At 70.9% G+C, this 227,357-nt stretch carries 200 protein-coding genes, 1 tRNA gene and 1 pseudogene (2 of these 202 cut by a window edge); 86 read left to right on the forward strand and 116 right to left on the reverse strand.

Annotated elements, in window-relative coordinates; all coding sequences use genetic code 11:
* Nucleotides 1–197: the final stretch of a hypothetical protein gene (locus OHS59_RS19435; RefSeq protein ID WP_328494673.1), read on the forward strand. 295 nt of this gene lie to the left of the window's left edge; only the last 197 of its 492 coding nucleotides appear in the window; its start codon lies off the left edge, out of view; its stop codon occupies nt 195–197.
* Nucleotides 198–397: 200 nt separating this feature from the next.
* On the opposite strand, the gene OHS59_RS19440 is transcribed toward OHS59_RS19435, so the two are convergent.
* The gene (locus tag OHS59_RS19440) at nt 398–820 is read right to left on the reverse strand and encodes an Hsp20/alpha crystallin family protein (protein WP_328494674.1); all 423 of its coding nucleotides are present in this window, start codon (nt 818–820) and stop codon (nt 398–400) included.
* Nucleotides 821–1,159: 339 nt separating this feature from the next.
* Here OHS59_RS19440 and OHS59_RS19445 point away from each other — a divergent pair, with 339 nt between their 5' ends.
* A complete protein-coding gene (locus OHS59_RS19445; protein ID WP_328494675.1) occupies nt 1,160–2,266 on the forward strand; it encodes a universal stress protein in 1,107 nt (368 codons plus the stop codon).
* A 72-nt stretch (nt 2,267–2,338) separates the two neighbouring features.
* Here the strand turns inward: OHS59_RS19445 and OHS59_RS19450 are convergent, their stop codons facing one another.
* The 3 genes from OHS59_RS19450 to OHS59_RS19460 form a co-directional block, all read right to left on the reverse strand.
* Nucleotides 2,339–4,057: a sensor histidine kinase gene (locus OHS59_RS19450; protein ID WP_328494676.1), complete on the reverse strand. Its 1,719-nt coding sequence runs from the start codon at nt 4,055–4,057 to the stop codon at nt 2,339–2,341.
* Between the two features lie 127 nt (nt 4,058–4,184).
* On the reverse strand, nt 4,185–5,213 hold the full coding sequence (gap, locus tag OHS59_RS19455) for a type I glyceraldehyde-3-phosphate dehydrogenase (RefSeq protein ID WP_328494677.1): 1,029 nt from the start codon (nt 5,211–5,213) through the stop codon (nt 4,185–4,187).
* 189 nt (nt 5,214–5,402) lie between these two features.
* Complete coding sequence (locus tag OHS59_RS19460; RefSeq protein ID WP_328494678.1) at nt 5,403–6,095, reverse strand: response regulator transcription factor; 693 nt, start codon at nt 6,093–6,095, stop codon at nt 5,403–5,405.
* A 270-nt stretch (nt 6,096–6,365) separates the two neighbouring features.
* Between OHS59_RS19460 and ppdK the strand changes: the two genes are divergently transcribed.
* The 3 genes from ppdK to OHS59_RS19475 all read left to right on the forward strand — a co-directional run bounded on the left by ppdK (nt 6,366) and on the right by OHS59_RS19475 (nt 12,593).
* The gene (ppdK, locus tag OHS59_RS19465) at nt 6,366–9,062 is read left to right on the forward strand and encodes a pyruvate, phosphate dikinase (protein WP_328494679.1); all 2,697 of its coding nucleotides are present in this window, start codon (nt 6,366–6,368) and stop codon (nt 9,060–9,062) included.
* Between the two features lie 222 nt (nt 9,063–9,284).
* On the forward strand, nt 9,285–12,059 hold the full coding sequence (gene adhE / locus OHS59_RS19470; protein ID WP_328494680.1) for a bifunctional acetaldehyde-CoA/alcohol dehydrogenase: 2,775 nt from the start codon (nt 9,285–9,287) through the stop codon (nt 12,057–12,059).
* Between the two features lie 72 nt (nt 12,060–12,131).
* Entirely contained in the window at nt 12,132–12,593 is a 462-nt protein-coding gene (locus OHS59_RS19475) for a pyridoxamine 5'-phosphate oxidase family protein (protein ID WP_328494681.1), read from the forward strand.
* A gap of 304 nt (nt 12,594–12,897) precedes the next feature.
* Here the strand turns inward: OHS59_RS19475 and OHS59_RS19480 are convergent, their stop codons facing one another.
* From OHS59_RS19480 to OHS59_RS19505, 6 genes are all read right to left on the reverse strand, one after another.
* Nucleotides 12,898–13,353 (reverse strand): hypothetical protein, encoded by a 456-nt coding sequence (locus OHS59_RS19480; protein ID WP_328494682.1) that lies wholly within the window; start codon nt 13,351–13,353, stop codon nt 12,898–12,900.
* A gap of 40 nt (nt 13,354–13,393) precedes the next feature.
* Nucleotides 13,394–15,028, reverse strand: a complete 1,635-nt coding sequence (locus tag OHS59_RS19485) for a CHAT domain-containing protein (protein ID WP_328494683.1) — start codon at nt 15,026–15,028, stop codon at nt 13,394–13,396.
* Between the two features lie 155 nt (nt 15,029–15,183).
* Nucleotides 15,184–16,527, reverse strand: a complete 1,344-nt coding sequence (locus OHS59_RS19490) for a hypothetical protein (protein WP_328494684.1) — start codon at nt 16,525–16,527, stop codon at nt 15,184–15,186.
* 1,211 nt (nt 16,528–17,738) lie between these two features.
* Entirely contained in the window at nt 17,739–20,123 is a 2,385-nt protein-coding gene (locus OHS59_RS19495) for a phosphoketolase family protein (RefSeq protein WP_328494685.1), read from the reverse strand.
* A gap of 82 nt (nt 20,124–20,205) precedes the next feature.
* The gene (locus OHS59_RS19500) at nt 20,206–21,036 is read right to left on the reverse strand and encodes a universal stress protein (protein ID WP_328494686.1); all 831 of its coding nucleotides are present in this window, start codon (nt 21,034–21,036) and stop codon (nt 20,206–20,208) included.
* A gap of 173 nt (nt 21,037–21,209) precedes the next feature.
* Nucleotides 21,210–21,908 (reverse strand): helix-turn-helix domain-containing protein, encoded by a 699-nt coding sequence (locus OHS59_RS19505; RefSeq protein WP_328494687.1) that lies wholly within the window; start codon nt 21,906–21,908, stop codon nt 21,210–21,212.
* A gap of 278 nt (nt 21,909–22,186) precedes the next feature.
* On the opposite strand from OHS59_RS19505, the gene OHS59_RS19510 reads away from it, so the two are divergent.
* Nucleotides 22,187–22,573, forward strand: a complete 387-nt coding sequence (locus tag OHS59_RS19510) for an STAS domain-containing protein (protein WP_328494688.1) — start codon at nt 22,187–22,189, stop codon at nt 22,571–22,573.
* Here the strand turns inward: OHS59_RS19510 and pflA are convergent.
* From pflA to OHS59_RS19525, 3 genes are all read right to left on the reverse strand, one after another.
* Nucleotides 22,567–23,316 carry a pyruvate formate-lyase-activating protein gene (pflA, locus tag OHS59_RS19515; protein ID WP_328494689.1) on the reverse strand — a complete coding sequence of 250 codons (750 nt, stop codon included), beginning with the start codon at nt 23,314–23,316 and terminating at the stop codon, nt 22,567–22,569. The genes OHS59_RS19510 and pflA overlap by 7 nt on opposite strands.
* Nucleotides 23,313–25,580 carry a formate C-acetyltransferase gene (pflB, locus tag OHS59_RS19520; protein ID WP_328494690.1) on the reverse strand — a complete coding sequence of 756 codons (2,268 nt, stop codon included), beginning with the start codon at nt 25,578–25,580 and terminating at the stop codon, nt 23,313–23,315. The genes pflA and pflB overlap by 4 nt, the downstream gene beginning before the upstream one ends.
* Before the next feature lie 143 nt (nt 25,581–25,723).
* Complete coding sequence (locus OHS59_RS19525) at nt 25,724–26,635, reverse strand: universal stress protein (RefSeq protein WP_328494691.1); 912 nt, start codon at nt 26,633–26,635, stop codon at nt 25,724–25,726.
* Between the two features lie 250 nt (nt 26,636–26,885).
* On the opposite strand from OHS59_RS19525, the gene OHS59_RS19530 reads away from it, so the two are divergent.
* The 3 genes from OHS59_RS19530 (at nt 26,886) to OHS59_RS19540 (ending at nt 28,366) form a co-directional block, all read left to right on the forward strand.
* Nucleotides 26,886–27,350, forward strand: a complete 465-nt coding sequence (locus OHS59_RS19530) for a Crp/Fnr family transcriptional regulator (protein ID WP_328494692.1) — start codon at nt 26,886–26,888, stop codon at nt 27,348–27,350.
* Nucleotides 27,351–27,390: 40 nt separating this feature from the next.
* The gene (locus tag OHS59_RS19535; protein WP_328494693.1) at nt 27,391–28,047 is read left to right on the forward strand and encodes a CBS domain-containing protein; all 657 of its coding nucleotides are present in this window, start codon (nt 27,391–27,393) and stop codon (nt 28,045–28,047) included.
* 127 nt (nt 28,048–28,174) lie between these two features.
* Nucleotides 28,175–28,366 (forward strand): hypothetical protein, encoded by a 192-nt coding sequence (locus tag OHS59_RS19540; RefSeq protein WP_443061468.1) that lies wholly within the window; start codon nt 28,175–28,177, stop codon nt 28,364–28,366.
* A 12-nt stretch (nt 28,367–28,378) separates the two neighbouring features.
* On the opposite strand, the gene OHS59_RS19545 is transcribed toward OHS59_RS19540, so the two are convergent.
* Nucleotides 28,379–28,966, reverse strand: a complete 588-nt coding sequence (locus OHS59_RS19545) for an Rv1733c family protein (RefSeq protein WP_328494694.1) — start codon at nt 28,964–28,966, stop codon at nt 28,379–28,381.
* Nucleotides 28,967–29,201: 235 nt separating this feature from the next.
* On the opposite strand from OHS59_RS19545, the gene OHS59_RS19550 reads away from it, so the two are divergent.
* The gene (locus OHS59_RS19550) at nt 29,202–30,206 is read left to right on the forward strand and encodes an Acg family FMN-binding oxidoreductase (RefSeq protein WP_328494695.1); all 1,005 of its coding nucleotides are present in this window, start codon (nt 29,202–29,204) and stop codon (nt 30,204–30,206) included.
* 108 nt (nt 30,207–30,314) lie between these two features.
* Here OHS59_RS19550 and OHS59_RS19555 read toward each other — a convergent pair whose 3' ends face one another.
* Complete coding sequence (locus OHS59_RS19555; RefSeq protein ID WP_328499278.1) at nt 30,315–31,217, reverse strand: universal stress protein; 903 nt, start codon at nt 31,215–31,217, stop codon at nt 30,315–30,317.
* Between the two features lie 174 nt (nt 31,218–31,391).
* Here OHS59_RS19555 and OHS59_RS19560 point away from each other — a divergent pair, with 174 nt between their 5' ends.
* Nucleotides 31,392–32,195 carry a universal stress protein gene (locus tag OHS59_RS19560; RefSeq protein ID WP_328494696.1) on the forward strand — a complete coding sequence of 268 codons (804 nt, stop codon included), beginning with the start codon at nt 31,392–31,394 and terminating at the stop codon, nt 32,193–32,195.
* A 116-nt stretch (nt 32,196–32,311) separates the two neighbouring features.
* Complete coding sequence (locus OHS59_RS19565) at nt 32,312–32,974, forward strand: CBS domain-containing protein (protein WP_328494697.1); 663 nt, start codon at nt 32,312–32,314, stop codon at nt 32,972–32,974.
* 82 nt (nt 32,975–33,056) lie between these two features.
* Here the strand turns inward: OHS59_RS19565 and OHS59_RS19570 are convergent, their stop codons facing one another.
* From OHS59_RS19570 to OHS59_RS19580, 3 genes are all read right to left on the reverse strand, one after another.
* Nucleotides 33,057–33,611, reverse strand: a complete 555-nt coding sequence (locus tag OHS59_RS19570) for a flavodoxin domain-containing protein (RefSeq protein ID WP_328494698.1) — start codon at nt 33,609–33,611, stop codon at nt 33,057–33,059.
* Between the two features lie 73 nt (nt 33,612–33,684).
* Nucleotides 33,685–34,416 carry a CBS domain-containing protein gene (locus OHS59_RS19575; protein ID WP_328494699.1) on the reverse strand — a complete coding sequence of 244 codons (732 nt, stop codon included), beginning with the start codon at nt 34,414–34,416 and terminating at the stop codon, nt 33,685–33,687.
* A gap of 13 nt (nt 34,417–34,429) precedes the next feature.
* A complete protein-coding gene (locus OHS59_RS19580) occupies nt 34,430–37,162 on the reverse strand; it encodes a bifunctional acetate--CoA ligase family protein/GNAT family N-acetyltransferase (protein ID WP_328494700.1) in 2,733 nt (910 codons plus the stop codon).
* Nucleotides 37,163–37,429: 267 nt separating this feature from the next.
* On the opposite strand from OHS59_RS19580, the gene ppk2 reads away from it, so the two are divergent.
* Complete coding sequence (ppk2, locus tag OHS59_RS19585) at nt 37,430–38,233, forward strand: polyphosphate kinase 2 (protein WP_328494701.1); 804 nt, start codon at nt 37,430–37,432, stop codon at nt 38,231–38,233.
* Nucleotides 38,234–38,264: 31 nt separating this feature from the next.
* Here ppk2 and OHS59_RS19590 read toward each other — a convergent pair whose 3' ends face one another.
* The 5 genes from OHS59_RS19590 to OHS59_RS19610 form a co-directional block, all read right to left on the reverse strand.
* Nucleotides 38,265–38,741 (reverse strand): ATP-binding protein, encoded by a 477-nt coding sequence (locus tag OHS59_RS19590; RefSeq protein ID WP_328494702.1) that lies wholly within the window; start codon nt 38,739–38,741, stop codon nt 38,265–38,267.
* Nucleotides 38,742–38,879: 138 nt separating this feature from the next.
* Nucleotides 38,880–39,773 (reverse strand): universal stress protein, encoded by an 894-nt coding sequence (locus tag OHS59_RS19595; RefSeq protein WP_328494703.1) that lies wholly within the window; start codon nt 39,771–39,773, stop codon nt 38,880–38,882.
* Between the two features lie 5 nt (nt 39,774–39,778).
* On the reverse strand, nt 39,779–40,801 hold the full coding sequence (locus OHS59_RS19600) for a zinc-dependent alcohol dehydrogenase (RefSeq protein ID WP_328494704.1): 1,023 nt from the start codon (nt 40,799–40,801) through the stop codon (nt 39,779–39,781).
* Nucleotides 40,802–40,837: 36 nt separating this feature from the next.
* A complete protein-coding gene (locus OHS59_RS19605; protein ID WP_328494705.1) occupies nt 40,838–41,743 on the reverse strand; it encodes a universal stress protein in 906 nt (301 codons plus the stop codon).
* Between the two features lie 148 nt (nt 41,744–41,891).
* Nucleotides 41,892–42,521, reverse strand: coding sequence for a hypothetical protein (locus OHS59_RS19610; RefSeq protein WP_328499279.1), 630 nt, complete (start codon nt 42,519–42,521; stop codon nt 41,892–41,894).
* Nucleotides 42,522–42,776: 255 nt separating this feature from the next.
* Between OHS59_RS19610 and OHS59_RS19615 the strand changes: the two genes are divergently transcribed.
* Together OHS59_RS19615 and OHS59_RS19620 are read left to right on the forward strand one after the other, a co-directional pair.
* On the forward strand, nt 42,777–44,483 hold the full coding sequence (locus OHS59_RS19615) for a SulP family inorganic anion transporter (RefSeq protein WP_328494707.1): 1,707 nt from the start codon (nt 42,777–42,779) through the stop codon (nt 44,481–44,483).
* A gap of 821 nt (nt 44,484–45,304) precedes the next feature.
* A tRNA-Arg gene (locus tag OHS59_RS19620) sits at nt 45,305–45,377 on the forward strand.
* An 81-nt stretch (nt 45,378–45,458) separates the two neighbouring features.
* Here the strand turns inward: OHS59_RS19620 and OHS59_RS19625 are convergent.
* The 11 genes from OHS59_RS19625 to OHS59_RS19675 form a co-directional block, all read right to left on the reverse strand.
* Nucleotides 45,459–46,619 carry a tyrosine-type recombinase/integrase gene (locus OHS59_RS19625; RefSeq protein WP_328494708.1) on the reverse strand — a complete coding sequence of 387 codons (1,161 nt, stop codon included), beginning with the start codon at nt 46,617–46,619 and terminating at the stop codon, nt 45,459–45,461.
* The gene (locus OHS59_RS19630; RefSeq protein ID WP_328494709.1) at nt 46,619–46,831 is read right to left on the reverse strand and encodes an excisionase family DNA-binding protein; all 213 of its coding nucleotides are present in this window, start codon (nt 46,829–46,831) and stop codon (nt 46,619–46,621) included. Before OHS59_RS19630 ends, OHS59_RS19625 begins: the two co-directional genes overlap by 1 nt.
* On the reverse strand, nt 46,824–48,134 hold the full coding sequence (locus OHS59_RS19635) for a replication initiator (protein ID WP_328494710.1): 1,311 nt from the start codon (nt 48,132–48,134) through the stop codon (nt 46,824–46,826). The genes OHS59_RS19630 and OHS59_RS19635 overlap by 8 nt, the downstream gene beginning before the upstream one ends.
* A gap of 178 nt (nt 48,135–48,312) precedes the next feature.
* Nucleotides 48,313–48,558: a SpdD protein gene (locus OHS59_RS19640; protein ID WP_328494711.1), complete on the reverse strand. Its 246-nt coding sequence runs from the start codon at nt 48,556–48,558 to the stop codon at nt 48,313–48,315.
* A 25-nt stretch (nt 48,559–48,583) separates the two neighbouring features.
* Entirely contained in the window at nt 48,584–48,778 is a 195-nt protein-coding gene (locus OHS59_RS19645) for a hypothetical protein (RefSeq protein WP_328494712.1), read from the reverse strand.
* A 15-nt stretch (nt 48,779–48,793) separates the two neighbouring features.
* A complete protein-coding gene (locus OHS59_RS19650) occupies nt 48,794–48,985 on the reverse strand; it encodes a mobile element transfer protein (RefSeq protein ID WP_328494713.1) in 192 nt (63 codons plus the stop codon).
* A 31-nt stretch (nt 48,986–49,016) separates the two neighbouring features.
* Nucleotides 49,017–49,679 (reverse strand): DUF2637 domain-containing protein, encoded by a 663-nt coding sequence (locus tag OHS59_RS19655; protein ID WP_328494714.1) that lies wholly within the window; start codon nt 49,677–49,679, stop codon nt 49,017–49,019.
* Between the two features lie 87 nt (nt 49,680–49,766).
* Complete coding sequence (locus OHS59_RS19660) at nt 49,767–51,152, reverse strand: FtsK/SpoIIIE domain-containing protein (RefSeq protein WP_328494715.1); 1,386 nt, start codon at nt 51,150–51,152, stop codon at nt 49,767–49,769.
* Nucleotides 51,152–51,508, reverse strand: a complete 357-nt coding sequence (locus OHS59_RS19665) for an SCO3933 family regulatory protein (protein ID WP_210880941.1) — start codon at nt 51,506–51,508, stop codon at nt 51,152–51,154. Before OHS59_RS19665 ends, OHS59_RS19660 begins: the two co-directional genes overlap by 1 nt.
* Before the next feature lie 167 nt (nt 51,509–51,675).
* A complete protein-coding gene (locus tag OHS59_RS19670; RefSeq protein ID WP_328494716.1) occupies nt 51,676–51,975 on the reverse strand; it encodes a DUF3027 domain-containing protein in 300 nt (99 codons plus the stop codon).
* Nucleotides 51,972–52,757, reverse strand: coding sequence for a GntR family transcriptional regulator (locus OHS59_RS19675; protein ID WP_328494717.1), 786 nt, complete (start codon nt 52,755–52,757; stop codon nt 51,972–51,974). Before OHS59_RS19675 ends, OHS59_RS19670 begins: the two co-directional genes overlap by 4 nt.
* Nucleotides 52,758–52,864: 107 nt before the next feature.
* On the opposite strand from OHS59_RS19675, the gene OHS59_RS19680 reads away from it, so the two are divergent.
* Genes OHS59_RS19680 through OHS59_RS19690 form a run of 3 tightly spaced genes read left to right on the forward strand, consistent with a single transcriptional unit; the run spans nt 52,865 to nt 54,124 of the window.
* A complete protein-coding gene (locus tag OHS59_RS19680) occupies nt 52,865–53,272 on the forward strand; it encodes an NUDIX hydrolase (RefSeq protein ID WP_328499280.1) in 408 nt (135 codons plus the stop codon).
* Between the two features lie 46 nt (nt 53,273–53,318).
* A complete protein-coding gene (locus OHS59_RS19685; RefSeq protein ID WP_210880944.1) occupies nt 53,319–53,747 on the forward strand; it encodes an ATP-binding protein in 429 nt (142 codons plus the stop codon).
* Nucleotides 53,741–54,124, forward strand: a complete 384-nt coding sequence (locus OHS59_RS19690) for a hypothetical protein (RefSeq protein ID WP_328494718.1) — start codon at nt 53,741–53,743, stop codon at nt 54,122–54,124. The genes OHS59_RS19685 and OHS59_RS19690 overlap by 7 nt, the downstream gene beginning before the upstream one ends.
* 216 nt (nt 54,125–54,340) lie before the next feature.
* Here OHS59_RS19690 and OHS59_RS19695 read toward each other — a convergent pair whose 3' ends face one another.
* The 4 genes from OHS59_RS19695 to OHS59_RS19710 form a co-directional block, all read right to left on the reverse strand.
* Entirely contained in the window at nt 54,341–57,664 is a 3,324-nt protein-coding gene (locus tag OHS59_RS19695) for an NACHT domain-containing protein (RefSeq protein WP_328494719.1), read from the reverse strand.
* A 1,250-nt stretch (nt 57,665–58,914) separates the two neighbouring features.
* Nucleotides 58,915–59,646: a ferritin-like domain-containing protein gene (locus OHS59_RS19700; protein WP_328494720.1), complete on the reverse strand. Its 732-nt coding sequence runs from the start codon at nt 59,644–59,646 to the stop codon at nt 58,915–58,917.
* Between the two features lie 153 nt (nt 59,647–59,799).
* Nucleotides 59,800–60,273, reverse strand: a complete 474-nt coding sequence (locus OHS59_RS19705; RefSeq protein WP_328494721.1) for a hypothetical protein — start codon at nt 60,271–60,273, stop codon at nt 59,800–59,802.
* A 24-nt stretch (nt 60,274–60,297) separates the two neighbouring features.
* Nucleotides 60,298–60,651 (reverse strand): hypothetical protein, encoded by a 354-nt coding sequence (locus OHS59_RS19710; RefSeq protein WP_328494722.1) that lies wholly within the window; start codon nt 60,649–60,651, stop codon nt 60,298–60,300.
* A 46-nt stretch (nt 60,652–60,697) separates the two neighbouring features.
* Here OHS59_RS19710 and OHS59_RS19715 point away from each other — a divergent pair, with 46 nt between their 5' ends.
* Complete coding sequence (locus OHS59_RS19715; RefSeq protein ID WP_328494723.1) at nt 60,698–60,904, forward strand: dehydrogenase; 207 nt, start codon at nt 60,698–60,700, stop codon at nt 60,902–60,904.
* 34 nt (nt 60,905–60,938) lie between these two features.
* Here the strand turns inward: OHS59_RS19715 and OHS59_RS19720 are convergent, their stop codons facing one another.
* Nucleotides 60,939–61,082, reverse strand: coding sequence for a hypothetical protein (locus tag OHS59_RS19720; RefSeq protein ID WP_328494724.1), 144 nt, complete (start codon nt 61,080–61,082; stop codon nt 60,939–60,941).
* Nucleotides 61,083–61,260: 178 nt separating this feature from the next.
* Between OHS59_RS19720 and OHS59_RS19725 the strand changes: the two genes are divergently transcribed.
* Together OHS59_RS19725 and OHS59_RS19730 are read left to right on the forward strand one after the other, a co-directional pair.
* On the forward strand, nt 61,261–62,163 hold the full coding sequence (locus OHS59_RS19725) for a hypothetical protein (RefSeq protein ID WP_328494725.1): 903 nt from the start codon (nt 61,261–61,263) through the stop codon (nt 62,161–62,163).
* Nucleotides 62,164–62,315: 152 nt separating this feature from the next.
* Nucleotides 62,316–62,681, forward strand: coding sequence for a PH domain-containing protein (locus tag OHS59_RS19730; protein WP_328494726.1), 366 nt, complete (start codon nt 62,316–62,318; stop codon nt 62,679–62,681).
* A 113-nt stretch (nt 62,682–62,794) separates the two neighbouring features.
* Here OHS59_RS19730 and OHS59_RS19735 read toward each other — a convergent pair whose 3' ends face one another.
* Nucleotides 62,795–63,994: an MFS transporter gene (locus OHS59_RS19735; protein ID WP_328494727.1), complete on the reverse strand. Its 1,200-nt coding sequence runs from the start codon at nt 63,992–63,994 to the stop codon at nt 62,795–62,797.
* Between the two features lie 131 nt (nt 63,995–64,125).
* Between OHS59_RS19735 and OHS59_RS19740 the strand changes: the two genes are divergently transcribed.
* On the forward strand, nt 64,126–65,148 hold the full coding sequence (locus OHS59_RS19740) for an ArsR family transcriptional regulator (RefSeq protein WP_328494728.1): 1,023 nt from the start codon (nt 64,126–64,128) through the stop codon (nt 65,146–65,148).
* A gap of 9 nt (nt 65,149–65,157) precedes the next feature.
* A complete protein-coding gene (locus OHS59_RS19745; RefSeq protein WP_328494729.1) occupies nt 65,158–65,688 on the forward strand; it encodes a glutathione peroxidase in 531 nt (176 codons plus the stop codon).
* Nucleotides 65,689–65,811: 123 nt separating this feature from the next.
* Here OHS59_RS19745 and OHS59_RS19750 read toward each other — a convergent pair whose 3' ends face one another.
* Both OHS59_RS19750 and OHS59_RS19755 read right to left on the reverse strand, forming a co-directional pair.
* Nucleotides 65,812–67,539, reverse strand: coding sequence for an MFS transporter (locus OHS59_RS19750; protein ID WP_443061640.1), 1,728 nt, complete (start codon nt 67,537–67,539; stop codon nt 65,812–65,814).
* A 731-nt stretch (nt 67,540–68,270) separates the two neighbouring features.
* A complete protein-coding gene (locus OHS59_RS19755) occupies nt 68,271–71,114 on the reverse strand; it encodes a D-alanyl-D-alanine carboxypeptidase (RefSeq protein WP_328494731.1) in 2,844 nt (947 codons plus the stop codon).
* Between the two features lie 240 nt (nt 71,115–71,354).
* Between OHS59_RS19755 and OHS59_RS19760 the strand changes: the two genes are divergently transcribed.
* The 4 genes from OHS59_RS19760 (at nt 71,355) to OHS59_RS19775 (ending at nt 75,532) form a co-directional block, all read left to right on the forward strand.
* Nucleotides 71,355–72,110, forward strand: a complete 756-nt coding sequence (locus OHS59_RS19760) for a GOLPH3/VPS74 family protein (RefSeq protein ID WP_328494732.1) — start codon at nt 71,355–71,357, stop codon at nt 72,108–72,110.
* A gap of 522 nt (nt 72,111–72,632) precedes the next feature.
* Nucleotides 72,633–73,490, forward strand: a complete 858-nt coding sequence (locus OHS59_RS19765) for a helix-turn-helix domain-containing protein (RefSeq protein ID WP_328494733.1) — start codon at nt 72,633–72,635, stop codon at nt 73,488–73,490.
* 250 nt (nt 73,491–73,740) lie between these two features.
* Nucleotides 73,741–73,941 (forward strand): DUF397 domain-containing protein, encoded by a 201-nt coding sequence (locus OHS59_RS19770; protein ID WP_328494734.1) that lies wholly within the window; start codon nt 73,741–73,743, stop codon nt 73,939–73,941.
* A 415-nt stretch (nt 73,942–74,356) separates the two neighbouring features.
* Nucleotides 74,357–75,532: an ADP-ribosylglycohydrolase family protein gene (locus OHS59_RS19775; RefSeq protein WP_328494735.1), complete on the forward strand. Its 1,176-nt coding sequence runs from the start codon at nt 74,357–74,359 to the stop codon at nt 75,530–75,532.
* A 150-nt stretch (nt 75,533–75,682) separates the two neighbouring features.
* Here OHS59_RS19775 and OHS59_RS19780 read toward each other — a convergent pair whose 3' ends face one another.
* On the reverse strand, nt 75,683–77,248 hold the full coding sequence (locus OHS59_RS19780; protein WP_328494736.1) for a sodium:solute symporter family protein: 1,566 nt from the start codon (nt 77,246–77,248) through the stop codon (nt 75,683–75,685).
* A gap of 173 nt (nt 77,249–77,421) precedes the next feature.
* Nucleotides 77,422–78,207, reverse strand: a complete 786-nt coding sequence (locus OHS59_RS19785; protein ID WP_328494737.1) for an SDR family oxidoreductase — start codon at nt 78,205–78,207, stop codon at nt 77,422–77,424.
* Nucleotides 78,208–78,320: 113 nt separating this feature from the next.
* Here OHS59_RS19785 and OHS59_RS19790 point away from each other — a divergent pair, with 113 nt between their 5' ends.
* Together OHS59_RS19790 and OHS59_RS19795 are read left to right on the forward strand one after the other, a co-directional pair.
* Nucleotides 78,321–79,187, forward strand: coding sequence for a hypothetical protein (locus OHS59_RS19790; protein ID WP_328494738.1), 867 nt, complete (start codon nt 78,321–78,323; stop codon nt 79,185–79,187).
* Nucleotides 79,188–79,268: 81 nt separating this feature from the next.
* Complete coding sequence (locus OHS59_RS19795; protein WP_328494739.1) at nt 79,269–79,775, forward strand: DUF2165 domain-containing protein; 507 nt, start codon at nt 79,269–79,271, stop codon at nt 79,773–79,775.
* A gap of 71 nt (nt 79,776–79,846) precedes the next feature.
* On the opposite strand, the gene OHS59_RS19800 is transcribed toward OHS59_RS19795, so the two are convergent.
* A complete protein-coding gene (locus OHS59_RS19800; protein WP_328494740.1) occupies nt 79,847–83,236 on the reverse strand; it encodes a tetratricopeptide repeat protein in 3,390 nt (1,129 codons plus the stop codon).
* 447 nt (nt 83,237–83,683) lie between these two features.
* Here OHS59_RS19800 and OHS59_RS19805 point away from each other — a divergent pair, with 447 nt between their 5' ends.
* Entirely contained in the window at nt 83,684–84,016 is a 333-nt protein-coding gene (locus OHS59_RS19805) for a hypothetical protein (RefSeq protein ID WP_328494741.1), read from the forward strand.
* Nucleotides 84,017–84,051: 35 nt separating this feature from the next.
* Here OHS59_RS19805 and OHS59_RS19810 read toward each other — a convergent pair whose 3' ends face one another.
* Entirely contained in the window at nt 84,052–84,417 is a 366-nt protein-coding gene (locus OHS59_RS19810) for an STAS domain-containing protein (RefSeq protein ID WP_328494742.1), read from the reverse strand.
* A gap of 223 nt (nt 84,418–84,640) precedes the next feature.
* Here OHS59_RS19810 and OHS59_RS19815 point away from each other — a divergent pair, with 223 nt between their 5' ends.
* Entirely contained in the window at nt 84,641–85,069 is a 429-nt protein-coding gene (locus tag OHS59_RS19815; RefSeq protein ID WP_328494743.1) for an ATP-binding protein, read from the forward strand.
* Between the two features lie 12 nt (nt 85,070–85,081).
* On the opposite strand, the gene arsM is transcribed toward OHS59_RS19815, so the two are convergent.
* Entirely contained in the window at nt 85,082–85,876 is a 795-nt protein-coding gene (arsM, locus tag OHS59_RS19820) for an arsenite methyltransferase (RefSeq protein ID WP_328494744.1), read from the reverse strand.
* A gap of 115 nt (nt 85,877–85,991) precedes the next feature.
* On the opposite strand from arsM, the gene OHS59_RS19825 reads away from it, so the two are divergent.
* From OHS59_RS19825 to sigJ, 5 genes are all read left to right on the forward strand, one after another.
* Entirely contained in the window at nt 85,992–86,399 is a 408-nt protein-coding gene (locus tag OHS59_RS19825) for an ArsR/SmtB family transcription factor (protein ID WP_328494745.1), read from the forward strand.
* Nucleotides 86,400–86,410: 11 nt separating this feature from the next.
* A complete protein-coding gene (locus OHS59_RS19830; RefSeq protein WP_328499281.1) occupies nt 86,411–86,827 on the forward strand; it encodes an arsenate reductase ArsC in 417 nt (138 codons plus the stop codon).
* A gap of 61 nt (nt 86,828–86,888) precedes the next feature.
* A complete protein-coding gene (locus tag OHS59_RS19835; RefSeq protein WP_328494746.1) occupies nt 86,889–87,359 on the forward strand; it encodes a hypothetical protein in 471 nt (156 codons plus the stop codon).
* Nucleotides 87,344–88,120, forward strand: a complete 777-nt coding sequence (locus tag OHS59_RS19840) for an SDR family oxidoreductase (RefSeq protein WP_328494747.1) — start codon at nt 87,344–87,346, stop codon at nt 88,118–88,120. Before OHS59_RS19835 ends, OHS59_RS19840 begins: the two co-directional genes overlap by 16 nt.
* Before the next feature lie 29 nt (nt 88,121–88,149).
* Nucleotides 88,150–89,043 carry an RNA polymerase sigma factor SigJ gene (sigJ, locus tag OHS59_RS19845; protein ID WP_328499282.1) on the forward strand — a complete coding sequence of 298 codons (894 nt, stop codon included), beginning with the start codon at nt 88,150–88,152 and terminating at the stop codon, nt 89,041–89,043.
* A gap of 22 nt (nt 89,044–89,065) precedes the next feature.
* Here sigJ and OHS59_RS19850 read toward each other — a convergent pair whose 3' ends face one another.
* The 3 genes from OHS59_RS19850 to OHS59_RS19860 form a co-directional block, all read right to left on the reverse strand.
* Nucleotides 89,066–89,638, reverse strand: coding sequence for a hypothetical protein (locus OHS59_RS19850; protein WP_443061469.1), 573 nt, complete (start codon nt 89,636–89,638; stop codon nt 89,066–89,068).
* Nucleotides 89,639–89,755: 117 nt separating this feature from the next.
* Nucleotides 89,756–92,341, reverse strand: coding sequence for a bifunctional FO biosynthesis protein CofGH (locus OHS59_RS19855; protein WP_328494749.1), 2,586 nt, complete (start codon nt 92,339–92,341; stop codon nt 89,756–89,758).
* Between the two features lie 94 nt (nt 92,342–92,435).
* Nucleotides 92,436–93,281 carry an LLM class F420-dependent oxidoreductase gene (locus OHS59_RS19860; protein ID WP_328494750.1) on the reverse strand — a complete coding sequence of 282 codons (846 nt, stop codon included), beginning with the start codon at nt 93,279–93,281 and terminating at the stop codon, nt 92,436–92,438.
* Between the two features lie 209 nt (nt 93,282–93,490).
* Here OHS59_RS19860 and OHS59_RS19865 point away from each other — a divergent pair, with 209 nt between their 5' ends.
* On the forward strand, nt 93,491–95,044 hold the full coding sequence (locus OHS59_RS19865; protein ID WP_328494751.1) for a CehA/McbA family metallohydrolase: 1,554 nt from the start codon (nt 93,491–93,493) through the stop codon (nt 95,042–95,044).
* A gap of 54 nt (nt 95,045–95,098) precedes the next feature.
* On the opposite strand, the gene OHS59_RS19870 is transcribed toward OHS59_RS19865, so the two are convergent.
* The 3 genes from OHS59_RS19870 to OHS59_RS19880 all read right to left on the reverse strand — a co-directional run bounded on the left by OHS59_RS19870 (nt 95,099) and on the right by OHS59_RS19880 (nt 98,979).
* A complete protein-coding gene (locus OHS59_RS19870; RefSeq protein WP_328494752.1) occupies nt 95,099–96,901 on the reverse strand; it encodes a protein kinase domain-containing protein in 1,803 nt (600 codons plus the stop codon).
* An 80-nt stretch (nt 96,902–96,981) separates the two neighbouring features.
* Nucleotides 96,982–98,511 carry an alpha/beta hydrolase gene (locus tag OHS59_RS19875; RefSeq protein WP_328494753.1) on the reverse strand — a complete coding sequence of 510 codons (1,530 nt, stop codon included), beginning with the start codon at nt 98,509–98,511 and terminating at the stop codon, nt 96,982–96,984.
* A 93-nt stretch (nt 98,512–98,604) separates the two neighbouring features.
* The gene (locus OHS59_RS19880; protein WP_328494754.1) at nt 98,605–98,979 is read right to left on the reverse strand and encodes an ATP-binding protein; all 375 of its coding nucleotides are present in this window, start codon (nt 98,977–98,979) and stop codon (nt 98,605–98,607) included.
* Between the two features lie 3 nt (nt 98,980–98,982).
* Here OHS59_RS19880 and OHS59_RS19885 point away from each other — a divergent pair, with 3 nt between their 5' ends.
* Genes OHS59_RS19885 through OHS59_RS19895 form a run of 3 tightly spaced genes read left to right on the forward strand, consistent with a single transcriptional unit; the run spans nt 98,983 to nt 99,983 of the window.
* Nucleotides 98,983–99,387 (forward strand): DUF5753 domain-containing protein, encoded by a 405-nt coding sequence (locus tag OHS59_RS19885; protein ID WP_328494755.1) that lies wholly within the window; start codon nt 98,983–98,985, stop codon nt 99,385–99,387.
* Between the two features lie 10 nt (nt 99,388–99,397).
* The gene (locus OHS59_RS19890; RefSeq protein WP_328494756.1) at nt 99,398–99,586 is read left to right on the forward strand and encodes a DUF397 domain-containing protein; all 189 of its coding nucleotides are present in this window, start codon (nt 99,398–99,400) and stop codon (nt 99,584–99,586) included.
* Nucleotide 99,587: 1 nt separating this feature from the next.
* Nucleotides 99,588–99,983: a nitroreductase/quinone reductase family protein gene (locus tag OHS59_RS19895; protein WP_328494757.1), complete on the forward strand. Its 396-nt coding sequence runs from the start codon at nt 99,588–99,590 to the stop codon at nt 99,981–99,983.
* Nucleotides 99,984–99,992: 9 nt separating this feature from the next.
* Here the strand turns inward: OHS59_RS19895 and OHS59_RS19900 are convergent, their stop codons facing one another.
* Genes OHS59_RS19900 through OHS59_RS19910 form a run of 3 tightly spaced genes read right to left on the reverse strand, consistent with a single transcriptional unit; the run spans nt 99,993 to nt 102,477 of the window.
* On the reverse strand, nt 99,993–100,748 hold the full coding sequence (locus OHS59_RS19900; RefSeq protein ID WP_328494758.1) for a TetR/AcrR family transcriptional regulator: 756 nt from the start codon (nt 100,746–100,748) through the stop codon (nt 99,993–99,995).
* Nucleotides 100,745–101,659, reverse strand: coding sequence for an SDR family NAD(P)-dependent oxidoreductase (locus tag OHS59_RS19905; protein WP_328494759.1), 915 nt, complete (start codon nt 101,657–101,659; stop codon nt 100,745–100,747). The genes OHS59_RS19900 and OHS59_RS19905 overlap by 4 nt, the downstream gene beginning before the upstream one ends.
* 50 nt (nt 101,660–101,709) lie before the next feature.
* The gene (locus OHS59_RS19910) at nt 101,710–102,477 is read right to left on the reverse strand and encodes an SDR family oxidoreductase (protein ID WP_328494760.1); all 768 of its coding nucleotides are present in this window, start codon (nt 102,475–102,477) and stop codon (nt 101,710–101,712) included.
* 254 nt (nt 102,478–102,731) lie between these two features.
* On the opposite strand from OHS59_RS19910, the gene OHS59_RS19915 reads away from it, so the two are divergent.
* The 3 genes from OHS59_RS19915 to OHS59_RS19925 all read left to right on the forward strand — a co-directional run bounded on the left by OHS59_RS19915 (nt 102,732) and on the right by OHS59_RS19925 (nt 105,011).
* Complete coding sequence (locus tag OHS59_RS19915) at nt 102,732–103,751, forward strand: aldo/keto reductase (RefSeq protein ID WP_328494761.1); 1,020 nt, start codon at nt 102,732–102,734, stop codon at nt 103,749–103,751.
* Between the two features lie 65 nt (nt 103,752–103,816).
* The gene (locus tag OHS59_RS19920; protein WP_328494762.1) at nt 103,817–104,272 is read left to right on the forward strand and encodes a hypothetical protein; all 456 of its coding nucleotides are present in this window, start codon (nt 103,817–103,819) and stop codon (nt 104,270–104,272) included.
* Between the two features lie 169 nt (nt 104,273–104,441).
* Nucleotides 104,442–105,011 carry a hypothetical protein gene (locus OHS59_RS19925; protein WP_328494763.1) on the forward strand — a complete coding sequence of 190 codons (570 nt, stop codon included), beginning with the start codon at nt 104,442–104,444 and terminating at the stop codon, nt 105,009–105,011.
* Nucleotides 105,012–105,033: 22 nt separating this feature from the next.
* Here OHS59_RS19925 and OHS59_RS19930 read toward each other — a convergent pair whose 3' ends face one another.
* The 7 genes from OHS59_RS19930 to OHS59_RS19960 form a co-directional block, all read right to left on the reverse strand.
* Nucleotides 105,034–106,500 carry an aldehyde dehydrogenase family protein gene (locus OHS59_RS19930; RefSeq protein ID WP_328494764.1) on the reverse strand — a complete coding sequence of 489 codons (1,467 nt, stop codon included), beginning with the start codon at nt 106,498–106,500 and terminating at the stop codon, nt 105,034–105,036.
* Nucleotides 106,497–108,227 carry an N-acyl-D-amino-acid deacylase family protein gene (locus OHS59_RS19935; protein ID WP_328494765.1) on the reverse strand — a complete coding sequence of 577 codons (1,731 nt, stop codon included), beginning with the start codon at nt 108,225–108,227 and terminating at the stop codon, nt 106,497–106,499. Before OHS59_RS19935 ends, OHS59_RS19930 begins: the two co-directional genes overlap by 4 nt.
* A 132-nt stretch (nt 108,228–108,359) precedes the next feature.
* On the reverse strand, nt 108,360–109,478 hold the full coding sequence (locus tag OHS59_RS19940; protein WP_328494766.1) for an LLM class flavin-dependent oxidoreductase: 1,119 nt from the start codon (nt 109,476–109,478) through the stop codon (nt 108,360–108,362).
* Nucleotides 109,479–109,622: 144 nt separating this feature from the next.
* A complete protein-coding gene (locus OHS59_RS19945; RefSeq protein ID WP_328494767.1) occupies nt 109,623–110,426 on the reverse strand; it encodes an SDR family NAD(P)-dependent oxidoreductase in 804 nt (267 codons plus the stop codon).
* A gap of 115 nt (nt 110,427–110,541) precedes the next feature.
* Nucleotides 110,542–111,492: an LLM class F420-dependent oxidoreductase gene (locus OHS59_RS19950; RefSeq protein ID WP_328494768.1), complete on the reverse strand. Its 951-nt coding sequence runs from the start codon at nt 111,490–111,492 to the stop codon at nt 110,542–110,544.
* Nucleotides 111,493–111,614: 122 nt separating this feature from the next.
* On the reverse strand, nt 111,615–113,969 hold the full coding sequence (locus OHS59_RS19955; RefSeq protein WP_328494769.1) for a hypothetical protein: 2,355 nt from the start codon (nt 113,967–113,969) through the stop codon (nt 111,615–111,617).
* Nucleotides 113,970–114,093: 124 nt separating this feature from the next.
* Complete coding sequence (locus OHS59_RS19960; RefSeq protein ID WP_328494770.1) at nt 114,094–115,323, reverse strand: amidohydrolase family protein; 1,230 nt, start codon at nt 115,321–115,323, stop codon at nt 114,094–114,096.
* 224 nt (nt 115,324–115,547) lie between these two features.
* On the opposite strand from OHS59_RS19960, the gene OHS59_RS19965 reads away from it, so the two are divergent.
* From OHS59_RS19965 to OHS59_RS19980, 4 genes are all read left to right on the forward strand, one after another.
* Nucleotides 115,548–118,505, forward strand: a complete 2,958-nt coding sequence (locus OHS59_RS19965; RefSeq protein WP_328494771.1) for an AfsR/SARP family transcriptional regulator — start codon at nt 115,548–115,550, stop codon at nt 118,503–118,505.
* Between the two features lie 213 nt (nt 118,506–118,718).
* Complete coding sequence (locus OHS59_RS19970; RefSeq protein WP_328494772.1) at nt 118,719–118,964, forward strand: hypothetical protein; 246 nt, start codon at nt 118,719–118,721, stop codon at nt 118,962–118,964.
* Between the two features lie 183 nt (nt 118,965–119,147).
* Nucleotides 119,148–119,306 carry a hypothetical protein gene (locus OHS59_RS19975; RefSeq protein ID WP_328494773.1) on the forward strand — a complete coding sequence of 53 codons (159 nt, stop codon included), beginning with the start codon at nt 119,148–119,150 and terminating at the stop codon, nt 119,304–119,306.
* A 153-nt stretch (nt 119,307–119,459) separates the two neighbouring features.
* Complete coding sequence (locus tag OHS59_RS19980) at nt 119,460–119,819, forward strand: DUF6247 family protein (protein ID WP_328494774.1); 360 nt, start codon at nt 119,460–119,462, stop codon at nt 119,817–119,819.
* A 260-nt stretch (nt 119,820–120,079) separates the two neighbouring features.
* Here OHS59_RS19980 and OHS59_RS19985 read toward each other — a convergent pair whose 3' ends face one another.
* The 3 genes from OHS59_RS19985 to OHS59_RS19995 all read right to left on the reverse strand — a co-directional run bounded on the left by OHS59_RS19985 (nt 120,080) and on the right by OHS59_RS19995 (nt 123,406).
* Nucleotides 120,080–121,273, reverse strand: coding sequence for a serine hydrolase domain-containing protein (locus OHS59_RS19985; protein WP_328494775.1), 1,194 nt, complete (start codon nt 121,271–121,273; stop codon nt 120,080–120,082).
* A gap of 199 nt (nt 121,274–121,472) precedes the next feature.
* Complete coding sequence (locus OHS59_RS19990) at nt 121,473–122,132, reverse strand: response regulator transcription factor (RefSeq protein WP_328494776.1); 660 nt, start codon at nt 122,130–122,132, stop codon at nt 121,473–121,475.
* Nucleotides 122,120–123,406: a sensor histidine kinase gene (locus tag OHS59_RS19995; RefSeq protein ID WP_328494777.1), complete on the reverse strand. Its 1,287-nt coding sequence runs from the start codon at nt 123,404–123,406 to the stop codon at nt 122,120–122,122. Before OHS59_RS19995 ends, OHS59_RS19990 begins: the two co-directional genes overlap by 13 nt.
* A gap of 224 nt (nt 123,407–123,630) precedes the next feature.
* On the opposite strand from OHS59_RS19995, the gene OHS59_RS20000 reads away from it, so the two are divergent.
* The 3 genes from OHS59_RS20000 to OHS59_RS20010 are packed head-to-tail and all read left to right on the forward strand — an operon-like array spanning nt 123,631 to nt 127,227.
* Nucleotides 123,631–123,888, forward strand: coding sequence for a hypothetical protein (locus tag OHS59_RS20000; RefSeq protein WP_328494778.1), 258 nt, complete (start codon nt 123,631–123,633; stop codon nt 123,886–123,888).
* Nucleotides 123,885–124,649, forward strand: coding sequence for an ABC transporter ATP-binding protein (locus tag OHS59_RS20005; protein ID WP_443061470.1), 765 nt, complete (start codon nt 123,885–123,887; stop codon nt 124,647–124,649). The genes OHS59_RS20000 and OHS59_RS20005 overlap by 4 nt, the downstream gene beginning before the upstream one ends.
* 4 nt (nt 124,650–124,653) lie before the next feature.
* Complete coding sequence (locus OHS59_RS20010; RefSeq protein ID WP_328494779.1) at nt 124,654–127,227, forward strand: FtsX-like permease family protein; 2,574 nt, start codon at nt 124,654–124,656, stop codon at nt 127,225–127,227.
* A gap of 25 nt (nt 127,228–127,252) precedes the next feature.
* Here the strand turns inward: OHS59_RS20010 and OHS59_RS20015 are convergent, their stop codons facing one another.
* The 4 genes from OHS59_RS20015 to OHS59_RS20030 all read right to left on the reverse strand — a co-directional run bounded on the left by OHS59_RS20015 (nt 127,253) and on the right by OHS59_RS20030 (nt 129,766).
* Entirely contained in the window at nt 127,253–127,393 is a 141-nt protein-coding gene (locus tag OHS59_RS20015) for a hypothetical protein (protein ID WP_328499588.1), read from the reverse strand.
* 59 nt (nt 127,394–127,452) lie between these two features.
* Nucleotides 127,453–128,550 carry a Gfo/Idh/MocA family protein gene (locus OHS59_RS20020; RefSeq protein WP_328494780.1) on the reverse strand — a complete coding sequence of 366 codons (1,098 nt, stop codon included), beginning with the start codon at nt 128,548–128,550 and terminating at the stop codon, nt 127,453–127,455.
* Nucleotides 128,543–128,959, reverse strand: a complete 417-nt coding sequence (locus OHS59_RS20025) for an ester cyclase (protein WP_328494781.1) — start codon at nt 128,957–128,959, stop codon at nt 128,543–128,545. Before OHS59_RS20025 ends, OHS59_RS20020 begins: the two co-directional genes overlap by 8 nt.
* A gap of 201 nt (nt 128,960–129,160) precedes the next feature.
* Nucleotides 129,161–129,766, reverse strand: a complete 606-nt coding sequence (locus OHS59_RS20030; protein ID WP_328494782.1) for a TetR/AcrR family transcriptional regulator — start codon at nt 129,764–129,766, stop codon at nt 129,161–129,163.
* 148 nt (nt 129,767–129,914) lie between these two features.
* Here OHS59_RS20030 and OHS59_RS20035 point away from each other — a divergent pair, with 148 nt between their 5' ends.
* Nucleotides 129,915–130,886, forward strand: coding sequence for an aldo/keto reductase (locus OHS59_RS20035; RefSeq protein ID WP_328494783.1), 972 nt, complete (start codon nt 129,915–129,917; stop codon nt 130,884–130,886).
* Nucleotides 130,887–130,954: 68 nt separating this feature from the next.
* Here the strand turns inward: OHS59_RS20035 and OHS59_RS20040 are convergent, their stop codons facing one another.
* Nucleotides 130,955–132,595: a fatty acid--CoA ligase family protein gene (locus tag OHS59_RS20040; RefSeq protein WP_328494784.1), complete on the reverse strand. Its 1,641-nt coding sequence runs from the start codon at nt 132,593–132,595 to the stop codon at nt 130,955–130,957.
* A 115-nt stretch (nt 132,596–132,710) separates the two neighbouring features.
* On the opposite strand from OHS59_RS20040, the gene OHS59_RS20045 reads away from it, so the two are divergent.
* The 3 genes from OHS59_RS20045 to OHS59_RS20055 are packed head-to-tail and all read left to right on the forward strand — an operon-like array spanning nt 132,711 to nt 135,128.
* Nucleotides 132,711–133,874 carry a lipid-transfer protein gene (locus tag OHS59_RS20045; RefSeq protein ID WP_328494785.1) on the forward strand — a complete coding sequence of 388 codons (1,164 nt, stop codon included), beginning with the start codon at nt 132,711–132,713 and terminating at the stop codon, nt 133,872–133,874.
* Between the two features lie 52 nt (nt 133,875–133,926).
* The gene (locus OHS59_RS20050) at nt 133,927–134,361 is read left to right on the forward strand and encodes a Zn-ribbon domain-containing OB-fold protein (RefSeq protein ID WP_328494786.1); all 435 of its coding nucleotides are present in this window, start codon (nt 133,927–133,929) and stop codon (nt 134,359–134,361) included.
* Nucleotides 134,358–135,128, forward strand: a complete 771-nt coding sequence (locus tag OHS59_RS20055; protein WP_328494787.1) for an enoyl-CoA hydratase/isomerase family protein — start codon at nt 134,358–134,360, stop codon at nt 135,126–135,128. The genes OHS59_RS20050 and OHS59_RS20055 overlap by 4 nt, the downstream gene beginning before the upstream one ends.
* 165 nt (nt 135,129–135,293) lie before the next feature.
* On the opposite strand, the gene OHS59_RS20060 is transcribed toward OHS59_RS20055, so the two are convergent.
* Complete coding sequence (locus tag OHS59_RS20060) at nt 135,294–137,675, reverse strand: serine/threonine-protein kinase (RefSeq protein ID WP_328494788.1); 2,382 nt, start codon at nt 137,673–137,675, stop codon at nt 135,294–135,296.
* 332 nt (nt 137,676–138,007) lie between these two features.
* Nucleotides 138,008–138,763 carry a VOC family protein gene (locus OHS59_RS20065; protein ID WP_328494789.1) on the reverse strand — a complete coding sequence of 252 codons (756 nt, stop codon included), beginning with the start codon at nt 138,761–138,763 and terminating at the stop codon, nt 138,008–138,010.
* A 124-nt stretch (nt 138,764–138,887) separates the two neighbouring features.
* On the opposite strand from OHS59_RS20065, the gene OHS59_RS20070 reads away from it, so the two are divergent.
* Nucleotides 138,888–139,535, forward strand: a complete 648-nt coding sequence (locus OHS59_RS20070) for a TetR family transcriptional regulator (protein WP_328494790.1) — start codon at nt 138,888–138,890, stop codon at nt 139,533–139,535.
* Nucleotides 139,536–139,677: 142 nt separating this feature from the next.
* On the opposite strand, the gene OHS59_RS20075 is transcribed toward OHS59_RS20070, so the two are convergent.
* Both OHS59_RS20075 and OHS59_RS20080 read right to left on the reverse strand, forming a co-directional pair.
* Nucleotides 139,678–140,229, reverse strand: a complete 552-nt coding sequence (locus OHS59_RS20075; protein ID WP_328494791.1) for a nitroreductase family deazaflavin-dependent oxidoreductase — start codon at nt 140,227–140,229, stop codon at nt 139,678–139,680.
* A complete protein-coding gene (locus OHS59_RS20080) occupies nt 140,229–141,410 on the reverse strand; it encodes an acyl-CoA dehydrogenase family protein (RefSeq protein ID WP_328494792.1) in 1,182 nt (393 codons plus the stop codon). Before OHS59_RS20080 ends, OHS59_RS20075 begins: the two co-directional genes overlap by 1 nt.
* 140 nt (nt 141,411–141,550) lie before the next feature.
* On the opposite strand from OHS59_RS20080, the gene OHS59_RS20085 reads away from it, so the two are divergent.
* The gene (locus OHS59_RS20085; protein WP_328494793.1) at nt 141,551–142,738 is read left to right on the forward strand and encodes a thiolase C-terminal domain-containing protein; all 1,188 of its coding nucleotides are present in this window, start codon (nt 141,551–141,553) and stop codon (nt 142,736–142,738) included.
* 567 nt (nt 142,739–143,305) lie between these two features.
* Here the strand turns inward: OHS59_RS20085 and OHS59_RS20090 are convergent.
* From OHS59_RS20090 to OHS59_RS20100, 3 genes are all read right to left on the reverse strand, one after another.
* Nucleotides 143,306–143,917 (reverse strand): TetR/AcrR family transcriptional regulator, encoded by a 612-nt coding sequence (locus OHS59_RS20090; RefSeq protein WP_328494794.1) that lies wholly within the window; start codon nt 143,915–143,917, stop codon nt 143,306–143,308.
* Between the two features lie 65 nt (nt 143,918–143,982).
* Nucleotides 143,983–144,444, reverse strand: a complete 462-nt coding sequence (locus OHS59_RS20095) for a nuclear transport factor 2 family protein (RefSeq protein ID WP_328494795.1) — start codon at nt 144,442–144,444, stop codon at nt 143,983–143,985.
* Between the two features lie 94 nt (nt 144,445–144,538).
* The gene (locus OHS59_RS20100; RefSeq protein WP_328494796.1) at nt 144,539–145,189 is read right to left on the reverse strand and encodes a TetR/AcrR family transcriptional regulator; all 651 of its coding nucleotides are present in this window, start codon (nt 145,187–145,189) and stop codon (nt 144,539–144,541) included.
* A gap of 117 nt (nt 145,190–145,306) precedes the next feature.
* On the opposite strand from OHS59_RS20100, the pseudogene OHS59_RS20105 reads away from it, so the two are divergent.
* The 3 genes and pseudogenes from OHS59_RS20105 (at nt 145,307) to OHS59_RS20115 (ending at nt 148,812) form a co-directional block, all read left to right on the forward strand.
* Nucleotides 145,307–146,129 (forward strand): annotated as a pseudogene (locus OHS59_RS20105) (SDR family NAD(P)-dependent oxidoreductase).
* Between the two features lie 621 nt (nt 146,130–146,750).
* Entirely contained in the window at nt 146,751–147,893 is a 1,143-nt protein-coding gene (locus OHS59_RS20110) for a C40 family peptidase (RefSeq protein ID WP_328494797.1), read from the forward strand.
* Between the two features lie 4 nt (nt 147,894–147,897).
* Nucleotides 147,898–148,812, forward strand: coding sequence for a hypothetical protein (locus OHS59_RS20115; RefSeq protein ID WP_328494798.1), 915 nt, complete (start codon nt 147,898–147,900; stop codon nt 148,810–148,812).
* Between the two features lie 457 nt (nt 148,813–149,269).
* Here the strand turns inward: OHS59_RS20115 and OHS59_RS20120 are convergent, their stop codons facing one another.
* Both OHS59_RS20120 and OHS59_RS20125 read right to left on the reverse strand, forming a co-directional pair.
* A complete protein-coding gene (locus OHS59_RS20120; protein ID WP_328494799.1) occupies nt 149,270–149,890 on the reverse strand; it encodes a dihydrofolate reductase family protein in 621 nt (206 codons plus the stop codon).
* Nucleotides 149,891–150,084: 194 nt separating this feature from the next.
* Nucleotides 150,085–150,666: a hypothetical protein gene (locus tag OHS59_RS20125; RefSeq protein ID WP_328494800.1), complete on the reverse strand. Its 582-nt coding sequence runs from the start codon at nt 150,664–150,666 to the stop codon at nt 150,085–150,087.
* 361 nt (nt 150,667–151,027) lie between these two features.
* Here OHS59_RS20125 and OHS59_RS20130 point away from each other — a divergent pair, with 361 nt between their 5' ends.
* On the forward strand, nt 151,028–151,453 hold the full coding sequence (locus OHS59_RS20130; protein ID WP_328494801.1) for a pyridoxamine 5'-phosphate oxidase family protein: 426 nt from the start codon (nt 151,028–151,030) through the stop codon (nt 151,451–151,453).
* 27 nt (nt 151,454–151,480) lie between these two features.
* A complete protein-coding gene (locus OHS59_RS20135) occupies nt 151,481–152,230 on the forward strand; it encodes a pyridoxine/pyridoxamine 5'-phosphate oxidase (RefSeq protein WP_328494802.1) in 750 nt (249 codons plus the stop codon).
* A 25-nt stretch (nt 152,231–152,255) separates the two neighbouring features.
* Here the strand turns inward: OHS59_RS20135 and OHS59_RS20140 are convergent, their stop codons facing one another.
* The 3 genes from OHS59_RS20140 to OHS59_RS20150 are packed head-to-tail and all read right to left on the reverse strand — an operon-like array spanning nt 152,256 to nt 153,822.
* Nucleotides 152,256–152,870: a GNAT family N-acetyltransferase gene (locus tag OHS59_RS20140; protein WP_328494803.1), complete on the reverse strand. Its 615-nt coding sequence runs from the start codon at nt 152,868–152,870 to the stop codon at nt 152,256–152,258.
* A 29-nt stretch (nt 152,871–152,899) separates the two neighbouring features.
* On the reverse strand, nt 152,900–153,373 hold the full coding sequence (locus tag OHS59_RS20145; protein WP_328494804.1) for a Zn-ribbon domain-containing OB-fold protein: 474 nt from the start codon (nt 153,371–153,373) through the stop codon (nt 152,900–152,902).
* The gene (locus tag OHS59_RS20150; RefSeq protein ID WP_328494805.1) at nt 153,373–153,822 is read right to left on the reverse strand and encodes a DoxX family protein; all 450 of its coding nucleotides are present in this window, start codon (nt 153,820–153,822) and stop codon (nt 153,373–153,375) included. Before OHS59_RS20150 ends, OHS59_RS20145 begins: the two co-directional genes overlap by 1 nt.
* A gap of 248 nt (nt 153,823–154,070) precedes the next feature.
* On the opposite strand from OHS59_RS20150, the gene OHS59_RS20155 reads away from it, so the two are divergent.
* On the forward strand, nt 154,071–155,321 hold the full coding sequence (locus OHS59_RS20155; RefSeq protein WP_328494806.1) for a flavin-containing monooxygenase: 1,251 nt from the start codon (nt 154,071–154,073) through the stop codon (nt 155,319–155,321).
* A gap of 74 nt (nt 155,322–155,395) precedes the next feature.
* Here OHS59_RS20155 and OHS59_RS20160 read toward each other — a convergent pair whose 3' ends face one another.
* Nucleotides 155,396–156,055 carry a TetR/AcrR family transcriptional regulator gene (locus tag OHS59_RS20160; protein WP_328494807.1) on the reverse strand — a complete coding sequence of 220 codons (660 nt, stop codon included), beginning with the start codon at nt 156,053–156,055 and terminating at the stop codon, nt 155,396–155,398.
* Nucleotides 156,056–156,166: 111 nt separating this feature from the next.
* Between OHS59_RS20160 and OHS59_RS20165 the strand changes: the two genes are divergently transcribed.
* The gene (locus tag OHS59_RS20165; RefSeq protein WP_328494808.1) at nt 156,167–156,928 is read left to right on the forward strand and encodes a TetR/AcrR family transcriptional regulator; all 762 of its coding nucleotides are present in this window, start codon (nt 156,167–156,169) and stop codon (nt 156,926–156,928) included.
* Nucleotides 156,929–157,001: 73 nt separating this feature from the next.
* On the opposite strand, the gene OHS59_RS20170 is transcribed toward OHS59_RS20165, so the two are convergent.
* Nucleotides 157,002–159,716, reverse strand: a complete 2,715-nt coding sequence (locus OHS59_RS20170; RefSeq protein WP_328494809.1) for an ATP-binding protein — start codon at nt 159,714–159,716, stop codon at nt 157,002–157,004.
* Nucleotides 159,717–159,952: 236 nt separating this feature from the next.
* On the opposite strand from OHS59_RS20170, the gene OHS59_RS20175 reads away from it, so the two are divergent.
* The 8 genes from OHS59_RS20175 (at nt 159,953) to OHS59_RS20210 (ending at nt 168,313) form a co-directional block, all read left to right on the forward strand.
* Entirely contained in the window at nt 159,953–160,369 is a 417-nt protein-coding gene (locus OHS59_RS20175) for a Dabb family protein (RefSeq protein ID WP_328494810.1), read from the forward strand.
* A gap of 274 nt (nt 160,370–160,643) precedes the next feature.
* A complete protein-coding gene (locus tag OHS59_RS20180) occupies nt 160,644–161,684 on the forward strand; it encodes a medium chain dehydrogenase/reductase family protein (RefSeq protein WP_328494811.1) in 1,041 nt (346 codons plus the stop codon).
* Nucleotides 161,685–161,856: 172 nt separating this feature from the next.
* Entirely contained in the window at nt 161,857–162,522 is a 666-nt protein-coding gene (locus OHS59_RS20185) for an ABC transporter permease (protein WP_328494812.1), read from the forward strand.
* Nucleotides 162,523–162,592: 70 nt separating this feature from the next.
* The gene (locus OHS59_RS20190) at nt 162,593–163,288 is read left to right on the forward strand and encodes an SRPBCC family protein (protein ID WP_328494813.1); all 696 of its coding nucleotides are present in this window, start codon (nt 162,593–162,595) and stop codon (nt 163,286–163,288) included.
* Between the two features lie 66 nt (nt 163,289–163,354).
* The gene (locus tag OHS59_RS20195) at nt 163,355–163,978 is read left to right on the forward strand and encodes an SRPBCC family protein (RefSeq protein WP_328494814.1); all 624 of its coding nucleotides are present in this window, start codon (nt 163,355–163,357) and stop codon (nt 163,976–163,978) included.
* A 200-nt stretch (nt 163,979–164,178) separates the two neighbouring features.
* On the forward strand, nt 164,179–166,416 hold the full coding sequence (locus OHS59_RS20200) for an acetate--CoA ligase family protein (RefSeq protein WP_328494815.1): 2,238 nt from the start codon (nt 164,179–164,181) through the stop codon (nt 166,414–166,416).
* A 446-nt stretch (nt 166,417–166,862) separates the two neighbouring features.
* On the forward strand, nt 166,863–167,582 hold the full coding sequence (locus OHS59_RS20205; RefSeq protein ID WP_328499284.1) for an enoyl-CoA hydratase/isomerase family protein: 720 nt from the start codon (nt 166,863–166,865) through the stop codon (nt 167,580–167,582).
* A 71-nt stretch (nt 167,583–167,653) separates the two neighbouring features.
* On the forward strand, nt 167,654–168,313 hold the full coding sequence (locus OHS59_RS20210) for a flavin reductase family protein (protein ID WP_328494816.1): 660 nt from the start codon (nt 167,654–167,656) through the stop codon (nt 168,311–168,313).
* Between the two features lie 33 nt (nt 168,314–168,346).
* Here OHS59_RS20210 and OHS59_RS20215 read toward each other — a convergent pair whose 3' ends face one another.
* Nucleotides 168,347–169,690 carry an MFS transporter gene (locus tag OHS59_RS20215; protein WP_328494817.1) on the reverse strand — a complete coding sequence of 448 codons (1,344 nt, stop codon included), beginning with the start codon at nt 169,688–169,690 and terminating at the stop codon, nt 168,347–168,349.
* A gap of 71 nt (nt 169,691–169,761) precedes the next feature.
* Between OHS59_RS20215 and OHS59_RS20220 the strand changes: the two genes are divergently transcribed.
* Entirely contained in the window at nt 169,762–170,769 is a 1,008-nt protein-coding gene (locus tag OHS59_RS20220; protein WP_328494818.1) for a GlxA family transcriptional regulator, read from the forward strand.
* A 239-nt stretch (nt 170,770–171,008) separates the two neighbouring features.
* Here the strand turns inward: OHS59_RS20220 and OHS59_RS20225 are convergent, their stop codons facing one another.
* From OHS59_RS20225 to OHS59_RS20235, 3 genes are all read right to left on the reverse strand, one after another.
* Nucleotides 171,009–172,058: a Zn-dependent alcohol dehydrogenase gene (locus OHS59_RS20225; protein WP_328494819.1), complete on the reverse strand. Its 1,050-nt coding sequence runs from the start codon at nt 172,056–172,058 to the stop codon at nt 171,009–171,011.
* A 24-nt stretch (nt 172,059–172,082) separates the two neighbouring features.
* Nucleotides 172,083–173,225: an acyl-CoA dehydrogenase family protein gene (locus OHS59_RS20230; protein WP_328494820.1), complete on the reverse strand. Its 1,143-nt coding sequence runs from the start codon at nt 173,223–173,225 to the stop codon at nt 172,083–172,085.
* A gap of 85 nt (nt 173,226–173,310) precedes the next feature.
* Nucleotides 173,311–174,228: an SDR family oxidoreductase gene (locus OHS59_RS20235; RefSeq protein WP_328494821.1), complete on the reverse strand. Its 918-nt coding sequence runs from the start codon at nt 174,226–174,228 to the stop codon at nt 173,311–173,313.
* A 95-nt stretch (nt 174,229–174,323) separates the two neighbouring features.
* Here OHS59_RS20235 and OHS59_RS20240 point away from each other — a divergent pair, with 95 nt between their 5' ends.
* Complete coding sequence (locus OHS59_RS20240; RefSeq protein ID WP_328494822.1) at nt 174,324–175,250, forward strand: cyclase family protein; 927 nt, start codon at nt 174,324–174,326, stop codon at nt 175,248–175,250.
* Between the two features lie 472 nt (nt 175,251–175,722).
* On the opposite strand, the gene OHS59_RS20245 is transcribed toward OHS59_RS20240, so the two are convergent.
* The 4 genes from OHS59_RS20245 to OHS59_RS20260 all read right to left on the reverse strand — a co-directional run bounded on the left by OHS59_RS20245 (nt 175,723) and on the right by OHS59_RS20260 (nt 180,048).
* A complete protein-coding gene (locus OHS59_RS20245) occupies nt 175,723–176,253 on the reverse strand; it encodes an ATP-binding protein (protein ID WP_328499285.1) in 531 nt (176 codons plus the stop codon).
* 516 nt (nt 176,254–176,769) lie between these two features.
* Nucleotides 176,770–177,690 carry an acyl-CoA dehydrogenase family protein gene (locus OHS59_RS20250; protein WP_328494823.1) on the reverse strand — a complete coding sequence of 307 codons (921 nt, stop codon included), beginning with the start codon at nt 177,688–177,690 and terminating at the stop codon, nt 176,770–176,772.
* Between the two features lie 4 nt (nt 177,691–177,694).
* On the reverse strand, nt 177,695–178,849 hold the full coding sequence (locus tag OHS59_RS20255; protein WP_328494824.1) for an acyl-CoA dehydrogenase: 1,155 nt from the start codon (nt 178,847–178,849) through the stop codon (nt 177,695–177,697).
* Nucleotides 178,849–180,048: an amidohydrolase family protein gene (locus OHS59_RS20260; protein ID WP_328494825.1), complete on the reverse strand. Its 1,200-nt coding sequence runs from the start codon at nt 180,046–180,048 to the stop codon at nt 178,849–178,851. The genes OHS59_RS20255 and OHS59_RS20260 overlap by 1 nt, the downstream gene beginning before the upstream one ends.
* A 153-nt stretch (nt 180,049–180,201) precedes the next feature.
* On the opposite strand from OHS59_RS20260, the gene OHS59_RS20265 reads away from it, so the two are divergent.
* A complete protein-coding gene (locus OHS59_RS20265; RefSeq protein WP_328494826.1) occupies nt 180,202–181,713 on the forward strand; it encodes a class I adenylate-forming enzyme family protein in 1,512 nt (503 codons plus the stop codon).
* On the opposite strand, the gene OHS59_RS20270 is transcribed toward OHS59_RS20265, so the two are convergent.
* Together OHS59_RS20270 and OHS59_RS20275 are read right to left on the reverse strand one after the other, a co-directional pair.
* Nucleotides 181,692–182,204, reverse strand: coding sequence for an EF-hand domain-containing protein (locus OHS59_RS20270; RefSeq protein ID WP_328494827.1), 513 nt, complete (start codon nt 182,202–182,204; stop codon nt 181,692–181,694). The genes OHS59_RS20265 and OHS59_RS20270 overlap by 22 nt on opposite strands.
* A gap of 162 nt (nt 182,205–182,366) precedes the next feature.
* Entirely contained in the window at nt 182,367–182,741 is a 375-nt protein-coding gene (locus OHS59_RS20275) for an STAS domain-containing protein (protein WP_328494828.1), read from the reverse strand.
* 407 nt (nt 182,742–183,148) lie between these two features.
* Between OHS59_RS20275 and OHS59_RS20280 the strand changes: the two genes are divergently transcribed.
* Together OHS59_RS20280 and OHS59_RS20285 are read left to right on the forward strand one after the other, a co-directional pair.
* Nucleotides 183,149–183,715 (forward strand): sigma-70 family RNA polymerase sigma factor, encoded by a 567-nt coding sequence (locus tag OHS59_RS20280; protein WP_328494829.1) that lies wholly within the window; start codon nt 183,149–183,151, stop codon nt 183,713–183,715.
* On the forward strand, nt 183,712–184,974 hold the full coding sequence (locus tag OHS59_RS20285) for a maleylpyruvate isomerase N-terminal domain-containing protein (RefSeq protein ID WP_328494830.1): 1,263 nt from the start codon (nt 183,712–183,714) through the stop codon (nt 184,972–184,974). Before OHS59_RS20280 ends, OHS59_RS20285 begins: the two co-directional genes overlap by 4 nt.
* Nucleotides 184,975–185,170: 196 nt before the next feature.
* On the opposite strand, the gene purU is transcribed toward OHS59_RS20285, so the two are convergent.
* Entirely contained in the window at nt 185,171–186,022 is an 852-nt protein-coding gene (gene purU, locus OHS59_RS20290; protein WP_328494831.1) for a formyltetrahydrofolate deformylase, read from the reverse strand.
* Between the two features lie 204 nt (nt 186,023–186,226).
* Nucleotides 186,227–186,727, reverse strand: a complete 501-nt coding sequence (locus tag OHS59_RS20295; RefSeq protein WP_328494832.1) for an SCO4402 family protein — start codon at nt 186,725–186,727, stop codon at nt 186,227–186,229.
* Between the two features lie 117 nt (nt 186,728–186,844).
* On the opposite strand from OHS59_RS20295, the gene OHS59_RS20300 reads away from it, so the two are divergent.
* On the forward strand, nt 186,845–188,143 hold the full coding sequence (locus tag OHS59_RS20300) for an ABC transporter substrate-binding protein (RefSeq protein WP_328494833.1): 1,299 nt from the start codon (nt 186,845–186,847) through the stop codon (nt 188,141–188,143).
* Between the two features lie 196 nt (nt 188,144–188,339).
* Here the strand turns inward: OHS59_RS20300 and OHS59_RS20305 are convergent, their stop codons facing one another.
* Nucleotides 188,340–190,181, reverse strand: coding sequence for a hypothetical protein (locus OHS59_RS20305; protein WP_328494834.1), 1,842 nt, complete (start codon nt 190,179–190,181; stop codon nt 188,340–188,342).
* 217 nt (nt 190,182–190,398) lie between these two features.
* The gene (locus OHS59_RS20310; RefSeq protein ID WP_328494835.1) at nt 190,399–191,784 is read right to left on the reverse strand and encodes a transcriptional regulator; all 1,386 of its coding nucleotides are present in this window, start codon (nt 191,782–191,784) and stop codon (nt 190,399–190,401) included.
* Nucleotides 191,785–192,084: 300 nt separating this feature from the next.
* Here OHS59_RS20310 and OHS59_RS20315 point away from each other — a divergent pair, with 300 nt between their 5' ends.
* From OHS59_RS20315 to OHS59_RS20325, 3 genes are all read left to right on the forward strand, one after another.
* Entirely contained in the window at nt 192,085–192,768 is a 684-nt protein-coding gene (locus tag OHS59_RS20315; RefSeq protein WP_328494836.1) for a bifunctional DNA primase/polymerase, read from the forward strand.
* Nucleotides 192,769–193,215: 447 nt separating this feature from the next.
* On the forward strand, nt 193,216–193,986 hold the full coding sequence (locus OHS59_RS20320; protein WP_328494837.1) for an ABC transporter ATP-binding protein: 771 nt from the start codon (nt 193,216–193,218) through the stop codon (nt 193,984–193,986).
* A complete protein-coding gene (locus OHS59_RS20325; RefSeq protein WP_328494838.1) occupies nt 193,983–195,620 on the forward strand; it encodes a transporter in 1,638 nt (545 codons plus the stop codon). Before OHS59_RS20320 ends, OHS59_RS20325 begins: the two co-directional genes overlap by 4 nt.
* Nucleotides 195,621–195,644: 24 nt before the next feature.
* Here OHS59_RS20325 and OHS59_RS20330 read toward each other — a convergent pair whose 3' ends face one another.
* From OHS59_RS20330 to OHS59_RS20340, 3 genes are all read right to left on the reverse strand, one after another.
* Nucleotides 195,645–196,514 carry a GNAT family N-acetyltransferase gene (locus OHS59_RS20330; protein WP_328494839.1) on the reverse strand — a complete coding sequence of 290 codons (870 nt, stop codon included), beginning with the start codon at nt 196,512–196,514 and terminating at the stop codon, nt 195,645–195,647.
* A gap of 185 nt (nt 196,515–196,699) precedes the next feature.
* Complete coding sequence (locus tag OHS59_RS20335; protein WP_328494840.1) at nt 196,700–197,593, reverse strand: alpha/beta fold hydrolase; 894 nt, start codon at nt 197,591–197,593, stop codon at nt 196,700–196,702.
* Nucleotides 197,594–198,716: 1,123 nt separating this feature from the next.
* Nucleotides 198,717–199,409 (reverse strand): metal-dependent transcriptional regulator, encoded by a 693-nt coding sequence (locus tag OHS59_RS20340; protein ID WP_189771925.1) that lies wholly within the window; start codon nt 199,407–199,409, stop codon nt 198,717–198,719.
* A gap of 270 nt (nt 199,410–199,679) precedes the next feature.
* Here OHS59_RS20340 and OHS59_RS20345 point away from each other — a divergent pair, with 270 nt between their 5' ends.
* Nucleotides 199,680–200,438, forward strand: a complete 759-nt coding sequence (locus OHS59_RS20345; RefSeq protein WP_328494841.1) for an SIS domain-containing protein — start codon at nt 199,680–199,682, stop codon at nt 200,436–200,438.
* 175 nt (nt 200,439–200,613) lie between these two features.
* Here OHS59_RS20345 and OHS59_RS20350 read toward each other — a convergent pair whose 3' ends face one another.
* The gene (locus OHS59_RS20350; protein WP_328494842.1) at nt 200,614–201,999 is read right to left on the reverse strand and encodes a PAS domain-containing protein; all 1,386 of its coding nucleotides are present in this window, start codon (nt 201,997–201,999) and stop codon (nt 200,614–200,616) included.
* 829 nt (nt 202,000–202,828) lie between these two features.
* Between OHS59_RS20350 and OHS59_RS20355 the strand changes: the two genes are divergently transcribed.
* Nucleotides 202,829–203,890, forward strand: coding sequence for an isopenicillin N synthase family dioxygenase (locus OHS59_RS20355; RefSeq protein ID WP_443061471.1), 1,062 nt, complete (start codon nt 202,829–202,831; stop codon nt 203,888–203,890).
* A gap of 113 nt (nt 203,891–204,003) precedes the next feature.
* On the opposite strand, the gene OHS59_RS20360 is transcribed toward OHS59_RS20355, so the two are convergent.
* Nucleotides 204,004–205,104 carry a citrate synthase 2 gene (locus OHS59_RS20360; protein WP_328494843.1) on the reverse strand — a complete coding sequence of 367 codons (1,101 nt, stop codon included), beginning with the start codon at nt 205,102–205,104 and terminating at the stop codon, nt 204,004–204,006.
* 397 nt (nt 205,105–205,501) lie between these two features.
* Between OHS59_RS20360 and pdxH the strand changes: the two genes are divergently transcribed.
* Nucleotides 205,502–206,143: a pyridoxamine 5'-phosphate oxidase gene (gene pdxH, locus OHS59_RS20365; RefSeq protein WP_328499287.1), complete on the forward strand. Its 642-nt coding sequence runs from the start codon at nt 205,502–205,504 to the stop codon at nt 206,141–206,143.
* A gap of 283 nt (nt 206,144–206,426) precedes the next feature.
* Here pdxH and OHS59_RS20370 read toward each other — a convergent pair whose 3' ends face one another.
* From OHS59_RS20370 to OHS59_RS20415, 10 genes are all read right to left on the reverse strand, one after another.
* Nucleotides 206,427–207,041, reverse strand: coding sequence for a TetR/AcrR family transcriptional regulator (locus OHS59_RS20370; protein WP_328494844.1), 615 nt, complete (start codon nt 207,039–207,041; stop codon nt 206,427–206,429).
* Nucleotides 207,029–207,772 carry an enoyl-CoA hydratase family protein gene (locus OHS59_RS20375; protein WP_328494845.1) on the reverse strand — a complete coding sequence of 248 codons (744 nt, stop codon included), beginning with the start codon at nt 207,770–207,772 and terminating at the stop codon, nt 207,029–207,031. The genes OHS59_RS20370 and OHS59_RS20375 overlap by 13 nt, the downstream gene beginning before the upstream one ends.
* The gene (locus OHS59_RS20380; protein ID WP_328499288.1) at nt 207,769–209,334 is read right to left on the reverse strand and encodes a 4-coumarate--CoA ligase family protein; all 1,566 of its coding nucleotides are present in this window, start codon (nt 209,332–209,334) and stop codon (nt 207,769–207,771) included. Before OHS59_RS20380 ends, OHS59_RS20375 begins: the two co-directional genes overlap by 4 nt.
* A 65-nt stretch (nt 209,335–209,399) precedes the next feature.
* The gene (locus tag OHS59_RS20385; RefSeq protein ID WP_328494846.1) at nt 209,400–210,566 is read right to left on the reverse strand and encodes an acyl-CoA dehydrogenase family protein; all 1,167 of its coding nucleotides are present in this window, start codon (nt 210,564–210,566) and stop codon (nt 209,400–209,402) included.
* Nucleotides 210,567–210,751: 185 nt separating this feature from the next.
* The gene (locus tag OHS59_RS20390; RefSeq protein WP_328494847.1) at nt 210,752–212,629 is read right to left on the reverse strand and encodes an acetyl/propionyl/methylcrotonyl-CoA carboxylase subunit alpha; all 1,878 of its coding nucleotides are present in this window, start codon (nt 212,627–212,629) and stop codon (nt 210,752–210,754) included.
* An 80-nt stretch (nt 212,630–212,709) separates the two neighbouring features.
* Nucleotides 212,710–214,308: an acyl-CoA carboxylase subunit beta gene (locus OHS59_RS20395; protein WP_328494848.1), complete on the reverse strand. Its 1,599-nt coding sequence runs from the start codon at nt 214,306–214,308 to the stop codon at nt 212,710–212,712.
* Nucleotides 214,305–216,116, reverse strand: coding sequence for an acyclic terpene utilization AtuA family protein (locus tag OHS59_RS20400; protein ID WP_328494849.1), 1,812 nt, complete (start codon nt 216,114–216,116; stop codon nt 214,305–214,307). The genes OHS59_RS20395 and OHS59_RS20400 overlap by 4 nt, the downstream gene beginning before the upstream one ends.
* The gene (locus tag OHS59_RS20405) at nt 216,113–216,907 is read right to left on the reverse strand and encodes a TIGR03084 family metal-binding protein (protein ID WP_328494850.1); all 795 of its coding nucleotides are present in this window, start codon (nt 216,905–216,907) and stop codon (nt 216,113–216,115) included. Before OHS59_RS20405 ends, OHS59_RS20400 begins: the two co-directional genes overlap by 4 nt.
* Before the next feature lie 373 nt (nt 216,908–217,280).
* Nucleotides 217,281–218,126, reverse strand: coding sequence for an alpha/beta fold hydrolase (locus tag OHS59_RS20410; RefSeq protein ID WP_328494851.1), 846 nt, complete (start codon nt 218,124–218,126; stop codon nt 217,281–217,283).
* Nucleotides 218,127–218,301: 175 nt separating this feature from the next.
* Nucleotides 218,302–218,910, reverse strand: a complete 609-nt coding sequence (locus OHS59_RS20415) for a TetR/AcrR family transcriptional regulator (protein WP_328494852.1) — start codon at nt 218,908–218,910, stop codon at nt 218,302–218,304.
* Nucleotides 218,911–219,080: 170 nt separating this feature from the next.
* Here OHS59_RS20415 and OHS59_RS20420 point away from each other — a divergent pair, with 170 nt between their 5' ends.
* A complete protein-coding gene (locus OHS59_RS20420; protein WP_328494853.1) occupies nt 219,081–220,349 on the forward strand; it encodes an MFS transporter in 1,269 nt (422 codons plus the stop codon).
* Nucleotides 220,350–220,460: 111 nt separating this feature from the next.
* Here the strand turns inward: OHS59_RS20420 and OHS59_RS20425 are convergent, their stop codons facing one another.
* Nucleotides 220,461–221,444 (reverse strand): EamA family transporter, encoded by a 984-nt coding sequence (locus OHS59_RS20425; RefSeq protein WP_443061472.1) that lies wholly within the window; start codon nt 221,442–221,444, stop codon nt 220,461–220,463.
* A 259-nt stretch (nt 221,445–221,703) separates the two neighbouring features.
* On the reverse strand, nt 221,704–224,652 hold the full coding sequence (locus OHS59_RS20430) for an FAD-binding and (Fe-S)-binding domain-containing protein (protein WP_328499290.1): 2,949 nt from the start codon (nt 224,650–224,652) through the stop codon (nt 221,704–221,706).
* A 471-nt stretch (nt 224,653–225,123) separates the two neighbouring features.
* Here OHS59_RS20430 and OHS59_RS20435 point away from each other — a divergent pair, with 471 nt between their 5' ends.
* Together OHS59_RS20435 and OHS59_RS20440 are read left to right on the forward strand one after the other, a co-directional pair.
* Nucleotides 225,124–226,998 (forward strand): ATP-binding protein, encoded by a 1,875-nt coding sequence (locus OHS59_RS20435; protein WP_328494854.1) that lies wholly within the window; start codon nt 225,124–225,126, stop codon nt 226,996–226,998.
* Nucleotides 226,995–227,357, forward strand: partial view of a roadblock/LC7 domain-containing protein gene (locus tag OHS59_RS20440; RefSeq protein ID WP_328494855.1) — the 5' portion only. 120 nt of this gene lie beyond the right edge of the window; 363 of the gene's 483 nt are visible here — the first part of the coding sequence; it begins with the start codon at nt 226,995–226,997; its stop codon lies off the right edge, out of view. Before OHS59_RS20435 ends, OHS59_RS20440 begins: the two co-directional genes overlap by 4 nt.

The raw sequence follows: 227,357 nt of genomic DNA on the forward strand, positions 1-227,357 counted from the left end.
ACAAGGACGGTGTGCTGCGTGCCAAGGGGGTCCCGATGGCCTGGAAGGTCGTCCACAACGACAGCGGCATGGGGCACTGCTGGACTCACGTCACGCTCACCTGGCGGGACTCCGGTGAGCGGGTCCACCGCACACACCTGACGGTCCGGTCCGACCTGGACACACGACTCGTCTCCGGCATCCACCTCGACGTGTAGGGGTTCGGCCCCCACCGGCCCGTACCCCTTGATCGCTCTCCGGCACCGGCGCGACGTGAAAAGGCGCGCCGGTGCTCTTCGCGTCCGCGTCCCCACGAACGACCGACGGAACGCATCCCGAGGTGGGAAGACATAGGTGTGCGCGGCCGGGCGAACGGTCCGGCCGCGCAGACGTGGTGCGGCTCAGCGCGCTTCGGCGCTCAGACGTGCCGTACCGGGATGGTCCTGGTGCCCGTCTTCGTGTCGGGCACCGGTACGGTGATGGTCAGGACACCATCCTTGTACTCCGCGGTGGCCTCGTCGCCCTTCGCCCCGGCCGGCAGCCGGACGGCGCGGGTGAAGGTGCCGTAGCGGAACTCGGTGTGGTGCTTCTCCGTCGTCTCCTCACTGCGCTCGGCACGCAGGGTCAGAACGCCCCCTGTGACCGTGATCTCGACATCCTTGGCGGGGTCGATGCCCGGAAGCTCGGCTCGCAGCGCGTACGCACCTTCCATCAGGCGTTCCTCGATCCGGATTCCGTGCGTCCCCGGAGCCGTGTGCGCCCCGGGAAAGCCGGTTTCCATCCAGCCGAACAGATCGGGCAGAGTCGGCCAGCCAGGTAGCCGTTCGATCATGCCGCTCATGTCTCCCTCCTCTTCTTCGACACTCCCAGCGTCGCCCCCCGGATCCCACACGCGCAGGGGCCGACCGGGCCTGTAAGAGTTCCGGTCGGCCGATCGACGGGCCGCGCGGCACAAATCACGTGTGTGGCGGACCGAGCCGGCCGGCCGTAGGAAACGCGAGCCTGTTCCGGGCCGGGGCCGGGGCTGGAAGCCCCTTGGCCAAACGGCTGTCATGTCGACAGGCTGCAAGGGAGCGTCGTCGTTCTGTACGGCCGCCCGGAAAGAAGGGCGTTTCTCCATGGCGCACTCTCGCCGTGGAAGCGTCGGACGAGACACCTGGTGGGGAGAGGGGAACACATCATGACGAACCCGGTTGTAGTCGGCATCGACCCTGGTCGGTCCAATCGGACGGCCATGATCTGGGCATCCGCCGAAGCCAGCCGACGCCGCCTTCCTCTGCGCTTGGTCGTCGGCCTTCAGCGGCCCGCCGTCCGGAACGCGCCCCGGCGAGCGCGACTTCGTCCCAGACTCGGCTCACCCACCCGCGACGACACGGCGGAACGCGCGTTGAGCAAGGAAGTCGCATGGCTGTACAGCCGCCATCCGGAGTTGGAAGTCTCCGTGCTCCTTGTCCGGGACGCACCCGTACCGGTCCTGCGCCGACAGACGCGTACGGCAACGATTTTGGTGCTTGGCTCGCGGCGCCCGAGCACCCGGGAGAACATCTTCGGCAGGCACTCCGTCGCGTTGCCGGTCATCGCGCAGGCCGCCTGTCCAGTGGTGGTCGTACGAGATGCCGAGGCCGTTCGACGGCAGCCGTCTCCCATCGTCGCCGGGGTGAACATCGGCTGGGACGGACGCCCGCATTCGGAGGCCGTGGTCGATCAGGCATTCGAGGAAGCCGCACGGCACCGGACCGCACTGCGGGTGCTGTACGCGTGGCACCCGCCGCTCCTGGGTGTCCTGGACGAACATGCGACCCTCCGGGAATGCCGTCGGCTCCTGTCCGAAACCGTGGCACGCCGGCAGACCGCCTACCCCCACGTGGAGGTGCGGCAAGAAGTGATCCGCGGTCGCCCGTTCCACGTCCTGTCCCGAGAGTCCGCGGACGCCCTGGAACTCGTCGTCGGCACTCGCGGTCACAAGGGCACGGCCGGGCAACTGCTCGGCAGGGTCGTACATCAGGCACTTCATCGCAGCACGTGCCCGGTCGTCGTCGTTCCACGACCGGGCGGACGAAGGCTCCCCAACGAGCGACCACGCGTCAGCCGGCTGTCAAGGCTGACGCGGAGGGCCGCCGCTCGTTACGCCCGTGGACTCTTCCTCGTCACCCGCGCGTGGCCAGGAAGGCGGCCCCTGGGTTCGCGCCGCAGTGTGGTCGGAGACTTCGGCCTCGGCCGGGGCATCGGCATACGTCCACCACGCCGGCCTCGGCGACCACCGATGACGCTCGACGGCCACCGATGACGTGGGAGCAGTGCCTCCCGGGGCAAGCCTGACATTCCTCGTCCGGCGAAGACCGCTCCCGGCGTCCTACTGCTAGCCCACCGGCGCCCACCACACCAGGGTCGTACCGCCGCCGTCGGGGCTGCTCAGCTCCAGCTCGCCGCCCAACTGCGTGGCCCGTTCGGCCATGTTGCTCAGGCCGCTGCGGCGGCCCTCGGGCGCAATGCCCACGCCGTTGTCGGAGACCGTCAGACGGACTTCGCGGCCGTCGGTCTCCAGGACCACCGCGGCGCGGGTGGCCCGGGCGTGCCGGGCGATGTTCGTCAGGGCCTCGGAGAGCACGGCCACCACATGGTCGGCCGTCTCCTTGGTGACCTGGGTGTCCACCAGGCCCTCCATCCGCAGGCTGGGCGCGAAGCCCAGCACCGGCGCCGCGTCCCCGGCCACGCGCACCACCCGGGATCGCAGGCCCGGGGCCGTGGGGCCGCCGCGCGAACGCAGACCGAAGATCGTCGACCTGATGATCTTGATGGTCTCGTCCAGGTCGTCCACCGCCCGCACCACGCGTTCCGAGGCCTCGGAGTGCTCGATGAATCGGCCCGCGCTCTGCAGCGTCATGCCGGTGGCGAACAGCCGCTGGATCGCGAGGTCGTGCAGGTCGCGGGCGATCCGGTCACGGTCTTTCAGCACCGCGATCTCCTCGGCGTCCTCCCGGTGTTCCGCCAGCTCCATCGCGACCGCGGCCTGTGCGGCGAAGCCCTGCAGTGCCTCGGTCTCCTTCCCGGCGAACTCCGCCCGGCCGGACTCGCGCACCAGCAGGACGATCCCTCGCACCCGCTCGCCCGCTCCGATGGGCACGGCGACCGCCGGGCCGAGCCCGGTGAACCGCATCCGGTCGGAGGACGCCCGTTCCTCGGCGGAGATGTCGAGGCTGGCGACCGAAGCGGCCTGGGAGAACGCACGGCCGATCAGGCTGTCGTCCACCGGCAGCACCAGTCCGCGATGCGCCTCCGCGCCCTCTCCGATGGCGAGTTCCACCGTCAGCGAGTCGGTGTTCTCCATGGGCAGGGCGACCACGGCCAGCGCCGCCGAGGTGATCTCCCTCGCCCGTTCCGCGATCAGGCCGAGGACCTCGCCGCGGTCTCTGCCGGACATCAGACAGTGCGTGATCTCCGCGCTCGCCTGCAGCCAGCGTTCACGCAGCCTCGACTCCTCGTACAGACGGGCGTTGTCGATCGCCACACCGGCCGCCACGGCCAACGTCGACAGGACCGACTCGTCCTCCTCGTCGAACTGCGCCCCGCCTCGCTTCTCGGTCAGGTAGAGGTTGCCGAAGACCTGCTCCCGCACCCGGATCGGAACACCGACGAAGGTGTTCATCGGCGGGTGGTGGGCCGGGAAGCCGTACGAGGCCGGGTGTTCGGAGAGCTTCACCAGCCGCAGGGGCTCGGGATGGCGGATGAGCTCGCCCAGGATGCCGTGGCCCTCCGGATAGTGGCCGATCTCGGCGATCTGCTGCTCGCTGATGCCGATCGTGTGGAAGGCCGAAAGCCGCTTGCCGTCCGGTCCGATGACCCCCAGGGCGGCGTACTCCGCGTCCACCAGCACGGCCGCGGCCTCCACGATGCTGTACAGCGCCTGCTCCAGGTCCAGCTCCCGGCCGACGGAGAGCACGGCCTCCAGAAGGCTGTGCACCCGGTCGCGCGTACTGCGGGCGGCGTCCAGCCTGGCCTGCAGTTCTTCCAGCAGCTCGTCCAGCTTCAGCTGCGGCAGCCGTACGCGGGCCTGAGGGGAATCCTCGGAGCTACCCACCGGATGATCCTCCAGGTCCCTCTGCGCGCGGACGGCAACCGTTCCGGTCATGTCCACGGTATCGGTCCGGTGCGCGAGAGGGAACGGATCTAGTCCGGTGGCCGGGCCCGGAGCCCGCCCGGCCCCGTCAGCCCAGGGGCGGCCGGGACGCGACGTACTCGGTGAGGTCGAGCAGCCGGTTGGTGTAGCCCCATTCGTTGTCGTACCAGCCGAAGACCTTGACCAGCTCGCCGTGCGCCTGGGTCAGCGGAGCGTCCAGGACACACGAGGCGGGGTCGCCGACGACGTCGCGGGAGACGATCGGGGCGTCGGACACCCGCAGAACGCCCTTCAGCGGCCCGTCCGCGGCCTCCCGGAACGCCGTGTTGATCTCGTCCGCCGACGCGGGCCGCTCCAGGACCACGCTCAGGTCGGTCAGAGAACCGTCCTCGACAGGGACGCGTACGGCGATACCGTCCAGGGTGCCCGCCAACTCCGGCATGACGAGTCCCACCGCACGTGCGGCTCCGGTGCTGGTGGGGATGATGTTCACAGCGGCGCTGCGGCCCCGGCGGAGGTCCTTGTGCGGGCCGTCCAGGACGACCTGGTCGTTGGTGTAGCCGTGGATGGTGGTCATCAGACCCTTGACGATGCCGAACTGCTCGTGCAGCACCTTCACCATCGGCGCCACGCAGTTGGTGGTGCACGAGGCGTTGGAAATGACGTGATCCCGCTGGGCGTCGTACGTGTTCTCGTTGACACCCATGACGATCGTGCCGTCGACGTCCTTGCCCGGCACGGACAGCAGAACCTTGCGCGCTCCTGCCTTCAGGTGCAGGCCCGCGTCCTCGCGAGTGCGGAAACGGCCGGTCGACTCGATGACCACGTCCACGCCGAGGTCGCCCCAGGCCAGGGCTGCGGGGTCCCGCTCGGCGGTCACGGCGATGCGGTGGCCGTCCACGGTCAGCGAGGTGTCGTCGTGCTCGACGGCACGGTGCAGCCGTCCGTACGTCGAGTCGAACTCCAGCAGATGCGCCAGGGCCGCCGGCGAGGTGATGTCGTTGACCGCCACGACCTCCACCGGCGTGCCGACGCCCGTCTCCGCGCGCTCCAGTACGCAGCGCAGATAGTTGCGTCCGATGCGGCCGAAGCCGTTGATGCCTACCCGCACGCTCATGTCCGTCGTCCTTCCGGTCCGTCCCGTGTCTGTCTGCGCTGCCAGCGTGCGGGTGGTGGACCGGGTGGGGCTTGGGCCTTACGGGGGCGAGCCGGAGGCCGTTCGGCCCTGCGGCCCACTGCTCGGTACCTGTGCGGGGACTGCGGGCTTTCGTGCCTGGGGCCTTCAGTGCGGCAGGGCTTCAGGGCTTCAGTGTCCTTCGTTCTTGATCCTGTCCTGGGCCTGGGTGGCGATGACGGCGGCCTGGATACGCCGCTCCACGCCGAGCTTGGCGAGCAGGCGTGAGATGTGGTTCTTCACCGTCTTCTCGGCGAGGAAGAGGCGCTGGCCGATCTGGCGGTTGGTCAGGCCCTCGCCGATCAGAGCCAGGATCTCCCGCTCCCGTTCGGTCAGGCCCGGCAGCGCGTCCGGCTCCTCCTTGGGCCGGTCCCCCGCGCGCAGGCGGGCCATCAGCCTGGCGGCGGCGCTCGGGTCGAGCAGTGACTGGCCCGCGGCCACCACGCGGACCGCAGACACCAGGTCCGCTCCCTTGATCTGCTTCAGGACATAACCGGAGGCCCCGGCCATGATCGAGTCGAGCAGCGCCTCCTCGTCGTCGAACGAGGTCAGCATGAGGCAGGCGAGATCCGGCATGCGTGAGCGCAGTTCCCGGCACACCGTCACACCGTCCCCGTCGGGCAGGCGGACATCGAGGACCGCCACATGAGGCCGTAGGGCGGGGACGCGTACCAGCGCCTGGTCAGCGGTTGCGGCTTCGCCGACCACCGTGATGTCCGGCTCGTCGTTCAGCAGGTCGTGCACCCCGCGCCGGACCACCTCGTGGTCGTCCAGCAGGAAGACCCGGATGGGGCTGTCGGGGCCGGGCCGCTCGCTGTCCGCCATCGGATGCTCCCTCTCGTGCGCCGGACGCCGATGTCCGCACCCTCGCGCGTACCGGCTTCTTCTGGTTCTAGATCCTTCCCGCATCCGGGACGAACGACCAGGGCCGGTCGGCCCCGATTCCCCAGGCGAACCGATTCACCAACGGGGTCACGGGGGCCGACCGGCCCACCGGCAGGGACGTCCAGTACCTGCTCCGCTGCCGACGGCGGTCCGACGCTGGAGGAACACAGGCCCACACAGCCGCGGTACCGAGCCGAGGAGCACACCGTCATGGTCCGTTACGTGTACGACTTCACCGAGGGCGGTCGTGACATGGCCGACCTGCTCGGTGGCAAGGGAGCGAACCTGGCCGAGATGACCGGTCTTGGCCTTCCGGTGCCGCCGGGGTTCATCGTCACCACCGCGGCCTGCCGGGCCTTCCTGACCACCGGCGCCGAACCCGACGGCATGTCCCAGGAGGTCTCCCGTCACTTGTCGGTCCTGGAGGCCGCAGCCGGTCGGGGGCTGGGGCAGCCGGACGACCCGCTGCTGCTGTCCGTCCGCTCCGGAGCCCGCTTCTCCATGCCGGGCATGATGGAGACGGTCCTCGACATCGGGCTGAACGACGCCTCCGTCCTGGGGCTGGCCAAGGCTTCCGGGAACGAGCGGTTCGCCTGGGACTCGTACCGCAGGCTGGTGCAGATGTTCGGCAGTACGGTCATGGGCGTCGACGCCGACCTGTTCGAGCAGGCCATGACGCGGCTCAAGGAGAGGCGCGGCACCCCGGACGATCTGCGGCTGGACGCGAGTGACCTCGCCGAACTCGTGGAGACGTACAAGAACCTGATCCGTGTCGTGACGGGCGACTATTTCCCGCAGTCGCCCGCCGAGCAGCTGCGCCGGGCGGTGCTCGCGGTCTTCCGCTCGTGGAACGGTGAACGCGCCCGGCTCTACCGGCGGCGCGAGCACATCCCCGACGACCTGGGCACCGCGGTCTCCGTGCAGCGCATGGTGTTCGGCAACCTCGGTCCCGACTCCGGCAGCGGTGTCGCCTTCACCCGCGATCCGGCCACCGGACGCAGTGGCCTGTACGGCGACTATCTGTCCAACGCTCAGGGCGAGGACGTCGTGGCCGGCATCCGCAACACCGTGCCGTTGGCCGAGCTGGAGAGGCTCGACGCGGCCTCGTACCAGCAACTGCGGGATCACATGCGGACGTTGGAGAACCATTACCGGGACCTGTGCGACATCGAGTTCACCATCGAGCGCGGCAAGCTGTGGATGCTGCAGACACGGGTGGGCAAGCGGACCGCGGAGGCCGCCTTCGCCATCGCCGCCGAGCTGGTCGACGAAGGGCTCATCACCCCGGCCGAAGGGCTGTCGCGGGTCGGCGGAGAAGGGCTCGCCCGGCTGATGTTCCCGCGCTTCGACACCGACGCGACCGGGGACCCGCTGGCCCACGGCCTCCCCGCCTCGCCGGGGGCGGCGGTGGGCGCGGCGGTCTTCGACTCCACCGAGGCCGTACGGCGTGCCGGGGCCGGGGAGAAGGTCGTCCTGGTCCGCCAGGAGACGACCCCCGACGATCTGCCCGGCATGGTCGCCGCCCAGGCGGTGCTCACCAGCCGCGGCGGCAAGACCAGCCACGCGGCGGTCGTCGCCCGCGGCATGGGCAAGGTGTGCGTCTGCGGTGCCGAGGAGCTCGTCGTGGACGCCGAGGCACGGCGCTTCACCACGCGTGACGGCACCGTCGTCGAGGAGGGCACGGTCGTCTCGGTGGACGGCTCCACGGGTGCCGTGTACCCGGGCGCGGCCCCACTGGTCGACTCCGCGGTCATGCGCTACCTGGAGACCGGTGACCGCGGTGAGCGGTCGGCCCAGGTCGTCGACGCGGTCGCACGAGCTCTCCAACAGGCCGATGGAACAAGGCGGTTGGAGGTCCGCGCCAACGCCGACACACCGGAGGACGCCGCCCGTGCCCGCCGGTTCGGCGCCCAGGGTGTCGGCCTGTGCCGCACCGAGCACATGTTCCTCGGGGAGCGCCGCAAGCTGGTCGAGCAGATGATCCTGGCCGATGACAGCGCACGCCGCGAACGGGCGCTGGACGCGCTGCTCCCCCTGCAGCGGCAGGACTTCGTCGGAATCCTCGAAGCGATGGACGGCCTGCCCGTCACCATCCGTCTCCTCGACCCGCCGCTGCACGAGTTCCTGCCCGACCGCACCGAACTCGCCGTGCGGATCGCCACCGCCGAAGGACACGGCGACCGGCCGGACCCGCACGACACCGAACTGCTCGACGCGGTGAACCGCATGCACGAGGAGAACCCGATGCTCGGCCTGCGCGGTGTACGCCTGGGCCTGGTGGTGCCGGGCCTGGTCGCCATGCAGGTACGGGCCATCGCAGAAGCGGTCGTGGAGCGTACGCGGGCCGGGGGCTCGCCGGAGGCGGAGATCATGGTGCCGCTGGTGGGCGCTGTCGAGGAACTGCGCATCGAGCGCGAAGAGGTGGAGCGCGTACTGGCCGAGGTGTCGGCCGAGTCCGGCGTCCCGGTGACCTGCCCGGTCGGCACCATGATCGAGCTGCCCCGGGCCGCGCTCACGGCCGGCCGGATCGCCGAGCAGGCGGAGTTCTTCTCCTTCGGCACGAACGACCTCACCCAGACCACCTGGGGTTTCTCCCGCGACGACGTCGAGGCGGCGTTCTTCTCCGCCTACCTCGACAAGGGCGTCTTCGCCGCGTCCCCGTTCGAGACGATCGACCGCGAGGGCGTGGGGCGACTGGTCGGGATCGCCGTCGCCGAGGGCCGCGCGGCCCGGCCCGATCTGGCGATCGGTGTCTGCGGTGAGCACGGCGGCGACCCCGAGTCCGTCCACTTCTTCCACGCGGCGGGACTGGACTACGTCTCCTGCTCGCCGTTCCGAGTCCCGGTGGCCCGCCTGGAGGCCGGACGGGCCGCACTGTCGGAGACCGGGGTGAGCGACAGCCGGTGAGGGGCGCTGGCCCTGACATCGGCCGGTCCTGGTCCACCGCGGGGCCGGTCCACTCGGCCCGCTCCCCCGGGGCCGCTCGGGCCCCGGCGGGGACCATCGGCACAAGCCGCGGGGGAGCGCGCCGGACGAGAGTGGAGCCATGAACGGCACCGGTCCCCGCGGTGCCGCTCCACAAGGACCCGCCGCTCACCACGGCGGCACACAACACCGGAGGTGCACGCCATGACCCGACACGGCGCCGGAACCACAAAAGGCGCGGCAACCACGGTCGAGGGAACCGCCGAGGCACCGTCCGACATCACCGTCGCCGTGGACCGGCTGGTGACGGCCGGCCTCAAGGCGCTCGCCGACTACGAGGCCCTGGACCAGGAACAGGTCGACCACATCGTCAAGAAGGCATCCGTCGCGGCCCTGGACCAGCACACCGCACTGGCCCGCCTCGCGGTGGAGGAGACCGGGCGCGGCATCTTCGAGGACAAGGCCGCCAAGAACATGTTCGCGTGTGAGCACGTGACGCACAGCATGGGCGACATGAAGACCGTCGGTGTCATCGCCCGCGACGACATCGAGGACATGGTCGAGATCGCGGAACCAGTGGGTGTGGTGTGCGCGATCACACCCGTCACCAACCCGACCTCGACCACGATCTTCAAGGCACTGATGGCGCTGAAGACCCGTAATCCGGTCGTGTTCGCCTTCCATCCCGCCGCCCAGCGCTGCAGCGCCCGGACGGCACAGGTCGTACGGGACGCCGCCGTCGCCGCGGGGGCGCCGGAGCACTGCATCCAGTGGATCGAGACCCCGTCGGTCGAGGCGACCGGCATGCTCATGCGTCATCCGGGCGTCTCCCTGATCCTCGCGACCGGCGGCAACGCGATGGTGAAGGCCGCCTACTCCGCCGGTAAGCCGGCCCTGGGCGTGGGCGCGGGGAACGTTCCCGCGTACGTGCACAGGAGCGCCGCGCTGCGCCGGGCCGTCAACGACCTGGTGCTGTCCAAGTCGTTCGACAACGGAATGATCTGTGCCTCCGAGCAGGCCGTCATCCTGGACGACGAGATCTACGAGGAGGCCCTGGCCGAGTTCCGGATCCTGCACGCGCACCGGGCGACCGCCGAGGAGAAGGCGAAGCTGGAGGCCTTCCTCTTCCCGGCCGGCACGCTCCCCGACGGCGGTGCGGCGGGCGGTGGTCGTGAGCCCAAGGTCAACTCCGCGGCGGTGGGGCAGAGCCCGGCGTGGATCGCCGAGCGGGCCGGCTTCACCGTGCCCGCCCACACCTCGCTCATCCTGGTCGAGGCCGAACGGGTCGGCCCGGAAGAGCCGTTGACCCGCGAGAAGCTCTGCCCCGTCCTCGCCGTACTACGCGCCGGGTCCGAGCAGCAGGGCTTCGACCTGGCCGCCGACATGGTCGCCTTCCACGGGCAGGGGCACAGCGCCGTCATCCACACCGGGGACACCGCCCTCGCGGAGGCCTACGGCCGCCGGATGAAGACCGTGCGGATCATCGTCAACGCACCGTCCTCGCAGGGCGCGATCGGCGGCATCTACAACCACCTGCTGCCGTCGCTGACCCTCGGCTGCGGTTCCTGGGGCAGCACGTCGGTGTCCAACAACGTCTCCGCCGTCCAGTTGCTGAACATCAAGAGGGTCGGCACTCGGCGCAACAACCTGCAGTGGTTCAAGGTCCCGCCGAAGATCTACTTCGAGCCGCAGTCCATCCGGTACCTGACCGCCATGCCGGACATCCACCGCGTCACGATCGTCACCGACGCGACCATGACCCGCCTCGGCTTCGTCGACCGCGTGACGCGTGTCCTGCAACGCCGGCACGACCCCGTCACCCTCCAGATCATCGACAACGTCGAACCGGAGCCGAGCATCGACTCCGTGCGGCACGGCGCCCGCCTGATGGACGACTTCCGCCCCGACACGATCATCGCGCTGGGCGGCGGCTCGCCCATGGACGCGGCCAAGGTGATGTGGCTGCTGTACGAACAGCACGCCCGTGGCAAGGACATCGACTTCACCGACATGCGGCAGAAGTTCTCCGACATCCGCAAGCGCGCCTTCCGTTTCCCCGTGCTGGGCGCCCGCGCCCGCCTGGTGTGCGTGCCCACCACCTCCGGCACCGGCGCCGAGGTGACCCCCTTCGCCGTCATCTCCGACCCGGCCACCGGCAAGAAGTACCCACTGGCCGACTACGCGCTGACCCCGAGCGTGGCCATCGTCGACCCGTCGCTGACCAAGGAGCTGCCGCCGGCCCTGGCCGCCGACAGCGGCTTCGACGCCCTGACCCACGCCATCGAGTCGTACGTGTCCGTGTACGCCAACGACTTCACCGACGGTCTGGCACTCCACGCGATCCGGCTGATCTTCGACAACATCGAGGCGGCGGTCGACGACCGCACGGACCGGCCGGACGCGCGGGAGAAGATGCACAACGCCGGCACCATCGCCGGGATGGCTTTCGGGAACGCCTTCCTCGGCATCGTCCACGCCATGTCCCACACCCTCGGCGCCACCTTCCACGTCGCGCACGGCCGCACCAACGCGGTCCTGCTGCCACACGTCATCCGCTACAACGGCACCGTTCCGACAAAGCTCACGGGCTGGCCCAAGTACGAGCACTACCGCGCTCCGGAACGCTTCCAGGACATCTCCCGCACGCTGGGCCTGCCGGCGGACACCCCACAGGAGGGCGTGGAGTCACTCGCCCGTGCCGTGGAGCGTCTGCGTGACGCCGTGGGGATCGAGCCGTCGTTCCGTGCCATCGGCGTCGACGAGCACGCCTTCCTCGACGCGCTGCCCCAACAGGCCCTCAACGCCTACGAGGACCAGTGCGCGCCCGCCAACCCGCGGATGCCGATGCTCGACGACATGCAGGAGATCATGCGCACGGCCTACTACGGCCGCGCGGACGCTCCCGGCGTAGACGCAGACGCGAACGCGGACGCACAGGGACGGCCGGACACGGACGAGGGCCGAAAGGCCCTGGCGTGAGGCACCCCGGCATCGTTCCAATGACCTGATCACGCACACGCGGTGTGCAACGACCCCCTACGGACATCCGCCATGGCCTTCGACAACGCCGAGCCGGTCGACTCCGGGCCCCGCCAGAGCATCGAGCTCGACGGCGACGAGGCTCTGCGGCTGCTGAGCACCGTGTCCCTGGGAAGGATCGTCTTCACCCGGCACGCGCTGCCCACCGTCCGCCCGGTCAACCACATCCTGGACGCCGGGGACATCGTCATCCGCACCCACGAGGGGGCGGCCATGACCTCACGCACCCGACAGGGCAGGGGCCCAGGAGTGGTCGTCGCCTACGAGGCCGACGCCATCGACCCCGACACGCACCTCGGCTGGAGCGTGGTGGTCACCGGCTACGCCCACCTGGTGACCGACTCGCACGAACTCGCCCGCTACCAGAAACTGCTCCGCCCCTGGGTGGAACAGACGATGGACTACGCGGTCCGCATACACCCCGACCTGATCACCGGCATCCGCCTCACGCCGACGGACCGGCCGCCCGCCTGAACCGGCGTGCTGCGGAACTCGGCTTGTCTTTACCGGCGTGGCCTTGCCCGCCCCCTGCTGAAGTAGGGCTGGCAAGGGATGGACTGCGGCGGACAGGGTGTACCCCTGAATCAGATCCGTCTGGCCCTGCACGTACCTGGAGTTCTGTGACAAGGGTTCCAGGACGGCTACCATTCTCCTCTCTGTACATCGACGCATTTACCCGGCAAGCCAGTTCAGGCTGTTGGACGAACACGAATGCAGCCTTACGACGGCCGCCACTTGACGTACACAGGGCAATCCGCACTCTGGCCGGACCCCGGTGTCAGTGCGTGGGAGGTTGCATGGGCTGCCACGCGTGGACCTGGCTGTCCCACATCATCACCTTCGCGCTCCGAATGACGTCGGGGTGAACGTCCGACTGAGCGCGGACGGCCTGCAGGAACTCCGCCTCCGGCTCGGCAGGCGGGAAGACCCACGAGCAGCCGGTATCCGCGTCCCGAATAGAAAGCCGGCCATCGCGCGACGCCGCCAGTAGGATCAGCATCCTTTCGCGGTCTCTCCTCTGCTTCGCCCCGTTGGCGAACAGAAGGGCGAATGGCGCTATGAGCCTGACCGGTTCCAGGATCTCAAGGATCTGACCGAGGTCGATCCCCGTTGTACTCAGGGGCTTGGGTGAGGCGCCGAACTCCACCGCTAGGCGGACGACGCGCTCCGCTGCGGCGTCTGTCAAGTCCGTGAAGTCGATTTCGAACGCAGGTTGCGTGGAGGGTGTGGTCATGCCTTCTCCTCAATAGACGGTCGGCACCGGGTACGGGTTCTCAGGAGCCGATGTATACGAAGGCCGCCCAGTTTTCCGGGTCAGCGTAGATGCGCTCGGTCTTGTTGGTCAGCGCGAGCGCCCTGTGGAAGATGTCGGGATGACTGGCGGCCAGGTCGGCACGGGTCGCGGTGCTGATCCACCGCTGGGCCTCGACGAGCGCGAGGGGACCCGCCACCCCCGCGGCTCTGGCGCGGTGAAACTCCCGAAGCAGGAGCACAGTGGGTATCTCGCTCACCGGCCACATGGGGGCGACAACGGCGGCTGCTCCAGCCTGAATGAGGGATCCGGGAAGTCCCATCGCCTCGTCGGGCTGAGTCCGGTCTCCCTGCTGACCGTTGCAGGCGGACAACACGACGAGCTGCGCTCGGACGGCACCGTTGAGAATGAGGTCCCGCACCGTCAGTTGGCCGTCGGTCATGACCAGGGAATTGTCGAGGGGATCATTGGCGGTTCCCCTGCCGTGGCAGTGGAGGTGGCATACATCCGCTTTGGGAAGTTGCTCAAGGACCCGGCCTCGGGTGGCGCGGAGTATGGGCAGCGTGGCGTTCCCGTAGAGATCACACAGCCATCGGCACTGCTGGGCGCCGAATCGCAGCGGCGCTGGGCTTTGGTCAGAGCCGGCTGCTTCTATGGCGAGGAAGCCCTCTGGTCCCGGCGGCCGAGTCTGACCAAGAGCACGGGCGCTGGGCAGATAGCGAATTGCTGGCCATCCATAGGTGGCCCGGCTGTTTCCGAGCTGGGAGGCCAGCGCCGTGTGCAGCGGGAGCCACCCGAGGACACCGAGAGGTACCAGGCTCAGTGGTAGGCCGTCGCCCATGACGCTACGGAGTGCGTCCGCCAGGGGTTGCAGTCCCTGCCGCAGCCATTGCCACGCTTCTCGGGCAGGGGCCGCGATCTCGGAGAAGTCCAGGGCCGCAGCAGGTTCGGCGCTGTCCATGCTGTCGCGTAGACGCCGCGCCATCCCTGTGCCGATTTCTGGCAGCCGTACGGTCACCGGGCGGTGCGCGCCGGTCACGATGAAGGCACGCCCGTCTCGTTCGGCCGCCGCCACGTATACGAGAGGGCCATGAACGTCGGCGATTTCCCGCAGGGTTTCGAACCGCACGATCGGATCCGGTGGGAGGCGGGCGCGTACACGCCCGAGGATGAGTGTCGGCGTATTCCTGCGACGCGTTGTGGCGCGTGCTGGCCGCCTACCGGACGTCCGCTCGTCGATTGCCTTCCGGGCTCGGGCAGCCTCGTTGCGGGCCTGTTCGAGAGTATTGGTGTATGGCAGCGTCCATGCCCCCAGCCGGGTGCGGAACGCGGGTGCATTCGCCCCGCGGTCGGCGGAATAGCCAGCGCGCAACTCGTCAGCGAGGCGCTGACGGGCCGCAAAGTGGCGGGTGAGTAGCTCGCGGCCCTGCGCTCCGTCAGCGGCCAGGGCTGCTCGAACGCCCGGGTCGAGGTCGTCGAAGAACTGGCTCAGCAGGATCGCGCGGGCGTGCTCCAATATTCGCACGGCGTCGTCGGCGTGGTTCGCCTCCTCCAGGCACGCTGCCGCGTCGGCGACCAGATCAGGCCGTTCCCCGATCACCGCGCCTCGGCGGACGGGATCAAGGATGGCTATCGCTTCCGTCGGTAGCACACGCATGCGATGGAGGTACGCATCGCGAAGGTCAGGGAGGCTGTCTGCGGTCCTGGCTTCGTTGATCCATTCGTTCGCAAGCCTGACCTGGCCACCGTGTGTGTATATGTACGCGTCCAGCGCGGCGTGCCGTGCCCACTTCAGAGTCCCATTTCGCCTCCTCATGCGCCCATCTCCCGGCGTAGGCGGGTGATGCCGTACAGGAGCCCGGATCCGAGTTCCGCGTGCACCGGCGCCGTCTTGCGGATCTTGTGCGCGAGCGCCTCCGCCTCGTGCAGATCCTGCACCTCCCTCTCCGGGAATCCACGTCCGGCGTCGATGTACCGCCCGAACTGGTGCACCCACTCGACCCGCCGTGTCAGAAGCATGACGAGTGACGAGCGTGCGCCGACGAGCCAGATGTCAGGAAAGCTTCGCTCGGCGAGGAGGTCCCTCAACTTGCTCAGCGCTCCGTCGACCGCGTCGAGTCCCGACCTGATGGCAGAGACATCGCCGGCCTGGGCACCCGAGGAGTGTTCCGCGAGGCGGCTCCACGCACACGTGGTGATCTCCTTGGCTTGGCGGTCGAGGCGGCACGGAGCTGCGGACGGCGTGTCCGCGACTGCGGCGTGGTAGTAGCGGGTTGCATTCTGCAACCTCCGCAGTGCTGCCTCGTCCCCGGAGCCGGGTTGCAGGGTGTTCGACAGATGGAGTTCACGGTCGCCGGCCGCCTCGTGCCACAACGCCCAAGGAAGGGAGCCCCGTTCGGCGAGGTCCTGAAGCACACCGCGGCGCTGTCGGCCGGGTGACTCAGGGTCGTGGTCAGTGCCGGTCAATGAGTCGTAAATGTATGGGTTCAGCGTGATGCCGGCCTGCATCTCGATCGCTTCACGCAACGCGACAACAACCTCGCGGGCCACATCAGGGTCACTGTCCGGAGTGAGGAGGCTGTCCACCAGGACATCCAGCTCGGCCTTTGCTTCGCTCTCCGATTCCCCGCGCAACGCCGCGCGGCAGGCGTAGGCAACAACAAGGTTACCCAGAAGCCGAGCCCATGCCATCGGTGCCAGGTCGCTTCGCCGCAACTCTTGCCGTATCAAACTGATTGCCTTGGCGGCATGACGAAAGTCGACCAAGAGCACGGGACCCGAACTGAAGCGACGCCGCTCGAACCCCTCGATGGAGCGCCGCTGCACCACGGCCATGACGATGAAGACAGCGATGGACAGCGCCGTAGCGGTAGGCCACACTGCCAGGCCCGCAGCCCACGGGAACACGAATGCGCAGAGCGTCGGCGCGATCGTCCACAACCACGCGGACTTGTAGGTGTGACCGGGCCCGCGGTACACGAGCCCGCCCAGGGCCGTCGTCACCCCGACCCACTGCGCGAGGGCCGTGATCGTCACGATCCCCACCGCGAGGGCGGCACTGGCGCCTTTCGACAGCCCGACTCTCTCCAGCCACGAAGTCATCCACATCACCAGCAGTGCATCCACGGGTATGAGCACTGCGATCGCCAGGGTCATGAGCCTGCGCCGCCTCCACAGCTCCACGATTCCCCTGCCCCTTCAGCCGTACGAAAGCCGTCCGTTCATTGCGATGCCACTCATGACCACGAATCAGCGCCACTATCCGTTCCCGGCGGCTGGGGGCGCGCAGGCGCATATCTGCGGCGCACGCTGTCACGATTGGGAACAACTCTGTGTCAATGTCGGCGTGAAGCAGGACCAACCCAAGATTCATCGCTGCTGCTGCGTCGCGGATGACTGTTCAATAGCGCCCTCACCCCACCCGCGTACCTCATCCAGACCATGCGGCACCCCTTACACACAATGCAACTTCGCACACCTCTCATCGATGGCTATCTCATGAAAACCGTCCTACCACTCACATACACAAACCCGCTTCAAAGCGCTACAGACCGTAGGTACGGCCGTAGCAGTCGCGGACTCGCGCACGGGTTCTCGTGGACCGACGCCAGAACTTCAGGACGCACGCGCCCCTTTTCTGTAGGCCGTTGAAACCCAGTAGGCAACAGTTGTGACCTCACGGGCGAAGAACCCGTTGCCAGCTTCGGCCGGGGGAGACATCGCTCAGGCGTCCGAACCAGTCGGCCTCTTCCGCGAGTTCCCCGGCGATCCGCTCCGTGCTGCAGCGGGCCGCGGACTCCTTCCGGCTGCCATTCTTGTGCAGACCTTGGGTTCAGTGAACAGCTTGGGCGTGGCGCACTCATCGCCCTTGCCCGCGATGTGGGTGTAACCCAGGGAGCGCCAGCACCGACGCACCATCCCAGTGTGACCACGCATACACCGCCTGGAGATTTAATCCCTTGACAGAGGCCCCCGGTTGATTCAAGTCGGGCATCTAAGCTCTATGGGTTGCGGAGCAGCAATTTGCCGGTAGTCACGCGGACGTGGCATCGATTACCACCTCTCAACGAGGAGATGCACTCCGCAAGGCGGGAGCGCCGGACCTGAGTCGACAGGCCGACTCAGCACCCGCACATTGCATCGAACGGTGACCCCGCAGAGAGCGCGAACCGCTTATTCGGTGAATACGACGAGCGGTCTCTCCTGAATTCGTCGGATCAGCGCAGAAAGCGGTCACCATGCAGACGCGGCACGGGCCGCCGTCCCGGATGCGACTGTTACTGACGGGCCCGCGCACAACATGTGAGGAAGTTCGCGAAAGCGCTCGGTCATGCGGCCCTCGTGCCATGACCGAGCGTGCTGGCCGGTCAGCCCTCCCAGGTCCAGTCCGCGACCTCCGGCAGGTCCGTGCCGTGGCTGCGGATCCAGTCGTGGTGGCGCAGCCGGGTGTCCTCCATCTGCTGGCGTACGGTCGCGGCGCGGACCGCCAGGCCCGGTACGCGGTCGATGACGTCCATGACCAGGCGGTAGCGGTCCAGGTCGTTGCGGACCACCATGTCGAAGGGCGTGGTGGTGGTGCCGATCTCCTTGTAGCCGCGTACGTGCAGATTCCGGTGGCCGGTGCGGCGGTAGGCCAGGCGGTGGATCAGCCACGGATAGCCGTGGTAGGCGAAGATGACCGGTTTGTCGGTGGTGAACAGCGCGTCGTACTCGGAGTCGTGCATGCCGTGCGGGTGTTCCTCGCTCGGCAGCAGCCGGGCGATGTCGACGACGTTGACCACGCGGACGGCGAGGTCGGGCAGGTGCCGGCGCAGCAGTTGCGCGGCGGCCAGCACTTCCTGGGTGGGGACGTCGCCGGCGCAGGAGAGCACCACGTCGGGTTCGCGGGTGCCGTCCTCGGTGCCGGCCCAGTCCCAGATCCCGGCGCCGCGGGCGCAGTGGGCGCGGGCCTGCTCCATGGACAGCCAGTCGAAGCAGGGCTGCTTGCCCGCGACGATCACGTTCACGTAGTCCCGGCTGCGCAGCGCGTGGTCGGTGACCGACAGCAGCGTGTTGGCGTCCGGCGGCAGGTAGACCCGTACGACCTCGGGGCTCTTGTTGAGGACGTGGTCGATGAAGCCCGGGTCCTGGTGGGAGAAGCCGTTGTGGTCCTGGCGCCAGACGTGCGAGGTCAGCAGGTAGTTGAGGGAGGCGATGGGGGCCCGCCAGGGCAGCCGGCGGGTCGTGCGCAGCCATTTGATGTGCTGGTTGACCATCGAGTCGACGATGTGGACGAACGCCTCGTAGCAGGAGAACAGGCCGTGCCGGCCGGTCAGGAGGTAGCCCTCCAGCCAGCCCTGGCAGGTGTGTTCGGAGAGGATCTCCATCACCCGGCCGTGCCGGTCCAGGTGTTCGTCGACGGTGAGTGTGCCGGCCTGCCAGGCCTTGCCGCTCGCGCCGAAGACGGCCTGGAGCCGGTTGGAGGCGGTCTCGTCGGGACCGACGAGCCGGAAGTCGCGCCGCCCGCTGGTGGCCCGCATGACGTGCTCCAGCAGGTCACCCAGCACGCGCGTGGGCTCGTGCAGCGTCACGCCGGGCTTCTCGACTGTGACGGCATAGCGTTCCGGCTCGGGCAGCGGGAGTTCGCGCAGCAGCAGTCCGCCGTTGGCGTACGGGCTGGCGCCGAGCCGGTGGGTGCCGTCGGGGATGCAGGCCAGCACGTCCGGGCGCGGTCGGCCCTGCTCGTCGAACAGCTCCTGCGGGCGGTACGAACGCAGCCAGGCCTCCAGCTGACGCAGGTGTTCCGGGTTGTCCCGCACGGCGGACAGCGGGACCTGGTGGGCCCGCCAGGTGCCCTCCACCGGCAGCCCGTCGACCTCCGCGGGGCCGGTCCAGCCCTTGGGGGTGCGCAGCACGATCACCGGCCAGTGGGCGCGCTGCGTGGCGCCCTCCTCGCGTGCCGTGCGCTGGATGAGCTCGATCCGCTCCAGGGCGTCGTCCATCGCGGCGGCCATGGCCCGGTGGACGGTCATCGGGTCGTCGCCGGTGACGTGGATCGGGGAATGGCCGTATCCCCGCAGCAGGGCGTCGAGTTCGGGCTCGGGCAGACGGGCCAGCACCGCCGGATTGGCGATCTTGTAGCCGTTCAGGTGCAAGATCGGCAGCACCGCCCCGTCGTGCACCGGGTCGAGGAACTTGTTGGAATGCCAGGAGGCGGCGAGCGGTCCGGTCTCGGCCTCGCCGTCCCCGATCACGCAGGCGACCAGCAGGTCCGGGTTGTCCAGGGCGGCCCCGTAGGCGTGCGAGAGCGAGTAGCCCAGCTCGCCCCCCTCGTGGATGGAACCGGGCGTCTCGGGCGCGACATGGCTGGGAACCCCACCGGGGAACGAGAACTGCCCGAAGAGACGGGCCATGCCTTCGGCGTCCCGGCTCACGTCCGGATACGTCTCCGAGTACGAACCCTCCAGCCAGGAGTTGGCCAGTACGGCGGGCCCTCCGTGTCCGGGACCCCAGATGCACACGGCGTCCAGGCCGCGGGCCTTGACGACACGGTTGAGGTGCGTGTGGACCAGGTTCAGCCCCGGAGACGTACCCCAGTGACCGAGCAGCCGCGGCTTGATGTGTTCGGGGCGCAGCGGTTCGGTCAGCAGGGGGTTGGCCATGAGGTAGATCTGGCCGACTGCGAGATAGTTCGCGGCGCGCCAATGGGCGTCCAGCGTCCTCAGCTCGTCGTCCGTGGGCGGGGCGGGCGTCTGCCGGGTGTCGACGGACATGGGGGTCCCTTCATGAGGTGTGGGTCGCAGAGAGGTGCGGGTCGGCGAATCGTGCCGGGCCGTTCCGTGGCCGTGACGTCGTTCATCTGCTCGGCACGACGAGCACGGGGCAGTGGGAACGGTGCAGCAGGGTGTGCGCCACCGGACCCAGGTGCGGTCCGACGCGGTGGGTGCGGTGGTGTGCGCCGATGACGACGACATCGGCCGCACGGGTGGCTTCCAGCAGGGCGTGCGCCGGTCCCGTACGGACCGTGCGGGTGTCGGTTCCGACGGCGGGGTGCTGCTCCTTGAGCCGGGCCAGCGTGTAGCGCGGCACGGCCTCCTCCGCCCTGTCCTGCTGGGTGAGCCGTGTCTGTCCCGGGGGCGTCGTGGAACCGGGCAGGGGCATTTCGGGGGTGACGTGCCGGTGGTTCGAGGAGTGCAGGACACGTAGCCGGGCGCCGCGCCGCTCCGCTTCCTCGAACGCGTAGGCGGCCGCGTCGGTGTCCGCGTCGTCGGCCAGACCGAGCAGCACCTCACGGCCGTCCCAGCGCGGATGATCGCCGCGTACCACCAGCAGCGGACCGTGTACGTGCGCCGCCAGGCGCAGGCTCACGGAACCGAGCAGCATGCCGGTGAGCCCTCCGAGCCCGCGGGTCCCGACGACGGTGAGCGCGGCTTCCTCGCTCTCGCGTGCCAGCGCCCGTACGGCGCTGCCCTGCACGGCCCTGGTCGTCACCGGCAGTCCGGGGTGGCGTGCGCGGACCCGGGCCACGGCGGCCGCGAGGATCGGGCCTGCCTCGTCGAGGTCGGGCACGGCGTACACGATGCGCAGAGCGGCCACGCGACGCGCCGCCTCGTCCGCGGCCCGGTCCAACGCTCGTACGGAGACCAGCGAGCCGTCCACTCCGGCGACCACCTGATGGACCTTCATCGTCGTGCTCCCTTCCGTTCCGCTTCGTGTTCCAGGGACGATGCTCGTCGCTCGTGAAGCCTCGGAGCAGGGCCCCTGAGAACCCGTCGGCGCGCCGTACGGCCCCCTTGCCGTTGGGCCTTACGGTCCTGCGTCCGGCTGCGCGAAGAGGCGGCCCGGGGCACGGTGGGCTCTCACGCCGTGATCCGGCGTCCGGTGACAGCGACGGGATCGATACGGATCCACAGGTCCCGTTCTCCTCCGGACCAGGGCGTGCTGTGAGCCAGCTCCGTGAGCAGACGCACGGCCTCGGGGTCGGTCACCGTACGGGCGTCCCCGCGCACGAGCACGCTCCAACCCTCGCTGAGGGCGTCGTCGACGCGGTCGACCTCGAAGGCGACCCGATGGCCGGCCGCCAGCGACGGGGTCGTGTCGGCAGCGGTCCTGAAGACGATCGCCCCCTCCACGACGCTGTAGTTGACGGGGACGACGGCCGGCCCCTCGGGGGTCGACACCGCGATCCGACCCACGCCGTGCGTCCGCAGCAGCGCTCTGGACTCCCCGGCGCTCAGCTCGGTGAACCGGGCGTTCCGTGAGGCCCGTCCCGTGCCGGCAGGCAGCCCGGTGTTGCCGCCCGCGAGCTCCGCGACCGTGGTGCTCAGGGCTCCCGCCAGTCTGCGCAGGACGCCGGCGTCGGGCGCTGCGCCGGGGTGTTCCTCCAGGTACCGGAGGTAACTGACGGCCATCCCCGTTCGGGAGGCCGTCTCCTCCCTGCTCAGACCGAGCTCGCCGCGCCGCAGGGTGAGGCGGCGTCCCAGATCCCCCAGGGGCGCGTCCCGGTCCACGTCCGGGGGTTTCGAGGGTGACTGATTCGAGGGCGGCTGATCCGCCATGGCCCTCACTCCTTTCGTCCCGTCCCCCGAACGGCGATCTCGTGCCGCGTCCCGCTGCGTACCAGGGCACGCGCCGAATCGGCGTCGGGATTGCCTCGCACGTCCAGCTTGTCCGGAACCGGCGGTGTGCGCTTGGGCCGGTCGGCCCTGATGGTCCGCCGGGTGGGGGCGATCGGGCCGGGACGTGGCGGTGCCCGGGAGGACACGCCGACAGGGCCCGCTCGACGTGGACCGAACGGCCCTTCCGGCCGACCCGCCGGCCCGGCTTTGCTCGGGTCATGTCCGAGAACCACTGCAGGTCCGCGTGCCACCACTTCGCACACGTCGTCGACGGCACGACCGTCGTGGAGCTGCGCGGCGAGATCGACATAGCCACGGCGTCGCCCATCGCGGCCCGCCTCGACACAGTCACTGCCGGCCCGTGCCCCGACCTGGTGCTGGACCTGCGCGCCGTGTCGTTCATCGACTGCGCCGGGCTGAGCCTCCTGTGCCGCGCCCGGAATCGTGTCCTGGCCAGGCGGGGCAGGCTGTGCCTGGTCACGGAGGACACCCGTGTCCTGCGTGTCCTGCGTGGCGCGGGCCTGTCCGGTGTCTTCACGACGTATCCCCGCCTGCCCGGGCAGGCGGGCGGCACTCCGGACCGTTCCGACCACGCCCTTCAGTAGGCGGCCACTCCGTGGTCCCGGAACTGTTCCTGAACCCGCCTGATCAGGTCGGGTTCGGGGACTGGGGTGTCCCGCAGCGGGAAGGGCAGGCCGAGGGCCTCGTACTTCGCCGCGCCGAGTCGGTGGAACGGCAGGACGTCGACGCGGTCGACGCTGCCGAGACCGGCGACGAAGCGGGCGAGACCCTCGACGGCCTCGGGTTCGTCGGTCAGACCGGGGACCAGGACGTAGCGAACCCACATGCGGATGCCGAGCCGGTCAAGCCGGGTGGCGAAGTTCAGGGTGGGGGCCAGTTCGCCACCGGTCAGCCCGCGATAGGTGTTCACGTCGAAGGACTTGATGTCGAGGAGCACCAGGTCGGTGTCGGCGAGCAGTTCGTCCGTGGCGCGGGCACCGAGGAAGCCCGAGGTGTCGAGCGCGGTGTGCAGCCCGGCCTCCTTGCAGCGGCGCAGGATCGCCGCGGTGAAGGCGGGTTGGAGGAGCGGCTCGCCGCCGGTGAGCGTCACCCCTCCCCCGGCCGCGGTGACGAATCCCCGGTACTTGCCGATCTCGGCCATCACCTCGTCGACGGTGGCCTCCCGGCCGTCCCTCATGTGCCAGGTGTCGGGGTTGGCGCAGTACAGACAGCGCAGCGGACAGCCGCTGGTGAAGAGCACGAACCGGGTCCCGGGCCCGTCCACACCGGTGGACAGGTCCCAGGAGTGGATCCGGCCGACCGCGTTCATCGGGCTTCTCGTGTTCATCGGGCTTCGTGGAAGGTGCGGCTGATCACGTCGAGTTGCTGCTCACGCGTCAGGCGTACGAAGTTGACGGCGTACCCGGAGACCCGGATCGTCAACTCCGGGTATTTGTCGGGGTGTTGCATCGCGTCCTCCAGCGTCGCCCGGTCCAGGACGTTGACGTTCATGTGGAAGCCGCCGGAGGCCGTGTAGGCGTCGAGGATGCCGACGAGGTGGGACGCGCGCTCTTCCGGACGATGGCCCAGCCCCTCGGGTGTGATCGTCGTGGTCAGCGAGATGCCGTCGCGGGCCTGCTCGTACGGCAGCTTGGCCACCGACAGCGCGGAGGCGGCCACACCGTGCCGGTCGCGGCCGTTCATGGGGTTGGCGCCGGGCGCGAAGGGCTGTCCGGCGCGGCGGCCGTCGGGGGTGTTGCCGGTGTGCTTGCCGTAGACGACGTTCGAGGTGATGGTCAGCACCGACTGGGTGTGTTCGGCGTTGCGGTAGGTGGGGTGCTCGCGCACCTTGGCCATGAAGGATTCGACCAGTGCGACGGCTATGGCGTCGGCGCGGTCGTCGTTGTTGCCGTAGGCCGGCCAGTCGCCCTCGGTCTCGTAGTCGACGGCCAGTCCGGTGGCGTCGCGGATGACCTTCACCCGGCCGTACCTGACCGCGGACAGGCTGTCGGCGGCGACCGACAGGCCCGCGATGCCGCAGGCCATGAAGCGGTGCACCGGGTGATCGTGCAGGGCCATCTCGATGCGCTCGTAGGCGTACTTGTCGTGCATGAAGTGGATGACGTTCAGCGTGTTGACGTAGGTGGCCGCCAGCCAGTCCAGCATCCGGTCGTACGCCGCCGACAACTCCTCGTAGTCCAGATAGTCCCCGGTCAGTGCGGGCGCCCGCGGGCCGATCCGCTCGCCGGTCATCTCATCCCGGCCGCCGTTGATCGCGTACAGCAGTGCCTTGGCGAGGTTGACGCGCGCTCCGAAGAACTGCATCTGCCTGCCGACCGCCATCGCCGACACACAGCAGGCGATCGCCGTGTCGTCGCCGGTGCGCGGCCGCGTCAGTTCGTCGGACTCGTACTGGACGGCGCTGGTGTCGATGGACACCTGCGCACAGAACTCCTTGAAGCCGGCCGGGAGTCGGGGCGACCAGAGCACGGTGAGGTTGGGCTCCGGGGCCGGGCCGAGGTTGTAGAGCGTCTGGAGGAAGCGGAAGGAGGTGCGGGTGACCAGCGGACGCCCGTCGGTGCCGAGGCCGCCGATGGACTCCGTCACCCAGGTGGGATCGCCGGAGAACAGCGCGTCGTACTCCGGGGTGCGCAGGAACCGTACGATCCGCAGCTTGATGACGAAGTCGTCGATCAGCTCCTGGGCCCGGGTCTCGTCGATCAGGCCTTCCGCCAGGTCCCGCTGGAGGAAGACGTCGAGGAACGTGGAGGTGCGGCCCAGGGACATCGCGGCGCCGTTCTGCTCCTTCACCGCTGCCAGGAAGCCGAGGTAGAGCCACTGCACGGCCTCGTGGGCGGTGGCGGCCGGACGGGTGATGTCGCAGCCGTACGAGGCGGCCATCTCCGCCAGTTCGCCCAACGCCCGTATCTGCTCGGCCAGTTCCTCTCGGTCACGGATGACGTCCGGGTCGGAGGGCCGCGCGTCCAGCAGGGCTCGCTCGGCCTTCTTGGCCTCGGTCAGGCGGGTTGTGCCGTACAGCGCCACCCGGCGGTAGTCCCCGATGATGCGGCCGCGTCCGTAGGAGTCGGGCAGCCCGGTGATGATCCCCGCCTTGCGAGCGGCCCGCATCTCGGGCGTGTAGGCGTCGAAGACCCCGTCGTTGTGGGTCTTGCGATAGGTCCCGAAGACACGCGAGACGAACGGATCGGCCTGGTAGCCGTACGCCTTCAGCCCGTTCTCCACCATCCGCAGTCCGCCGTTGGGCATGATCGCCCGTCGGAGCGGGGCGTCGGTCTGCAGACCGACGATCAGCTCGCGTTCACGGTCGATGAAGCCCGGCCGGTGCGAGACGATCGTGGACGGGGTACTTGGGTCGACATCCAGGATGCCCTTGCGCCGCTCCTCGGGGAAGAGCGCGCTGACCTTGTGCCAGACGGCCAGGGTGCGTTCCGTGGGACCGGCCAGGAACGCCGGGCCGCCCTCGTACGGCGTGTAGTTGGCCTGGATGAAGTCGCGCACGTCGATACGGCTCCGCCACAGCGTCCCGGCGAAGCCACGCCATGCATCGGCCCGTCGCCTGTCGGCTTCCACGGCTTTCACGGTTGCGGTCATCGCCGGTCGTCCTCTCGCTGTTCCACTTGTCCGGTGCGTGTCTCTCTCGCTTCACATGCTTGTCCGCCGCGGTCGTCGCGGGCAGTGCCGGACAGCGCCGACGGGTGGGCCGTCCGGCCCCAGGACGGTGGGGCCGGGTGGACTCAGGCGTGCGGGACCACGGCGACGGGGCAGCCGACGTGGTGCAGGACCGCGTGGGCCACGGGACCGATGTGCGTTCCGAGGTGGCTCTCCCGGACCCTCCGGCCCACGACGACGAGGCAGGCTCCGGAGGACGCGTGGACCAGGGCTCCCGCAGGCCGGCCTTCGAAGACTGTCTCGGTCACGGTGACCTCGGGATACTTCGCGCACCATGGACGCAGCGTCGCGACGACGGCGCGTTCCTGGGCGGCGAGCACTTCCGCCCCGGCCCCGGTGACCGCGTGCAGGTCGGTGCCGTCGGCCGAGGGGACACTGAAGGCGTGGACCACCCGCAATGCGGCACCGTGCTGCCGGGCGGCCTCGAAGGCGAACTCGATCAGTTCGTCACAGGGATGCCGGATGTCCAGACCGAGGACGACATCGCGGTAGGGAGTCTCGTCGGTCTCCGGGGAAGAGCCCTCCTCGCCGGGCGTCGTGGGGTACTCGTCGGCCGCGGCCTTGCCCACACGGACGAGCACGACGGGGTGTACGGACCTGGCGACGACCCGCTGGGACACCGAGCCGACCACGAACCCCGCGAGGGCGCCGAGTCCGCGGGAGCCGAGTACCAGCATCTCGGTCTCGTCGGTCGCCGCGAGCAGGGCCGCTACCGGCGAGTCGGACACCAACCGGGCGTCGATACGGAGATCGGGGTGTGCGGCCCGCACACTGTCGACCACATGATTCAGGGTCTGTTGGGCCCATTCGTGCTCGCTGCTGCCCATGGGGACAGACGCGGGAGGCCGGGGGTGCCACTTCCAGGCGTGCACCAGCCTCAGTGGGGCTCCGCGGCGCACGGCTTCCCGGGCCGCCCAGTGTGCGGTGGCGAGGCTCTCGACGGATCCGTCGACGCCTGCGGTGACATGGCGAAGCATGCTGTGTACCTCCTGGGTCCGGGACCGGCTGCTCTTGTCGTCGAGCTTCGTGCAGGAACGGAGCCGTGCGTATGGGCCGTGCAGGCCCTCCGAAGGCCCTTTGGGCCCCACTTGCGGTCCGTTCCCGCCGAAGGGGGCCCGCGCGGAGTACCGGGCGGCCTGGTCATGGGGCCGTGTGGCCCATGGTCCTCGCCGGGGCCCGGTAAGACGCTGTAGGTGCCAGGACCGCATGCACCCATGGAGGCACGTCATGAACGATTCCGTCACGTCGAGCATGCTGCGGGCCCTTCCCGCCGCACACCGGCAGCGGTTGATGAACCTCGCCCGCGAGGTGTCGTTCGAGTCGGGCACCCGGCTCTTCGAAGAGGGCGCACGCGCCGACCGGTTCTGGATCGTGCGCACCGGCACGGTCGCCCTCGACATGCGGGTGCCCGGTCGACGGGCCGCCGTCATCGAGACGCTCGGACACAACCAACTCGTGGGCTGGTCCTGGCTGTTCGCGCCGCACACCTGGCACCTGGGCGCCGAGGCGACGAGCCCCGTCCGGGCCTACGAGTTCGATGCCGCAGCCGTACGCGCCCTGTGCGGGAGCGATCCGGCATTCGGCATGACGGTCGCCCAGTGGGTCGGTGACGTACTGGCCCACCGGCTGCGTTCGGCCCGCACCCGGCTGCTGGACCTGTACGCCCCCTACGGCAGCGGCAGTCGCGTGTGACGACGCCCTCGACCGAAGTGTTCAAGTGCAAGGAGGCATCATGCACGGCACGCCGCACGTGGTGAGCGATGTGATGACCCACGCCGTAGCCACGGTGGATCGCAAGGCCTCGTTCAAGGAGATCGTGCGGACGATGCAGGAGCGGAAGGTCAGCGCCCTGCCCGTCGTGGGAGGTAAGGGACAGGTGGTCGGCGTCATCTCCGAGGCCGACCTGCTGCCCAAGGAGGAGTTCCGCGACAGCGACCCCGACCGCTACACCCAGCTGCGAAGGCTCTCCGACCTCGCCAAGGCCGGCGCGGTGACCGCCGGGGAACTGATGACCTCCCCGGCCCTCACCACACCCCCCGACGCAACGCTCGCGCAGACCGCTCGGACGATGGCACGCGCCAGGGTCAAGAGGCTTCCCGTCGTCGACGAATCGGGCGCGCTGCTGGGCATCGTCAGCCGCGCCGACCTGCTGAAGGTCTTCCTCCGGGACGACGAGGAGATGGCGGAGGAGGTGCGGCGCGAAGTCGTGTCGTACCTGTTTCCCCAGCCCTCGTCCTCCGTGCGGACAGAGGTACGGGACGGAGTGGTGAAGCTCAGCGGGCACATCCGGGACACGTCCCTGGTCCCGGTGGCCGCACGTCTGGCACGAGCTGTCGAGGGCGTCGTGGACGTCGAGTTCGACCTCTCCGAGGACGAGCGTTCCGCGTAGCCGGGGGGGCGAAGGGGCGGCGGGCCGTGCCCGCCGCCCCTTCGCAGAACGGCTCGGCCTCGGCAGGGTCCCGGCAACAGTGATCCACGCAGCGAGTCCGAACCCGTCTCCCCCTGACCACGCGGCCGTGGCCGAAACGATGGCCGAGGTCGGCACCGGCATCTCCGCCGAGACCCCGAAGATCCTCACAGGGCAGGCCGTCCGCCCCATCCGCGACGTGATCGAGACGCGTATTCGCGAACTGATCTCCGAAGTGGCACCCGCCTGGCATGACGCCCGGCTGAGGACGGCCACCAACGACTTCTGGCGACGCCTGTGATCAGGTCTCAGGTCAGCCGGTCCTGTGCCCCCACCGCGGCCCGACCCGTGCCCACTCCTCGCCCCACCGCTCGGTTGCCCGGCGCTCGATGCGCAGCCGGACGAGGCGCCCACCGGCGAGGATCACCAGTCCGCCGAGAGCGCCGACTCCCGAACCGGTCAGAATCGCGCGCGCCTGCGCCTCCGCCCGGCTCATGGGATCGGGCACCAGGTGACCGTGCCCGTCCGTCCACACAGACACCGTGGCACCGGCCTTCGTGCCGGCCCGCACCCTCGCGCTGTCGGTACGGACGGTTCCGTTGCCGTCGGTCCAGCGAACCTCGGCCCGCACCTGGGAGTAGGTGGCCCCGGTGGTCATGTCACGCAGGCCTGCCGGCGCCGTCTCCAGAAGCACGGCGGGCACCTCCTGACGCTCTGCCCGACCCTTCGTCAGCGCGTTCTCCGTCCCCTCCGCGGAAACGGCTCCCGCGGTGACACCGCCGATCGTCGCCAGAGCCCAGGCGACCAGGACGATCCACGCCTCCACCGCGTCGCTGTGCCGCCGCAGCGGATTTTGCCGCCACCGCCATCCCAGGACCTTCCTACGCCCGTCCTTCCACACCGTTCGCACCCCCTCGTCTGCAGCTGAGGTCGAGGATCTGAATCGAGGAACTGCACTGAACGTCTCACCTCCGAGATCGCCGCGGCAGGTGCCTCAGGTCCGCGGAATTCGGGCCCTTCGGGACCGGTCGAGGCCGTACGGCCCCTCCTGCGAACCGCGCGTCCGGCGCGACGCTGGACCCGCTCACCGACAGAGCCCCGCCGTCCCATCGGCGCCGGGCGGGGAGGAGTTCCTGATGCGATCCACCGCTCTCGACGTCACCACCCTGGAGAACCTCGTCTCGGCGGCCGTGGCCGCCCCTTCGATCCACAACACCCAGCCATGGCGCTTCCGGCTGGACCCGGACACCACGACACTGGAGATCCGGGCAGAGGCGGCGCGCGGTCTCCGTCACATCGACCCGACCGGCCGGGGTCTGTACCTGTCCGTGGGGTGCGCTCTGCTCAACCTCCGGGTGGCGGTGGCGCACTACGGCTGGGAACCGGTGTCCCGGTTGCTCCCCAGGCCCGACGAGCCGGATCTGCTGGCGACCGTACGGCTCGGCGGGACCACCGGCGCTTCCTCCACCCCGCATCTGTACCGGACGCTGTGGCGCCGGCACAGCAGCCGTTTCCCTTTCTCCGAGCGGCAGTTGCCGCCGGCCGTCCTCACCGAACTGGCCGAGGCCGCCCATGCCGAAGGAGCCCGCCTGAGCCGTCCCGATCCCGCTGAGAGCGACCGGCTCCTGCGGCTCACCCGCGAGGCGGAACGCCGCAACTCGGTTGACCCCGACCGGGCGGCGGAAAGCCGCCGCTGGGTGCACGATCCGACCGACGCGGCCCTTGGCATACCGCCCGTCGCCCTGGGACCGCAGGACTTCCTGGAGCGCCTTCCGATGCGGGACTTCGGCGCGCACCAGCATCCCGATGTGCTCACCGCCCGCCCTTTCGAGAAGCGGCCGTCGATCGCCGTACTGTCCACCACTCACGACCGGCGGGCCGACTGGTTGCGCGCCGGACAGGCTCTCGAACGCGTCCTGCTGGTGGCCACCTCTCACGGCGTACGGGCGTCCCTGCTGCACCAGGCCCTGGAGTGGCCGGATCTGCGGGAGCAGCTCGTGGGGACACCCGGCAGCAGGGGCGCGAACGCCCAGATGGTGCTGCGCCTCGGGTACGGTCCACAGGGCCCGCCCTCCCCGCGTCGCACGGCGGACCAGGTACTGGCCGAGGAGTCGCTGTCGGCCTCCCGCCGGACGCGATGACCCGGACTCGCTGACCGGCCACCGCGCGCGTCGGCATCGGCGTCGACGCCGGGGCGCCCGGCCCGCCGCCGCTCCAGGCCCCGGCGTCCCCCGGTCCGAGCAGGCCGCTCAGGTGTGGGGCACCACTGCGACCGGGCAGCCGACGTGATGGATCACCGCATGGGTGACGGGTCCGGTTCGCGGGCCCACGGGCCGCTCGGCCAGGCGGTGGCCGACCACCAGAAGCCCGGCGGCGGAAGCGGCCCGGACCAGCGCGGTCGATGCCTTGCCCTGCGGCACGCACTCCACGACCTCGACTTCGGGGTACTTGTCCCGCCACACCTGAAGCACCGCAGACAGGAATCCCTTCCACTCCCGCGCCTGTTGCGGTTCGTCCGCCAGGGCGACGTCCCCCGGACCCAGTTCGAGCGCGGAGGGTGCCTGCCACACGTAGAGGACCCGCAAGCGGGCACCGCGCAGCCGGGCCGCCTCGAAGGCGAACTCGATCACCTCGTCGCCCGGGTCACCGGCGTCGAGACCGAGCACCACGTCCCGGTAGCCGGTGCGGTCGGACGCGCTCCCGTCCTCCGCGGGAAGGTGTTCGTCCCGCGCCTCCTCCCCCGCGCGTACGAGGACCACGGGGCGGGGCGCCTTCGCCACCACTCCGAGGGCCACGGATCCCACCAGGAAACCGGTGAAGCCGCTGAGCCCGCGCGAGCCGAGTACCAGCAGGTCCGCTCGGTCGGCCGCGCTCAAAAGGGCGGCGGTCGCGGGTCCTTCGACCTGTTCGTCGGACAGGAGCGCCGCTGGGCAGGCACGACGGACGTGTTCCTCCGCACGGCGCAGGACCCGCCGGGCCAGCTGCCGCCCGGCGGCATTCGCCGGCTCGCCGTCCGCCTGGCGGGGATGCCAGTTCCGGGCGTGCAGGAGCAACAGGGGACGTTCACGGCGTACGGCCTCACGGGCCGCCCACTCGGCTGCTGCGAAACTCTCCGCGGAGCCGTCGACTCCGGCGATCACGGGCGCGAGCATTCCGCACACCTCCAGCATCTCGGTCTGCTTCTCATGGCCAGCGTCGTCCCGCGTCAGCCCGGCGGGCATGGGCCACCAGGTCTTCGCCGAGGACCGTTCGGCCCCTGCTCAGATGTGCCGTCCGGGTCCAGGGTGGTGATGGGGAGAACCTCTCCCGCGGACCTGGGAGGCGGAATGTCGGGGCAGCGAGTGATCGTCGTCGAAGTGGACCGGTCGGCGCGCAGCCGTGTCGCTGCCGACTGGGCCGCACGGGAGGCGTTGCGGCGCGGGCTGCCTCTGCGGGTGGTCCCCGTCGCGCCACCGGACCCTGCGGCGGCCGAATTGGCGTACAGGCATCCGGAGCTGAGGCTCGACACTGCACGGTTCACCGGAGCGGCCGTACCGGAGCCGCGCTCGCTGTGGCAGGACGCGGAGATCGTGGTTCTCGGCCTGCCCGGTGAGGACGTGCTCTCCGACAGCACCCCGGGAACGCCCGCGCGCGAGGTGGCCGGGGCATCCACCTGCCCGGTGGTGCTCGTGCCCGACGGTCACGTCCGGGCGGATCCGGCCTACCGGCCCACCTGGATCACTGTCGGCGTCGATGCCCGTGCCCCGGCCGCCGGGGCGATCGGCTTCGCCTTCGACACGGCGCGTCGGTGGCGCGCGCACCTGCGTGTCCTGCACGCCTGGACGTTGCCGCCCTCCGCCGCTGAACTCCCCTTCTCCGTACCGGAGGAGGACCGCGCCACCTGGGAGGACCACGAGGTACAACTGCTGTCCGACGCGGTGCGGCCGTGGCGTGAGAAGTACCCGACCGTACGGGTCCTCGAAGACGTCGTCCTGTTCTCTCCGGCCGAAGCGCTGATCCGGAACCCGGGCGGCGCCGAGCTGGTGGTGATCGGCCGGCGGCACCCGTACGGATACGGAGCCGGTCTGTCCGCCGTCGCGGACGAGCTGCTGCGGCACACCCGGCGCCCGGTGGCCGTGGTGCCCGGATGACACAGGGCGTCCGCCTCCGTGCGGGCCCGGCCGGGACGGCCAGGAACAGCAGGACCGCGGGGCGTTCGGTTCCTGTGGGGTCGAGCGCCCGACGACGCACACTTCGGGAGGCTGCGATGTCCGACTCTCAATCCTCTTCATCCACCGGTTCTCCGCACACGGTGAGCGACGTGATGACCCACACGGTCGTCGCTGTCGGGCGTGAGGCGCCCTTCAAGGAGATCGTCGAGCTGCTCGGTCAGTGGAAGGTCAGCGCGGTGCCTGTCCTGGCGGGAGAAGGGCGCGTCATCGGTGTGGTCTCCGAGGCGGATCTGCTGCCCAAGGGGGAGTTCCGCGATGTCGACGACCAGGTCGCTGACCGTGACGGCGATCCAGCGGAGCGGAGCAAGGCACTCGGCCTGACCGCCGGCGAGCTGATGAGCAGCCCCGCCGTCACCGTGCATCCGAACGCCACGCTGTCCGAGGCCGCCCGCATCATGGCCCGGCGCCGGGTCAAGCGACTCCCGGTCGTCGACACGATAGGTCTGCTGCAGGGAGTGGTGAGCCGCGGTGACCTGCTCAAGGTCTTCCTCCGGCCCGACGAAGAGATCGCGGACGAGGTACGGCGGTCGGTCCTCACCCAGCTCCCGATCATCACCCCGGTGACGGTCGCTGTGGCCGAGGGAGTGGTCACCCTCGGCGGCTCCCTGCCCGACCGTGGTCTGGTGCCCGTACTGGCCAGGGCCGTGCGGGCGGTCGAGGGGGTAGTGGACGTCCGTATCGATCTCGTGCACCGGTGACACGCCTCGACTCCCGAACCTGACCTAAACGGCCGCCGCCCCGTGTGCCGGTCGAGGCGGCGGCCGATGCGCTTAGATCTCGTTACTTACTCGTCCCGTCCTGGGTCGTCGTGTCCTGGCTCGTCCGGTTCCGGTCGTGGCCGCCCACGAGCTCGGCCCCGATCCGCGCTGCCCACGCCTCTATCGCGGTGAAGTTCCGGAAGTCCCCGTCCTTTCCGGAGCGGAGGATCATCCGGGCGACGAGACCCTTGGCGCCCTCTTCGAGACAGCCACCGAAAGTGACGTGCTCCTTGACGTCCAGCCGGACCATGGCCCGCTTCACATCGGACACGGGCGGGATGTCGCGCTCCGAGGCCGACGCGTCGAGCGGGCCGCTGCTGAACAGCCACACCGGCCGTCCGGCAAGTTCCCCACGGCGGCGGCGGAGGAACCGGCGGGCATCCCTGTGCCAGCGCCCGGCGTACAGGCCGCCGCCGACCACCACGGCGTCGTACGACGCGATGCCCCCCGCCACGGAACGGGCCGGCAGTGACTCGACGGTGAGTCCGTCCTTGCGCAGGACCGCCGCGACGGCCTCGGCGATCCGCGCGGTCGATCCGTTCTTCGTTCCGTAGGCGACCAGCACACGCTTGGGCATGAGAGTCCGCCTCCTCTCCATCCGGTCCATCCGGTCCATCCGGTTCGGTGTCTGCGAGTCGTGTCGTGTCGTCTCAGATCCTGCGCTTCCAGGTGTCGGTGACGCCGTGCAGCCCCTGTTCGTCGGGCTGGAACCGGTCGTCGTCCAGCCGGAAGGTGAGCTTGTCGACGACCGCGACCACGCCGTCGATCTGACGCGTCATGGAGACGGCGATCTTCGTCTCGCTCTTGCGTTCCATGTGACCGGCGAGCGTGACCACGCCTTCGACCACCGATACCTCGACCGTCTGAGGCGCCAGCCACAGTGCCCGCACCAGCACCTCGTCGATCACCACCTGGCGGATCTCCAGGTCGGGCCGCAGAAAGACCTGGAGCAGGTCGCGGCGGGTGACGATGCCGACGAGCCGGTCCTCCTCGTCCAGGACGGGCAGTCGTTCCACCCGTCGCCGGGCCATCGTGCGGGCGGCCTCGACGATGGTGTCCTCGGCGTGCACCGTCACGGGCGGGGCGGTCATCAGCTGCCCTGCGGTACGGGCCCGCGCCTTCACGGCCTGCTTCCTGGCTCCGGGCTTCAGACCGGCGAGCCGCGGACGACGCTTCGGTGCGTACGGGTCGGGGGTCTGGGCCTGCCGGACCATCAGGTCGGTCTCGGAGATGACTCCGATGACCTTCTCGTCCTCGTCGATGACGGGCAGGCCGCTGATCCGGTGGTCGGCCAGCTGCCGTGCCACCTCTTTGAACGGGGTGCCGTACTCGGCCCGGACGACCTCCTCGGTCATCACGGATCCGACCTTGTCGTGCTTCATGGTGTCTCCCTCCTCAGCGGAGTCGGCGCAGGTACGGGTCCTGGGGCCTGCGTGGCAGCAGGCGCACACGCGCATCGAGCACGGAGACCGTGTCCGGTGTCGCGAGAACGGGGTTGAAGTCGGCCTCGGCGAGCTGAGGGAGGTCGCTCGACATGCGGGACAGACGCAGCAGGACCTGTTCGAGGGCTTCGAGGTCGACCGGGCCGCCGCCCTTGGCTCCGAAGAGGAGCGGGGCGCAGCGCGGGGTCGTGATCAGGTCGTGCACGTCGCGGTCGGTGAGCGGGGCGAGTCGGGCGGCGTGGTCGGCGAGCACCTCCGTCGCCGTGCCGCCGAGGCCGAACAGGGCCAGTGGTCCGAAGACCTCGTCCTGGACGACGCCCGCGAAGAGTTCGGTGCCGCGGGCGACGAGTGGCTGTACGACTACGCCCGTGAGCAGACCTTCGAACCGTGTCTCCAGGTCCCGGAAGGCAGCCCGTACTTGGGAATCGCCCTGGAGGTCGAGGTGGACGGCGTGCTGTTCGCTCTTGTGCAGCAGGCCCGGCCAGTGGGCCTTCATGACCACCCGGCCGTCGGGACCGCGCAGCCGCTCGGCGGCGATCACGGCGTCGTCCTCGGTCTCGGCCCAGGCCCACCGGAGCTGTGGAATGCCGTAGCAGGCGAGGAGTTCGGCGCAGGTGCGCGGGTCCAGCCAGCCGCCGTCGGGGTGCGCGGCCAGGTAGGCGTCGGCGACCTCGTGGGCGTGCTGGGTGTCGACACCGTCGAGGTCCGGCACCGTACCGGCGGGGCGGCCGAGCCAGGCGGCCCGCCGCGCGGCGTGGGCCAACGCCCGTGCTGCCGCTTGGGGTTCGGCGTAGGAGGGGACGGTGCCGCCGTCGGTGGCGGGCAGCAGTTTGACCGGGAGGTCCTGTTCGAGTCGCACCGCGACGACCGGCACCGTCCGGCGCCCGGGTCCACGGGCCTCGCCCGCCGGGGCGGAGTCCGGATCCTGCGACCGGGTGAGGGCCCGGGTCAGGTCGTCACCGGTCGCCGCGGCGACCGCCGTCGGGACGAGGGCCAGCAGGACGGCGTCGACACCCGGGGTACGGGTGATCCGCTCGACGCAGTTCCTGAGCTGTTCCTCGGTGACGGCGGCGGTCGCGTCGACGGGGTTGCCGACGGCGGCACCCTCGGGGAGTACGTCGAGCAGGTCGTCGACCGCCTCCGGGGTGAACGGCGGCAGGGTGAGTCCGGCCTCCGCGCAGGCGTCGGCTGCCAGGACGCCGGCGCCGCCCGCGTTGGTGACGATCGCGACGCGGGTGCCGGCGGGAAGCGGCTGGGAGTGCATCAGGGCGGCGGCTTCGAGGAGTTCGGCGACCGAGTGGGTGGCCGTGATGCCCGCCTGGGTGAACAGGGCCTGCCGGGTCATCGTCCGGGTGGCGGCGGCCGCCGTGTGCGAGGCCGCGGCGCGGCGGCCCGCGTCGGTGCGGCCGGCGTCGACGGTGAGGACGGGCATGCGCCGGGTCACTCGCCGCGCGGTGCGCGAGAAAGACCTTGGGTTGCCGAAGGACTCCAGGTGCAGCAGGGCGAGGTCGGTGCGGCCGTCGCCCTCCCACCACTGGAGCATGTCGTTGCCGCTGACGTCGTACTTGTCGCCGAGTGAGGCGAAGGAGGACACCCCGATGCCCAGGCGGGACAGCCCGTCGAGGAGCGCGATGCCCACACCGCCGGACTGCACGGCCACGCCCGCGGTGCCGGGGTGCGGGTGGTCGGCGGCGAAGGTGGCGTCGAGACGCAACTCGGGCTCCGTGTTGGAGACGCCGAGGCAGTTGGGGCCGACGAGGCGCATGCCGTACGCGCGGCATGCCGCCAGCAGCGCCTGGGCCTGGGTGCTGTCGAGGCCGGCGGAGACGACGACCAGGGCCCGTACACCGGCCTTGCCGCACTCTTCGGCGGCCGCCGGGACGGCGGCGGCCGGTACCGCGACGACGACGAGGTCGGGGGTCCTGGGCAGGGCGCTGACCGAGGGGTAGGACGGCACGCCGAGGATCGAGGCGACCGATGGGTTCACCGCGAAGAGCCGTCGGGTGAAGCCACCCGCGTGCAGGTGGTGCAGGACGGCGCGCCCCACCGAGCCGGGCCTGCGTCCCGCACCGACGACGGCGACGACGCCGGGCCGCAGAAGGGGCTCCAGGCTTGCGATGTCGGCGGCCCGCCCGCGGGCCTCGACGGCCGTCAGGTAGGTGTCGTCCTCGGTGAGGTCGACGGTGCAGCGCACCTCCGGCCCTTCGAAGCGGCGGGCCGTGCGCAGGCCGAGATCGGCGAAGAGCTGGAGGACCTCGTGGTTCTCGCTGAGGGCGTCCGCCGTGAACGTGACGATGCCCTCCGCACGGGCGGCCGAGACCAGGTGCTCGACGAGCAGGGTGCCGATGCCCCGGTGGTGGAGGCCGTCGGCGACGGCGATGGAGATCTCGGCCGAGTCGCCACCGTCCCCGGTGTCGTACTCGGCCAGGCCGATCACCTGGCCCTGTGTCTCGGCCAGCAGGGCCCGGTATCCGGGGCGGGGCGGAGCGCAGGCGCCGTCGGCGGCCATCTCGGCGGAGCGGCGGCTCGCCGCGAAGAAGCGCAGCCGCAGGTTGTCCGGGGACATCTCCTCGTACAGCCCCTGCAGCTGGTCGTGATCTCCTGGTGCCACGGGACGGATACACACGGTGGTGCCGTCCGAGAGCAGGGCGTGGACTTCTGGTCGGCTGAGTGCTTCGTCCGTCATCGCAGGTCTCCTCAAGGCCTCTGGGCACTTCGAGCATCCAGCGGTTCGGACCGCGGCCCCATGGGCTGTACGGGGGCGGTATGGGGGCCGGTCGGCCCCAAGGCCCCCGGCCGTGCGGCCGGTCCGGACGCTACGGAGGAGGACGCTCCGGGGGTGGGTGCCGCCCGGTGCCGGGGTGCGCGGCCTCCCCGCGGTCAGTACGGTGCTGTCCTGGTGTCCGACCTCGGGCGGGGTGGTTCCGCCGGGTCCGCGAGCGGTGGAGGCGGCATGGCCGACAAGAAGGCGGCGACTCTGCCGCGCAAACCGTACGAGCGTGAACTACTGCGCCTGCAGACCGAGTTGGTGAAGCTGCAGGAGTGGGTCCGGGCGGAGGGTGCCCGGCTCGTGGTGGTCTTCGAGGGACGCGACGCGGCCGGCAAGGGCGGCACCATCAAGCGCGTCGCGGAGCATCTCAACCCGCGGGTCGCCCGGATCGTGGCCCTTCCCAAGCCGACCGAGCGGCAGCGCACCCAGTGGTACTTCCAGCGCTACACCGAACACCTTCCCGCCGCCGGGGAGATCGTGCTGTTCGACCGCAGCTGGTACAACCGGGCCGGTGTCGAGCACGTCATGGGCTTCTGCACGAAGCAGGAATACCAGCTCTTCCTGCGCCAGTGTCCGATCTTCGAGCGGATGCTGGTGGAGGAGGGGATCGTGCTGCGCAAGTACTGGTTCTCGGTGAGCGACGCCGTGCAGGAGGACCGCTTCCGGCGCCGGCTCGACGATCCGGTGCGGCGCTGGAAACTCTCGCCGATGGACCTGGAATCGATCACCCACTGGGAGGCGTACTCGCGGGCCAAGGACGAGATGCTGGTCCACACGGACATCGCCGAGGCGCCGTGGTTCGTCGTCGAGAGCGACGACAAGCGCCGGGCCCGCCTCAACATGATCGCCCATCTACTGGGTTCGCTGCCCTACCGCGATGTCCCGCCACCGGTGCTGGAGCTGCCGAAGCGCCCGCCGTCGAGCGGCTACGAGCGACCGCCGCGCGATCTGCAGACGTACGTCCCCGACCACGCGGCGAGCCTCTGAGCGAGCGGCCGGCTCGAACACGCGGCTGTGCTCACATCGGCCGAGGGCCGACCGCGTCACCGTCCGGGTCGTCGGCGAGGGCGACCGAGGCCCGGACGCGCTTGCCGACCGGCTCTCGGTGCACCTCGAAGCTCTGGCACACCGCCAGCACGATCTCCAGACCGTGCTGCCCGACCCGGGCAGGGTCCGGCGGAAGGATCAGGGGCAATGCGGAACCGCTGTCCCACACCGTCACCGCCACGGTCCCTCCGCTGACCTCAAGGGTCATCACGCAGGGACCCGGAGCGTGTCTGCGGGCATTGGTCACCAGCTCGGACACCACCAGCTGGACCGTACCCATCGTCCGCGGGGACACCGGAAGCCCGTGCAGAGCCTGCACGGACTCCAGGAACCCGCGGGCCGTGTCACGGGCATCACCGATCTCCGCGGTGCCCTCGACCACGGTGGTGACCGCTGTCGTATCGCCGGTCAGTTGCTGCCGGCCCTGTTCCTGCTCAGCCAGATTCATACGTTCCGCCTCACTGCCGAAGCGCCGTTACCAGATCCCGCCTACCCCGGAAACACCACCGCACCGCCGACACGGGGACGGATATGGGGACGGATACGGGGCGGGACACCGACGCTCGTACGACCGCCCACGTGTCTCTCAGGGCCGATGTTCCGCGACTCCCGGTACGACGGCGACGGGGCAGGCCGAGTGGTGGAGCGCGGTGTGGGCGACACGGCCCAGCTGGAGGCCGAAGTGACCGTTCCGGCGCCGGGCCCCGACCACCAGCAGGTCCGCGGAAGCCGAGGCGTCCAGCAGCACCTTGCGGGCGGTGCCCTCGGGAGTACGACGGCGCAGGTCCACGGTCGGATACTCCGCCGCCATCTCGTCCACGGCTTCCGCGAGCGTCTCGACAGCTTGCTGTTCGTGCAGGCGGGCGGGTTCCCCGGCCAGCAAGGGATGGTCGGTGCTCTCGTGGGCGGGACACCGCCAGGCCCGTACGGCCTCCAGGACCACGCCTCGGCGCTTCGCCTCGTCGAAGGCGAAGCGCACACCGGCCGAGCTGCGCTTCCCCTCGCCGACACCGAGCAGGATCCGCCCGTGCGCCGCGAAGTCCGGCTGCGGCTCGTGACGGCCGCGCAGCACGATCACCGGGCAGTCGGCGTGGGCGGCGACCGCGAGACTCACCGAACCGAGCAGCAGTTCGGCGATGCCGCCACGACCGCGTGACCCGAGGACCAGGAGGGAGGCGGTGCGCGCCTCCCGCACCAGTGCGGGCACGGGCGCGTCGCGCAGCACCTCGGTGACGGTCTTCACGTCCGGCCGGCGCCGCTGGGCACGCCGCCCGGCCGCTTCCACGATCTTGTCGGCGAGAATCTCCTCCGACGTCCTGCCGAGGTCCGGGGAGAGCGCGGCGCCTTCGTACTGCTCCCACATGGACGCGTACACCAGTCGAAGCGGTGCCCCGCGCAGCGCGGCTTCGTCCGCCGCCCAGTCGACGGCGTGCAGGCTCGGCTCGGATCCGTCGACCCCGACCACCAGCGACTCTTCCATCACCCTCACCGTCCCGCGCCGAGGTCGAAGACGATCCGGGCCTTGACGTGACCGTGCAGCACCGCGTCGATCGACTCGTTGACGGAGTCCAGCGGGCGGGTCTCATAGATCACCCTTGTCCGGCCCGCCGCGTGCAGTCGGAAGACCTCCGCCAGGTCCTGCCGGGTGCCGACGATGGAGCCGAGGACCGAGGTGCCGCCGAGGACCGTGTCGAAGATCGGCACCTGGATCGTGCCGTGCGCGGGCAGGGCGACCATCACAAGCTTCCCGCCGCGCCGCAGTCCGGTGCGGACCGCGGTGAACGCGGCCTCGTTCACCGCCAGGGCGAGGGCCGCGTGCGCGCCGCCGTGACTCCTGAGCACCTCGCCGACGTCCTGCTTGCGGGCGTCGATGAGCAGGTCGGCGCCGAGTTCGGCGGCGAGGGCGAGCTTGTCGTCGGTGATGTCGATCGCGGCCACGGTGGCTCCGGCGATCTTCGCGTACTGCACCGCCAGATGCCCCAGACCGCCGATGCCGGATATCGCCACGAGCTGGGCGGGGCGCACGCCGGCCACTTTCAGAGCCTTGTACGTGGTCACACCGGCGCAGGTCAGTGGGGCGGCCTCCAGAGCGGTGATGCCGTCCGGCACCGGCTGGGCGAAGTCTGCCCAGGCAAGCATCTTCTCGGCGTACCCGCCGTCGCAGCCGTAGCCGGTGTTGACCTGCTGCTCGCACAGCGTCTCCCAGCCGGAGAGGCAGTGCTCGCACCGCCCGCAGGCTCTGCCCAGCCACGGCACGGCGACCCGCTGTCCCACGGACAGGTGGATGACGCCGTCGCCGCGGGCCTCCACGAGGCCGACGCCCTCGTGCCCGGGGACGAAAGGCGGGGTCGGCTTGACCGGCCAGTCACCGTGCGCCGCGTGGATGTCGGTGTGGCACAACCCGGACGCCTCCACCCGGACACGGACCTGCCCGGGGCCGGGCTCGGGATCGGGGCGCTCCTCGATGACCAAGGGCTCACCGAACGCCCGTACAACGGCTGCCTTCATGATCGTGTTCTCCTCTGCTGTACGCGTCCGTATGTGTCAGCCGTGCGCCACGACGGCGACAGGGGCTGTGGCGTGATGCAGGACGGCGTGTGTGACGGGGCCTATGTGCGTGCCGAAGGGGCTGCGTCGGATCCGTCGGCCGACAACGACCAGGGAGGCTTCACGGGACGCGTCCACCAGGTGGTTGGCCGCACTGCCGTACCGGGACTGTTCGACGACTTCGACGGTGGGGAACTTCTGCCTCCACGGGCGCAGCGCTTCGGCGAGGGCGGCCACCTGTTGCTTGGCCAGCTCTTCATGGAGCCCGAGGTCCGTCGGGAGTCCGTACGCGTAGTAGGGCGGCGGGTTCCAGCCGTGGACGACCCGCAGGCCCGACTCCCGCCGGACGGCGGCGTCGAAGGCGAACTCGATCACCGTGTCGTGCGGGCTGTCGGTGTCGAGCCCGAGGAGCACGGGCCGGAAGGGGCTCGCGACGGAGGGAATGCCGGACGGGTCCATCGTGTGTTCGTCGGCGGCCTGTTCTCCGGCGCGGACCAGGACCACGGGTCGCTCTGCCTGGGCGACGACGGCCTGGCCGACGGAGCCGAGCAGGAAGCCGCCGATGCCGCTCAGGCCCCGGGAGCCGAGGACCAGCAGTTCGGCGTCCTTCGCCGCGCGTGCCAGCACGTCGCGGGGCGTGCCGCTCAGCTGTTCCACACTCACGTCCACGCCGGGATGACGCAGCCGGACACCGTCAGACGCCTCGCGAGGAATGCGCTCGGTCCAGTGCTGCTGTGTCTCGGCGCCGAGGAGCGGCGCCTGGGCGATGGGTTCGGGGACCGGTTCCCAGACGTGGACGAGCTTCAGCGGCAGGCCGCGCATCTTCGCCTCGCGGGCCGCCCACTCGACGGCGGCGAGGCTCTCGGCCGATCCGTCGAGACCTGCGACAACTGTGCGGACCATGATGTGCCTCCTGAGTGGTGGTGTGGTTCCAGCCTCGTGACGCGGGGGGTTCGTGATGCAGGGGCCGCTGGTCCCCGGTTCGGGCCGAACGGCCCTGCGACCGGCGGACGCGGCGGGCCCGTGACGGGTCCGCCGCGTCTCCGTGCGGTCACCGCAGCCAGGGGTGGTCGCGGACGACGGGCATCCGCGCCCAGACCTTGCCCAGGCCCCAGGCGGCGCCGGCGCCGGCCGCCGCGAGTGCGATCAGGGCCACGGCGTAGATCACGTGGTAGTCGACGAACGGGTTCGTCGACATGCTCGGCGCACCGTCGGACAGGTGCTTCGCCGGCGGCCACTCGGCGATCCACATCAGCGCCATCATCGCGGTCCCGGCCAGCGCGGCCAGCCGCAGCGCGACACCGGCGGTGACGGCGATCCCGACGCCCAGCAGGCCGAGCATGAACAGCCAGTTGGCCCAGGTGGCCCCGGCCCACTCGTGGAACGTGGACTCCATCGGCCCGACGGCCACGCTGCTGAGGAATCCCTTGGTCGGTGAGCCGCCGTCGATCCAGCCCTTGCCGGACGGCGTCGCGTAACCGAAGCCGAACGTCTTGTCCAGGAACGCCCAGAGGAAGACGAACCCGGTCAGCAGACGCAGCGACGCGAAGGCGTAGGCACGTGCGGTGTGCGTGTCGGTGAGCGTCGACACCGCGTCCCCTGATGTGGATGTGGTCCGGTTCCCGCGCAACGACGGCAGGTGGAATCCCGGACTCCGGTGTGGGTGCTCGTGCACGGCCATGGTGGTGATCCCTTCGAGGTTGGTCCACTCGGTCTCTGACACCTCTCACTCTTGACCCACGGGGCGCTGCGCACCGGATGCCGAAGGTCCGCGACCGCGGGGCTGAACGTCCCTATTGGCAAGGCCTGTTGGGCGGGGGTGGCCGGATGTCCGTGGGCGGGCGGACCCCTGCAGTCGCTCCCATCCGGCCCGTCCGGCCCCTCGCAGACTCCCGTCCGCCGGTGGATGCTGAGATCACCCGCCGGAAGGAGGACCATGGCCCGGAGCTCGGGTGGCCGTGTCCCACCGTGGCGCCGTCTCGTCCCCGGGCTCGGCACGTTCACCGGCTACCGGCGCGCCTGGCTGAAGGGCGATGTGCTGGCCGGACTGACCGTGGCCGCGTACCTCGTACCCCAGGTCATGGCGTACGCGGGTGTGGCCGGGTTGCCGCCGGTCGCCGGACTGTGGGCCATCCTGCCCGCGCTCGGCCTGTACGCCCTGCTCGGCTCCTCCCGGCTGCTCTCCGTCGGCCCGGAGTCGACGACGGCACTGATGACGGCGACGGTGGTGGGCCCGCTCGCCGGCGGGGACCCGGCCCGGTACGCAACGCTGACGGCCGCGCTCGCGATCGTGGTGGGCCTGCTGTGTGTGGTGGCGTGGGCGGCACGGCTCGGATTCGTCGCGGATCTGCTGTCCCGGCCGGTTCTCATCGGCTATCTGGCAGGCGTGGCGCTCATCATGATCGTCGATCAGTTGCCCAAGCTCACCGGTGTGCGCACCACGGGCTCGGCGTTCTTCCCTCAGCTGTGGTCCTTCGTCCGGAACCTGCCGGACTTCCATCGGCCCACGCTGCTCCTGGCCACCGCCGTGCTCGTGTTCCTCTTCGCCACCGCCCGGTACCTCCGCTCCGTACCCGGCCCCCTGCTGGCCGTCGTGCTCGCCACCACGGCGGTCGTGGTCCTAGGACTCGACGACCGACACGGCATCAAGGTGATCGGCGACGTGCCGGCGGGCCTGCCCGCTCTCGCTGTGCCGGACCCGACCGAACTGACACATCTGGTACTGCCCGCGCTGGGCGTCCTCCTCGTCGGCTACACCGACGTCGTCCTCACCGCGCGGGCCTTCACCACCCACGACGCGAACACCCTGGACGCCAACCAGGAGTTCCTCGCCCTCGGCGCGGCCAACCTCGGCGCGGGCGTGGTGCACGGGTTTCCGGTGAGCAGCAGCGCGAGCCGTACCGCGCTCGCCGCCTCGGCCGGCGGCCGCAGCCAGATGTACTCACTGATCGCGGGCGCAGGCGTCCTCGCGGTACTGCTGCTCCTCAGCCCCCTGCTCTCCCACACCCCGACGGCGGTGCTGGGCGCGCTCGTCGTCTACGCGGCGATCCGCATGATCGACCTGGCGGGCTTCCGGCGCCTGGCCTCCTTCCGCCGCCGCGAACTGCTGCTGTCACTGGGCTGCCTGGCCGGAGTGCTGACCCTGGACATCCTGTACGGCGTCCTGGTGGCCGTCGGCCTGTCGGTAGCGGAACTGCTCACGCGGGTGGCCCGACCTCACGACGCAGTCGAAGGCGTGGTACCCGGAGTGGCAGGCATGCACGACGTCGACGACTACCCGCAGGCACGCACCATCCCCGGCCTGCTCGTCTACCGCTACGACTCCCCGCTCTTCTTCGCCAACGCGGAGGACTTCCGCCGCCGGGCGCTGGCCGCGGTCGACGAACAGAACGGCCCTGTGCGCTGGTTCGTCCTGAACACCGAGGCCAACGTCGAGGTCGACATCACCGCCCTGGACGCCGTCGACGCACTGCGCCGGGAACTCACCGACCTGGGCATCGTCTTCGCCCTCGCCCGGGTCAAGCAGGACCTGCTGGACGACCTGGAGGCATACGGCCTGGTGGACAGCGTGGGCACGGACCTGGTCTTCCCGACGCTGCCGACGGCGGTGGCCGCGTATCGGGAGTGGTGCCACGAAAAGTAGTCCGCAGGTTCCCACCGGGGAGCGTCAGCCCTGGCATGAGGTTCACCGAGTCCGGGGACGCGGCCGCAACGGACGGTGCGGAGGCGAAGGCGGACCTCTCACCGACAGAGTGAGCAGGAATGCCGCTTGATTCGCGCGGCAAGAGTGCGGCGGACCTCGACTCACGGGCAGTCTCCCCGCAAGAGAAAGACACTGAATCCAAACGCCCCCTCGACTCCACACCTCTCACCGATACGCAATTCCCGCGCTTACCGCTGGGGCTGAAAGCAAACGATCTCGACATCTCCGCTCGACGAGTGAAAATGAGACAGAACCGTTGACTGGACCGTCCCGCCCACCCCGCAATGCATCCGCCACACGGCCTCTCCGCTCTGCGTAGCCGGGCCCTGCGTTGCTACGGCACCAGCAGAGCATGGCTCCGGTACACGCGTGCACCGTGTAGGACCCAGCCTCCACGGGGGGAGCGGTCAGTCATGCCAGGCCGCCATGAGACGACACCAAGTGGCCCCACAAGCGGACACAGAGACCAGAACGGTCTAGCAACCCCCGGCTCCGCCCCTCAAGATCGGCCGATCTCACGCTGCGATGCACAGAAATAGCAGGTCAGAGGCACTCTGACCTGCCACCACGCCCCCCTTCCCCATACGCAGGGCTCTTGCTGACGCGCATCCGCTAAGCTGTGCTTGGTCAGTCGTTGGTACGTCGTGTTGCCTGCTCTGGTGGCATCGCAGGGAGCGTCGCACGAGGTCTGACCAGCGGGCTTGCAGTCCTCGCCGAAGATCCACAGGCTGGATTTTCTACAAGGTTTTCTACAAGCCCCCGCCTTCGTAGCTCAGGGGATAGAGCACCGCTCTCCTAAAGCGGGTGTCGCAGGTTCGAATCCTGCCGGGGGCACAGCGCAAAGGGCCAGCTCAGGAGGGTTTACCTCCCAGGCTGGCCCTTGTCTGTTTCAGGCGCCGTGCCACACGCGTGCCACTACGTCCGCTCGGAGCCCTCTTCCGAGTCGCCCGGCGTCCCTCCCCCACCTTCCTTTCGGATCATGGCGCCCAGCCGATCAGCGATGGTTCTGTCCCGGTCGCTGGTCATGTGCTGATAGATCAGCGCAGCACGGGAACTGCTGTGTCCCATCCTCGTCATCAGCTCACGCGTGCTGGCCCCGGCCGTGGAGGCGAGAGTGTTGCCCGTGTGCCGTAGGTCGTGAAAATGCAGCTCGGCCGAGACACCGGCCGCCTTCCTGGCCTTGACCCAGTCATCCCGGAAGTTGCTCCGCCGAAGCTGACCGCCCTGCGGACCGACGAACAGGTGGCCGTCCTGCCCAGCGGCGGCATAGTGCTCCAGGTGTCGCTGGATCTCGTCCACCAGCTCGGCGGGGAACGAGACTGTACGGACCCCCGCCGCAGACTTGGGCGCCTTGTCGAAGAGCCGCCCGTTCTGCAGCTCTGCTTGCGCACGCCGGACGACAACCGCGCGGCCGGCCAAGTCGATGTCCTTGCGCCGGAGCGCTGCCAGTTCACCGAAGCGGAGGGTCGTGAACGCCGCCAGGAGAACGAGGAGCCGGTAGCGCGGAGCGATGGAGTCGGCCAAGCCAAAGACTTCTGCCACCGACAACACTGGCCGCTCCGGCACGTCATAGCTGTCCGCGCCTTTGATACGGCACGGGTTGCGGCGGATCATCTCGTCGTCCACGGCTGTGTTCATCAGGGCCCGCAGAAGTTGGTACGCCTTGACAACCGTCGGCTCCCCCACGTGGGCAGCGAGCAGTTTGCCGCGCCAGCTCCGAACCCGAGCGGTGGTGACGTCGGCAACGGAACCCGCACCGAAGGTCGGCACGATGTGTAGCCGTATCACCGACTCGTTCCGCTCCCGGGTGCGGTCAGCCAGCTTCCGATCCCGCAGCCACGCCGTGGCGTAGTCGGCAAAGTTCACCGCACCGGCGTCCGGATCCGCCCACTGCCCGCGCGTAATGTCCGCCTCGATGTGCGTGAGCGCGACTTGGGCGTCTGTCTTGGTCTCGTACGTCTTCTCAGCCGGGCGGAGGAGTCCGGTCTCAGGGTCTCGGTAGCGGACCTGCCACCGGCCGGACGCGAGCTGTCGGACAGCACCGAAGCTTCTGCGCTTCCCCTTCTTGTTGGGCATCAGGCAGCCCTCCGCAGCATGCCAACGTGCTGCCGGATCGGCTGCACCGTGTGCGCGTCGATGAAGGACCCCAACGCGCTTTCGGGGATACGCACGTGGCGGCCGACCTTGACGAACGTGATGCGTCGCTCCGCGATGAGACGCCGCGGAAAACGCTCCGTGGTGCCGAGGAGTTCAGCGACCTGTGCCACGGTGAGGTAGCGGTCAGCCACGGGTCGGTTCTCCTTCTGTTCCGGGGGCAGGTGCGAGGGTTTCGGCAAGCCACGCTTCGGCGTCGGTGAGGCCGGATCCGGCGTAGACCCAGTGGGCGAGGACGAGGGTCGTGCTCTCGTCGGTCGCGCACTCGATGTCGGTCGTGGCCTCCGCGACTTGTGCGCGACGCCATTCGGCACGGGCGGTGCGAAGTGCGCCGAGGGTGGTGGAGTACCGGCGGGACTTGGTGGAGAAGTGGCCGCGGAAGCCGAGCATGTGGGCCCAGGCCCGGAGCCGGAGTTCTTCGAGGTCCTTGCGGGCCCCGAGGGTCCAGGCGGTACGCACCAGCCGCCGGGCGTGTTCGCTGATGTCGAGCTGGGCCAGTTCGGCGAGGAATTTCAGCGGGCGGTCGAGAGCTCCCGTGGCGGTCTCGGCGCCCTTGGTGGCGTACTTGGCGATGTACGCGGCAACGGCCCGGTCGGTCAGCTCCTGGCCGCCGTCGAAGTCGGCGCCACGGATGGTGCGTACGTCGAGCTGACGGCCGAAGGCGAAGACGTGAGCGCGGCCGTCGATGACTGGGCCGTCCACGCGCGCAGCGGTCGCGGCGGCCCGTATGGCATCGGTCAGCAGCTCGGCAGTCGCCCAGGCAGGAGGCGGGGTGTCGCCGCCCTCCGGGCCGTCGATGCGGATGACGGCGTGGAAGTGGACGGCTCCGCGCTTCTGATACTCGGCGACCTTGGCGAAGGACACCCGGGCGTGCTCGCGGAACTCCCGCTGTGAGAGTCCGGCCCGCTTGGAGACCTCCCGTCGTAGGTAGGTCGAGAAGCGGCGCCACAGCGGACCGGCGTGCGCGTTCCAGAGCACGGCCGCTTCGTAGTCGTAGGTGTCCGGGTCCAGCGGAGTGCCGAGTACGTCGTCGTCCTGGTCGTGGAAGATGCCGCACCGGCAGCGGCGGACCGAACCGGCCGGACCGGTGGGGCGGTTGTGGACGGGGCCGAAGCCCGGGGCGGTGAAGGTGGCGAAGACGCGCGGGTGTGCGGCGACTTGTTCGGGGACGCCCTTGCCGCCGCGCAGGCCGGAGGTGATCAGGTGGAAGGTGTCGCGGCGGTAGACCTCCGAGCAGGCCGCACAGCGTGTCGTGCGGCGGTTGTTGCAGCGGACCAGGAGGTGACCGGCCGGGAGGCCGGTGGAGTCGAGGCGGTGGAGGAGGTTGCCGATTTCGCCGGTGCGGGTGTTCACGTCGTACTCGGCGCGGTGGCCGTCGAGGCGGATCGGCTGGGTGCAGCCGCCGAGGCCGGAGAGCTGACGCAGGAGCGCGGGCATGGTGCCGAGGGAGGCCAGCTCGCCGAGTTCGGCCAGCGGGGGCGGGGTGGCGCGGGTGATGATGGCTTTCTCCTTCTGGCTTCGGTCAGGAGGGGCAGGGCCCCCGGGGCGGCGGATGCTTGGCGGTGTCGGTCCGCCCCGGGGGTCTGGTGTCGATGGCTGGTCTGGTTGGCCGGTGTCAGCGGCGGTGCTGGTCGCGGAGCATCGAGCGCAGGACCACGGCGGCGACGGCCACGGAGATGGCAGTGACGGCGACGGCGGCCAGGAGCGCGGTCAGCACGACTCCGCCGACGAGAACGGCCGCGACCGCTCCGGCGCTGACGGATATCTGCGGAGCCGAACGCCGTACGGGAGCCGGATCGGTCGACGCGTGCGTGTGCGTAGGCGGCGGTGTCGGACTGTCGGGGTACTTGGGCAGGAACATGGCGAAGCTCTCCTTACCTACTCGTCTAGTCATGTGAGCCGTTGATGACGTCCACGCCGGTACGCGTGCCGGATTCGATGGCCGGGGCCATGAAGGTGTCGGAGAGCCAGAAGCCGAACAGGGCGATCAGGACGACGATCCAGATGCGGACGCCGAGGAACTTGACCGCTCCCCAGGCGAAGAAGCCGAGGACGGCGACGAGGGGCAGGCTGACGGTCACGGGTTCGGGGTCCTTTCAGCGGATGGGGCAGCGGTGGGTGCGGGCGGCGAGTTCGGCGGCGGCGCGGCTGTCGTAGTCGGCGGAGAAACCGCAGCGCGGGGCGGTGCACGCGGCCGTGTGTTTCTCGCGCCCCCGGCCGTCGTAGAAGGTGCCGACCTGGACGGGGCCGATGCGGGTGACGGAACGGAAGCGGCGGTTGGCGGTCAAGCGGATCTCCTTTCAGGGCTGATCAGACTTGTCAAATCTGGGCGGCGATGGCTTCGGCCATGGGCGCGGGGACGCCGAGGCGAGCGCGGAGGGTCGGGGTGTCGATAGCCGTTCCGGTACGGGTGCGGTGCTCGGCAGCGACCTTGCGGGCGTGCTCGACCAGGGCGGCCGGAACGGATACCGCAGGAGCAGGAGCAGATGGACTGAGCGCGGCCGTCGGAACGGGTGCCGGATCGGCGGCCGGTAGCGCGGGCGGTTCGGGGACGGGTTCGGCGTGCTCCTCCTGGTCCACGTCGTCCGCAGAGGTCTCCCCTACGTCCTCCGCCGCTTTCGGCACCGAGTGCGCGAGGAGCGTTCCGCCGAGGAAGGCGACCGCGGGCCAGCCCGCGACGAGGATGCGCAGCCATGCCGGCACATGGTCGAGGTCGAGCAGTCCGGCGGTGGCGATGTTCGCCCCGAGGGACGCGGCCAGGGCGATGACGAACCAGCACCACCCGGACGCTTTGGCTTTACCGGTCCGCAGTTGGCGCCAGGCGGCGACGAGCAGCAGGTCGACCGAGACGGGATACGCCCACGCCTTCCACCCGTCCTGACCGGCCGCTAGGGCGATGTCGTGCAGGTGGGCGAAGGACAGCGCGGCGGCGATGACCGCTTGGACGAGTACCGCGTCGACGCGGGCCAGTAGGGCGCGCATGCTGGGGCTCCTTCCTGTTCGAGGCATGGGAGGGGTAGGGACGTGGCGCGAGGCGGCCACGCCGACCGGGGTGGAGCGAGGTAGTGCCTAGCGGCTCAGCCGGAAACGGCGCACGGCTGCACGACTCGGGGCAGGTGCCTTGACCGGCCGCACCGGCACAGCGGGCCGGAAGGGCTTGAGCACGGGCAGGTCGGGGACCAGGTGGGCCGACTCGTGGCAGATCTCGGCGGCATCGCCGAGGGAGAGATACTGCGTGCGGATGCGGGACCAGCCGCCGGAGGTGTCACCGGCCACGGCGAGGCCGGGCAGTTCCGGGGCGATGGCGCAGGCGGCGGAGACCGCTTCGGGGGCGATGTCGCCGAGCGCCATCTTGGCGGAGGCTTCGTCGTTGACACGGTGGCAGACCCGGCCGGAGAGCTGAGCCCGCAGCATGGTCGCGCCCTTGCCCAGCTCGGCGCCGAAGCGCTGCCCGCAGACCTCCAGGTAGATCCCGGCGGCACGGCCGAGCTGGGCGAGGCGGATGAGCTGGGTGACCATCTCGTCTCGTCGGTCCTCGTCCTTCCGCGTGGCGACGAGGAAGAGTTCCGCGACCTCGTCCACGAACAGCACGACGGGCACGGGCCGTTCGTGCTCGGGCAGACCCCAGATGTCAGAGGTGATCTCCTCATCCGGGGTGCCCGACGCAATACCCTGCCGAGCCTTGATCAGGTCGTAGCGGTCCTCCATCTCATTGATGAGTACGGGCAGCAGTTGGGCAGCCTGCGTGGGGTCGGTGGCCAGGGCCGAGAGCCGGGCGGCGAAGGGCGCCAGCTCCACACCGCGCTTACAGTCGATGCCCACCAGGGCGACAGGCTGCCGGGCGAGTCCGGCGACGAGGTGGCGCAGGTACATGGACTTGCCCGACAGCGTGGCGCCGAGGGTCAGTTGATGAGGAACGGTCCGGTAGTCGCGTACGAAGGGCGTGGCGTCCTCGCGCAGTGCGACCGGTATTCGCAGGTGCCCGGCCGGGGACTTGCGCGGCATGCGGACCTTGCGCAGCACGTCGAAGCCGACGAGCCGCAGTTCGACGACACCGGGCTTGACCGTCGTGACGTACACAGCGTGGACGCCCCAGGCGTGCCGGAGCCGTTCGGCCGAGGCGGCGACGTCGGCGGGTTCCTGCCCCGGGGCAAGCCGCAGACGGAGCCGCAGCCCGGTCGAGGTGGGCCGGATGATGCCCCGACGCGGCGGAACGGGCCGCACCTCGCGCCGAGTGGTGGCCTTGACCGCCAGGACCCGCAGCCGGGAGGGGGCGACAGTCAGACCGCAGGCTTCCATGACCGAGCCGTACGAGCTGAGCAGGCGGGCCGTGGACAGGGGCAGGCCGACCGTGGACCAGTAGACGCCGGGGTGTTGGGCCCGGGCGTAGGCGGCCCCACCGCCGAGTGCGGCGACGGGACCACCCACCTCCAGAAGCGTTGCCAGATCGGTCATCAGGCCGAGGCCCCCATGACAGCGGGGAAGGCGGCCGGGGTGACGGCGGCGGCGCGGTAGGCGATGCCGTGGCGCTGCTGCCCGTTGAACACGCTCTCCCACGGCCGGGCCACCAGGCCGGGCAGCGAGATCGGAGCACCGAGCGCCAGCCCCTCGGAGACTCCGCTCTCCGGAATGGTGACCTTGATTAGTGCCGACTCCCCCTCCTCGATGTAGACGACGCCGATCGTCATCAGTGCCTCGCCGCTGTTGACGTCCTTGGCGATCTCGCCGGTCTGTCGGTCGCGAACCTTGGGTTCGGGTGCCTCGGTCAGCAGGATCGTCGCGGCCGAGGTCTCCACACGGATGGTGCGCAAGGTTTCTCCCTATCTACTCGTCTAGATGAGTGGCATTCTGCGAACCCGGTGGATCCGGGAACGTCGGCCACTCTGACACACAACTTGCCCACTCGTCTATACGAGTATGCATGTTGGAGTAGACGAGTTCGAAGAAGAGACATGGCCCGCCGCCCGACCGCGCGACGTCACCCGAAGGAACCGTCCTCACGGATGGCGAAGAACTCGCAGCCGTCGTGCTCGAAACGGGCACGACCATCGAACAGCGAGTCAGGTTGGGTGCAGACTCCCCAGTCCCGCCCCAGCTCTCCACTCAGCGCGACCCAGAAAAGACAGCCTCCGCACTGCTCGTCGAACCACTCATCCCGGTAAGTCGGGTGGCCAGTAGTCCGGTTCAGCGCCGGCAACCAGCGCTCGTGGCAATCGTCGTTGTGTTCACGGTCATCGCCTGTCCAAGCTCTGCCAGGCGTCGAGCGATCCGCGTTCACGTTGCCGGAAGCTGGTACGACAGCACGTACGCGTCCGCCGCCATGACGGTGTCGCAGACCTCCACGGGCCGCTTCTCGGTGTCGTACGCGGTACGGATCAGATGGATCACAGGGACGCCGGAGGCGAGATGCAGCGTCTTGACCTCGGACGGCGAGGGCATCCGGGCCCGGATTTCTTCCTCGAAGTGGTCGAGGTGGTGGCCGAGTTCTTCGAGCCGGGCGTAGATGCCGCCGGGGCCGGGGTTGGGTTCGGCGATCCGCGTACCGCGGGCGATGTCGAGCGGCAGGTAGGAGGTGGCGAACTCGACCGGACGGCCGTCGAGCAGATACCGGCGCCGCCGGGCCAGCACACGTCGCACGGAACCGAGCCGGGCGGAGATGTCCTGCGTGGCTTTCTCCTCCTTGACCTCCAGGCTGTCCACCTTCGGGTGACTGCCGGCAGCGTCCGCCTCGACGATGAACGCGGACTTCCCCTGCTCGCGGTGGCGCCGGGCGAACCGGTCGGAGGCGAGCCGCCGCACAGGTGGTCGCGGCCGGACGAACACGCCCTTGCCGTGCTCGGCGTGTACCAGGCCCTCGCCCTGGAGTACCGAGAAGGAGTTCCGAACGGTCATCCGGGATACGCCGTAGTGCTCGACAAGCTCAGCTTCCGAAGGCAGCTTCTCCCCTTCCTTGAAGCGCCCACGGTCGATGGCCTCGCGCAGCTGGTCGGCGATCTGCCGGAACACCGCACGATCGCTCGTGGGATCCAGGCCACCGAGCAGGGACGGAAGAGAGGTCACGAGTACTCCTTTAGGTATCTAGACGAGTGGGCGAGTGTTGTTGCTACGGTTGAGAGCCTAGCCATCTGAGAGGGTCGAGGAACGTGACCACTGACCGTCCGCACTCCGTGAGCGTTGCCGGAGTCATCGTCGACGACCAGGGCCGGGCCCTCTTGATCAAGCGCCGAGACAACGGCCACTGGGAGCCCCCGGGTGGCATCGTCGAGCGGGAGGAAACCCTCCCCGAGGCGCTTCAGCGGGAAGTCCTCGAAGAAACCGGCATCAAGATCGCGCTTCCCGCGACCCTCACCGGCGTCTACAAGAACATGACGGGCCTGATCGTCTCCCTGGTCTTCCGCTGCGAAGCCGCCGACGGCACGCCAACCACCGGGGACGAGACCCGCGCTCTGCGGTGGGCCACCCGCGAAGAAGTCACCGACCTCGCCGACGAGGCGTACGCGATCCGTGTCCTGGACGCTCTGGACGCGTTGTCTCCACCGGCCGTACGCGCACACGACGGCGTGAAACTCGTCTAGCCCGAACCCGCTGCACATGGCGGCCTACCAGCATAAAGGAACTTGTATGCACGAGTATACGAGCACCGCGCGGGTCTGGGGACTCACTTGCCCAGGTTTCCCGGAAGAGGTCAGCAGGGCCCGCCGCTGGACACGGGACATCCTCAGAGGCTCGCCACTGGCCGACGACGCCGAACTGATCGTGAGCGAACTGAGCGCGAACGCGATCCTGCACACCGCCAGCGGCCGGCAGTCGGGCAGCTTTCATCTGGCTCTCGCGATCTCACCGCAGATGGTTGCCCTGTCGGTCACGGATGCCGGAGGTACTGGCCGGGCCCCGAAGGTCGAGCATCAGGACCAGGAGGCGGAACACGGCCGGGGCCTGAGCATGGTCAGCGCGATCGCCCACCGGGTCGTGGTCCACGACAGCGACGGAGGCCACACGGTCACCGCGGAACTCTTCACCGGGGTCCGCCCAGGAGGCCACCCATGCTGACGAATGAACCGCAGTGGGGCTACTGGTGCGAGTGCTGGACGGAAGACCTCGCCGCGGGAACGACACCGGAGCTCCGAGCATCCTTCGACGCGCACTCAGCACCGCAGGCAGATCGGTGGGTAGCGGTGGCCCTCCGCACGATCTCACCGGCACTCGACGCCGACGCGTCCGACGAGGCTTGGGGGTGGCTCTACGAGGGACGCACCCAGACCCGGCAAGCGCTCTTACGCATGCAACCCTGCACGGTCTCAGTGGCCCACGCCAGCACCCGCATCACCTGGACCATCCGCCCGGTCCTCTTCCTGCCACTCGCACACCGACAGGGCATCGAACTCCCAGCCTGCGCATACGACTTCAAGCCCCAGCAGCCCGACTGAGTTACAACTTTCTCTACTGGTTCAAGGCGGCTCGCTCCGCTCCCCGCGCGCGGCACGGCCCCCGGCCGGGCCTGCGCTCCTGTCTCCGCCCCGCTCCAGCCCAGCCGGCGCCCGTGCCGCGCTCAAAGCATTCAGCCCGCTTGACGCCAGAGAAGAGGTACGCCGTGGCTGGGTCAGTCGGCTCCACGGCTTTAGTCACCTCCCCGCTCCGGCAGCCTAAGGATAATCAGCACTCGTGGGGATAACACGACGAGTTAATTCCTTCGCACGGTAACGAACAGGGTTGAAGACTTTTACACCTCTTGAGGCCAGCGGAGTTAGGTCGAGACCATCAGGACAGCCATTCAGCGACACATGCTTCAGGTTGGGCAGATCTAGTATTTCCGAGATGTCTTCAAGGTGATGAGCGTGATCTATCGACACTTTAGAGAGGTTCTTGAACGAGCTGATTTTCGGAAGCTTAGAACCCTGCCACCTATCCAGGTAAAGATGCGACAGGTTTGGCATACTGAGAGATTCACCGGAATCAATCACCTTGGATCCGGTAAGGTCGAGAACTTCAATGGACGGACTATTGAATTCCGACAGCGAGACCCCGGCAGTGTAGTCTTGAATTCCGAGCCACTGCAGCTCGGATGACCTCAGAAAATCGCGCAACCCATCGATGCCACCTGGACTCTCTAGAACGAGAGTCCGCAAACTACCAAGGCGAAGCAAAGGGCTTACATCCTGTAGCTGGCTACATTTTCGCAGAATGAGCCACTTCAGCCTTTCCTGACTCCAGACAGGTTCAAAATCCCCTACCTCGGTCAAGTGCCCCAGGCCGAGCAAGCGTAGGTCCAGAGTGCGCAGAGGGCCCAGATCTGTCATCCCTTCAACCCAGGCCCGAAACTCGCTCAGACTGGAAAGGCGCTCCACCCAGCAAAGGTCGTCAATTTCGTCACTCACCAAGATGACGTCTTCTAGTCGCGTATGATTACCGAGTTCGCGATGATCGACGTCTAGTATTTCCCCATGGAACCTTTTAGTCAGGCTGCGAACTGGCTCCAGCATCGAGGCGTCGGGCACCATTCCATCGAATTCCAATGCCTGAACTTGTGGCAGACGTTGGACGTATGGAAGGTGCTCAGAGTTACTGAGGGACAGAACCCCATCGACCAAAGGGACGTGTGACAGAACTTTCTGAGCATACTCCTCAGAGTCATAATGGCCCCAACCCATTATCAGCTGCTGCTGAACCAGCTTTCTGGAATCCGAGGCATACTTACTCAGAAGCTCTAGCGCTTCTGGACCGTTAATAGAGTAAGCCGACCTGACTACATTAGCGGCAGTGGCATGCGTCAGCCCTAATAGGCTATTAGGAAAGAAGCGCAGTACTGCATCACCAGCTCTCGGCAGCGAGTTAGCCTCGCTTTCATTCCTTGGCGGAATTAGGCTACTCAAACACTCGTCGAGCCTGCTGGATAGCTCACGAGGTATGTCAGGCATCGTTTCAAAACAGGCCGACACGAGCAGGCGCAAAGGCCTCCGATATCTGGGCTCAGTTTCGATCCGACGCAGCAGCCCATCTACGAGTTCACGCCTCAGCGGACTATTTGCATGTCCTGCGGCCATAATGACAGTATCGCGCCACTGATCCAAGTGCGCTTTGGCTACCAAAGGCTCAACGTCGCCATCTTCAGAAGCCTGCCTGGCAGTCAGGTACTCCTGAAATGTTCGATGAATGAAATCGATTCTCCCAAGAATCGGCTCCCGAATTACGCCGCTCCGCTGGATTAAATGATCAAGCACAGAATCAGCCGAATAATTGAGATGCGGCATTGCCTTGATCTTCTCTTGCACGCGTCGCTGAACGGCACTTTTGGCCATCTCGGAACGATTAGTCATGGAGAGACACCAAGCAATGTCTTGGAGAATAACAACTTTCTGACGTCGCTCCAGAGAGACCTCAAGGTAACTGGGAATCTGCCTCTCAGCATCCCGCCTCTCAAGCAACATTTCCAGGGCCGCCGCGTAGACCCCCATGCGATCTCGGGGAAGTTGCATACGCCGGTCAAGATTCAGCGCACACAACATGGCCGCTAGAAGCGGTGTAGTGGCCAACGCCTGCAAGTGCGGCTGACTACCGAGTCGTCGCAAAAGAGCCCTTTGATAACCCGGCAGCTCGCCAGGTTTGCATGGATACACTCCGGAATCCAGAACGGCTGCATGCCAATGAGTGATGAATTCTCGGACGTCGGCCGATGTCATGCGCTCTAACTGAGCCGAGCGGAAACCTTCAGCGTCCAGCCAAGAAGAAGCCGCAGCAGACGGGCGCGAAGTCACGACTATCCTCAGTTCCGGATACGCCGCGATAATCGACCTCAGCCATGCCCGAATTTTTGGACGTCGTCGTCCTGAAAGTTCATCAACTCCGTCAACTAGAAGAAGAGCGCGTCCGGTTGCTAGTTGCCGATGTACCCAACCCGCAGGCATTATCCCGGCAATACTTGGAGTTGTGGCGCGCACGAATTCTTCTGGAGCAGGCAATTCCCCATCCGAATGGCTACGCAGCTTAATCAGGAAGGGAACCATTCCATTCCATGACGCCAACTCGCGTTTAAAAGTAGAACGGGATGCGGATGTCGCAATCCAGTGTAGGAGGGTACTCTTCCCAGAGCCGGCCTCACCCCTGATGAGATTGCGAGGACTTCCCGCTAACACGCTTTCTACACGTAAGGATTTTCCGGATCCCAATATTTCTACGGGTCCATCAGATCCAGGCCTCACGTCATCCGAGTCTTCCTCAGATTCCCATTCATTGGTGACACTGAGGCTTATGTAGGCGATACTGAGAGTCGCTCGCGGCGTAAAGTTGCTTACCGGCACGCCGAAAACTTCAACCTCACTCAGCGAGTCTGACAATAGGCGTAGATAACGGTTTTTAAATTCGCCGTCAAATTCCTCACCATCCGGCGACTCCAAACGCCGAACAGGTAAGCGGCTAAGCGCAAGTGACACGTTTGCAGAAATCACCGAAAGGCGACTCAGCGCCTCGCTTGCGGCTCTTGGAGTGTATTGCGGGAGGAGCTGGACAATCTGTACCAGGCATTCGCAGCACTCCTGGATGACTAGTTCGTAGAATCTTTCCCCCGCTTCAGAGAGTCCCAGACGCACCAGTCTTTTTCGGTTTCCTGCGACAATGGAGCGGGCTAGGCTAGATCCCTCACCGTCAGCCTGGAATACGGAGTCATCTGACAGATCAGACAGAGACAGGGACCGAGTAGCTTCAGCTATCGCGGCCAATTTGTCATTTTCACTGAGCGATCCGTATTCGATTTCCGCCATTACTTTAATTCGCTCAGCTACCGAGTCGGATATATCGTCCAACTGGCGCTCAAGTCGGCGGCGAGAAAAAGCATCCCGGAAGTTCAACCCTATAAGTTCAGTAAGGGGCTTGGAGCGATCCGCCGCGCTTCTGCGATTTGACAGCCACTGTCGACCTGCCCGATCAACAACCACGCGACCAACGCTCACAGCTGCAGTCTCAAGCAAAGCCATGCTCTCAGCCCCCCACCTCTGAAGCAACTCTGCACGAGTATGCCAGCGTGCCCACATCATCGTGTAGAGATCAGAGAATCCACTGCTGTGAGCTGTCGTCCTCACATGCTTCAGAGTTCTGGTGCGGATGGCGTAGTTCGACATCGTCTCCAACCAGAGACCACCGGTGCCGAGGTGTCTGACCTGATGGCAAAGCCTGATCCATTCCATCGGCGGGCCCACGCGTACCACAAGCGCACAAGACCGAGTGGGGAACAACGCGGAATCACAGTGAAGGATCACGACCGAATCGTTCGCCCAGGTCAGCGCCCGAATCCGCCATAGATGATCGCAACTTCCCAAGTTGAGGGCTCAGGCACCGTCAGCATGTGCCAGCCATCGTTGCTGCTCTGCGACGGCACTGACAGCGTGGCTGAGGCTGGTGGGGGTGCAGCGAGGCATACGCGCGCCTGGTCCGTCGCACCCGTCGTCGTGGCTGACTGTCGTCGACAGAGGTTCGTGCCACTACCGTGCCAGAAGCAAAGGAGAGCGCTGCACAGTGCAGCCGCGGTCATAGAGATGCCTCCGGCGGGGGCGCTCCGACTCCGGGATGGAGGGGGCGCCGCTGGCGGGTGTCGGCCGAGTGGGGTGTGCGTGGGGAGCTCTCATCCCGTCCACCGCCGACCCAGGCAGAGCCGAGCAGACGCGGTTCAGGGGCGTCAAGGTCGTTCGTACAGTGGCGCGCTCCACCTTGACGCCCCTGAACCACGCCTGCTCCACGGTGTGTGGGTCGACGGCAGACGGGATGAGAGCTGGGGACAGTGGTGGGCTGAGTCTGTGTGGAGAGTGCAAGTAGACCCCTGGTGAGCCGAGAAGAACTGATTGTTGGAGTCAAGGCAATGGTCTGCCCCGTCAGCGACTGATCTCTATAGAGCTACGAAGAAGACTTCTTGACATCCACGGCTGACATCAACGACGTCGGACGGGAGCGAACGCCAGCAACCCTGGCCGGCCATCGCACCAGTCGATGACAGCCGACGAACCGTGCTGGGATCGAACTCCTAAAGCGGGTGTCGCAGGTTCGAATCCTGCCGGGGGCACCAGTTCTGAAGGGGGTCACCTCCGGGTTTCCGGAGGTGACCCCCTTCTGGCATCCAGAACTGACGTCGGGCGGGGGTTCGATGATCGGCCCGTATCGAAGCCGCAGGTAACCTGCCCACGCCCCAGCCGCTCTCCCGAGGAGGTGGTAGAAGGCGGCGGGCCCTCTCTGGTCAGCCCGCGGTCGTCCATGCGTCTGGGCTCGGTGCCAGTATCGCGGCGACCACCGCGTGGGACGACGTCATTACATCGGCGACGAATCGCAGGCGGCCTATGTCGAGCCGGCGTAGTGCCGGACCGTGGTCTGCGGCGACGACGAGAGAGATCGCGAGCAGAAGAAGTCGCCACAGCTCCATCGTCGGGCGGCGCAGCGCGCGGGGCAGCTCCGTCAAAGGGGCGTGCAGTCGCTCGCAGTGGAAGGGCACGTGGCGTTCCTCGTCGGACAGGATCCGCCCCGCCACGTCCGAGGTGAGCGCGTCGTCGGTGCCGTCGCGCAGAGCCCGGTAGTAACGCAGCGCCACCACTTCCGCGACCATCAGTACCAGCAGTTCCATGCGCAGGCCCGTGAGCCGCCGCAGCCGTACGAAGACCGCGTCGCTCCAGTGCCCGGTCGACGTCGGTATGCCTCCCGCGGCCAGCAGTCGGGCGAGCAGCCGGGCGTGGTTCTGTTCCTCGGCAATGAAGAGCCTGACCGCCTGCGCGTAGTCGGCGTCGCCGGTCTCATCCGCTTTGCCGACGAGGTTGGCACCGTCTCCGTCCTCGCCGACCTGGAAGCGCTGGATGCTGGCCCACACCGTCGGATGCAGTGTCGCGGTCCGTCCCCAGTCCGGGTCACTCTGGGCGCACCTGCGCTCGCGCTCGTCCTCGAACCGCCTTGTCCACTTGGCGAAGCCGCTCGTACGCACCCGGTCTCCCCTCTCCGGGACCCGTCCGTGCCCCGGAGAGGGACGACGCGTGCGGACATCAAACCGTTCCCCGTGCCGCCGGGCGCCCAGAGTGCGTACCTGCTCGTGAACTGCCGCTTTCGCAGCGCAGGTTGATGTCAGTAGTCGGCTGTATCAGCGTTGGCTCCGCTGGTTCAGGTTGGTTCGGGCGGTGTTGCGGATTCGCTTGGTCCGGCCCCGGGTGGCGAGGAGTTCCAGCGCGGCCGTGTTCGAAGACTCGGACGTTTTCAGCTGGGCCCAGTCGGATGATTCGAGCAGGGCCTCCGAATGCCACGGCCGCCCCAGGGTTACGGCCCGGAGAAGGGACCATTCGTCGAGGCGCCGGGTCAGGAACGGATGGCGCGCCGTGGCCCGCCTCATCCTCTCTGCCCAGGATTCGTAGGCGGAGCCGGAGTGGAGGTCGGCGGCCCGGTGGTCCAGGTGCCGCAGGACTGCGGACTGTGCCATCGTCCGGTCCGAGTCGGTGAGGACCGCGCTGACCAGGTCTTCCTCGTCGGCCTCCGAGACCTGCCCGAGCCCGCTCAGGTAGTCCCGGAAGCGAAGGTGCTCGGCAGGCTCGTTCTGCCGCGGAACGTCGTGGTCGTCCATGTGCCTTGGGCCTGTCGCTCGAAATCAGGCCTGGGCCCGAGCCGAACGATGCTCGTAGCCAAGGATGTCGTGCAGCCAACGGTCGAAGTAGCGCGCCTCACCCTGCTCGTCGCCCTCGACGGCCAGCCACTCACGGGCGGCGGTGACCATGTGTGCCTCGGCTCGGTCCGCCTCCGCGGGCCGGAGCTCAGCCCGATCCGTCAGCTCACCCCACAGGAGCGCGAGCCAGTTGCCTGCTTCGTCGCCGTCGTCGACGGGGAGCCCGCCACTGGCAAGGCCCAAGATCTCCAACGCCGGTTCGTACGGTGAGGCGTCGCCGTTCAGCATCGTCGCCGCACACGCACGGACCGCCGCCCGAAAAGCCTCCGAGTCCTTCATCTTGTGGAGGATAGGCGACGCGGTTCTTGTGACTACGCTGCACGGCATGTCGACCGAAGCCAGGCCCCTTTGTCCGGAGTGCGGCGGGCAGTTGAAGGCCGGTGGCATGGTCCTCTGCAAGCGCGAGGACGACGGCCGACGTGTCTGCCGGCTGCTCTGGAAGTGCGTCGGCCGGCACGTCTGGTGGACGTGGTCCGATCGTCCGGGCGACGAGCTGGAGCCCTGCCCGCATCCGCAGTTGTTCGGCGGATGACATCCATCTCTCCGCCCGACCTGCCCTACCTGCCCTAGGGGTACGGGTGTTCCTCGGGATCGAGGTCATCCGGTTCCTCCTCGTCCAGGCCCATGTGCCGGCGCAACGCCCCCAGCACGGACTCAGGCGTGTCATCGCGCAGGAAGCACGAGAACACGGTCTCGTAGTGGTCGCTCACGGAGCGCATTGTGCAGGCGGCCACTGACATCCCCTCGCCCGGCAGTGGGAATAGGACTGGTCACTCACCGGACGTCCGGAACTCGGGATACGCTCACCGCCTTTGCGGCGGCGTCGATCACCTGTCTGCTCGTTCTAAGTGTTCCGGGGGAACCATGAGGACCTTCACGCGTGCATCCGTGTCGCGGAGAGTGGCCGGCACGGCCGTCGTCGTTCTGCTGTTCGGTGGGGGTGCCGAGGGCTGTGGGACGGGCACCGAGGGTGGCTCCGTGGCGGAGGAGGCGCCGGAGGTTACCCCCGCCGAAGCCGTGGCGAAGGCTGCGGAGAACACCGCGGACATCACGTCCCTTCGTTACCGGGTCACCGGGACCCTGCCGAAGACCGGCCGGCTGAAGGTCGAGGCGTCCATGAGCACGGCCCCCTCCGCCATGAGCATGGAAATGATCGCGGTCGATCGGCCGCAGGCACCTCGGACGGTGGTCCGGTACGTCGACAGCACGCTGTACGTCAGCGGCAGCGCGGTCGACCTGACGAAGCTGGACGGCAAACGCTGGTTCAGCGCCGCCCCGGCGATGTGGGGCCGCTATTCGGTGGACAACAACACCTACCGCGTACTGCCCCACCAGATCGAGGGGAGTCCGATCGTGCAGTCCACGATCCTCACCGGCTCCAGGCATCCGCGGAAGGTCGGGACCGAGACGGTCGACGGCACCCGGACCACCCACTACCGGGGCACAGTCACCGTTGCGGGGTTGCAGGCCGCCCGTGACGCCGCCGTGGACAAGAAGTCACGGGAGCGCCAGATCAAGAGCCTCGATCAGTTCATCGGGCTGGGCCTCGACAAGGCACTCACCATGGATCTGTGGATCGACGAGGACGACCGCGCCAAGCGGTTCCGCCTGCGGGGCGCGACCTACGAGGCGCGCTTCAGCGCCGACGGGAAGCCGCTCAAGCCGGTCGTCGGCAAACCCCTCGACATGACCTTCACCCTCCTCGAAATCAACCAGCCGGTCGCCGTCAAGGCCCCATCGGCGAAGGAGACCGCGGATCTCGGAGCGTCGGCGGACGCTCAGGCCGGCTGAGCGGCACCCCGGAGACCCGGCGGCGCGTCGAGTGAAGGGCCTTGCGTCACCGGGGTGTCGCACCCTCAGGACAGTCGGGAAACAAGGCATTGCTCCGGTTGCGCTCCGGTGCGAGGATCTTGGAACTTCACGCAACCAATGGGGGGTTTGTCATGGCGCTGTTCGGAAACGCCCACACCGTCGATCCGGCGAAAGCACAGAACGACTACGCGCGACTGCTCGGACAGAACGAGCAGGTGCACGCCGCTTTCCAGTTGATACGCGACACCATCCTCTTCACCGACCGTCGCCTCATCCTGGTCGACAAGCAGGGCATCACCGGCAAGAAGACGGAGTACCACTCCGTTCCGTACCGGAGCATCACGCACTTCGCCGTCGAGACCGCGGGCACGTTCGATCTCGACGCCGAGCTGAAGATCTGGCTCTCCGGCTCGCCCACGCCGATCCAGAAGACCTTCACCAAGGGCGTCGACATCTACGAAGTCCAGGCGATCCTGACCCAGTTCGTGGCGCGATAGCCGGAGCGGCACAGGAGTACGGCGTGGCGTGACAGTCGTCGTCTGTCACGCCACCCCGACTGTCACGCCGCGTCGTCTGTCACGCCACCCCGACCGTCACGCCGCATCGGCTGTCACGCCGCGTCGCGCTCAGGTGTCGGAGACAGTGACGGTGGCCGTACGGGCCTGAGTCCCGGTGCCAGCGTCAGCGTGACCGTGATCGACGCCGCCGCCATCGCCGCCATCGCCGTTGCCGGTGACGTCAGTTGGGCCGCTGTGCCGGCCAGCGCCGCGCCCACGCCCTGCATCGCCAGCATGCCGGACGAGTGCAATCCCAGTGCGTGGCCCGCCAGTTCGGGCGGCGTGACGGCCATGAGGCGTTCCTGCTGGAGCAGGCTCGCGCCGAAGCCGATCGAGGCCAGGGCGGCGAGGGCCGCGGCCAGGGACGGGCGCGGGTGCAGAAGGAAGAGCAGGTACGGGGCCGCCAGGAGCAGGAGCAGGGGTACTCCGAGCCGGGGGCGCAGCGCCGGTCCGGTGAAGCGGGCCACCGTCACGTCCCCGGTCAGCATGCCCAGCGCCGCGCACGCGAAGAGCGGACCCGCGTGCTCGGGTGCGTACGAGACGTAGAGGGACTCGCAGCCGACGATCAGGCCGTTGGGGAGCCAGAGCGCCAGGTAGAGGTGGCGGCGGGGGCCCGGGGCGAGCAGGGTCGCGTTCGTGCGCCAGGTCGCGCCTGTCGACGGGCGGCCCGTCGCTCTCGGCGGGCGGGGGGTCAGGGCGCAGCGGGCTGTCATCGCGGCCGCCGCGTACAGGGCCGCCGCCGTGAGCAGGGTGCCGCGCGGGGACAGGAGCGTGATCAGGACGCCTCCGGTGGCGTATCCGATGATCTGCGTGATCCCGTTCGCCATGTTGAAGACCGAACGGCCCACGATGTAGCCGTCCTTGGGCAGGATCTCGTTCAGCAGGCCCCAGCGGACGCCGCCGCTCAGGGAGGCCACCAGGCCGAGGGCGAGGATCAGGGCGAAGAGTGTCCAGAGGGGGGCGGGGAGCGCCAGGAGGGCCGTACCCGCCGCGAACGCCAGCGCGGTGCCCGTCATCGTGGCGCGCGGTGGCAGGCGGTCGGCCGCCGACAGGAGCGTGGTCGCGCCCAGGACCTGGGCGAGCGACGGGCCGAACATGCTCAGGGCCGACAGGAGAGGCGAGTCCGTGGCCCGGTAGACCAGCGTGCCGAGCGCGAGACCGCTCATCGTCTGGGCGGCCACCTGCGCCGAGGAGGCCAGGAAGAGGGGTGTGAACTCCGGGGTGCGGAAGAGGGACCGGTACGTCGTGGGCATGTCCCGGAGTCTCCGACCCGCGCCGGAGGGGCCGTTACTCTTTCGCGTCTGTGCGAAACCACCTGACCACGACACCACGTGACCACGACATCACGTGACCACGTGACCACGACCCCGAGGAGGCTGCCGCGATGGGCTGGTGGCAGGTCAGTGCCGACACGCTCGCCGGCAGTCGCTTCGTGGTCTCGCCGCTCGCGGAGACCTTCGCCTGTCTGAAGGCGCTGCACTCCAGGAGCGCCGCGCATCCCGGCGAACGGGTCTGGCTCGCCACCCATCTGCCCGCCTACGAGGGGTGGTTGGCGGCCGAGCCCGTCACGGCCGCCCTCGTCCGGGCCGGGCTCGGGCCCGAGTGGATCGCCGACTTCCTCACGCCCACCCCGCGGGGCGAGGAGGACTTCGCCGCGGAGGTCGCCCGGGTGCGCGAAGCCTCCCCCGAGGCCGCCCGCGCCCACCTGGCCGTCGCCCTGCGCGGCCCGCTGCCCGCGATCCTCCGCGACCGCGACGACCTCCCCGGACGCGCCGCGGACCTGCTCACCCGCGTATGGACCGAGGCCGTACGCCCCGACTGGCACCGTCGCCGCCGCGTGCTCGAAGCGGATGTCGTGGCCCGCACCGCCCGGCTGAGCCAGGAGGGCTGGGCCGCCGCGCTCGGCGCGATGCGGCCGGGTATGCGCTGGCTCGGCGAGAACCGGCTGCAGGTCAACCTGCACGAGTATCCGCCGCGCGAGATCTCGGGCGCGGAACTGGTCTTCGTACCGGTGACTCCGCAGCGGCACGGGTGGGTGTCGTGGGAGGTCTCGGGGGAGGAGCCCCACCGGTACGCCGTCGTGTATCCGTGCTCGGGCGTGCTGGCGCATGCCCGGCCGGCGGCGGATGCCCCCACGTCCGCCGCTCCCGAAGGGCTCGCCCGGCTGCTCGGCGGTGCGCGGGCCGATGTGCTCGTCCTCCTCGGCTCCCCCATGAGTACGAGCCAGCTGGTCGCCGTCACCGGGCAGGGGCTCGGCTCGGTCGGCCGTCATCTGAAGGTCCTGCTCGATGCCCGGCTGGTACGGCGGAGGCGTTCGGGGCGGTCGGTCCTCTACTACCGGACGGCCGTGGGCGAGGTCCTGGTCGGGGCACAGGGCGGCGCCCCCGCGTCGGCCGACCGGAGTTAGCATCCGTTCATGACTACTGACAACACCGGTACCTCCGCGTCCGCCGCCTCGGGCGCCTCCGTCCTCGACGTCGACATCGATGCTCTGCAGGGCGGTTCCGCGGACCTCGGCCAGTACAAGGGCCAGGCCGTGCTCGTCGTCAACGTGGCCTCCAAGTGCGGTCTCACCCCCCAGTACGCGGGCCTGGAGCGGCTGCAGGAGCGGTACGCGGCGCAGGGCTTCACCGTGCTCGGGGTGCCGTGCAACCAGTTCATGGGCCAGGAGCCCGGCTCGTCCGAGGAGATCGCGGAGTTCTGCTCGGCGACCTACGGCGTGACCTTCCCGCTGACCGAGAAGGTCGACGTGAACGGCGACGGACGCCACACCCTGTACGAGCGGCTCACCGGCTTCGCGGACGGCGAGGGGCACAGCGGCGACATCCGCTGGAACTTCGAGAAGTTCCTGATCGGCCGGGACGGCGCGGTGGTCGCCCGCTTCTCGCCGCAGACCGAGCCGGAGTCCGCCGAGGTCGTGTCGGCGGTCGAGGCCCAGCTCGGCTGAGCACGCCATCCGGACCGGCTGAGCGTCGCGATCCCGACCGGCTGAGCGTCGCGATCCCGACCGGTTGAGCGTTGAGCCAGGCCCTACCCGCCCTGGCCCCGGCTGCCCCGGGCCTCCCCCGCCCTAGCCCTCGCTGCCGCGGACCTCTTCCCGCAGCTCCTCGGGGCATCCCGTGCCCCGGGGCAGCTGGTAGGGGGCCGCGAGGCGGTACGTGCCGGGGCCGGGGGCCAGCAGTTCCGTCCACTGGTCGCCCTGGGCGTCCTCCTCCGTCTCCATCAGGCAGCCGTTGACGTTGTCGTACGTCTTCGGCGCCCCGTCCTCCCGCTTCTTGGACTCCTCGGTCTCCTGCGGGGGCTTCACGCTCTTGCCCTCCGCGTCGACCAGCCCGAGCCACGGCGAGTACGGGATCCGGATGAGCACCCGCCCCGCCCGCTTCACCTCAAGCGTCAGCTCGCCCTGCTCGGCACGGTCGACGACGGCGGGCGGGTCGGCCATCGGCTTGGGGTCGGTGACCTCGAAGAGCTGCCAGTTGGCGTCGCCCCAGACCTGCTTCAGGTAGGGCATCCCGCGCTGGACCAGTTCGCGCTCGCGCTGGCCGCCGTCGCCGTCGGGCTCGCCCTTGGGGACGACGACGTAGTGGACGGCCCAGCGCTGGAGCCACTCGTGGTAGTTCGCCGAGTTGAGGGTGTCGTCGTAGAAGAGCGGGTTGCGCTCCATGTCCGCCTGCCGGTTCCAGCCACGGGCGAGGTTGACGTACGGGGCGACGGCGGACGCCTCCCGGTGGGAGCGGGCCGGTACGACCTCGACGCGGCCCTTCTCGGCGCCGACCTCCTGGAGCTGGTTGACGAGGGGGGCCAGTTCGCGGGCCCAGGACGCCTCGGGTGTCGTGTGCACGATGTCGTCCACGGCCTTGAAGGCGATCCAGCCGTTCACGGTCACGAAGGCCAGGAGGATCGCGTACCACTTACGGGAGCGCGGCGCCGTGAAGGGCAGCGCGGCGATCAGCGTGACCCCGCCCAGCAGCATCGGCAGCCGGCTGATGTTGGAGCCGATCTGCGAGCTGATCAGCCAGACGAGGACGACGGACAGGCCGTACACCGCCGACGTGATCCGGACCGTCTTCCACTCCTTGGGGACGAGGAAGAAGACGCAGGCCGCTGACGCGAACGGCAGCAGGACCGACCCGAACATCATCGGCTGCGTACCGGAGAAGGGGAACATCCAGGCCGAGACGCCCACGACCGCTGCGGGCGCGAGGCCCAGCGCCCACGCGCCAGGGCGGCGTTTCTGCAGGAACAGCGCCACGGCGACGAAACCGACGAACAGGCCGGCCACCGGGGACGCGGCGGTCGCGGCCGCGGCGAGGGGCGCGGCGCACAGTGCCTTGGCCCAGCGCTTGTAGCGCCAGCGGTACGGCCAGCAGAAGACGACGGCGGCGGCGCCGAGCGCGAAGACCATGCCGAGGCCGAAGGTCACGCGGCCCGAGATCGCGTTGCACAGGAGCGCGAACACTCCGGCGGCCACCGGGGCCACGGGGTTCCGTACGGCCCTGCTGCGCATCAGCACCAGCATGAGCAGACCGGCGGAGGCCGTCCCCGCGATCATCATCGTCGTCCGCACGCCGAGCACGGCCATCAGGTACGGGGACACCACGCTGTACGACACCGGGTGCATGCCGCCGTACCAGGCCAGGTTGTACGCCGAACCGGGGTTCCGGCCCACGAACTCGGCCCACGCGTCCTGCGCCGCGAGGTCGCCCCCACTGTTCGCGAACGTGAAGAACCAGATGATGTGGAGGACGCCGGCCACGGCTGTGGCGATGATCGCGGGGTGCCGCACGAAACGCTGCAGACGGGTGCCTTCACGGCCACCGGCTCCGTCGTCACGGCCACCGTCGTCGCCGTCGTCGCCGTCGTCGCGATCATCCTTGCGGTCGTCGCCGCGGCGATCTGCGGTGCCGTCGGCGCCGCCTTCGTCCGGGCCGCCTTCGTCGCCCGGTCCGGCGTCAGGGGCCGGTCCTGCATCGCGGCCCGGCTGGGCGTCGCGGCTGGGTCCCGCATCGCGGCCCGGTGCCGTGTCACGGTCAGGTCCGGCGCCGGCGTCCGGATCGGTGTCGGCCTCCGGCACGGCCTCGCGGACCGGCTGGGCGTCGCGGTCCGGCCCTGCGTCAGGGCCCGGCTCGGCGTCGTGGTCCCGTCCGGCGTCAGGGGCGGGTCCGCCGTCGTGGTCCGGTCCGGCGTCGGGGTTCTCGGCCGTGCCGGAGGGGGGCCCGGCAACACTGCCGGGATTCTCGACGTGCCGTGTACGCACGCTTATTCGCGGGCCGGCCCCTCGGCTCGGCTCGGCGTCGTCGGCATGCGTCGGCTCCGCTGTCGCCACGTGCTGGCACTCCCGTGTCCCGTTGTTCCGCTCTCGGCCGGGCCCCGCGGCGGGCGGCCTTGCCCCATCCTGGCGACGCTAGCACGCACCCCGCCGGGGAGCTCCTGGGTGGTGCTCCGTCAGCGGGGTGCGATCGGTTCTGCTGTTCTGCTGTTCTGCTGTCCGTTGTTCTGGTTGCGCGTCCTTGAGGGCGTACGCCCCCGTCAGCTCACCCGGGTCAGCTTGGCGCCGTATCCCGGTTCCGTGAGGTCCGACTGGAGCGCGACCGGAACCTCGACCGCGTCGCCCGTCGTACCGTCACCGACGCTCAGCGAGCCGACCTCGGTTCCCGCCTTCGCCTCGTGCGGGATGGTGGCGCCGCCCTCGTCGAGCTTCAGCTTCACGGTCTGGCCGGCCCAGCCCACCGCGGAGACGTCCTTGGTGGCGACGACCGGTACCTGGCCGCCGAGCCCGTCGTCCACGTACCCCACGACGTCACCCTTCTTCAGGATCTTCCGCGAGGTCAGCGCGTCCTGGGCGGCGACCATCGCCGTCTTGCTGACCGCGTTGACCGTGTCGATGATCGGCGGCGTGTGCTGTCCGAGGATCGCGCCGACGACGATGACGTTCTCACCGCCGACCTCCTGGGTGGCGGCGAAGAGCAGGTTGCCGCCGGCCTTGGTGGTGGAGCCGGTCTTGATGCCGATGGCGTTGTTGTACGGCACGAGGCGGTTGTAGTTGTCCCACTTCTTGCCGGACGGGTCCACCCAGGTCGGCAGCTTGGTGATGTCGACCAGCGCCTTGATGTCCACCAGCTCGTTGCCGAGCTTCACCTGGTCCTCGGCGGTGGAGACCGTGGTCTCCTTCAGACCCGAGGGGTCGGTGTACTTCGTGTTCTTCATCCCCAGGTCCTTGGCGGCGGCGTTCATCTTCTCGACGAACTTCGCCTCCGACCCCGCGTCCCAACGCGCCAGCAGCCGCGCGATGTTGTTCGCGGAGGGGATCATGATGGCCGCGATGGCGTCCTTCTCGGTGAGGGTGTCGCCCTCCTTGACGGTGTTGAGCGTCGACTCGCCCTGCGCGTCGTAGCCGCCCTCCGTCTCCGCCTTCTTGTCGACCTCGATCTTCGCGCCGTCCGCGCCGGCCTTCAGCGGGTGCTCCTTGAGGATCACGTACGCCGTCATGGCCTTGGCGACCGAGCCGATCGCGACGGGCTTCTGCGCCCCGAACGAGTCGACCGTGCCGATGCCGTTGACGTCCATCCAGCCCTGGCCCTCCTCGGGCCACGGCAGGGAGACCTTGTTGCCCTCGAAGGCGTAGGACTCGTCGGCGGTCAGCGTGAGAGTGGGAGCCGGCAGCGGACGTACGGCCTGTACGACTGCAAACACCACGGCCAGCAGGAGCACCAGCGGCGTCCAGATCTTGACCCGGCGCACGAGCGTCCGCACGGGGGTCTGCCGGGGCGGCGGCGTGTTCGTCAGCTCCGCGAGGAGGTCCAGCGGGGGCCTCGGCGGGAGCGGCTGCTGGGTCGTCCGCTCGGGGCCGACCTGCGGGACGACAGCGGTCTCGGGAGCCGGCGCCACGGAGGACGGGACGGACGGCCCCGGCGGCGGGACGGCGGGCTTCGCCTTCGGCGGCGCGGGCTCGTCGAGCGGCTTGAGGGCCACGAACTTGCTGGTGCGCTCGGCGGGGGCTTCGCCCTTGGGCTCGCCGGCCGACTCGGCACCGCCCTTCGGGGCGACGCCCTTGCCCGGCTCGGCACCCTTGTCCGACCCGACACCCTTGCCCGGCTCGGCCGACTCGGCCGAGTCGGCCGTCTTGCCCGGTCCGGCGTCCGGCTTGGCGTCGGGCTTGGCGCCGCCCAGCTTGAGCATGGTCGTGGGCTGGTCCACGGCCGCGGGCCGCTTGAAGATCGCGGTGGCCTGGTCGACGGGGGGCTTGGGCCTGCCCTCGCCGGGCGTGGAGTCCGACTTCACGGCGGAACCCGAGTCGGCGCCGGAATCCGGCTTCGCAGCGGTGTCCGGCTTCGCGTCGGAGGTCGGCTTCACGCCGGATTCCGGCTTCGCAGCGGCATCCGATTTCGTGACGGGGTCCGGCTTTGCGTCGGACGCTGCCTTCGCGTCGGATTCCGGCTTCGCGTCGGAGGCCGCCTTCGCCGTGGCATCCGGCTTCGCCGCGGAGTCCGCGTCGGAGCCGACGCCCCGGTCCGACCCGGCGTCCCCGTCAGCGGCGGGAGCTGCGCCCACGGGCGGCTTCGCCGCGGGGACTTCCGCCTCGGGAGCGTCCGCCGTGCGCTTGGCGTCGGCCTTCGCGTCAGCGCCGCTCTCGTCGCCCGCGGCGGCTTTCCCGTCACTCTCGCCGGAGGCGGACGTTCCGCTCTTGGGCGAGGCGTCGGCCTGCGGAACGGGCGGAACAGCGCGCCCGGCCGGTGCGTCCTCCGAAGCGTCGCCCTCCGACTCGCCCTCCGACTCGCTCTTCGCCTCGGCCGATGCATCGGCCGGTGCCTCGGCAGCCGCGGAATCCTCCGGCTCGGAGTCCGGGCCCGCACCCGCATCCGTACCGGCGCCCGAACCCGACTCGTCGGAATCGGAGCCGGGGTCGGAACCGACACCCGGGTCCGAATCCCCATCCCCGCCCTCGCCGGCAGGCGCACCCACGCCCGGCGCAGCCGAATCCGCCGCCGCGTCCGCAGGAGCGCCCTCAGGCGCCTCCTCGTCCGCCGTGGCGACCCAGGCCGCCACCGCGCTCCGCAGCCGCGCGTCACCGCCTCCGGCGCCCTTCCCGGCACCTCCGGCGGAACTCTCCGGCTCCGCAGAACCGTCACTCCCCTGGGAACTCCCGGCAGCCGGCTCCGCCGTCTCCTCCGCACCCGCGGACCCCTTGGAACCCGCCGGGCCCGCAGAACGCTTCGTCGAGAACACCGCGGTCGCCGTGTCCACCCGGGCAGCCGCCGTCACGGCCTCCCGCGCGACCGCCAGCCGCGGATCCGGAACCGGAACCTTGCTCCCCGACGTCGGTTCTGCCGACGACTCATGCTGCTTCGACCTGTCGGGGGACTCGCCCGCCACCGATGCCTCCTCCGTGCGCCACACACCGTGCGCCCAACCGAACCATGAACCCGTTAAACAGTGCACACGCGGCCCGGACACTCGTGTCCGAACCATGTACCAGTGTCCTGTGTGAGGGATTGACCCCTGCGGTAGACGAGAACGACATATCTACTGGTTCCACAACGAACCGGTCACGTGCTCTCGACAGACCAATGTGAGAGGGGTCACCCTGTCATTCATCCACGCGGGGAGGCATGGATGGGCAGGAGCCGCAGAACACTTCCGGAGGAGCTTCTGCTGCTGGCGTTGGACCCGACCACGGGTACCACCGCACAGCCGCAGTCGCTCGACCTCGGTCTGGCCGGAGCACAGCTAGTGGAGCTGGCGCTGGCCGGACGGATAGCCCCAGACGGGGATCGTATCGCCGTGGTGGCACCACGGCCGACCGGAGATCCGACCTTGGACTGTGCGCTGGAACTACTCCGCAGGCGGGGTGCTCCAGTACGCGCTGTGAACTGGATCGGCGGACCCCGACTGGGGTTGCGCCAGACATATCTCTCGCATCTGGAGCGATGCGGCATGGTCCATGCCGTGGCGGGCCAGATGTGCGGGGTGCTTCCGACGACTCGCTACCAAGCGACGGACACGGAAATCAGCCGGGAGATCAGGGCCCGGCTGGACAGCGCGATCCGCACCGGCGTCCCGCCGGACCCGCGGACCGCCGCTCTGGCCGCACTGGCGCATGCCGTCGGCCTGGGCAAGCACCTCTACCCAGGGAACGAAGGGCGCTCGTCGCGCTCCCGCCTCAGGGATCTGATCAGGCACGACCCCATGGGCGGACTCGTGGCTCACGCCGTGATGGACGTCCAGAACGGAGTGGCCGCACAGCCACGCCGCAGCCCGGCACCGACCGGCCGTCAGGCCGCCCCCGGAGCCAGGCCCGCACCGGAGCCCGCCAGGGGCGTCCCGATGCAACCGCGCCGCGGTTCGATGGCGCGCGCAGTGGCCCACTGAGCACCCGGTCCACGGCGCGCGAGAACCGGCACAACCGCAGCACGGGCAGTTCCCGAAGTACCGCCGTATCCGCAGCATCCGTAACACCGGCAGCATCCGCAGCACACGTGGTAACTCCGCATCACCCACCGTGCACCACGCCTCGCGCGTCACGCACGTCAGCGCCGCACCGCAGTCCCCATGATCCGGTTCGGGAGCCGCTGGGCCGCGCGGGGCGACAGGCCGTACGTCCGGACGACGACACGGCCCGCCGCCCCGCGCGCTCGTATGCCCGTGTCCCGAATCCGTGTCCCTCGACGTTCGTTCGTCGTCCGCTGTCCCCATATCCACATATCCCTGTGTCCATGGTTGCTTGTCGTCGTACCCACCGTCAGGTGGCGTCAGGTGGCGCAAGGTGGCGACAAGTGGCGCGTACGCACTGCATATCCGCTGTTTCCCAGCGGTAGCAAGCACCTTGGTGGCAATCTGCTGAACAGCAGATACGCAAAGTACAGGCAGCCCGCAGCCGGAGGTGCACGTCCCGTGGCGTCCAACGTCAATCCCACCGTCAGGCGACGCCGGTTGGGCCAGGAGCTACGACGGCTCCGGGAGCTCAAGGGCATGACGGCCGAAGAGGTCGCCGAGCGGCTGCTCGTCTCGCAGTCGAAGATCAGCCGCCTGGAGAACGGGCGGCGCAGCATCAGCCAGCGCGACGTCCGCGACCTGTGCGGGGTGTACGAGGTCGAGGACGTCCGGATCGTCGACTCGCTGATGCAGATGGCCAAGGACTCGCGCCAGCAGGGCTGGTGGCACTCCTTCGGCGACATCCCGTACAGCGTCTACATCGGTCTGGAGACCGACGCGGCGAGCCTGCGCGTGTACGACCCGCTGGTCGTGCCGGGCCTGCTGCAGACCCGGCCGTACGCGGAGGCGCTGATCCAGGGCGCTCTCCCGGAGGCCGCCGCCGGCGACATCGACAAGCGCGTACAGGTGCGGCTGCGCCGACAGGAACGTATCTCCGACCTGGAGAACCCGCTGCGGCTGTGGGCCGTTCTCGACGAGGCGGCGCTGCGCAGGACCGTCGGCAACAAGCAGGTGATGATCGAGCAGTTGGAGCATCTCGTCGAGATGTCGCACGTGCCGCACGTGACGGTCCAGGTCATCCCGTTCACGATGGGCGCCCATCCGGGGGTGAGCGGCCAGTACGCGATCCTGGAATTCCCCGACGCGGCCGACTCCAGCGTGGTCTACATCGAGGGCGTCACCAGCGATCTGTACCTGGAGAAGGCGAACGACGTCCAGAAGTACAGCGTCATGTACGAGCATCTGCGGGCGCAGGCGCTCAACGCCGACCAGTCCCGGGAGTTCATCGCGGATGTCGCGAAGGACTATGCGCACTGAGGTGATCAGGGGCCGGTTTTGACCCCTCCGGCGAGAAGGCGGCGGACAATACACCACCGGCCTATCGCAAGGGAAGACTCGACTGGCATATGTCACCCAGACGGGTGAATAGTCGCTTCGTACGCGGGAGTTGGCGAGTAGCGTCGATCACGCCAAGGCGCAACAACCTTGGCGTAATCCGAACCGTGGGTTCCGGAAGGAACCCGCAACTCGGTGACAGCCACCCCAGCAACCGGCCATCGGAGCGAACATGGCAATCAAGCAAGGCGCCACGGACACGTGGACGAAGTCTTCGTACTCCCAGGGAAACGGCGCGTGCGTCGAGATCAAGTCCCCGGTCCTGGCGGCGATGGCCGTCCGCGACTCCAAGGTCGCCGAAGGCCCCACGCTGGCCTTCCCGGCGGAGTCCTGGAACGCCTTCGTGGCAGAAGTGAGCCGGGGCACCGTCTGACAACGGCGGAGGCCTCGCACAGCACGTACCGAGAAACAACTTCATCAACAACTACAACCGTCTCGACAACTTCATACGCACCATGAAAGAGCCCTCTCGACTGGCCCGCCGTCCTGGCCGAGGGGGCTCGGCCCTGTCCGCACCCGCCTCGAAGATCCTCCCGCAATTGTGCGCATGCTGCGCAGGTATTGCGTATGAAAGTCGTGGTCATTCGTATGGATCTTCATTTCCCGGTGGCTCCGGGGGACTTCGCCGGGGCCACCGGACGGAAATGCATACCGATCGCTGACAAACATGAGCAGTCGGCCCACTGTTCGCATACCGATCCGCCCCTCAACCGACCGTTCCCGTTCGATTACAGTGCTGACTTGTCGGCCGTACGGACGGAATCGGATCGGGATCTCGGGAGGCCTCGGTGGGTGCGACAGCCGGTGCCGTCTGGGGCCGTGCCGAACAGCAGGACTTCCGCAGCCGGGTGCGTGGCACGCTCCTCGGCGCGGCCGTGGGCGACACGCTCGGTTCCCCCGTCGGCCACCTCTCGATGGAACAGATCCGTGCCGCGCACGGCGCGGAGGGGCTCACCGACCTGGCCCACGGATACGGCAGGCGCGGGGCCGTCTCGCACCTCACCCAGCTGACCCTGTTCTCGCTCGACGGGCTGATAAGGGCCCAGGTGCGCCGGGACACCGGTGCCTGGCATCCGCCGACGGACCTGCACCGGGCGTATCTGCGGTGGGCCGCCACCCAGCGCGACTGGGGCCCGGACGAGCGGCGCAAGGAGGACGGGTGGCTGGCCCGCGAGGAGTGGCTGTACGCACGCCGTGATCCCACGCGCGCCTGTCTGATGGGCCTCGGCGACGAGCTGATGGGCACACTGGACGCGCCCAAGAACCCCGACGAGCGGGGCGTCGAGGCCACGGCCCGCTCCGCGCCGTTCGGGCTCCTCGTCGGCTGGGAGCCGCAGCTCGTCCTGCAGCTCGCGGTGGAGTGCGCGGCGCAGACGCACGGCCACCCGCTGTCCTACCTGTCGGCGGGCGCGTACGCCGTGATCGTGCACGGTCTCGCGCGTGGGGAGAGCCTCGACACGGCCGTCCAGCGGGCCCTGCAGCTGCTGGCACCGCGCCCGGGGCAGCAGCCCGTCGCCGAGGCGCTGCAGCGGGCCCTGGGGGCCGTACGGCAGGGCATGCCGTCACCGGCCCGCGTCGAGGACCTGGCCGGGGACGGCACGGCCGAGGGGCTGCTGTCGGTGGCCGTGTACTGCGCCCTGGTCGGCGAGGACACCCGGCACGGCCTGTGCCTGTCGGTGAACCACGGCGGCGCGTCGGGTGCCACCGGTGCTCTCACCGGCGCGCTGCTCGGCGCCCTGCACGGCGAGACGGCCCTTCCGCCGTCCTGGCTGGCCGAGCTGGAGGGCCGCCCCACCATGCTCGTCCTCGCCGACGACTTCGCGATGGAGATGACCCAGGGCCCGGCCCTGCACGGTCCGGCGGGCTCCTCGCCGGGCTGGCTGGCCCGTTATCCGCGCGGGTACGCGGCCCTCTCCGGCACGGGCGCCACACCGGTCCCGGCCGGGCTGACCGCCCGCGGCTGACGCGCCCCGGGCTGCGCACTCGGACACCACACCCGGACGCCGCCCCGCGTTCACGGCGGAACGAGTGAGGGTGGCCGCTCGTCAGGAAGCGGCCACCCTCACATCCGTACGTACGTGTCGTACGTACGAGTCGTTCGCGCGGTTTCGGTGCTAGTCCTTGACCGGCGCCCCCACCACGTCGTCCGCCGGGCCGGCCGGGGTCGGGATCGCCGCGGCCATGGCCCCGCCGCCGTCGCTGTTGATCTTCGCGATGAGCTCGTCCCGTTCCGGGGTGTCCTCGGGCTTCACGTAGCCGATGAGGATGTAGAGGACGAGGGACACCGCGAGCGGGATCGACACCTGGTACTGGAGCGGGACTCCGCCGTCGACGTTCCAGCTGATCGGGTAGTTGACCAGCCAGAAGGTGACGAGGCCGACGGCCCAGCTGATCAGCGCCGCCGTCGGACCGCTCTTGCGGAACCACGGGAGCAGGCCCAGCATCAGCGGGATCGCGATCGGACCCATCAGGCCGGCCACCCACTTGATGACGACGGTGATGATGTCGCCGAAGAAGGCGGAGTTGACCTGGGTGGCGATGGCCATCGACAGACCGAGGAAGAGCAGCGTGGCCCAGCGCGCGGCCAGCAGCCCCATCCGGGTGTCCCACTCGCGTGCCTTGCGGGAGACCGCGGGCATGATGTCGCGGGTGACGACGGCCGCGATGGCGTTGGCGTCCGAGGAGCACATCGCCATCGTGTGGGAGAAGAACCCGACGATGACCAGGCCCAGCAGCCCGTGCGGCAGCAGGTGTTCGGCCATCAGCGCGTACGAATCGGCCGGCACGTCGGTCTTGATGATCAGCGGCGCGACCCACATGGGGAAGAACAGCACCAGCGGCCAGATCAGCCAGAGCGAGGCGGACAGGATGCCGGAGCGCGTGGCGGACTTCGCGGAGTCCGTGGCCATGTAGCGCTGGGCCTGGTTCCACATGCCGCCGTTGTACTCGAAGGTCTTGATGAACAGATACGCGATCAGGAAGACCATCATGTACGGGCCGGCCAGCGGCTTGGTGTGCCCGTCGAGCGCGGGTTCGTCCCAGACGCTCCACAGGGTGCTGAAGCCGTTCAGCTCGGCCATGACGGCGACGAGCATCGCGATGCCGGCGATGAACTGGATGATGAACTGGCCGAGTTCGGTCAGCGCGTCCGCCCAGAGCCCGCCGACCGTGCAGTAGATGGCGGTCACGAAGCCGGTGATGAGGATGCCCATGTTGAGCGAGACACCGGTGAAGACGGAGAGCAGGGTCGCGATGGCGGCCCATTTGGCGCCCACGTCCACGATCTTCAGCAGGACGCCGGACCAGGCGAGCGCCTGCTGGGTGGGCAGGTTGTAGCGGTTCTTCAGGTACTCAAGGGGCGAGGCCACGTGCAGCCGTGAGCGCACCCGGTTGAGCCGGGGCGCGAACGTCTTCGCACCGATCGCGATCCCGATGGCGATCGGGAAGGACCAGGTGACGTAGGAAGTGACGCCGTACGTGTACGCGATGGCCGCGTAACCCGTGAACATGACCGCGCTGTAGCCGGACATGTGGTGCGAGATGCCCGAAAGCCACCACGGCATTTTGCCGCCGGCCGTGAAGAAGTCGCTGACGTTGTCGACCCGTTTGTGGGACCAGACACCGATCGCGACCATCACGCCGAAGTAGCCGATGAGCACGGCCCAGTCGAGACCGTTCATATGCCCTCTCCCAGGATCGTCAGGGTCGTGAAGCGCCCGCTCATCGTGGGTTCGATGGCATGACTGCGACAACAGCCCGTACGGTCAAAGGGAGGTAAAATAGTTCTGCTTACTGACCTCGGTTCATGTCCCTGAACAATTTCGATCAGCTCACCGATCGGGACATGTGGGCGCTATCGCATCAACTCCCCCGCGTTGACCAGCAACGACTGTCCCGTGATCGCCCGCGCCCGGTCCGATGCCAGAAACACCGCGGCGTCCGCCACGTCCGCGTCCGTGGCCAGCTCGGGCAGCGCCATCCGCGAGGTCAGCCGCTCCAGCACCTCGGCCTCCGGTACGCCCTCGGTGTACGCGGTGAACTGCACGTACGCCTCCACCGGCGGGCCCCACATCCAGCCGGGCAGCACGGTGTTCACCCGGATCCGGTGCGGCCCCAGCTCCCGCGCCATGGAGTACATCGCGCTCGTCAGCGCGCCCTTCGAGGCCGCGTACGCCGCCTGTCGCACCTGGGAGGGGGCGGCGACGGACGACTGCGTGCCGATGACGACCACGGATCCGCCGCGCTCCTTCAGCGCGGGCAGACAGGCGCGGGTCATCCGCAGCGTGCCGAGCAGGTTCACGTCGAGGACGGCCTGCCAGGTGGCGAAGTCAGCGTCCTCCAAGCCGCCGAAGTAGCTGTCCCAGGCGGCCACGTGGACGACCGCGTCGAGCCGCCCGAACCGCTCGCGGGCCAGCGCGGCGAGCGCGTCGCACTGGCCCTCGTCGGTGATGTCCGTGGCCCGGTACGCCGTGTGCGCGCCGTCCGGGTCGAGTTCGGCGGCGGCCTTGGCGAGGTTCGCCTCGGTGCGCGCCCCGAGCACGGCGTTCCCGCCGTCCCGCACCACGGCCGCCGCGACCTGGTGGCCGAGCCCGGCCCCGACCCCCGACACGACGACGGTCCTGCCCCCGAGCAGTGACATTGCGGGCCTCCCGGCTCTGGCGGTTGATCTGACGGTCCGTCAGAGTAGGGGCGTCCGGAGAAGGACGGAAGAGGACGGGACGAAGGACGGAACAGGGAGAAGGGGAGAGCGCCATGCTCGATGACACGACGCCCGTCGACCCAGCTGTCGACACCCGCAGCGAGGTGTACGCGGAACTCGCCGCCGTCGGCCCGTACGGTGTGCGTCCCGGCCATGCCCTGATCACGATGGTGGAGCCCCATCCGGGCCACGAGTACGCGTACAACCGCTGGTACGAGGACGACCACTTCATCGCCGGGGCGATGGCGATGCCCTGGATGTACGCGGGGCGGCGCTGGGTCGCCACCCGCGATCTCCAGCTCCTGCGCTACCCGGAGAAGTCCGCGGTCGCGCAGCCGGTCACCACCGGCTGCTACCTCTCGACGTACTGGGTCACGGACGGGCGTCACGACGACCACATGAAGTGGACCGTGGGCATCAACAAGCGGCTGAACAGGGACGGGCGGGTCTATCAGGACCGCACGCACGTCTTCACCGCGTTCCAGGACCACGAGGCGACGGTGTACCGGGACGGGGCCGCCGGGCCGCGCGACTTCCACGCGCTGGACCACCCCTACGCGGGGCTGGTGCTTCAGGTCGTCGACGCCGAATCGCCCGCGCGGCGGGGCGAACTGCTGGAGTGGCTGCGGGCGCGGCACCTCCCGAGGACGCTCGCCGGATCGCCCGCCGCCATGGTCACGGTCTTCCGGCCGACGCCGCTGCCCGGTGACCGTATGACGTACGTGAAGCAGGTCGAGGGTGTCGACACCCGGCTGACGCTGCTGTGGTTCCTTGAGGCGGATCCGCGGGAGTGCTGGGAGGAGTACTTCACGGATCTGGACGGTCCGGTGGCCGGGACCGGGCTGGGGCGGGTGGAGTTGGTGGCGCCCTTCGTTCCGACCGTGCCGGGGACCGACCGGTACGTCGACCGGTTGCGGTGAACGGAAATTCGGTGGTTCGCGCGGCATACGTGGTGTCAGGTGTTCGTTGAGCAACACACCTGACAACGGGAGGACTTGACGATGCCCGCAGCACGCGCGTTACCGATCACCGCGGCTCTGCTCACCGGCACGGTCGCGCTCTACATCACGCTCGTGGCGTTCGGGAACATCACCGACTTCGGCACCAACCAGCAGTTCGTCCAGCACGTCATGGCGATGGACACCACCTTCAAGGACGACGACCTGATGTGGCGGGCCGTCGAGTCCAAGGGGGTCCAGGACGCCGTGTACGTCGCGATCATCGTGTGGGAGACGGCCGCCGCGCTCGTTCTGATCCTCGGTACGGTCCAGTGGCTGCGGCGGGATCCGGTGCGGGCTCGGCGGACGTCCACGGTGGGGTTGTCGATGTTGATGCTGCTCTTCGGGGCGGGGTTTCTCGCCGTTGGCGGTGAGTGGTTCGCGATGTGGCAGTCGGAGAACTGGAACGGGCTGGATGCGGCGATGCGGGTGTTCTTGCTGAGCGGGGTCGTGCTGGTCGTGATTCACCTTCCCGTGGACCGGGGGGTGGGGGCGGGGGCGGACGCTTAGGGGGTTGTGGGGCGGGTGCGGGCCGGTGGGGGCTTGTCACGCCGTTCCCCGCGCCCCTTTGGGGGCGGCTCCTACTGTTCGTGGCGGGACTTGATCTCTTCTCGGGATCTTGTTGCTTCCGCCAGTACGGGCTCGATGCGAGAGCGGTCCGCACCTGGGCTGGCCAGGAGGTCCGTGAGGATCAGGGTGAGGTTGGCCAGGTCGTCCCAGGCGGGAGGTGTGGCCAGGAGGTCGGACAGGGCCCGGGTCGCGGTGTGCCAGTCCGCGAGGGCGCAGGCCAGGAAGCAGCGGGACTGGGCGCGTTCCACGTCGCCCAGCGCGCTGTCCGCCTCCGGCAGCTCGGCGTCGGCGCGGACCAGGGTCGCGAGTTCGCGCCAGAGGGGCTCGGCGACAGGCAGGCCCTCCGACCGGCTGACGGTCATCGCCAGTTCGAAGGTGCCCGGGATCGGCTCCGTCGCGCGCAGCCGCTCGGCCGCACGGCGTGCCTGCGGCCACCGACCGGCATGGCGGTGGACCTCGCAGCGCAGGTCTTCCAGGTCGTCGCCGGGCCGCGCCGCCCGGTCCGCGTCGGCCAGCCGTGCGGACGCCTCGTCCCAGCGGCCGCACTGCGTCAGCAGCTCGACGGCCGCGCGGCGCGCCCAGGCCGCCTGCGACGCCGGTTCCAGGGCGGCGCAGCGGTCCAGGTCGGCGAGGGCCCGCTCGGTGCGTCCGGTCGCCAGGCCGACGCGCGCGCGGGTCGCGTACGACCAGCCGTCGTCCGGGTCCAGCTCAAGGGCGCGGTCCAGGTACCGGAGGGCGTCCTCGTACTGCCTCATGAGGAGGTGGGTGCCGCCGAGGCCGGTCAGTGCGAGGCGGTCGTCCGGGCTCCGGTCCAGTACGCGGCGGAAGACGGCGACCGCTTCCTCGTACCGGCCCTCCCTCCGGTACTCAACGCCCAGTTCGACGCTGATCCAGTCGAGGTCCGGGGCGGCCCCGACGGCCCGCTCCAGGTACTCGAACATGGCGGTCCGGTCGCCGAGTTCGTCCTTCGCGCGGGCCGTCATCACCAGCGCCCACGCGTAGTCGGGCCGCAGTTCGACGGCCCGGCCGAAGTCGGCCAGGCCCTCCTCGTACCGGCCCAGGTCGCACAGGGCCGCTCCGCGGCTCGCCAGTGCGGAGGCGTAGTCGGGCTTCAGGGTGAGCGCGCGGGTCAGTTCGGTGACGGCCTCCTCGGGGCGGTCGGCGAGCCGGTAGGCGTCCCCCCGTTCCGACGCGACCCAGTGCGCGTTGGGCGCGACGCGGACCGCCTCGTCGAAGTCGGCGAACGCCCTGTCCGGTTCGCCCCTGGTGCGGCGCAGGCGGGCCCTGCGCACCAGCGCCCAGGGGTTGTCCGCCTCGATGCCCAGCGCGCGGTTGAAGTCGGCGAGCGCCTCGTCGTACCGCCCGAGTGCGTGGCGGCACACGGCTCGGCCGGTCAGCGGGTCGGCGTCGGTCGGGTCGAGGGCGACGGCCCGGTCGAAGTCGGCGACGGCCTCCTCGAAGCGGCCGGCCAGCCGGTAGGTCTCCGCGCGTGCGGCGATGATCCACACGGTGCCGGGGGCCAGTTCGTCCGCCCGGTCGAGTGCGGCGAGGGCCGCCGGGAAGTCGTCCAGCAGCTGATGGGTCCAGCCGCGTCCGTAGTGGGCCCAGGCGAGTCGCGGATCGAGCTCCAGGGCGCGGTCGTACTCCTCCAGGGCCTGCCGGTGCTCGCCGCCGTAGCGCAGTTCCCTGCCCCGCAGGGTGTGTGCGAGCGCCCGGCCGGCCGTGTCGGGTCCCGGCCGGGCCAGGAGCAGGCCCATCGCCGTGGCGATCCCGGCCGTGTCGTCGTCGAGCGCCTCGCCCAGCCGGGCGCCCCACTCGGTGAGGTCGGTGTTGTCCGTGGCGTGGCCCGCGTCCTCCAGCATCCGCGCCCAGCCGCGGCCGACGACGGCGTCCTCCCGGCAGGCCTCGACCAGTTCGCACAGGGCCGCGCCGAGCGCCGCGGGGGGCCGGGCGCAGAGCAGGTGGTAGGTCTCCTCCAGGCGCAGCTCGCGCCACTCCTCGTCGGCCCACAGGTTCTCGGTCTCCCGGCCGGCCTCGGTCTCGGCCCGCCAGTGGGCGAACGTGCCGGCCAGCCGCCGGTGCCGTCCGGTCCACTCCCGCGGGGACCGGCGCCGCTCCAGCCGCAGCATCGGAGCCCGTACGACGTCGTGGTACCGGACCCGGCCCCCGCGCTCGCCGACGAAGGGCAGCCCGGTCAACCAGTCGTACAGCGCGTCCAGTTCGGCCCGGCCGTGCGATGTGACCGGTTCGCCGTCCGGGTGGTCGACCAGGGCCCGGAACACGTCCGCGTCCAGTCGGCGGGGCAGCGCGCAGAGCCGGGCGACCTGGCGGCGGGTGTCGTCGGTCTCCCACTGCAGGAAGCGTTTGACGGCGGTGGCGCTCGGGTCGCCCACGTCGTCCGGGGCGCCGGGGCGGGCTTCCGCGAGCGTCGACACGAGGACGGGCAGGCCGCCGGTGAGGCGCAGCACCTCCTTGACGACCGGTTCGGCGACGACTCCCTTCCCGGCGAGGAGCCCGCGCGACTCGGACTCGGTGAACGGCGCCAGCGACACGTCCGCCACGGAGCCCGCGCCGCTCCAGCGTGCGGTGTCCAGGGGGCGCTGTCCCGCGGTGACCACCACGACGGTGGCGGGCAGTCCGCCGTCCGCCTCGTGGCGCGTGACCGTCTCGTGCAGCCACGGGTCGAGGAAGGGTCCGGTCCGTTCGTACGTGTCGAAGAACAGGACGATCCAGGTGGTGGCGGAGGCCGCCGCGCGCAGTTCGCGGAGCAGGACCGGGGTGAGCACCTTCTCCGGGGACATCACCAGTTCGATGTCGTCGGGGTTGCGGAAGCGGGCGCTCAGGCCGGTGCGCAGGCGGTCCGCGCGCTGGGCGAGCAGGTCGGCGGGCAGGGCGCTCGTGAGGAGTCCGGCGCCCGGTACGGCGGCCTCCACGGCTGCGAGGCCGAGCCCCACGGCGGTCCTGCTCCCGGCGGAAGCGGGCTGTGGCTGCGCCTGTGGTTGCTGGTTCTCCGGTGCCAGTGCGGCGAGGGCGGCGGCCTCCGCCTCGTGCCGCCGCTCCCGGTACACGGCGAGCCGCCGTTCCAGGTCCTTCAACCGCCGGCCCTGGTCCGCGAACTGACGGCACATCTCGGCCATCGCCTCCGGCACGCTGCCGGCCCGCTCGTCGACGTACGCCGTCAGCGCCCCGCGTTCGCGTGCGAGCTGCCGCAACTCCTGGACCAGGAAGGTCTTCCCGACTCCCGCGGTGCCGTGCACATGGAAGCGGAAGCGCTGCCGGGGGTCTCCGACCGGGATGTCGAAGTTCGCGAGGAACGCGGCCCGTTCGGCGTCCCGGCCCACGAATCCGGCCCGGTTGCCCCGCTGGATCAGCTCCTGCCGCGACGGCCCTGCCTGCGCCACCGGTCCGCCTCCTCGCCACGCCGGGTCCTGTACGGGTCCCAGTGTGGATCAACTTGGCGTGCGGGGCCCAGGAGTTGACGGGTCGGCCGCGGCCCGTCGGGGTGCCGGCGGCTGCCTCGTCGACGCGGGCCCACCGTCGCCCGCATCCCGAGGCCCGGCGGGAAGGCCATGAACCGTCATACCCACTCGCCCTGAAACGGGCTGTCGCCGGAGGCATATTCAGGCCTAGCCTGAAGGCAGTCCGTGAGACCTTCGGTCGCCGTTGCTACGGCGTCGTGGTCCGGCGATCGCTCGGGGCCCGAGGGACGCCCCTACGTCAGCGGCTGTGTTCCGCGGGACCTTGATCCCGCTTCTTCGGCATCGCACGAGGAACCGCCGCGGCTTGCGCCCCCAGACCACGGTCACCTCCCGCTTCCCCGCCGGTGCATGGCTATGGGAAATCCAGCCATGTCCAAATACTTCATCGACGACCTCATGTTCATCCAGCCGCTGGGCCACGAGCCGGGCATCAAGCTCTACGGCCAGGTCATGGGAGTCCATCAGATCCCCCTCACCCTGGCCCTGCAGTCCTGCCGCCGGCAGCACCAGGACGTGACCGTCGACCTCACCGGCGTCCACTACCTCTCCCAGAGCGCACTCGAAACGCTGGTCAGCGCGGCCGACACCCTGCCGCCGCCCGGCCGGCTGACCCTGCGGGCCGGACCCGAACTCGACCTCCCCGGACGGCTCGCGTCCCGCGGCTGGCACGAGACCCAGAGCCTCCAGCTCGCCGAGCCCTGACCGCGAGGGCGGCCGGCGGCCCGCGGAATCAGCGGTCAGTGCCGGAGAGCCTGCTCGACGGTCGGATAGCAGCGGATGACCGTGTCGAGGCCGACCAGCTCCAGTACGCGCCGCACGGACGGTCGCGCGCCTGCCACGCGGACCCAGCCCTCGGTGGCCGCGGCGGCCTTGTAGGCGATGATGAGCACGTTGACGCCGCTGGAATCCATGAAGGTCACGCCGGTCAGGTCGGCCACGGTCCGCTGCGGCACGTCTGCGGCCGGCCGTTGCAGTGCCTCCTCGACGCGATCACGCGAATCATGATCCAGGTCACCGCACAGAGTGACGACGTGCACGCCGTCGACAGTGGTGCGGCTGGCCGACACTCGGCCGCCGGGCTGTGCTGGATGTGACTGGGTCACGGTGTCCTCGCTGCGTTCGCTGATGCGGCTCGAATCCGAGCGCGCACGAGCCGGTTCCAGGAGTGTCGGCGCACATGCTCGACCGGTCGGCCCGCTGCTGCAAGAGTCGCATGGAGGGGGCCGTCGGGTACCGGGCCGGGGCCAGTGAACTCGGAGGCGGGCAAAAGACGTGCGGTCAGTCGACGGGGAGAGCGAACCGGACGCGCCGGTCATATCCACTGCCATGGCACTGAACGGCGACACCTCGTGCATCGCCGCGGCGCGCCGCTTCGCCGCCGACTTCCTCACCCGCGCCCGCACCGACCAGGGGGTCGCCGTCTCCGCCCACGCCGTGGGCCTCACCCAGTTGGTCGTCAGCGAACTGGTCACCAACGCCCGCAAACACGCCCCCGGCCCCGCGCTGCTGGAACTGCGCATCGCGGGCGCCGCGGTGGAGGTGACCGTGCAGGACAGCGTCCGCGCACGGCCCACCGTCCACACCTCCGACCCTCAGCGCGTCGGACGGCACGGCCTGGAGATCGTCCAGGCCGTCACCGAGGACTTGTCCATCCACCTCGGACCGACCGGCAAGCGGGTCACCGCGCACGTCGCCCTGGCCGATCCCTCGACCCGCAGGAACGACAGCGCCGCCCCTCCCCCGGACCCGCGGTGACCCGCACGCCACTCACGACCCTGCGACGGCCGCGCCCGCTCCGGCTTCCGTGGCCCGGGGCTTGGCGGCCCTGACGGTGGCGGAGTGCATCCCGTCGGCGACGGAGTGCGTCGGGGTGATCTCGATGTCCGTGAACCCGGCGGCCGCCAGCCCTTCGCGGTATTCGGCGAAGGAGAGGGCACCGGCGATACAGCCGACGTGGTCGCCGCGCTCGGCCCGCTGTCCGGGGGTGAGGGTGTCGTCGGCGACGACGTCCGAGACGCCGATCCGGCCGCCGGGCCGCAGGACGCGGAAGGTCTCGGCGAAGACCGACCGCTTGTCGGTGGACAGGTTGATCACGCAGTTGGAGATCACGACGTCGATCGTCGCGGCGGGCAGCGGGATCGCCTCGATGGTGCCCTTGAGGAACTCGACGTTCGTCGCGCCCGCCCTCCGCTGATTGGCCAGGGCCAGGGCGAGCATCTCCTCGGTCATGTCCAGCCCGTACGCCCTGCCGGTGGCGCCGACCCGGCGGGCGGAGAGCAGGACGTCGATGCCGCCGCCGGATCCGAGGTCCAGGACCCGCTCGCCCTCGTGGAGGTCGGCCACGGCGGTGGGGTTGCCGCAGCCGAGCGAGGCGGCGAGGGCCTCGGCGGGCAGCACTTCGTGCTCGCCGCCGGCGTAGAGGGCTGAGCCGAAGTTGTCGTCGATCTCGACGGCAGCCGGTCCGCAGCAGCCGGTGCCGCCCTCGGCCACCTGGATCGCGGCCTCGGCGTAACGCCGGCGGACGGTCTCGCGCAGGTCGTCGGACTGATCGGTCTCGGTCATGACTCGCTCCTTGTGACTGGGCACGGCGGGGCTCACCAACATGCCCCGACCAAGCTGGATTCACGTTCTTCGATTCAACCTTGCGTCTTGGATCGAAAAACGTCAACATAGAGGCATGTCGAAACAAGAACTTGTGGTGCTCGGCCGGGACGGCGCCGACGGCTGCTGCCCGGACGTGCTGACCGCCCCGCTGGACGAGGAACGGGCCGTCGGACTGGCGAAGGCGTTCAAGGCGCTCGGCGACCCGGTCCGCCTGCGGCTGCTGTCGATGATCGCCTCACAGGCCGGCGGGGAGATCTGCGTCTGCGACCTCACCCCGGCCTTCGAGCTGTCGCAGCCGACGATCTCCCACCACCTGAAGCTGCTGAAGCAGGCCGGGCTGATCGACTCCGAACGGCGCGGTACGTGGGTGTACTACCGGCTGCTGCCCGCGACGACCGACAAGCTCGCCGCGGCCCTGACCCGCCCCACCGCACCGGCCGACGCCACCGCCGTCCCCGCCACCGCGGGCTCCGCCTCGTGAACGCGCCGGGCGTGCCCGACGCCCGCGCCGCGAAACCGTCGGTGCTCTTCGTGTGCGTCCACAACGCGGGCCGCTCGCAGATGGCCGCCGCCTTCCTCACCCACCTCTCCGAGGGCCGCGTCGAGGTCCGCTCCGCCGGGTCCGCGCCGGCCGGCACCGTGAACCCGGCCGCCGTCCGGGTCATGGCGGAGGCGGGCATCGACCTGTCCGCCGAGACGCCGAAGCTCCTGACGACGGAGGCCGTGCAGGCGTCCGACGTGGTGATCACCATGGGCTGCGGCGACACCTGCCCCGTCTTCCCCGGCAAGCGGTACCTCGACTGGGAACTCGACGACCCGGCAGGACAGGGCGTCGAGGCCGTCCGGCCGATCCGGGACGAGATCGAGCGGCGCGTCCGCGCCCTCCTCGCCGAACTGCTCGGGCAGTGACCGTTCCACCGGCCCGAACGTCCTCACCTCACACTTTCGAGGGCTGTCTCGTCATACAGGCATGAACACGAAAATCCGGTACGCCGTCCTCGGCTTTCTCGCCGGGACCGCGCTCTACACAGGCATCTGGGCCTACTTCGCGCCGAAGGAATGGCATGCCGGCTTTCCCGGCTTCGGGATGAGCTGGCTGCCTCAGCTGGGCCCGTACAACGAACACCTCGCCAAGGACGCCGGGGCCATGTTCCTCGCGCTGGCGATGCTGACGGCCATCACGCTGAGTGCCGTACGGAACAACCGGCTGGTGCAGACGACCGGCGCGGTGTGGCTGGTCTTCAACGTGCTGCATCTCAGCTATCACATGCAGCATCTCGGCATGTACGGCACGCGCGACCAGGTCCTCAACGTCGTCCTGCTGACGGCGCTGCTGCTGGCCTCGGCCGTTCTGCTCGTACCCGTGAAATCCGGTCCGGCGAAGCCCGTACCGGCGAAGTCCGTACCGGCAGAGGGAGGTTCGTCGTGCGCGTCGCGGTAGCGGGTGGGACCGGGCTGGTCGGGGGTCACGTCGTCGAGGAGCTGACGGCGGCCGGGCACGAGCCGGTCGTGCTGGCCAGGTCACGGGGTGTCGACCTCGTGACCGGCGCGGGCCTCGACGCCGTCATGACGGGGGTCGAGGCCGTCGTCGACGTCAGCAATCTGCAGACCACCGGCGCCGGGAAGTCCATCGCGTTCTTCGAGAACGTCAGCCGCAACCTGTTGGACGCCGGCGCCCGGGTCGGCGTGCGGCACCACGTGGTCCTGTCGATCGTCGGCCTCGAACGCGTCGGCTTCGGCTACTACCAGGGCAAGCTGCGCCAGGAGGAGACCGTGGCCAAGAGCGGGGCGGTGCCGTGGACCGTGCTGCGTGCCACGCAGTTCCACGAGTTCCCGGCGCAGGTCCTCGACCGGGTCCCCGGGCCGCTCGCGGTGGTCCCCCGCATGCGTACGCAGCCGGTGGCGGCCCGCGAGGTCGCCCGGCACCTCGTGGAACTCGTCCTCGGACCGCCGCAGGGCATGGCCCCCGAGCTGGCCGGGCCGCGGGTCGAGGAGCTCGTCGACATGGCCCGCCAGCTGGTCCGGGCCCGGGGTCGGCGCCGGCTGCTGCTGCCGGTGAAGATGCCCGGCAGGGCGGGCACTGCCATGGTCGAGGGAGGCAATCTGCCGACCGGGCCCGGCGCCCGCGGCAGCCAGACCTTCGACGAGTGGCTGGCCGAGAATGTCGTACCCGACCGTGCGAAGGGGGTAGCGGGCGAGTGAACGGTCCCGGGTCCGGCCTCGGCTCCCTCATGGCCGAGCGGCGTCGGCTGCTCGGCCTCGGCTACCGCATGCTCGGCTCGGTGCAGGACGCCGAGGACGTCGTCCAGGAGACGTACGCCCGCTGGTACGCCCTGTCCGAGGCCGAGCAGGACGCGATCGTCGCGCCGCTGGCCTGGCTGACCCGGGTCGCCTCGCGGATCTGCCTCGACCAGTTGGCCTCGGCGCGCGTCCGCCGTGAGCGCTACACCGGCGAGTGGCTGCCCGAGCCGGTCAGGGACGGCGGCGCCACCACCTGGACCAGCGCGGGCGGCGGGATCGCCGGAAGCGATCCCGCGGACCGGGTCACGCTCGACGAGTCGGTGAGCATGGGCATGCTCGTGGTCCTGGACTCGGTCACCCCCGCGGAGCGCGTGGCCTTCGTCCTCCACGACGTCTTCGGGGTGCCGTTCGCCGAGATCGCCGAGACCGTCGGCCGGTCCCCCGCGGCCTGCCGCCAGCTCGCCGCCTCGGCCCGGCGGCGGCTCGCCGAGCGGCGGCCCGTCGGCGGCACCACGACGGAGCACCGGCAGGTCGTCTCCGCGTTCCTCGACGCGTGCGGGACCGGCGATCTCGACGCGCTCGTCGCCCTGCTCGATCCCGCGGTCGAGGCGCGCAGCGACGGCGGCGGCAGGGTGCGCGCCGCCCTGCGACCGGTCGTCGGCCAGGACAAGGTGGCCCGGTTCCTCCTCGGTCTCCTGCGCAAGGAGCCCGGGTTGGAGGCCGTGGAGGAGGGCGTCAACGGCTTCCCGGGGGTCGCGGTGCGCATCGCCGGGGCGACGGTCGCCGTCGTCGGGGTGGACGTCCGTGACGGCCGCATCAGCAATCTGTGGCTGGTGGTCAACCCGGACAAGCTCCACGCGTGGACCGACACGGAACAGGGCTGAGAGCCGAGGAGGGCGGAAGCCGCTACTTCACGACCGCGACCGTCGTGCCCGCCGTGCCGAACTTCCAGACCGCGTCCCCGTCGGCCGCCTTCATCCGGACCCCGCCCGTCTGCGCGCCCGACTCGGGCGGCGGCGGGGAGGAGCCGTCGAGGGCGTTGGAGAAGGCGACGTTGACCCCGGACGCGACGGCGAAGTAGACGATGTTCTCGATCTCCACGCCGTCGCTGCCGGTCGCGGCCTCGCGCCGGGTGCCGACCGTGTACGTGCCCGGGTCCGGGCTCACCGTCCCCTGCCACACCTTGAAGGTGCGCCGGGGCGCGTCGCTCGCGTCGACCAGCCACACCCGCTTCTGCGCGAGGGAGTAGACGATCCGCCGTCCCGTGCCGGAGCCGTCCGGTACCGCGACCGGCGCGGACTCGTCGGGTGAGGCGGAGGGCTTGGCGCTGGCCGAGGCGGTCGGTTTCTTGCTCGCCGAGGCGGTCGGCTGGGGCCCGTTCTCGGCCTTGACGGCCAGCACGGCCACCAGCACCAGAGCGGCCGCGGTCAGACCGGTGACCCAGGCCCACGAGGGAAGCCGTCGGGCAGGCACGGGCACGCATCTCCTCAGCTCTGACACACCCCGTCGGAGGGTCCGATCATCCTACTCCGACGGGGAACTCCCTCCAGAACCGGCGGCCGCTCCGGTCACTCCGGGATCGGCCGCCGCTTCCGGTCACTCCAGGACCGGCAGCAGTTCCGGCAGGTGCCCGTCCGACAGCTCCGCCGCCCGCTGCCGCTCGTCCGGCACCTTCCCGTACAGCGTGGTCCTGGGCTTCGCCGGGCGGCCCGCCGCCTCCGCCACCGCGATCAGGTCCTTCACCGACTTGTACGAGCCGTAACTCGACCCCGCCATACGGGAGATGGTCTCCTCCATCAGCGTCCCGCCGAGGTCGTTGGCGCCGGAGCGCAGCATCTCGGCGGCGCCCTCCGTGCCCAGCTTCACCCAGCTGGTCTGGATGTTGGGGATGTGGGGGTGGAGGAGGAGCCGGGCCATCGCGATCACCGCGCGGTTGTCGCGGGTCGTCGGGCCGGGCCGGGCGATGCCCGCCAGGTACACGGGCGCGTTGGTGTGGATGAAGGGCAGGGTGACGAACTCCGTGAAGCCGCCCGTCTGCTGCTGGATCCGGGAGAGCGTACGGAAGTGGCCGAGCCAGTGACGGGGCTGGTCCACGTGCCCGTACATCATCGTGGAGGACGAGCGGATGCCGAGTTCGTGGGCCGTCGTGACGACCTCGATCCAGGTCGCCGTCGGGAGCTTGCCCTTGGTGAGGATCCAGCGGACCTCGTCGTCGAGGATCTCCGCGGCGGTGCCGGGGATGGAGTCGAGGCCCGCCTCCTTGGCGGCCGTCAGCCACTCGCGGATGGACATACCCGTACGGGTGGCGCCGTTGACGACCTCCATCGGCGAGAAGGCGTGGACGTGCATGCCGGGGACGCGGGCCTTCACGGCGCGCGCGATGTCGAAGTAGGCGGTGCCCGGCAGGTCGGGGTGGATGCCGCCCTGCATGCAGACCTCGACCGCCCCGACGTCCCAGGCCTGCGCGGCGCGGTCGGCGACCTGGTCCAGGGAGAGCGTGTAGGCGTCCGCGTCGGTGCGGCGCTGGGCGAAGGCGCAGAACCGGCAGCCGGTGTAGCAGACGTTGGTGAAGTTGATGTTCCGCGTGACGATGTAGGTGACGTCGTCGCCGACCGCCGATCTGCGGACGTCGTCGGCGATCCGGCAGAGCGCGTCCAGGGCGGGACCGTCCGCGTGGAGCAGGGCGAGGGCCTCGTCGTCGGTCAGGCGGGTCGGGTCGTCGGCGGCCGTCGCGAGGGCCCCGCGTACGTCCGTGTCGATGCGGGAGGGGACCATCCCGGGCGCCGCGGCCTCCCGCAGCGCCTCCCAGTCGCCGTACACGTGGTCGTAGTCCTCGCGCCGGTCGGAGGTGCGGCCCTCGGTGTCGATGGACGCGTGCAGATCCGTCCGCCCCGACGAGGTGAACGCCTCCTCGGGCTCCTGCCACGGGTGGCCCTCCACGACCGCGTCCGGCACGGCGAGCCCGGTCTCGGGGTCGGCGAGCGCCCGGACGTGCGGGAGCAGCCGCGGGTCCAGCCACGGCTCGCCCCGCCGCACGAACTCGGGGTAGACGCAGAGGCGTTCGCGCAGTTCGAAGCCCGCCTCGGCGGACTGCTCGCGCAGCAGGTCGATCTGCGGCCAGGGTCGCTCGGGGTTGACGTGGTCGATGGTGAGCGGCGAGACCCCGCCCCAGTCGTCGATCCCGGCGCCGATCAGCCGCGCGTACTCGGAGTCGACGAGGTTGGGCGGTGCCTGGAGGCAGGCGGCGGGGCCCATGATGTGCCGGGCCACGGCGACCGTCGCGATCAGTTCGTCCAGCTCGGCGTCCGGCATGCCGCGCATCGCCGTGTCGGGCTTGGCGCGGAAGTTCTGGATGATCAGTTCCTGGATGCCGTGGTAGGCCCGGGAGACGCGCCGCAGCGCGAACAGGCCGTCCGCGCGCTCCTCGTGCGTCTCGCCGATGCCGATCAGCAGACCGCTGGTGAAGGGGACGGAGGAGCGGCCCGCGTCCTCCAGGACGCGCAGCCGGACCGCCGGCTCCTTGTCCGGCGAGCCGTGGTGGGGGCCGCCGGGCTCGGACCACAGCCGGGTCGCGGTCGTCTCCAGCATCATGCCCATGCTCGGCGCGACGGGCTTGAGCCGCTGGAAGTCGGTCCACGACATGACACCCGGGTTGAGGTGGGGCAGCAGGCCCGTCTCCTCCAGGATGCGGATCGAGATGGCCCGTACGTACGCGATCGTGTCGTCGTAGCCGTGCGCGTCGAGCCATTCGCGGGCCTCGGGCCAGCGGTCCTCGGGCTTGTCGCCGAGGGTGATCAGGGCTTCCTTGCAGCCGGCCGCGGCGCCCTTGCGGGCGATGTCGAGCACCTCGTCCGGGGACATGAACATGCCGTGCCCGGCCCGGCGCAGCTTGCCCGGGACGGTGACGAACGTGCAGTAGTGGCACTTGTCCCGGCACAGCCGGGTGAGCGGGATGAAGACGCTCTTCGAGTACGTGATCACGCCGGGGCGGCCCGCCGCCGCGAGGCCCGCGTCACGCACCCGGGCGGCGGACGCGGTCAGGTCGTCCAGGTCGGCGCCGCGCGCCTGGAGCAGCACGGCGGCCTCGGTGACGTCGAGGGCGACGCCGTCGCGGGCGCGTTTGAGCGCGCGACGCATGGCGTTCTCGGTGGGCCCGGTTCCGGAGGTCGCGGAAGTCGTCATCCTCCGAGCATACGATCGCAGTGATCAGGCATTACCGGTGTGCCTCGTCACAAACGGCACACCGGCGGTACGCCTGTGGCGTCCTGGCAAGCTCCTACAAGTACGGCGCGAACTCGTCCAGTACGCGCAGTACGTCCCCCTCGCCGGCCGGCGGCAGCTGCAGGACGACCTCCTCGATGCCGAGGTCGGCGTAGTGCGCGAGTTTGCCGGCGGAGGGCAGCACGGCGTAGGGCACGACCTGGAGGGCCTCGGCGTCGCGGCCCGCCTCGGTCCAGGCGGTCCGCAGCACGGGCAGCGACTCGGTGAGGCCCCGGCCCCCGATCGGCAGCCAGCCGTCCGCGTACTCGGCGATGTGCGAGAAGAGCTTGGGTCCCGCCGCTCCCCCGATGAGCGTGCGCGGACCGACGAGGGGGCCGCGCGGCTTCTGGACGGGCTTGGGGTAGGCGTGGCTGGCCCGCACGGAGTCGAACCGGCCCTCGTACGCGGTCGGTTCGGGCGACCACAGGGCCCGCATCAGCGCCATCCGGTCGCGGCCCAGCTCCCGCCGCGTACGCCATTCGACGCCGTGGTCGGCGGCTTCCTCGACGTTCCAGCCGAAGCCGACGCCGAGGGTGAAACGGCCGCCGGAGAGGTGGTCGAGGGTCGCGACCTGCTTGGCGAGGTCGATCGGGTCGTGCTGGGCGACGAGGGTGATGCCGGTGCCGAGCGCGAGGGTTTCGGTGACGGCCGCCGCCTGACCGAGGGCGACGAAGGGGTCGAGGGTGCGGCTGTACTCGGGCGGCAGGTCACCGCCCATCGGGTACGGGGTGGTCCGCTCCACGGGTATGTGGGTGTGTTCGGGCAGATAGAGCCCGGCGAAGCCGCGTTGCTCCAGCTCACGGGCGAGCCGGGTCGGAGTGATCGTCTCATCGGTGAGGAAGATCGTCACGGAGATGCGCATGCCCCCATCTCTACCGACACGAGGTGCAGATGTCCATACCGACCGGTCGGCATTCACAGGTGCGGGCATTCACATCGTGTCGTACGAGTGCTCCGTGCCCGAAAGCTGTCGATCCCCTTCCCTTGCCCCGCAGTTCACGGCTGAATACCAGGGTTGCCGGTACCACCCCTGCACCGCCCATGCACTCACGAGACCTGGGAGCAGCAGACATGTGCGAGGACGACCACCACGGCGTCGGCAGACGCGCCCTGTTCGTGACCGGAGCCGCCGCCGCGCTTACGTTGGGAGGCGTGAGCTTCGCGAGCGAGGCCGCCGACGCGGCCGAGGGCCCCGCCGGTTCCGGCGCCCCCGTGACCCGGACCGTGCGCGGCACCCTGCCCACCGGCGCGCCCGACTTCGTGTACCTGCCGGTCGAAGTCCCGTCCGGCGTACGGGAGATCAGGGTCGCGTACACCTACGAGCGGCCCACCGTCCCGGCGGGCACCGCGGGCAACGCGCTCGACATCGGCATCTTCGACCAGCGCGGCACCGAGCTGGGCGGCAAGGGCTTCCGGGGCTGGTCGGGCGGCGCGCGCACGGAGTTCTTCATCCGCGCGGACGACGCGACGCCCGGCTACATCCCCGGCCCGGTCCGCGAGGGCACCTGGCACATCGCGCTGGGCCCGTACACGGTGGCGCCTCAGGGGCTCACGTACGAGGTCACCATCACGCTGACGTACGGGGAGCCGGGCGAGGCGGTGAAGCCGGTGTACCCGCCGTCGCGGGCCAAGGGGCGTGGCCGGGCCTGGTACCGGGGCGACTGCCATCTGCACTCCTGGTACTCGGACGGCCGCCGCACCCCCGCCGAGATCGCGGCGCTCGCGCGGGCGGCGGGCCTGGACTTCATCAACTCGTCCGACCACAACACGCACTCCGCGCACGCCCACTGGGCCGACCAGGCGGGCCCCCACCCGGACGGCGAACTGCTGATCCTGCTGGGCGAGGAGGTGACGACGAGGAACGGTCACGTCGTCGCGCTCGGCACGGACCCGGGCACGTTCGTCGACTGGCGCTACCGGGCCCGCGACAACCGCTTCGGCAAGTACGCGCGCCGCATCCGCCAGGCGGGCGGGCTCGTCGTACCCGCCCATCCGCACGCCACCTGTGTCGGCTGCAACTGGAAGTTCGGCTTCGGCGAGGCGGACGCGGTCGAGGTGTGGAACGGCGCGTACGGGCCCGACGACGAGGTGTCGCTCGCGGACTGGGACAGCATGCTGGTGGCCTCCGTCCGGGAGGGCCGGGGCGGCCGGGACTGGATCCCGGCGATGGGCAACAGCGACGCCCACCGCGATCCCGACCCGGTGGGCACCCCGCAGACGGTCGTCCTCGCCGACGACCTGACCCGCGAGGCGATCCAGGAGGGCATCCGCGCGGGCCGCAGTTACGTGGCCGAGTCGAAGGCGGTGTCGCTGTCGTTCTCGGCGACCGGCCCGAAGGGCGAACACGCGGGTATCGGGGGCCGGTTGGCGGTGGACCGCGACGACCCGGTCACCGTCCGCCTGGAGGTCTCGGGCGCGCCCCGCTGCACGGTCCGCTTCGTCACGGACCAGGGCGTCCTGCACACGAGCGCGGTCCTGCCGGTGTCGGGCTCCGGCACGGTGGAGTGGCGTACGACGGCCCAGTACGCGGCGTACGTGCGCGCGGAGGTACGGCACGAGGTGGCGGCGGGGCCGCTGCCGGGCGCGCTGGCGGCCTTTACCAACCCTGTCTTCCTCGGGCGGTAGAAGACCGTCGGGACGCGGTGGTGACGAGGCGCGGGCCCCGTCACCACCGCCGTCTCAGGCCCGGCCGGGGCTCTGGGCCTCCCGGATGCGGGACTGCTGGAGGGAGGTGAGCCGGTTGACGAAGACGATGGCCGCCACGGCGGCCACGAAGCCGACGAAGTTGGCGACCTGCGCGGTCACGATGTCGTCCGTGGCGCCGACGGCGAAGTCGTTCTCGTACCAGCTGCTGATCGAGTCGTTCAGGAACAGCGCGTTGTAGGCGATCCAGGACCACCACCAGGTGTGCAGCAGCCACCGCTTGGCGCCCTCGGGCCGGCCGGTCGTCGCCGTCCAGATGTCGTTGGCGATCTGCTTGGGCATGAAGAAGTTGACGACCGGGAGGTACCAGGAGCCGCCCGCCATGCCGGCCGGGTACCGAAGGCGCCCCGGCGCGAATGCCTCGGCGTTGTGCCGGGCGCGCTGGAACCAGACCGTCCACACGATCGCCACGGTCATGCCCACCAGCACTTCGAGGAGGTCGGCCATGTCCGTCGCGAACGTCAGGAGCTTGTAGTCGCTGATCAGGCTGGGGTCGGACGTGCTGTCCTGCGCGGTGAGCCGGAGGTAGGTCTCCCCGAGGATCGCGCCCCGGAACAGCAGGGGCAGCGTGTAGAGGCCGAGCAGGACGCAGAGCGCGGTCCCGAGTCCCCGGGCGGCGCGGGCGGGCCGCGGCGGAAAGGATCCGTACCGGGCCGGGGGCGGGAGGCTGCCCGGCGGGGGGCTCTGCTGCCACGGGGGCGGGGACGGGTTGTAGGAGAGGGGCGGGCCGAAGCCCTGCATCGGGACGTGCGGGGGTCCCGGTACCGGCGACCGCACGGCTCCGGGTCCCGATCCCGAGTCCGCACCCGAGCCCCAGCCCGGTCCGCCGGGGGCGGGGCCCGTCGCCCGGCCGGCGAGCGCGTGGCTCTGCGGGTCCTCGCTGTTCAGAAGCTGCACGGCGTGCCGGCCCAGTTCCGCCAGCACCTCGCCCGGCAGCCAGGCGCCGCCCGTGTCCTCCATGCCCTCGATGTACGTCAACAGGTCTTCCAGCGATGGCCGTTCGGCCGGGTCCTTGGTGAGGCACCAGGCGATCAGCCGGTCCCACGGCTCGGGGATCCCGGTGAGGTCCGGCTCCTCGCTCGCGATGCGGAAGAGGAGCGAGTGGATGCCGCCCTCACCGGTGCCGAACGGCAGGCGTCCCGTCGCGGTGTACGCCAGTACGGCGCCGAGGCAGAAGACGTCACTCGCGTACGTGACCCGCTCCCCGCGCACCTGCTCGGGCGACATGAAGCCCGGCGAGCCCACGACGACGCCCGTCATGGTGAGCCCGTCGGCGGACTGCATGGCCGGGTCGAGGGCGCGGGCGATGCCGAAGTCGATGACCCGGGGCCCGTCGATCGTCACCAGGACGTTGGACGGCTTGAGGTCGCGGTGCACGAGCCCCGCGGCGTGGATGGCCTGGAGGGCGCGTACGAGCCCGATCGCCAGCGCCCGTACGGAGTTCGGGGGCAGCGGGCCGTGCTGCTTGTCCACCACCTCGGCGAGCGAGGGTCCCGCGACGTAGCCGGTGGCGACCCACGGTGTCGGCGCGTCCGTGTCGGCGTCCAGGACGGGCGCCGTCCACTCACCGCCGACCCGCTGGGCCGCCTTCACCTCCTGCGCGAAACGGCGCCTGAAGTCGGGCTTGCGGGCCAATTGCTCCTGGACGACCTTGACCGCGACCGTACGGCCGCGCTCGGACCGGGCCAGGTACACCCGCCCCATGCCGCCCTCGCCGAGTCTGCCGAGCAGTCGGTAATTGCCTATCCAGCCCGGATCGTCCGGGGCCAACCTGTCCATGCATGTTTCCCTTTTCCCCGGCGACGCCTTCGCAGCGAGGATAGGAGATGGGAAGAGCGTGGCGCGCGGTAACCCTGGCTCTATCGGCAGTACTTGTCCCCGGCGGGCCGGTGCCCGGTGACCAGGTAGCGGGTGACGGCCCGGTCTCCGCAGGCGTTGCCGTTGCCGAGGTAGGCGTCGTGGCCGGTCGCGTCCATGGTCACCATCACGGCCCGCTGTCCCAGGGCGGCACGGACCGCGCGGGCACCGGCGAGCGGGGTGGCGGGGTCGCGCTCGTTCTGGACGAGCAGCACGGTGGAGGTGCCCTGGGCGGTGATGCGTACCGGTGCACGCTTCGGGTCCTGGGGCCAGGCCGCGCAGGCGGTGGCGTTGCGCGGCATGCCCGCGGTCAGCGGATGCGCGGCACGGCTCCTGTCAGCATCCCTCTGGTACAAGGCACTTGAGGTCGGCCAGGCGCTGTCGTTGCAGAAGGTGGCGACGGCGACGGCGAGGCCGTTCTGCAGCAGCGGCTCGGGCGGCTGCTCGGGCGTGGGCGGAGCTTCACCCTTCCGGGCGGCCAGGACGAGCTGGGCCAACGCCGGGTACCCCTCGGGGTCGTACAGCGCGGACACCATGGACTGGCGCAGGACATTGCCGTTCAGCTCCGCCGGGTTGGCGCCCGGCCACGGGATCGGCTCCCGGTCGAGGCGCTCGGCGAGCCGCAGGAAGAGGGGTCGCACCCCGGCCTCCGTATCGGCCAGGCGGTACGGATTGCCCTTCCTCGAAGCCCACTTGGCGAACTCGGGGAAGGCGTCCTCGACGCCCGTCTCGAACGCCGTCCACATGCCGCGGGAGACCTGGCCGTCGCTCAGCGTGCCGGTGCCGTCCGGGTTGCTGTCCAGCACGAACCGGTCGGTGCGGTGCGGGAACAGTTCGCGGTGGACGGCGCCCGTGTACGCCCCGTACGAGACGCCCCACGCGGACAGTTTCCGCTCGCCGAGGGCCGCGCGGACGCGGTCGATGTCGCGGGCGTTGTCAGCGGTGCTGATGTGCCGGATCAGGTCGCCGCCGTTGCGTGCGCAGGCGGCGGCCGTGCGCCGGGCGGTCGCCATGTTCTCGGCGACGGACCCGTCGGCGGCGGGCCAGGGCCAGAACCTGGTCAGGGCGAGGTCACCCCTGTCCAGCCCGCAGCTGACGGGCGCGGACCGGCCGACCCCTCGCGGATCGAACCCGACCAGGTCGTAGGCGTCCCGCACCTCCTGCGGCAGTTTCTGCCCCTTCCCGGAGATCTCGTCGAGACTGCCGCCACCGGGGCCTCCGGCGATCATCAGCAGGGCCCCGCGGCGGGCCTCCGGCCTCTCGGCGGCGATCCGGGACACGGCGATCCCGATCCGTGCGCCCCCGGGATCGGAGTAGTCCACGGGCACGTCGACGGTCGCGCACCTCTGCCGGGGGTCGAGGCCGGTTCCCTCGCACTTTTCCCAGGTGAGGGGTTGGGTGTGCGCGGCGGCCGGGGCACGCGCTCCGGCGGGCGGCGAGGCGAGGGCGGACGCCGCGCCGGGAGCGGCGGCGAGGGCGGCCATGGAGGCCGCCATGAGGGCGATTTTCCGCTTGGTCCTGGTCTTCGTCATACGGATGAGCCTCGCGGACGAGGACCGGCGGCCCCATCCGGCCAACTGGCCTCTGTGGTGGGCGGTTTCCCGAACCGGGGTGGGGAAGTGCGCTCACCGTCCCGCCGTCGCGTGGCCGCACCCGGCCCACAGGAGTTTGCCGCCCCGGACGGTTCCCAGGACGTGCGCGCCCCGGCTGTCCGCGCATGCCTGTACGAGGTGGAGGCCTCGGCCGTCTCGGCGGTTTCTGGTCGTAGCCGCCGCGGCGCCCCCGGCGTTGAAGGCCGCGGGGATCTCGCAGTCGGAGTCCCACACCGCGATCCGCAGCCGGTCCGGCTCCGCCGAGCGGACCCTCAGCGCGTACGGGCCCCGCGTGTGCAGGTGGGCGTTGGTGAGCGGTTCCGAGGCGAGCAGCTCGGCGGTGGGGGCGTGGTCCGCGAAGTCTTTCGGCAGGTCGTGCCCGGGTTCTCCCGCGCGGACATCGAGCATCGCGTGAACCACCGGCGCCGGCGCCAAGCGCTGCTGGACGGGCCCGACCCGACCCCGTACCGAGCGATCATCCACGAAGCCGCGCTGCGCGTACCGGTCGGCGGCTCTGCGGTCGCCCGACGCCGGCTCGGACACCTGGTCGAACAGAGCGAACGCGAGCACATCACAGTCCAGGTGATCCCCTTCGCGATCGGCGCCTACCCCGGCTCCGGACAGACGACCCTGTACATGTACGGCCCCGTGCCTCCACCGGATACCGTCTCACTGGACCAGTCTCACGGTCCCGCGCTCGTGGACGCCGAAGCCCAACTGCACATGTATCGCGCTCTCCTCGACCGTATGGAGTCCGTGGCTCTCCCTCCCGGGGAGTCACGCGACTTCATCCACACCATCGCCCAGGGTCTGTGAAGGGACCGAGATGCTTGACCACCCCTGGCGGAAGTCCTCCCTCTGCCAAGAAGGTGACGCCTGCCTCCACGTGGCCGGCCCCACCCCCGAAAAGACGATCCGTCTCACCGAGAGCGGTGACCCCCGCGGAGCGATACTCGGGGCCTCCCCCCGCGCCTTCGGGGCGTTGCTCGGCATGATCAAGGGGGGCCGGAGCTGACATGCCGGGCGACCGCGACCTCAAGTTCCGGGCCGTCACCGCGTTCCAGCGGTGGGTGGCCAATCCGCTGTCCCGGCGGCTGCCCTTCCAGACGCTGCTGGAGACGACCGGCCGGAAGTCCGCGCTGCCCCGGCGCACGCCGGTCGGTGGGCGGCGCGTCGGGCAGGCGTTCTGGATCGTCTCCGAGTACGGCGAGAAGGCGCAGTACGTGCGGAACATCCAGGCCGACCCCCGCGTACGGGTCCGCGTCCGCGGGCGGTGGCACCACGGCACCGCCCATCTGCTGCACCAGGACGACCCGCGCGCCCGCCTGAGGTCGTTGCCCCGGATGAACAGCACCGCGGTCCGCCTCGTCGGGACGAACCTGCTGACCGTACGGGTCGATCTCAGCGACTGACGCGCCGCTTCAGGCGTCCCGGCCCCGCGCCCCGTTCGACAGGCGGTCCAGCCACTCCGTGAGCAGGGCGCCCTCGGCCCGGGTGAGGGCCGGGGGCGGGGACTGCTGGAGGAGGGCGTTCAGGTGGGCGGCCGTGGAGGGGACGCGGGGCTCGTCCGGAACGGAGGTCACCTCGGCCGAACCGCGCGCCGCCGTCACGTCCGGCGTGAACACCGTCGCGTGGACCGCGTCCCGGACCCGGTGGGGCACCGACTCGTCCGTGAAGGTCGCCGGGCGGGAGACCATCATCAGGGCCACCCCGACGTTCGCGGACATGATCATCTGCGCCGCCAGCTCGGGCGCCAGACGCAACTTGCCCCGCGCGGCGGCCCGTTGCAGGTCGGAGGTGAGGATGCGGTGTGCCTCAAGGGCCGCCGCCGGGGGCGTACGCATGGCGGGTGAGTGCATCAGCCGGAACAGGTTCGGGTTCGCCCGGGCGAAGGCCACATGACTGTCCCAGCCGTCCCGCAGGTCCTCGACGGGGTCCGTCCCGGGGGCGCGGTTCCGCTTGGCCGCGAGGTACTTGTCCCAGCCGTGGTCGACGACCGCCGACAGGAGGCCCTGCTTGTCCCCGAAATGGCGGTAGAGGGCGGGGGCGCCGACCCCGGCGGCCTCGCACACGGCCCTGGTCGACACGTCCCCGTCGGGGGACTCGGCGACCAGGGCCGCCGCCACTTCGAGAATGCGCGCTTTCGTACTCACGGCCGTGACGCTATCCGAGCTCATACGGCGGGCTGCGAGGAGGCCGGGGGTCGCGGGGTGAGCAGGTCGTCCAGGCCGATGCGCGTCAGGAACCGCGCGCGGATGCGGTCCGCGACCCGGCTGACCTCTTCCGACCCGTCGTTCGAGGGGTCGACGTGGACGCGGAAGGGGCGCTTGCCGTGCGGGGCGTCGACGGCCTCGACGATCGCGTCGGCCACCAGGGACGCGGAGGTGCCGGCCGGTTCGAGGGCGGCGAGACGCTCGGCGACCTGCTCCATCATGCCCGCGTACCGCTCCTCGTAGGCCGGGATCACCGTCTGCTCGGCGGGATGGCCGCCGGTGGCGAAGTGCTCCGTGCCCGAGGTGAACGCGCCCGGCACCACGATGGTTGTCTCGATACCGAAGCGGGCCAGCTCGGCCGCGTACGACACCGCGAGGGCGTCCATCGCGGCCTTCGCGGCGAAGTAGGGGGCGAGGTAGGGCGGGGTGCCGCCCCTGGTCGAGGACGAGCCGACCCAGAGCACCAGGCCGTGCTCCTGGGCGCGCAGGTGCGGGAGGGCGGCCCGGTTGACGCGCTGGGTGCCGAGCACGTTGGTGTCGTACACCGCGGCCAGTTCCCCGGGGGTGAAGGCCTCGGCGGGCCCCGTCACCATGTGGCCCGCGTTGTGGACGACCACGTCCAGCGCGCCGGCCCCGGCCAGGACCGCGGCGACGGCGGCGTCCGCGGACTCCTGGGAGAGAACGTCCAACTCGACCGTACGGAGGTCGACTTCGTGCTCGGCGGCGTACTCCTCGGCCTCCGCGACCCGGCCCGCGTTATGGCCGCCGGTGTCGCGCATCGCCGCGTAGACCGTGTGCCCGGCGTCGGCCAGCGCCCGCGCGGCGAGCGCGCCGAAACCGGAACCCGCGCCGGTGATGACGATCGTCCTGCCCATGACGGAACTCCTGAGGGTGAGATGGGAGAGGGGTGAGAGGTGAGGGGTGGTTACGCGATGCCGCCGTTGGCCCGGACCACCTGGCCGTTGACCCAGCGGCCGGCCGGGCCGGCCAGGAAGGACACGACCCCGGCGATGTCCTGGGGCGTGCCGAGGCGCTCCAGCGGCGGCTGGGCGGCCATCCGCGCGATGGTCTCGTCGTCCTTGCCGTCCAGGAACAGGGCGGTGGCGGTCGGGCCGGGGGCCACCGCGTTGACGGTGACGTCCCGGCCGCGCAGCTCGCGGGCCAGGATCAGGGTCATGGCCTCGACGGCACCCTTGGTGGCGGCGTACCCGGTGTAGCCGGGGAGGGCGAGCGCCAGCACCGTGCTGGAGAAGTTGAGGATCGCGCCGCCCTCGCGCAGCCGGCGCGCGGCCTGCTGGTCGACGACGAAGGTGCCGCGGATGTTGGTGCGGTGCATGCGGTCCAGGGCGTCGAGGTCGGTGTCGACGAGCGGGGCCAGGCTCATGACACCGGCCGCGTGGACGACGACGTCGATCCCGCCGTACGTCGACTCGGCGGCGTCGAAGAGGGCCGCGACCTCGTTCTCGTCGGCCACGTCGGCCTGGAAGGCGATCGCCCGGCCGCCCGCCTCGGTGATCGCGCCGACGGCCTTGTCGGCCTCGGTCCTGTTGCCCGCGAAGTTCACGACGACGGCGAATCCGTCGGCCGCCAGGCGCTCCGCGCTCTCGCGGCCGATGCCCCGGGATCCGCCGGTGACGATCGCGACGCGGGTGGTGGTGTCGGTACCTGTGCCGGTGCCGGTCTGCTCGGTCATGACGTGCTCCTCGTCTCGGCGGGTAGCGCTGTTCGCATCCCGATGAGAGCAACGCTAACACCAGAACCGTATCGACGCTACCCCCATCCGTAGCGTTACGCGTAACAGCGCTACGCGCACACTCCCGCACACACCCCCACGCCCACCCGCACTCCCCGACCCCCGGCCGGGCTTGCTAAGCGGAACAGCGTTCCGTATCTTTACCGGAACAACGCTCCGCTTTCTTGTGGAGCCCCGGCAGGAGGAACACAGCCATGCAGTACCGCACTTTGGGCCGCACCGGTGTGCAGGTCAGCTCGCTCGCGCTCGGCGCGATGAACTTCGGCAGGATCGGGCGCACCACCCAGGACGAGGCCACCGCCCTCGTCGACGCCGCTCTCGAAGGCGGGATCAACGTCATCGACACCGCCGACGCGTACAGCGGCGGCGAGTCGGAGGAGATGGTCGGCAAGGCCGTCGCCGGCCGCCGCGACGACATCGTGCTGGCCACGAAGGCGTACCTGCCGATGGGCGACGAGCGCAATCACCGCGGCAGCTCGCGCCGCTGGCTGGTCACCGCGCTGGACAACAGCCTGCGGCGCCTCGGTGTCGACCACGTCGACCTCTACCAGATCCACCGGTGGGACCCGGCCACCAGCGACGAGGAGACCCTGTCGGCCCTGACGGACCTGCAACGCGCGGGCAAGATCCGCTACTTCGGCTCCTCGACCTTCCCGGCGCACCGCATCGTGCAGGCGCAGTGGGCGGCCCGCGAGCACCACCTGGGCCGTTACGTCACCGAACAGCCCGGCTATTCGATCCTGCAGCGCGGGATCGAGACCCACGTCCTGCCCGTGACCGAGGAGTACGGGCTCGGGGTGCTGGCGTGGAGCCCGTTGGCGTCGGGCTGGCTGTCGGGGGCGATCCGCGAGGGCCGGGAGGTCACCACCAGCCGCTCGGCGTTCATGCCGGAGCGCTTCGACACCGCCGTCCCCGCCAACCGGGCCAAGCTCGACGCCGTCGAGCGGCTGGCCGAGGTCGCCGACGAGGCCGGTCTGACCATGATCCAGCTGGCGCTGGGTTTCGTGACCGCGCACCCCGCCGTGACCGGCGCGCTCATCGGCCCCCGCACACTGGACCACCTGCGCTCGCAGCTCGCCGCCGCCGACACCGTGCTGTCCGCCGACGTGCTCGACGCCATCGACACGATCGTGCCCCCCGGCACGGACCTGGCCCCGGACGAGAAGCACGACACCCCGCCGTCCCTCCTGGACCCGGCCCTGCGACGACGCTGAACCGGCGGGCGCACCGGCCCCGGGGCCCCTCCCTGCAGACGCCGGCGTCCCGATAGCCTCTGGCCATGCCTGATGCGAACGACGCCGTGTACGAGGCCCGCTTCACCCGGTCCCTCATCCAGTTGCTGTCGGGGGCGGGATGGAAGCACCTCGTCGCGTTCCGCGTCGACGGCGAGGGCGTGCTGCTCGGCGGCGCACCGGCCCGGTACAAGGCCCAGACCGCGTTCGTGCCGTGGGAGGACATCACCTCGGTCGTGATGTGGCAGCACCGCACGGCCGGCCGGTCGATGGCCTACGTCGGTGTCCAGCGACGGGCCGGAGCGCCGCCCCTGGTCGGCATGAACGCCGGGCTCCGGCCGGATCAGGCAACCAGGCTCGCCCCTCATGTCGAGTACGAGCTCTTCCTCGCCAGCCGCCCCGTCAACCTCTGGCGCCTGGACCCCGAGGCCCTTCGGTCCGCCGTCGAGGCGTTCGCGCCCGGAACACCGGTCCTCGTCTACGAGCAGCTCGACGCCGAGTAGGACGAAACCATCGTGGCCTGCGGTTCTGGGGGGGCAGTCGAGGTACGCAGGTCGCACGGGCGTCCTCGCCGCACTCGCCGTTTCGACGGCTGTCGTGACAGCGTGCGGCAGCGGCGACGCGCCTGATCCAAAGCCGAGTACGTCGGCCTCTTCGCCGGTGGAGCTCTCCATGGCGCCCGTCGGCACCGGTGGTGACACCCGGCTCGTGACGTCGCTCGAACTCTCCAACCAGGGGCGTCCCCGTCCCGACGTCTCCGTGCGGGTCCGCATCGGGCTGGGCCACTCCGGCGATCCCCGGCCGGACCTGGAGCGCAGGCTCGACGGCGGCTGGAAGAAGGTCGGGCTCACCCCCGACGACAAGGGATCGACCGGCGTCTTCCGCATGAACCTGCCGCGGGGCAGCTCTCTCGCGTTCCTGCGTCTCACCCCGCGGGTCAGCCCCGAGGCCGAAGGCGACGGCCTCCCGGTGGACGTCACGATGACGGACGGCTCACGCACCGGCTGGAAGGACGCCACCGCCCCGGACGACGGCTCGCCGCTCTCCGAGACGCTGACCATGCCGTTCGGGAAGCTGCCCGCGGACGCCACCCGGGAATTCAGGTTCAGGTTCGCCGCCGGCGAGGATCTCGACCGCGACGTCCGCCGCCTCACCGTCACGGCCCGCGCCAACGGAAAGGCCACCGGCGCCTCCGAGCGCTCGCTCGGCACGGCAGCCCCACTCACCTTCGGCATCCGCTGAGGCCGTCGGCGGCGGACCCCGTTCAGCCCGGCCACACCAACGACTGGAGTTCCGAGTACGCGTTCAGGGCGTACGAGCCGACGTCGCGGCCCACTCCGCTCTGTTTGAAGCCTCCGAACGGGGCCTCCATGTTGCGGCCCACCGTGTTGATGCCGACGCCGCCCGAACGCAGTCGCGCCGCCACGCGGAAGGCGCGGGCCACGTCGCCCGACCAGACGTAGTCGATCAGGCCGTAGTCGCTGTCGTCGGCCAGGGCCAGTGCCTCCTCCTCGTCGTCGAAGGGGACGACCACGACGACCGGGCCGAAGATCTCCTCGCGGACCACCCGCATGTCGGGAGTGCAGTCCGCCAGGAGCGTCGGGGCCACGTAGAAACCCCGGTCCAGGGGCGGGCGTCCGCCGCCCGCCACCAGCCGCGCGCCCTCCTTGCGGCCCAGTTCGACGTACGACTCGACGCGGTCCCGGTGGGCCGCGGAGATCACCGGGCCGACGACCGTGCCCGGAGCCCGCGGGTCGCCCACCTTCAAGTGGCCTATGTAGGCAGACAGTTGAGCGATCAAGCGGTCGTATACCGGGCGTTGTGCCAGTACGCGTGTCGGGGCCGTGCAGATCTGGCCGCTGTAGAAGGAGAAGGTGGTCCCGATGCCCCGGACCGCCGACTCCAGGTCCGCGTCCTCGAAGACGATCGCCGCGCCCTTGCCGCCCAGCTCCATGAGCTGCCGTTTCATACCGCGCCCGCACACCTCGGCGATACGCCGGCCGACCGCCGTCGAGCCGGTGAAGCTCACCATGTCGACGTCCTCCGAGTCGACGGCCGCCTCCCCGACCTCCGCGCGCAGACCGGAGACGACGTTGACGACTCCCGGCGGCACGCCCGCCGCCGCCAGCGCCTCGGCCATCCGGTAGACGGAGAGCGGGTCCTGCGGGGCCGGCTTCACGACGACCGTGTTGCCCATCGCGAGGGCCGGCGCGATCTTGCCCGCCGGGTTCGCCCAGGGGTTGTTGTACGAGGTGACGCAGGTGACCACGCCCACCGGGCGGCGCACGGCGAGGGCGCCCAGCACCGCCGCACCGCCGAACGGGCCGGCCTCGTTGATCTGCGGGGGCAACGGCTCCTCGACGGGCTCCACGCGCGCGTACCGCTGGAACCGGGCCGCCCCGACCCCCACCTGCATCCCGCGCGCGGTACCGGTGGTGGCCCCGGTCTCCGCCTGCGCCAGTTCGGCGTACGGGAGAAGGCTGCGCCGGATCTCCTCGGCCGCCCGGTGCAGGACGGCCGCCCGCTCCTCCGGTGACGTGCGCGACCACGTCCGGAAGGCCTCGCGGGCCGCGCCTGCCGCCGCGTGCACCTGATCCCGCGAGGCCTCCGGCGCGAGCCCGACGACCTCCTCGGTCGCCGGGTCGATCACCTCGTAGTGGCCGCCGTCCGGCTCCACCCACGAGCCGCCGATGAACAGCCGCTGCGCGCGACCTGATTGACGAGTCGTCACTTGGTGCTCACCGTGCGCGTGTCCTGGCCCGACCTGAGCACCTTGCCGGGTACGGCCCCGGTCACCACGTCGTCGCGTATCGACTCGACGCCGTTGACCCACACGGCGGTGACGCCGATCGCCTTGGAGTCGAGGCGCGGGCTGTCTCCCGGCAGGTCGTGCACCAGGGTGGCCTTGCCGGCGTCGATCCGTTCCGGGTCGAAGAGCACGAGGTCCGCATGGAAACCCTCCGCGATCCGTCCGCGCCCACGGAGCCCGAAGAGCTGTGCCGGATCGTCCGTGAGCATCTTCACCGCCTGCTCCAGCGTGACCAGCTTCCGCCCCCGCAGGCAATCCCCCAGGAACCGGGTCGTGTACGGCGCCCCGCACATCCGGTCCAGATGGGCGCCCGCGTCCGAGCCGCCGAGCAGCACGTCCTCGTGCCGCCACGTCTCCTGGCGCAGGGTCCAGGAGTCGGGGTCGTTGTCGGTGGGCATGGGCCAAAGGACCGTACGCATCTGGTCGTCGGCGCAGATCTCGACGATGCACTCGAAGGGTTCCTGGCCGCGCTCGGCCGCGATGTCCCGTACGACCCGCCCGCTGAGCCCCTCGTTCGCCGCGCTGTACGTGTCCCCGATGACGTACCGGCCGAAGTCCGCGAGGCGCCGGAAGACGCCCGCCTCCTTGGAGTCGGCCCGCCGCAGCATCTCGGCGCGGACGGCGGGGTCCCGGAGTTTCGCTATCCGCTCGGGCACGGGCAGGCCGAGGACCTCGCCCCAGCCGGGGATGAGGTTGAGGGCGCAGAAGGTGCCCAGGGACATGTTCATCGGCGTGAGGATCGGCATCGTGAGCGCCACGATCCGCCCACCGGCCTTACGGGCCCGCTCGCTCGCCGCCAGCTGCCGTGGCACGCGCTCGGGGACGGCCGCGTCGATCGTCAGGACGTTCCAGTTCAGGGGCCGGCCGGCCGCCGCGCTCATCTCCACGAACAGATCGATCTCGTCGTCGCTGAACTGGTCGAGACAGCCCGCCACGATCGCCTCGATCTGGGTGCCCTCGCGCTCGCCCACCGCCCGGGAGAGCGCCAGCAGTTCGGCGGGCCCGGCGTGCCGGGAGGCGACGGGCTTCCCGTCGCCGTCGGAGTGCGTGGACGACTGGGTGGTGGAGAGCCCCCAGGCCCCCGCCTCCATCGCCTGGTCGAGCAGCGCGACCATCGCCGCCAGCTGCTCCTCCGTGGGCTGCCCGCCCACCGCGTCGGGCCCCATCACGTACCGCCGCAGCGCGCAATGCCCCACCATGAAGCCCGCGTTGACGGCGATCCGCCCCTCCAGGGCGTCCAGGTACTCACCGAAGGAGTGCCAGCTCCACGGCGCGCCCTCCTCCAGCGCGACCAGCGACATCCCCTCGACCTTGGACATCATCCGCCGCGTGTAGTCGGCGTCCTCGGGCCGCGCCGGATTCAACGGCGCGAGGGTGAAGCCGCAGTTCCCGCCCGCCACGGTCGTCACCCCGTGATTCAGCGAGGGCGTCGCGTACGGATCCCAGAAGAGCTGGGCGTCGTAGTGCGTATGGGGATCCACGAACCCGGGCGCGAGGACGAGCCCGGAGGCGTCCTCACTCGTACGCGCCTCCTCGGCGACCGCCCCGACCACGGCGATCCGCCCGTCCCGTATCCCCACGTCAGCGACAAAGGCGGGCCCACCCGACCCATCGACAACGGTCACGCCTTTGATCAGATGGTCAAGCACGACAGCCCCTCATCTCCTTGGACCTTCTGGCTTGCAGCGGGCTTACTCACCTGGGGGCGCGGGGCTGCGACATGTGCGGCTCCGCCGCGCGGGCGCGACCGGCCACGACGTCGCCGCACCCTCCAACGGCGCTCAGCCGGCCGCCCGGAACCGAGTAGTCCGGTGGACGGGATCCGTATCGATCTTCGGAATCACGTGCTCCCCGATCAACCGAATCGTCTGCAGCGTCTCCTCCTTGGGCACCCCGACCGGCAGCCCGAAAGACAACTGATCGGCCCCGGCCTGCTCCCACCGCTTGCACTGCGTGAGGACCTCGTCCGGATCCCCGCAGATCAACAGCTCCTCCGCGATGAGCAGTTCGATGAACTCCTCGTTGTACTCGGGCAGCGTCTCCGGCCAGACGGGAAAGCCCTCGGGCCGCGGGAACGTGTCGTGGTAGCGGAAGACGAGCGAGGGCAGATAGTGCAGCCCGCCGCTCACGGCGATCCGTACCGCCTCGTCGTGCGTGGGCGCGCAGACCGCCGTCGTCGTCACCATCACGTTGTCGTTGACGAAGTCCCCGACCGGCTCCGCCTCGACGACGGCCGTCTTGTACTGCTCCAGGACCCACTCCATGTCGGAGACCTTCTGCACGCTGAACCCGAGCACCCCGAGCCCCTTGCGGGCGGCCATCGCGTACGAGGGCGGCGACCCGGCGGCGTACCACATGGCGGGGTGCGACTTCCCGTACGGCTTCGGCAGGATCTTCCTCGGCGGGAGCTGCCAGTGCTTGCCCTTGAACCCGACGTACTCGTCCTGGAGCCACATCTTCGGGAACTCGGCGATGGTCTCTTCCCAGATCTCCTTGGTGTAGTTCATGTCGGTGATGCCGGGGAGGAAGCCGAGGATCTCGTGCGAGCCGGCCCCGCGCCCGCTGCCGAACTCGAAGCGTCCCTCGGTGAGATGGTCGAGCATGGCGACCTTCTCGGCGACCTTCACGGGGTGGTTGACCTGGGCGAGCGGGTTGAAGATGCCCGAGCCCAGATGGATGCGCTCGGTCGCGTGCGCCAGATAGCCGAGGTAGACGTCGTTGGCGGAGAGGTGGGAGTACTCCTCCAGGAAGTGGTGCTCGGACGCCCAGGCGTACTTGAAGCCGGACTTGTCCGCCTGGATGACGTACTCGGTCTCCTCCATCAGCGCCTTGTGCTCCGCGAGCGGATCGGTCTCGGCCCGCTTGCCCACGTATCCCTGTACAAAGAGCCCGAATTCCAAGGAGGTTCACCGTCCCCTGTCCGTCATCCGTGTCCGCCGTACCGCCGGACCTGACGCATCGTCAGATTCATCTGCCGCCGACTGTGGCACCGCGTCCGTGAAGCGTCAATAGCTGATGGACCGTCATGTGGAGCCGCGCGCGGCTCACATCGCGCTCACGCCCGCCAGCCATCCACCGTCGATCACGAACGGCTGGCCGGTGATGTAGGAGGAGTCCTCGCAGGACAGGAAGAGCGCGAGGCGGGCCACTTCCTCGGCCCTGCCGATCCGGCCCATCGGCACGAGCTTGCGGTACAGCCGGGCGACGGCCGCCGAGGCCTCCTGCGCGGCCTCGGCGGACCCGGTGTCCGCCGTCGCCGGGTCGAGCAGGGCCGGATTGCTCATGGCGGTGTCGATCGCGCCGGGACAGACGGCGTTGACGCGGATCCCCTTGGGGGCCAGCTCCAGCGCGGCCACCCGGGTGAGGCCGACGATGGCGTGCTTGCTCGCGCTGTACGCGCCGACGTACGCCATGCCGGTGAGCCCGGTGTACGAGGCGGTGTTGACGACGGTCCCGCCGCCGGCCGCCTCGATCTCGGGGGCCAGGGCCTTGATGCCGAGGAATACGCCGACCTGGTTGACCCGCACGATCCGCATGAACTCGTCGAGGGGGGTGTCGACGAGGGCGTTGAAGCGCAGGATGCCGGCGTTGTTGACCAGCCCGTCGACCTTCCCGTACGCCTCCTTGGCCGCCGCCACCGCCGCCGCCCAGTCGTCCTCCCGGCTCACGTCCAGGTGTACGTACCTGGCGCGGGCGCCGAGTTCCTTGGCAAGGGTCTCCCCCTGCTCGTCGAGCACGTCGGCGACGACGACCTCGGCACCCTCCTCGACGAAGAGCCGAGCCTCCTGCTCCCCCTGTCCCCGGGCCGCCCCGGTGACGAGAACGACCCGCCCGTCCAACTTGCCCATGAACCCTCCCAGCCGATGAGCGCCCGTAAGGGGCGCGGGACTGTGACATCTGCGGCTCCGCCGCGTGGCGCGACCAGCCACGACGCACCCGCGGTCGCGCTCCGGGACCGGCCCCCTATCCGAGGAGCGGACCCACCCCCATCCCGAACGCCGCCATCTGATCCGTCAGTTCGCTCCGCCCCCGCGACCGGAACCGCACCTGGATCTGATGAACCCCCATCGCCCGATACGCCCGCAGCGACTCGGCGATCTCCTCCGCGGAGCCGGTGACCGTGCGACGCCCCACGCCCCACGAGGCCCGCCCCACGTACAGCGGCTCGGTGATGGCACCGACGACGAGCGGGCGGGTCACACCCGCCTCCTCCCGCAGCCGCCCGAGCCGAGCGATCTGCTCGGGCAACCGCTCCCGCGGATCCCCCTGCGGCAGCCACCCGTCCCCCTTGACCGCGGCCCGCCGGACGGCGGCGGGCGAGGACCCGCCGACCCACACGGGCACCCGTTCCTGCGCGGGCCGGGGCAGCTGGCCGAGCCCCTCGAAGTCGTACAGCTTCCCGTGGTGGGAGGGGAACTCCTCAGGGCCCAGCGCGGCCCGCAGCGCGTCGATGCTCTCGTCCAGCACGGCCCCGCGCCGCTCGAAGTCCGCGCCCAGCGCCTCGAACTCCTCCCGCACGTGCCCGGCGCCGACCCCGAGGATCAGCCGCCCGCCGCTGAGGTGGTCGAGGGTCGCGTACTGCTTGGCGGTGGCGAGGGGATGGCGGAGCCCGACGACGGCGACGTGGCTGAGCAGCCGTACCCGCTCGGTGACCCCGGCCAGGAAGGCGAGGGTGGCGACGGGGTCGTACCAGACGGTGCTCATCGCGGCGGCGAGGCGTCGTGGGATGGCGACGTGGTCGCAGCTCGCGAGGTACGCGAAGCCGGAGGCGTCGGCGGCCCGGGCGATCTCCACGAGATCACCCGGGCCGGCGTCGGCCTCCCACGCCTCGGCGTAGAGGGTGCTCTGCGACTGGACGGGGAGCTGCATCCCGTACGCCAGTCGCCCTTCGAGCCCTTCGGGCAGGACCTGCATGAGCGGCACCCCACATCTGACGATCCGTCATTCAGCTCGGACGACACCCATCGTCGTATCTGACGGACCGTCAGACAAGGGTCTGCGCACGGTCGTCCGCGGACCGCTCGCTCAGGACCCGCTCAGCTCACGGCCAGTGAATACATGCCGCTGCCCGACTTGTTGATCAGGACCACGCCGAAGCAGTCCAGGCCGGCGGGCGGCGTGAACTCGACGCTCTCGGGCTCGCCCGCGTTCCCGAGGACCGAGCCGGTCAGGATCTGCTGGCGTCCGACCACCGAGGTGTCCGGACCCGGCCGCGAGGCGACGATGTACAGCTCGGCGTCCTGCGTCGGGTCGGACGGGGTCACGGTGATCGACTGCTCGGCGTCGGTGCAGGTGTCCCAGACCTCCACCAGGTCGTCGTCGGCCATGGTGCGCTGATCGCCGGTATGCGGGAGCACCTTGCCGCCGTCCGCGACCTCGATGGTGTACGGGTCACTGCCGAAGCTGTGGACGACGCGCGGGTAGTAGTCACCGAGTTCGCGGTTGTCGACGTTGGAGTCGACCGCGATGAAGTCGGTGGCTCCCCGGCCGGACAGGCTCTGCCCCAGCCGCTGGGTCATGGCGCGGTCGTCGTACAGCTCCAGCTCGTAGTCGTCGTCCGCGCCGGGGCGCAGGGCGACGACGGACCAGAAGCGGAACTCGGTGTCGTAGCGGTAGTTGTGGCTGCCGGGCGGGTTGGGGCTCGGCATGACCTGCTCGGCGCCCTTGGTCAGCGTGTCGCGGAAGCCGTTGTAGTCCAGGGTGTTCTGGTAGAGGGCGCTCTGCGGTCCGTCGCCGACGTCGTAGCCGCTCTCGCCACGCTGGCGCCAGTAGTCCGCGAAGGTCTCCGAGACGTTGTCCAGGAACGTCTCCCAGACCTCGTCCTCACCCTCGCCGAAGTGGTCCCAGGGATCCTCCGCTCCGAAGTCGATCAGATCCCAGAGGGCGCCGGCGATCCGGCCCTCGACCTTGTCGCCGTTCTCCCAGTCCGGGGTGCCCCAGGTGGGCAGCTCGATCTCGTCCGACCAGTCGTGGGGCGTCGGTTCGAGGACGATCGCCGAATAGAAGTCGGCGAACCCTTCGAGCCAGGCGCAGGAGGCCAGCGGGACCGCCTTGTTGATGTAGTGCGGTTTGCAGGACGGCTCCCATTCGGGGAAGTCGCCCTTGTAGACGTCGTCCATCACGCCGTGGCCGATCTCGTGGACCACGGACCGCGCGCTCTCGGCCACGAGGTCCGGGAGATGGACCTGGTCGTCCTCGACGCTGTAGAACGTGCCGTCCGCGTCGGGCATCGGCCAGAGGATCTCGATGTGGAAGCAGTCGGTGTCGTCGCGGTCCCAGCAGCGGCCCGGCGTCCAGACGGACGCCTCGTTGGCGTAGTCGAAGGCCCGCAGCGCCCTCATGTGGTCCGGGTTGGACGGCATCCGGCGCCCGTAGTCGATCGTCGCGCCGTCGGCGATGTTCCCCCTGGTCTCGAACTGGAACTCGTACGTGTCCTCGTCGTCGTCGGCCACGCTCCAGCTCTGGTTGAACGCCACGAACTTGACGTAGACGTCCTGGCCGCCGGAGAACGGCCCGTCGTCGTTGTCGAAGCACAGGTTGTACGCGCCGCCCGCGTCGGTGATCCCGACGGCGAGCAGGTCGTCGAAGCCGGGGTCCTCGTCCCAGACCTGCACCTCGAAGTTGACCGACGGGTGGAAGGCGTTGCCGACGAGGTAGGCCCACGAGCCCTTCACGCACGAGGTCGCCCGCACACCGGGGCTCTTCTCGTCGTCGGAGTGCGGCGCGGGCAGCCCTTCCTCCCCGGCCGCCACGAACGGCCGGGACGACTTCTTCGCCGGTACGGCGCCCTCGGGCACCTCCGCCGTCCCGAACGGCCCCTTCCCGTACCCGAGGAAGGACTTCTCGCCGACGGTGAGCGGCACCGCGACCGGTTCACTGCTGAACGGCGCCCCCTCGGGGGACACCGCCTGCACCCGGATCGACGCGGACGCGGCGCGCAGCGCGTTCACCGTGCCGGTGAAGCTCAGCCGCTGCCCGGCTTCGACGTCGAGGGTCCGCTCGGCGGCGTTGACCGCTCCGTACGTCTCCGGCCTGGCGGAGTTCCTGCGCTCCCGCTCGAATCCGGCCGGCGCCTCGCGCCATGTCAGGGTCGCGGGCAGTTCCACCTTCAGCGTCACGTCGTCCAGCGCGGCCGAGGACGTGAGGTCGACGGTGAGCGTGGCGTCGCCTCCCACGGCGGGCGCGCGGTCGAGTTCGGCGTCGACGTCGAGACAGCGGGTCCATTCGCCGCCGCCGAGGGTGCACCGGGTCTCGGGCGCCGGGGCCTCGGCGGCCCGGACGGGTGCCGGGGCCGCCTGGACGCCCGGGGCCCAGGCGAGGGCGAGGGCCGCCGTGGTGGCGGCGACCGCGCCCAGTACCGTCCGTCTTCTTCCTCTTTCTCTTCCTCTCATCTGTTCCCCCTGGAACCAGTAATGATTTGGTCATGACAAGGCTCGTCAGTAACCGGAGATCACCACAAGGCTTACATTCGGCCCATCGGGGAACAGCCGCCTCCTCAGCGGTGACCGGGGCGCCTCACTCCTGCTTCGCCGACGCCCACAGGCCGTCCTCCGTCAGCCCCAGCAGCTCGATCGCGTTGCGGCGGACGATCCGGTCGACGACGTCCGCGTCCAGGTGGCCCATCTGGGCCTCGCCGACCTGCCGCGACTCGGGCCAGGTGGAGTCGGAGTGGGGATAGTCGGTCTCGTACAGGACGTTCCCGACCCCGATGGCGTCCAGGTTCTTCAGCCCGAAGGCGTCGTCGAAGAAGCAGCCGAAGACGTGCTCGGTGAAGAGTTCGGAGGGCGGACGGTGGACCTTGTCGGCGACGCCGCCCCAGGCGCGGTTCTCCTCCCACACCACGTCGGCGCGTTCGAGGATGTAGGGGATCCAGCCGATCTGGCCCTCCGCGTACATGACCTTCAGGTTCGGGAAGCGCTCGAACTTGCCGCTCATCAGCCAGTCGACCATCGAGAAGCAGCAGTTGGCGAAGGTGATGGTGGAGCCGACGGCGGGCGGCGCGTCCGCCGAGGTGGAGGGCATCCGGCTGCTCGACCCGATGTGCATGGCGATGACCGTGCCGGTCTCGTCGCAGGCGGCGAGGAACGGATCCCATTCGTCCGTATGAACGGAGGGCAGTCCGAGGTGCGGAGGTATCTCGGAGAAGGCGACGGCCCGCACTCCGCGGGAGGCGTTGCGCCGCACCTCCCGGGCAGCGAGCTCCGGGTCCCACAGAGGGATGAGCGTGAGCGGTATCAGCCGGCCCCGGGCCTCGGGCCCGCACCACTCGTCGACCATCCAGTCGTTGTAGGCCCGCACCGAGAGGAGCCCCAGTTCACGGTCCGCGGCCTCGGTGAACGTCTGGCCGCAGAAGCGGGGGAAGGTCGGGAAGCAGAGGGCGGACTGGACGTGGTTGACGTCCATGTCGGCGAGGCGCTGCGGGACGTCGAACGAGCCCGGGCGCATCTGCTCGTACGTGATGATCTCCAGCTTGATCTCGTCCCTGTCGTATCCGACGGCGGTGTCGAGGCGGGTGAGCGGGCGGTGAAGGTCCTCGTAGACCCACCAGTCGCCGATCGGCCCGTCGTCGCCGGGACTGCCCATGACGGGAGCGAACTTCCCGCCCAGGAAGGTCATTTCCTTCAGGGGGGCGCGCACGACGCGCGGTCCCTGGTCCTGATACTTCGACGGGAGCCGGTCCCGCCAGACGTTGGGGGGCTCCACCGTGTGGTCGTCCACCGAGATGATCTTCGGGAAGGTCTCCATGCGTTGTACGGTAGCGCTGATCTGACGGTGCGTCAGCTAGTGGAGAGCGATCTCCGGAATGCGCGGACCGAGCCGTGGGGTTGCGAGGAGGGGGTGTGGGCCCTGTGAGGGCTTGCGTGAATCTGGCATGGCGGCCTGTGATCGGTGTCTCCCACGGCTGACGCATCCGCCATGAACAAGGCAAACTGGCCTGGTTGTCATGACGGTTCGGCAGGGGGACAGCGATGGACGGTGTACCGCGGGTACCGGAGCAGTGGAGTCCCGAGGAATCGGTGGCCCTGCGCTTCAGCGTGCTCGGCCCGGTGCGCGCCTGGCGCGGGGCACAGGCGCTGCCCACGGGCTCCCCTCAACAACGCGCCCTGCTGGCCGCCCTGTTGATCCGTGAGGGCCGGACGGCCACGGCAGGCGAGCTGATCGACGCCCTGTGGGGCGACGATCCACCCTCCCAGGCGCTGGCGGCCGTACGCACGTACGCCTCCCGGCTGCGCAAGATCCTCTCCCCCGGCGTCCTGGTCAGCGAGTCCGGCGGCTACGCGATCCGGCTCACCGACGCCTCCGGCGGGGGCGGCACCCTGGACCTCGCCCTGGCGCAGGAGCTGGCGGCCGACGCGGAGAAGGCGAAGAACGGCGGCGACCTCTGCCACGCGCGCGCCCTGCTGAACAAGGCGCTGAACCTGTGGGACGGGGAAGAGCTGGCGAGCGTTCCGGGCCCGTACGCGGAAGCCCAGCGCGCCCGGCTGCAGGAGTGGAAGCTCCAGCTCACCGAGACACGCCTGGACATGGACCTCGAACAGGGCTGCCACGCCGAGGCCGTCTCGGAACTCACCGCGCTCACCGCGGCGCACCCCCTGCGGGAGCGGCTGCGCGAACTGCTGATGCTGGCGCTGTACCGCTCGGGCCGGCAGGCGGAGGCCCTCGCCGCGTACGCGGACACCCGACGGCTGCTCGCGGACGAACTGGGCGTCGACCCCAGCCCGGACCTCCAGGAACTCCAGCAGCGCATCCTGCAGGCCGACCCCGGCCTCGCCGAACCCTCGGCGCCGCTGGTCACCGAGACCGCGGCCACCCCGGTACGCCCGGCCCAACTCCCCGCGACCGTCCCGGACTTCACCGGCCGCACATCCTTCGTGTCCGAACTGTGCGACGTCCTCGCGACCGCCGAGGGCCGCGTGATGGCGGTGTCCGCGCTGGCGGGCATCGGCGGCGTGGGCAAGACCACACTGGCCGTCCACGTCGCGCACCAGGCCCGCGGGGCCTTCCCCGACGGACAGCTGTACGTGGACCTGCAGGGCGCGGGCTCGCGGGCCGCCGCGCCTGAGGCGGTACTGGGCGCCTTCCTGCGCGCGCTCGGCACCGCGGACTCGGCCATTCCGGACTCCCTGGAGGAGCGGGCGGCCCTGTACCGCTCGGTGCTGGACGGCCGCCGGGTCCTGGTGCTCCTCGACAACGCCCGGGACGCGGCCCAGGTCCGGCCCCTGCTGCCCGGCACCGAGGGCTGCGCCGCGCTGGTGACCTCCCGGGTCCGGATGGTCGACCTGGCCGGCGCGCACCTGGTCGACCTCGACGTGATGTCGCCGGAGGAGGCGCTCCAGCTCTTCACGAAGATCGTCGGTACGGAACGGGTGGAGTCGGAGCGTCAGTCGGCGCTGGACGTCGTGGCGGCCTGCGGCTTCCTGCCGCTGGCCATCCGCATCGCCGCCTCCCGGCTGGCCGCCCGGCGCACCTGGACCGTCTCGGTCCTGGCGGCGAAGCTCGCGGACGAGCGGCGCCGCCTGGACGAGCTCCAGGCCGGCGACCTGGCCGTGAAGGCCACCTTCGAGCTGGGCTACGGGCAGCTGGAGTCGGCCCAGGCCCGCGCCTTCCGGCTGCTGGGTCTCGCGGACGGCCCGGACATGTCCCTGGCGGCGGCCGCCGCGGTCCTCGACCTGCCCGTCGAGGAGACCGAGGAACTGCTTGAGTCCCTCGTCGACACCTCGCTGCTGGAGTCGGCCGCGCCCGGCCGCTACCGCTACCACGACCTGGTCCGGCTCTACGCGCGTGCCTGCGCCGAGCGGGACGAGCAGCCACCGGGCGAGCGGGCCGCCGCGATGTCGCGCCTGCTCGACTTCTACCTGGCCACCGCCGCGGGCGTCTACGCGATCGAGCGGCCCGGCGACCGGCTGGTGGACCACCTGGAGACCACGGAGTACCCGGGGCTGACCTTCTCGGGAGGCAGCGCCGCCCTCGACTGGCTCTACACGGAGGCCGCGCCCCTGCTGGCCTGCGTACGGCAGTCGGCGGGTACGGATCTGCTGCGGCGGGCGGTGGACCTGCTGTGGGCCGCCAGGGACCTCGCCGAGTCGGGAGCCAACTCCCATCAGTACGAGACGACCGCCAGGGCGATGTGCGACGCCACACGGGCCGCCGGGGACGCCCACGCGGAGGGCAGAGCGCGGACCACGCTGACCCACCCGCTGCTGGTGTCAGGGCGGATCCAGCAGGCGGCCGAGCAGGCCCAGCTCGCCCTGGAACTGGCCGCCTCCGCCCAGGACGCCATGGCCATGAGCTGGGCGGCCAACGACCGCGGGCTCACGCTCATGCACCAGGACCAGTTCGCCAGCGGCAAGCCGTACTTCGAGCGGGCGATAGAGGGATACGCCGCGATCGGCAACAAGCCGCTCGAAGCGCTCAGCCTGTGCAACCTCTCGCGCGCGCACCTGGGAATGGGAAACATCCCCATGTCGGTGGAGATCGCGCAGCGCGCCCTCTCGGCGTACCTGGAGATCGGCAAGACCCTGCGTCTCGCCAACGGCTACTTCACCCTGGGCATCGCCCTGGCCAGGGCGGGCCGGCACACCGAGTCGCTCAGCCAGCTCTCCGACGCCCTGTCCGTCTTCGGCAGCCACCGGCAGCGGCTCTGGGAGGGGACCACCAACTTCCGCATGGCCGAGGTGCATCTGGACGCCCGGCGGCCCGCCCAGGCCGCCCAGCACGCCGAGCAGGCACTCGCGCTCGGCTGTATCGGGGGCGACCGGATGCAGGGCGTCGTGCTGACGCTGCTCGGCCGGGCACTCACCATGCTGGGGCAGGTGGACCGGGCCAGGGCCTGCTGGCGCGAGGCGCTCAACCTGCTGGAGCAGAACGGCGGCTCCGCACAGGCCGAGGAGGTCCGGGCACTGCTCACACCTGCCACGGCCGCGTAGCCGCCAGGCCCGTGACCATGCTGTTGCGGACGTTCAGCATTCGTTTATCTCCGCGCGGCACTCTCATATCTGTCACACCGTCGCGTCGGGGGGCAGACGGTCTGACCAGGAGCCAAACCGGCTGATGTGCGGCTCCGAACGCCCGTCCAGCGGCCCTCGGGGGAGTCTCTGGGCGGGCGTTCCTCACTCGTCAACACAACGGAGGACCAGCACATGAGCGACCGGACGAAGGACACGAACCCCACCGCGACGACGCAGGACAACGGGATGCCCACGCCGCCGGCGAAGGACCCGGTGGCCACTCCGCTCGACAACGGGATGCCCACGCCTCCCGCCGAGGACCCGGTCGTCACCCCGCTCGACAACGGGATGCCCACTCCTCCCGCCGAGAGCGACATCCGGACACTGGACAACGGCATGCCCGCCCCGCCCGCCCTGGGCCTCGACGGCGGCAAGTAGACCAATCTCCCGACGGGGATCGGCCGCGGTGGCGCGGAGGGGGAGCCACCGCGGCCGAAGTCTGTCCGGGGCAGGATCCGGCCGATCGGCGGCGCGAACCGTTTCGATGCGGCGGGACGTAACACCCGAACACCGGACCGGCGTTCTTCGGCGTCGGCGGTTCCCTCTCACCCAGGAGTCGGTATGACCCGCGCACAGAGGTTCCTCACCACGCTCACCCTGATACTCGGCGTCGGCGCCGTGGCCGCGAGCCCGGCACTGGCCGACAACTCCATGCCCGTGCCCGCGCCGGACGACACCGCGACCGTGACCGTGACCGTACCGGCCGTCCCGGCGCCCTGACGGACCGCCACCACGGCAGGGCCGAGTCCGCGGCATCCACCCGGCTCGGCCCTTCGTCGTGCCCGGCGGGCGTCCGCGGTACGGCCGGAAGTCGCCGCCGGTGTGCTCAGCCCCTCGCGGGGACCGCCCGCACGCCGTACTCTGCGCAGCACGATGACAGCACAGCCCATCGAGCCCGGCAGACCTCTCGTTCCGCGGCCGGAACGGACACCCGGCGCCCTTCGCGCGGCCGTCCTCCGTGTTGCCCCGCATCGGCTGGCCGAGCTGGAGCGGGAGACCGACGGGGCCATCGCGGTCGCCGCGCGCACCGGGAGTCTCGGGCCGATCATCCAGCTTCTCGACAACTGGGCCGTCACCGTGGAGATCGCGCGGTTTCCGTCCACGGCGGCGCGGCTTCGCAAGGCCGAGCACACGGTGGGGGCCGTGGGGCGGGGGGCTCCCGCTCGGCGGGGAGCTCGGGACGAGATCCACGCGCTTCGGGCGGCGGCGCGGGAGTCGCTCAGCCGGGGCTGAGCGGTTGCGTGTCCACGGGGCGGGGTTGTCGCGGCCCGGGGCGCCGCCTCGCGGCCCTTCCAGGCTTGGCCGGGTGGGATGTGCGGGTCCGCTCGCGCAGTTCCCCGCGCCCCTCAAGAGCCGGGGCCGGATCGCATATGCGGGGCCGTTGTCGCTGGACTCGCGCAGTTCCCCGCGCCCCTCAAGAGCCGGGGCCAGATCGCATGTGCGGGCCGTTGTCGCTGGACTCGCGCAGTTCCCCGCGCCCCTTGTGTGGCTTGTTATGCGCAGAGTTCGTTGTCGATCAGGGTGTTCTGGGACTGTTGGGTGGAGGAGTCCGAGGAGCCGTCGCCTGTCGCGTTCAGGACCACCGTTCGGCGGCCGTCGGCGGTGACGCCGTCTCGGGTGGTGTAGCCGGGGATGTCGCCGCCGTGGCTGTAGTAGGAGCCGCCGCAGGTCAGCGGGATCTCCATCAGGCCGAGGCCGTAGCGGGCGCCGGCCCACCCGGGGTCCAGCTCCGGGGCCCGTACGGTCGTCTTCATCGCCGTCAGTTCCGCCGGGCGCAGCAGCCGGCCGCCGAGGAGCGCCTGGTAGAAGCGGGTCAGATCGGCCGTCGTACTGATCATGGCGCCCGCCGCACCGGCCGCCGAGGGGTTGAACTCGGTGACGTCGATCGGGTCCCCCGCCTCCCCGAAGCCGGAGTAGCCGTGCAGGTGGCGCCCGGGCATCCGGGAGTCCGTCGTCGGGGCGAGGGTGTGGCGCAGGCCCAGCGGGCGGATGACGCGCGCGGTGACCTCCTGCTGCCAGGTGCGCCCGGTGACCTTCTCGATGATCATTCCGGCGAGGGTGTAGTTGGTGTTGGAGTAGCTCCACCCGTCGCCGGGCGCGAAGTTCGGGGCGTGCTTCATCGCGATGCCGACCAGCTGCTCGGGTGTCCAGGTGGTGTAGCGGCCGGCCTCGTAGGCGGCCTTGCCGGTGAGCACGGGGAAGTCCCCCGTGTAGTCGAACAGTCCGCTGGTGTGCTGGAGCAGCTGCCGTACGGTGATCGCGCCGCCGTCGTTGCCGTGGCCGGAGACGGTTCCGGGCAGCCAGTGCTCCACGGTGTCGTCCAGCGACAGGCGTCCCTCGCCGACGAGTTGCAGCACCACCGTGGCGACGAACGTCTTGCTGGCGCTGGCGATCCGGAATCCGTCACCGGCGCGCGCGGCCTCGCCCGTGACCGTGTCGGCGACCCCGCCGGTGGCGGTGCGGGAGCCCCGCGGTCCCGTCGACCGGGCGACCACTCCCACCGTCCCGGTCTTCATGATCGCGTCCACGTCCGCCTGCAGCCTGCTGTGCGATGTGCCGTGCGCGGGCTTGACCGCGGGTTCGAGCGCGGACCCGGTCGCGCCCGCGGCGGGCAGGGTGAGGCCGATACCGGCCAGCGCGGTCACCAGTGTCGTGGCCAGCACTCGGGAGGTGGTCTTGGTCTTCATGGGTCGCGGGCTCCTCGCCTGTCGGTCGGGCGGTCGTTGCGGTGTGACGACCACGCTAGGAACTCCGGCTGTGCGTCACGATCAAGCAGGCAGGTCGATCGGAAGGGGGGCTTCCACCCCCACGCGGGTGGTGCCTGCTGTACCGGACCGGCCCCGACCTCGTACAACATGGCTGCGATCAGGGCCTGGTGACGGTACGTCAGTTGCGGCGGCGGGCGTCGTCGAGGTAGCGCAGGACCGCCGCGACCCGCCGGTCCACCTGGTCGGCGGGTGACAGGTCGAGCTTGGCGAAGATGCTGCGGATGTGCTTGTGGACGGCGCCCTCGGTGACGACGAGGCGTTCGGCGATGGCGCCGTTGCCGAGCCCCTCGGCCATCAGCCCCAGCACATCGCGCTCGCGCGGACTGAGCCTCTCCAGGCGGGTGTCCTGGCGGCTGCGGGTGAACAGCTGCGCGACGACCTCAGGGTCGATGGCCGTGCCGCCGGCCGCCACCCGGTTGAGCGCGTCCAGGAACTCCTCGACGCGCCCGACCCGCTCCTTGAGCAGATAGCCGAGCCCGGTCACCCCGCCGACGAGCAACTCCGTGGCGAAGGACTGCTCGACGTACGCGGAGAGCACGAGGACCGCCAGATCGGGCCTGCGCCGCCGGGCCTCGACGGCGGCGACGATCCCCTCGTCGGTGTGCGTCGGCGGCATCCGTACGTCGAGGATGGCGACGTCCGGCTTGTGGGTGTCGATGGCCTCCAGGATGCCGTCGCCGGTGCCGGCCGTTCCCACCACGTCGAGGCCCTCGGCGCGCAGCAGGAGGGCGAGCCCCTCCCGCAGCAGCGCGTCGTCCTCGGCGATCACAATCCGCATGGCAGTTCCACCTTGAGAGTCGTCGGGCCGCCGGGCGGGCTGGCCAGTTCGAGGGTGCCGTCGTGGGCGGCGATCCGGTTGCGGATGCCGGTGAGCCCGGAGCCGCCCGTCTCGTCGGCGCCGCCCCGGCCGTCGTCGGTGATGTCCAGCAGCAGCCGGCCGCCACGGCTGCGGACCGTGACTCCCGCCTGCCGCGCGCCGCTGTGCTTGGCGATGTTCGTGAGTGTCTCGGCGACCACGAAGTAGGCGGTCGCCTCCACGGACGCGGCGCACCGCCCGGGTGCCTCCACGTCGATCCGGCAGGGCACCGGGCAGCTCGCGGCGAGTCCGGTGAGCGCTCCGGCGAGTCCCCGGTCGGCCAGTACGGGCGGCAGGATGCCCCGGGCCACCGAGCGCAGCTCGGACAGGGCCTGCTCGGCGGCGCTCTGGGCCCGTTCGAGGAGTTCGTCGGCGCCCGCCGGGTCACGGGCCACCATGCGGCGCGCGGCGCCGAGGAGCACGGTGACGGTGACGAGCCGGTTCTGGGTGCCGTCGTGCAACGAGCGCTCGATACGGCGCAGTTCGGTGGCGTGGGCGTCCAGGGCGGCGGCCCGGGTGGCGGTGAGTTCCGCGACGCGCAGGGACAGGTCGGTGTCGGGCCCGGCCGCGAGGAGGGCGCGTCCCGGCCCGGCCTGGAGCCGCGCCATGCCGGGGCTGAGACCGAGGATGATGGCGGTCCAGCCGAGCCCCAGCAGGGCGGCGGCGGTCGCGTCCGCCCAGGTCTGCGCGACCCCTATCCCCAGGGACGTACTGGTCGCACCCTCCGGCAGCAGCCGCCAGTACAGCGGGAAGAGCGCGTCGCGCAGGGCCAGCAGCGGCAGCAGCAGACCACCGAGGCCGAGCAGCAGTCCGAGCGAGGCGTGCCGGGCCAGCCAGCGCAGTTCGCGGCGCGTGGTCGGGTCGACGACGGCGGGCCGCAGCCGGGTCGGCGCGGGGTCCGGGCCGATGACCTCGGGTCCCCAACGGCCGAGCCGGTCGCGTTCGCGTCCGGCGAGCGAGTGCAGGGCACGCAGGACGAGCGGTGCCATCAGCAGTCCGACGCCCACCAGGGACGTCACGGCGGTCACGGCCGCCCAGAGCAGCACGAGCAGCGCCATCAGCGCGGTACCGAGTCCGCCGACGAGCTGTTCCAGAGCGGCGACGGCCGCACCGGCAGCCCGGACCACGGCGGCCCGGATCCCGGGCCTGCCCCCGCCACCCTCGTCCGGTACGTCGTGCCGGTTCGAGGTCGGCATCCGCCCCTCCTCTCCCGTTACCCGCTCGCCAAGATCCCTGTGCGGGCGACCGGTTCACGGCCGTGGCAGGAGCGTAGAGGTACAGCCTGCTGTACCCCCACTCGGGCTGCTGGCGGGCTCGGCCGGGCAGGGCCCTGATCCGTAACTTCGAAGCACGACAGCGAGACCCGCGGCGAGGACCGCGCAGGGTCCGAAGAGCTCGAAGACTCCGAAGAGGGACAGCGATGACGACGACGGACCCCTACCGCCTCGAAGACCTCACCGAGAGCACGGACCCGGCGGGGCAGGACGCCGGCCGGGAGGCCATCACCTGGGACCGCTTCGTGCGTGGCGTGCTGTGGCTGGTGCTGGTCGTCAGCACCGTCGGCAACATGGCGGCCTCGTACAGCGCCGCGTCCACCCAGGTCCACCTGGTCTGCGGCGCGGTCACCGGGCTCAGCGCGTCGGTGCTCGTCGTGCGTCACCTGCGGGGCCGGCGATGAGCGGGGTCCTCGCGGGAGCCGGCCACCCGATGGCGGCGCCGACCGCTCCGGCCATCACGCTGGCGAACGTCAGCAAGACGTACGCGGGAGGCGTCCGCGCCCTCGACGACGTGTCGCTGACCGTGGAGCACGGCACGTTCCTCGCCGTGATGGGGCCCTCCGGGTCCGGCAAGAGCACGCTGATGCACTGCGCCGCCGGCCTCGACTCCCCCACCTCGGGAAGCATCCGCATCGGCGAGCGCGAGATCGGCGGGCTCAACGAGACCCGCCGCACCGAACTGCGCCGCGAGCACATCGGTTTCGTGTTCCAGTCCTACAACCTGGTCCCCGCCCTCAGCATCGCCGACAACATCACGCTGCCCCTGCGCCTCGCGGGACGGGCCCCGGACCGCGAGTGGCTGCGGACGCTGGTGGACCGGGTCGGCCTCGGCGACCGGCTGTCGCACCGGCCCGCCGAGCTGTCCGGCGGCCAGCAGCAACGGGCCGCGATCGTACGGGCGCTGGTGGCCAAGCCCGCCGTCGTGTTCGCCGACGAACCGACCGGCGCGCTGGATCTGCGCAGCGCCCACGAGGTGCTCGGCCTGCTGCGTGAACTCGTCGACGAACTGCGCCAGACGGTGGTGATGGTCACCCACGACCCGGCCGCCGCCGCCCAGGCGCACCACGCGCTGGTGATGGCCGACGGCCGGGTGGTCGAACGCCTGTACCGGCCCACCGCCCCCGAACTGGCCGACCGTCTCGTCAAGCTGGGAGAGGTCTAGAACCATGCTGCATCTCGCGGTCCGTATGGCAGGACACCGGATCACCGCCCTGCTGGCGGTGGCGTGCGCGGTACTCGGCGGCGCTGCACTGATCACCGGCACGGGCATCCTGGCCGAGTCGGGTCTGCGCTCCCAGCTGCCCGCCGGCCGGCTCGCCGGAGCCGACGTCGTGGTCTCCACCGACCAGAGCTTCCATCCGCCGGGCGACCTGCCGATCGCGCTCCCGGAGCGCGGCACGGTCCCGGCCGGGCTGGTCGACCGGCTCGCGGAACTGCCCGGCGTGAGCGCCGCGGTCGGCGACGTCGGTTTCCCCGCCGCGGTGATCGACGCCGACGGCCGGGTCGTACCGGTCGAGGAACCGCAGGCGGCCGGTCACGGCTGGTCCTCGACGAAGCTGCTCGCGGACCCGAAGGTCGACGGCGACAAGCCGTCCGGGACCGGCGAGGTGGCGCTGGACAGGGCGACCGCCGAGGCCGCGGGTGTCCGGGTCGGCGACCGGGTCGAGGTCGTCGCGGCCGGCCGGTCCGCCACCGCGTACCGCGTCACGGCCGTGGTCGACGCCCCGGGCGCCGGTCTCCTGTTCGCCGATCCGACGGCCCTGCGGCTGTCCGGGCGCGACACGGGAGAGCGTGCCGGGACCGTGGACCTGGTCGGCCTGCGCACCGAGCCCGGCGCCGAGAAGTCGGTGGCCGACGCGGCCCGCGAGACCATCAGGAAGGCAGGCACGACCACCTCCGGCAAGGCGGGCGCCGACCTGATCGCCTCCACCGGCTCCGAACGCGGGGACATCGCCTCCCCCGGCGCGGGCGCGGCCCGTTCGCTGCTGATCCTGCTCGCCGGTTCGCTCTCCGGGATCATCATGATGATCATCGGGTTCGTGCTGGCGAGCGCCCTGGCCGTGTCGATCGGCGGCCAGCGCCGCGACCTGGCCCTGATGCGGGCCGTCGGCGCCACCCCGAAGCAGATCAGGCGACTCGCGGCCACCCAGGCCTCGGTCATCGCCGCCGTGGCGGTCGTACCCGGCGTGGGCCTCGGCTATCTGCTGGCCGGGCAGTTCCGGCGGCTGCTCGTCGACCGCGAGGTCATCCCGGACGCCCTGCCGCTCACCTACAGCCCGCTGCCCGCGCTCGCCGCCGTCCTCCTCCTGGGCCTCGCCGTCCAGGTGTCGGCCCGGAGCGCCGCGTGGCGCACCTCGCGCATGCCGGCCACCGAGGCGGTCGCGGAGTCGCGCAGCGAACCCCGTACCCCGTCGAAGATCCGGGCGCGCGCCGGGCTGCTGCTGATCGTCGCCGCCATGAGCCTCTCGGCGGTGCCGCTGCTGAGCCGTACGGTCCTCGGCGCGGCGGCCACCTCCATGGCCGGCATCATCGGCGCGATCGGGCTGGCCCTGGCGGGCCCTGCCCTGGTCAAGGGCGTCGGTGACACGGCGGCCCGGCGGCTGCGGCCCGGGGTCTCGGCCCCGACCTGGCTCGCGGTGGCGAACGTCCGCGGGTACGCCCTGCGGCTCTCGGGGGTCGTCAGCGCCCTCGCCATGGCGGTGGTGTTCGTCCTGACCTACACCCTGGCCCAGACGACCGTCATGAGCGCCACCGCGCAGGACACCCGCACCGGCACCCTCGCCCAGCAGCGGCTGACCGCGCCGGGACTCGGCGGCGTGCCCGCCGGCACCCTGGCCGCCGTCGAGAAGACCGACGGCGTACGGGCGGCGGCCCCGGCCGGCAGCACGACGGTCGTGTGGGAGTACGAGATGTTCGGCGAACCGGAGGTCGAGTCGAGCTCGGCGATGATCCTCACTCCGGCCGCGCCGGACGTCCTGGACCTCGGGGTACGGGACGGCAGCCTGGCCCGGCTCACCGGTGACACGGTCGCCGTGGACAGCGAGGTGGCCCGCTCCCGCGACGCCGGTGTCGGCAAGCGGATCGACCTGGTCCTCGGGGACGGCAGCACGGTCAGGCCCGAGGTCGTCGCCGTCTACGACCGCGGCCTCGGCTTCGGCCCGGTCGCCGTCTCCCACGACCTCGCAGAAGGCCACACCACGGCCGGCCTCGACCAGAGCATTCTCGTACGCACCGACGGCACCGCCGCCGCCGAGCGCGGCCTCACCGCGCTCGCCGCGTCCCGCCCCGGGCTGGCCGTGGAGTCCACCGACACCGGAGGCGGCGACAGCCTGAGCGACGCGCCGGCGACGGTCTGGATCAACCTGGCCACCATCATCGTGCTCCTCGGCTACCTCCTCCTCAGCATCGCCAACAAGCTGGTCGCCACGACCGCCCAGCGGCGCCACGAGATCGCCACGCTCCGCCTCAACGGCACGACCCCGCGCCAGATCCTCGCGATGATGCGCCGCGAGGCCGCGGTGATCGGGATCGGCGCCCTCGTCACCGGACTGCTGCTGTCCGCGATCCCCCTCGCACTGCTCGGCATCGGCTTCCTGGACCGGCCCTGGCCCGCCGGCCCGCTGTGGCTGCTCCCGGCCGTCGCGCTGACCGTGATCTGCACGGCCTTCGTCACGGTCGAACTCCCCACCCGGCAGGCGCTGCGCACGGCACCGGCCCACGCGCTGTCGGCCCGCGAATAGCGCGAATGACGGGGATGGCGGGCGGTCATGACCAGGGAACTCCGTCGACGCGCAGGGCGTCCGACAGGCACTCGGCGAGCCGAAGCCCGGCGAAGCGGACCTCGGTGTACGGCGAGGCCGGGTCGTCCAGCAGGCGACGGGCGAGGGCGAGCACGCCGGCACACATGGCAGGGGCCGATGTGGCGAAGTGATGTCGGACGGTGTCGCAATCGCCTGGCCGCGCGGCTAAGGATGGAGGGCTTTTCGTCGGCCCGTGGCGGCGGACCGTACGATCGCGTCAAGGAGCCGGTGGCGCTTGACTGCGTGGGTGAAGTCCGGGGCGACAGCCGTTCCGTGGATGAGGTCGTCCCGAATCGCGGCGTAGGCGTGCGCCAGAGTGTGGATCGCTGTTCCGGTCAGGCCGGGATGGTCGTCGTAGCCACTGGGCAGCGTGACCTTCCTAGGCCGACCGCCGCCGCGTGTGCCACGCACCGTGACCGGACCGATGTGCGGGAACTCTGCGCCGGTGATCTCAAGTCTCCCCTCCGTGCCGTCGATGGTCAGGGAGAACCCTGCGCCTGATGCCGCGCCTCCACGGTGGTGGACGGACAGGATCGCCCCGCCCGCCACGGTGCCCGAGATCGCGATCTGGTCCTCGGCGGTCATCGGAACGACCTGCCCGGTGAGTCCGAGGGGAACCTGGCGGCGCCGGGTCGCGGTCGTGGCGACCACTTCCTGAAGCTCGCCGACGACCATCGACACCAGGTCGATCGCGTGTCCGAACGCGATGGTCAGCATCGTGGCCCCGAGCTTGCGGTCGAGCGTGTGGACCATGTCCGGAGACACCGGAGTGCCCCATTCGGTCGAAGACGCCACGACGGTGGCGGAGAGCACTTCCCCCACGAATCCTTCGGACACGAGGTCGGCCAGCCAGCGGAAGGTGGGCGAGGAGCGTCCCTGAAGACCGACGAAGGTGCGCGTCGTCCCGGCGGCACGCTCCATCTCCTCGGCCTCGCGCAGGTCGGCGGCGAGCGGCCACTCGGAGAGCACCGGCACTCCCGCCTTCAGCACGGACAACACGAGTTCGCGATGCTGGGGCACTTTGACGGCGACAACGACGAGGTCGACGTTCTCGTCGCCGGCGAGCTGCTCGACCGACGTGTACGCGGGTACGCCGTACGCCGCTCCCGCGGCCTGGGCCGAGGCTTCGGAGCTCGCCGCCAGCGCGCGAAGCTCGATCCCGTCGACGGCGCTCAGCGCGGGCAGATGGGCCCCGGCCGCCCAGCCTCCCGCGGCGCTCAGGCCGACGATGCCGACGCCGATCGGCTTACGGGCCTCAGGCACCGAGCTGCCGCCTCAGGGTCTCGGCGTCGTGCAGGGCCGTCATGTGCACGAACCGCCCGTCACGGACCTGATAGATGGCGTACTCGACGATCTCGAACGAGGCGCCGGTAGGAGCCACGCCGAGCCACTCCTTGGCGGGCGTGCCCGTGTTGGTCAGACGGGCGGCCAGGCGATCACCATCGACCGCGATCTCCCGGGGCTCCCAGTGGAAGTCCGGGACCGCGTCGATGTCGCTGTTCAGCACAGCGACGACCTGGTCCCGAGTGCCCCGCTCGCCGTTCAGGGTGGTCTCGTCGTTGATGAACTCGTCCATGCGGGAGATCTCGTGGGCGTTGAGCGCCCCGATGTAGCGCAGGTAGAACTCGCGCAGGTCGGTGTCGGTGTCGGTGTCGGTGTCGGTGTCGGACATGATCTCCTTCTTCGGCCCCCGGAGCGGAGGTCATGCGCGGTGTTTCGCGACGGCCCTCGACGGCGTCGTCGCGGTGATCGTCGGCAGGGGAGGAACCACTGTCCGATACTTCTGTCCCGAACGGTACCGAAGTTTTGCCGCACCGTCACGGCCCCCATGCGCGGAGAACGCCTCACCAGGGCGAGCCAAGGGGTGCAGCCGCTATGCAGGCCAGCCGAGCAGCGCCGTGTCGACGATCTCATCGAGCTCGGCGGGACCGAGGCCGTTGGCGGCCTGCACCGCGATGCCGAAACCGATCGTCATGACGAACCGGGCAAGACGCCGAGGCTCGGCACCGCGCGGAAGATCACCCTCGTCGACGGCGCGCCGGAAGCGCTCCTCAAGGTGGGCCCCGGCGTCGTTGCGCCAGTCGACGAGCAGGTCGTGGACAACCCGGCTCTCGTCGCTCGACGCCAGCGCACCCTGCACGGCCAGGCACCCGGAGGGGCCGCCGGGAGGGGTCGTGGTGCGGACCGCTCCGCGGAGGAACGCCAGGGCCACAGCCCGTGCGGTGGGCTCCTCCAGGGCGCGCGCGACATAGGCGGCCGGCCCCGCGCCGTAGCGCTGGAGGGCCTTGCGGAACAACTGCTCCTTGTTGCCGAAGGCCGCATACACGCTCGTCTTGGTGATCCCCATGGCGCCGGTCAGTTCAGCGAGGCTTGCGCCCTCGTACCCTCGCGCCCAGAACACCCGCATCGCCCGTTCCAGCGCCTGGTCGATGTCGAATCCCCGAGGCCGACCCATGACGGCCCCACGTGAGTCACCCATGCCACAAGCGTACCCCTCGGTACAGATCTGCGCTGACCAGCAGTTTCATCCTCCCCAGGCGGCGAAAGGAGTTCAGTACCGGACGGTCTTGATGTGTTATTGTTCCGCACCGACCGGTACTTAAGTAATGGGAAGGGAAGTCCGCGCCATGAAAATCACTTCGCTCGGCAGCCTCAAGGTCTCGCGCATCGGTCTCGGAGCCATGGGAATGTCGGCGTTCTACACCGGCGCCGGCCAGTTCGACGACGAGTCGATCCGCACGATCCACCGCGCTCTGGATCTCGGGGTCACCCATGTCGACACCGCCGAGGGGTACGGCCCCTTCATCAACGAGGAGCTGGTCGGCCGGGCCGTGCAGGGGCGCCGGGACGAGGTCGTGCTGGCCACCAAGTTCGGACTGCTCTCCCACACCGGCGGCACGGCTCCGGACAGCACCCCGGCCAACATCCGCCTGGCCGTGGAGGGATCACTGAAGCGCCTGGGTACCGACTACATCGACCTCTACTACCAGCACCGGGTGGACCCCGGCACGCCCATCGAAGAGACCGTCGGCGCGCTGGCCGAACTGGTGGCCGAAGGCAAGATCCGCCACATCGGCCTGTCCGAGGCCGGCCCCGACACGATCCGCCGCGCTCACGCCGTGCATCCGGTCACCGCGGTCCAGTCCGAATTCTCCCTGTGGACCCGCGACCCGGAGGCCGAGATCCTGCCCGTCCTGCGCGAACTGGGTATCGGCTTCGTGCCGTACTCCCCGCTCGGCCGTGGCTTCCTGACCGGCGACATCCGCTCCCTGAACGATCTTGACACCGACGACTGGCGCCGCACCAACCACCGCTTCGCCGACGGCAACCTGGAACGCAACCTGCGAATCGTCGACGAGGTCCGGGCCGTAGCCGCCGAGATCGACACCACGCCCGCACAGGTCGCCTTGGCCTGGCTGCTCGCCCAGGGTGACGACATCGCGCCCATCCCCGGCACCAAGCGAGTCGCCCGGCTGGAGGAGAACGCCGCCGCCGACCACATCGAGCTCACTGCCGGCCACGTCGCCCGCCTGAACGACCTGCCCCCGGCCTCCGGCGAGCGCTACGACGCGGACAGCATGGCCGCCATCGACCGCTGATCGAAGACGTACCACCACACACTCGCCTCGCCGGACCCGCCAACAGCGTCAAGAGCAGGCAGGGCCCCTCAACGGCGCCTCCGCAGCTCCCCCTTCACGACCTTCCCGCTCGCGTTCCGCGGCAGTTCACCCACGAACTCCACCGTCCTGGGCACCTTGTAGTTCGCCATCTCGCGGCGCGCCCAGGCGGTCAGGTCGTCGCCGGTGAGCGCCACGCCCGGCCGCCGGACGACATACGCCTTGCCGACCTCGCCGAGCCGGGCGTCCGGGACGCCGATCACCGCCACGTCCGCGACGTCCGGGTGCAGGCCCAGGAGCTGCTCTATCTCCGCCGGGTACGCGTTGAAGCCGCCGACGATGAACATGTCCTTGATGCGGTCGGTGATCCGGAGGTTGCCGGCCCCGTCCAGGACACCGATGTCGCCCGTGCGGAGCCAGCCGTCCGGGGTCATCGCCTCCGAGGTGGCGCGGGCGTCCTCGTAGTACCCGCGCATGATGTTGAAGCCGCGGACCAGGACCTCGCCCGGGGTGCCCGCGGGGACCGTCCCGCCCTCCGTGTCCACCACCCTCACCTCCGTGCCGGGGATCGCGCGGCCGGACGTGGACGCGATCACGCCAGGCTCGTCGCCGCGGCGGCACATCGAGACGATCCCGCTCGCCTCGGAGAGGCCGTAGGCGGTGAGGACCGTGCCCACACCCAGCTCCGCCCGCAGCCGCTCCACCAGGAGCAGCGGCACGACCGCCGCGCCCGTCACCACCAGGCGCAGGGCCGAGAGGTCGTACGCGTCACGGTTCGGGTGGTCCAGGAGGGACTGGTGGAGGGTGGGCGGGCCGGGGAGCACCGAGATGCGTTCCGAGGCGATGTTGGCCAGGACCGTGTCCACGTTGAAGACCGGCTGCGGGATCATCGTCGCGCCCCGCATCAGGCAGGCGATCACGCCCGCCTTGTAGCCGAAGGTGTGGAAGAAGGGGTTCACGATCAGATAGCGGTCGCCCTCGCGCAGACCGGCCAGTTCGCACCACACGTCGTACGCCCGCAGGGTCTGCGCGTGGCTGATCACGGCGCCCTTGGGGCGGCCCGTGGTGCCCGAGGTGAAGATGATGTCCGAGGGGGCCGACGGGTCGAGGGCCGAGGCCCGGGCCCGTACCTCGTCCTGCCCCACCCCGTCCCCGCTCGCCAGGAAGTCCTTCCAGGTGCGGAAGTCGGCGGGGGCGTCGTCGGACAGGACCACCACCTGTTCCAGATGCGGAAGACCCGGGAGGGGGCCCGAACCCGGGCCCGAACCCGGGCTCGAACCGGGGCCCGCATCGGCCGGCTCCTCGGCGCAGGCCCGCCGCAGCGACGCCACGTACGAGGTCCCCAGGAACGTGCCCGTCACGAACAGCAGCTTCGTCCGGCTCCGGGACAGGACGTACGCCGCCTCCGCCCCCTTGAAGCGGGTGTTCAGCGGGACGAGGACCGCGCCCGCCGAGACCGCGCCCAGAGCGGACACGATCCATTCCAGGGTGTTGGGCGCCCAGATGGCCACCCGGTCACCGGGTGCCACGCCGTTCGCGACGCAGGCCGCCGCCGCGCGTTCCACCCGGGCACCCAGCTCCGCGTACGTGACCCGGGTACGGCCCTCCACGACCGCCTCCACGTCCGCGTACCGCTCGGCCGCCGCTCGCACGAGCCCCGGGATCGTCTCCCACTCCAAGTCACCGCGCACAGCAGGCCTCCCCTCCACCGACCGATCGGCCATCGGCCGACTACCTGACTACCCGTCAGATTAGCTGTAGCCTGACGCCCTGTCAGCATTCGTGGACCGTCGTGGAGGTGTGCCCATGGCAGGCACCGGTGCAGCGGGACTCAAGGACGCCACCGCCGTCGTCGGGATCGGACAGACCCCCTTCGCCAAGCAACTCCCCGAGAGCGAGAAGGCGTTGGCCTGCCGGGCGATCCTCGCCGCCCTCGACGACGCGGGGATCTCCCCGGCCGAGGTCGACGCGCTCGCCTCTTACACCATGGAGGAGACCGACGAGGTCGAGGTCGCCAAGGCCGTCGGGTTCGGCGACCTCAGCTTCTTCAGCAAGGTCGGCTTCGGGGGCGGCGGTTCGTGCGCCACCGTCGCGCATCTGGCCGCCGCCGTGGCCACCGGACAGGCCACGGTCGGGGTCGCCTGGCGCTCACGCAAGCGGGGCAGCGGACCCCGTCCGTGGAAGAACACGGCCGTCCAGCTCCCCACCCCCGCGCAGTGGACCCGCCCCTTCGGCCTGCTGCGCCCCGCCGACGAGATAGCCATGCTCACCCGCCGCTATCTGCACGAGTTCGGGGCGAGCCGCGACCACCTCTTCAACGTCGCCCTCGCCTGCCGCAACCGGGCCAACCAGAACCCCTCCGCGATGATGTACGAGCGACCGCTGACCCGGGACATGTATATGACCTCCCGCTGGATCAGCGAGCCGCTCTGCCTCTTCGACAACTGCCTGGAGACGGACGGGGCGCTGGCCTGCGTGGTCGTCTCCGCCGAGCGGGCCCGCGACTGCCGGCGGCGGCCCGTGTACGTGCACTCGGCCGCCCAGGGCCTGCCCGCCCAGCACCACGGGATGGTCAACTACTGGAACGACGACCCGCTGACAGGACCCGCCTGGACGGCCGCGCGGCACCTGTGGAAACACGCCGACTTCACCCCGGAGGACGTCGACGTCGCCCAGATCTACGACGCGTTCACGCCCCTCATACCGCTCTCCCTGGAGGGCTACGGCTTCTGCGGCCGGGGCGAGGGCGGGGCGTTCACCGAGGGCGGCGCCCTGGAGATCGGCGGACGGCTTCCGCTGAACACGAGCGGCGGCGGCCTCTCGGAGGCGTACGTGCACGGCTTCAACCTCATCAACGAGGGCGTGAAGCAGCTCAGGGGAACCAGTACCGCGCAGGTTCCGGACGCCGCGACCTGCCTGGTCACGGCGGGCGAGGGGGTCCCGACCTCGGCGCTGCTCCTGAGGAACTGACCGGACCCCGAGCCCCGAACGACGAAGCCTCACAGGCATCCGAGGAGCCCACATGCTCACACCTGTCGTGGACGACGACGGCGCCCCGTTCTGGGAGTACACGGCCCGGGGCGAGCTGCGCGTCCAGGCCTGCGCCGAACCCGGCTGCGGGGAGCTGCGTTTCCCGCCCCGGCCCTGCTGCCCGCACTGCCACTCCTTCGACAGCGAGTGGCGCAGGATGAGCGGCAGGGGACGTATCTGGTCGTACGTCGTGCCGCATCCGCCTCTCCTGCCGGACTACGCGGCGCTGGCCCCGTACAACGTGGTCGTCGTCGAGCTGGCGGAGGCGCCCGGCATCCGGCTGGTGGGGAATCTCGTCACCGGGCCGGACGCGCCGATCGACTCCGTCGCCCGGGAGCGGATCCGGATCGGCGCGAGGGTGCAAGTGGTCTTCACGGACGGCGGGGACGGCACGCGGCTTCCCCGGTGGGTACTGGAGCGGCCGTGACCCTGCGCATCACCGCCGACAAGGACACCGGTGTCGCCGTCGTCACCCTCGACCGCCCGGCCCGCCTCAACGCCATCGACCTCGCCACGGCCGCCGAACTGACCTCCACCTGGGCCGAGTTCAGGTTCGACGACTCCGTACGGGCGATCGTCCTCACCGGGGCGGGCGAGCGGGCCTTCTCGACGGGGCTCGACCGGGACGCCGAGGTGCCGCAGCCCGGGTCGCCGTTCATGGTGGACGATCCGCTCGTCGCGATCGGCCCGAAGGCGGCCGGCCTGTGGAAGCCGGTGATCGCCGCCGTCAACGGGATGGCGTGCGGCGGGGCGTTCTATCTGATCGGCGAGTCCGACTTCGTGATCGCGGACGAGACGGCCACGTTCTTCGACCCGCACACGACGTACGGCATGGTCAACGCGTACGAGTCCGTCTACCTGGCCCAGCGGATGCCGTTCGGGGAGGTGGCCCGCATGGCCCTGATGGGGACGGCCGAACGCGTCTCCGCGCGGCGGGCGTACGAGGTGGGGCTGGTCTCGGAGGTGACGGCGCCGGGCGAGGCGGTGACGGCGGCGGTCCGCTGCGCGGCCGTCATCGCCTCCTACCCGCCCGCCGCGGTGCAGGGGACGGTCCGGGCCGTCTGGTCGGCCCAGGAAGCGACCCGAACGGCGGCCCTTTCCCAGGCGCCGCACCTGGTCTCGCTCGGGAACCTGCCACCGGAGGCACAGGCGGAGCTGTTCGGCACCCGCCGCACGGAGTTCCGGACCCGCTGAGCCGACCGGGACGGTTCGCGTAGGGGGCCCGCTTCCCGGGACCCGCTCCCGGGGGCTCACTCGTGCAGGGCGCCGATGTCCTCCGGACTGCGCGACCAGCCACGACGGGCCCGCACGCACCCACGGCCCCAAGCCCCCGCCCTCCGCCCGGGGGACCAGGCCCGTTCAGGAACGGGCCGTCCCCGTCCCCTTCTCCGCGTCCAACGCGTACACGCACCGATCCTTGCTGCACGCGTACACCACCCCGTCCTTCACGACCGGGGACCCGGTGATCTCACCGCCGGTGGCGAGCTTCCACCGCAGCCGGCCGTCGTCGGCCTTCAGGGTGTAGAGCAGGTGGTCCGTCGAGCCGAAGTGGATGCGCCCGTCGGCGACGGCCGGCGCCCCCACCAGGTCGCCGCCCGCCTGGAAGCGCCACTTCGGCGTACCGGTGACCGCGTCCAGCGTGTAGAGCCCCTTGCCGCTGCCCACGTGGACATGGCCGGCGGAGACGAGCACCGGGTCGATGGACGAGCGGGCCTCCGTGGCGATGCGCCAGCGGTCACGGCCGTCGGTGGCGTCGAGCGCGTACACCGTGCCGAGGTAGTCGGCGAGGTACACCCCGCCTCCCGTGACGGCCGGTCCCGGCGCGAAGGTGGGCGGGCTCAGGAACACCGCGGGCGCCTCGAAGTGCCAGCGCACATGCCCGCCGGCGATGTCGATGGCGAGGACGCGCGTCCCGGCCGACACGTACACGTATCCGTCGTCGGCCTGGGTGATCCGGACGGGCACCCCGCCGCAGGAGGCCGCGTCGCCGATCGGGTACGACCAGCGCTCCTCCCCCGTACGGGCCTCCAGGGCGCGCAGCCGGGCGTCCTTCCAGATATAGACCGTGCCGTCGTGGACGGCCGGACCGGCCTCGGGCGACTCGAAGTCGGTCTGGGCGCCGGTGATCTCCCAGAGTTTCTGCCCGTTGGCGGCCTCCCAGGCCTGTACGCCGCCGCCGCGGGTGCCGGTGACGACGGTGCCCCGGTCGGCCTTGAGGGAGTACACCCAGGCGTCGGTCGGCAGCCGCCACAGGTCGGTGCCCTCGCGGGCGTCCAGGGCGAAGAGGGTGGGGCCGTCGGAGGCGTGGACACGGCCTCCGGCGACCGCCATCGACCAGGCGACGTCCCGGGTCTTGAAGCGGCGCCGGCCGGTGGCCACGTCCAGGGCGTGCACCTCGAAGGAGGTGACGTAGACCAGGTCCCCGGCGACGGCGGGCGTCCCCCACACGTCGTTGGACATGCGGAAACGCCAGGCCCGCCAGGAGGAGCCGCCGTCGGGTCCGGCCGCGGGCGCGGGTACGGGGACGGGTCCGGCCGCCACGGGTTCGGCGCCGTTCACGCCGGGGCGCGAGCGGGACCAGGAGGCCGCGAGTCCGGCCTCCGGGGGCGGCGCCTTCACGGCGGCCGCGCGGGCGTCGGCGACGCGCGGGCCGGGCCCGATCGGCACCTGGGCACCGGCGAGGCGCACCGGCCCGACGTCGGGTGCGCCGCCGGGCCGGCCGACGCCCGCGCCGACCGGTACGGCCGGCAGGGGCGGTGGCATCGGCGGGTCGTGCGGCGGCGGGGGCGGCACCACGGCCACCCCGCGCCCGCCGCTGCGGCCGGACGGGGGCTTCGGGGCCGGCCGGCCGCCGCGTCGCGTCTCTATCAGGCTGACGGCCCGCTCGGGCAGCCACGCGGACGCGGTACCGCTGTCGTCGGAGCCGGAGCCGAAGAGGTGGGGTGCCAGCTGGGCCTGGAGGTCGGCCGGGTTGGGGCGGGCCGTCGCGTCCATCTGCATGCAGGACTCGATCAGCGGGCGCAGCTCGGCCGGGAGACCTTCGAGGTCCGGGCCCTCCCGGAGCAGCATGAAGACGGTCTCGACGGGGTTCGCGCCGTGGAAGGGCGCGTGTCCGGTGGCGGCGAAGACGAGCATCGAGCCGAGCGAGAAGACATCGCTCGCGCCGGTCACGCTGCGGGAGTCCTTGGCCTGCTCGGGTGACATGTACGCGGGGGTGCCGACGGCGACGTTCGTCATGGTCAGCCGCGTGTTCGAGACACCGGAGGCGATACCGAAGTCGATGACGCGCGGCCCGTCCTCGACGACGAGGACGTTCGAGGGCTTCAGGTCGCGGTGGACGAGACCGGCGCCGTGGATGGACTGCAGCGCCTCGGCGACGCCCGCGGCGAGCCAGCGGACCGCCTGGGCCGGCATCGGCCCGCACTCGGTCACTATTTCTTCGAGGGAGGGCGCGGGCACGTAGGCGGTGGCCAGCCAGGGCACGGCCGCGCGCGCGTCGGCGTCGACGACGGCCGCCGTGTAGAAGCCGGAGACGGCGCGGGCCGCCTCCACCTCGCGCGAGAAGCGGACGCGGAACAGCTGGTCCTCGGCGAGCTCGGTCCTGACCGTCTTGATCGCCACCCGCCGGCCCGAGGCCGAGCGTGCGAGATAGACCAGCCCCATGCCGCCGGCGCCCAGCCGTCCCAGCACCTCGAACGGCCCGATCCGCCGCGGATCGTGCTGTGTCAGCTGATCCACCACTTGCCTGCCACCTCCCCGTACGCGGCCGCGCTTCCAGCCACCGCTCCAGCCACTGCGCAGCGTCTCACCACCGAGCCGCTCCGGCGGCACGCACCCCCGATTCTTCCTGTCCGGGGCTCGGGTTGCGAACCCGGGACCGATTCGGGATGTCTCCGACCATTCCCGGGCAAACACCCTTGGTCTGCCTTGTTTTTCAACGTCGGCCGGGGCTTTTCGGTGCCTTTCAGAGCTTCCCGTACGGGTTTCGACCTCGGAGCATCGCCCATTTCAGCGGCGGAGAAACCTGAAATTCCGCGCCGGAGCGCGACTCGTCACCCATCTCGTACGACTCGTCACCCGTCTCGGCGCTGCAGCAACGCGAAGGAAGCCCCCTGATTGTCACCGACGACGGCCACCCGCCCGTACGAGGTCTCGAACGGCGGCGCCTGGACCCGGCCGCCGAGCCTCACCACCGCGCCGAGCGTGGCCTCGCAGTCCTGGACGTCGAAGTGCACGAGGAAGTGGGGCGGCATCTCGGCGGGGAAGACGTCGGAGATGTGGGCACGGCCGAATTCCCGGGTGGCGCCGGGCCCGAAGAGGGCGTCGCGGAACAGGCCGGGGTAGAAGGCGTCGGCGGTGGCGGTGTCCCGCGAGTACAGCTCGACCCAGCTGAAGGCGCCCGTACCGCGGTACCTGCCGAAGCCGGGGTGCGTACCGGCCTCCCAGAGCCCGAAGACCGCGCCCTCGGGGTCGGCGGCGAGGGCCCCGACGCCGTACGGTCCCACGGGCACGGGTGTCGTGATGATCTGGCCGCCCCCCTTGCGGATGCGGTCGGCCATGTCCTGGGCGTCCGGGGTGGCGAAGTAGACCGCCCACACGGTGGGCATCCGGCCGTCCCGCTTCGGCACGAGGGCCGCGACGGGCTCCCCGTCCAGACGCGCCCGTACGGCACCCGCGTACGGCCCGTCGGCGGCCGGGGTGAAGGGCTCGAAGGTCCAGCCGAAGAGTCCGCCGTAGAAACGCTTGCCCGCCTCGACGTCCGGGAGCTGGGCGTCGATCCAGCAGGGGACGCCCTCGGCGAACGCGGCAGAGCCTTCAGATCCAGCCATGCGGCCAAGCTAACGGCCTTTCGCGCATCCCGCAGAGCGGGCGCCGCCCCTGCCCCGCGGGCCTGCGCACCCCATTTGCAGTCGGCCGAATCGCGCTCCGATCACCCCTCGGTAAGCTGACGGCATGACAGGACAAGTGCGTACCGTCGACGGCCGTGTGGCCGGTCGGCGCGGGCAGGCGACGCGGCAGAAGCTGCTCGACTGCCTCAGCGAGATGCTCAGCTCCTCGCCCTACCGCGACGTCAAAGTCATCGACGTCGCGCGGAAGGCGGGCACTTCACCGGCGACCTTCTACCAGTATTTCCCGGACGTCGAGGGCGCCGTCCTGGAGCTCGCCGAGCAAATGGCGGCGGAGGGCGCCGGGTTGACCGAGCTCCTCGAAGGACGCTCCTGGGTCGGCAAGGCGGGCTGGCAGACCGCGCAGGAACTCGTGGACGGATTCCTTGAGTTCTGGCGCAAAAACGATGCCATCCTCCGGGTCGTCGATCTGGGCGCCGCCGAGGGCGACAAACGCTTCTACAAGATCCGAATGAAGATCCTCAACTCCGTGAACAACTCCCTCACGGACACGGTCAAGGAGCTCCAGGCCAAGGGCAAGGTCGACAAGGACGTCAGCCCCGCCGCGATGGCGGGCTCCCTCGTGGCGATGCTCGCGGCGGTGGCCTCGCACCAGAAGGGCTTCCAGACGTGGGGCGTGAAGCAGGCTGAACTGAAGCCGAACCTGGCGCTGTTGGTTCACCTGGGCGTGACGGGCAAGAAGCCGACCAAGTAGTCCGCGCGGTCCGCACGTTACCGACTCGCCGTTTCCAGGCACCCGTCCTGTCACACAGGCGGCAGTTCACCTCGGTGAACTGCCGCCTGTCGCGCTCCCGGGTCCGCACCGGGCCCTTTCCCTCGTGCCCGCCGCGCGTCCGTCATCTCCGTACGATCCGGAACAGCCGGATCTCCCGCTCCACCCGTGACTGGTACGTCGCGTACGGCGGCCAGAACTCCAGCAACGCCCGCCACGCCGCCTCCCGTTCCGCGCCGCTCAGCAGGCGGGCGGTCACCGGGATGTCCCGGCCCTTCCAGTTGATCTCCACGTCCGGGTGGGCGAGCAGATTGGCGGTCCAGGCCGGATGGTCCGTACGCCCGAAGTTGGACCCGATGAGGACCCAGCTCCCGACCGCCCCCTCACCCGAGCGGCCCTCCGCCCGAGCCTCCGTTCGCTCCTCCTCCGGCATGCAGGCGAGTGGCGTACGCCTGGGCAGCCCGCTCCTCGCACCCCGCGCCGTAAGGATGACACCGGGCAGCATCTGCGCGCTGAGCAGCACTTTTCCACGGGTGAGCCGGTGCACCGCACGGTCGAGTGCCGGAACGACATGGGGCGCGACCTTCGCGAAACCCCGGGTCGAGGACACCTTCTGCACCAGCCGGACGCCGGGGCGCCGCGGAGGCTGCCCGGAGCCCGAAGGAGGCGTGGGCATCAGACCGCCACCTCCCCGCCGCCGAAGAGCCGCGCTTCCTCGGCCGCGTACGCGCGCAGCCGGTGCACCGGTCCGAAGAGCAGTTCGTCACCGGCCGCCCGCTTGAAGTACAGGTGCGCCTCGTGCTCCCAGGTGAACCCGATCCCGCCGTGCAGCTGGACGGATTCGGAGGCGCAGACGCGCAGCGCCTCCAGAGCCTGCGCGAGCGCGAGCCCACCGACCCTCTCCTTGCCCTCGGCGGTGGCCCAGGCCGCGTAGTAGGCGGCGGAGCGCGCGCCCTGGACCTGCACGTACAGGTCGGCGAGCCGGTGCTTCACCGCCTGGAACGACCCGATCGCCCGCCCGAACTGCTCACGCTGCTTGACGTACTCCACGGTCCGCTCCAGTACGCGGTCGGCGGCCCCGACGGCCTCCGCGGCGAGGACGGCCGCGGCGGAGTCCCCCACGCGGGCGAGCACGGCGCCGACATCAGCGCGTTTCCCGTCCCCCAGTAACTCGGCTCTCACATCCCGCAGTTGGACACGGCTCCGCGACCGGGTCTCGTCGAGGGAGGTCTGCCGTACGCGGGTCGCCCCCTCCCGCACGAGGAAGAAGAGGGTGCGCGAGCGGGCGAAGCCCCCGGTGTGCGCGGCGACGACCAGCAGGTCCGCGCTGTGCCCGTCGAGCACCTGGTCGGCCTGCCCGTACAGCCGCCACCCGCCGTCGGCCTGCCGCGCCTGTACGCCGCCGGCCCGCCCGCCGCCCGCCCAGTCGCCGCGGTTGTCGCCGGTGAGGCCGAGGGCGGTGGTCAGCCCGGCCCCCGGTACGGCGAGGGCGGCGGTGAGTTCGCCGGAGGCGAGACGGGGCAGCAGGGCGGCACGCTGGCTCCCGCTGCCGAGGGCGAGTACGAGAGGCGCGCTCAGGACGGCGGTCGCGAGCAGCGGGGAGGGGGCCAGGGCCCGCCCCAACTCCTCCGCGGCGAGTGCGAGTTCGGTGACCGTCGCTCCGACTCCCCCGTAGGCGTCGGGGAGTGCGAGGCCGGGCAGGCCGAGTCGCTGCGCGAGGGTTTCCCACAGGCCGGGGTCGTAGCCGTCCGCGGTCCGCACGGCGGCCCTGACCTCCTCCGGGCCACAGCGCTTGAGGAGCAGCTCACGCAGGGTGCGGCGGATCTGGTCCTGTTCCGCGGTGAAGGTTGCGTCCATCGGCGGGCTCCTCCCCGGGCCGGGTGTCCGGCGTCCGCTTCCCTGATCTGACGGCCCGTCATATTAGAGCGATGTCCACCAGATGCACAGGCCCACGACACCTCCCGCGCAGCCCTGTATCTGATGTACCGTCAGATTCCATGACCCCGAGACTCCGGCCCGGCCCGTCGCGGCGCGAGGTGGCCGTCGTCGGCGTGGCCCTCTCCGACTGCGGCCGCGTGGACGAGGCGACGCCGTACGCGCTGCACGCCCAGGCCGCCCGCAGGGCGCTGGCCGACTCGGGTCTCGACCGGTCGGTGATCGACGGCTTCGCCTCGGCGGGCCTCGGCACACTGGCGCCGACCGAGGTGGCGGAGTACCTGGGCCTGCGTCCCACCTGGGTCGACTCGACGTCCGTCGGCGGATCGACGTGGGAGGTCATGGCGGCGCACGCGGCCGACGCGATCGCGGCGGGCCACGCCAACGCGGTCCTGCTGGTGTACGGGTCCACGGCCCGCGCGGACATCAGGGCGGGCCGCCGCACCGGCAACCTCTCCTTCGGCGCCCGGGGTCCGCTCCAGTTCGAGGTCCCGTACGGGCACACGCTCATCGCCAAGTACGCGATGGCCGCGCGGCGCCACATGCACCAATACGGCACCACGCTGGAGCAGTTGGCGTCGGTGGCCGTGCAGGCGCGGGAGAACGCGGCGCTCAACCCCGACGCGATGTTCCGCGACCCGATCACGGTCGACGACGTCCTGTCGGGCCCGATGATCGCGGACCCCTTCACCAAGCTGCACTGCTGTCTGCGGTCGGACGGCGGGGCGGCGGTGCTACTGGTGGCGGAGGAGTACGTACGGGACTGCCGTACGGCCCCCGTCTGGGTCCTCGGCACCGGCGAGCACGTCTCGCACACGACGATGTCCGAGTGGCCGGACTTCACGGTGTCGCCGGCGGCGGTGAGCGGGCGGATCGCCTTCGAACGGGCGGGAGTCCGGCCCGGGGAGATCGACCTGGCGCAGATCTACGACGCCTTCACGTACATGACGCTCGTGACGCTGGAGGATCTCGGCTTCTGCGGGAAGGGGGAGGGCGGGGCGTTCGTGGAGAAGGGGCGGTTGCGGGTGGCGGGCGGGGAGCTGCCGGTCAACACGGACGGGGGCGGGCTGTCGGCGCAGCATCCCGGGATGCGGGGGCTGTTCCTGCTGGTCGAGGCGGTACGGCAGCTGCGCGGCGAGGCGGGTGACCGGCAGGTCCACCGCGGTGGCGGACGCCTGCCCGAACTGGCGGTGGCGTCGGGGACGGGCGGATGGTTCTGCTCGTCGGCGACGGTGGTGCTGGGGCGGTAACGGGGTGGCCTCCGGCCGGGGTGGGGGGTGGGGATGGCTCCGGCCGGGGTGTCGACTGCGGGCCGACGGGGGCTGGGTGCGCAGTTCCCCGCGCCCCTAGGGGGGTGGGGGTGTCTGGTGGTGTGTTGGGTGCGGGCCGTGCGTGGCTGAGTGCGCCGTTCCCCGCGCCCCTAGGGGGTGGGGGGTCCGGCAGGTTGTCGGCTGCGGGCCGTGCGTGGCTGAGTGCGCCGTTCCCCGCGCCCCTGGGTGGGTCGGGGTGTCGGTGGGTTGTTGGCTGCGGGGCCTCTTGGGCCCGGGAGCAGGCAGGCGGGCCCGCTTTTAGGGGCGCGGGGAACTGCGCACCCAGCCCCGGCCGGGCCGCACCCGACGAACTCGCCGACCGGAGTGGGCGCACAGACCCGCCTTCAAGGGGCGCGGGGAACTGCGCGACCAGCCCCCACCGGCCCGCACCCGACAAATCCCCGCGCCGACCGAAGCAGGCGCACAGACCCGCCTTCAAGGGGCGCGGGGAACTGCGCGATCAAGCCCCACCGGCCCGCAGCCGACGGACCACGCACCGCCCCTGCGCTAAGGGGCCGGGTGGGTCAGGGAGGCCAGGACTATTGTCTGGGCCGCGCGGACCGTGGCCGCAAAAGCGTCAGGGTCCCTGCCGACCCGCTCGGCCCCCGCACGCATCGCCCCCGACAACAGCTCCACCACAAGCCGCACATCACCCACGTCCCGAAACTCCCCGCCCGCGACACCGTCCCGGACGACGTCCTCCACCGTGAGGACGATCGCGTGGAACGGATTGTCGGGCCCGTCCGGCAACTCCGCGACCAGCGCCCCGTTCCCCGGCCGGAACATCGGCTGCATGGCCCGGTCCATGGACGCCTCCAGGACCGCCTCGACGATCTCCCGCATCCGCACCGCCGCCGGCTCCGCGGACCGCCCGGCGATCGCCGCCACCCGCTCGACCGCGGGCCGACTCGCCCTCTCGGTCAGCGCCAGGACCAGGGCGCTCTTGTCACGCGCGTAGTTGTACAGGGTGTTGCGCGCGAGCCCGGCCCGGGCCGCGATATGGCCCATGTTGATCGAGTCGTAGTCGCGCTCCAGCAGCAGCTGCCGCGTCGCCTCGGCGAGGTCGGCCCACACCATCTCGTGGTGTTCCTCGATGCTGGCTCCCCGAATACGCGGCATCCGGTCATTCTCCTTCCACCGCGGCTCCCCCGTCGCCCGGGGTCGAGCCCTCGCCGCCAGAGCTCCTACTCGGCGGGCAGGGCCGCGCTCACCAGGTGCGCGTTCTCCTGATAGGTCGCGGTGAGTTTCACACGGCTGAAGCGCCAGCCGTCCGCCGTACGGACCGCCTCGTTGTCGTAGAAGCCGACCACCAGCCAGCGGTTGGGCCCGCCGGCGGGGAGCTCCGCCGGGAGCCAGTGCTCGGCACGGACGTGCGCGTGGATCGTCGCGCGGTCGCCGTCGATCTCGACGACATGGCCCGTGATGGCGTGGTGAGTCGCCACGAAGCGCGCGAAGGCACCGCGGAGGACCTCGACGTAGTCACCGAGCGGCGTTTCCATCGGCGGCATGCCGGTGACCGACTCGAAATCGATCGTGAACGGGTCTGCGTGCACGAGCCCGGGCAGCTCGTCGAACTCCTTCTTGTCCGCGATGTCTGCGTAGCGGCCGAAGAGCTGGATGATTTCGGCGTGATCGGTGGCGTTCACGAGCGGTACCTCTCTCCATGTCCATACTTTTATGCGACAACCTGTCGTAAACATTACGACAGGTTGTCGCGAAAGCAAGTCATGAAGAGCGCCGCTACGCCCCGTCGCCGACGTTCGCGACCATGCGTACGAGGGTGTCGACGAGCTCGTCCGCGGTGGTGCGCAGCCCGTCCGTGTCGAGGTGGCCGCTCAGCTCCATGTCCGCGATGCCGTGGGCACCGGCCAGCAGCAGGGCGCCGTAGTGCGGCGTGTTCCGCTCCCCGACGAGGTCGGTGACGATGGCCAGGAACTCGCCCTGGAAACGTCCGGCCGCGCGCATACGGTCCAGAGCCGGGTCGTTCGCCGGCCCGCACAGCTGACGCCGGACGTGATCGAGCCCTTCGCCGAGCTCCTCGGGGCGGTGTCCGCGGCGCCTGAACAGCATCAGGTAGAGGTGCGGCTGCTCCCGGCCGAAGCCGATGAGGGCGCGCAGGGCGCCGCGCAGCTTCTCGGAGGTCGACGGGGCCGGATCGGTCCGCAGGGTGTGCACCTGGTCGGCGATCCGCTCCCACCCCTCGGTCACGACGGCGGTCAGCAGGCTGTCCTTGCCCGTGAAATGCCGGTACGGCGCCCCTCGGCTCACACCGGCCCGCGCGCCCACCTCCCGCAGGGTGACGGCCTCGGGCCCGCCGAGGTCGAGGAGCTCGGCGGCGGCGTCGAGCAGAGCACGGCGGGTGGCGGCGGCGGATTCCGCTCGGGTGACCATGGCTCCCATCATACAGTTGACAGCGTCACCTGAACCGGTACCGTAACCAAGGTGACAACGTCATCCGAAAATCATGAGCCCCAGAAGCTGATCGTCGTGACCGGCGCCTCCACGGGCATGGGCGCTTCCGCGGCCCGCGAACTGGCTCGTCAGGGCTTCCACGTCCTGGCCGGCGTGCGCCGACGCCATCCGGGCGCCCGGCATCGAGCCGGTCATCCTCGACATCACCGAGCCCGAGCAGGTGGCAGCGCTCGCCGCGCGGGTCGCCGAGGACCCGCGCGCCCTGCACGCACTCGTCAACAACGCCGGTATCCAGGTGAACGCCCCGGTCGAAGCCCTGCCGATGGCGGAGTGGCGGCGGGTGTTCGAAGTCAACCTGTTCGGCCACATCGCCCTCACCCAGGCACTCCTGCCTGCCCTGCTGCGCAGCAAGGGCCGCGTGATCAACATCAGTTCGGTCGGCGGCAAGGTCGCCATGGCCACGTACGGGGCGTACGCGGGCGCGAAGTTCGCGATGGAGGCGGTCAGTGATTCGCTCCGCCGGGAGATGGCGCCGATGGGTGTGCGGGTGGTCGTGATCCAGCCCGGCGGCGTTCGTACGGAGATGGCCGCCCGCGGGATCGAGACGGCGAACCGGTTGGCCGCCCGGATGACGCCGGAGCATGACGCGCGCTACGGCGGTCTGGTCCGGGCGAACAACAGGTTCATGGCCTCGGGTACGGCGTCGGGTCTGACCGCCGATGCCGCCGCCCGGGTCATCGCGAAGGCCGTGACGGTGCGGAGGCCGCGCACGCGCTACACGGCGGGTCTGGACGCCGCGGTGATCACTCGGCTGGTCCGGATGCTGTCCGATCGGACGCTGGACCGGATCCTCGCGACGAACCTCCGCCGCCACCACCCGAAGCGCTCCGCGACCCAGGAGGCAGTCCTGGCCCCCTGACCGGGCGAGGTCTGTCGAGTGCGGGCCGGTGGGGCTTGATCGCGCAGTTCCCCGCGCCCCTTAGAGGCGAGCCTGCGCACCCACTCCGGTCTGCGCGTGGTTCGTCGGGTGCGGCCCGGCCGGGGCTGGGTGCGCAGTTCCCCGCGCCCCTAAAAGCGGGCCCGCCTGCCTGCTCCCGGGCCCAAGACGCCCCGCAGCCAACAACCCACCGACACCCCACCCAGGGGCGCGGGGAACGGCGCACCCAGCCACACACGACCCGCAGCCGACAACCTGCCGGACCCCCCACCCCCTAGGGGCGCGGGGAACGGCGCACCCAGCCCCCGTCGGCCCGCACCCGACACCCCGGCCGGAGTCCACCACCCCCCAGGGGCGCGGGGAACGGCGCGGCCAGCCCTCACCCGCCCGCCGCCGAACAGCCGGGCCCCGCCCCAAAGGCGTACGGCAAAAGAAAAGTTGCCTGCGGGCAGGTTGACACGCGTGGGGACGCAGGGGCCGGGGAGAAGAGGGAAGGTAGTGTGTTCGAGGGTCGAACGACCCTCCGCACAAACCGCGGTGGCGACAGCGACACGCAAGAAGTCCGCCCGAGCAACCCGCACGTGACCTCTGAAAGTGGAGCTGATGAACGTGTCGACCGGCGGCAGACGGTTGCGGAGTCGCGCCACCATAACCACCCTCGCCTTCACCATCGCCCTGATATCCGGCCCGAGTTACGCGGCCCCCGGCGACCCCGACCCCCAGAGCGACAAGTCGATCGAGGACATCCGCACCGAACTGGACGGCCTCTACCGCACGGCGGAGATCGCCACCGAGGCGTACAACACCGCGAACGAGAAGGCCACCAAGCAGGAGAAGCGGCTCAAGTCCCTCCGCAAGGGCCTGGCCCGCGCCGAGGACCGGGTGGACGATCTGCACGAACTCGGCGGCGCCGCAGCCCGGTCGCAGTACCGCGGAGGTGATCTCGCCGCCACCGGTATCCAGTTGCTGCTCGGCGACCACCCCGACCAGGCCCTGAACGAGGCGTCCCAGGCCCGTCAGGTCATGCGCAGCCTGGTCAACGTCTCCGAGTCCCAGAAGACCGCCCGCGCGGAACTGAGCCGGCAGACCGACGACGCCGCGAAGGAACTGCGGAAGCTGAAGAGCAGCCGCGAGGACAAGGCCGAGGCGAAGCAGAAGATCGAGGGGAAGATCGCCGAGGCCGAGCAGATCGAGGCGGGCCTTGAGAAGGAAGAGACCCGCAAGCTCGCCCAGTTGGAAAAGCGGAAGGCCGAGGAAGCCGAGTCCCGGTGGACGGCGTCGGGCGGCGGGACGGGCGGCGGCACCTCGACCGGAAGCGGAAACGGAAACGGCTCCGGGAACGGGGGCGGAACCGGGAACGGCCCGGTCGGCGGCGGTGGCGGGACGACGGCGACCGGCGCGGCCGCGAAGGCCGTCAACTTCGCGATGGCCCAGATCGGGAAACCGTACGGGTGGGGCGCCGTGGGCCCCTCGGCGTACGACTGCTCGGGACTCACCTCCGTGGCCTGGGCACGGGCGGGGCACCCCATACCCCGTACGTCACAGGCGCAGTGGGCGGGACTGACCCGCGTCAGCCTGTCGTCCGCGCGGCCCGGAGACCTGATCATCTACTTCAACGACGCCACCCACGTGGGCATGTACATCGGGGGCGGGAAGATCGTCCACGCCCCACGGCCCGGACGCTCGATCACCACCGCTCCGGCCGCCTCGATGTCCATTCTCGGCGTCGTCCGACCTGGAGTATGAGCGGATGTCCCACTCGCTGACACCCCGTGACACGGGAAACCTGCCCGCGCTCGCCGCACGGCCGCTGATCCGCCTCGACGCCTACGTGGCCGAGGACGGGTCGACCGTAGTCAACGGCCATCTGCTGGAGATGGGCGGCAGCGGCAGACGAAAGCCGAACGAAACGATCCTCGACGCCATCGCCATGTTCGCCCGCACCCTGGGGGCCCCGGTGGCGGCCACCGTCATCGACCGCACCGTGATGCAGGTGGCGCGCCTGCGGGTGTACCCCGACGGGTCGAGCCGGACCATCGCCGACGAGGACGATCTGCCGCCCGGGCTCGAACGCACCGCGGCGGAGGAGGAGGCGTTCCCTCCGCTCGCCCGTGTGGAGCGCATCATCCAGCACGCGCAGCACGAGGAACTGCATGCCGCGTTCGTCCTCGCCAGTGCGCTGCGGGAGCACCTCACGCTGCGCCGGGGCGCGGAGGACGATCTCTCGCTGGAGGCGCGGGCGATAGAGGCGTACCTCGCGTATCTGCGCGCCGACTACACGCTCTCCATCACTCTCGCGCTGACGGTCGCGCGCATCCGCTGCCGTACGGATCTGAACCGGGCGGCGCCCGATGTGGCGCGGGCCACCGCGGCGTGGCAGCGGCTGATGGACGAGGGGCAGGTGGCCACGCGGGGGCAGGAGTTGCTGCACATGTGGGAGCGGTTGTCCGCGGAGGGGTTGTTGCTGGAACCGGCGCACCAGGCGATGGCGCACACCGTCCGGAGCCGGCTCGACCAGCGGGGGCGGCCTGTGCCGGCTCCCGCACCGGTTCCGGCGCTGCCCGTGGGCCACAGCCCGATGGCACCCGAGGACAAGCCCCTCAAGCCCACGCGCCGGGGCCTGCGCCGCTTCACCCGCAAACCAGGCAGAACCCCGGCCCCCTAGGGGGTACCGGGTACGCAGTCCATCGACCGGCGACCCGGCGGGGGCTTCTCGCACAGTTCCCCGCGCCCCCAGCAGCAGACAGCACGCAGGGGGGTGCGTGGTTCGTCGGGTGCGGGTCGGCGGGGGCTGGCCGCGCCGTTCCCCGCGCCCCTAAAAGCAGGCCAGCACGCGGGGGGCGGGAGCGTGGTTCGTCGGGTGCGGGCCGGCCGGGGCTGGGTGCGCAGTTCCCCGCGCCCCTAAAAGCGGGCCCGCCTGCCTGCTCCCGGGCCCAAGACGCCCCGCAGCCAACAACCCACCGACACCTCACCCACCCAGGGGCGCGGGGAACTGCGCACCCAGCCCCCGTCGGCCCGCACCCAACACACCACCCGAGACCCCCACCCACCCAGGGGCGCGGGGAACTGCGCACCCAGCCACGCACGACCCGCAGCCGACAACCTGCCGGGCCCCCAACCCCCTACCGCCCCTCCTCGGGCAAGTGCCCCCGAGCCTCCTCGTACGTGGCACTCCCAGCCGCATCCCCCGCCCCCGGCCCGTACACCAGGTTCAGAACCCCCGTACTGAACGTCTCCGCAGAGATCAGCGTCAGCGGAACCGCCGAGTCCCCCTCCTCGAACAACCGCATCCCCTTGCGCACAGCGATCGGATGCACCAGCAGATGCAGCTCGTCCAACAGCCCCGCCGCCAGCAACTGCCGTACGACAGACACCGACCCGCTCAGCGCGATGTCCCCGCCCGCCTGCTCCTTGAGCGCGGTCACGACCTCGATCAGGTCACCCTCCAACTGCTCGGAGTTGCGCCAGCCGAACTCCAGCCGCCGCGTCGACACGACGATCTTGCGCATGTCACCGAGCTGCTTGGCGAACCCCGCGTCCTCGCCCCCGGCGGCCTCCCGCTCCGGCCACGCCCCGGCGAAGCTGTCATAGGTCTTGCGGCCGAACAGCATGGTGTCCGCCGTACCGAAGGTCGCCCCCACGGCCGCGCCCATCTCGTCGTTGAAGTACGGAAAGTGCCACTGGTCGGGCGCCTCGACGACCCCGTCGAGCGAGATGAACAGTCCGGCGCTGATCTTCCTCATGATGTTCCTCCAGAGGCCGCCGAGGCCGGGAGAGCCAGCCGGCGAACCAGTCGATGACCCAGTCGGTGAACCGGCCGATGAACCGGTCGCTACTTGGACGGCGAGAACCGGAGAAACTAATCGCTGCCGCCAGGACTGTCGACCGTGGCCGCAGCCACCCGGACCTCGGAGAGCCAAGGCGCCCTCTCAGCCGATCACGCCCCGGCCGCGAGCACCAGCGGAGAGCGGGACACGGAACCGAGCGACACCGGGACGAGCGACACCGGCGCAGACGACACCGGCGCAGGCGACACCGGCGCGACAGCCGTGACCTCGCCCGCCACCCGACCGCTCCGGTCCTCCGCGAAGACGAACAGCCGCAGGACCAGGAACCGGCCGGTCCCCGCGAGTCCGGAGGCGCCGAGGTAGACGATCTGCTCGGTGAGCACCCCGGGCGACGTCTGCGCCAGGTGCAGGACGAGCACGGCGAGGGAGGTCATCGCGTAGGCGGCCGTGGCGGACCCGGCGGACTGCCAGTGCCGGCGCCATCCGGCCCGCTTCCCGGTCCCGAAGGTGAACAGCGCGTGCAGCTCGGTGCACAGGACGGTCGACGCGACGGTGATCACCGCGTTCGCCACGGCCCAGGGCAGCGCCCCCGCCAGCAGCGCCACCGCACCACTCGAAAGAACCCCGACACCGCCGCCGCACACCACGAACCGTACGAAGGAGGCGAACGCCCCGGGCCCGGAAGCGGCCTCGCCCACCGTCTCCGGCTCTGCCGCGAGCTGCGACTTCATGGGGGTTTCCTTCCGGGGGTGGGCGAGGGGCTGTCGCGCCCTTCGCGATCAGCCGGCTTCAGTTGAATCCAGCTGAATCCAGTTGCCCGGGCCGCCTTCAACCGGGTTCAACAATGCCGTCGCCCGGCCGCCCCATCGAGACAGTGCGCACCCGGATCCATGGTGGTGCCAGCACCACCACCGGCCTGCGCTGCACCCCCGCCCCGCCGCGACAGGCCGTGGCCGTCCCGGAATACGAGGAGGGACGAATCACGCTGAAAGAACTGAAAGAGCCGAAGGAACCAGCCGAAGAACCAGCCGAGGAACCGAGGAAAGACACCACTGCCCGCACCACTCGCACCCCGCACTCCGGAGGAACCCCATGGCCCTGCCCCGTGAAGAGCGCGAGAAGTTCCTTGCCGAGCCGTACGTCGCCGCGCTGGCCGTCGACGCCGGGGCGGGCCGCGCCCCGCTCATCGTGCCGATCTGGTACCAGTACGAACCCGGCGGCCTCGTCTGGATCCTGACCGGGCTGAACTCCCGCAAGCACGAACTGATCAGCGCGGCGGGCAGGTTCTCCCTGATGGTGGACCGCCTCGAACCCACCATCCGGTACGTGTCCCTCGAAGGGCCGGTCGTCGGGACGGCCCCCGCCACCCGCGAGCAGCTCCACGAGATCTCGGCCCGCTACCTCCCGGCCGACAAGGTCGACGCGTACGTCGACTTCTCCTGGAAGGAGCACGGCGAGATGGTCGTCATCCGGATGCGCCCCGAACGGTGGCTGTCGTCCGACCTCGGTTCGGTCTGAGGCCGGCCACCGCGTGACAATCGGGGCATGAACGCCGACGCCCCCACCCCGCCCGCGACCCCCTCCGGCCACTCCGGCCCCGCGGAACCCACCGAGCCGGCCGAACCCGCCGAACCCGCCGAGCCTTCCGAGTTCGTACGGCTGCTGAGGTCTCAGCGGGTCTGGGACACCGAACTGCCGGACTTCGCCCCGGCCTCGGCCCCCGCCCATCCGCTGCCGCTCTTCGAGCAGTGGTTCGCCGGGGCCGTGGCCGCCGGGCAGTGCGAGCCGCACACGATGTCGCTGGCCACGGCGGACGCCGAGGGCCTGCCCGACGTGCGGACCGTGATGCTGCACGGCGCCGACGAGGAGGGCTGGCACTTCGCCTCGCACGCGGGCAGCCGGAAGGGCCGGCACCTGGCCTCCCGCCCGTACGCGGCGCTCGGCTTCTACTGGCCCGCGCAGGGCCGGCAGATCCGGGTGCGCGGGCCGGTGACCGTCGCCCCGTCCGAGGTCGCGCGGGCCGATCTGCGGGCCCGCTCGACGGGCGCGCTCGCCTCCGCCCTGGTCGGCAGGCAGAGCGAAGTGCTGGGCTCCTACGAGGAGTTGGAGCACGCCTCGGACGCGGCATGGGACCGCGCCCGCCGCGAACCGGACGCCTCGGCGCCGTCGTGGACGGTGTACGTCCTGGCCCCGGACGAGGTGGAGTTCTTCCAGGGCGACGCGCGCCGACGGCACGTACGCCTGACCTACCGCCGCGCGGACGGCGAGTGGCGCAAGGAGCTGCTGTGGCCGTAGCGGCCACCAGGGGCGTCGCGGGGCGCTACGGCAGTACGGGCTCGATGTCCGTGCCGGGATCCGTGGCCAGTCGGGCGTGCAGATGGACGTCCCGGAAGGTGTCCAGGCGCCCCGACTCGAACATCGCTCCGCGCAGGGTGCCCTCGTACGGGTAGCCGCACCGCTCGGCGATCCGGCAGGAAGCCTCATGTCCGACGGCGTGCCCCAACTCCAGCCGGTGCAGGCCGAGTTCCTCGAAGGCCCACCGCGAGGCCAGGGCGAGGGCGCGCGTGGCCACCTGACGGCCGCGCGCATCGGGGAGCACCCAGTAGCCGACCCGGGCGACCCGTACGACATGGTCGATGTCGTTGATCCCGATGTGCCCCAGCGGTACGCCGCCGGTCGCGTCGGTGACACAGAACGAGACGCCCACCCCCTCCTGGGCGGCCTTGATCCGCGAGGCCAGCGACTCCTGCGCGTCGGCCCGGTCCTCTATCGGTCTGAGCGGTGTGTTCCACCGCTGGAACTCGGGGTCGAGGTAGCCCCGCAGCCACGCCTGGACGTCCTCCTCGGCGTCCGCGTCCCAGGGGCGGAGCCAGAGCCCGTAACCGTGGATCTCGGGACGCGGGAGGGAGCCGGAGGACTCGTACAAGTCGGTCATCGAGCCATTCAACAACGGCCCGCGACGGATCAGGACGAGGGGTCGGGCCGGAACACCGGAACCACGACCCCACCCTCCGCGCCCTCAGCGCCCTCAGCGCTCTCCCCAATCGCCTCCCCCGCCGTGCGGAAGATCGCCTCCAGCGCCATCCCCACCCGAAGATCCCCCTCCGCGCAGTCCACGACCTCGGTCATCATCCGCGGCCCCTCTTCGAGGTCGACGACGGCGGCGACGTACGGGGTGCGGGACGCGAAGGGCCGCAGGTCGTTGCGGTGGACGACGGACCAGGTGTAGAGCGTGGCACGGCCGCTCGCCCGCTCCCAGGTCACGGTCTCGCTCCAGCAGTGCGGGCAGAACTCCCGCGGGTAGTGGTGGGCGCGCCCGCACGCGCCGCACCGGCGCAGCAGCAGGTGCCCGTCGGCGGCGGCGTCCCAGTAGGGCCGGGTGAAGGTGTCGATCTCCGGTACGTCGAAGCGGGCCGCCGCGCCGAAGGGGGCCGCCATCAGAAGAGTCCCAGCGCGCTGTCCAGGGACCAGGTCTGCCAGGACATGCCGAACAGGGCCACCAGGGAGATCAGGGCCATCATCGCGTTCTGCCCCTGCTCGGCCCAGTCGTGGATCATCAGCACGAGGTAGAGAAGGTTGAGCAGCAGTCCGCCGACCAGGGCGATCGGGGTCAGCAGGCCCACGACGAGGCCGAGGCCGAGGGCGAGTTCGGCGTACACGACGACGTACGCCATCGTGCGCGGCCGGGGCGCGACCACCACCTCGAAGCCGCTGCGCACCGTGTTCCACCGGTGCTTCGCGGCGACGTCCGCCGCCCACGCGATCCCGGTCCCCCGCTCGAACCAGCCCTTCTTGTCCTTGTGCCGCCAGCTCTCCAGCCACCACAGCCCGAGCCCGACACGGAGCACGGCCATCCACTCCGCGCCGGTGAGCCAGATCGCGTCCATGACACCGCACCCCTCCCGCGACCGCAGATCCACTCTTGAATCTGACGGTACGTCAGTCCAGCGCACCGGGCCCAGGTGCGCAAGAGGCCTACGACCGCCCGCGCCGCCTCGGGCGCGCGCCGTACCGCACGCACGCATGTGGCCTACGACACAAGCCCCACACACCCCTCCTACAGCCGTGATCAATTCGCAACCGATTCCGGGCTTGACCGAGACCCATCAAGTGACCATGTGAATACGCTCGGCACATGGCCGACTCTCCCGACCCGACATCCCAGGCATCCCCGGCACCCGCACCGACGCCGACGCCGACGCAGCAGGCGGCGTCCGCGCCGCAGCAGGACCGACCCGTGTACGTCATCGGGGGCGGGCCGGGCGGCCTCGCGGCCGCGCACGCGCTGCGCGCCCAGGGCGTACGGGCCGTCGTGCTGGAGAAGTCCGACCGGGTCGGCGCCTCCTGGCGGCGGCACTACGACCGGCTGCGGCTGCACACCACGCGGCGGCTCTCCGGACTGCCGGGCCTGCCGATGCCGCGCTCGTTCGGGCGGTGGGTGTCACGTGACAACGTGGTGCGCTATCTGGAGAAGTACGCCGAGCACCACGAGCTGGAGATCGTCACGGGCGTCGAGGTCTCGCGCGTGGAGCCCTCCGCCGACGGCACCGGCTGGCTGCTGCACGCCACCGGCGGGCGTGAGCTGACCGGCAGCGCGGTGGTCGTGGCCACCGGCTACAACCACACGCCGTACGTGCCCGAGTGGCCGGGCCGTGACGGGTACACGGGCGAGTTCCTGCACGCCGGCGAGTACCGCAACCCCGCCCCCTACGCCGGACAGGACGTCCTCGTGGTCGGCGTGGGCAACACCGGCGCCGAGATCGCCGTGGACCTCGTCGAGGGCGGCGCGGCGCGCGTACGCCTCGCCGTGCGGACCGCGCCGCACATCGTGCGCCGGTCGACGGCCGGCTGGGCGGCCCAGTACACCGGGATCCTCTGCAGACGGCTGCCGGTCGCGCTGGTGGACCGGCTGGCCGGGCCGATGGCCAGGCTCAGCGTCCCGGACCTCTCCTCGAAGGGGCTGCCGCGGCCCGACACCGGGCTGTACTCGCGGGTCAACCAGGGGTCCATCCCCGTGCAGGACGTCGGCCTGATCGACGCCGTCCGCAAGGGCCGGGTCGAGGTCGTGGCCGCGGTCGAGGGCTTCGAGGACGGCAAGGTCGTCCTCGCGAACGGCGACCGCGTCGGCCCGGACGCCGTGATCGCCGCGACCGGCTACCGGCGCGCCCTGGAGAACGTCGTGGGCCACCTCGACGTTCTCGACGGACGCGGTCGCCCGGTCGTCCACGGCGCCCGCACACCGAAGAACGCGCCCGGTCTCTATTTCACCGGCTTCACCAACCCCATCAGCGGGATGTTCCGCGAACTGGCCATCGACGCCGAGAAGATAGCGAAGGCGATCGCGCGCGACGCCGGCCGAAGGAATGCGTCCCGCATCGCGAACTGACAGCCGCACCGACGGTTGCACTCGCAGTCGCACTCGGAGTCGCGCCGGCAGTCGCCGGGCGCCGCTCGCCGCGACTACTCGCCCTGGCCGCCCTCGTCGCCGTGGAAGTGCGCGAGCGTGGTGATGACCCGTTCCTCGATGTCCGGCGGCCAGGGGAACGAGGGGGCGACCGCCCGCTGGTGGGCGAGTCCGTGCAGGCCGAGCCAGAGCGCGACCGTGTCCGCGGGCACGTCCGTACTGGTGGCACAGCCGGCGGTGACGCAGTCCTGGAGGGCTTCGGCCAGCCGCCGCATGCTCGCCTCGCCGAGCGAGCCGAGGTCCTCCGCCGTAACGGAACTCGCGCCCGGATCCGGCATCCAGAACCCGCCGAACATCGTGCGGTAGCGCCCCGGATGGGCCTCGGCGAACCCCAGATACCCCTGGCACAGGGCCGTGAGCCGCGCGCGGGGCGAGTCGTCGGCCGCGTCCACGGCCGCGCCCAGCCGCTCGTCCAGCTCGGCGAAGGCGTTGCGCACCACGGCCAGCATGATGGCGGGCTGATCGGGGAAGTGGCGGTAGATCGAGGGGGCGGCGATGCCCACCTTGCGGGCGACGGAGCGCAGGGTGATGGCGCTCTCGTCACCGGTCTCGTCGAGCAGTTCGACCGCCGCCGCCACGATCTCGTGGCGCAGCCGGTCCCCCTCTCCTCTGCGGTTGCGGACGCGGACGGGTGTCGCTGCTGTGTCGTCTCCCATACCGTTACCTTACACCTCGAAGCTTAAGACCGTTCGCCTTGCGGTGGACTGGGAGACGACTCTAGGCTTACATTCGTTAGCTTACCGGCGACCCAGTGGATCGGAAGCAGCATGAGCGGCATCACCATCGCGGGCGGCGCCACCGGACCGCCCCCGGCCCGCCCGAGGAACCGTCGCGGCGAGGGGGCCGGGCTCCGCGCCGAGATCCTGGCCGCCGCGGCCGAACTGCTCGACGCCGACGGGGACGAGCGCGCCGTGACCCTGCGCGCCGTCGCCCGCAGGGCCGGGATCGCCGCGCCCTCGATCTACCCGCACTTCCATGACCGGCCCGCCCTCGTGCTCCAGGTGATGCGGCAGGCCTTCGCCGGGCTCTCCGTACGGATCCGGTCCGCCCTCGACCAAGCGGGCGACGACCCCCAGGAGCGCCTGAACACCGCCTGCCGGGCCTATCTGGACTTCGCCCGTGACCACCCCGAGCGGTACCGCGTCATGTTCGGCGGCACGTGGAACCCTCGCGCCGCCGCCTCCGACGGTCCGGGTCCCCGGGACAGGAAGGCGACGCGGGCCCGCACCGACAGCGGCACCGACTGCCGCACCACCGGCTTCAACGACTGCCGCGCCGACGGCTTCACCGGTTGCCGCACCGACGGCTGCGGTGGTTGCCGCGCCGGAGACTTCACCGGTTGCTTCCTCGGTTGCCTCGCCGACTGTCTCGCCGCGGGGCGCGGCATCGGCATCGATCCGGCCGCCGACGCGGTCGCGCTGTGGCTGGGCCTGCACGGGCTCGCCCACCAGCGAGCCATCGCCCCCGCGTTCCCCTGGCCTGCCGACATCGTCCAGCGGCTCGCCTTGCCCCTGTCCCATCTGGTGTGAACCCGCAGCACCTGCCAGGGACTCGCACCCCCTCGGACACCGGGGTTCGAACACCGCGCCCCGGATGCCGGGCTCAGAGACCCAGGCCCGGATGATCCCGGAGCTGTCGGCGGGAAGTGACGCCGAGCTTGCGGAAGATGCTGCGCAGATGGGCGTCGATCGTGCGCGGGCTGAGGAACAGCCGGGAGGCGACCTCCTTGGACGTCGCACCGGTGGCGACCAGCCGCGCGATGTACAACTCCTGTGCGGTCAGCCGGTCGTAGGCGGACCCGGACCGGCCGGGGGCCTTCTCCCCGCTGGCACGCAGTTCGTCCGCGGCCCGCCGGGCGAACGCCTCGACGCCGGCCTCGGACAACAGCTCGTGGGCGGTACGCAGATGGCGTCGGCAGTCACGCCTGCGGCCCTCGCGCCGCAGCCACTGCCCGTACAGGAGATGGGCCCTGGCCCGGTAAGGGACCATGGGGCTCTTCTCCAGGTGCTCGACGGCCTCCCGGTAGTGGTCCTCGACCCCGGTCACCAGCCCGCGCGCGTATGCCGCGATACCCAGGCCCGAGCTGGTCCCACTGGCGTCGGTGCGCTCGGTCAGGGCGTCCAGGGCGCTGACGGCGGCGTCGTGCTCACCGCACCCGACGGCCGCCTCCACCAGCTCGGGCAGGGAGAAGCCCGCGAGGAAGAGGTCGCCGTTCGCGACGGCCTGCCGGGCCGCCGTGAGCGCGGCCGGGTACTCGCCCAGGCCGTTGTGCAGCACGGCCGCCGCCCAGTGGGTGTTGGCGATCAGCTGCCCGGCGCCGCTCACCGCCGCCGCCTCGGTGGCCGACTCGAACAGCCGCAGCGCCTCCTGACGACGGCCGCGCAACGCGGCCAGTTGCAGCCGGTGGTACGTCACCGGGGGCCCGCCCACCGCGTCCGCGATCGCCTCCTCCTCGGCGATCGCGGCCATCGCCTGCCCGAGGTCGCCGGACAGCACCGCCCAGGACGTCAGCTGGGCGAGGCCCAGACGCAGCACGAGCGGCGAACCCGACTCACGGCCGGTCCTCATCAGCCACTCGGTGATCGCCGCATGGGTGTGCGGATCCCACAGTTCGCCCGCCAGCACGACGGCGAGTGCGGGCCGCCGGGTCCACATCGGAGCGCCGTCGCCGTCGAGGGCACCGCGGATCAGGGGTACCGCGGCCCGGTGTCCGTCCGTGCCCAGCCTGATCAACGCGTCCAGGACGTCCGGCGAACGGGAGGGCGGCGCCGTGGACCGTGCCGCCGCCAGGACCCTGTCCATCACACCGGTGGCCCGGCCGACGACCAGGCTCATTTCGAGCGCGTCCAGGAAACAGTCGCGGGACCACTGCGGGTCCGGTCCAGAAAGCCGTTGCGCGGCGCGCAGCATGAACATCGGGCCGTCGCCGTCGTTGTGCCGCACGAAGGCGATCCGTCCTCGCAGCAGATCGACCCTGGCGTGCTGGAGTTCGTCCAGAGGCGCGTTCTCGACAGTCGACAGAAGGTCGACCGCGGTGTCGGTGATGCCCGCGTCGAGCTTGGCCCGTACGGCCGTGAGCGTGCGTTCGGTGCGTTTGGCGGTGTCCACCGAGAGGGCCGCAGCGCGTTCGAGGAAGGCCGCCGCGGCTGCCACGCCGCCGCGTGACCGGGCGCGGGCCGCGGAGCGTTCCAGCTCGGCGGCGACGTCCTCGTCCGGTCCCGCCCCGGCCTGGGCGCGGTGCCAGGCGCGCCGGTCGGGGTCCACGGCCGGGTCGGTCACCTCGGCCAGCACCCGGTGGGCCGTGCGGCGCTGTTCCGCCTCCGCGGCCCGGTAGACAGCGGACCGGGCCAGCGGGTGGCAGAAGCGGACGCGGGTGGAGAACTCGACGAGACCGGTGGCGGCGGCGGCCTCGCCGACCGTCCTCGGGTCGAGGTCCAGAAGCCGCGCGGCGGGCCACAGCAGGCCGGGGTCACCGGTCGGATCGGCGCTCGCGACGGTCAGCAACAGCCGTGCTCCGTCCGGCAGACCGGCCAGCCTGGCCCGGAAACCGCGCTCGATCCGGGTCGGCACCGACGACGTGTCAGGCGGCGCGAACCCACCGGACCTGGGGAGTTCCAGCAGCGCCAGGGGGTTTCCCCGCGCCTCGGCCGTGATCCGGCGGCGCACCTGGTCGTCGAGCGGCGCATGGCTCTGCGCCGCCAGCAACGTCCGCGCGTCGGTGTCGCTCAGCCCGCCGACGAGCAGCCCGGGCAGTTCGTCCAGCCCACCCCCTGCACCCCGTCGGCCCTCCGTCTCCGCGCGGTGCGGCCGGAGCGCGAACATCATGGCGACAGGCTCACAGGAGATCCGCCGGGCGAGAAAGGTCAGCACCTTCGACGAGGCGGTGTCCAGCCACTGGGCGTCGTCGATCAGGCACAGCAGGGGGCGTTCACGGGCCGCGCGGGACAGCAGTTCCAGGGTCGCCACACCGATGCGGAACACGTCCGGGGCGCTCGTGGCCAGCCCGAACGCGTTCCGCAGGACCTCGCGGTGCGGGGCGGGCAGTTCGGCGAGGTGCCTCAGCATCGGCACGCAGAGCTGGTGGAGGGCGGCGAACGGCAACTCCCTCTCGTACTCCGCCCCGGACGCCCGGACGGCGAGGAACCCGGAAGCGGTTCGCCGGGCGTGGTCCAGCAGCGCGCTCTTGCCGATGCCCGCCTCACCGCGCAGGACCAGGGCCACGCCCAGTCCCTCGCGCGCGGCGCCGGTCAGCTCGTCGATGCGCGTCATCTCGGCCTGCCTGCCGATGAGTTGACCGTGGGGGTGAGCCGACTTCATGGCGCACAGGTTAGGCGAGCCGCCGCCACCCGGGCATGCGGCCCCTCGGCGGGCACGGACCGCCGCCCCGGCGCGCGTCAGCGGTGACCGCCCCTGCCGCGAGCACCCGCGCGGTGACCGCCGTGCGGTGATCACCCATGCGACGACGGCCGTCGGCCGGTAGGTGAACTTCACCGACGCGAGGGGGTGCGCGTCGGTACAAGTCTGGTCGCCCGACCAACCGAAGGAAGAGCTCGATGATCTACCACGGCAACCGGATCAAGCTGAAGGAAGGCATCACCCCGGAGCAGTTCGAGGAGGCGCTGGCGATCCTGCACGAGCAGGGCCGGACCATCCCCGCGGTGAAGTCGTACTTCGTGGGCCGTGAGTACGGCGGCGCGTTCGACTGGAACGCGTTCTTCGTCCTGGACGACCTGGCCGGCTACTGGGAGTACCTGATCCACCCGGCCCACACCAGGTCCGAACGGTTCGCGCTCCCCCTGATGGAGAAGTTCGAGTCGTACGACATCACGGACGACCCCGACCCGGAGTTCGGCGCCCGGATCGCGGAACTGCAGAGGCGCCACTACGAGACCGACCCGGAACTCGTACGGCTGGTCGCGGCGCTCCCCTCCCATACGGGCAGCAGCGCCCTCACCGACCTCGGCCGGTAGTCGCCGACAGCCACAGCCGGGCCCGGCACGGCACCGCTCGGCTCGGCTCGGCACCAAGGACACCGGTCCAGCCCCCCCCCGGCCCCCCGGCCCCTCAGGCGGAGGTCGTCGGCCGCAGGACCGCACAGCGACCTCCACCCCGTTGCCTTACACCGCGAAGTTTATGGCCGCACCCCCTTGCCGCCCGTGAACTAACACGTATAGCCTTACGACCGTAAGCACACAGCAGGAACCTGCGGCCGAGATCCGTAGCAGAAGCCTTTAGGGGTACGCCATGAACAGCACCGTCACAGCCACCGAGATCGTCCTGCCCGGCCTGGTCGAGCCGGACGGCCTGGAGCTCCGGACCCGCGACCTTCCGGCCCCGGCCAAGGGCCAGGTCGTCCTGCGGATGGACGCGACCGGCGTCTCCTTCGCCGAGCAGCAGATGCGCCGCGGCACGTACTACGACCAGCCGCCGTTCCCCTTCGTGCCCGGCTACGACGTGGTCGGCACCGTGACCGCGGCCGGCCCGGAGGTGGACGCCGCGCTCGTCGGGCGCCGGTTCGCCGCGGTCACCAAGACCGGCGCGTGGGCCAGCCATCTCCTCGTCGACGCCGTGGACCTGATGCCCGTACCGGACGAGGTGGACGCGGCCGACGCGGAGACCGTGGTCGTCAACGGCATCACCGCCTGGCAGATGCTGCACCGCATCGCCAAGGTCCGTACCGGCGGCACGATCGTGGTGCTGGGCGCCAACGGCGGCGTCGGCTCCACCCTCGTACAGCTGGCCCGCCACGCCGGGATCACCGTGATCGGCACGGCGTCGGCCCGCCACCACGCGACCGTGTGCGAACTGGGCGCGACCCCGGTCGACTACCGCGACCCGCAGATGTACGAGCGGATCCGGGAGCTCGCGCCGGACGGCGTCGACGCGGTGTTCGACCATGTCGGCGGCGCCGGCGTGGAGCAGTCCTGGCAGCTGCTGCGCCGGGGCGGAGCCCTGGTCTCCTACGGCAGCGCGGCCACCAAGGACAACGAGGGCAACTCCCAGCTGCCGGTGCTGAAGCTGTTCGCGCGGCTCGCCGCGTGGAACTCCCTGCCCAACGGCAAGAGCGCGCAGTTCTACAACTTCTGGGCCGGCAAGCGGCGTTGCCGGACGTCCTGGCAGCAGCGGATGAACGAGGACCTCGCCCAGGTGCTGCGCCTGGTCGCCGACGGCGCCCTCACCCCGCAGATCGCCGCGAGGATCCCGCTCTCGGACACCGCCGCGGCGCTGGCCCTCGCCGAGACCCGCACCGTCGCCGGAAAGATCGTCATCGTTCCCGAGGTGTGACGCCTTGAGCACCGCGGCCGGTTCGCCACCGCCCTGAGCCCGACCGCCCCGAGCCCAACCGCTTTGCGCGCCAACCGCCTTGCGCGCCCCTCGCATCCAGCCCCGCGGCCATCGCCCCCGCCCGCGCGCCGCCGCCCCGCGCCCCTCATCCCGCCCCCCGGAGGTATCCGCCATGTCCGTCACCACTGCCAGCGCCGCCACGACTGCCGCAATCGCCGTCGCGCCCGCCACCACCGTCACCGGCCCCTCGGCCGCGGTACGCCGCCAGGGCGACGTCGACAACCGTGCGACCTACATCAGCTTCGGGCTCGCCTATCTGCTCGGCCACGGGTCCGCCGCACTCTCGAAGGGCGACAGCCCCCTGCTCGACCTGCCCGGATGGCTGCCCATGGCGCTCCTCGGCGCAGGGCTCGCCGTCGGCACCGTCCAGGCCACCGTGGCCGCCCTCCGCGCCCAGCGGGCCGCCACCGAACCCGACGACGTACTCTCCGGCCAACTCCTCGGCGCCGCCTGGGTCACCGCCTTCGCCGCCCTGTTCCTCGCCATCACGGGCCTGGCGGCCACGCTCGACCTGCCCGATGTGCAGTCCTTGCTCTGGCCCACCGGTTCCGGCTTCGTGGTCGGTCTGCTCTACATCGCCGAAGGCGCCCAGCGCCGCAACCTGCTCCACTACGCCCTCGGCACCTGGCTCGCGCTGACCTCCACCGCGGCCCTGCTCCTCGGGACCCCCGGCTTCTACTGGGTCCTCACCATCGCCGGCGGCGGCGCCTACGCCATCGCCGCGGTCCTCGAACGCCGCCGCCTCAACTCCCACCCGGGACAGCCGCGGCGCGCCTGACACCACCCGCATCACCCACACCACCGACGTCACACACGTCACCCACGTCACCCACAAAGACAGGAACGCCATGCCCATCGACAGCCCCGCCCTCTCGTCAGCCCGGCCCCGGCCCCGGCCCCGGACGCGCGCACGTGCCACCGCGGTGACGGTCACGGCCGCACTCGCCGCCGTCGGCGTCCTCGTGAGCACCGGCCCCGCCCAGGCCACCCCCGCCCGGACGGGGACCGCGCACCACACCGGCGGGCTCAAGTGCCAGGGCAAGGGCGTGGACCCCGACGCCCTCATCCGCTACCGGACCGACGTCGTGATCAAGGCTCCGCTGAGCACCGTCTTCAAGCTGCAGACCGACGTCGAAGGCTGGCCGTCGTGGCAGGCGCCGGTCCTCTCCTCGAAGCGCCTCGACCACGGTCCGCTCCGCGCGGGCTCGCAGTTCCGGTGGACGACCCCGGCGCCCGCCACCCCCAGCACACCCGAGACCACGCTGAACATCACCTCCACCGTCCGCCAGCTCGAACGCAACTCCTGCATCCGCTGGAGCGGTCCTGCGGTCGGCGAGGGGCTGCGGATCGACGAGGGCGTCCACGTCTGGAACTTCACCAAGGTCAAGGGCGGCGTACGCATACAGACCGAGGAGACCTGGACCGGCGCCCAGGTCGAGGCGGACGTCCCCCTGGCGACAGCGATGCTCGGCGCGGGACTCGAAGAGTGGCTCCGCGAGCTGAAGACCACCGCGGAAGCCCGAAACGACGGGCCGTGCGCCTGACCGTGCGCCCGGCAGGACCCCCGCAGAACCACCGAGAAAGAGATCGAGACCGACCCGATGAAATCGATGAAGTCACTCACCAGGCTCATGCAGGGCATGGCCGTCGCCGCGGTGGCCACCGCCACGACGCTGTCCGTACCGGCCGTGGCAGCGGCGCACGAGGCGCGGCCCGGCTCCGGGACGGCCTTCCAGGAATGCCGCGGCGTGACCGTCGCCAAGAACGCACCGGTCGTCAGCCGCGCGAGCGTCGTCATCGAGGCGCCCCTGAAAACGGTCTGGAAGCTGCACACCGACATCGACGCGTGGGAGACCTGGATACCGGAGATCACCCCGGCGCGGAAGAAGACGCCGGGACCGCTGCGACCGGGTGCGGTCTTCGAGTGGTCCCCCCAGAACATGAAGGTCACGTCGACCGTCACGGCGGTCGAGCAGGGCCGCTGCACCGCGTGGGCCGCGCCCGTCAACGGCATCGACGGCGTGCACCTGTTCACCTTCAAGCAGGTCAAGGGCGGTGTGCTCGCCACCACGGAGGAATCCTGGGCGGGCGCTCCCGTCGAGGCCGACATCCCCGGTAACCAGGCCGCCCTCGACGCCGGCCTGAACGACTGGGTGAACCGGCTCAAGAGCACGGCCGAGACGAAGTCCGGCTGCGCCGACCACAGGAGCGGCACGGACCGCAGGACCAAGTAGCGGGTCCCAAGACCAAGCGCCAAGCACTAAGCACCGAGCACCGAGCACCGAGCACCGAGCAGGACGTTGTGGCGGCCATACCTGTGGCCGCCACAACTTCTTTGCTTGCAGACCCGTTCCTGACGCGACGTCAGTTCAGTAATCTGGCCTGATCTGACGCTGCGTCAGTTATTGGCAGCCACACAGGAGCGGGCGGACCGATGCTTGGATCAACCCACGGCACCCTCACCACCGACTCCCGCCGGGCCAGGGTCATCGCCTGCGGCGAGCAACCGGCCCCTGCCGTGCACGGCAGGCCGGCCGCCACCGACGACCTCGACGTCAGCGGCCGGCCGCTGTACGCCGGTGTACCCGATCTGGACCGCTTCTTCCACCCCGAATCGGTGGCAGTCGTCGGCGCCTCGGACGCCGAAGGACGCCCGAACACCGGCATCACCCGCCAGTTGCTCGCCTGGGCGGAGCGGGTCGGTGCCCGGCTGCACCCGGTGCACCCGACCCGCGAGTCCGTCTTCGGCCTGCGCTGCGTCCCCTCGGTCGCGGACCTGCCCGAACAGGTCGACCTGGCCGTGCTGCTGGTATCCGATCCACTGCCCGTGATCGAGCAACTCGCCGAGACGAAGGTGCGGTTCGCGGTCGCCTTCGCCTCCGGGTTCGCAGAGACCGGGGCGGAGGGCGCCGCCGCACAGGCCAGGCTCGCCGACGCCGTACGGCGCTCGGGACTCCGCTCCGGCCTGCGGCTGCTCGGCCCGAACACCAACCTCAACGCCTTCGAGAAGTTCCGCGACGACCTGGACGGACCGGCGATCGCCCTGATCACCCAGTCGGGACACCAGGGCCGCCCCGTCTTCACCCTCCAGGAACTCGGCATCCGCCTCTCCCACTGGGCGCCCACCGGCAACGAGGCCGACCTGGAGAGCGCCGACTTCATCTCCTACTTCTCCGAACAGCCCGAGGTGGGCGCCATCGCCTGTTATGTCGAGGGCCTCAAGGACGGCCGTTCCTTCCTCCTCTCCGCCGACCGGGCCGCCCGGCGCGGGGTCCCCGTGGTCGCGGTCAAGGTCGGCCGCACCGAGACGGGCGCGCGTACGGCCGCCTCCCACACCGGCAAGCTGACGGGCGCCGACGCGGTGGTGGACGCCGCGATGCGCCAGTACGGGGTCGTCCGTGTCGACGGTCTCGACGAACTCCAGGACACCGCGGCCCTGTTGGCCCGCGCCCGGCCCCCGTCGGCCGAGGGCGTCGCGGTCTACTCGATCTCCGGCGGCACGGGCGCGCACTTCTCCGACCTTGCGACGGCGGCGGGTCTGCACCTCCCCGCCCTCTCCTCCGCCAAGCAGGCCGAACTGCACCAGTGGATACCCGAGTACCTGGACGTCACCAACCCGATCGACAACGGCGGCCATCCCGTCGGCGACTGGCGGGGCCGCAAGATCATCGACGCGATCCTCGCCGACCCGGCCGTCGGGGTGCTGATCTGTCCGATCACGGGCCCCTTCCCGCCCATGAGCGACCGGCTCGCGCAGGACCTGGTGGACGCGGCGGAACAGACGGACAAACTGGTGTGCGTGGTGTGGGGATCACCGGTCGGCACGGAGCCCGCGTACCGCGAGACCCTCCTCGGCTCGTCCCGCGTGGCGACCTTCCGCACCTTCGCGAACTGCATCACGGCGGTACGGGCCCACCTGGAGCACGCCCGCTTCACCGCCTCCTACCGCTCCCCCTTCGACGAGGCGCCCCGCACCCAGTCGCCGTCCTGCCGCAAGGCCCAGGCGCTGATGCGGCCGGGCAGCAGGCTGAGCGAGCACGCGGCGAAACAACTGCTGCGCGCGTACGGGATCCGGGTGCCGCGCGAGCAGTTGGTGACCAGCGCGGCGGCCTCCGTCCGGGCGGCCGGGCTCGTCGGCTACCCCGTCGTCATGAAGGCGTCCGGGGCGCGGCTCGCCCACAAGACGGAACTCGGACTGGTGAAGATCGGCCTCACATCGGCCAGCCAGGTACGGGACGCGTACCGGGAGTTGACCGACATCGCCCGTTACGAGGACGTGTCGCTCGACGGGGTCCTGGTGTGCCAGATGGTGGAGCCGGGTGTCGAGATGGTCGTGGGCGTGACGCACGACGAGCTCTTCGGTCCGACGGTGACGGTCGGGCTCGGCGGGGTTCTGGTGGAAGTCCTCCAGGACACGGCGGTTCGGGTGCCGCCGTTCGGCGAGGACCAGGCGAGGTCGATGCTGGACGAGCTGCGTGGGCGGGCGCTGCTGGACGGTGTCCGCGGGCGCCCTCCGGCCGACCTCGACGCGCTGGTCGAGGTCGTCCTGCGCGTCCAGCGGATGGCCCTCGAACTGGACGGCGAACTATCCGAGCTGGACATCAACCCACTGATGGTCCTGCCCCGCGGCCAGGGTGCCGTTGCCCTGGACGCCCTGGCGATCTGCCGCTAGCCACTGCGTGGGGCTCGGCCCTGGGGGTTGGTCTGTGCGGTGCACTCACGTGGGCGAGGCTCCGCCGGGGTGGCCGCGGATACGTTCTCGCTTGCGGCCGAGTGGCGGCTGGCCGCGCAGTTCCCCGCGCCCCCCAGGGCGCCCGAGGCGCCCTTTGGGGGCGCGGGGAACGGCGCGCTCAACCCCCACCGACCAGCACCCAACACCCCACCCGAAACCCCACCCCCAAGGGGCGCGGGGAACTGCGCGACAAGCCCCCACCCACCCGCACCCAACACCCCGGCCAAGACCACCCACCCCCTCAGGGGCGCGGGGAACGGCGCACCCAGCCCCCACCGGCCCGCGGCCGAGAAGACACCCACCCCACCCCGAGCGGAGCGCACCCGTTGATACGCGACAGCCTCGACAACAACGTCTCCTGGATCACCCTCGACCGCCCAGAAGCCATGAACGCCCTCACCCCCGACCAACGAGACCACCTCATCCACCTCCTGGAGACCGCGTCCGCGGACGCGAACACCCGCGCGGTCGTCCTCACAGCCACCGGCCGAGGTTTCTGCGCAGGCGCAGACCTCCGAGGCACCCAAGGCAACCGGGGCCGACTCCCGGGCGACGTCGCCCGAGTCATCCGAAACGGCGCCCAACGGCTCATCACCGCGGTCCTCGACTGCGAAAAACCGGTGATCGCGGCGGTGAACGGCACCGCGGCCGGCCTGGGCGCCCACCTCGCGTACGCCTGCGACCTGATCCTCGCCGCGGAATCGGCGAGGTTCATCGAGGTGTTCGTACGCCGCGGCCTGGTCCCCGACGGCGGCGGCGCCTACCTCCTCCCCCGTCTGATCGGCCCGCAACGGGCGAAGGAGCTGATGTTCTTCGGCGACGCCCTCACCGCCGCGGACGCCCACCGCCTGGGCCTGGTCAACCGGGTCGTCCCGGACGACGAGCTGGAGAAGACGGCCCGCGCCTGGGCCGAACGCCTCGCCATCGGCCCCACCCGCTCCCTGGCCCTCACCAAACAACTGGTGAACGCCTCCCTGGACTCCGGCCGCGCCACCGCGTTCACCGCCGAGGCCAACGCCCAGGAGATCAACATGACGACATCGGACGCCACAGAAGGCGTAACGGCGTTCGTGGAGCGACGCGACCCGCGCTTCGAGGGCCGCTGAACCACCCACCCGCCACCGCCCCGGCGAACCCCTTCCAATCTGACGCCCCGTCATCTTCAATGGGCGGTGTGATGGGACACGCAGGAATGGCCGCGGCAGCCGTCCGCTACCTGAGGTCGGCCGACGGCCCGAAGGCCGCGGGACCGGTCGAACCGCTCCCGCGTCCGGACCTGCGCGCGGTCGGCGACGACGAACGGGCACCGATCGACCCGGCCGAATTCCGCCGCGTACTCGGGAACTTCGCAACGGGCGTCACCGTCATCACAGCCCCGGCGCCGCCGCCGACCGTCGAACCGCAGGCCGAAGCGGAGGCCGCCCCGACCGGCCCCGCCGGCTTCGCCTGTCAGTCCTTCGCCGCGCTCTCCCTCGACCCGCCCCTGATCGCATTCATGGTGGCGCGTACGTCCACGACCTGGCCGCGTATCGCCCGCGCGGGCGTCTTCTGCGTGAACGTCCTGGGCGCGCACCAGGGCGACCTGTGCCGCGGCTTCGCGGTGAGCGGCTCGGACAAGTTCGCCGGTGTCGCCCACGAACCGTCGCCGGTCTCGGGTTCGCCCCGCCTGACCGGCGCCACGGCGTGGATCGACTGCACGATCCACGCGGTCCACACGGGCGGCGACCACCTGATCGTGGTGGGCAGGGTGGACGCACTGGGCACCCCCGACGGCACCGGTGACGGCGACGCGCCCCTGCTCTTCCACCGCGGCCGCTTCGGCGGCTTCACGAACTGACCCCGGCCGGCCCGACCGCCTCCGCCACCCCGCTCAGGCAGCCCCTCCGGCGAGTACCGCCTTCCCCGGCACCGCCCCGCGCCGGATCACCAGCGCCATCAGCGCGGCCACGGCGCACAGCGCCCCGGAGGCGTACCACATCACGTCGTACTCGCCGAAGGTGTCGCGGACGACTCCCCCGACGAAGGCTACGAGGGCGGCGCCGACCTGGTGGGAGGCGAGGACCCAGCCGAAGACGATCGCGCTGTCGTCCCCGAACCGGTCACGGCACAGGGCGATGGTGGGCGGCACGGTGGCGACCCAGTCGAGGCCGTAGAAGACGATGAAGAAGACCATCGGCGGATGGACCGAGGGGCCGAGGAGCAGCGGGAGGAAGAGGAGGGAGACGCCGCGCAGGGCGTAGTAGACGGCCAGCAGGCGGCGCGGGTCGAAGCGGTCCGTGAACCAGCCGGAGGCGATCGTGCCGACGACGTCGAAGACGCCGATGACCGCGAGGAGCGAGGCGGCTGCCGTGATGGGCATGCGGTGGTCGTGGGCGGCGGGCACGAAGTGGGTCTGGATCAGGCCGTTGGTCGAGGCGCCGCAGATCGCGAACGTCCCCGCGAGCAGCCAGAAGGGTCCCGTGCGCGCGGCGGAGAAGAGAACCTTCACGGCTCGGCGCGCGGCCCCCGGCACGGGCGGCGGCTTCTCGACGAACTCCGTCGCCCCGTACGGCTTGAGGCCCACGTCGGCCGGGTGGTCGCGCAGCAGCAGCCAGACGAACGGCACGACCGCGAGCGCCGCCAGAGCCACGGTCACCGCGGCCGGACGCCAGTCGTGCTCGGAAACGATCCAGGACAGGATCGGCAGGAAGATCAGCTGGCCGGAGGCCGAGGCGGCGGTGAGGATGCCGGTGACCAGGCCGCGCTTCTCGGTGAACCAGCGGTTCGTGACGGTCGCGGCGAAGGCGAGGGCCATCGAGCCGGAGCCCAGCCCGACGAGCAGCCCCCAGCACAGCAGCAGCTGCCACGCGGCGGTCATCCACACCGTGGCGCCGGAGCCGACCGCGATCACGATCAGGGCGAGCGCGACGACCCGCCGGATGCCGAACCGGTCCATCAGCGCGGCGGCGAACGGCGCCGTCAGCCCGTACAGCGCGAGGTTGACGGAGACCGCGAGGCCGATGGTGCCGCGCGACCAGTGGAACTCGTCGTGCAGCGGGTCGATCAGCAGGCCGGGCAGGGAGCGGAAGGCCGCCGCGCCGATGATCGTCACGAAGGTGACCGCGGCCACGAACCACGCCCGGTGCACCCGCGTGCGCCGCCGACGTCCGCTCACGTCGGTTCCGGGGTCCTGCGCGGGTACCGCGTCCGTCGCGGCGTCGGTTGTCTGTGTCACGTCATCGAGCTTCCGTCCTCCGCCCTCCCCGAACGAGTGGCCCGAAGGACAGCATTCGCTAGGATCGGGCCATGGGTACGAACACGTCGCACACCCCCCGCACGCCGGACACCCCGTTCCGCCCGCACCGTGTCGTCGTCCTGGCCCTGGACGGCCTGCTCCCCTTCGAGCTGGGCATCCCGCAGCGCATCTTCGGCCGCGCCGTGGACACGCGGGGCCGGAAGCTGTACGAGATCGTCACCTGCTCGGTCCGGCCGCCGGGCCCGGTCGAGACGGACGCCGACTTCTCCGTGCTGGTCCGGAACGGCCCTGAGGCCCTGGCCACCGCGGACACCGTCGTGATCCCGGCCTCGTACGAGCTCGGCCCGGTGCACGAGGAGGGTGTGCTCACGGAGGAGCTGGCCGCGGCCCTCGCCCTGATCCGGCCGGGCACCCGGCTCGTCTCGATCTGCACCGGCGGGTACGTCCTGGCCGCCGCCGGCCTTCTCGACGGGCGTCCGGCGACCACGCACTGGGCGTCCGCGGAGCACTTCCAACGGCTCTTCCCGAAGGTGCTGGTCGACGCCGACGTGCTGTTCATCGACGACGGGGACATCCTGACCTCCGCCGGTGTCGCGGCGGGCATCGACCTGTGCGTCCACATCGTGCGCCGCGACCACGGCACCGCCGTCGCCAACGAGGTGGCCCGCCGCACGGTCGTGCCTCCGCACCGGGACGGCGGTCAGGCGCAGTACATCCAACGGCCCGTGCCCGAAGCGCAGTTGTCGTCCACGATCGCGGCCCGTGCCTGGGCGCTGAGCCGGTTGCACGAGCCGATCCAGTTGCGGGACATGGCCGAGCAGGAGGCGATGTCGGTGCGGACGTTCACGCGGCGGTTCCGGGAGGAGGCCGGGATCAGCCCCGGGCAGTGGCTCACCCAGCAGCGCGTCGAACGCGCGCGGCACCTCCTGGAGTCCACGGCTCTCTCGATCGACCAGGTCGCGCAGGACTCCGGCTTCGGCACGGCCCAGTCGATGCGCCAACACCTCCAATCAACCTTGGGCGTCACCCCCACCGCATACCGCCGCACCTTCCGCTGACACCGGTCACCACCTGAGGCCCCCCGCTGCGCCGCTACTACCCAGGGGCGCGGGGAACGGCGCAGTCTTGCGTCTTTAGGGGCGCGGGGAACGGCGCAGTCTTTTAGGGGCGCGGGGAACGGCGCAATCTTGTGTCGTTTAGGGGCGCGGGGAACGGCGCAATCCTTTGGCCCCGCCCCACCGGCCCGCAGCCAAATCCGAACCCGATCCCGATCCCGACGGGGTACTAGGGCGCAGCCCTAGAAGGTAAGTACAGCCCGGGCAACCCGCCCACCCCCCGCATCGGCCGCAGCCTTCTCGAACTCCTCCACCGGATACGTGTCCGTCACCAACTCGTCCAGCAACAACCGCCCCTCCACATACATCCGCGCGTACAGCGCAACATCCCGCTGCGGCCGAGAAGACCCGTACCGGCACCCCAGGATCGACTTGTCCAGATACATCGACGAGACGAGGAAGGACGCCTCGGCGCCGGCGGGCGGCACCCCCAGCAGCACGGCCTGCCCGTGCCGGTCGAGCAGATCGACGGCCTGCCGTACGAGCTCGACCCGGCCCACGCACTCGAAGACATGGTCCGCACCGGTCGGCAGGATGTCCCGCACCCCCTCCGTGGAGGTGAGGAAGTGCCCGGCCCCGAACCGCCGCGCGACGGCCTCCTTCGCTGGGTTCGAGTCCACCGCCACCACCGTGCCCGCTCCGGCGATCCGCGCGCCCTGGATCACGTTGAGCCCGATCCCGCCCGTGCCGATGACGACGACGCTGTCCCCGTGGTCCACCCGCGCCCGGTTCAGCACGGCCCCGACCCCCGTCAGCACCCCGCACCCGATCAGGGCGGCCGACGCCATCGGGATGTCCTTCGGGATCCGTACCGCCTGCACGGCCTTCACCAACGTCCGTTCGGCGAAGGCGGAGTTCGACGCGAACTGGTACAGCGGCTGTCCGGCGCGTACGAACGGCCGCTGCGGCATCCCGATGGCCTTGCGGCACATGGTGGGCCGCCCCCGGTCGCACTCGGCGCACGCACCGCAGTTCGCGAGCGTGGACAGGGAGACATGGTCACCGGGCTGCACATGCGTGACCCCGGCGCCCACCTCCGCCACGACGCCCGCGCCCTCATGGCCGAGCACCACGGGTACGGGGAAGGGAATGGTCCCGTCCACCACGGACAGGTCGCTGTGGCACAGCCCGGCCGCCGAGACCGAGACCAGCACCTCGCCCGGCCCCGGATCCCGTATCTCCAGGTCGTCCACCACCTGGGCCTGCTTGCCGTCGAAGACCACGCCCCTCATGTCACACTCCTCGTCGCACCCATCTCAGCCCTTCGCTTCCCGGGGAAGGCCGAGCACGCGCTCGGCGATGATCGTGCGCTGGATCTCGTCCGAGCCGCCGTAGATGGTGTCGGCCCGGCTGAAGAGGAAGAGGTGCTGGAGCTCGTCCAGTCGGTACGGCGCCCCGGCCGTCCAGTCCGCCGGCCCGACCGCCGCGCCCGCGCCCCGTACCCGCATCGCCAGTTCGCCGAGCCGCTGATGCCACCGGCCCCACAGCAGCTTGGCCACACTGGGGGCACCCCGGTCGGCCGAACTCCCCAGTGTCCGCAGGGCGTTCCACCGCATGGTGCGCAGCTCGGCCCACTGCCGTACGAGCAGGTCGCGGACGACCGGGTCGTCGGCCGCGCCCGTGGCGACGGCGACCTCCACCACCCGCGCCAGCTCCTGTGCGAAGCCGATCTGCTGGGCCAGCGTGGAGACACCCCGCTCGAAGCCGAGGAGGCTCATCGCGACCTGCCAGCCGTCGCCCTCGGCGCCGACGACGTGCTCCACGCTCGCGCGGGCCCCGTCGAAGAAGACCTCGTTGAACTCGCTGGTCCCGGTCATCTGCCGGATCGGCCTGACCTCGATCCGGCCGGGCTGGTCCATGGGTACGAGGAGGAAACTCAGCCCGCGATGTCTGCGGGAGCCCGCCTCCGTTCGCGCCAGTACGAAGCACCAGTCCGCCTCGTGCGCCAGCGAGGTCCAGATCTTCTGCCCGCTGATCCGATAGGTGCCCGCCTCCCGCACGGCCTCGGTACGGATCCCGGCGAGGTCGGATCCGGCCCCGGGTTCGCTGTAGCCCTGGCACCAGAGTTCGTCACCGGAGGCGATGGGCGGCAGGAACCGGGCCTTCTGCTCGTCGCTCCCGTGCGCGATGAGAGTGGGAGCGAGGAGCTTCTCCCCGATGTGCCCACTGCGGGCGGGCGCCCGGGCCCGTGCGTACTCCTCGGCCCACACCACCTGCCGCCCGACCCCGACCGCCCGATTTCCGTATCCCTCCGCCCCCCACCCGATCCCGATCCACCCGTCCTTCCCGAGCGTCCGCTCCCACCCCCGCCGATCCCCGCCCCAGGGAACATGCCCGGCCAGCCACCCCCGCACTTCCCCCCGAAACGCCTCGTCCTCCGACGTGACCCCGAATTCCACCGTGTCCTCCAACCGCCCTTTTTGGGGGCGCGGGGAACTGCGCGACAAGCCACAGCGGACCCGCGCCAGCCGATTGCCTCAGCCCCTACGGCGCCCTCTTCGCACCGCGGGCGACGCGAGCCGCCCGCTCCATCTCCGCCACCCGCGCAAGCAACGGCATGGGGTCCACCCCAACAGTCCCGGGCAGGAAGTCAGCGATCCGCTCAGGCGTCCACCCCCCCTCCGCGTACCCCGAACGGAGTTCCCTCGGCTGTGCCCACACGGCGATCTTCGGCCCCGCGACCGTGTACACCTGCCCGGTGATCCCCTCCTCCCGGGCCCGCTCGGACAGCAGGTAGACCACGAGCGCGGCCACGTCCTCCGGCTCGCCGATCTCCGTCAGCTCCATCGGCACGTTCGCCGACATCCGCGTACGGGCGACCGGCGCGACCGCGTTCGCCGTGACCCCGTACTTGTGGAGCCCGAGCGCGGCGCTGCGGACGAGCGAGATGATCCCGCCTTTCGCGGCGCTGTAGTTGGCCTGCGAGACGGACCCCTGGTGGTTGCCGCTGGTGAACCCGATCAGCGTGCCCGAACCCTGCTTGCGCATCACGGCCGAAGCCGCGCGGAACACGGTGAACGTGCCCTTCAGATGGGTGGCGATCACCGGGTCCCACTCGTCCTCGGACATGTTGAAGAGCATCCGTTCGCGCAGGATCCCGGCCACGCAGACGACCCCGTCGAGCCGCCCGTACGCCTCCAGGGCGGTGTCGACGATCCGCTGTCCGCCGGCCATGGTGGAGATGTCGTCGGCCACCGCCACCGCTTCCCCGCCGGCCTCCCCGATCTCCTTGACGACGGCGTCGGCGACCGAACTCGTCGGCTCCGAGCCCTCGATCGACACCCCGTAGTCGTTGACGACGACCCGTGCGCCCTCGGCCGCGGCCGCCAGTGCCACCGCGCGTCCGATGCCCCGGCCCGCCCCGGTCACGGCGACGACCCTGTCCGCCAAGAAGTTCCCCACGCCCCGGCCCCTTCCCGCAGTTTCTGACGGTCCGTTAGATTTGACTCGATTCTACGACCCGTCAGATACCTGGAGACAAGCCCCGGGGAGGACTCATGTCACTGCCGGCCGAGTTCCACGAGATCGCCAAGCGCGTGAACAACTGGGGGCGTTGGGGTGCCGACGACGAGATCGGCACCCTGAACCTGATCACCGACGAGGTCGTGCGCGAGGCCGCCGCGAGTGTCCGTTCCGGCCGCCGCGTACCGCTCGCGCTCCCCCTGCGCCAGGGCGGCGTACAGACGGGGATGATCCCGGGGCGGGTCGATCCGCTGCACACGATGGTGCAGATCAATCAGGAGCTGTTCGGTCCCGGCACGATCGCGTGCAGCGACGACGCCGTGACGATGGGCCTTCAGGCGGCCACCCACTGGGACGCGCTCAGTCATGTCTCGCACTCGGGCAAGCTCTACAACGGCCGCCCCGCCGACAGCATCACGGCACACGGTGGCGCCGAGTTCACCGGCATCGACAAGCCCCGGCACATCGTCTCGCGCGGTGTCCTGCTGGACGTGGCCCGCGCGCTCGGCGTGGAGCGCCTCGACAGCGGGCACGCGGTGACCCCGGAGAACCTGGAAGCGGCCGAGGAGATGAGCGGCACGAAGGTCGGCGTGGGCGACATCGTCCTCGTACGCACCGGTCAGGTCCAGCTCCTCCTCGCGGGCGACCGGGAGGCGTACGCTTTTCCCTCCCCCGGCCTGTCCGTGCGCACCCCGGAGTGGTTCCACGCCCGCGATGTCGCGGCGGTCGCGAACGACACTCTCACTTTTGAGATATTTCCTCCCGAGATAGAGGATCTGTGGCTGCCCGTCCACGGGCTCCACCTGGTCGAGATGGGCATGCTTCAGGGCCAGAACTGGAATCTCGAAAGGTTGTCCACAGCCTGTGGAGAAGTCGGGCGCCATACGTTCCTGCTGTCGGCGATGCCCGAACCGTTCGTCGGCGGCACGGGAACCCCCGTGGCACCGGTCGCGATCCTCTGACGAGAACCGGACACCTGGAGCCGAAGGCCCGGGAACCGAGGGCCGGTTGGCGGCGCGTCTCCCCCACGTGCGACCACGCCCGGGCGGAAGGGACTCCCGCCCCGCCCCGAGCGCGGCGTCGCGCGCCGCCATCCGGCTCTCCGGCGCGCCCGCCCCTGGCCCCACAGGAGCCGACGCCGAATCACGATCCGCGCTCGCCGAGGGCTCCCGTCACCGGAGACCTCGACGTCCCCTCACGGCGAATCGCTGAACACAAGCGTGACGAAACGGACACGCCCCGTCAACACCTGTTCGGGGATTCATACCTTAAGGGCGCTTTGTGACCCTCACGGAAGGAAGCACGGCCCGGCGCACTCGACAGCAGCGAACGCCCGGGCCCTGGACTCCGTGCCACCCGTGCGCCAGCGGGCGCACCCGTGCCCGAGCGCCCGCTCCCGCGTGACGGGCCCTGGACCCCGGGTACCCCACGGTTCTAGACGGCCTCGTACGCCAGATCCCCGTACACGACCGGAGACACGGTCGAGGACACCGCCGGAGAGACCAACGGAGCCGCGTCGCAGCCCGTGGCGACGGTGGCCGCCGACGAACATCGGTCCACCTCGCACCAGATGCGTTTGCCGGCACCCTCGGCGCTCCAGCCCCACCGGTCGGCGAGACCGTCGACGAGTGCGAGGCCACGGCCGTTGGTGTCGTCGCCGTCGGCGCAGCGCGGGCGCGGTGCCCGGGTGCTGGCATCGGCCACTTCCAGGCGGACGGTGGCGGCGACCTCGCCGACGGCCCGCTCACCGGCTGTCGGCGCGGTCGCCGCGTCCGGCACGAACAGACGCAGGACGGCCGGACGGCCGGTGTGCACCACGGCGTTGGTGACCAGCTCCGAGACGAGCAGGATCAGCGTCTCGGCCAGCGGCTCATCGGCCTCTATCCCGGAACCCGCGAGCCGCGAACGGGCCCACCTCCGGGCTCGCCCCACCTCCGCGGGGTCGGGCCTGATCTCCAGCTGCACTTGAAGCACCTGCACCGCTCACACCATCCGAACCGGCGGACACATCGCCTCGCGCCTCGCAAGGGCCACGATCGTGGTCAGAAAAGGGCTCACGGAATGTGATTCCCTCAGGAGACAGCATGGTTGACGTACAGTCACCCCGCCAAGCGCTTCGGGCATATTCCAGCGCGAAGGAGTACGCGTGCGGCATACTGTGCGACGCTCGCCGCGGGGAGTCGAACAGGCAGGAACGGTCCTGCTTCCCGCCTTGCGAGCGGCGCGCATCGCCGGATCCGGGGCTGCCCCAGGGGCAACACCGTGATGGCCCGGCCTCAGAACCACTCGCATCCCACACAAGGTACCGGAGCAGGCCGCCGACTCCAGGCCGTGACGAGTCACGCGTAGGACACAACCCGATATCAACGCTCGGTAATTCCGGTATGCCACGTTCCGCGACTTCCGCCCCCTCGCGACCCACCCCGGCCCGCCTCCGAGTGCCACGATCCGCGGCATTCGGCTCGGAGCGGCTCGGCGGGTTCACGTCCCGGCCCGTGCCGCCGACGCCAGCAGGTCCTGCGCGAGCGCCTCCTCGGCCGCCGCGGCACCCTCCCCGCGCCGGGCCCGCGACCAGGCCCGTTTGAGGTGCAGGTGTACGTCCGACTCCCAGGTGAATCCCATACCGCCGTGCACCTGGAGGCAGTCGCGGGCCCCGCGCTCGGCGGCGTCGTCGGCCAGCAGCCGGGCCGCCGCGATGTCGAGCGGATCACCGGTGACGGCTGCCGCGTACACCGCCGCGCGGGCCACTTCCACCCGCACCAGCATCTCCGAGCACAGGTGTTTCACCGCCTGGAAGGCTCCGATCGGCTGCCCGAACTGCTCGCGGGTCCGGGCGTGTTGCACGGCCAGCGCACAGGTCCGCGCGGCCGAGCCGAGCTGCTCGGCGGCGGTCAGCAGCGACGCGACCGGGTCGGGGGGAGCCGGACGGGGCACCCGGTGCAGCGGTGTCAGCGGGTCGACGGAGCGCAGGGCGACGGCGCCCGTCACATCGCCCCGAACGGCGTCCGCCTCGTCCAGCCATTCGACGAGCGTGCCGTCGACGGCGGCGACGACGCACTCGCCGGTGGCCGCCCCGGGCACTTCTCCGGCTGCGAGGTGAGTGGCCACGAGCGGTCCCGGCAGCAGCGCCCGGCCGGCCTCCTCGAAGGCCAGGACCGCCTCGGGAAGCCCCAGCCCGACCCCGCCCCGCTCCTCCGGGAGCCGCAGCGCGAAGAACCCGGCCTCGCCCAACTCGCGCCAGAGCGCTCGGTCGAGACCACCGACCGCCACCCGGCCACCGGAACCTTCTCCCTCCGGCGGGTCCACGGCGGCCCGCAGCCGCTCCCGCCCGAACCGCCGCACCAGCAGCTCGCGTACCCCGGCCCGTAAAGCCCTTTGATCGTCCGTGAGTTGGAAGTCCATCAGGTCACCGGCCCTTCGGAAGGCCCAGGATCCGCTCGGCCACGATGTTCCGCTGGATCTGCGAGGTCCCGGCCGCGATGGTGTACGAGAGCGACGACAGCCGGTCGACCGTCCACTCCCTGCCGAGATCGAGCCCCTCGGGCCCGAGCACCTCGGCCGCGGTGTCGTACAGCTCCTGACGCGCCTGCGAGTAACGCAGCTTGAAGACCGAGCCACCCATGCCGGGGACCCCGCCCACCCGCTCCGACTCGCTCACGTTCCACTGCGTGAGCCGCCACAGGGCCCGAAACTCGGCGTTGAGCCTGCCGAGCCGGCGGCGCAACGGCACGTCGTCCCACCGGCCGTTCTTCCGGGCCTCGCGCGCGAGTTCACCCAGAACCCGCCGACAGGCCACCACCTCGCCCACGAAGGCGGTGCCGCGTTCGAAGGACAGGGTCACCATGGTCACGCGCCAGCCGTCGTTCTCCTCGCCGACCCGGTTGGCGACGGGCACCCGCACCTCGTCGAGGAACACCTCGGCGAACTCGGCGGACCCGGCGAGGGTGCGCAGTGGACGTACCGTGATGCCCGGGGCGTCCATCGGCATCGCGAGCCAGGTGATCCCCCGGTGTCTGGGGGCCTTCGCGTCCGTCCGCACCAACAGCTCGCACCAGTCGGCGACTTCGGCGTGCGAGGTCCAGATCTTGGAACCGCTGACCACGTAGTCGTCGCCGTCCCGCCGCGCGCGCGTGCGCAGCGACGCGAGGTCGGAGCCGGCGTCCGGTTCGCTGAACCCCTGGCACCACACCTCCTCGCCGCGCAGCACAGGCGGCAGCCAGCGCGCCCGCTGCCCGGCGCTCCCCTCGGCCGCGATGGTCGGCCCGGCATGCAGCAGCCCGACGAAATTGGCCCCTACGTAGGGGGCACCCGCCTTCTCGGTCTCCTCCAGAAAGATCAGATGCCGGGTAGGCGTGGCACCACGACCCCCCACCTCCACGGGCCAGTGCAGCCCCGCGTACCCGGCGTCGTACAGCAGTCGCTGCCACCCGAGGTCGTACGCGCGCCGCGCCGGCCAGTCGTCGGCCGAGGGCTTCGGAGGCAACCCGGGGAGCACCTCTCCAAGCCACTCCCGCAACCGCGCCCGGAACTCCTCGTCCTCGTCCGAGTACGAAAGATCCATTACCTGTCGCGGTCCAGGTCGAGGCCCAGCATGCGGATGGCGTTGCCCCGCATCAGCTTGTAGACGGTCTCGTCGTCGAGGCCCTTCACATGGTCGAGGGCGACCTCCTTGGTGTGCGGGAAGGTCGAGTCGACGTGCGGATAGTCGGTCTCGAAGGTCGCGTTGTCCCGCCCGACGACATCCAGCGAGGCGACCCCGTGCTTGTCACGGAAGAAGCAGCAGAAGATCTGCCGGTAGTAGTACGTGGACGGCGGCTCGGGGATGAGATCCCTGACCCCGCCCCAGGCCCGGTGCTCCTCCCACACGTCGTCGGCACGCTCCAGCGCGTACGGGATCCACCCCATCTGCCCCTCGCTGTACGCCAGCTTGAGCCGCGGGAACTTCACCAGCACCCCGCTGAACAGGAAGTCCATCATCGAGGCCATGGCGTTGTTGAAGCTCAGGGACGCCTGGACGGCGGGCGGCGCGTCCGGCGAGGCGGCGGGCATCTGACTGCTGCTGCCGATATGCATGTTGACGACCGTTCCGGTCTCCTGGCAGACGGCGAAGAACGGGTCCCAGTAGCCGGAGTGGATGGACGGCAGTCCCAGGTGGGTGGGGATCTCGGAGAAGGTCACGGCCTTCACGCCCCGGGCCGCGTTGTGCCGTATCTCGGCGACGGCGAGGTCGATGTCCCAGAGCGGAATGATGCACAGCGGGATCAGCCGTCCCCCACTGTCCCCGCACCACTCCTCGACCATGAAGTCGTTGTAGGCGCGCACGCAGGCCAGCGCGACCTCCTTGTCGTGCGCCTCGGCGAAGGTCTGCCCGCAGAACCGCGGGAAGGTCGGGAAGCACAGGCTCCCCTCCACATGGTTGGCGTCCATGTCCTTGAGCCGCTCGACCGGGTCCCAGCACCCGGGCCGCATCTCCGCGCGCGTGATGCCCTCCAGGGTCATCTCGTCCCGGTCGAAGCCGACGGCGGCGATGTTGCGCTTGTACGGGAACTTCAGGTCCTCGTAGATCCACCAGTCGGTCGGCGGCCCGTCCGGGTCCATCGTGATCCGGTACTTGCCCGCCACGTAGGCCAGTTCGCCGATACCGGCCGTCAGCGGTTTGGGGCCGCGGTCCCGGTACTTCTTCGGCAGCCAGGTCTCGAAGAGGTGCGCGGGCTCGATCACATGGTCGTCGACGCTGATGATCCGAGGCAGTTCGGTCATGAGTCCAGCCCTCTCCGGCGGCAAATCTGATGATCCGTCAGAATGCAGGCTAGCTCCGCACCCCTGGACCGACAAGGCACCGAGGCCTACGCTCTGCACGCAACCTGACTACCCGTCAGTTCCACTCTCGCGTCAGCGGTGAGGAGTACGGGCATGCCCACGGACACCGCACACGAACTCGGCGCCTCGCGCACCTTCTGGGAACTCGTCGAACGCCGAGCCGCACTCACCCCCGACCGCCCGGTCCTCCTCCAGGACGACCGCACCCTGACCTTCGAGGAGCTGCGCTCCGGCGCCGAGCGGACCGCGGCAGGCCTCCACGACATGGGCGTACACCCCGGCACCGTGGTCGCCTGGCAACTGCCGACCCGCATGGAGACCGTGCTCCTCGCGATGGCCCTGACGCGACTGGGCGCGATCCAGTCCCCGGTCATCCCCTTCTACCGCGACCGGGAGGTGTCCTTCGCGCTCAGCGCATCGCAGGCGGCGTTCTTCGCCGTACCCGGCACCTGGCGCGGCTTCGACCACACCGCCATGGCCGAACGCATAGCTGCTCCCCACACATTCGAGGCATACGACGAACTCCCCACCGGAGACCCCGCGTCGCTCCCCGCGCCACCCTCCTCCGGTACGGACGTGCGCTGGATCTACTGGACCTCCGGCACGACGTCCGACCCCAAGGGCGTACTGCACACGGACCGTTCACTGATCGCGGGCGGCTCCTGCCTGGCCCACGCCCTGCACCTGTCGGCGTCAGACGTCGGCTCCGTCGCGTTCCCCTTCGCGCACATAGGCGGCCCGGACTACCTGGTGATGCTGCTGCTGTACGGGTTCCCGGCCGTCCTCTTCGAGAAGTTCGCGCTGCCGGACGCCCTGGAGGGCTATCGCAAGCACGGGGTGACGGTGGCGGGCGGTTCCACGGCTTTCTACTCGATGTTCCTGGCCGAGCAGCGCAAGCAGCCGGACATGAAGCTCATCCCGACCCTGCGCCTGCTGGCCGGCGGCGGCGCGCCCAAGCCCCCCGAGATCCACCACGCGGTCGTGCACGAGATGGGGGTCGGACTCACCCACGGCTACGGCATGACAGAGGTCCCGATGATCACCATGGGCTCACCGGACGACACCGAGGAGAACCTGGCGACCACGGAAGGGAAGCCCCCACCGGGCATGGAGATCCGGATCACGGACGACGAGATACGCCTGCGCGGTGAAGCGGTCTGCAGCGGCTATCTCGACCCGGCCCAGACAGCGGAGGCCTTCGACGACGACGGCTTCCTGATCACCGGGGATCTCGGACACCTCACCCCCACCGGCCACCTCGTCCTGACGGGCCGCCTGAAGGACGTCATCATCCGCAAGGGCGAGAACATCAGCGCCAAGGAGGTGGAGGACCTGCTGCACCGCCATCCGGCCGTCGCGGACGCGGCGGTGATCGGCCTCCCCGACGCGGAGCGAGGAGAACGGGTCTGCGCGGTGATCGAACAGCCGCCCGGAAGCGAGCCGCTCACCCTCGCGACCGTCACGGCCCATCTGCGCGCGGAAGGACTGTCCACTCACAAGCTGCCGGAGCAACTGGAGGTGGTGGACGCCCTTCCGCGCAACGAGACTCTGCGCAAGGTGCTCAAGTACCGCCTCAGGGAGCGTTACTCGGGCACCGTGAAGTAGCGGGCGAAGGCACTCACGATGTCGGGCTCGGTGACGACTCCGTCGGCGTCCGAGTCGAGGGCGCCGGCCGCGCTGGCGGCCGTCTCCCCGGGCACGCCGAGGGCCTTGAGGATCCGCGCGGTCTCGTCGAGGGTCACGGAGCCGTCCCCGTCGCCGTCCGCCACGGCGAGCGCCGCGTCCAGGAAGGGGCGGGCGATCTCGGCGAACCGGTCGGGGTTGTCCCGCAGTCGCTTCACGGCTCCGTTCACGAACTCCTCGCGCGTGATGCGCTGGTCCCCGTCACGGTCCGCTATTCCGGCCATGCCCTGCCAGAAGGCTTCCGCGCCGATGTAGAGGGCCTGGCCCTTGTCGCACCGGGCCGTCGTGCCGAACTCGGCGAGCAGCGCCTTCGTCGCCGCGTTGAAGTCCTCGCGGTCGATATAGCCGTTGCCGTCCTGGTCGAAGCCTGCGAACCGGGCGGCGATCTTCCGCTCGTACTCGGTACTGACCATGTCTTTCGGGCCGCCTTACATCACGTGGGTGCGTCTGGCAGGAGCGTACGACGACCGGCCCCCTCGGGGAGCGGGAAAACGACGCTTGTGCCAAGACCGGGGGAAATCCGCGACAACGGCGTCACGGACGTACAGGATGATCTTCCCCCTGCGTGACAGGAATCACGCCGAAAGTGAATTCGCCTCGTCGTCCACGGCGGCGTCGACGTCGGCATACGCGTCGAAGAGCCTGCGTACGCCAAGGGCGCCCAACACCCGGTTGACGTGCGACCCGTCCACCGCCCCCTGCGCCGGAAGGATCACCCGGAGGCGGCCCTGACAGGAGCGGATCAGCCGCCGCGAGGCGATGAGCACACTCACGCCGCTGGAGTCGCAGAACAGCACCCCGGACAGGTCCAGCACGACATCCCGCCGCCCGTCGGCCACGGCTTCGTGCACCCGCTGCCGCAGCACCGGCGACGTCACCAGATCCATCTCACCCGAAACCCGCACGACAGCCCAGCCGCGCTGCTCGCCTTCGGTCACCCTGAGCGTCACGCGTCTGTCCCTCGCTCGACGATGTCGGACCCGGACGGCCCGGTTACGGCCGGACCCGGAAACGGAAGCTGTTACTTCGCTTCCCTGGTGCGTGGCTGCCCCACCCTCCGCTCCACGAAACACGGAATGCCGAACCGAAACGCACCCCCAACAGACCGTTCCGGCCACAACCGCTCAACGCCCGCCACCCCTGATCAGGACAATTCACCACACTCGAACACGCAAAGTAATTCACCACACACATACCGCAACCACTCCCCTACCACCCGAGCCGGGCCCCGGGGCGCGCATTGCAACAAAGGGGCGTGCGTCCCCCCAGGTGCCGACTACATTCGGAAGGAGACCGAGGAGGAGAATCCGGTCGCACGGGGACAGACGCACGGCACGAACACAGTGGAGGGGGGCGTATGACCAACAGGGACGCGCCACCCCGCTGGGACCGCAAGATGCAGCAGCGGCTCGCCCGGGGAGAGGCAGCCGCGCTCGGTGAGCTCTATGACCGATTCGCTTCACTCGTGCACGGACTCGCCCAGCGCGTGCTCGGGGACGAGCGCGCGGCCGACGGCATCACCCGCGAGGTCTTCGCCCACGTCTGGGAGAACCCCGAGTCGTACGACCCCAAGCAGGGACCCCTGCGCTCCTGGGTCGCCACGCTGACCCACCGCCTCGCCGTGCAGCGCCTGCGCACCACGGAGACCGCCGCGCTCGCCCACGAGGACTCGGACGACACCGACGAGTTGGAACGCAGGGTCCGCCGCGCCTCGGTGGCGGCCCGCGCCGACTACATCGTCACGTCCATGCCGACCCCGCTGCGCGCCGCCCTTGAACTCGCCTACTTCCAGCGCCGCGACTACCGCCAGACCGCCGCCGACCTGGGCGTCACCGCGGACGAGGCCCGCCGCCGCCTGCGCCTGGGCCTCCAACTCCTGTCCACGGCCCACGACGCCGACTCCTCCGAAGGGGGCGCCCGGTGAACAGCGCGAACCCCTTCGGAGCGTACGAGGAAGACGAACCGGACCCCGAGCACACCCAGGGAAACCCGGGCGGCCCCCCGCGCATACCCGTGCCACGCGCCTCCATGGAGGACACGGGCCACCCCCTCCCCACACCCACCCCTTCACCCCTCGTCCTCGACCACCGGGTACTGAAGGCCCTGCTCGGCGCATGGGCGCTGGCGGCCTGCTCCCCCGAGGAGACGGTGGCAGTGGAGGACCACCTCGGCGGCTGCGGCGCCTGCGCGGACGAGGCCCTGCGACTGCGCGAGGCAGTGGGCCTCCTGCACCCGCCGGAGAGCCTCGACCTGGACCCGGCCCTGCGCACCCGAGTCCTGGAGGCCTGCCTGGGCCGCCGCCCGCCCCGGATCCCGGTCCCCTCCTGGGCGACTCCGTACGACGCGGAGACCGCCCGCCTCGACGCCCTGCTCCAGGACATCGGCGACGCCGAATGGCACGCCCCGGTACGACTGCGCTGGTTCGACGGCAAGGAACCGACCAGCCGGCGCACCACCGTCGCCGGAGTGATCGCCCACCTCCTGACCGTGGACGGCCTGGTCGCGGTAACGCTCGGCCTGGACGACCCTCTGGAAAGCCCGTCAGCCAGCCCCACCCCCTCGGCCCGCACCGAGGCATTCTGGGACGCCGCCCACTTCCCGCCCACCCGTTCGGTCCGCGGCCCGTGGCGCGAGCAGGCCCACAACCTCGTCCGTACGGTGGCCTTCGCGGGCGGAGGCTCCGGCCGCCTCCCCGTCCCGTACGGCGACTTCGAACTCCCGCTGCGGGACTCGATGATGGACCGCGCCTTCGAGACCTGGGTCCACGCGGGAGACATCGCCGACGCGGTCGACTACCCCTACGAGCCGCCCTCGCCCCGCCATCTGCACGCGATGATCGACCTGGGCGCCCGTATGCTCCCCTCGGCCCTGGCCGCCCGCCGCCAGGCAGGTCTCGCGGCCCCCGCCCCGACCCGCCACCTGGTCCCGGCCGACGCCCCCGGCCGCAGCCTCCGCCTGGAGATCGAGGGCCTGGGCGGCGGCGAGTGGCTCATCCCGCTCGACTCCCCAGGCGCCCCCGCCTCCCCCGACCACGAGGTGGCCCACGTGGCCCTGGACGGCGTGGAGTTCTGCCAGCTCGCCGCCGGCCACGTGTCCCCCGAGGAAGCGGCGGCGGGCCAGGCAGGAGACCGGGAGGCGATCAGCGACGTCCTCTTCGCAGCGGCGTCACTGAGCCGCATGTAGGACGGCGGACACCCGCGGCACCAGAAAGGGCGGGGCCGTGCCGGTACGTCGAAAGTCCGCCGCGTAGGGCTCCTCCGGGAAACAGTTCCCTGCAAGAACTCACAGCCGTACACCCGGGGGCGGCGGACTCGACGTACCGGCACGGCCCCGCCCCACCCACGACGCGACCGCTGCGGGCCGTGACCGGCCCAGGACGTCAGTCGAAGACGACGGTGCGCCGCCCGTTCAACAGAATCCGCCGCTCCGCATGCCACTTCACGGCCCGGGCCAGCGCCTGGCACTCCACGTCCCGCCCCACGGCGACAAGCTGCTCAGGCGTGACCTGGTGCCCCACACGCTCGACCTCCTGCTCGATGATCGGCCCCTCGTCGAGGTCGGCCGTCACATAGTGAGCGGTGGCACCGATCAGCTTCACCCCACGCACATGCGCCTGGTGATACGGCTTCGCACCCTTGAAGCTAGGCAGGAACGAGTGGTGAATATTGATGATCTTCCCGCTCAACTGCTTGCACAGATCGTCCGAGAGCACCTGCATGTACCGGGCGAGCACCACCAGCTCGACGCCCTGCTCCCGCACCAGCTCCAGCACCTGCGCCTCGGCCTGTGCCTTGTTGTCCTTGGTGACCGGAATGTGATGGAACGGCACATGATACGAACCCACGAGTTCAGCGAACTCCGTGTGATTGGAAACCACACCGGCGATCTCGACGGGCAACGCCCCGATCCGCGCCCGGAACAGCAGATCGTTCAGGCAGTGCCCGAACTTGCTGACCATCAGCACGACCCGCATCTTCTCCTCGGCCAGATGGATCTGCCAGTCCATCTGGAAGGAGTCACCGATCGCCGCGAAGCTCGCCCGCAGCTTCTCCACCGTCACCGGCGCCTCGGCCGAGAAGTGGACCCGCATGAAGAAGAGGCCCGTGTCGTGGTCGCCGAACTGCTGGCTGTCCTCGATGTTGCAGCCGGTCATGAAGAGGTAACTCGACACGGCGTGCACGATGCCCTGCTTGTCGGGGCAGGAAAGCGTCAGGACGTACTGGTCGTTCATGCATGCCAGGTTCCCATACAGGACCCGGCACCCAGGCAAGCGCCCGAATCCCGGACGCGGCGGGGTTCCGTGCGGGCCGGTGGGGGCCGAGCGCGCAGTTCCCCACGCCCCTGAAGACAAAAGACCAGGACGCAGCCCGCGTCTCCCAGGGGCGCGGCGAACCGCGCGACAAGCCCCCACCGGCCCGCACAGGCCGGCGAATTCTCAGGCGGCCCGGGTCATGATCTGGAGTACCTCAAGGGTCCGAGGCTGCGCGTCGGGATCCTCCCCGTCGCTCACAGCCATCCGCACATGCGCGTCCCGAGCGGCCCGCACGGCCTCCGGCCACCCCGCATGGTCGAGATAGACGGAGACAGCCGCATCGGGCCCCACCTGATGCATGATCCGCAGCACCCGCAGCACGGCGGAGTCGACGAGCGCCGCCTCCTGCGAGTCCCGGAAGATCGTCCCGACGTATTTCTCGGCGGACCAGTTGTCCAGCCAGGTGTCCTCGACGAGGCGGTAGACGGCGTCGGTCACGTCCCCGTACCCGTCGACGCCCGCGAGCCAGACACCCCGCTGGAAGTCGGTGTCGGAAAGCATGTGCAGCGCGGAGCGCACATTGCTGCGCCAGCGCCACCACGGCATATCGTTCAGTGGCATGCCGCCCATGGTGGATGAGCGACGCCCGCGACGGGAAGAGTTCTCCGAACCTTGCACGGTCACCGATCGTACGTTCTCCTCGGACCGGCCCACCCCGCACCCCGCTGTTCACCCCTTCGTCACCACGCGTTGACCCAGGGTCACACCAGTCGTAGCGGTGTGACGGAATCGTGCGTGTCCATGACCGGCAGGCGACACATCCGTACCTTCCTCAGCGCCCTCCACCTCCCCGTCACCAAGGCCAGAGTGCTGTGCGCGGGCGCGTTGGCGATGTGTGTGTCGACCGCCGTCGGATGCGGTGTCGTCCCCGGTACCACGGGGGGTTCCGGGGACGGCGCCATCACCGTCATGACGTGGGCGCCCGAGAAGACGAAAACGACCAACAAGCCCGGAATGCCCGCGATGGCGAAGGCGTACGCGCGCTGGGTCAACGCCAACGGCGGCATCAACGGCCGCAAGCTCAGGGTCATCACCTGCAACGACCACAACGACGCGGTGGCCGCCGCGAGCTGCGCCCGCCGCGCCGCCGAGGAGAACGTCGTCGCGGTCGTCGGCTCGTACAGCCAGCACGCCCGTTCCTTCTTCTCCCCGCTGGAGACGGCCGGCATCCCGTACCTCGGCGGCTACGGAGTCACCGACGACGAGTTCACCAGCCCGCTGTCGTATCCGGTCAACGGCGGCCAGCCCTCCCTGCTGATCGGACTCGGGCAGCAGCTCGCCAGGACCTGCGGCCCGGTCACGCTCATCCGCCCCGACACGGTCGCGGGCGACGAACTGCCCGTGCTGCTCGACTCCGGGCTGACCGCGGGGCGCCACGCGGCCTCCGTCGACCAGCGGGCCGCGGAGGACGCCACGGAGTTCTCGGGGCACGCCCAGCGGGCGCTGCGGCGGGTCACCGCGGACTCACCGGAGGAGGGGTGCGTGGTGCCTGCCCTCGGCGACCGCACCGACACCTTCATGGACTCGTTCCGGCGGACCCGCGAGGACTATCCGGCGGTACGGACGGCCTCCGTGCTGGGCAGCATCGACCAGTCGATGATCGACGCGACGGGCCGTACGTACGAGGGCTCGTACGTCACCGGCTGGTACCCGGCGTCGAGCGACAAGCGGTGGAAGCCGATGCGCGAGGTCATCCGCGAGGAGGCCTTCGGCGACAACCGGATCGACGTCGCCGACCCCGGCGTGCAGACGACCTGGGTCGCGTACACCGCCCTGAAGAAGGCCATCGAGTCGCTGGGCGACGGCGAGGTGACCGCGCGGGCGCTGCGGCGGACGCTCGACAACGGCCTGCAGATCGACACGGGCGGGCTCACACCGACCCTGAGCTGGAGTTTCCAGGACCTGATCACGGCGAGCGGCTTCCCGAGGCTGGTCAACGCGGACGTGACCTTCCAGGTGGTGCGCAAGGGCCAACTGGTCACGGAGCGCAAGGGTTTCGTGAACGTGTCAAAGGTCCTGGAAAACACCCAGACACTCTGATAACCGACATCGCCACCCAAACCAGTCAGATCCCCACAGCGGCCCGTTCCCCAGACGAACCGTCACCCGAGAACGGACCGTCACCCAGGAACGAACCGTTTCCCCAAACGATCCGGCCCCCGAAGCCGACCGATGGGTGCCTGAGCCGCACCGCGCGGTGTGGGTGTCATGCGCTTCCCGGCACGATTCCCGGCGATCAGAGCTGTCCCGGCTGCCGCTCGGTGAGTCCGTAGGTCTGTGCGACGGAGTTCCACAGCTTGGCGGCCTTGGCCTTCTGCGTGGTCGCGGTGCCGCTCTCACGGTTGCCCGCGGCGGTCTGCCCCGTGGAACGGGCCTGCCCCTTGCGGCAGCCCTTCTTGCCCGCGGCCTGGTCGGCCCACGCCGCGTAGTGGGTGTCCGCCGCGGCGGAGGCCTTCCACGCGCTGTTGAGCGCGGCGGTCAGCTCCGCGTGGTTCTCCAGCTTGTCGACGGACAGGCCCGCCAGCCGCGTGACAAGCCCGTTGCGCTGCTTGGCGGCGTTGCGCAGATCACTGGCCGCCTGGCCGAGGTTGGTGCACTTGCGTACGTTGTCGACGGCCTTGACGACCGAGTCACGGCTGTTGCCGCTGTCGGCGAGGAGCTTGTCCAGGGCCACGGCCTGCGCCTCCTCCGGACCCGCCGACTCGGAGCCGGAGCCTTCGGTGGCCGGCGCGGTCGCGGCGACCGTCGTGTTCTCGTCGCCCTTGTCCTCCTCGCTCCCGCCACCGCTGAGCAGGGCGCCGGCGCCGATGCCGAGGACGGCGATGCCCACGCCGACGGCGGCGATGAGGGGAACTCGGGAACGGGAGCGGCCACCGCGGCCGTGGTCACCGTCGGCCGCGGCCCGGCGTGCGCCGCGCCCGCCCGGACCCTCGGGGCCCGCCGGCGCACCGGCACCGCCGAAGCCGCCGGGCGTACCGAACCCGGCCGGAGCACCGAACTCGGGCGAGGCACCGCCCGGTTGTCTCCGCTGCCCCGGCCCCTGCCCTCGTCGCGCCCGCGGCTGGTCCACCGGGGGCAGCTGCTGGGTGGCGCCGCCGCCGTCCGCCCGGAAGAGGTTGTCGAACTCGGCGGGCGGCTGCTGCCGGTCCTCCGGCCCGCCCGGCCGTACGCCGTACCCGGATCCGGCCGCGCCGGGCTGTGCGGGCACCGGCGCCATGAACTGCGTGGGCTGGGCGTCCGGGTCCACGGCGGGGGGCAGGGGTCCCGCGCCGTTCCCGCCGGGCATCGGCCCGGAGCCGTCGTTCGGAACGCGGCCGAGGTACCGCGTGGCGTCGCCGGACGTCGCCTCGGGTGCCGTACCCGCGGCGGGCATCTCGGGAGGCAGCGCGCCGGGGCCAACCGGCGGAAGGAACTGCGTGGCGCCCTCGTCCATGGGCGGCGCCGCGGTGACGGGCGGCAGGAACTGGGTCGCGCCCTCGTCCATGGGAGCGGCGGGCGGCAACGCGCCCGGCCCCGCTCCGGAGGCGTCCGGGTAGCCGTAGCCGCCCTGTCCGTGCGCACCGGCGGGGTTCTGCGGCTGCGGGACGCCGTAACCGTTACCGGTCCGTCCGTCGTACTGCTGCTGCGGCTGCGGCTGTTGCTGTTGCTGTTGCTGCGGTATCGCGCCGCCGGGCGCCTGCTGGGCGGTGCCCCACTGGCCGCCGTCCTGCGCCCCGTAGGGACCGGCAGGAGGCTCGGTGTACTGCGAGACCTGCCCGCCACCACCGGACGCGTCCCAACCGGAGCCCGGCGCACCCTGGCCGCCGCCGCCCTGCGGCCCGGCACTCCAGCTGGATATCTGCGTATCCGGAGCCTGAGCGGCACCACCGGCACCGCCGACGCCACCCGGATTGCCCCATTCGTCGGCCTGCGGAGCGGACCGCGGACCCCACGGCTGGTCCCAGGCCTGACCGCCCGCCGGGACCGCGCGGTCGCCGGTCTGGCCCGGCAGGAGGGGCTCGCCGCCGTCGGACGGCAGCACGATGCCTTCGCGCGCGGGTCGCGCCGAGGGCTCGTCGCCCTGTCCGTTGTGCGTCACCGGGACTCCTACGAATGGGGGACCTTCGGAATCGTCGGTTCACGCTACCGGGTCCTCGCGAGCCGGTGCCACGCAGCACGGGACGTGACACCCGCCACCGGGGACAGCCAGTGACAAACCGCCCCCGGATCGCTGTTCGAGCCCCTTTTTTGCGCCTCCTTTCACATCACGTGCTTCATTTCTCACACGTTCACGCCCCGAGCGGGCCGAACTCGCCCTAGGCCGCCGCCTGAAGCTCCATGCGTGCCCCGAACTCCCGCACCACGGGCTCGTCCCGGTACGGCTCAAGCCGCTGCTGGAAGTCGTCCAGGTACTCGGCGCCCCGGTTGGACCGCAGCGTGCCCAGCAGCTCGACCGCTCGCAGACCCGTGTGGCAGGCCTGCTCCACCTCGCGCTGCTGCACCTGCGCGGAGGCCAGGAGCACATAGCCGATCGCGCGCCGCCTGGCCCGCGACTCGGGGTGCCCGTCGAGGGACTCCTGAGCGCGCCGTGCGGCCGCCTCGGCCTGCCCCAGGTCACGGTGACAATGCGCCAATTCGTCGGCCAGGTACGCCTCGTCGAAGTGCGCGATCCAACGGGGGTCGTCCCCGGCCTCCGGATCGGCCTGCTCCAGCGCCGCCACGGCCCGGCCGGACGCCGTCTGCGCCGAGCGCGCGTCGCCCATCAGGGCATGGCCCCGCGCCTCGGCGGCGTGGAACATCGACTCCGCGCGCGGTGTGACCCGCCCGCGCGCCCCCTCCTGCGCCGCCCGCGCCAACTGCGCGATCTCCCGCGGGTTTCCGAGCTGCGCGGCCAGGTGGCTCATGGACGCGGCGAGCACGTACCCGCCGTATCCACGGTCGCCCGCCGCCTGCGCGAGCCGCAGCGCCTGGATGTAGTACCGCTGTGCGAGACCCGGCTGCCCGGTGTCGATCGCCATGTAGCCCGCCAGCTCCGTCAACCGCGCGACGGCCGCGAAGAGTTCACGCCCGACCGCTTCCCGGTACGAGCCCGCCAGCAGCCCGGAGACGACGCTGTTCAGGTAGTGCACGACGACCGGGCGCACATGCCCGCTGCCGTACTGGTGGTCGAGGTCGACGAGCGCCTGGGTCATCGCGGTCACCGCCGCCACGTCGGACTGCCCGACCCGCGGCCCGGCGGAGCGCGAGACCTGCGCGTCCGGCGAGGAGATCAGCCAGTCCCGGCTCGGTTCGACGAGCGCGGAGGCCGCGACGGACGAACCGGACAGGAAGTCCCGGCGCCCCACGTCGCTGCGCCACAGCTCGCAGACCTGCTCGATCGCGCCGAGCACCGTCGGCGAGAACTGCAGCCCCACACCGGAGGCGAGGTTCTTGCCGTTCGCCATGCCGATCTCGTCGATCGTGACGGTCCGGCCCAGCTTTCGGCCCAGCGCCTCGGCGATGATGGCGGGCGCCCGCCCGCGCGGCTGCTGTCCGCGCAGCCAGCGCGCCACGGACGTCTTGTCGTAGCGCAGATCGAGACCGTGTTCCGCGCCGCACATGTTGACCCGGCGGGCCAGACCGGCGTTGGAACAGCCCGCTTCCTGAATGAGCGCCTGCAGTCGTTCGTTCGGCTGCCGCGCGACGAGAGGCCTTGCGGCCATTGGCGTACCCCCTGTGGCTGCGGTGCCTGCCCACGCGCACCGAGTTGACGAGCTCTCAGTGACCGGGACGTCCCGCCCTCGTGAGAGGAGCGAAAAGTCCGGCCTCGAAGATCAATGCCCCGCGGACATACCGAAGATGCGAGACATGCGAGGATTGCCGGGTAAAGGCTGCTGCCCGCCCCACACAGGGCTACCCACCACCCGCTGCCGCCTCCCATGCGCGCCCCCACAGATGCATCCATGCGCCCCATACGTGGGATCGGTGCTCCTCCCCCGCGCGCGCAAGGCCCGTAACCCCTGATGGGTGCGGGAGTTGAGTTCAGCGTGGAAGAGACGATCGCAGGCACCGAGACCGCCCAGATCCCGAAGCAGCGCGGCGAGTCGCTGCAGGACACAGCCGTGCGCTATGCCGAGGAGCGCCATTGGGACGTGTTCCCCGGCACCTGGCTGGAGGCCGTCGACGGCGTGCAGTGCTGCTCGTGCGGCGACCCGTCGTGCGCGGTGCCCGGCGCGCACCCGGCGCGCGAGGACTGGGCGACGGTGGCCACGGGGAGTGCGACCGTCGCCCGCCGGCTGTGGGCCAAGCAGCCCGTCGCGTCGATCCTGCTGCCCACGGGGCGGACGTTCGACGCGATCGACGTGCCCGAGACCGCGGGGTTTCTCGCGCTCGCGCGGATGCGGCGGATGGAGCTGACGCTCGGGCCCGTGACGTGTACGCCGGATCGGCGGATGCAGTTCTTCGTGCTTCCCGGGGCCGCGGCGAAGGTCCCGGACCTGGTCCGCAAGCTGGGCTGGCCGCTCGCCTCCCTCGATCTGGATGTCCTCGGGGAGGGCGCGTACGTGGCCGCGCCGCCCACGCGGTTCGGGGCGCGGGGGGCCGTGCAGTGGGCCTGCCGGCCTACGCCCGCGAATCGGTGGCTGCCGGACGCGGAGGAATTGATCTCCCCGTTGTCCTACGCGTGCGGGCGGGACGCCCGTCGGTAGCGCGGGCCCTCCGGGCGGGACGGTTCACATCTGCTGGCCGGTGGGGGCTGGCCGCGCAGTTCCCCGCGCCCCTGAAAGCGGGGCTGCGCCCCCATGCTCTTGCCCTCAGACGGACGGGGAACGACACGACCGGCCCCCGCCCACGCGGCATCGCCCTCAGGGGCGCGGGGAACTGCGCGGCCCACCCCGGCCGACCCGCACGGACCGATCGGCCTGGGGCCCAGCCCCGTTCGTCAGGGACGCGGGGAACTGCGCACTCAGCCCCACCCACCCGCACGGACAAGCTCACGGGACTTCCACCCCTCAGGGGCGCGGGGAACTGCGCGGCCCACCCCGGCCGACCCGCACGGACCGATCGGCCTGGGGCCCAGCCCCGTTCTTTAGGGGCGCGGGGAACTGCGCGGACGGCCACGACGAACCCGCGGAGCGCCCCGTATCGTGCCTCGCATGACGGTTGCGGTGCGGGTGCAAGGGCTCTGGAAGCGGTTCGGGGAACAGATCGCCGTCGCGGGGATCGATCTGGAGCTGCCCGCGGGCCAGTTCATCGGCCTCGTCGGACCCAACGGCGCCGGCAAGACCACCACCCTGTCGATGGTGACCGGCCTGCTCAGGCCGGACCACGGCACCGTCGAGGTCGTGGGCCACGACGTATGGCGCGACCCCACCGAGGTCAAGGCCCGCATCGGCGTGCTCCCCGAGGGCCTGCGCCTCTTCGAGCGGCTCTCGGGACGGGAACTCCTCGCCTACACGGGCCGCCTGCGCGGCCTCCCCGGCGCGGAGGTCGACAAGCGCGCCACCCAGCTCCTGGACGTGCTCGACCTCGCCGGAGCCCAGCACAAACTGGTCGTCGACTACTCGACGGGCATGCGCAAGAAGATCGGCCTGGCCGCCGCACTCCTGCACAACCCCGAAGTGCTCTTCCTCGACGAGCCGTTCGAGGGAGTCGACCCGATCTCCGCCCAGACGATCCGCGGCGTACTGGAGCGCTACACCGCCTCCGGCGCCACCGTCGTCTTCTCCTCCCACGTCATGGAACTCGTCGAGTCGCTCTGCGACTGGGTCGCCGTGATGGCCGCGGGCCGCATCCGAGCCCACGGCCCGCTCGCCGAGGTACGCGGCGCGGCGCCCTCCCTCCAGCAGGCCTTCCTCGAACTCGTCGGCGCGAACGGCCGCGACACCGGCTCCGACCTCGACTGGCTGGGCGGCGGAACCCGATGAGCACCGACGCCGCCGCCACGGTCTCCGCCACTCCCGTCGCCTCCGCCACCCCGATCACGGCCGTCGTCGTACGGCTGAAGCTGGCGCTGCTGCGCAACGGTCTGCGGCAGTCGTCGGGGCGGCGGGCCGCGTACATCGCCTCGCTCGTCGTCGTGCTGCTCTTCGCCGCGCTCCAGCTCCTCGGCCTGATCGCGCTGCGCGGCAACACGCACGCGCTGAACGTCACGGTGCTGCTCACCGCCGTCCTGGCACTCGGCTGGGCCGTGATGCCGCTCTTCTTCCCCAGTGGCGACGAGACCCTCGACCCCACCCGCCTGGTGATGCTGCCGCTGCGGCCCCGCCCCCTCGTCCGCGCGCTGCTGGTCGCGTCACTGGTCGGCGTCGGACCGCTGTTCACGCTGTGCCTGCTCGTCGGCTCGGTCGTCGCGACGGCACACGGACCGGCGGCGTACGTCACCGGCGTCGTCGCGATCGTCCTCGCGCTCCTGGTCTGTGTGGCCCTCGCGCGGGCCGTCGCGACCGCCAACCTCCGTCTGCTGACCAGCCGCAAGGGCCGTGACCTGGCCGTGCTGAGCGGTCTGGTGATCGCGGTGGGCGCCCAGGTCGTCAACTTCGGCGCGCAGAAGCTCGGTTCCTCCGGCCTGTCCACGCTGGACCCGGCGGCGGACGTCTTGCGCTGGGTGCCGCCCGCGTCGGCGCTCGGCGCGGTGGACTCCGTCAGCGAGGGCTCGTACGCCGTCGCCCTCGCCCAGCTCGCCCTGAGCGGCCTGGCCCTCGCGGCGCTGCTGAGCTACTGGCAGCGGACCCTGACCCGGCTGATGACCTCCCCGGACGGCTCGACACTGCAGGCCGCCGAGCCCGCACGGGACAAGGCGGGGCGCTCCTCCGGACTCGGCAGGCTGCTGCCCGCGGGACGCACGGGCACGGTCATGGAACGCAGCCTGCGCTACGTGTGGCGCGATCCGAAGACGAAGGCCGCGTGGGTGACCTCGCTCGCGATCGGCCTGATCGTCCCGGTGTTCAACGCGTTGCAGGGGACCGGCTCGATCTACTTCGCGTGCTTCGCCGCGGGGATGCTCGGCATCCAGATGTACAACCAGTTCGGGCAGGACACGTCCGCGTTCTGGATGGTCGCGATGACGATCTCCTCGACCCGGGACGCGTACATCGAGCTGCGGGGCCGGGCGCTGGCCCTCCTCCTGATCACCCTCCCGTACGCCACTCTCGTCACCGTCCTCACGACGGCGCTGCTCGGCGACTGGCCCGCGCTGCCCGAGGCGCTCGGCCTGTCCTTCGCGCTGCTCGGCGCGATGCTGGCGACCGGCGCCTGGTCCTCGGCCCGCTTCCCGTACTCGATCCCGCAGGAGGGCTACAAGAACGTGGCTCCGGGGCAGGCGGGGCTGGCCTGGATCGCGATCTTCGGCGGCATGGTCGCGGCGGCGCTGCTGTGCGCGCCCGTCATCGCCCTCGCCATCTGGCTGAACGTCTCGGCCGACGGCCAGAACTGGACCTGGCTCCTCCTCCCCCTGGGCGCCGCGTACGGCACCCTGCTCACCTTCTCCGGCCTGCGCCTGGCCGCCCCCCGGACAGCCCGCCACCTGCCGGAGATCCTGACGGCGGTCAGCAAGGGCTGAGCCCCGCCGGGGGTCGGGTGCGTCTCAGGAGAACCTGTATCCGGCGAAGTCGGCGACGTGGGCGTACCCGATGCGCTGGTAGAGGGCGTTGCTGGTGGGGTTGTCCGGGTCCGTGAACAGGACGACGTCCGTCGCGCCCGCGGCCAGCGCCGCACGGCTCGCCTCGACCGTCACGGCGCCCGCGTAGCCGCGGCCCCGGAGGTGGGCCGGCGTGTAGACGGGGTCCACCCGGACCATGCCGCCGACGACCGAGGTCGCGGCCGCCATCGAGACGGGGGTGCCGTCCGGGGTCTCCCAGAACGTGAAGTGCCTGTCGCCGAAACGCGAGTCGTCCCAGGCACCGGCGTCGATCAGGTCGATGGAGCGCTGCTCACCGACGTCGACACAGAACTCACGACACCAGCGCACGACGTGCTCACGGTCCTGCCCGCCCGTGATGCGCCCTCGGCCCGCCGGGAGCGGCTGCGGCGGGGTGAGCGTGCCGAGCCGGTAGAGGTGCGTCCGCCAGAAGGGCACCGGCGACGCGCTCGTGTGCCGCTGCCACGACTCGGCGAAGGCGGCGGCGGTGTCGTGGTCCGCGATGACGTGGGAGGGCGCGTGGCCGAGGCCGGCCAGGTGAGCGGCGAGGACGTCCGCCTGCTCGGCGGAGAGGGCGGTGAGGCCCAGGCGGCCCCGCGGACTGAGATAGAAGATCGCGTGGACTTCGCCTCCTGACTCCAGTCGGCCGAAAACGGGGGCCGCGGCGTCGTGCCCGGCCGTCCCGCGTATCCGCAGTTTCTCGATGTCCGTCAGCGGCGTGTTGTGCAGGGCGGGGCGCGAGCGCAGGAAGTCCCCGGCCCGGGCGAGGAAGTCGTCGATGTCTTGGGTGAGGTGCCAACAGGCGTCCGGGAGCATGCTTCATGATCCCGGACGGCCTCGGCCCGGGGAGCATCGCTCGACGCCTTTCGGCCAAGCGCTCCGACTGACTGGCGGCGGGGAACGGTCCACGATCCCGGGAGCGGCCGACGGTCCCGGAACGGCCACCGGTCCCGGAAACAGCCCGCTGTCAGACGGTGCCGGCGCCGATTCCCCGCCGCGCCCTACCGAAGCACTTCGTCAAGGAACGGCTCGACCGCCGCCCGCCACGCCTCCGGCTGGTCGTAGTGCACGAGATGCCCCGCCTCGGCCACCTCCGCGTACCGCCCGTCGGGCAGCACCCGGACCATCTCCTGGGACTCGGCCCGCCCCAGCTCCCCGTCGAGGCCACGCACGACCAGCGTGGGGCACCGCACCTGGGCCAGCTCCTCCCAGTGCGCGTCGTACACCCACGTCTCCCGCGACTTGAGCATCTGCTCGGGCTCGAAGACGGGCCGCCACCCGTCCTCGTGCTCGGCCATGACCTCGGCGTAGAACTCACCGCGCGAGGTGTTCGGCCGCTCCACCCAGGGGTCGTCCTCGCCGAACCACTTCCGTACGTCCGCGAGCGTGGCGAACGGGACCGGCCAGGACTTGAACCACTCCTCCCACTCGCGCTGCGAGGCACCCCCGAGCGCCGAGGCCCGCATGTCGCAGATGACCAGGCCGCGCACCAGGTCGGGCCGTCTGGCCGCGAGCTGCCAGGCCGTCAGGGCTCCCATCGCGTGGCCGATGAGGACGGCCGGGGCGAGGCCCAGCTCTTCGAGGGCGGCCTCCGCGTCCTCGACGTACGCCCCGCGGGTGTACTCCGTCTCCGGCGGCTTCGCACTCTGTCCGTGGCCCCGCTGGTCGAGTGCCACGGCCCGGTGCCGCTCGGACAGCCAGCGGGCGGTGGACGCCCAGTGCGAGGCACGGCCCATGAGCCCGTGCAATAACAGCACTCCGGGTGTCTGCTCGGCCCCGCCCGTCCTCGACCCGGCCGGACCGCTCCTGCCCGGATCGGTCTTGGGAGGATCGGCGAACTCCCAGGCAGCGAGGCGTATCCCGCTCGCACCGGTCACGTCGATGCGCCGCACCATACGCTGGCACCCCCCTTGATCCACTCGCCCGGCTCGTCCCGCACGAGCCGGCCGGTCCACTCGTACCGTCGGCCGTACCGCTGCTCCTGCTGGTTGTTCCTGCGTAATCCGTGGTCGTTCCGTCACTCATACGCTATCGAATGCGTATTCGAAAGTGGGTTCCTTGGCGGTAACACCCCTCCTTCGAGTGACCTCGCTCAAGGATTGACCGCCGCCGTCGAGGGGAGATCTTCAACGGGAGGCGGGCCGCTCGGGGAAAACGGTCCGAAGGGGATGACCCTGGGAGCTCGGGGCTCCGGGTCAGCACAGGGGAGGACAGGCCCCGGCGCCTCACGGCGCCGGGGCCCTCCTCAGGTCCGCGGCACATCCTTGCGCCCCCTCCCCGACCGCGCGCCGGCGCCGCTGCCGTCACGGTCAAGAGCCCTCAGGTCATATGCCTCTCGCGACAGCCTTGCATGCGAACGGTCCGTTCGCTGCGATTCCGCGCACTGAATCTTTGTTTCTGGAGGAACGTCGAGGTGGGGCAACTGAGGGCTTGGCTAAGGGAGTTGACGACGAGGTCAGGAGCGGGATGAGGCAGCCGGGAGAGGCCCTGGTCCAGGCCACGCTCCCCGGCACGCCCCGGGTGGCCACCGCGCACGACGGCGCCCGGGCCAGGCGCACGCAGTCCCCCACGACCGGCCCGCGGACGGCCCACGGCCGACCCCGCTCCCCGTCCGGTCCCGTGCGCACAGCGCACAGCGGCCGACGGGGGGGGCGGTCGACGCGGGGTCGACGTACAGCGGTCGACGCACGGGGGCAGCGCACAGCGGTCGACGCGCGGAGTCGGCGCACCGCAGCCGACGCGCGGCGGTCGACGCGGGGCCGACACACGGCGGTCAGCACACGGGGTCGGCACGCGGCGGTCGACGCACGGAGTCGATGCACAGCGCCGACGCGCGAGGCGGGCACACGGCGGTCGACACACGGGGTCGGCCCACAGCAGTCGACGCACAGCGCCGAGGCGCCGCTCGGCGGCCCGGGGGCGTGACGGCCCGGCGGCCCGGCGCTGCGGCTACCGCTTCGCCACGAACACCGGCCCGGCGGCCCAGCGGCCAGCGGCCCGGCGCCGTCGCGCCGCGAGCTACCGCTTCGCCACGAACACGTGGGACGCCACGTCCGACTCCAGCTCCGCGGCTTCTCCGCCGCTGCCCACGAGCACCCCGCCCGCGGACTCCGTCACGCTGACGACCGAGCCGGGCTGCACGCCCGCCCGACGCAGCGTGTACATCAGCTGTGCGTCCGTCTGGATCGGCTCACCGATGCGGCGGACGACGACCGTCTTGCCGTCGAGACCGGGGTCGAGGTCGGCCAGCGAGACCATGCCCGCGTCCAGGAACGGGTCCGCCACGTCCTTCTCGCCCAGCTCCTCAAGGCCCGGGATCGGGTTCCCGTACGGCGACTCGGTCGGGTGGCGCAGCAGTTCGAGCACCCGGCGCTCGACCGCCTCGCTCATCACGTGCTCCCAGCGGCAGGCCTCCGCGTGCACCTGCTCCCACTCCAGGCCGATCACGTCGACGAGCAGACACTCGGCGAGGCGGTGCTTGCGCATCACGCGCGTGGCCAGCCGGCGGCCCTCCTCCGTGAGCTCCAGGTGGCGGTCGCTGGCGACGGCCACGAGACCGTCGCGCTCCATGCGCGCCACGGTCTGGCTGACGGTCGGCCCGCTCTGGTCGAGCCGCTCGGCGATCCGGGCGCGCATGGGGACCACACCTTCCTCCTCCAGCTCAAGGATGGTGCGGAGATACATCTCCGTGGTGTCGATCAGTCCGGACATACGTGCCCCTCGATTAGCTCTGCCGGAGGCTGGGTGGCTCACCGGCGTGTGCGCTGGCCCTGGCAGCAATTCTGACGCATCCCACTGACAACCGTGCCGCACCGTCGGAACCACGTGCTGACGACTGCCTGCGCGATTCGGCCGGGCCCGGCACCCGGCCGGGTGGAAAGGGGCCCTCGTAACCCAGTGTCGCCCCTGCGGAGCGTATTGACACAGCAGTGGTCCAGACCGCAACGTGATCCGCGACACGACGCAGAAGGAGCTTCGCCGATGAGCGACAGCAAGCTGGCCGGGCAGTTCTTCGACGCCGCGATCGGCCTGCTGCAGCGGGTGCGGGACGAAGAGGCCCAGGCGATCGAGGCCGCCGGGACGATGATCGCGGACACCGTCGCCGACGGCGGCCGGCTCTTCGCCTTCGGTGCCGGGCACTCGTCGCTGGCCGCGCAGGACCTCGTCTACCGCGCGGGCAGTCTCGCGCTGATGAATCTGCTCGCCGTGCCGGGCGCGGTCGGCGTCGACGTCATGCCCGCGACGCTGGGCTCCGCGCTGGAACGGGTGGACGGCCTCGCGAGCGCGGTCCTCGGCGCCAGTCCGGCCCGCGCCGGCGACCTCCTGGTGGTCATCTCCCTCTCCGGGCGCAACGCGCTCCCCGTCGAGATGGCGATGAGCGCCCGCGCCCTCGGCCTCAAGGTCATCGGCGTCACCTCGGTCGCGTACGCCTCCGAGACGCGGTCCCGGCACGCGTCGGGGACGTATCTGAAGGACCACTGCGACGTCGTCCTCGACTCGAAGATCGCGATCGGGGACGCGGAACTCACCCTCGACACCATCCCGGCGCCGTTCGCGTCCGCGTCGACGGTGGTGACCTCGGCCGTCCTGCAGTCGGTCATGGCGACGGCGGCGGGTGTCCTCGCGGACCGCGGGATCGAGCCTCCGCTGCTGCGGTCCGGGAACGTGGACGGCGGCCTGGAGTGGAACGACCGGGTCTTCACGGAGTACGGGGACCGGATCTTCTACTGGCAGCGGTGAGCCTGCCGGTCGTTGCGGCCGATCGGAGCCGCACCCCTGAAGAGCGGGACTTCGCCCCTGCCCTCCAGCCCGGTCGGCGCTCGTCTTTCAGCCCGTCCGGCGTTCGAGGACGAGGCCGTTCAGGCCGATGGGGGGTCTGGGGGCGCAGCCCCCAGGGGTGGGAGGGGCCCGCCCCTCAGGATCGCCGCTCCAGGACCGCCGCCAGGTCCAGCGCCGCCGCGATCCGGACGGCGACGTCCTCCGCGTACGTCGCGTCGAACCTCTCGAACTGCGTGCGGCTGGCACTGCGCAGGAACGTGACGACGCCCAGGGTCCGCCCACGGCTCCGCAGGACCACGCACAGGGCGTGCACCGAGTCCGCGGGCCACTGACGGGCGAGGGCCCAGTCACGGGCGCGGTCCGGCTCGGTGGACCCCGCGCTGGCCCGTACGGAACCGATCCGCTCGACGCACTGGAACGCCGGATGCCCGTCGGAGTACCGGACGGGCAGACCCGCGCGGCCCGCGGGCAGGCTGGGACCCGGCGCGCCGGACGGCGTGGCGGGCCCCCGTACGAGCCGCACCGGCCGCTCGCCGTCGGTCACCGAACCCCCGGCGACCCGGTCGATCAGCGCGTGGTCGGCGAAGCCCGCGAGCGCGAAGTCGAGGTGGACGGACGCCGCCTCCGCGGGGTCCTCGCACTCTGCGGCGGCACGCGCGGCCCGGTGCAGCTGGTTGGTCCTGAACCGCAGCAGCGCCGCTTCCTGCTCGGTCTGCTTGCTCTCGGTCACGTCCTGGAAGAGCCAGCCCACACCGAGCGGAACCGGTTCCTCCGTGAGGGGCGAGGCGAGCCGCAGGAAGCCGCTGCGCCAGCAACGGCGCTGCTCGCCCTCCGCGGTCCGCAGGGTCACCCACATCTCGGCGGGCGCCGGTGGGGCGCCCTCCGCGAGAACGTGCGTGAGCGCGCTCTCCAGCTCCTCCACGCCCTGTGCGATCAACTCGCCCAGGGGGCGGCCCAGTACGGCCGCGCGTCCCGTGCCGAGCGCCCGCGCGGCGTGTCCGTTGACCACGGCGGGCCGCAGGTCGGCGTCGACGAGCACGACACCCCAGGAGGCGTCGTCGAACAGCGCCTCGCTCAGCGCGATCGACCGCTCCAGATCGATCTGCGCGTGCACCTCGCTGAAGGCGCAGTACACCCCGGCGGGCTTCCCGTCGGGACCCGGCACGGCGGCCGACTGGGTCCGTACGAGCACCCGGCCGCCCTCCTTGGTGAGCAGCGCGAACTCGTGGACCTGCCGTCCGGGGGCCTGCATCGCGGACAGCAGCCGGCTCTCGATCTCCTCGGCGTCCGCGGCCCGCACGGCCCAGCCGGCGAACCCGTGCCGGCCGACCGCCTCGGCCGCGGTCCAGCCGAGGATCCGCTCGGCCTCCCGGTTCCAGTGCGTCACCACTCCGTCGGCGTCGAACGCGCACAGCGCCGCGTCCATCCCGTCGAGCAGAGCGGCCAGCAGATCGGCCCCGTCCCGCTCCGGCTCGTCCGGCCCGAGCTCGTCCGTGGTCCCACTACGCCGCGAAGCACTCACCTGGCACCCCCTGCAGGCCGTGTCGGCGTGTCCTGCGCGGTGTGCCCGCGCGTCTGTTCACTCACTACGAACACTACGAATCACTCACTAGGAATCATTCAACTCGAACGTGACGCAGCCCACATCTGGTTCCCACAAGATTGAGGAAATCGTTGTGCGCGGGCACTTCGTCCCCGGTGGGCCGGAACGGGCGTTCCGTGGGCGATCTCCGGTCCGGCCGCCGGATCCCCGTCGTCCCGGCACCCTCCACAAGATCGCTTCCCCCTGTCGCCGCCGTCAACGCGTCGGCACCCCGGAAAATCAGTGCCCCGGAAAATCACTTGAGCGCCGTCGCGACTGTTCCTAGTGTGGGACGCACGCCGAAAGGAGGTGATCGGGTACATGTCTGAAACCCGGACCAGCGAGGTGGCTGCGGGCTAGCGGCCCGTCACCACATTCAGTGCGGTGCCGGACCAGCGCGTGAGACGAGCGTGCGGCCGGCCCAATCTCAGCAGTCACCCGACCCGCGTGCTCGCCGGTAAGTCCGGCCGGCTCCCTCCTCGGAGGGGACCAGAGCTCGCGGGTCGTCTGCGTTTCCGGACGGCCTCCCGCGGCCGCGATCGCGGTGATCCCGGGCACAGGCATATGCGGCGTACGGCGGTATCCTTGGCGCATGCTTCCGATACTCGTCCGGCGCCGGCACGTGGACTACGTGCGCGTCACGAGCATGGGCTGTCGGCGTTCCGCCTGACCTCAGCCCTCCTTTCCTCCTTGCTCTTCCCTGGCACCTGCGGCCCCCGCCCCACCCTCGGCGGCTGCCGCGGGCCCGTAACCCATGCGGACGCACACCATGACGAATGTGATCATGCCGACGAACCCGCCGTACCAGCCGGATCAGTCGCATCAGCCGTATCAGCAGCTTCCGATCATTGATCTTTCCGCGGCCGACCGCGGGCCCCAGGCGCGTGCCCTGCTGCGCGCCCAGTTGCACAGTGCCGCCCATGACGTGGGGTTCTTCCAGCTCGTCGGGCACGGGGTGAGCGAGGCCGAGACCGCCGCCCTGCTCGACGCGACGCACCGCTTCTTCGCGCTTCCCGAGGCCGGCCGGCTCGCGCTCGACAACGTCAACTCGCCGCACTTCCGCGGCTACACGCGGACCGGCGACGAGCGCACCGGTGGCAGCCGCGACTGGCGCGACCAGCTCGACATCGGGGCGGAGAGGCCCGCGCGGGCTCCCGGCCCTGGTGAGCCCGCGTACTGGTGGCTGGAGGGTCCCAACCAGTGGCCCGCCGCGCTGCCGGAGCTGCGGACCGCCGCGCTGGCCTGGATCGACCGGCTCAGCTCCGTCGCGGCGCGGCTCCTGCGTGAGCTGCTGGCCTCCATCGGCGCGCCCGCCGGTTTCTACGACCCGGTGTTCGGCGACCGGGCCCACCCGCATCTGAAGCTCGTCCGGTACCCGGGAAGCTCCGGGGACGGGGCGGACCAGGGGGTCGGCGCGCACAAGGACTACGGGTTCCTGACGCTGCTTCTGCAGGACCGGGTGGGCGGGTTGCAGGTGGAGCGCGCGGACGGGTTCTTCCACGACGTGCCGCCGGTCCCGGGGGCGTTCGTCGTCAACCTCGGTGAGCTGCTTGAGGTGGCCACCGACGGGTACCTGCTGGCGACCAACCACCGGGTGGTCAGTCCGCCCGGGGCCACCGAGCGGTTCTCCGTGCCCTTCTTCTACAACCCGCGCCTGGACGCCCGGATCGAGCGGCTGCCCTTCCCGCACGCCTCCGCCGCGCCCGGGGTGACGAGCGACCCGGCCAACCCGCTCTTCGCCGAGTACGGGCGGAACGAGCTGAAGGGCAAGGTGCGGGCCCATCCGCTGGCCGCGGCCCGTCATCACGCGGAGCTACTGGCCCCGGCGTGACGGCGGAGCCGCCGACCGGAGCCACCGACCCCGCCCGACACAGGTGTGGCGGCGCTCCATGGGGCGCCGCCACACGTGCCGTGCACACATGAGTGCCGTGCACACATGAGAAATCAGCGGGCGATGTCTCCGTAGCCCTCGATCTCACGCGGGTTGCGGGTGCCGGGGCCGATGTAGCGCGCGGAGGGGCGTACGAGGCGGCCGGTGCGCTTCTGCTCCAGGATGTGCGCGGACCAGCCGGCGGTACGGGCGCACGTGAACATCGAGGTGAACATGTGGGCCGGGACCTCGGCGAAGTCCAGGACGATGGCGGCCCAGAACTCGACGTTCGTCGCCAGGACGCGGTCCGGGCGCCGGGCGTGCAGTTCGGCGAGGGCCGCCTTCTCCAGGGCCTCGGCGATCTCGAAGCGGGGCGCTCCGAGTTCCCGGGCGGTGCGGCGGAGCACTCGCGCGCGCGGGTCCTCGGCGCGGTACACCCGGTGGCCGAAGCCCATCAGCCGCTCGCCCTTGTCGAGGGCCTGCTTGACGAACGCCTCGGCGTCGCCCGTGCGTTCGATCTCCTCGATCATGCCGAGGACGCGCGAGGGGGCGCCGCCGTGCAGCGGCCCGGACATGGCGCCGACGGCCCCGGAGAGGGCCGCCGACACGTCCGCGCCGGTGGACGCGATGACGCGGGCGGTGAACGTGGACGCGTTCATGCCGTGCTCGGCGGCGCTGGTCCAGTAGGCGTCGACCGCCGCCACGTGCTTGGGGTCGGGCTCGCCGCGCCAGCGGATCATGAAGCGTTCGACGACGGACTGCGCCTTGTCGATCTCGCGCTGCGGGACCATCGGCAGGCCCTGGCCGCGGGCGGACTGGGCGACGTAGCTGAGGGCCATGACGGCGGCGCGGGCGAGGTCCGCGCGGGCCTGCTTCTCGTCGATGTCGAGGAGCGGTTTGAGGCCCCAGACGGGGGCGAGCATGGCGAGCGCGGACTGGACGTCCACGCGGATGTCACCGGAGTGGACGGGGATCGGGAACGGCTCGGCGGGCGGCAGGCCGGGGTTGAAGGCTCCGTCGACGAGCAGCCCCCAGACGTTGCCGAAGGAGACGTGGCCGACCAGATCCTCGATGTCGACGCCCCGGTACCGCAGGGCGCCGCCCTCCTTGTCCGGTTCGGCGATCTCCGTCTCGAAAGCGACGACTCCCTCAAGTCCGGGTACGAAGTCGGACATCAGGCGGCTCCTCATGATGTGTGCGACGGACGATGTGCGAGTTGTGCGATACGTGCGATGTGCGATGCGTGCGATGTGCGATGCGTCCGATGTGCGATGTGCGGGATGCGGATGCGTTCGGGGTGGGTGTTGCGGTGTTCTCGGTGGGTGCGAGCGTGCGGTTACGCGGTCGCCTCTTGGACTCGCGGTCCGTACGCCACTCCGGTCATGCCCCGTGCGGTCGGCGGTCACCCAACCTCTTGGCAGCAGGACGATATCCCGTGGTGCCACCTTTGGGGAGGGTACGCGGCACTCAGTGCCAGTCAGTGATGAAGCCCACGCCCGCCGACGAGTACGGCAGGATGACCGGGTGACCGACAGTGACCCCTCTCTCGACCCCCTCCTCGACCCCGCGTCGATGCGCAAGCAGTACCGGGCCGCGGGACTCGACGAGACCGAGCTGGCCGACCACCCCATGGAGCAGTTCGCACGCTGGTTCGTCCAGGCCGCGGCGCACGGTGGGGCGCGGGGCGCGTTGTACGAGCCGAACGCGATGGTCGTCTCCACGGCGGACGCCGAGGGGCGGCCCAGTTCCCGCACGGTGCTGCTGAAGCAGTACGACGAGCGGGGTTTCGTCTTCTTCACCAACTACGAGTCCCGCAAGGCGCGCGAGCTGGCCGAGAATCCGTACGTCTCGTTGCTCTTTCCGTGGCATCCGGTGGCGCGGCAGGTCGTCGTGACCGGGATCGCGCGGCGTACGGGGCGGGACGAGACGGCCGCGTATTTCCGTACGCGGCCTCATGGGTCGCAGCTCGGGGCGTGGGCCAGTGCGCAGTCCGCGGTGGTCGCCTCGCGGGACGAGTTGGACGCGTCGTACGCGGAGCTGGTGGCTCGGTATCCCGAGGGGGCGCAGGTGCCTGTGCCTCCGGAGTGGGGTGGGTTTCGGGTTTCGCCCCGGGCGGTGGAGTTCTGGCAGGGGCGGGAGAATCGGTTGCACGATCGGTTGCGGTACGTGGCGTCTGCCGACGGGTCTTGGCGGGTTGAGAGGCTCAGTCCCTGAGGGGCTGTGCCCCTCTGATCCCCCTCGCGTCAGGGGGTGGCGCCCGGGGTGCGGTTGCGTCCGACGGTTCGTCGTGGCTGGTCGCGCCGTACCCGCGCCCCTTGAGGGCGAAAAGATTGCGCCGTTCCCCGCGCCCCTAAAGGCAAGAGATTGCGCCGTTCCCCGCGCCCCTGAAAGCAAAAGACTGCGCCGTTCCCCGCGCCCCTGAAAGCAAAAGACTGCGCCGTTCCCCGCGCCCCTGGAAGCGAAGGACTGTGCCGTTCCCCGTGTCCCCGAAAAAGGGTCAGCTCAGGGTGGTGTCCAGGATTTTTGACCACTGGGTTACCACTCCGGCTCGGCGGGTGGTGTCGTCTGTGAGGAGGTTGGCCAGGCCGAGGCCTCGGGACATGTCCAGGAAGCCCTGGACCGTTTCGCGTACACCGGGGCGGGTCTCGTCGGCGTTCAGGAGTTCCACGGCTATGCGGTGGGTCTCGCGGCCGACGCGGCCCTCCAGTTCGGTGACCCGGGTGCGCAGCTGGTCCTCGTTCGAGGCGGCGACCCAGAGGTGGAGGGCGGCGCGGAACAGTGGGCCCGTGTAGAGGTCGACCAGGGCGGCGACGACGGCTCGGCGGTCCGCGGCGCCCTCGGGGAAGAGGGTGCGCAGAGCGGTGGAGCGTTCCTCGGCGACGTACTCGACGGCCGCCGTGAAGAGGTCCTCGCGGGTCGGGAAGTGGTGCTGGGCCGCGCCTCGCGACACCCCGGCGCGCTCGGCGACGACGGACACCGTGGAGCCCGCCCAGCCGCGTTCGGCGAGGCAGGCGACCGCGGCTTCGAGGAGGCGTTGCCGGGTGGCGCGGCTGCGGTCCTGTTTCGGGACGCGCTCCACCGGCACCGGCGCCGCGCCGTTCACCAAACCCATGAGGGATCCCGTCGTTCGAGGAAGGCCGTCATTCCCTCGCGGGCCTGCTCCGAGGAGAAGAGCCGGGCCGAGAGCGCGGTCAGGTCGGCCGCGTCCCGGTCGAAGGTGTCCAGCACCTTAGCCGTGAGCAGCCGCTTCGTCTCGGCCAGCCCCTGCGGTGAGGACCGGCGCAGTCCGTCGAGCACCGGCGCGAGTACGTCGTCGGCGTCCTCCCCCGCCGCGCCCGCGACCGTGACGAGGCCGATGCGGGCGGCCTCGGTCGCGTCGAACTTCTCGCCGGTGAGGTAGTAGCGGGCCACCGCGCGCGGGTCGAGGCGCGGCAGGAGGGGCAGCGAGATCACGGCGGGGGCGACTCCGATGCGTACCTCCGTGAAGGCGAAGGTTGCCTCCTGGGAGGCGGCCGCGATGTCGCAGGCGCCGAGCAGTCCGAGGCCGCCCGCGCGGACGTGGCCGGTGACGCGGGCGACGACGGGCTTGGGCAGTTCGACGATCTGCCGGAGCAGGGCGACGAGGGTGTCCGGGTGCGGCGGGTCGCGCAGGTCCGCGCCCGCGCTGAAGGTGTTGCCGGTGTGGGTGAGGACGACGGCGCGTACGTCACCGTCCTTGCCGGCTTCCGTGAGCGCGTCCGCCAGGTCCCCCACCAGCTGGGCGGAGAGGGCGTTGCGCCGCTCGGGCGCGTCGAGCGCGAGGGTGGTGATCCCGCGCTCGTACGACCGCCGCACCGTGCTCATGCGCGCCCCCGCAGCTCTCGTCGAAGGATCTTCCCGGAGGCTGCCCTCGGCACCCCCTCGATGAACTCGACATGCCTGATCTTCTTGTACGGGGCCACGCGCGCGGCGACGTATTCCATGACCTCTTCCCCGGTGAGACCCGGCGCGGCCGGCTGGCGCACCACGTACGCGTGCGGCCGCTCGTTGTTGTCGGTGTCGTAGACCCCGATGACGGCGGCGTCGGCGATGCCGGGGTGCGTCAGCAGGAGTGCTTCGAGTTCGGCGGGGGCCACCTGGAAGCCCTTGTACTTGATGAGTTCCTTGACCCGGTCGACGACGTACAGCCAGCCGTTCGCGTCGACGTGCCCGACGTCGCCGGTGTAGAGCCAGCCGTCGTCGTCGATCATCTCGGCGGTCTCGACGGGCCGGCCGAGGTAGCCCTTCATGACCTGTGGTCCGCGGATGACGATCTCGCCGCGTTCGCCGACGCCGAGGTCCTTGCCGGGGTCGTCGAGGGAGACGATGCGCATCTCCGTGCCGGCGATGAGTTTCCCGACGCTTCCCGGGGGCGGGTCCGCCTCGTCCAGGGGGACGACGTGGGTGCCCGGAGAGAGTTCCGTCATGCCGTACGCCTGGCCCACCGGCGGCAGTCCGAGGCGGCGCGAACAGGCTTCGGCGAGTTCGGCGTCCAGGGGTGCCGCCGCGCTGATGACGTACTTCAGGGACGACAGGTCGTAGCCCTCGACGGCGGGGTGCTTGGCGAGGGCGAGCACGATCGGCGGGGCCACGTACAGGCCGGTGATGCGGTGTTTCTCGATGGCCGCGAGGAACGTGTCGAGGTCGAAGCGCGGCAGCACGACGACGGTGGCGCCCTGCCGGAGGGGTGCGTTCATGAGGGCCGTCAGGCCGTAGATGTGGAAGAACGGCAGGACGGCGAGGATGCGGTCGCCGGGCCCCATCGGCATGGTGGGCGTCAGCTGGGCGAGGTTGGTGGCGATGTTGCGGTGGGTGAGCATCACGCCCTTGGGGACGCCGGTCGTCCCGGAGGAGTACGGGAGGGCCGCCACGTCCGCCACCGGGTCGATGTCGGTCTGCGGCTCGGGGGCCGTGGAGCCCAGCATGTCGAGCAGCGAGCGGTGTCCGGGTGCCTGGTCGCAGACGAGGATCTCCCGTATGCCGCCGGCGAGTTCGGCCGCCGCGCGGGCCGTGTCGAGGAGGGGGGAGACGGTGACGATCCACTGGGCGGCGCAGTCCCGCAGCTGTTTCGCGAACTCCTCGGGCGTGGCGAGGGGGTGCACGGTGGTGACCGACGCCCCCGCGCGCGTGGCGGCGTAGAACGCGGTGGGGAAGGCGACGGTGTTGGGGCTGTGCAGCGCCAGTACGTCGCCCTTGCGGACACCGAGTTCGGCGAGCCCGGCGGCGACCCGCCGGTGGAACGTGTCGAGTTGGGCGTAGGTGAGGGTCGTGCCGTTCACGCCGTCGATCAGCGCGGGGGTGTCGCCCCGGGAGGCGGCGCTGCCCAGCACCGCGTCGTGGATGGGTTCTTCGACCGCGGGGACGTCTTCGTACTCGCTGCGGAACACCATGTCGGGCCCTTTCCAGGAGCCGGAAGTTGCACGGAAGCCGGAGGCTGTACGGGAGATGGTGCCTAGTAGGACTTGGGCAGGCCCAGGGTCTGGTGCGAGATGTAGTTGAGGATCATCTCCCGGCTGACGGGTGCGATGCGGGCCACCCGGGACGCGGTGATGAGCGACGCGAGGCCGAACTCGCCGGTCAGGCCGTTGCCGCCGAGCGTGTGCACGGACTGGTCGACGGCCTTCACACAGGCTTCGGCCGCCGCGTACTTGGCCATGTTGGCGGCCTCTCCGGCGCCGGCGTCGTCCCCGGCGTCGTACAGGTGGGCCGCCTTCTGCATCATCAGGCGGGCGAGTTCCAGCTCGATGTGCGCCTGCGCGAGGGGGTGCGCGATGGCCTGGTGGGCGCCGATGGGCTCGCGCCAGACGGTGCGCTCGCGGGCGTAGACGAGGGCCTTGGACAGGGCGTAGCGGCCCATGCCGATGGCGAAGGCGGCGGTCATGATGCGTTCGGGGTTGAGGCCCGCGAAGAGCTGGAGCAGGCCGGCGTCCTCGTCGCCGACGAGCGCGTCGGCGGGGAGCCGTACGTCGTCCAGGGCCAGTTCGAACTGCTTCTCGGCGCCGTGCAGTTCCATGTCGATCTGCCGTCGCCCGAAGCCGGGCGCGTCGCGCGGGACGATGAACAGGCAGGGCTTGAGCTTGCCCGTGCGGGCGTCCGCCGTACGGCCCACGATGAGGGTCGCGTCGGCGATGTCGACGCCGGAGATGAAGACCTTGCGGCCGGAGAGGATCCAGTCCGTGCCGTCTTCCGCGCGGCGGGCCGTGGTGGTGATGCGGTGGCTGTTGGAGCCGGCGTCGGGTTCGGTGATGCCGAAGGCCATGGTGCGGGTGCCGTCCGCCAGGGCGGGGAGCCACTCCTGTTTCTGTTCCTCCGTGCCGAAGCGGGCGATCACCGTGCCGCAGATCGCCGGTGAGACCACCATCATGAGGAGGGGGCAGCCCGCGGCCCCGAGTTCCTCCAGGACTATGGAGAGTTCGGCTATTCCGCCGCCTCCGCCGCCGTATTCCTCGGGGAGGTTCACGCCCAGGTAGCCGAGCTTGGCGGCTTCCGCCCACAGCTCGGTGGGGTGGGCCTTCTCCGCGATGACCTTGGCCAGGTAGGGGTGGCCGTAGCGGTTGCCCAGGGCCGACACCGCTGTGCGGAGGGCCTTGTGCTCTGCTGTTTCCAGGACGGGTGTCATGGGGCTCCTCAGGGGGAGGGGGCTGGTGTTGTGTGGAGGGTGCGGGTTCGTTGTGGCTGGTCGCGCAGTTCCCCGCGCTCCTGAAGGCGAAAAGATTGCGCCGTTCCCCGCGCCCCTGAAGGCGAAAGGACTGCACCGTTCCCCGCGCCCCTGGAAGCGAGAAGGCTGCGCCGTGCTCCGCGCCCTTAGGTGGGGTCGACCACCGCCAGCAAGGTGCCCATTTCCACCTGTCGGCCCGGGCTCACGTGGAGCGCCGTCACCGTGCCGGTGGCCGGGGCTGTGATCTTGTGTTCCATCTTCATCGCCTCCAGCCAGATCAGGGGGGCTCCGGCCTGGACGGGGGCTCCCTCGGTAAGGCCCTCCGCGACGCGGACGACCGTGCCGGGCATGGGGGCCAGGAGTGAGCCGGGGGCGTGGGCGGTCTCGGGGGCGGGGAAGCGGGGCAGGGCCGTGAGCGCGGTGTCGTTCACGTAGACGCGGTCGCCGTGCCGGGCGACCGCGAACTTCCGCCGTACGCCCGCTATTTCGAGTACGACGAGGTCTGGTCCTGTCTCCACCACGTGGACCCCTTCGGCGGCCGGGCCCTGCCGGGTGTGCCGGTAGCGGACCTCGTGTTCCTCGCCCGCCACGAGGTAGCGCCTGCTCTGCGGCTGCGAGGGCAGGTTGCGCCAGCCGCCGAAGCGGGAGCGGCCGTGGGCGTCGGCGAGCGCGGCGGCCAGCGGGGCGTACGGGTCCGGGGCCGGCGCGGTGAGATCCGCCAAGTGGCGTTCGTAGAAGGCCGTGTTCATACGGGCCGCCGTGAACTCCGCGTGGTGCAGGGAGCGTACGAGGAGGTCCCGGTTGGTGACCGGGCCGTGGACCGTGGCCCTCTCCAGGGCGCCGGCGAGTCTGCGGATCGCCTCGGCGCGGGTGGGCGCGTGGGCGACGGCCTTGGCGAGCATGGCGTCGTAGTGGACGCCGATCGTGTCGCCGTCGCCGTAGCCGGTGTCCAGGCGGACGCCGGGCACGGACAGGCGGTGCAGGGTGCCGGTCTGCGGGGCCCAGTCCTGGGAGGGGTCCTCGGCGTAGAGGCGGGCCTCGACCGCGTGGCCGGACGGGGTCGGCGGCTCGCCGTCCAGGGTGCCGCCCTCGGCGACGCGCAGTTGCAGGGCGACCAGGTCGAGCCCGAACACCGCCTCGGTGACGGGGTGTTCCACCTGGAGGCGGGTGTTCATCTCCAGGAAGTGGACGCGGCCCTCGGAGACTTCGTCCCCCGAGACCAGGAACTCCACCGTGCCCGCGCCCGTGTAGGCGATCGTCCGGGCCGCCGCCGTCGCCGCCGCGTGCAGTCGTCGCTCCACGTCGGGGCCGAGGCCCGGTGCGGGGGCCTCCTCGATGACCTTCTGGTGGCGGCGCTGGAGGGAGCAGTCTCGGGTGCCGAGGGCCCAGACGGTGCCGTGGCCGTCGGCGACGATCTGCACCTCGACGTGCCGGGCGTGCTCGACGTACGGCTCGACGAAGACCGAGCCGTCCCCGAAGGCGCTCGCCGCTTCGACCGAGGCGGCACTCAACTCGCTTTTCAGTGCGGCCAGTTCGCGCACGACACGCATTCCGCGTCCACCGCCGCCCGCCGACGCCTTCACCAGGACCGGCAGGTCCTTCTCCGTCACGGCGTCCGGGTCCAGGGGTGCGAGCAGCGGCACCCCGGCTGCCGCCATCAGCTCCTTGGCGCGGGTCTTGGAGGCCATCGCCTCGATCGCCTCGGGGGGCGGGCCGATCCAGACGAGGCCCGCGTCGAGGACGGCCCGCGCGAAGTCGGCGTTCTCGGAGAGGAAGCCGTATCCGGGGTGGACGGCGTCGGCGCCCGCCGCGACGGCCGCCTTCACGATCAGCTCGCCGCGCAGATACGTCTCGGCGGGCGACGCGCCCGGCAGGCGTACGGCGGAGTCGGCCACGCGCGCGTGGAGGGCGTTCTCGTCGGCGTCCGAATACACGGCGACGGTACGGATGCCCAGCTCGTGGCAGGTGCGGAAGACCCGGCAGGCGATCTCACCGCGGTTGGCGACCAGCACACTCGAAATCATGGGACCTCTCACATCAGTCGCACCCGTCGTGCCCGTCATGCCCGTCGCGCCCGTCATGCCCGTCACATCAGTCACGTCTCTCACATCCGGAAGACGCCGAAGCCGCCGCGCGCACCTTCGTAGGGCGCCGTGTGGATCGCGGACAGGCACAGGCCGAGGACGGTCCGGGTGTCGCGCGGGTCGATGACGCCGTCGTCGTACAGCCGACCGGACAGGAACATCGGCAGGGACTCGGACTCGATCTGCTGCTCCACCATGGCGCGCAGGGCCGCGTCGGCGTCGTCGTCGTACGGCTGGCCCTTCGCGGCGGCGGACTGCCGGGCCACGATCGACAGGACTCCGGCGAGCTGCTGGGGTCCCATGACGGCGGACTTGGCGCTGGGCCAGGCGAAGAGGAAGCGCGGGTCGTACGCGCGCCCGCACATCCCGTAGTGCCCGGCCCCGTACGAGGCGCCCATGAGCACGGACAGGTGCGGTACGCGGCTGTTGCTCACCGCGTTGATCATCATCGCGCCGTGTTTGATGATGCCGCCCTGCTCGTACTCCTTGCCGACCATGTAGCCGGTGGTGTTGTGCAGGAAGAGCAGCGGGATGTCACGCTGGTTGGCCAGCTGGATGAACTGGGCGGCCTTCTGCGACTCCTCGCTGAACAGCACGCCCTGGGCGTTGGCGAGGATGCCGACGGGATAGCCGTGCAGGCTCGCCCAGCCGGTCGTCAGGCTCGTCCCGTAGAGCGGCTTGAACTCGTCGAAGTCGGAGCCGTCGACGATGCGGGCGATGACCTCGCGCGGGTCGAAGGGGTGCTTGAGGTCGCCGGGGACGATGCCCAGCAGTTCCTCCGGGTCGTACTTGGGCGGCTCGGCCGGCGCCGGATCGCCGTACGCCTTGCGGTGGTTGAGGCGGGCGACCACGCGCCGCGCCTGCCGCAGGGCGTCCCGCTCGTCGACGGCGAAGTAGTCCGCGAGACCCGACACGCGCGCGTGCATCTCGGCACCGCCCAGGGACTCGTCGTCGCTCTCCTCGCCGGTGGCCATCTTCACCAGCGGCGGCCCGCCGAGGAAGACCTTCGCCCGCTCCTTGACCATGATCACGTGGTCGGACATGCCGGGGATGTACGCGCCGCCGGCCGTGGAGTTACCGAAGACGACCGCGACGGTGGGGATCCCGGCGGCCGACAGCCGGGTGATGTCCCGGAAGATGGCGCCCCCGGGGATGAAGATCTCCTTCTGGGAGGGCAGATCGGCGCCGCCCGACTCGACGAGGCTGATGCACGGCAGCCGGTTGGCGTACGCGATGTCGTTGGCCCGCAGGGCCTTCTTCAGGCTCCAGGGGTTGCTGGCGCCGCCACGCACGGTCGGGTCGTTGGCCGTGATCAGGCACTCGACGCCCTCGACGACACCGATGCCCGTGACGAGCGAGGCACCGACGGCGTAGTCGCTCCCCCAGGCGGCGAGCGGCGACAGTTCGAGAAACGGCGTGTCGGGGTCGAGGAGCAGCTCGATGCGTTCGCGGGCGAGCAGTTTGCCGCGTTTGCGGTGCCGGGCCACGTACTTCTCGCCGCCGCCCGCGAGGGCCTTGGCGTGCTCGGTGTCGAGGTCGGCGAGCTTGCCGAGCATCGTCTCGCGGTGGTCCGCGTAGTCGGCGGAGGAGGTGTCGAGCGCGGACGCCAGGACCGTCACAGCAGTACCTCCGGTATGTCGAGGTGGCGGGAGCGCAGCCATTCGCCGAGCGCCTTGGCCTGTGGGTCGAAGCGGTGCTGCGCGGCGACGCCCTCGCCGAGGATCCCCTCGACGACGAAGTTCAGGGCGCGCAGATCGGGCAGGACATGGCGTACGACGGTCAAGTCGGCTGCCTCCGGGAGGAGTTCGCGGAACCGGTCGGTGGTGAGGGTATGCGCGAGCCAGCGCCACGCGTCGTCCGTGCGCACCCAGACGCCGACGTTCGCGTTGCCGCCCTTGTCCCCGCTGCGGGCCCCGGCGACGAGGCCGAGGGGCGCCCGGCGCACGGCGGAACCGGCGGGAAGGGGCTCGGGGAGGGGCGGTTCCTCGGAGGGCGCGAGAGGCTGGAGTACGAGGGTGTCCCGGGCCGGTGCCACAGGGATCCGGCGCCCGTCGTGGAGGACCGCCACATGGTCCACGTCCACATGGGGGACGTACACATCCTCGAAGACCCCATAAGGGGCGCCCTTTCCCGGTGGTGCCAACACATGGAATCCGGGGTAGCTGCCGAGGGCCAGTTCGATGGCCGCTCCGCTGAGGGTGCGGCCCACGGCGTCCTGGTCGGGGTCGCGCACGACGAGCCGGAGCAGGGCGCTCGCGGTCTCCTCGGTGGGCGCGTCGGCACGGTCGGTGCGGGCCAGCTCCCAACGGATCTCAGTGGGACGGGACTTGGCCGCCATGAGCGCGGCCTCCAGCTGGGCCCGCACGAACGCGGCCTTCGCCTCGATGTCGAGCCCGGTCAGCACGAAGACGACCTCGTTGCGGAAACCGCCGAGCCGGTTGAGCCCGACCTTGAGCGTGGGCGGCGGCGCCTCGCCCCGCACACTCCCGCCCCGCACACCCCCGATCCGTACCCGGTCGGGGCCCTCCTGGGTGAGGCGGACGGAGTCGAGGCGGGCGGTGACGTCGGGTCCCGCGTACCGGGCGCCGGACGTCTCGTACAGGAGCTGGGCGGTGACCGTGCCGATGTCCACGACGCCGCCGGTGCCGTCGTGCTTGGTGATGACGCTCGTGCCGTCCTCGTGGAGTTCGGCGACCGGGAAGCCCGGGTGGTGCAGCCGGGCCGGGTCGTGCTCGGCGAAGAAGGCGTAGTTGCCGCCGGTGGCCTGGGTGCCGCACTCCAGTACGTGCCCGGCGACGACGGCTCCCGCGAGCCGGTCGTAGGCGTCCGGCGCCCAGCCGAAGTGGGCGACCGCCGGCCCGGTGACCAGCGCGGCGTCGGTGACCCGGCCGGTGACGACGATGTCCGCGCCCTCGCGCAGGCAGGCGGCGATGCCCGCACCGCCGAGGTAGGCGTGCGCCGCGAGGTTGCCGGGGCCGGGGCAGCGGGCGGTGAGGTCGTCGCCCTCGACGTGGGCGACCCGCGCCGCAATGCCGAGTCGCTCCGCCAACTCCCGTACGGCGTCCGCGAGTCCGGCCGGATTGAGGCCGCCCGCGTTGGCCACGATCCGCACGCCCCGCTCGTGGGCGAGACCGAGGCACTCCTCCAGCTGCCGCAGGAAGGTGCGCGCGTAGCCGCCGGCCGGGTTCTTGAGACGGTCGCGCCCGAGGATGAGCATGGTCAGTTCGGCGAGATAGTCGCCGGTCAGGACGTCCAGCGGGCCGCCGGTGAGCATCTCGCGCATGGCGTCGAAACGGTCGCCGTAGAAGCCGGAGGCGTTGCCTATACGGAGGGGGCGAGTGCTCGGGCCGGACGGCGGGCCGGGCGTGGCGGTGGCGGTGGCAGTGGCGGTGGGCCCGGATATCGGGTCGGTCGGGCCGACGCTCATCCCGCGGCCCCCTTCGGTGCGCGGCCCGTGCCGGGCGGGCCCGCGAAGGCCTGCGCGATGTCCAGCCAGCGGTCGGCGTCCAGGCCCTCCGCCCGTACCGCGAGGTCGACGCGGTTGGCCCGCTGGGTGACGAGGAGGCAGAAGTCGAGGGCGGGGCCGGTGACGCGCTGGGCGGCGCCCTCGGGGCCGTACGTCCACAACTCGCCCGACGGAGCCGTGAGTTCGACGCGGAACTCCTCCTCGGGCGGGGTGAGCCCCCGTACCCCGAAGGCGAAGTCCCGGGCCCGCACACCGATGCGCACCACATGCCGGAGACGGTCGGTGGGTGGCCTCGTCACATGCAAGGTGTCCGCGATGTCCTGACCGTGGGCCCAGGTCTCCATGAGCCGGCCCGTCGCCATGGAGGCGACCGACATGGGCGGCCCGTACCAGGGGAAGCGTGTCCCGGCGGGTGCCGCGCGCAGGGCCTTCTCCAGCGCCTGCCGACCGGCGCGCCACTCGGCGAGGAGCCGGTCCGGGGGCAGCGCGGCCCCCTGCTCCGCGGCCTCGTCCACGAAGCCGTCGGGCGAGGCCAGCGCCTTCTCGACCTCCTGCGCGAAGGCGTCGGCGTCGGTCACGGCGAGGAGGGCGGACCGGTCGGTCCAGGCGAGGTGCGCGATCTGGTGGGCGACGGTCCACCTCGGGGCCGGGGTGGCGAGCGCCCAGCGCTCTGTCTCCAACTCCCCCACGAGTGCGTCGAGTTGGTCACTCTCCCGGCACAGGTCGTCGATCACGGGCGACGGGTCGGACACGATGGCGCTCCCCTCGGGGCACGACGGTGTGCGGTGCGCGCCGCGCGGCGTGCGACGCGTTCAGGAGCATGGCAGCGGCCCGAGAAACAATCAAGCGTGCTTGCATTGATTGATACACGCTCGGCGCGCACAGGACGCCGCGCCGGCCGTCCGCGCGACGACGTCGTCCATCGCCATGCGGCCGGCGGCGGAAGAACACCTTCTTCGACCACCTGACGAAACTGTCGCAGCAGGCACGGACCCACCGCATGGACCCGAATCGGGGCCCGGTGCCGGTCGCCCCCGAGACCTGAGGATCAGCGGATCCGGGCGGGCCGTCCGACGGGCGGCCCGTCGGACGGCGCACCCGGATTCACGGTCCGGGGGGCCGGGGTCACGCGAAGAAGGCGACGAGTTCCCGCACGATGTCGTCGGGGCGCTCCTCGGCGAGATAGTGACCCGCCCCCTTCAGTTCGACGAAGCGCGCGTCCACCGCCAGGCCCTCCAACTGCGCGAGAAGGAGCTCGTAGTACATGCCGCCGATTCCGAGCAGGGGCATGGTCAGTGCCGGGTAGTCCTTCAGATCGGCGATGTCCTGCTGGAAGGTCTGGTACCAGCCGTTCCCCCCGCGGATCGCGTCCGGCGTGTCGTACGCGGCGGCGTAGATGGCTCGGGTCTCCTCGCTGAAGGCCTTGGGGTCGCCGCCCTGGAAGTCGATCAGCCAGTCGACGACGAACCGGAACCGGCCCTCAAGAAGCCGCCCGGGCAACCGGTCGAGCATGTTGAACGCGAACCACCACGGTGCCGGTTGGCCCGGCTGGGGCAGCATGCGTATCTCGTTGAATATCTCGGTGGGATGCCCGGCCTCCCACAGAGCGACCTTCCGGGTCGCTTCAGGGTGGTTCGCGGCGAAGCTGTGGGCCACCATCGACCCGATGTCCTCGCCCGCGACATCGACCTGGTCGTGCCCGAGGGCGCGGACCAGCTCGTAGACGTCCCGGGCCATGGTCTTCTTGTCGTAGCCGTCCAGGGGCTTGTCGGAGTCGCCCATGCCGCGCAGGTCCACGGCGATCACCTGGTGGTGCCGCGCCAGCGCCGGCATGACCTTGTGGAACTGGTACCAGGTGCGCGGCCATCCGGGCAGCAGCACCAGGGGGCTGCCCTGGCCTCCGGTGACGTAGTGCAGCCGAACGCCGTTGACCTCGGCGAAGTCGCTTTTGAAACCCTTGAGCATTGCCATCCTCGGATTGCCGTCCACGGGTGAAGCGGGCGCGCCGGGCACACCCTCACTTCCGCACCGATCGGTACGGAAGAAACCGTAGCAGCCCTTCCGCACCGATCAGTACAGATTCTGGACCCGGGGAGGCGCAAGGCTCTCGGGATGACCACGAGAGTCGCGAGGACTGCCGGGACCGTCAGGCGGACGGCCAGCTCCGCAGGGCCATGTCGGCCACCCGCCGGAGGTCGTCGCGGGTCGCGCCCGAGGCCGCCTGGACGGCGATGCCGTTCCCCACGGACATGAGGTAGCGGGCGAGCAGGCCGGGATCGGCGTCGCCGGGCAGGTCCCCTTCGTCGACGGCTTGCCGGAACCGGTCACGAAGGAGGGAGGCGTGCTCGTTGCGCCAGGCGACGAGGACGTCGCGGGCAGGGCGCCCCGCGCCACCGGCGGCCAGGGAACCCTGGACACCGAGGCACCCGGCGGGGCAACCGGGGCTGGTGGTGGCCCGGACGGAGCCGGTGAGGAACGCGGTGGCCACCTGCCGGGCGGTCGATTCCCGCACGGCCCGGGCCCCGTACGAGGCGGGGCCTTCGGTGTAGCGCTCCAGGGCCTTGCGGAACAGGTCCTCCTTGCTGCCGAAGGCCGCGTACATGCTGGTGCGGGTGATGCCCATGGCGCCGGTCAGGTCGGTGAGGCTCGCGCCTTCATAGCCCTGCTCCCAGAAGACCCGCATGGCCCGCTCAAGGGCCTCGTCGGCGTCGAAACCCCTCGGGCGGCCGATCGGCGCTTTCCGCTGCGTCTCCATACGGTCCACCCTACCTTTCCGTACCGCACGGTGCAGATCTGCTACGGTCCATTCAGTACCGATCGGTACCGAAGAATTTCCAGGTCACCCACATAGGGCAGATCTGTCGGCCGATGGCATGGCCTCGACCGACCCGCCTGCGTTTCCGTTCAGGAAGGTCCCACGCACTGATGTCCTCCTCCCCGGAGCAATCCGCCAAGCTGCCGTTCGTCGTCTGGCTGCTGACGCTCGGCACGTTCCTGATGGGCACCACCGAGTTCATCGTCGCCGGCATCCTGCCCGAGATGGCCGCCGATCTCGGGGTCGGCGTCTCCCGCGGCGGCCTGCTCATCACCTTCTTCGCCGTCGGCATGATCGTCGGGGCGCCCGCGATGGCGATCGCCACCCTGAGGCTGCCCCAAAGGTCCACGCTGGTACTGGCGCTGGCCGTCTTCGCCCTCGGACACGTGATCGCCGCACTCGTCTCCTCCTTCGCGCTGGTGCTGGTCGCCCGCGTGATCACGGCGTTCGCCACCGGCACCTTCTGGGCCGTCGCCGGGGCCGTCGCGCTCGCCGCCGTCGCCCCCAACGCCCGCGCCCGCGCTTCCGGCATGATCATCAGCGGTATCGGCCTGGCCACGGTGATCGGCGTCCCGATCGGATCCCTGGTCGGCAATCACATCGGCTGGCGCGGCGCGTTCTGGGCCCTGGCCGCCCTCGCCGGCGTCGTCGCCCTGGTCATCGGCCGCTTCATCCCCGCCGCCTCCCACACCGACGGCGTACCCTCCGTACGGTCGCAGTTCGCGGCGCTGCGCTCGGGGCGCTTCTGGCTCACCTGGGTCGCGGGCGTACTGCTGCTGGGCGGAGTCATGGCCGTCTACTCCTATGTCGCACCGCTGCTCACCGACCGGGCCGGCGTCCCCACCGGCGCCGTCTCCCTGATCCTCGTCGGTTACGGCATCGGCGCCCTGATCGGCACGAACATCGGCGGACGTCTCGGTGACCGCGCGCCACTGGCCGCGCTGGCCGGTGCGGCCCTGATCGCCTTCCTGGTCCTGGCCCTGCTGCAGACCCCGCTGTCCACCGACCCGGTGGCCACCGTCGTGCTGCTGATACTGATGGGCCTGGCCGGCCAGTCGGTGCCCCCGGTCGCCAGCACCCTGGCCGTGCGCTTCGCGGGCAACGCGCCCACCCTCGCCTACGCGCTTTCCGCCTCGGCGTTCAACGTCGGCATCGCGGGCGGCTCCCTCACCGCCGGCGTCGCGCTGGACTCCTCGCCGGGCCTGACCGGTCCGGCGCTGGTGGGCATGCTCATGGTCGCACTCGCCCTGGTGCCGCTGGCCGCGCTCGGCGCCCTGCGCGCCACCCGCACGGACGTGCCTGCGCTCCCGGCGTCCGAACCGTCTCGGGCCCGTGGGACCGAGGAGCCGTCACGGACCGCCGAGGAGGCCAGGGCCTGACGCGGCCGTCCACCGCGCGCAAGGGCCGCCGCGGCCGCGCCGCCAGGCCGTGCCGCGAAGTCCCGTCGCTCGCCCGCGGGGCCGCCGTGGTCGCCTCGGTCGCGGCACGGCCTAGCCCACGTTCTTGGCTCTGCCCCGACCGACCTGCGTGCGTACGGCGCCCATGCTCGCCGCGATGACCAGGGTGATCGCGAGCCCTTCGGTGACGGACAGCGTCTGGCTCAGCACCAGGAAGCCGGCGATCGAGGCGACGGCCGGTTCCAGGCTCATCAGGACCGCGAAGGTGGAGGCGGGCATCCGGCGCAGGGCGATGAGTTCCAGCGTGTACGGGAGGACGGAGGAGAGGATCGCGACGGCGGAGCCCAGGGCGATCGTGGTCGGGTTCAGAAGCTTGTCGCCGGACTCGATCACCCCCAGGGGCAGGAACAGCACGGCCGCGACCACCATGGCCATCGCCAGCCCGTCGGCCTGCGGGAAGCGACGCCCCGTACGCCCGCTGAAGACGATGTACGCCGCCCACATCGCGCCTGCCGACAGGGCGAAGGCGACACCGACCGGGTCGAGGCTGCTGAATCCTCCGCCGCCCAGCAGGAAGACACCGCCGAGGGCGAGACCGGCCCAGACGAGGTTGACGGCCCGGCGGGAGGCGACCACCGAGAGGATCAGCGGGCCGAGCACTTCCAGGGTGACGGCGGGGCCGAGCGGGATGCGGGCCACCGACTGGTAGAAGAGGCCGTTCATCGCGGCCATCGTGATGCCGAAGACGACGACGGTGCCCCAGTCGGCGCGCGAGTGCCCGCGCAGTCTGGGCCGGCAGATCACCATCAGCACGATCGCGGCGACCGCCAGCCGGAGCGTCACGACGCCGAGTGCTCCGGAGCGCGGCATGAGGCTCACGGCGAGCGCGCCGCCGAACTGGACGCTGATGCCTCCGGCCAGCACCAGGCCCACCGGACCCAGGGCCCGGATGCCTCTCGGCGGCGCGGCGGTCGGTTGCTCCGGCGCGGGGGTGTGGCCTGACACGGGAGCCGGGCCCGCCACGGCGGTCGCGGGGTCGGCGACCGTGAGGGGCTCGTCGGCGCTGGGGATGGTCACGGGGCGTCCAGGAAGTTCGGGGCGGGGCGGAATGGGGACGGGCGGGTGCATGTTTTGTACATCGTGGTGGACTTGCCAGTCCAGGGTAATGGACTTCGTCAGGGTTGTGAAGCCATTTTGGCACTTACGGGGGCGCTCCACTGGGTGTGCGGGATCCCCACGGGGTGGGTGCGGGGGCCGTGGCGGGTGCGCGGGTTCGTGTGGGCCTGGTGCGCCGTTCCCCGCGCCCCTTGAAGCCTGGGAAGGTGGGGCCCGGCTTTCAGTGGGGTGGCAGGGACTCGGCCAGGACCTCTGCCAGGTGGCGGCCTGTGGTCCCTGCCGTTTGGTGTAGTTGGGTGCGGCAGGAGAAGCCGTCGGCCAGGACCAGGGTTTCGTCGGTCGCCTCGCGGACCGCCGGGAGCAGTTGTTCCTCGGCGCAGGCCGTCGACACCTCGAAGTGGCCCTTCTCGAAGCCGAAGTTGCCCGCGAGACCGCAGCAGCCGCCCGCCAGGGTGCCGGTCAGGCCCGCCGCCTCACGCAGCCGGCGGTCCGCCGCGTCCCCCAGGACGGCATGCTGGTGGCAGTGGGTCTGGCCCACGACCGGGCGGTCCAGACGCGGGGGCGTCCAGTGCGGGGCGTGGCGTTCCAGCGCCTCCGCGAACGTCACCACCGCCGTCGCCAGGCGCCGCGCGCGCGGATCGTCGGGCAGCAGCTCCGGCAGGTCCGTGCGCAGGGCCGCCGCGCAGCTCGGTTCGAGGACGACGACGGGCGGCGGTGCCGGGTCGGGGCCCGGGTCGAGGAGCGGCTCCATCAGGTCGAGGGTGCGGCGCATCACCGTACGGGCGCGGTCCAGTTGTCCCGTCGAGACGTAGGTCAGGCCGCAGCAGACCCGGCCACGCGGGGCCGCCCGCCGCCCAGGGGAGGACGGCCCGCCGCCGGACACCGCCGTCACGTTCAGCCCCGCCGCCTCCAGGACCCGTACGGCCGCCTTCCCGACGGACGGGGAGAGGTGTTCCGTGAAGGTGTCCGGCCAGAGGACGACCGTCGGGCGGGGCGGGCCGCCGGCGTCCGGCTGCCCGGCGGACCCGGTACTCCGTTCCACGGACGCGGTACGCGTCCCGCCGTCGCGGGCCCACCACCGGCTGAACGTCTCCCCCGCCACCCGCGGGATCTCCCGCTGCGGCGCGATGCCGCCCAGCCGCTTGGCGAGTGCCGCCAACGGCCGTACCGAGGCGAGGAGGTTGACCAGTCGCGCCGTACGCGTGCGGCCCACCAGGCGCAGCCACAGCGGCAGCCACCCCATCGTGTAGTGCGCCGCCGGCCGCCTGCGGCCCTCGTAGTGGTGGTGCAGGAACTCCGCCTTGTACGTGGCCATGTCGACGCCGACCGGGCAGTCCGAGCGGCAGCCCTTGCAGGACAGGCAGAGGTCCAGCGCGTCGCGTACCTCCGTGGAGCGCCAGCCGTCCGTGATCACCTCGCCGGCGAGCATCTCGTGCAGCAGGCGTGCGCGCCCCCGCGTGGAGTGCTCCTCCTCGCCGGTGGCCCGGAAGGACGGGCACATCACCGAGGAGCCCCCTGCCGGCTCGGTGCGGCACTTGGCCACTCCGACACATCGGCGTACGGCCGCCGAGAAGTCGCCGCCGTCGGCCGGGTAGCCGAACTCGACGTCCACCGGCTCGCGCGGCAGGACCGCGAACCTCAGGTTCTCGTCCAGCCGGTGCGGCCTGACCAGCATGCCGGGGTTGAGCAGACCGTCCGGGTCCCAGAGGTCCTTCACCTGTTCGAAGAGACCGACGACCCGGGGCCCGTACATCCTCGGCAGCAGTTCCGCCCGCGCCTGTCCGTCGCCGTGCTCCCCCGACAGCGAGCCGCCGTGCGAGACGACCAGCCCGGCCAGCTCCTCCGAGAAGCGCCGGAAGCGGCCTACGCCCGCGGGGGTCAGCAGGTCGAAGTCGATGCGTACGTGGATGCAGCCGTCGCCGAAGTGGCCGTAGGGCGCCCCACGCAGTCCGTGGGACGTCAACAGGCCCCGGAAGTCCCGGAGATACGCGCCGAGCCGGGCGGGCGGCACCGCGCAGTCCTCCCAGCCGGGCCAGGCCTCGGTGCCGTCCGGCATACGGGTCGCCGTGCCGCTGGCGTCCTCGCGGATGCGCCACAGGGTGCGTTGGCCTGCGGGGTCGGTGACGACCAGGGAGGCCGTCACGTCCGCAGCGCGGACGATTCCCTCGGCCCGCGCGCGTGCCTCCGCCTCCGTGTCGCCGCCCGTCTCCACGAACAGCCAGGCGCCGCCGCGCGGCAGACCCGCGTCCGGCGGTACGAGGTCGGCCGCCATCCCCTCCACCGTGAGCGGGCCGTGCGGCAGCAGCCCGGCCGCCGCTTCCGCCGCCGCGCTCTCGTCGGCGTACGCGAGGACGGCGAGCGCTCGGGCTCGGGGTGCCTCGACCAGCCGTACGGCCGCCTCCGTGAGGATGCCGAGGGTGCCCTCCGAGCCGCAGAGGAAGCGGGCCACGTCGGCGCCCCGCTCGGGCAGCAGCGCGTCCAGCGCGTACCCGGAGATGCGGCGCGGGAGGGCGGGGAAGCCGGTGCGGAGTGTTCTCAACTCGGCTTCCACCAGGGCCCGCAGGCCGTCGGGGGCGCCTGTCCAGTCCTGGCCCGGTCGGAGATGGCTGCCGCGCGCGGTGATGACGGACAGTTCGCGCACGCTGTCCGCCGTGGTGCCCCAGGCCACCGAGTGGGAGCCGCAGGAGTTGTTGCCGATCATTCCGCCGAGCGTGCAGCGGCCGTGGGTCGAGGGGTCGGGTCCGAAGCGCAGTCCGTGCGGCGCGGCGGCCTCCTGGAGGCGGTCCAGGACCACTCCCGGCTGCACCACGGCCGTGCGTGTGTCGGTGTCCAGGGACACGATCCGGTTCATGTGGCGGGTGAAGTCGAGGACCAGGCCCGTGCCGGTCGCCTGACCGGCGATGGACGTGCCGCCGCCGCGGGCCACGACCGGCACGCCCAGTCCGGCGCACGCGGAGAGTGCCGCCGCCACGTCGTCGGCGTCTCTCGGGGCGACCACACCCAGGGGGACGCGACGGTAGTTGGACGCGTCCATGGTGTTCAGCGCCCTCGCTGTCGGGTCGAACGCGACCTCACCGCGGACGGTCTTCGCCAGCGCCGCCCGCAGCTCGCGCGTCAGTTCCGACTCCCTCCTCAGTTCCGACTCCCGCCTCAGTTCCGGTTCCGGCATGCCGAGATCCGTTTCCTTCATGCGCCCAAGCATGCATGTCCCCTCCGGGGCGACCTGAGTGTCCGCGTCCGGCGGGGAGGGGTGCCTCCGGCGGGGAGGGGTGGCTGGTGAGCGGACTTCGGCTTTCGGCGCATCGTGGCTGGGCGCGCAGTTCCCCGCGCCCCTGACAGGGCGGCCGGGGCCGACAGGGCTGACGGGGTGCCGGGGCTGCCTCCCCCGAAGCTGCGTCCGAAGCCCCGGGGGTGGGGGGCGTCCGGGGCGGGCGCCCCCCACCGTCCGGGGCGGGCGCCCCCACCCCCTCATCCATTTCGTGCGCCCCATTGCGCGCCGGGGCGGCTACTTCGGGATTCGGGGACGAATTGTGAGAGTGCGCCGGAACGTGCCCGTTCCGATCACGAAGTCCCATATAGTGACCGCCAGTTGAGCACCAGGTGTCGCATCCCGCCCAGGACACGACCGAGGACACGATTCATGACCGCGCCCACCTCGCAAGCGCGCCCCACAAAAGATCGGCCGTCCCTCGCACAACCCGGCAGCGAACGCCCCCGTCTGCGTGCCGTCGCGGTCGCTCCGCTCCTCACGGCCCTGCCGGCCGGGTTCGCCGTCGGAGCCGCGGTCGGCCTGGCTCCCGCTCCGGCGCGCGTGCCCCTCGCCTGGGGCCTGGGCACGGCTCTCCTCCTGTTGTGCGCGGCCGTGGCCGTGGCCGGTCACGCCTCCCAGACCTCGCGATTACTCCTCCGCCGCCTGGAAGCGGTCTCCCACGACGCCGGCCGATTACTCCAGGAAAAGGCCGCCCTCGCCGAGGAATCCGCGCGGGAACACGCCCGGCTCACCGACGAGTTCACCCGCGACCGCGCGCGACTCGCCGAGCAGAACGCCCACCAGAAGGTCCGCCTCGCCGCCGAACTCGACCGGGAGCGCGCCCGGTTCGGCGCCGAGAACACGCGCTTGAGCGACGAACTGCGCCAGGCGAGAACCGACCGGGCCACCGCGATCTCCGCGGCCGCCAACACGGCCGGCCGCCTCCAGGCCCTCTCCACGAGCATGCTGGCCGACCTGCGCGCCATGGAGGAGCGGCACGCCGACGAGGACGTACTCGCCGACCTCCTCCACCTCGACCACCGCACCGCGCAGGCGGGCCGTCTCGCCGACTCCGTCGCCGTCCTCGCGGGCGCGCGCTCGGGCCGCCGCTGGGCACGGCCCATCGTCATGGAGTCGATCCTGCGCGGCGCGATGGGCCGTATCGGCGGCTATCAGCGCGTACGCGTCCACTCGGCGAGCGAGGCGGCGGTCGCCGGGCACGCCGCCGAGGGCGTGATGCACGCGCTCGCCGAGATCCTCGACAACGCCGCGAACTTCTCACCGCCGACGGCCGAAGTGCACGTCTACGTGGAGGAGGTACCAGCCGGGGTCATCGTCTCCGTGGAGGACAGCGGTTTGGTGATGGGCGAGTCGCAACTGCGGCGCGCCGAACGGGCCGTCGCCGGCACGGAGACGGACCTCGGCGGTCTCACCGGCGCCCGGCTCGGTCTCACGGTGGTCGGCCGGCTCGCCCGCAAGTACGGCCTGACGGTGTCGTTCCGCCCCTCCGCGCGCGGCGGCACGGGCGTCCTGGTCCGCATCCCGCAGGACATCCTCGCGAACCCGACGTCGCCCCCGGCACCGGCCTCGCCCCGGACCTCCACCTCCACCCCCACTTCGACCTGGACCTCGGCCCCGGCTGCGACACCGCCTTCGGCCCAGGCACCTTCTCCGCCCCGACCCCGGCCCCGGCACTCCGCCCAGAACCCGCCCCCGGCGCAAACCCCGTACCCGATCCCCGGCACCGCGGACGCGACGGACACGGCAGACACAGCAGACACGACAGCCGCGACGGACGCCGTCGTACGGGGATCGGCGTCGCCCTTCCCCGGCCCGCGGCCCGGGCCCTGGTCCGACCCGGACGACGCCGAGGAGTCCCCCTGGTCCGTCTCCCCCGGCTCGTACGGGTCCTACGCGGCCTCCCACGCCGTCCCCGAACTGGACCCCGAGCCGGTGCCGGCCCACGGATTCCGGCCCCGGCCCGCCGATCACTCCGATCACGCCGACCTGCTGCCCAAGCGCCACCGCGGCCGCAATCTCGCCGAGGCCGAGGCCGCGGTCGAAGCCGCGATGGAGGCGGAGTCCGCCCGCGGCCGGGCACCCGGATCCGAGGAGACCTCCCACTCCACCCCCGACGACGTGATGAACCGCGCCGCCCGCTTCGACAACTTCCGCCAAGCCGTGCGCCGCCCTCCGGCGGACGAGCCCGTACAGGCCCGTACGAGCCCTGCCACTCCCCACCCGGAAGGCGACCCCACGTCATGACCGTCCGCACCGGCACCACCTCCGCCACCTCCAGCACTCCGGCCGCCTCCCCCGCCCTGACGGCCTCGTCGGCCTCCTCCGCCTCGACCACCAGCGAGAAGCTCGGGTGGCTCGTCCAGGGGCTGCTGGCGCGTACTCCGGGTGCCCGGCACGCGCTCGTGCTCTCCCGGGACGGCCTCAAGCTGTGCAGTACGCCGGAGCTCTCCGTCGACCAGGCCGACCACCTCGCCGCCATCGCCGCCGGGATCCAGGCGCTGTCCCACGGGGCCTCCCTCCAGTTCGGGGACGGCACCGGGGACGTACGGTCGGCGATGACCGAGTTCTACGGCGGAATCCTGTTCATCGTCGAGGCCGGCGAG

Source organism: Streptomyces sp. NBC_00414, assembly GCF_036038375.1.
Taxonomy (GTDB): domain Bacteria; phylum Actinomycetota; class Actinomycetes; order Streptomycetales; family Streptomycetaceae; genus Streptomyces.

Bases quoted from the DNA above. Each gene is read 5' to 3' on its own strand.
- OHS59_RS19440 (WP_328494674.1), bottom strand. From the start codon at position 820: ATGAGCGGCATGATCGAACGGCTACCTGGCTGGCCGACTCTGCCCGAT.
- OHS59_RS19445 (WP_328494675.1), top strand. From the start codon at position 1,160: ATGACGAACCCGGTTGTAGTCGGCATCGACCCTGGTCGGTCCAATCGG.
- gap (WP_328494677.1), bottom strand. From the start codon at position 5,213: ATGAGCGTGCGGGTAGGCATCAACGGCTTCGGCCGCATCGGACGCAAC.
- OHS59_RS19460 (WP_328494678.1), bottom strand. From the start codon at position 6,095: ATGGCGGACAGCGAGCGGCCCGGCCCCGACAGCCCCATCCGGGTCTTC.
- ppdK (WP_328494679.1), top strand. From the start codon at position 6,366: ATGGTCCGTTACGTGTACGACTTCACCGAGGGCGGTCGTGACATGGCC.
- adhE (WP_328494680.1), top strand. From the start codon at position 9,285: ATGACCCGACACGGCGCCGGAACCACAAAAGGCGCGGCAACCACGGTC.
- OHS59_RS19475 (WP_328494681.1), top strand. From the start codon at position 12,132: ATGGCCTTCGACAACGCCGAGCCGGTCGACTCCGGGCCCCGCCAGAGC.
- OHS59_RS19480 (WP_328494682.1), bottom strand. From the start codon at position 13,353: ATGACCACACCCTCCACGCAACCTGCGTTCGAAATCGACTTCACGGAC.
- OHS59_RS19485 (WP_328494683.1), bottom strand. From the start codon at position 15,028: ATGCGTGTGCTACCGACGGAAGCGATAGCCATCCTTGATCCCGTCCGC.
- OHS59_RS19490 (WP_328494684.1), bottom strand. From the start codon at position 16,527: ATGACCCTGGCGATCGCAGTGCTCATACCCGTGGATGCACTGCTGGTG.
- OHS59_RS19495 (WP_328494685.1), bottom strand. From the start codon at position 20,123: ATGTCCGTCGACACCCGGCAGACGCCCGCCCCGCCCACGGACGACGAG.
- OHS59_RS19500 (WP_328494686.1), bottom strand. From the start codon at position 21,036: ATGAAGGTCCATCAGGTGGTCGCCGGAGTGGACGGCTCGCTGGTCTCC.
- OHS59_RS19505 (WP_328494687.1), bottom strand. From the start codon at position 21,908: ATGGCGGATCAGCCGCCCTCGAATCAGTCACCCTCGAAACCCCCGGAC.
- OHS59_RS19510 (WP_328494688.1), top strand. From the start codon at position 22,187: ATGTCCGAGAACCACTGCAGGTCCGCGTGCCACCACTTCGCACACGTC.
- pflA (WP_328494689.1), bottom strand. From the start codon at position 23,316: ATGAACACGAGAAGCCCGATGAACGCGGTCGGCCGGATCCACTCCTGG.
- pflB (WP_328494690.1), bottom strand. From the start codon at position 25,580: ATGACCGCAACCGTGAAAGCCGTGGAAGCCGACAGGCGACGGGCCGAT.
- OHS59_RS19525 (WP_328494691.1), bottom strand. From the start codon at position 26,635: ATGCTTCGCCATGTCACCGCAGGCGTCGACGGATCCGTCGAGAGCCTC.
- OHS59_RS19530 (WP_328494692.1), top strand. From the start codon at position 26,886: ATGAACGATTCCGTCACGTCGAGCATGCTGCGGGCCCTTCCCGCCGCA.
- OHS59_RS19535 (WP_328494693.1), top strand. From the start codon at position 27,391: ATGCACGGCACGCCGCACGTGGTGAGCGATGTGATGACCCACGCCGTA.
- OHS59_RS19550 (WP_328494695.1), top strand. From the start codon at position 29,202: ATGCGATCCACCGCTCTCGACGTCACCACCCTGGAGAACCTCGTCTCG.
- OHS59_RS19555 (WP_328499278.1), bottom strand. From the start codon at position 31,217: ATGCTCGCGCCCGTGATCGCCGGAGTCGACGGCTCCGCGGAGAGTTTC.
- OHS59_RS19560 (WP_328494696.1), top strand. From the start codon at position 31,392: ATGTCGGGGCAGCGAGTGATCGTCGTCGAAGTGGACCGGTCGGCGCGC.
- OHS59_RS19565 (WP_328494697.1), top strand. From the start codon at position 32,312: ATGTCCGACTCTCAATCCTCTTCATCCACCGGTTCTCCGCACACGGTG.
- OHS59_RS19570 (WP_328494698.1), bottom strand. From the start codon at position 33,611: ATGCCCAAGCGTGTGCTGGTCGCCTACGGAACGAAGAACGGATCGACC.
- OHS59_RS19575 (WP_328494699.1), bottom strand. From the start codon at position 34,416: ATGAAGCACGACAAGGTCGGATCCGTGATGACCGAGGAGGTCGTCCGG.
- OHS59_RS19580 (WP_328494700.1), bottom strand. From the start codon at position 37,162: ATGACGGACGAAGCACTCAGCCGACCAGAAGTCCACGCCCTGCTCTCG.
- ppk2 (WP_328494701.1), top strand. From the start codon at position 37,430: ATGGCCGACAAGAAGGCGGCGACTCTGCCGCGCAAACCGTACGAGCGT.
- OHS59_RS19590 (WP_328494702.1), bottom strand. From the start codon at position 38,741: ATGAATCTGGCTGAGCAGGAACAGGGCCGGCAGCAACTGACCGGCGAT.
- OHS59_RS19595 (WP_328494703.1), bottom strand. From the start codon at position 39,773: ATGGAAGAGTCGCTGGTGGTCGGGGTCGACGGATCCGAGCCGAGCCTG.
- OHS59_RS19600 (WP_328494704.1), bottom strand. From the start codon at position 40,801: ATGAAGGCAGCCGTTGTACGGGCGTTCGGTGAGCCCTTGGTCATCGAG.
- OHS59_RS19605 (WP_328494705.1), bottom strand. From the start codon at position 41,743: ATGGTCCGCACAGTTGTCGCAGGTCTCGACGGATCGGCCGAGAGCCTC.
- OHS59_RS19610 (WP_328499279.1), bottom strand. From the start codon at position 42,521: ATGGCCGTGCACGAGCACCCACACCGGAGTCCGGGATTCCACCTGCCG.
- OHS59_RS19615 (WP_328494707.1), top strand. From the start codon at position 42,777: ATGGCCCGGAGCTCGGGTGGCCGTGTCCCACCGTGGCGCCGTCTCGTC.
- OHS59_RS19625 (WP_328494708.1), bottom strand. From the start codon at position 46,619: ATGCCCAACAAGAAGGGGAAGCGCAGAAGCTTCGGTGCTGTCCGACAG.
- OHS59_RS19635 (WP_328494710.1), bottom strand. From the start codon at position 48,134: ATGCCCGCGCTCCTGCGTCAGCTCTCCGGCCTCGGCGGCTGCACCCAG.
- OHS59_RS19640 (WP_328494711.1), bottom strand. From the start codon at position 48,558: ATGTTCCTGCCCAAGTACCCCGACAGTCCGACACCGCCGCCTACGCAC.
- OHS59_RS19655 (WP_328494714.1), bottom strand. From the start codon at position 49,679: ATGCGCGCCCTACTGGCCCGCGTCGACGCGGTACTCGTCCAAGCGGTC.
- OHS59_RS19660 (WP_328494715.1), bottom strand. From the start codon at position 51,152: ATGACCGATCTGGCAACGCTTCTGGAGGTGGGTGGTCCCGTCGCCGCA.
- OHS59_RS19685 (WP_210880944.1), top strand. From the start codon at position 53,319: ATGCACGAGTATACGAGCACCGCGCGGGTCTGGGGACTCACTTGCCCA.
- OHS59_RS19690 (WP_328494718.1), top strand. From the start codon at position 53,741: ATGCTGACGAATGAACCGCAGTGGGGCTACTGGTGCGAGTGCTGGACG.
- OHS59_RS19695 (WP_328494719.1), bottom strand. From the start codon at position 57,664: ATGGCTTTGCTTGAGACTGCAGCTGTGAGCGTTGGTCGCGTGGTTGTT.
- OHS59_RS19705 (WP_328494721.1), bottom strand. From the start codon at position 60,273: ATGGACGACCACGACGTTCCGCGGCAGAACGAGCCTGCCGAGCACCTT.
- OHS59_RS19710 (WP_328494722.1), bottom strand. From the start codon at position 60,651: ATGAAGGACTCGGAGGCTTTTCGGGCGGCGGTCCGTGCGTGTGCGGCG.
- OHS59_RS19715 (WP_328494723.1), top strand. From the start codon at position 60,698: ATGTCGACCGAAGCCAGGCCCCTTTGTCCGGAGTGCGGCGGGCAGTTG.
- OHS59_RS19730 (WP_328494726.1), top strand. From the start codon at position 62,316: ATGGCGCTGTTCGGAAACGCCCACACCGTCGATCCGGCGAAAGCACAG.
- OHS59_RS19735 (WP_328494727.1), bottom strand. From the start codon at position 63,994: ATGCCCACGACGTACCGGTCCCTCTTCCGCACCCCGGAGTTCACACCC.
- OHS59_RS19740 (WP_328494728.1), top strand. From the start codon at position 64,126: ATGGGCTGGTGGCAGGTCAGTGCCGACACGCTCGCCGGCAGTCGCTTC.
- OHS59_RS19745 (WP_328494729.1), top strand. From the start codon at position 65,158: ATGACTACTGACAACACCGGTACCTCCGCGTCCGCCGCCTCGGGCGCC.
- OHS59_RS19760 (WP_328494732.1), top strand. From the start codon at position 71,355: ATGGGCAGGAGCCGCAGAACACTTCCGGAGGAGCTTCTGCTGCTGGCG.
- OHS59_RS19770 (WP_328494734.1), top strand. From the start codon at position 73,741: ATGGCAATCAAGCAAGGCGCCACGGACACGTGGACGAAGTCTTCGTAC.
- OHS59_RS19780 (WP_328494736.1), bottom strand. From the start codon at position 77,248: ATGAACGGTCTCGACTGGGCCGTGCTCATCGGCTACTTCGGCGTGATG.
- OHS59_RS19785 (WP_328494737.1), bottom strand. From the start codon at position 78,207: ATGTCACTGCTCGGGGGCAGGACCGTCGTCGTGTCGGGGGTCGGGGCC.
- OHS59_RS19790 (WP_328494738.1), top strand. From the start codon at position 78,321: ATGCTCGATGACACGACGCCCGTCGACCCAGCTGTCGACACCCGCAGC.
- OHS59_RS19795 (WP_328494739.1), top strand. From the start codon at position 79,269: ATGCCCGCAGCACGCGCGTTACCGATCACCGCGGCTCTGCTCACCGGC.
- OHS59_RS19805 (WP_328494741.1), top strand. From the start codon at position 83,684: ATGTCCAAATACTTCATCGACGACCTCATGTTCATCCAGCCGCTGGGC.
- OHS59_RS19815 (WP_328494743.1), top strand. From the start codon at position 84,641: ATGGCACTGAACGGCGACACCTCGTGCATCGCCGCGGCGCGCCGCTTC.
- arsM (WP_328494744.1), bottom strand. From the start codon at position 85,876: ATGACCGAGACCGATCAGTCCGACGACCTGCGCGAGACCGTCCGCCGG.
- OHS59_RS19825 (WP_328494745.1), top strand. From the start codon at position 85,992: ATGTCGAAACAAGAACTTGTGGTGCTCGGCCGGGACGGCGCCGACGGC.
- OHS59_RS19835 (WP_328494746.1), top strand. From the start codon at position 86,889: ATGAACACGAAAATCCGGTACGCCGTCCTCGGCTTTCTCGCCGGGACC.
- sigJ (WP_328499282.1), top strand. From the start codon at position 88,150: ATGGCCGAGCGGCGTCGGCTGCTCGGCCTCGGCTACCGCATGCTCGGC.
- OHS59_RS19855 (WP_328494749.1), bottom strand. From the start codon at position 92,341: ATGACGACTTCCGCGACCTCCGGAACCGGGCCCACCGAGAACGCCATG.
- OHS59_RS19860 (WP_328494750.1), bottom strand. From the start codon at position 93,281: ATGCGCATCTCCGTGACGATCTTCCTCACCGATGAGACGATCACTCCG.
- OHS59_RS19865 (WP_328494751.1), top strand. From the start codon at position 93,491: ATGTGCGAGGACGACCACCACGGCGTCGGCAGACGCGCCCTGTTCGTG.
- OHS59_RS19870 (WP_328494752.1), bottom strand. From the start codon at position 96,901: ATGGACAGGTTGGCCCCGGACGATCCGGGCTGGATAGGCAATTACCGA.
- OHS59_RS19875 (WP_328494753.1), bottom strand. From the start codon at position 98,511: ATGACGAAGACCAGGACCAAGCGGAAAATCGCCCTCATGGCGGCCTCC.
- OHS59_RS19880 (WP_328494754.1), bottom strand. From the start codon at position 98,979: ATGCTCGATGTCCGCGCGGGAGAACCCGGGCACGACCTGCCGAAAGAC.
- OHS59_RS19890 (WP_328494756.1), top strand. From the start codon at position 99,398: ATGCTTGACCACCCCTGGCGGAAGTCCTCCCTCTGCCAAGAAGGTGAC.
- OHS59_RS19895 (WP_328494757.1), top strand. From the start codon at position 99,588: ATGCCGGGCGACCGCGACCTCAAGTTCCGGGCCGTCACCGCGTTCCAG.
- OHS59_RS19900 (WP_328494758.1), bottom strand. From the start codon at position 100,748: ATGAGCTCGGATAGCGTCACGGCCGTGAGTACGAAAGCGCGCATTCTC.
- OHS59_RS19905 (WP_328494759.1), bottom strand. From the start codon at position 101,659: ATGGGCAGGACGATCGTCATCACCGGCGCGGGTTCCGGTTTCGGCGCG.
- OHS59_RS19910 (WP_328494760.1), bottom strand. From the start codon at position 102,477: ATGACCGAGCAGACCGGCACCGGCACAGGTACCGACACCACCACCCGC.
- OHS59_RS19915 (WP_328494761.1), top strand. From the start codon at position 102,732: ATGCAGTACCGCACTTTGGGCCGCACCGGTGTGCAGGTCAGCTCGCTC.
- OHS59_RS19920 (WP_328494762.1), top strand. From the start codon at position 103,817: ATGCCTGATGCGAACGACGCCGTGTACGAGGCCCGCTTCACCCGGTCC.
- OHS59_RS19925 (WP_328494763.1), top strand. From the start codon at position 104,442: ATGGCGCCCGTCGGCACCGGTGGTGACACCCGGCTCGTGACGTCGCTC.
- OHS59_RS19945 (WP_328494767.1), bottom strand. From the start codon at position 110,426: ATGGGCAAGTTGGACGGGCGGGTCGTTCTCGTCACCGGGGCGGCCCGG.
- OHS59_RS19950 (WP_328494768.1), bottom strand. From the start codon at position 111,492: ATGCAGGTCCTGCCCGAAGGGCTCGAAGGGCGACTGGCGTACGGGATG.
- OHS59_RS19955 (WP_328494769.1), bottom strand. From the start codon at position 113,969: ATGAGAGGAAGAGAAAGAGGAAGAAGACGGACGGTACTGGGCGCGGTC.
- OHS59_RS19960 (WP_328494770.1), bottom strand. From the start codon at position 115,323: ATGGAGACCTTCCCGAAGATCATCTCGGTGGACGACCACACGGTGGAG.
- OHS59_RS19965 (WP_328494771.1), top strand. From the start codon at position 115,548: ATGGACGGTGTACCGCGGGTACCGGAGCAGTGGAGTCCCGAGGAATCG.
- OHS59_RS19970 (WP_328494772.1), top strand. From the start codon at position 118,719: ATGAGCGACCGGACGAAGGACACGAACCCCACCGCGACGACGCAGGAC.
- OHS59_RS19975 (WP_328494773.1), top strand. From the start codon at position 119,148: ATGACCCGCGCACAGAGGTTCCTCACCACGCTCACCCTGATACTCGGC.
- OHS59_RS19980 (WP_328494774.1), top strand. From the start codon at position 119,460: ATGACAGCACAGCCCATCGAGCCCGGCAGACCTCTCGTTCCGCGGCCG.
- OHS59_RS19985 (WP_328494775.1), bottom strand. From the start codon at position 121,273: ATGAAGACCAAGACCACCTCCCGAGTGCTGGCCACGACACTGGTGACC.
- OHS59_RS19990 (WP_328494776.1), bottom strand. From the start codon at position 122,132: ATGCGGATTGTGATCGCCGAGGACGACGCGCTGCTGCGGGAGGGGCTC.
- OHS59_RS19995 (WP_328494777.1), bottom strand. From the start codon at position 123,406: ATGCCGACCTCGAACCGGCACGACGTACCGGACGAGGGTGGCGGGGGC.
- OHS59_RS20000 (WP_328494778.1), top strand. From the start codon at position 123,631: ATGACGACGACGGACCCCTACCGCCTCGAAGACCTCACCGAGAGCACG.
- OHS59_RS20005 (WP_443061470.1), top strand. From the start codon at position 123,885: ATGAGCGGGGTCCTCGCGGGAGCCGGCCACCCGATGGCGGCGCCGACC.
- OHS59_RS20010 (WP_328494779.1), top strand. From the start codon at position 124,654: ATGCTGCATCTCGCGGTCCGTATGGCAGGACACCGGATCACCGCCCTG.
- OHS59_RS20015 (WP_328499588.1), bottom strand. From the start codon at position 127,393: ATGTGTGCCGGCGTGCTCGCCCTCGCCCGTCGCCTGCTGGACGACCCG.
- OHS59_RS20025 (WP_328494781.1), bottom strand. From the start codon at position 128,959: ATGTCCGACACCGACACCGACACCGACACCGACACCGACCTGCGCGAG.
- OHS59_RS20030 (WP_328494782.1), bottom strand. From the start codon at position 129,766: ATGGGTGACTCACGTGGGGCCGTCATGGGTCGGCCTCGGGGATTCGAC.
- OHS59_RS20035 (WP_328494783.1), top strand. From the start codon at position 129,915: ATGAAAATCACTTCGCTCGGCAGCCTCAAGGTCTCGCGCATCGGTCTC.
- OHS59_RS20045 (WP_328494785.1), top strand. From the start codon at position 132,711: ATGGCAGGCACCGGTGCAGCGGGACTCAAGGACGCCACCGCCGTCGTC.
- OHS59_RS20050 (WP_328494786.1), top strand. From the start codon at position 133,927: ATGCTCACACCTGTCGTGGACGACGACGGCGCCCCGTTCTGGGAGTAC.
- OHS59_RS20065 (WP_328494789.1), bottom strand. From the start codon at position 138,763: ATGGCTGGATCTGAAGGCTCTGCCGCGTTCGCCGAGGGCGTCCCCTGC.
- OHS59_RS20070 (WP_328494790.1), top strand. From the start codon at position 138,888: ATGACAGGACAAGTGCGTACCGTCGACGGCCGTGTGGCCGGTCGGCGC.
- OHS59_RS20075 (WP_328494791.1), bottom strand. From the start codon at position 140,229: ATGCCCACGCCTCCTTCGGGCTCCGGGCAGCCTCCGCGGCGCCCCGGC.
- OHS59_RS20080 (WP_328494792.1), bottom strand. From the start codon at position 141,410: ATGGACGCAACCTTCACCGCGGAACAGGACCAGATCCGCCGCACCCTG.
- OHS59_RS20085 (WP_328494793.1), top strand. From the start codon at position 141,551: ATGACCCCGAGACTCCGGCCCGGCCCGTCGCGGCGCGAGGTGGCCGTC.
- OHS59_RS20090 (WP_328494794.1), bottom strand. From the start codon at position 143,917: ATGCCGCGTATTCGGGGAGCCAGCATCGAGGAACACCACGAGATGGTG.
- OHS59_RS20100 (WP_328494796.1), bottom strand. From the start codon at position 145,189: ATGGTCACCCGAGCGGAATCCGCCGCCGCCACCCGCCGTGCTCTGCTC.
- OHS59_RS20110 (WP_328494797.1), top strand. From the start codon at position 146,751: ATGAACGTGTCGACCGGCGGCAGACGGTTGCGGAGTCGCGCCACCATA.
- OHS59_RS20115 (WP_328494798.1), top strand. From the start codon at position 147,898: ATGTCCCACTCGCTGACACCCCGTGACACGGGAAACCTGCCCGCGCTC.
- OHS59_RS20120 (WP_328494799.1), bottom strand. From the start codon at position 149,890: ATGAGGAAGATCAGCGCCGGACTGTTCATCTCGCTCGACGGGGTCGTC.
- OHS59_RS20125 (WP_328494800.1), bottom strand. From the start codon at position 150,666: ATGAAGTCGCAGCTCGCGGCAGAGCCGGAGACGGTGGGCGAGGCCGCT.
- OHS59_RS20130 (WP_328494801.1), top strand. From the start codon at position 151,028: ATGGCCCTGCCCCGTGAAGAGCGCGAGAAGTTCCTTGCCGAGCCGTAC.
- OHS59_RS20135 (WP_328494802.1), top strand. From the start codon at position 151,481: ATGAACGCCGACGCCCCCACCCCGCCCGCGACCCCCTCCGGCCACTCC.
- OHS59_RS20140 (WP_328494803.1), bottom strand. From the start codon at position 152,870: ATGACCGACTTGTACGAGTCCTCCGGCTCCCTCCCGCGTCCCGAGATC.
- OHS59_RS20145 (WP_328494804.1), bottom strand. From the start codon at position 153,373: ATGGCGGCCCCCTTCGGCGCGGCGGCCCGCTTCGACGTACCGGAGATC.
- OHS59_RS20150 (WP_328494805.1), bottom strand. From the start codon at position 153,822: ATGGACGCGATCTGGCTCACCGGCGCGGAGTGGATGGCCGTGCTCCGT.
- OHS59_RS20155 (WP_328494806.1), top strand. From the start codon at position 154,071: ATGGCCGACTCTCCCGACCCGACATCCCAGGCATCCCCGGCACCCGCA.
- OHS59_RS20160 (WP_328494807.1), bottom strand. From the start codon at position 156,055: ATGGGAGACGACACAGCAGCGACACCCGTCCGCGTCCGCAACCGCAGA.
- OHS59_RS20165 (WP_328494808.1), top strand. From the start codon at position 156,167: ATGAGCGGCATCACCATCGCGGGCGGCGCCACCGGACCGCCCCCGGCC.
- OHS59_RS20170 (WP_328494809.1), bottom strand. From the start codon at position 159,716: ATGAAGTCGGCTCACCCCCACGGTCAACTCATCGGCAGGCAGGCCGAG.
- OHS59_RS20175 (WP_328494810.1), top strand. From the start codon at position 159,953: ATGATCTACCACGGCAACCGGATCAAGCTGAAGGAAGGCATCACCCCG.
- OHS59_RS20180 (WP_328494811.1), top strand. From the start codon at position 160,644: ATGAACAGCACCGTCACAGCCACCGAGATCGTCCTGCCCGGCCTGGTC.
- OHS59_RS20185 (WP_328494812.1), top strand. From the start codon at position 161,857: ATGTCCGTCACCACTGCCAGCGCCGCCACGACTGCCGCAATCGCCGTC.
- OHS59_RS20190 (WP_328494813.1), top strand. From the start codon at position 162,593: ATGCCCATCGACAGCCCCGCCCTCTCGTCAGCCCGGCCCCGGCCCCGG.
- OHS59_RS20195 (WP_328494814.1), top strand. From the start codon at position 163,355: ATGAAGTCACTCACCAGGCTCATGCAGGGCATGGCCGTCGCCGCGGTG.
- OHS59_RS20200 (WP_328494815.1), top strand. From the start codon at position 164,179: ATGCTTGGATCAACCCACGGCACCCTCACCACCGACTCCCGCCGGGCC.
- OHS59_RS20205 (WP_328499284.1), top strand. From the start codon at position 166,863: ATGAACGCCCTCACCCCCGACCAACGAGACCACCTCATCCACCTCCTG.
- OHS59_RS20210 (WP_328494816.1), top strand. From the start codon at position 167,654: ATGGGACACGCAGGAATGGCCGCGGCAGCCGTCCGCTACCTGAGGTCG.
- OHS59_RS20220 (WP_328494818.1), top strand. From the start codon at position 169,762: ATGGGTACGAACACGTCGCACACCCCCCGCACGCCGGACACCCCGTTC.
- OHS59_RS20225 (WP_328494819.1), bottom strand. From the start codon at position 172,058: ATGAGGGGCGTGGTCTTCGACGGCAAGCAGGCCCAGGTGGTGGACGAC.
- OHS59_RS20240 (WP_328494822.1), top strand. From the start codon at position 174,324: ATGTCACTGCCGGCCGAGTTCCACGAGATCGCCAAGCGCGTGAACAAC.
- OHS59_RS20250 (WP_328494823.1), bottom strand. From the start codon at position 177,690: ATGGACTTCCAACTCACGGACGATCAAAGGGCTTTACGGGCCGGGGTA.
- OHS59_RS20255 (WP_328494824.1), bottom strand. From the start codon at position 178,849: ATGGATCTTTCGTACTCGGACGAGGACGAGGAGTTCCGGGCGCGGTTG.
- OHS59_RS20260 (WP_328494825.1), bottom strand. From the start codon at position 180,048: ATGACCGAACTGCCTCGGATCATCAGCGTCGACGACCATGTGATCGAG.
- OHS59_RS20265 (WP_328494826.1), top strand. From the start codon at position 180,202: ATGCCCACGGACACCGCACACGAACTCGGCGCCTCGCGCACCTTCTGG.
- OHS59_RS20270 (WP_328494827.1), bottom strand. From the start codon at position 182,204: ATGGTCAGTACCGAGTACGAGCGGAAGATCGCCGCCCGGTTCGCAGGC.
- OHS59_RS20280 (WP_328494829.1), top strand. From the start codon at position 183,149: ATGACCAACAGGGACGCGCCACCCCGCTGGGACCGCAAGATGCAGCAG.
- purU (WP_328494831.1), bottom strand. From the start codon at position 186,022: ATGAACGACCAGTACGTCCTGACGCTTTCCTGCCCCGACAAGCAGGGC.
- OHS59_RS20300 (WP_328494833.1), top strand. From the start codon at position 186,845: ATGACCGGCAGGCGACACATCCGTACCTTCCTCAGCGCCCTCCACCTC.
- OHS59_RS20310 (WP_328494835.1), bottom strand. From the start codon at position 191,784: ATGGCCGCAAGGCCTCTCGTCGCGCGGCAGCCGAACGAACGACTGCAG.
- OHS59_RS20315 (WP_328494836.1), top strand. From the start codon at position 192,085: ATGGGTGCGGGAGTTGAGTTCAGCGTGGAAGAGACGATCGCAGGCACC.
- OHS59_RS20320 (WP_328494837.1), top strand. From the start codon at position 193,216: ATGACGGTTGCGGTGCGGGTGCAAGGGCTCTGGAAGCGGTTCGGGGAA.
- OHS59_RS20325 (WP_328494838.1), top strand. From the start codon at position 193,983: ATGAGCACCGACGCCGCCGCCACGGTCTCCGCCACTCCCGTCGCCTCC.
- OHS59_RS20330 (WP_328494839.1), bottom strand. From the start codon at position 196,514: ATGCTCCCGGACGCCTGTTGGCACCTCACCCAAGACATCGACGACTTC.
- OHS59_RS20335 (WP_328494840.1), bottom strand. From the start codon at position 197,593: ATGGTGCGGCGCATCGACGTGACCGGTGCGAGCGGGATACGCCTCGCT.
- OHS59_RS20340 (WP_189771925.1), bottom strand. From the start codon at position 199,409: ATGTCCGGACTGATCGACACCACGGAGATGTATCTCCGCACCATCCTT.
- OHS59_RS20345 (WP_328494841.1), top strand. From the start codon at position 199,680: ATGAGCGACAGCAAGCTGGCCGGGCAGTTCTTCGACGCCGCGATCGGC.
- OHS59_RS20355 (WP_443061471.1), top strand. From the start codon at position 202,829: ATGACGAATGTGATCATGCCGACGAACCCGCCGTACCAGCCGGATCAG.
- OHS59_RS20360 (WP_328494843.1), bottom strand. From the start codon at position 205,104: ATGTCCGACTTCGTACCCGGACTTGAGGGAGTCGTCGCTTTCGAGACG.
- pdxH (WP_328499287.1), top strand. From the start codon at position 205,502: ATGCGCAAGCAGTACCGGGCCGCGGGACTCGACGAGACCGAGCTGGCC.
- OHS59_RS20370 (WP_328494844.1), bottom strand. From the start codon at position 207,041: ATGGGTTTGGTGAACGGCGCGGCGCCGGTGCCGGTGGAGCGCGTCCCG.
- OHS59_RS20375 (WP_328494845.1), bottom strand. From the start codon at position 207,772: ATGAGCACGGTGCGGCGGTCGTACGAGCGCGGGATCACCACCCTCGCG.
- OHS59_RS20385 (WP_328494846.1), bottom strand. From the start codon at position 210,566: ATGACACCCGTCCTGGAAACAGCAGAGCACAAGGCCCTCCGCACAGCG.
- OHS59_RS20390 (WP_328494847.1), bottom strand. From the start codon at position 212,629: ATGATTTCGAGTGTGCTGGTCGCCAACCGCGGTGAGATCGCCTGCCGG.
- OHS59_RS20400 (WP_328494849.1), bottom strand. From the start codon at position 216,116: ATGAGCGTCGGCCCGACCGACCCGATATCCGGGCCCACCGCCACTGCC.
- OHS59_RS20410 (WP_328494851.1), bottom strand. From the start codon at position 218,126: ATGGCAATGCTCAAGGGTTTCAAAAGCGACTTCGCCGAGGTCAACGGC.
- OHS59_RS20415 (WP_328494852.1), bottom strand. From the start codon at position 218,910: ATGGAGACGCAGCGGAAAGCGCCGATCGGCCGCCCGAGGGGTTTCGAC.
- OHS59_RS20420 (WP_328494853.1), top strand. From the start codon at position 219,081: ATGTCCTCCTCCCCGGAGCAATCCGCCAAGCTGCCGTTCGTCGTCTGG.
- OHS59_RS20430 (WP_328499290.1), bottom strand. From the start codon at position 224,652: ATGCCGGAACCGGAACTGAGGCGGGAGTCGGAACTGAGGAGGGAGTCG.
- OHS59_RS20435 (WP_328494854.1), top strand. From the start codon at position 225,124: ATGACCGCGCCCACCTCGCAAGCGCGCCCCACAAAAGATCGGCCGTCC.